At 71.8% G+C, this 230,686-nt stretch carries 200 protein-coding genes and 8 pseudogenes (2 of these 208 cut by a window edge); 130 read left to right on the forward strand and 78 right to left on the reverse strand.

From position 1 onward, the window contains the following. On the reverse strand, positions 1-904 hold the 5' portion of the coding sequence (locus OIE47_RS23240) for an aldo/keto reductase family protein (RefSeq protein WP_326556645.1). Its footprint begins 92 nt before the window's first position; the window shows 904 of its 996 coding nt (coding positions 1-904); it begins with the start codon at positions 902-904; its stop codon lies off the left edge, out of view. 62 nt (positions 905-966) lie between these two features. Then, a complete protein-coding gene (locus OIE47_RS23245; protein ID WP_326556646.1) occupies positions 967-5,841 on the reverse strand; it encodes a hypothetical protein in 4,875 nt (1,624 codons plus the stop codon). A gap of 212 nt (positions 5,842-6,053) precedes the next feature. On the opposite strand from OIE47_RS23245, the gene OIE47_RS23250 reads away from it, so the two are divergent. The 3 genes from OIE47_RS23250 to OIE47_RS23260 are packed head-to-tail and all read left to right on the forward strand — an operon-like array spanning position 6,054 to position 8,702. Continuing rightward, entirely contained in the window at positions 6,054-6,860 is an 807-nt protein-coding gene (locus OIE47_RS23250; RefSeq protein ID WP_326556647.1) for an ABC transporter permease, read from the forward strand. Next, positions 6,853-7,674 carry an ABC transporter permease gene (locus tag OIE47_RS23255; protein WP_326556648.1) on the forward strand — a complete coding sequence of 274 codons (822 nt, stop codon included), beginning with the start codon at positions 6,853-6,855 and terminating at the stop codon, positions 7,672-7,674. The genes OIE47_RS23250 and OIE47_RS23255 overlap by 8 nt, the downstream gene beginning before the upstream one ends. Continuing rightward, entirely contained in the window at positions 7,674-8,702 is a 1,029-nt protein-coding gene (locus OIE47_RS23260; protein WP_326556649.1) for an ABC transporter ATP-binding protein, read from the forward strand. The genes OIE47_RS23255 and OIE47_RS23260 overlap by 1 nt, the downstream gene beginning before the upstream one ends. Before the next feature lie 6 nt (positions 8,703-8,708). On the opposite strand, the gene OIE47_RS23265 is transcribed toward OIE47_RS23260, so the two are convergent. After that, positions 8,709-9,272, reverse strand: a complete 564-nt coding sequence (locus OIE47_RS23265; protein ID WP_326563206.1) for a helix-turn-helix domain-containing protein — start codon at positions 9,270-9,272, stop codon at positions 8,709-8,711. A gap of 65 nt (positions 9,273-9,337) precedes the next feature. On the opposite strand from OIE47_RS23265, the gene OIE47_RS23270 reads away from it, so the two are divergent. Further along, a complete protein-coding gene (locus OIE47_RS23270; RefSeq protein WP_326556650.1) occupies positions 9,338-10,024 on the forward strand; it encodes an AzlC family ABC transporter permease in 687 nt (228 codons plus the stop codon). Beyond that, a complete protein-coding gene (locus tag OIE47_RS23275) occupies positions 10,018-10,326 on the forward strand; it encodes an AzlD domain-containing protein (RefSeq protein WP_326556651.1) in 309 nt (102 codons plus the stop codon). The genes OIE47_RS23270 and OIE47_RS23275 overlap by 7 nt, the downstream gene beginning before the upstream one ends. 62 nt (positions 10,327-10,388) lie before the next feature. On the opposite strand, the gene OIE47_RS23280 is transcribed toward OIE47_RS23275, so the two are convergent. From OIE47_RS23280 to nadA, 3 genes are all read right to left on the reverse strand, one after another. Further along, positions 10,389-11,003, reverse strand: coding sequence for a DUF3043 domain-containing protein (locus OIE47_RS23280; protein ID WP_326556652.1), 615 nt, complete (start codon positions 11,001-11,003; stop codon positions 10,389-10,391). A gap of 78 nt (positions 11,004-11,081) precedes the next feature. After that, entirely contained in the window at positions 11,082-12,437 is a 1,356-nt protein-coding gene (murA, locus tag OIE47_RS23285; RefSeq protein ID WP_326556653.1) for a UDP-N-acetylglucosamine 1-carboxyvinyltransferase, read from the reverse strand. Positions 12,438-12,670: 233 nt separating this feature from the next. Then, on the reverse strand, positions 12,671-13,840 hold the full coding sequence (gene nadA, locus OIE47_RS23290; RefSeq protein ID WP_326556654.1) for a quinolinate synthase NadA: 1,170 nt from the start codon (positions 13,838-13,840) through the stop codon (positions 12,671-12,673). Positions 13,841-13,907: 67 nt separating this feature from the next. Here nadA and OIE47_RS23295 point away from each other — a divergent pair, with 67 nt between their 5' ends. Beyond that, positions 13,908-15,062 carry a glycerate kinase family protein gene (locus OIE47_RS23295; protein WP_326556655.1) on the forward strand — a complete coding sequence of 385 codons (1,155 nt, stop codon included), beginning with the start codon at positions 13,908-13,910 and terminating at the stop codon, positions 15,060-15,062. An 84-nt stretch (positions 15,063-15,146) separates the two neighbouring features. Here the strand turns inward: OIE47_RS23295 and OIE47_RS23300 are convergent, their stop codons facing one another. After that, on the reverse strand, positions 15,147-16,607 hold the full coding sequence (locus tag OIE47_RS23300; protein WP_326556656.1) for an MFS transporter: 1,461 nt from the start codon (positions 16,605-16,607) through the stop codon (positions 15,147-15,149). Positions 16,608-16,782: 175 nt separating this feature from the next. On the opposite strand from OIE47_RS23300, the gene OIE47_RS23305 reads away from it, so the two are divergent. The 4 genes from OIE47_RS23305 to OIE47_RS23320 all read left to right on the forward strand — a co-directional run bounded on the left by OIE47_RS23305 (position 16,783) and on the right by OIE47_RS23320 (position 19,443). Beyond that, the gene (locus OIE47_RS23305; RefSeq protein WP_326556657.1) at positions 16,783-17,178 is read left to right on the forward strand and encodes a MarR family transcriptional regulator; all 396 of its coding nucleotides are present in this window, start codon (positions 16,783-16,785) and stop codon (positions 17,176-17,178) included. Positions 17,179-17,289: 111 nt separating this feature from the next. Further along, a complete protein-coding gene (erpA, locus tag OIE47_RS23310; protein WP_442791981.1) occupies positions 17,290-17,667 on the forward strand; it encodes an iron-sulfur cluster insertion protein ErpA in 378 nt (125 codons plus the stop codon). Between the two features lie 278 nt (positions 17,668-17,945). Beyond that, complete coding sequence (locus tag OIE47_RS23315; protein ID WP_326556658.1) at positions 17,946-18,923, forward strand: carbohydrate kinase family protein; 978 nt, start codon at positions 17,946-17,948, stop codon at positions 18,921-18,923. Positions 18,924-18,927: 4 nt separating this feature from the next. Continuing rightward, the gene (locus tag OIE47_RS23320) at positions 18,928-19,443 is read left to right on the forward strand and encodes an AAA family ATPase (protein ID WP_326556659.1); all 516 of its coding nucleotides are present in this window, start codon (positions 18,928-18,930) and stop codon (positions 19,441-19,443) included. 29 nt (positions 19,444-19,472) lie between these two features. On the opposite strand, the gene OIE47_RS23325 is transcribed toward OIE47_RS23320, so the two are convergent. The 3 genes from OIE47_RS23325 to OIE47_RS23335 form a co-directional block, all read right to left on the reverse strand. Beyond that, entirely contained in the window at positions 19,473-20,321 is an 849-nt protein-coding gene (locus OIE47_RS23325) for an SgcJ/EcaC family oxidoreductase (protein ID WP_326556660.1), read from the reverse strand. Positions 20,322-20,469: 148 nt separating this feature from the next. Continuing rightward, on the reverse strand, positions 20,470-20,682 hold the full coding sequence (locus OIE47_RS23330; RefSeq protein WP_326556661.1) for a DUF397 domain-containing protein: 213 nt from the start codon (positions 20,680-20,682) through the stop codon (positions 20,470-20,472). 21 nt (positions 20,683-20,703) lie between these two features. Next, on the reverse strand, positions 20,704-21,552 hold the full coding sequence (locus OIE47_RS23335; protein ID WP_326556662.1) for a helix-turn-helix domain-containing protein: 849 nt from the start codon (positions 21,550-21,552) through the stop codon (positions 20,704-20,706). 110 nt (positions 21,553-21,662) lie between these two features. On the opposite strand from OIE47_RS23335, the gene OIE47_RS23340 reads away from it, so the two are divergent. Further along, positions 21,663-21,986, forward strand: coding sequence for a hypothetical protein (locus OIE47_RS23340; protein ID WP_326556663.1), 324 nt, complete (start codon positions 21,663-21,665; stop codon positions 21,984-21,986). 29 nt (positions 21,987-22,015) lie between these two features. On the opposite strand, the gene OIE47_RS23345 is transcribed toward OIE47_RS23340, so the two are convergent. Continuing rightward, the gene (locus OIE47_RS23345) at positions 22,016-22,264 is read right to left on the reverse strand and encodes a sulfurtransferase TusA family protein (protein WP_326556664.1); all 249 of its coding nucleotides are present in this window, start codon (positions 22,262-22,264) and stop codon (positions 22,016-22,018) included. Then, positions 22,261-23,433 (reverse strand): cysteine desulfurase family protein, encoded by a 1,173-nt coding sequence (locus tag OIE47_RS23350; protein ID WP_326556665.1) that lies wholly within the window; start codon positions 23,431-23,433, stop codon positions 22,261-22,263. The genes OIE47_RS23345 and OIE47_RS23350 overlap by 4 nt, the downstream gene beginning before the upstream one ends. Positions 23,434-23,600: 167 nt before the next feature. On the opposite strand from OIE47_RS23350, the gene ctaC reads away from it, so the two are divergent. Beyond that, entirely contained in the window at positions 23,601-24,545 is a 945-nt protein-coding gene (ctaC, locus tag OIE47_RS23355) for an aa3-type cytochrome oxidase subunit II (protein WP_326556666.1), read from the forward strand. 8 nt (positions 24,546-24,553) lie between these two features. Then, the gene (locus tag OIE47_RS23360) at positions 24,554-24,979 is read left to right on the forward strand and encodes a cytochrome c oxidase subunit 4 (RefSeq protein WP_326556667.1); all 426 of its coding nucleotides are present in this window, start codon (positions 24,554-24,556) and stop codon (positions 24,977-24,979) included. 196 nt (positions 24,980-25,175) lie between these two features. On the opposite strand, the gene trpD is transcribed toward OIE47_RS23360, so the two are convergent. From trpD to OIE47_RS23375, 3 genes and pseudogenes are all read right to left on the reverse strand, one after another. After that, positions 25,176-26,240 (reverse strand): anthranilate phosphoribosyltransferase, encoded by a 1,065-nt coding sequence (gene trpD / locus OIE47_RS23365; RefSeq protein ID WP_326556668.1) that lies wholly within the window; start codon positions 26,238-26,240, stop codon positions 25,176-25,178. A 92-nt stretch (positions 26,241-26,332) separates the two neighbouring features. After that, the gene (locus OIE47_RS23370) at positions 26,333-26,743 is read right to left on the reverse strand and encodes a hypothetical protein (protein ID WP_326556669.1); all 411 of its coding nucleotides are present in this window, start codon (positions 26,741-26,743) and stop codon (positions 26,333-26,335) included. A gap of 373 nt (positions 26,744-27,116) precedes the next feature. Then, positions 27,117-28,067: pseudogene (locus OIE47_RS23375) on the reverse strand (cytochrome c oxidase assembly protein); the annotation flags it as partial. Positions 28,068-28,176: 109 nt separating this feature from the next. Between OIE47_RS23375 and ctaE the strand changes: the two are divergent. The 5 genes from ctaE to OIE47_RS23400 all read left to right on the forward strand — a co-directional run bounded on the left by ctaE (position 28,177) and on the right by OIE47_RS23400 (position 33,370). Further along, positions 28,177-28,776 (forward strand): aa3-type cytochrome oxidase subunit III, encoded by a 600-nt coding sequence (gene ctaE / locus OIE47_RS23380; RefSeq protein ID WP_326563208.1) that lies wholly within the window; start codon positions 28,177-28,179, stop codon positions 28,774-28,776. 74 nt (positions 28,777-28,850) lie between these two features. Continuing rightward, positions 28,851-29,759: a cytochrome bc1 complex diheme cytochrome c subunit gene (gene qcrC / locus OIE47_RS23385; RefSeq protein WP_326556670.1), complete on the forward strand. Its 909-nt coding sequence runs from the start codon at positions 28,851-28,853 to the stop codon at positions 29,757-29,759. After that, a complete protein-coding gene (qcrA, locus tag OIE47_RS23390) occupies positions 29,756-30,844 on the forward strand; it encodes a cytochrome bc1 complex Rieske iron-sulfur subunit (RefSeq protein ID WP_326556671.1) in 1,089 nt (362 codons plus the stop codon). Before qcrC ends, qcrA begins: the two co-directional genes overlap by 4 nt. Next, positions 30,841-32,457 carry a cytochrome bc1 complex cytochrome b subunit gene (qcrB, locus tag OIE47_RS23395; protein WP_326556672.1) on the forward strand — a complete coding sequence of 539 codons (1,617 nt, stop codon included), beginning with the start codon at positions 30,841-30,843 and terminating at the stop codon, positions 32,455-32,457. Before qcrA ends, qcrB begins: the two co-directional genes overlap by 4 nt. A 223-nt stretch (positions 32,458-32,680) precedes the next feature. Next, entirely contained in the window at positions 32,681-33,370 is a 690-nt protein-coding gene (locus tag OIE47_RS23400; protein WP_326556673.1) for a DUF4142 domain-containing protein, read from the forward strand. A 109-nt stretch (positions 33,371-33,479) separates the two neighbouring features. Here the strand turns inward: OIE47_RS23400 and OIE47_RS23405 are convergent, their stop codons facing one another. From OIE47_RS23405 to OIE47_RS23425, 5 genes and pseudogenes are all read right to left on the reverse strand, one after another. Further along, positions 33,480-33,767, reverse strand: a complete 288-nt coding sequence (locus OIE47_RS23405; RefSeq protein ID WP_326556674.1) for an Lrp/AsnC family transcriptional regulator — start codon at positions 33,765-33,767, stop codon at positions 33,480-33,482. Positions 33,768-33,795: 28 nt separating this feature from the next. Further along, the gene (locus OIE47_RS23410; protein ID WP_326556675.1) at positions 33,796-34,659 is read right to left on the reverse strand and encodes a nucleotidyltransferase family protein; all 864 of its coding nucleotides are present in this window, start codon (positions 34,657-34,659) and stop codon (positions 33,796-33,798) included. A 155-nt stretch (positions 34,660-34,814) separates the two neighbouring features. Then, a pseudogene (locus tag OIE47_RS23415) lies at positions 34,815-35,318 on the reverse strand (NUDIX hydrolase); the annotation flags it as partial. 80 nt (positions 35,319-35,398) lie between these two features. Next, positions 35,399-37,189, reverse strand: a complete 1,791-nt coding sequence (locus OIE47_RS23420; RefSeq protein WP_326556676.1) for a RelA/SpoT family protein — start codon at positions 37,187-37,189, stop codon at positions 35,399-35,401. A gap of 129 nt (positions 37,190-37,318) precedes the next feature. Next, positions 37,319-39,154, reverse strand: a complete 1,836-nt coding sequence (locus OIE47_RS23425; protein WP_326556677.1) for a DEDD exonuclease domain-containing protein — start codon at positions 39,152-39,154, stop codon at positions 37,319-37,321. A 126-nt stretch (positions 39,155-39,280) separates the two neighbouring features. Between OIE47_RS23425 and OIE47_RS23430 the strand changes: the two genes are divergently transcribed. The 4 genes from OIE47_RS23430 (at position 39,281) to OIE47_RS23445 (ending at position 43,579) form a co-directional block, all read left to right on the forward strand. Beyond that, positions 39,281-40,681, forward strand: a complete 1,401-nt coding sequence (locus OIE47_RS23430) for an NYN domain-containing protein (RefSeq protein WP_326556678.1) — start codon at positions 39,281-39,283, stop codon at positions 40,679-40,681. A 225-nt stretch (positions 40,682-40,906) separates the two neighbouring features. Continuing rightward, entirely contained in the window at positions 40,907-41,137 is a 231-nt protein-coding gene (locus OIE47_RS23435) for a hypothetical protein (RefSeq protein WP_326556679.1), read from the forward strand. A gap of 52 nt (positions 41,138-41,189) precedes the next feature. Beyond that, on the forward strand, positions 41,190-42,449 hold the full coding sequence (locus tag OIE47_RS23440; protein WP_326556680.1) for a M48 family metallopeptidase: 1,260 nt from the start codon (positions 41,190-41,192) through the stop codon (positions 42,447-42,449). Beyond that, complete coding sequence (locus OIE47_RS23445; protein ID WP_326556681.1) at positions 42,446-43,579, forward strand: glycosyltransferase family 4 protein; 1,134 nt, start codon at positions 42,446-42,448, stop codon at positions 43,577-43,579. Before OIE47_RS23440 ends, OIE47_RS23445 begins: the two co-directional genes overlap by 4 nt. Positions 43,580-43,640: 61 nt before the next feature. Here OIE47_RS23445 and OIE47_RS23450 read toward each other — a convergent pair whose 3' ends face one another. Together OIE47_RS23450 and OIE47_RS23455 are read right to left on the reverse strand one after the other, a co-directional pair. Then, positions 43,641-45,374, reverse strand: a complete 1,734-nt coding sequence (locus OIE47_RS23450) for a putative bifunctional diguanylate cyclase/phosphodiesterase (protein ID WP_442792184.1) — start codon at positions 45,372-45,374, stop codon at positions 43,641-43,643. 43 nt (positions 45,375-45,417) lie between these two features. Next, positions 45,418-46,227: an SAM-dependent methyltransferase gene (locus OIE47_RS23455; protein WP_326556682.1), complete on the reverse strand. Its 810-nt coding sequence runs from the start codon at positions 46,225-46,227 to the stop codon at positions 45,418-45,420. A 263-nt stretch (positions 46,228-46,490) separates the two neighbouring features. Here OIE47_RS23455 and OIE47_RS23460 point away from each other — a divergent pair, with 263 nt between their 5' ends. After that, entirely contained in the window at positions 46,491-47,084 is a 594-nt protein-coding gene (locus tag OIE47_RS23460) for a thioredoxin family protein (protein ID WP_326556683.1), read from the forward strand. Between the two features lie 162 nt (positions 47,085-47,246). Next, positions 47,247-47,687, forward strand: a complete 441-nt coding sequence (locus tag OIE47_RS23465) for a DUF4395 domain-containing protein (RefSeq protein ID WP_326556684.1) — start codon at positions 47,247-47,249, stop codon at positions 47,685-47,687. A gap of 77 nt (positions 47,688-47,764) precedes the next feature. Here the strand turns inward: OIE47_RS23465 and OIE47_RS23470 are convergent, their stop codons facing one another. The 3 genes from OIE47_RS23470 to OIE47_RS23480 are packed head-to-tail and all read right to left on the reverse strand — an operon-like array spanning position 47,765 to position 51,976. After that, positions 47,765-48,433, reverse strand: coding sequence for a response regulator transcription factor (locus OIE47_RS23470; protein ID WP_121155899.1), 669 nt, complete (start codon positions 48,431-48,433; stop codon positions 47,765-47,767). 7 nt (positions 48,434-48,440) lie between these two features. Then, entirely contained in the window at positions 48,441-50,132 is a 1,692-nt protein-coding gene (locus tag OIE47_RS23475; protein ID WP_326556685.1) for a sensor histidine kinase, read from the reverse strand. Positions 50,133-50,146: 14 nt separating this feature from the next. Beyond that, on the reverse strand, positions 50,147-51,976 hold the full coding sequence (locus OIE47_RS23480) for an AMP-dependent synthetase/ligase (RefSeq protein ID WP_326556686.1): 1,830 nt from the start codon (positions 51,974-51,976) through the stop codon (positions 50,147-50,149). A 173-nt stretch (positions 51,977-52,149) separates the two neighbouring features. Here OIE47_RS23480 and OIE47_RS23485 point away from each other — a divergent pair, with 173 nt between their 5' ends. The 7 genes from OIE47_RS23485 to OIE47_RS23515 all read left to right on the forward strand — a co-directional run bounded on the left by OIE47_RS23485 (position 52,150) and on the right by OIE47_RS23515 (position 58,487). Next, a complete protein-coding gene (locus OIE47_RS23485) occupies positions 52,150-52,605 on the forward strand; it encodes an SRPBCC family protein (RefSeq protein WP_326556687.1) in 456 nt (151 codons plus the stop codon). A 41-nt stretch (positions 52,606-52,646) separates the two neighbouring features. Further along, a complete protein-coding gene (locus tag OIE47_RS23490) occupies positions 52,647-53,522 on the forward strand; it encodes a hypothetical protein (RefSeq protein WP_326556688.1) in 876 nt (291 codons plus the stop codon). Between the two features lie 114 nt (positions 53,523-53,636). Then, on the forward strand, positions 53,637-54,584 hold the full coding sequence (locus OIE47_RS23495; RefSeq protein ID WP_326556689.1) for an ROK family glucokinase: 948 nt from the start codon (positions 53,637-53,639) through the stop codon (positions 54,582-54,584). Positions 54,585-54,624: 40 nt separating this feature from the next. Further along, a complete protein-coding gene (locus tag OIE47_RS23500) occupies positions 54,625-55,398 on the forward strand; it encodes an endonuclease/exonuclease/phosphatase family protein (RefSeq protein WP_326556690.1) in 774 nt (257 codons plus the stop codon). A 27-nt stretch (positions 55,399-55,425) separates the two neighbouring features. After that, positions 55,426-56,184 carry a HEAT repeat domain-containing protein gene (locus OIE47_RS23505; RefSeq protein WP_326556691.1) on the forward strand — a complete coding sequence of 253 codons (759 nt, stop codon included), beginning with the start codon at positions 55,426-55,428 and terminating at the stop codon, positions 56,182-56,184. A 93-nt stretch (positions 56,185-56,277) separates the two neighbouring features. After that, positions 56,278-57,672, forward strand: coding sequence for a flavin-containing monooxygenase (locus OIE47_RS23510; protein WP_326556692.1), 1,395 nt, complete (start codon positions 56,278-56,280; stop codon positions 57,670-57,672). Beyond that, entirely contained in the window at positions 57,669-58,487 is an 819-nt protein-coding gene (locus OIE47_RS23515; protein ID WP_326556693.1) for an alpha/beta hydrolase, read from the forward strand. The genes OIE47_RS23510 and OIE47_RS23515 overlap by 4 nt, the downstream gene beginning before the upstream one ends. Positions 58,488-58,725: 238 nt before the next feature. Here OIE47_RS23515 and OIE47_RS23520 read toward each other — a convergent pair whose 3' ends face one another. The 3 genes from OIE47_RS23520 to OIE47_RS23530 all read right to left on the reverse strand — a co-directional run bounded on the left by OIE47_RS23520 (position 58,726) and on the right by OIE47_RS23530 (position 65,203). Continuing rightward, complete coding sequence (locus OIE47_RS23520; protein WP_326556694.1) at positions 58,726-60,144, reverse strand: alpha,alpha-trehalose-phosphate synthase (UDP-forming); 1,419 nt, start codon at positions 60,142-60,144, stop codon at positions 58,726-58,728. A 172-nt stretch (positions 60,145-60,316) separates the two neighbouring features. Next, complete coding sequence (locus tag OIE47_RS23525) at positions 60,317-61,162, reverse strand: DUF308 domain-containing protein (RefSeq protein ID WP_326556695.1); 846 nt, start codon at positions 61,160-61,162, stop codon at positions 60,317-60,319. Positions 61,163-61,495: 333 nt separating this feature from the next. Continuing rightward, complete coding sequence (locus OIE47_RS23530; RefSeq protein ID WP_326563210.1) at positions 61,496-65,203, reverse strand: adenylate/guanylate cyclase domain-containing protein; 3,708 nt, start codon at positions 65,201-65,203, stop codon at positions 61,496-61,498. Positions 65,204-65,513: 310 nt separating this feature from the next. Here OIE47_RS23530 and OIE47_RS23535 point away from each other — a divergent pair, with 310 nt between their 5' ends. Then, positions 65,514-65,708 (forward strand): hypothetical protein, encoded by a 195-nt coding sequence (locus OIE47_RS23535; RefSeq protein ID WP_326556696.1) that lies wholly within the window; start codon positions 65,514-65,516, stop codon positions 65,706-65,708. A 102-nt stretch (positions 65,709-65,810) separates the two neighbouring features. Here the strand turns inward: OIE47_RS23535 and OIE47_RS23540 are convergent, their stop codons facing one another. Next, positions 65,811-66,503, reverse strand: coding sequence for a Crp/Fnr family transcriptional regulator (locus tag OIE47_RS23540; RefSeq protein WP_326556697.1), 693 nt, complete (start codon positions 66,501-66,503; stop codon positions 65,811-65,813). A gap of 419 nt (positions 66,504-66,922) precedes the next feature. Between OIE47_RS23540 and OIE47_RS23545 the strand changes: the two genes are divergently transcribed. From OIE47_RS23545 to OIE47_RS23560, 4 genes are all read left to right on the forward strand, one after another. After that, on the forward strand, positions 66,923-67,417 hold the full coding sequence (locus OIE47_RS23545) for a polyadenylate-specific 3'-exoribonuclease AS (protein WP_326563211.1): 495 nt from the start codon (positions 66,923-66,925) through the stop codon (positions 67,415-67,417). Positions 67,418-67,629: 212 nt separating this feature from the next. Beyond that, positions 67,630-68,658 (forward strand): 6-phosphofructokinase, encoded by a 1,029-nt coding sequence (locus OIE47_RS23550; protein WP_326556698.1) that lies wholly within the window; start codon positions 67,630-67,632, stop codon positions 68,656-68,658. Positions 68,659-68,762: 104 nt separating this feature from the next. Beyond that, a complete protein-coding gene (proC, locus tag OIE47_RS23555; RefSeq protein WP_326556699.1) occupies positions 68,763-69,581 on the forward strand; it encodes a pyrroline-5-carboxylate reductase in 819 nt (272 codons plus the stop codon). A 51-nt stretch (positions 69,582-69,632) separates the two neighbouring features. Next, entirely contained in the window at positions 69,633-69,983 is a 351-nt protein-coding gene (locus OIE47_RS23560) for a DUF2203 domain-containing protein (protein WP_326556700.1), read from the forward strand. 86 nt (positions 69,984-70,069) lie between these two features. Here OIE47_RS23560 and OIE47_RS23565 read toward each other — a convergent pair whose 3' ends face one another. Together OIE47_RS23565 and OIE47_RS23570 are read right to left on the reverse strand one after the other, a co-directional pair. Then, positions 70,070-70,930, reverse strand: coding sequence for a class F sortase (locus OIE47_RS23565; protein ID WP_326556701.1), 861 nt, complete (start codon positions 70,928-70,930; stop codon positions 70,070-70,072). After that, the gene (locus tag OIE47_RS23570) at positions 70,927-71,856 is read right to left on the reverse strand and encodes a DUF4397 domain-containing protein (protein WP_326556702.1); all 930 of its coding nucleotides are present in this window, start codon (positions 71,854-71,856) and stop codon (positions 70,927-70,929) included. The genes OIE47_RS23565 and OIE47_RS23570 overlap by 4 nt, the downstream gene beginning before the upstream one ends. Positions 71,857-72,045: 189 nt before the next feature. Between OIE47_RS23570 and OIE47_RS23575 the strand changes: the two genes are divergently transcribed. Further along, positions 72,046-72,879, forward strand: a complete 834-nt coding sequence (locus tag OIE47_RS23575) for an alpha/beta fold hydrolase (protein WP_326556703.1) — start codon at positions 72,046-72,048, stop codon at positions 72,877-72,879. On the opposite strand, the gene OIE47_RS23580 is transcribed toward OIE47_RS23575, so the two are convergent. The 4 genes from OIE47_RS23580 to OIE47_RS23595 all read right to left on the reverse strand — a co-directional run bounded on the left by OIE47_RS23580 (position 72,866) and on the right by OIE47_RS23595 (position 76,081). Continuing rightward, entirely contained in the window at positions 72,866-73,315 is a 450-nt protein-coding gene (locus OIE47_RS23580; RefSeq protein WP_326556704.1) for a hypothetical protein, read from the reverse strand. The two genes, OIE47_RS23575 and OIE47_RS23580, sit on opposite strands and share 14 nt — an antisense overlap. A 44-nt stretch (positions 73,316-73,359) precedes the next feature. After that, entirely contained in the window at positions 73,360-74,175 is an 816-nt protein-coding gene (locus tag OIE47_RS23585) for an alpha/beta fold hydrolase (protein WP_326556705.1), read from the reverse strand. A gap of 86 nt (positions 74,176-74,261) precedes the next feature. After that, positions 74,262-74,912 (reverse strand): response regulator transcription factor, encoded by a 651-nt coding sequence (locus tag OIE47_RS23590; protein ID WP_326556706.1) that lies wholly within the window; start codon positions 74,910-74,912, stop codon positions 74,262-74,264. Continuing rightward, positions 74,900-76,081: a sensor histidine kinase gene (locus tag OIE47_RS23595; protein ID WP_326556707.1), complete on the reverse strand. Its 1,182-nt coding sequence runs from the start codon at positions 76,079-76,081 to the stop codon at positions 74,900-74,902. Before OIE47_RS23595 ends, OIE47_RS23590 begins: the two co-directional genes overlap by 13 nt. Before the next feature lie 111 nt (positions 76,082-76,192). On the opposite strand from OIE47_RS23595, the pseudogene OIE47_RS38055 reads away from it, so the two are divergent. From OIE47_RS38055 to OIE47_RS23605, 3 genes and pseudogenes are all read left to right on the forward strand, one after another. Continuing rightward, positions 76,193-76,486 (forward strand): annotated as a pseudogene (locus OIE47_RS38055) (hypothetical protein); the annotation flags it as partial. Next, positions 76,476-77,378, forward strand: coding sequence for a serine hydrolase domain-containing protein (locus tag OIE47_RS23600; protein WP_326556708.1), 903 nt, complete (start codon positions 76,476-76,478; stop codon positions 77,376-77,378). The pseudogene OIE47_RS38055 and the gene OIE47_RS23600, both read left to right, overlap by 11 nt. A 49-nt stretch (positions 77,379-77,427) precedes the next feature. Further along, positions 77,428-79,083, forward strand: coding sequence for an alpha/beta hydrolase (locus OIE47_RS23605; RefSeq protein WP_326556709.1), 1,656 nt, complete (start codon positions 77,428-77,430; stop codon positions 79,081-79,083). Positions 79,084-79,267: 184 nt separating this feature from the next. Here OIE47_RS23605 and OIE47_RS23610 read toward each other — a convergent pair whose 3' ends face one another. Beyond that, positions 79,268-79,756 carry a glutathione peroxidase gene (locus tag OIE47_RS23610; RefSeq protein ID WP_326556710.1) on the reverse strand — a complete coding sequence of 163 codons (489 nt, stop codon included), beginning with the start codon at positions 79,754-79,756 and terminating at the stop codon, positions 79,268-79,270. Between the two features lie 142 nt (positions 79,757-79,898). Between OIE47_RS23610 and OIE47_RS23615 the strand changes: the two genes are divergently transcribed. Beyond that, positions 79,899-81,554 (forward strand): glycosyl hydrolase family 18 protein, encoded by a 1,656-nt coding sequence (locus tag OIE47_RS23615; RefSeq protein ID WP_326556711.1) that lies wholly within the window; start codon positions 79,899-79,901, stop codon positions 81,552-81,554. 520 nt (positions 81,555-82,074) lie between these two features. Here the strand turns inward: OIE47_RS23615 and OIE47_RS23620 are convergent. The 3 genes from OIE47_RS23620 to OIE47_RS23630 all read right to left on the reverse strand — a co-directional run bounded on the left by OIE47_RS23620 (position 82,075) and on the right by OIE47_RS23630 (position 83,397). After that, complete coding sequence (locus OIE47_RS23620; protein WP_326556712.1) at positions 82,075-82,272, reverse strand: DUF397 domain-containing protein; 198 nt, start codon at positions 82,270-82,272, stop codon at positions 82,075-82,077. A gap of 65 nt (positions 82,273-82,337) precedes the next feature. Further along, positions 82,338-82,535 (reverse strand): DUF397 domain-containing protein, encoded by a 198-nt coding sequence (locus tag OIE47_RS23625; RefSeq protein ID WP_326556713.1) that lies wholly within the window; start codon positions 82,533-82,535, stop codon positions 82,338-82,340. Then, positions 82,528-83,397: a helix-turn-helix domain-containing protein gene (locus OIE47_RS23630; RefSeq protein WP_326556714.1), complete on the reverse strand. Its 870-nt coding sequence runs from the start codon at positions 83,395-83,397 to the stop codon at positions 82,528-82,530. The genes OIE47_RS23625 and OIE47_RS23630 overlap by 8 nt, the downstream gene beginning before the upstream one ends. Before the next feature lie 457 nt (positions 83,398-83,854). Between OIE47_RS23630 and OIE47_RS23635 the strand changes: the two genes are divergently transcribed. From OIE47_RS23635 to OIE47_RS23685, 11 genes are all read left to right on the forward strand, one after another. Then, positions 83,855-84,133, forward strand: coding sequence for a hypothetical protein (locus OIE47_RS23635; RefSeq protein WP_326556715.1), 279 nt, complete (start codon positions 83,855-83,857; stop codon positions 84,131-84,133). Further along, on the forward strand, positions 84,130-84,336 hold the full coding sequence (locus OIE47_RS23640; RefSeq protein WP_326556716.1) for a hypothetical protein: 207 nt from the start codon (positions 84,130-84,132) through the stop codon (positions 84,334-84,336). The genes OIE47_RS23635 and OIE47_RS23640 overlap by 4 nt, the downstream gene beginning before the upstream one ends. A gap of 29 nt (positions 84,337-84,365) precedes the next feature. Further along, complete coding sequence (locus tag OIE47_RS23645) at positions 84,366-84,638, forward strand: hypothetical protein (protein WP_326556717.1); 273 nt, start codon at positions 84,366-84,368, stop codon at positions 84,636-84,638. Positions 84,639-84,981: 343 nt separating this feature from the next. Continuing rightward, complete coding sequence (locus OIE47_RS23650) at positions 84,982-96,627, forward strand: DUF7927 domain-containing protein (RefSeq protein WP_326556718.1); 11,646 nt, start codon at positions 84,982-84,984, stop codon at positions 96,625-96,627. A gap of 18 nt (positions 96,628-96,645) precedes the next feature. Further along, positions 96,646-97,314, forward strand: a complete 669-nt coding sequence (locus tag OIE47_RS23655; protein WP_326556719.1) for a hypothetical protein — start codon at positions 96,646-96,648, stop codon at positions 97,312-97,314. A 450-nt stretch (positions 97,315-97,764) separates the two neighbouring features. Beyond that, positions 97,765-98,433: a hypothetical protein gene (locus OIE47_RS23660; protein WP_326556720.1), complete on the forward strand. Its 669-nt coding sequence runs from the start codon at positions 97,765-97,767 to the stop codon at positions 98,431-98,433. 270 nt (positions 98,434-98,703) lie between these two features. Further along, positions 98,704-99,891 (forward strand): elongation factor Tu, encoded by a 1,188-nt coding sequence (gene tuf / locus OIE47_RS23665; protein ID WP_326556721.1) that lies wholly within the window; start codon positions 98,704-98,706, stop codon positions 99,889-99,891. Between the two features lie 156 nt (positions 99,892-100,047). Further along, a complete protein-coding gene (locus OIE47_RS23670; protein ID WP_326556722.1) occupies positions 100,048-101,583 on the forward strand; it encodes a glycosyltransferase family 39 protein in 1,536 nt (511 codons plus the stop codon). Positions 101,584-101,720: 137 nt separating this feature from the next. Continuing rightward, positions 101,721-102,215 carry a hypothetical protein gene (locus OIE47_RS23675; RefSeq protein WP_326556723.1) on the forward strand — a complete coding sequence of 165 codons (495 nt, stop codon included), beginning with the start codon at positions 101,721-101,723 and terminating at the stop codon, positions 102,213-102,215. A 188-nt stretch (positions 102,216-102,403) separates the two neighbouring features. Beyond that, positions 102,404-103,810 carry a class II 3-deoxy-7-phosphoheptulonate synthase gene (locus OIE47_RS23680; protein ID WP_326556724.1) on the forward strand — a complete coding sequence of 469 codons (1,407 nt, stop codon included), beginning with the start codon at positions 102,404-102,406 and terminating at the stop codon, positions 103,808-103,810. Beyond that, on the forward strand, positions 103,803-104,837 hold the full coding sequence (locus OIE47_RS23685) for a threonine aldolase family protein (RefSeq protein ID WP_326556725.1): 1,035 nt from the start codon (positions 103,803-103,805) through the stop codon (positions 104,835-104,837). Before OIE47_RS23680 ends, OIE47_RS23685 begins: the two co-directional genes overlap by 8 nt. 204 nt (positions 104,838-105,041) lie before the next feature. Here the strand turns inward: OIE47_RS23685 and OIE47_RS23690 are convergent, their stop codons facing one another. Continuing rightward, complete coding sequence (locus OIE47_RS23690; protein ID WP_326556726.1) at positions 105,042-105,905, reverse strand: deoxyribonuclease IV; 864 nt, start codon at positions 105,903-105,905, stop codon at positions 105,042-105,044. 54 nt (positions 105,906-105,959) lie between these two features. Continuing rightward, complete coding sequence (gene pknB / locus OIE47_RS23695) at positions 105,960-107,933, reverse strand: Stk1 family PASTA domain-containing Ser/Thr kinase (RefSeq protein WP_326556727.1); 1,974 nt, start codon at positions 107,931-107,933, stop codon at positions 105,960-105,962. Positions 107,934-108,136: 203 nt separating this feature from the next. Here pknB and OIE47_RS23700 point away from each other — a divergent pair, with 203 nt between their 5' ends. Genes OIE47_RS23700 through OIE47_RS23710 form a run of 3 tightly spaced genes read left to right on the forward strand, consistent with a single transcriptional unit; the run spans position 108,137 to position 109,268 of the window. Beyond that, complete coding sequence (locus OIE47_RS23700) at positions 108,137-108,496, forward strand: Rv2175c family DNA-binding protein (protein ID WP_326556728.1); 360 nt, start codon at positions 108,137-108,139, stop codon at positions 108,494-108,496. Between the two features lie 15 nt (positions 108,497-108,511). Next, entirely contained in the window at positions 108,512-108,841 is a 330-nt protein-coding gene (locus tag OIE47_RS23705; RefSeq protein ID WP_326556729.1) for a lycopene cyclase domain-containing protein, read from the forward strand. Positions 108,842-108,875: 34 nt separating this feature from the next. After that, positions 108,876-109,268 carry a lycopene cyclase domain-containing protein gene (locus OIE47_RS23710; RefSeq protein WP_326556730.1) on the forward strand — a complete coding sequence of 131 codons (393 nt, stop codon included), beginning with the start codon at positions 108,876-108,878 and terminating at the stop codon, positions 109,266-109,268. A gap of 178 nt (positions 109,269-109,446) precedes the next feature. Here OIE47_RS23710 and mptB read toward each other — a convergent pair. Both mptB and OIE47_RS23720 read right to left on the reverse strand, forming a co-directional pair. Next, a pseudogene (gene mptB / locus OIE47_RS23715) lies at positions 109,447-111,057 on the reverse strand (polyprenol phosphomannose-dependent alpha 1,6 mannosyltransferase MptB); the annotation flags it as partial. A 188-nt stretch (positions 111,058-111,245) separates the two neighbouring features. Continuing rightward, positions 111,246-112,328, reverse strand: coding sequence for a polyprenyl synthetase family protein (locus OIE47_RS23720; RefSeq protein ID WP_326556731.1), 1,083 nt, complete (start codon positions 112,326-112,328; stop codon positions 111,246-111,248). Between the two features lie 282 nt (positions 112,329-112,610). On the opposite strand from OIE47_RS23720, the gene metF reads away from it, so the two are divergent. The 3 genes from metF to OIE47_RS23735 all read left to right on the forward strand — a co-directional run bounded on the left by metF (position 112,611) and on the right by OIE47_RS23735 (position 115,031). Next, positions 112,611-113,528, forward strand: a complete 918-nt coding sequence (gene metF / locus OIE47_RS23725; RefSeq protein ID WP_326556732.1) for a methylenetetrahydrofolate reductase [NAD(P)H] — start codon at positions 112,611-112,613, stop codon at positions 113,526-113,528. Between the two features lie 44 nt (positions 113,529-113,572). After that, the gene (locus OIE47_RS23730; protein ID WP_326556733.1) at positions 113,573-114,253 is read left to right on the forward strand and encodes a CDP-alcohol phosphatidyltransferase family protein; all 681 of its coding nucleotides are present in this window, start codon (positions 113,573-113,575) and stop codon (positions 114,251-114,253) included. A gap of 457 nt (positions 114,254-114,710) precedes the next feature. After that, entirely contained in the window at positions 114,711-115,031 is a 321-nt protein-coding gene (locus OIE47_RS23735) for a hypothetical protein (RefSeq protein ID WP_326556734.1), read from the forward strand. A gap of 314 nt (positions 115,032-115,345) precedes the next feature. Here the strand turns inward: OIE47_RS23735 and OIE47_RS23740 are convergent, their stop codons facing one another. Together OIE47_RS23740 and OIE47_RS23745 are read right to left on the reverse strand one after the other, a co-directional pair. Then, positions 115,346-115,651 carry a hypothetical protein gene (locus OIE47_RS23740; protein ID WP_326556735.1) on the reverse strand — a complete coding sequence of 102 codons (306 nt, stop codon included), beginning with the start codon at positions 115,649-115,651 and terminating at the stop codon, positions 115,346-115,348. Further along, complete coding sequence (locus tag OIE47_RS23745) at positions 115,648-115,950, reverse strand: hypothetical protein (protein WP_326556736.1); 303 nt, start codon at positions 115,948-115,950, stop codon at positions 115,648-115,650. The genes OIE47_RS23740 and OIE47_RS23745 overlap by 4 nt, the downstream gene beginning before the upstream one ends. 396 nt (positions 115,951-116,346) lie before the next feature. Between OIE47_RS23745 and OIE47_RS23750 the strand changes: the two genes are divergently transcribed. Both OIE47_RS23750 and OIE47_RS23755 read left to right on the forward strand, forming a co-directional pair. Then, positions 116,347-117,114, forward strand: a complete 768-nt coding sequence (locus tag OIE47_RS23750) for a DUF5753 domain-containing protein (protein WP_326556737.1) — start codon at positions 116,347-116,349, stop codon at positions 117,112-117,114. Next, positions 117,102-117,293 carry a DUF397 domain-containing protein gene (locus OIE47_RS23755; RefSeq protein ID WP_326556738.1) on the forward strand — a complete coding sequence of 64 codons (192 nt, stop codon included), beginning with the start codon at positions 117,102-117,104 and terminating at the stop codon, positions 117,291-117,293. Before OIE47_RS23750 ends, OIE47_RS23755 begins: the two co-directional genes overlap by 13 nt. 68 nt (positions 117,294-117,361) lie before the next feature. On the opposite strand, the gene OIE47_RS23760 is transcribed toward OIE47_RS23755, so the two are convergent. Next, complete coding sequence (locus OIE47_RS23760) at positions 117,362-118,387, reverse strand: ArsR/SmtB family transcription factor (protein WP_326556739.1); 1,026 nt, start codon at positions 118,385-118,387, stop codon at positions 117,362-117,364. 104 nt (positions 118,388-118,491) lie between these two features. Between OIE47_RS23760 and OIE47_RS23765 the strand changes: the two genes are divergently transcribed. After that, the gene (locus OIE47_RS23765) at positions 118,492-119,073 is read left to right on the forward strand and encodes a dihydrofolate reductase family protein (RefSeq protein ID WP_326556740.1); all 582 of its coding nucleotides are present in this window, start codon (positions 118,492-118,494) and stop codon (positions 119,071-119,073) included. A 20-nt stretch (positions 119,074-119,093) separates the two neighbouring features. Here OIE47_RS23765 and OIE47_RS23770 read toward each other — a convergent pair whose 3' ends face one another. From OIE47_RS23770 to OIE47_RS23805, 8 genes are all read right to left on the reverse strand, one after another. Continuing rightward, a complete protein-coding gene (locus tag OIE47_RS23770) occupies positions 119,094-119,675 on the reverse strand; it encodes a GNAT family N-acetyltransferase (protein WP_326556741.1) in 582 nt (193 codons plus the stop codon). Positions 119,676-119,788: 113 nt separating this feature from the next. Next, positions 119,789-121,285: a phytoene desaturase family protein gene (locus tag OIE47_RS23775; RefSeq protein WP_326563212.1), complete on the reverse strand. Its 1,497-nt coding sequence runs from the start codon at positions 121,283-121,285 to the stop codon at positions 119,789-119,791. A 67-nt stretch (positions 121,286-121,352) separates the two neighbouring features. Continuing rightward, on the reverse strand, positions 121,353-122,492 hold the full coding sequence (locus OIE47_RS23780; protein ID WP_326556742.1) for a glycosyltransferase: 1,140 nt from the start codon (positions 122,490-122,492) through the stop codon (positions 121,353-121,355). Then, positions 122,489-123,262, reverse strand: coding sequence for a carotenoid biosynthesis protein (locus OIE47_RS23785; RefSeq protein WP_326556743.1), 774 nt, complete (start codon positions 123,260-123,262; stop codon positions 122,489-122,491). The genes OIE47_RS23780 and OIE47_RS23785 overlap by 4 nt, the downstream gene beginning before the upstream one ends. A gap of 17 nt (positions 123,263-123,279) precedes the next feature. Beyond that, positions 123,280-123,864 carry a GNAT family N-acetyltransferase gene (locus tag OIE47_RS23790; RefSeq protein ID WP_326556744.1) on the reverse strand — a complete coding sequence of 195 codons (585 nt, stop codon included), beginning with the start codon at positions 123,862-123,864 and terminating at the stop codon, positions 123,280-123,282. Between the two features lie 131 nt (positions 123,865-123,995). Beyond that, positions 123,996-124,721 (reverse strand): monooxygenase, encoded by a 726-nt coding sequence (locus tag OIE47_RS23795; RefSeq protein ID WP_326556745.1) that lies wholly within the window; start codon positions 124,719-124,721, stop codon positions 123,996-123,998. Then, complete coding sequence (locus OIE47_RS23800) at positions 124,718-125,206, reverse strand: YbaK/EbsC family protein (protein WP_326556746.1); 489 nt, start codon at positions 125,204-125,206, stop codon at positions 124,718-124,720. Before OIE47_RS23800 ends, OIE47_RS23795 begins: the two co-directional genes overlap by 4 nt. 78 nt (positions 125,207-125,284) lie before the next feature. Beyond that, positions 125,285-126,298 (reverse strand): hypothetical protein, encoded by a 1,014-nt coding sequence (locus OIE47_RS23805; RefSeq protein WP_326556747.1) that lies wholly within the window; start codon positions 126,296-126,298, stop codon positions 125,285-125,287. A gap of 68 nt (positions 126,299-126,366) precedes the next feature. Between OIE47_RS23805 and OIE47_RS23810 the strand changes: the two genes are divergently transcribed. Then, positions 126,367-126,948, forward strand: a complete 582-nt coding sequence (locus OIE47_RS23810) for a TetR/AcrR family transcriptional regulator (protein ID WP_326556748.1) — start codon at positions 126,367-126,369, stop codon at positions 126,946-126,948. A gap of 61 nt (positions 126,949-127,009) precedes the next feature. Continuing rightward, the gene (locus OIE47_RS23815) at positions 127,010-127,849 is read left to right on the forward strand and encodes a M55 family metallopeptidase (RefSeq protein WP_326556749.1); all 840 of its coding nucleotides are present in this window, start codon (positions 127,010-127,012) and stop codon (positions 127,847-127,849) included. A 27-nt stretch (positions 127,850-127,876) separates the two neighbouring features. On the opposite strand, the gene OIE47_RS23820 is transcribed toward OIE47_RS23815, so the two are convergent. Beyond that, on the reverse strand, positions 127,877-128,863 hold the full coding sequence (locus tag OIE47_RS23820) for an EamA family transporter (RefSeq protein WP_326556750.1): 987 nt from the start codon (positions 128,861-128,863) through the stop codon (positions 127,877-127,879). A 136-nt stretch (positions 128,864-128,999) separates the two neighbouring features. On the opposite strand from OIE47_RS23820, the gene OIE47_RS23825 reads away from it, so the two are divergent. Beyond that, entirely contained in the window at positions 129,000-129,167 is a 168-nt protein-coding gene (locus tag OIE47_RS23825) for a hypothetical protein (RefSeq protein WP_326556751.1), read from the forward strand. 16 nt (positions 129,168-129,183) lie between these two features. Continuing rightward, positions 129,184-129,768 carry a hypothetical protein gene (locus OIE47_RS23830; protein WP_326556752.1) on the forward strand — a complete coding sequence of 195 codons (585 nt, stop codon included), beginning with the start codon at positions 129,184-129,186 and terminating at the stop codon, positions 129,766-129,768. A gap of 51 nt (positions 129,769-129,819) precedes the next feature. Here OIE47_RS23830 and OIE47_RS23835 read toward each other — a convergent pair whose 3' ends face one another. Next, positions 129,820-130,101 carry a hypothetical protein gene (locus OIE47_RS23835; protein ID WP_326556753.1) on the reverse strand — a complete coding sequence of 94 codons (282 nt, stop codon included), beginning with the start codon at positions 130,099-130,101 and terminating at the stop codon, positions 129,820-129,822. 1,049 nt (positions 130,102-131,150) lie between these two features. Here OIE47_RS23835 and OIE47_RS23840 point away from each other — a divergent pair. The 10 genes and pseudogenes from OIE47_RS23840 (at position 131,151) to OIE47_RS23885 (ending at position 143,608) form a co-directional block, all read left to right on the forward strand. Next, positions 131,151-131,600: an SAV_6107 family HEPN domain-containing protein gene (locus OIE47_RS23840; RefSeq protein WP_326556754.1), complete on the forward strand. Its 450-nt coding sequence runs from the start codon at positions 131,151-131,153 to the stop codon at positions 131,598-131,600. Between the two features lie 109 nt (positions 131,601-131,709). Further along, positions 131,710-132,462 (forward strand): hypothetical protein, encoded by a 753-nt coding sequence (locus OIE47_RS23845; protein ID WP_326563213.1) that lies wholly within the window; start codon positions 131,710-131,712, stop codon positions 132,460-132,462. Positions 132,463-132,570: 108 nt separating this feature from the next. Continuing rightward, positions 132,571-134,169 carry a DNA polymerase Y family protein gene (locus OIE47_RS23850; RefSeq protein WP_326556755.1) on the forward strand — a complete coding sequence of 533 codons (1,599 nt, stop codon included), beginning with the start codon at positions 132,571-132,573 and terminating at the stop codon, positions 134,167-134,169. A gap of 33 nt (positions 134,170-134,202) precedes the next feature. After that, a pseudogene (locus tag OIE47_RS23855) lies at positions 134,203-134,748 on the forward strand (PHP domain-containing protein); the annotation flags it as partial. A gap of 165 nt (positions 134,749-134,913) precedes the next feature. Continuing rightward, a pseudogene (locus OIE47_RS23860) lies at positions 134,914-137,718 on the forward strand (error-prone DNA polymerase); the annotation flags it as partial. A 34-nt stretch (positions 137,719-137,752) separates the two neighbouring features. Beyond that, on the forward strand, positions 137,753-138,532 hold the full coding sequence (locus OIE47_RS23865; RefSeq protein WP_442791982.1) for a methyltransferase domain-containing protein: 780 nt from the start codon (positions 137,753-137,755) through the stop codon (positions 138,530-138,532). Beyond that, the gene (locus OIE47_RS23870) at positions 138,529-139,770 is read left to right on the forward strand and encodes an alkaline phosphatase family protein (RefSeq protein ID WP_326556756.1); all 1,242 of its coding nucleotides are present in this window, start codon (positions 138,529-138,531) and stop codon (positions 139,768-139,770) included. Before OIE47_RS23865 ends, OIE47_RS23870 begins: the two co-directional genes overlap by 4 nt. A 181-nt stretch (positions 139,771-139,951) precedes the next feature. Continuing rightward, positions 139,952-140,458, forward strand: a complete 507-nt coding sequence (locus tag OIE47_RS23875) for a 2Fe-2S iron-sulfur cluster-binding protein (RefSeq protein WP_326556757.1) — start codon at positions 139,952-139,954, stop codon at positions 140,456-140,458. Beyond that, positions 140,455-141,456, forward strand: coding sequence for an FAD binding domain-containing protein (locus OIE47_RS23880; protein WP_326556758.1), 1,002 nt, complete (start codon positions 140,455-140,457; stop codon positions 141,454-141,456). The genes OIE47_RS23875 and OIE47_RS23880 overlap by 4 nt, the downstream gene beginning before the upstream one ends. A gap of 52 nt (positions 141,457-141,508) precedes the next feature. Next, entirely contained in the window at positions 141,509-143,608 is a 2,100-nt protein-coding gene (locus OIE47_RS23885) for a xanthine dehydrogenase family protein molybdopterin-binding subunit (protein WP_326556759.1), read from the forward strand. Positions 143,609-144,003: 395 nt separating this feature from the next. Here the strand turns inward: OIE47_RS23885 and OIE47_RS23890 are convergent, their stop codons facing one another. Next, the gene (locus OIE47_RS23890; RefSeq protein WP_326556760.1) at positions 144,004-144,999 is read right to left on the reverse strand and encodes an aldo/keto reductase; all 996 of its coding nucleotides are present in this window, start codon (positions 144,997-144,999) and stop codon (positions 144,004-144,006) included. Between the two features lie 121 nt (positions 145,000-145,120). On the opposite strand from OIE47_RS23890, the gene OIE47_RS23895 reads away from it, so the two are divergent. Next, the gene (locus OIE47_RS23895) at positions 145,121-146,380 is read left to right on the forward strand and encodes a DNA polymerase IV (protein ID WP_326556761.1); all 1,260 of its coding nucleotides are present in this window, start codon (positions 145,121-145,123) and stop codon (positions 146,378-146,380) included. Between the two features lie 115 nt (positions 146,381-146,495). Beyond that, entirely contained in the window at positions 146,496-146,879 is a 384-nt protein-coding gene (locus tag OIE47_RS23900; protein WP_326556762.1) for a DUF3040 domain-containing protein, read from the forward strand. Positions 146,880-147,151: 272 nt separating this feature from the next. Here the strand turns inward: OIE47_RS23900 and OIE47_RS23905 are convergent, their stop codons facing one another. Genes OIE47_RS23905 through OIE47_RS23915 form a run of 3 tightly spaced genes read right to left on the reverse strand, consistent with a single transcriptional unit; the run spans position 147,152 to position 151,976 of the window. Beyond that, the gene (locus OIE47_RS23905; protein WP_326556763.1) at positions 147,152-149,614 is read right to left on the reverse strand and encodes a transglutaminase TgpA family protein; all 2,463 of its coding nucleotides are present in this window, start codon (positions 149,612-149,614) and stop codon (positions 147,152-147,154) included. Continuing rightward, on the reverse strand, positions 149,611-150,909 hold the full coding sequence (locus OIE47_RS23910; RefSeq protein WP_326563216.1) for a DUF58 domain-containing protein: 1,299 nt from the start codon (positions 150,907-150,909) through the stop codon (positions 149,611-149,613). Before OIE47_RS23910 ends, OIE47_RS23905 begins: the two co-directional genes overlap by 4 nt. 2 nt (positions 150,910-150,911) lie before the next feature. Continuing rightward, positions 150,912-151,976 carry an AAA family ATPase gene (locus OIE47_RS23915; RefSeq protein ID WP_326556764.1) on the reverse strand — a complete coding sequence of 355 codons (1,065 nt, stop codon included), beginning with the start codon at positions 151,974-151,976 and terminating at the stop codon, positions 150,912-150,914. 408 nt (positions 151,977-152,384) lie between these two features. On the opposite strand from OIE47_RS23915, the gene leuS reads away from it, so the two are divergent. Beyond that, complete coding sequence (gene leuS / locus OIE47_RS23920; protein WP_326563217.1) at positions 152,385-155,225, forward strand: leucine--tRNA ligase; 2,841 nt, start codon at positions 152,385-152,387, stop codon at positions 155,223-155,225. Between the two features lie 198 nt (positions 155,226-155,423). Here the strand turns inward: leuS and OIE47_RS23925 are convergent, their stop codons facing one another. The 3 genes from OIE47_RS23925 to OIE47_RS23935 form a co-directional block, all read right to left on the reverse strand. Continuing rightward, the gene (locus OIE47_RS23925; RefSeq protein WP_442791983.1) at positions 155,424-156,212 is read right to left on the reverse strand and encodes a TVP38/TMEM64 family protein; all 789 of its coding nucleotides are present in this window, start codon (positions 156,210-156,212) and stop codon (positions 155,424-155,426) included. Beyond that, positions 156,113-156,817, reverse strand: coding sequence for a type 1 glutamine amidotransferase (locus OIE47_RS23930; protein ID WP_326563219.1), 705 nt, complete (start codon positions 156,815-156,817; stop codon positions 156,113-156,115). Before OIE47_RS23930 ends, OIE47_RS23925 begins: the two co-directional genes overlap by 100 nt. Before the next feature lie 67 nt (positions 156,818-156,884). Next, complete coding sequence (locus OIE47_RS23935) at positions 156,885-158,132, reverse strand: MurT ligase domain-containing protein (RefSeq protein WP_326563220.1); 1,248 nt, start codon at positions 158,130-158,132, stop codon at positions 156,885-156,887. A 502-nt stretch (positions 158,133-158,634) separates the two neighbouring features. Between OIE47_RS23935 and mraZ the strand changes: the two genes are divergently transcribed. From mraZ to OIE47_RS24055, 24 genes are all read left to right on the forward strand, one after another. Further along, positions 158,635-159,066, forward strand: coding sequence for a division/cell wall cluster transcriptional repressor MraZ (gene mraZ / locus OIE47_RS23940; RefSeq protein ID WP_121155776.1), 432 nt, complete (start codon positions 158,635-158,637; stop codon positions 159,064-159,066). A gap of 206 nt (positions 159,067-159,272) precedes the next feature. Then, positions 159,273-160,406, forward strand: coding sequence for a 16S rRNA (cytosine(1402)-N(4))-methyltransferase RsmH (rsmH, locus tag OIE47_RS23945; protein ID WP_326563221.1), 1,134 nt, complete (start codon positions 159,273-159,275; stop codon positions 160,404-160,406). Beyond that, positions 160,403-161,131, forward strand: a complete 729-nt coding sequence (locus OIE47_RS23950) for a hypothetical protein (RefSeq protein WP_326556765.1) — start codon at positions 160,403-160,405, stop codon at positions 161,129-161,131. The genes rsmH and OIE47_RS23950 overlap by 4 nt, the downstream gene beginning before the upstream one ends. 1 nt (position 161,132) lies before the next feature. Continuing rightward, positions 161,133-163,424, forward strand: a complete 2,292-nt coding sequence (locus OIE47_RS23955) for a peptidoglycan D,D-transpeptidase FtsI family protein (RefSeq protein ID WP_326556766.1) — start codon at positions 161,133-161,135, stop codon at positions 163,422-163,424. 91 nt (positions 163,425-163,515) lie between these two features. After that, a complete protein-coding gene (locus OIE47_RS23960) occupies positions 163,516-165,042 on the forward strand; it encodes a UDP-N-acetylmuramoyl-L-alanyl-D-glutamate--2,6-diaminopimelate ligase (RefSeq protein ID WP_326556767.1) in 1,527 nt (508 codons plus the stop codon). Next, entirely contained in the window at positions 165,039-166,466 is a 1,428-nt protein-coding gene (locus OIE47_RS23965; protein WP_326556768.1) for a UDP-N-acetylmuramoyl-tripeptide--D-alanyl-D-alanine ligase, read from the forward strand. Before OIE47_RS23960 ends, OIE47_RS23965 begins: the two co-directional genes overlap by 4 nt. After that, positions 166,463-167,569 carry a phospho-N-acetylmuramoyl-pentapeptide-transferase gene (mraY, locus tag OIE47_RS23970; RefSeq protein WP_326556769.1) on the forward strand — a complete coding sequence of 369 codons (1,107 nt, stop codon included), beginning with the start codon at positions 166,463-166,465 and terminating at the stop codon, positions 167,567-167,569. Before OIE47_RS23965 ends, mraY begins: the two co-directional genes overlap by 4 nt. 201 nt (positions 167,570-167,770) lie before the next feature. Next, positions 167,771-169,315 carry an FtsW/RodA/SpoVE family cell cycle protein gene (locus OIE47_RS23975; protein ID WP_442791984.1) on the forward strand — a complete coding sequence of 515 codons (1,545 nt, stop codon included), beginning with the start codon at positions 167,771-167,773 and terminating at the stop codon, positions 169,313-169,315. Beyond that, complete coding sequence (gene murG, locus OIE47_RS23980; RefSeq protein ID WP_326556770.1) at positions 169,315-170,421, forward strand: undecaprenyldiphospho-muramoylpentapeptide beta-N-acetylglucosaminyltransferase; 1,107 nt, start codon at positions 169,315-169,317, stop codon at positions 170,419-170,421. The genes OIE47_RS23975 and murG overlap by 1 nt, the downstream gene beginning before the upstream one ends. 32 nt (positions 170,422-170,453) lie before the next feature. Continuing rightward, positions 170,454-171,938, forward strand: coding sequence for a UDP-N-acetylmuramate--L-alanine ligase (gene murC, locus OIE47_RS23985; protein WP_442791985.1), 1,485 nt, complete (start codon positions 170,454-170,456; stop codon positions 171,936-171,938). A gap of 101 nt (positions 171,939-172,039) precedes the next feature. Then, on the forward strand, positions 172,040-172,777 hold the full coding sequence (locus OIE47_RS23990) for a cell division protein FtsQ/DivIB (protein WP_326563223.1): 738 nt from the start codon (positions 172,040-172,042) through the stop codon (positions 172,775-172,777). A gap of 297 nt (positions 172,778-173,074) precedes the next feature. Further along, a complete protein-coding gene (gene ftsZ, locus OIE47_RS23995; RefSeq protein WP_326556771.1) occupies positions 173,075-174,205 on the forward strand; it encodes a cell division protein FtsZ in 1,131 nt (376 codons plus the stop codon). A gap of 9 nt (positions 174,206-174,214) precedes the next feature. Further along, positions 174,215-174,961, forward strand: a complete 747-nt coding sequence (locus tag OIE47_RS24000) for a YggS family pyridoxal phosphate-dependent enzyme (RefSeq protein ID WP_326556772.1) — start codon at positions 174,215-174,217, stop codon at positions 174,959-174,961. A 190-nt stretch (positions 174,962-175,151) separates the two neighbouring features. Beyond that, positions 175,152-175,868, forward strand: a complete 717-nt coding sequence (locus OIE47_RS24005; RefSeq protein ID WP_326556773.1) for a cell division protein SepF — start codon at positions 175,152-175,154, stop codon at positions 175,866-175,868. A 24-nt stretch (positions 175,869-175,892) separates the two neighbouring features. Next, positions 175,893-176,192, forward strand: coding sequence for a YggT family protein (locus OIE47_RS24010; protein WP_326556774.1), 300 nt, complete (start codon positions 175,893-175,895; stop codon positions 176,190-176,192). Between the two features lie 52 nt (positions 176,193-176,244). After that, the gene (locus OIE47_RS24015) at positions 176,245-177,048 is read left to right on the forward strand and encodes a DivIVA domain-containing protein (RefSeq protein WP_326556775.1); all 804 of its coding nucleotides are present in this window, start codon (positions 176,245-176,247) and stop codon (positions 177,046-177,048) included. Between the two features lie 70 nt (positions 177,049-177,118). Continuing rightward, positions 177,119-177,832, forward strand: a complete 714-nt coding sequence (locus OIE47_RS24020; RefSeq protein WP_326556776.1) for a hypothetical protein — start codon at positions 177,119-177,121, stop codon at positions 177,830-177,832. An 11-nt stretch (positions 177,833-177,843) separates the two neighbouring features. Beyond that, positions 177,844-178,170 (forward strand): DUF167 domain-containing protein, encoded by a 327-nt coding sequence (locus OIE47_RS24025; protein ID WP_326556777.1) that lies wholly within the window; start codon positions 177,844-177,846, stop codon positions 178,168-178,170. 22 nt (positions 178,171-178,192) lie between these two features. Next, positions 178,193-179,695 carry a potassium/proton antiporter gene (locus tag OIE47_RS24030; protein WP_326556778.1) on the forward strand — a complete coding sequence of 501 codons (1,503 nt, stop codon included), beginning with the start codon at positions 178,193-178,195 and terminating at the stop codon, positions 179,693-179,695. A gap of 489 nt (positions 179,696-180,184) precedes the next feature. Then, positions 180,185-180,607: a TraR/DksA family transcriptional regulator gene (locus tag OIE47_RS24035; protein WP_326556779.1), complete on the forward strand. Its 423-nt coding sequence runs from the start codon at positions 180,185-180,187 to the stop codon at positions 180,605-180,607. 104 nt (positions 180,608-180,711) lie between these two features. Then, a complete protein-coding gene (gene lspA, locus OIE47_RS24040; RefSeq protein ID WP_326556780.1) occupies positions 180,712-181,377 on the forward strand; it encodes a signal peptidase II in 666 nt (221 codons plus the stop codon). Next, entirely contained in the window at positions 181,374-182,336 is a 963-nt protein-coding gene (locus OIE47_RS24045) for an RluA family pseudouridine synthase (protein WP_326556781.1), read from the forward strand. The genes lspA and OIE47_RS24045 overlap by 4 nt, the downstream gene beginning before the upstream one ends. Before the next feature lie 48 nt (positions 182,337-182,384). Then, entirely contained in the window at positions 182,385-183,464 is a 1,080-nt protein-coding gene (locus OIE47_RS24050; RefSeq protein ID WP_326556782.1) for a hypothetical protein, read from the forward strand. Between the two features lie 528 nt (positions 183,465-183,992). Next, positions 183,993-185,504 (forward strand): AAA family ATPase, encoded by a 1,512-nt coding sequence (locus OIE47_RS24055; protein ID WP_326563224.1) that lies wholly within the window; start codon positions 183,993-183,995, stop codon positions 185,502-185,504. Between the two features lie 19 nt (positions 185,505-185,523). Here OIE47_RS24055 and OIE47_RS24060 read toward each other — a convergent pair whose 3' ends face one another. Next, the gene (locus OIE47_RS24060) at positions 185,524-187,317 is read right to left on the reverse strand and encodes a hypothetical protein (protein ID WP_326556783.1); all 1,794 of its coding nucleotides are present in this window, start codon (positions 187,315-187,317) and stop codon (positions 185,524-185,526) included. Between the two features lie 267 nt (positions 187,318-187,584). Here OIE47_RS24060 and dnaE point away from each other — a divergent pair, with 267 nt between their 5' ends. Next, positions 187,585-191,118 (forward strand): DNA polymerase III subunit alpha, encoded by a 3,534-nt coding sequence (gene dnaE / locus OIE47_RS24065; RefSeq protein WP_326556784.1) that lies wholly within the window; start codon positions 187,585-187,587, stop codon positions 191,116-191,118. 325 nt (positions 191,119-191,443) lie between these two features. Continuing rightward, complete coding sequence (locus OIE47_RS24070) at positions 191,444-192,295, forward strand: DUF2567 domain-containing protein (protein WP_442792185.1); 852 nt, start codon at positions 191,444-191,446, stop codon at positions 192,293-192,295. On the opposite strand, the gene OIE47_RS24075 is transcribed toward OIE47_RS24070, so the two are convergent. After that, positions 192,210-192,914, reverse strand: a complete 705-nt coding sequence (locus OIE47_RS24075) for an LON peptidase substrate-binding domain-containing protein (RefSeq protein WP_326556786.1) — start codon at positions 192,912-192,914, stop codon at positions 192,210-192,212. The genes OIE47_RS24070 and OIE47_RS24075 overlap by 86 nt on opposite strands. A gap of 144 nt (positions 192,915-193,058) precedes the next feature. Between OIE47_RS24075 and hisD the strand changes: the two genes are divergently transcribed. From hisD to hisF, 11 genes are all read left to right on the forward strand, one after another. Beyond that, complete coding sequence (hisD, locus tag OIE47_RS24080) at positions 193,059-194,393, forward strand: histidinol dehydrogenase (protein ID WP_326556787.1); 1,335 nt, start codon at positions 193,059-193,061, stop codon at positions 194,391-194,393. Beyond that, positions 194,390-195,472, forward strand: coding sequence for a histidinol-phosphate transaminase (locus OIE47_RS24085; protein ID WP_326556788.1), 1,083 nt, complete (start codon positions 194,390-194,392; stop codon positions 195,470-195,472). The genes hisD and OIE47_RS24085 overlap by 4 nt, the downstream gene beginning before the upstream one ends. After that, the gene (hisB, locus tag OIE47_RS24090; RefSeq protein ID WP_326556789.1) at positions 195,469-196,080 is read left to right on the forward strand and encodes an imidazoleglycerol-phosphate dehydratase HisB; all 612 of its coding nucleotides are present in this window, start codon (positions 195,469-195,471) and stop codon (positions 196,078-196,080) included. Before OIE47_RS24085 ends, hisB begins: the two co-directional genes overlap by 4 nt. Next, positions 196,080-196,238 (forward strand): hypothetical protein, encoded by a 159-nt coding sequence (locus OIE47_RS24095; RefSeq protein WP_326556790.1) that lies wholly within the window; start codon positions 196,080-196,082, stop codon positions 196,236-196,238. Before hisB ends, OIE47_RS24095 begins: the two co-directional genes overlap by 1 nt. Next, positions 196,238-196,858, forward strand: a complete 621-nt coding sequence (gene hisH / locus OIE47_RS24100) for an imidazole glycerol phosphate synthase subunit HisH (protein WP_326556791.1) — start codon at positions 196,238-196,240, stop codon at positions 196,856-196,858. The genes OIE47_RS24095 and hisH overlap by 1 nt, the downstream gene beginning before the upstream one ends. Positions 196,859-196,871: 13 nt before the next feature. Beyond that, entirely contained in the window at positions 196,872-197,198 is a 327-nt protein-coding gene (locus OIE47_RS24105; protein ID WP_326556792.1) for a hypothetical protein, read from the forward strand. Positions 197,199-197,267: 69 nt separating this feature from the next. Continuing rightward, positions 197,268-197,990, forward strand: a complete 723-nt coding sequence (gene priA, locus OIE47_RS24110; RefSeq protein WP_326556793.1) for a bifunctional 1-(5-phosphoribosyl)-5-((5-phosphoribosylamino)methylideneamino)imidazole-4-carboxamide isomerase/phosphoribosylanthranilate isomerase PriA — start codon at positions 197,268-197,270, stop codon at positions 197,988-197,990. 82 nt (positions 197,991-198,072) lie between these two features. After that, on the forward strand, positions 198,073-198,522 hold the full coding sequence (locus OIE47_RS24115; RefSeq protein ID WP_326556794.1) for a MarR family winged helix-turn-helix transcriptional regulator: 450 nt from the start codon (positions 198,073-198,075) through the stop codon (positions 198,520-198,522). A 5-nt stretch (positions 198,523-198,527) separates the two neighbouring features. Continuing rightward, positions 198,528-198,953 carry an organic hydroperoxide resistance protein gene (locus tag OIE47_RS24120; RefSeq protein WP_326563225.1) on the forward strand — a complete coding sequence of 142 codons (426 nt, stop codon included), beginning with the start codon at positions 198,528-198,530 and terminating at the stop codon, positions 198,951-198,953. Next, on the forward strand, positions 198,950-199,951 hold the full coding sequence (locus tag OIE47_RS24125; protein ID WP_326556795.1) for an NADP-dependent oxidoreductase: 1,002 nt from the start codon (positions 198,950-198,952) through the stop codon (positions 199,949-199,951). The genes OIE47_RS24120 and OIE47_RS24125 overlap by 4 nt, the downstream gene beginning before the upstream one ends. Before the next feature lie 73 nt (positions 199,952-200,024). Next, on the forward strand, positions 200,025-200,795 hold the full coding sequence (gene hisF / locus OIE47_RS24130) for an imidazole glycerol phosphate synthase subunit HisF (protein WP_326556796.1): 771 nt from the start codon (positions 200,025-200,027) through the stop codon (positions 200,793-200,795). Between the two features lie 108 nt (positions 200,796-200,903). On the opposite strand, the gene OIE47_RS24135 is transcribed toward hisF, so the two are convergent. Beyond that, on the reverse strand, positions 200,904-201,365 hold the full coding sequence (locus tag OIE47_RS24135) for a hypothetical protein (protein ID WP_326556797.1): 462 nt from the start codon (positions 201,363-201,365) through the stop codon (positions 200,904-200,906). A 103-nt stretch (positions 201,366-201,468) separates the two neighbouring features. Beyond that, positions 201,469-202,131, reverse strand: a complete 663-nt coding sequence (yczE, locus tag OIE47_RS24140) for a membrane protein YczE (protein ID WP_326556798.1) — start codon at positions 202,129-202,131, stop codon at positions 201,469-201,471. 60 nt (positions 202,132-202,191) lie between these two features. On the opposite strand from yczE, the gene yczR reads away from it, so the two are divergent. Beyond that, positions 202,192-203,652, forward strand: a complete 1,461-nt coding sequence (gene yczR / locus OIE47_RS24145) for a MocR-like transcription factor YczR (protein ID WP_326556799.1) — start codon at positions 202,192-202,194, stop codon at positions 203,650-203,652. A 93-nt stretch (positions 203,653-203,745) separates the two neighbouring features. Here yczR and OIE47_RS24150 read toward each other — a convergent pair whose 3' ends face one another. Next, on the reverse strand, positions 203,746-205,572 hold the full coding sequence (locus OIE47_RS24150) for an AMP-dependent synthetase/ligase (RefSeq protein WP_326556800.1): 1,827 nt from the start codon (positions 205,570-205,572) through the stop codon (positions 203,746-203,748). Positions 205,573-205,821: 249 nt separating this feature from the next. Here OIE47_RS24150 and OIE47_RS24155 point away from each other — a divergent pair, with 249 nt between their 5' ends. Continuing rightward, entirely contained in the window at positions 205,822-207,051 is a 1,230-nt protein-coding gene (locus tag OIE47_RS24155) for a S8 family peptidase (protein WP_326556801.1), read from the forward strand. A gap of 111 nt (positions 207,052-207,162) precedes the next feature. Here OIE47_RS24155 and OIE47_RS24160 read toward each other — a convergent pair whose 3' ends face one another. The 3 genes from OIE47_RS24160 to OIE47_RS24170 all read right to left on the reverse strand — a co-directional run bounded on the left by OIE47_RS24160 (position 207,163) and on the right by OIE47_RS24170 (position 209,786). After that, complete coding sequence (locus OIE47_RS24160) at positions 207,163-207,666, reverse strand: PepSY domain-containing protein (protein WP_326556802.1); 504 nt, start codon at positions 207,664-207,666, stop codon at positions 207,163-207,165. A gap of 102 nt (positions 207,667-207,768) precedes the next feature. Beyond that, positions 207,769-209,097 (reverse strand): sensor histidine kinase, encoded by a 1,329-nt coding sequence (locus OIE47_RS24165; RefSeq protein ID WP_326556803.1) that lies wholly within the window; start codon positions 209,095-209,097, stop codon positions 207,769-207,771. Continuing rightward, positions 209,094-209,786, reverse strand: coding sequence for a response regulator transcription factor (locus OIE47_RS24170; RefSeq protein ID WP_326556804.1), 693 nt, complete (start codon positions 209,784-209,786; stop codon positions 209,094-209,096). Before OIE47_RS24170 ends, OIE47_RS24165 begins: the two co-directional genes overlap by 4 nt. 112 nt (positions 209,787-209,898) lie before the next feature. Between OIE47_RS24170 and OIE47_RS24175 the strand changes: the two genes are divergently transcribed. Next, on the forward strand, positions 209,899-210,387 hold the full coding sequence (locus OIE47_RS24175) for a septum formation initiator (RefSeq protein WP_326556805.1): 489 nt from the start codon (positions 209,899-209,901) through the stop codon (positions 210,385-210,387). Between the two features lie 18 nt (positions 210,388-210,405). Here the strand turns inward: OIE47_RS24175 and OIE47_RS24180 are convergent, their stop codons facing one another. Together OIE47_RS24180 and OIE47_RS24185 are read right to left on the reverse strand one after the other, a co-directional pair. Further along, a complete protein-coding gene (locus OIE47_RS24180) occupies positions 210,406-211,359 on the reverse strand; it encodes a terpene synthase family protein (protein WP_326556806.1) in 954 nt (317 codons plus the stop codon). Positions 211,360-211,752: 393 nt separating this feature from the next. Beyond that, the gene (locus OIE47_RS24185; RefSeq protein WP_326556807.1) at positions 211,753-212,382 is read right to left on the reverse strand and encodes a TIGR03085 family metal-binding protein; all 630 of its coding nucleotides are present in this window, start codon (positions 212,380-212,382) and stop codon (positions 211,753-211,755) included. A gap of 162 nt (positions 212,383-212,544) precedes the next feature. Here OIE47_RS24185 and OIE47_RS24190 point away from each other — a divergent pair. The 3 genes and pseudogenes from OIE47_RS24190 to OIE47_RS24200 form a co-directional block, all read left to right on the forward strand. After that, positions 212,545-213,660 (forward strand): annotated as a pseudogene (locus tag OIE47_RS24190) (ABC transporter transmembrane domain-containing protein); the annotation flags it as partial. A gap of 114 nt (positions 213,661-213,774) precedes the next feature. Further along, positions 213,775-214,602, forward strand: a pseudogene (locus tag OIE47_RS24195) (ABC transporter ATP-binding protein); the annotation flags it as partial. Between the two features lie 20 nt (positions 214,603-214,622). Then, complete coding sequence (locus OIE47_RS24200) at positions 214,623-216,398, forward strand: ABC transporter ATP-binding protein (protein ID WP_326563226.1); 1,776 nt, start codon at positions 214,623-214,625, stop codon at positions 216,396-216,398. Positions 216,399-216,491: 93 nt separating this feature from the next. Here OIE47_RS24200 and rpsD read toward each other — a convergent pair whose 3' ends face one another. Further along, positions 216,492-217,100, reverse strand: a complete 609-nt coding sequence (gene rpsD, locus OIE47_RS24205) for a 30S ribosomal protein S4 (RefSeq protein WP_326556808.1) — start codon at positions 217,098-217,100, stop codon at positions 216,492-216,494. A 75-nt stretch (positions 217,101-217,175) separates the two neighbouring features. Here rpsD and OIE47_RS24210 point away from each other — a divergent pair, with 75 nt between their 5' ends. Then, entirely contained in the window at positions 217,176-217,985 is an 810-nt protein-coding gene (locus tag OIE47_RS24210; protein ID WP_326556809.1) for a DUF2470 domain-containing protein, read from the forward strand. On the opposite strand, the gene OIE47_RS24215 is transcribed toward OIE47_RS24210, so the two are convergent. Genes OIE47_RS24215 through OIE47_RS24225 form a run of 3 tightly spaced genes read right to left on the reverse strand, consistent with a single transcriptional unit; the run spans position 217,982 to position 220,210 of the window. Next, entirely contained in the window at positions 217,982-218,659 is a 678-nt protein-coding gene (locus OIE47_RS24215; protein WP_326556810.1) for a TetR/AcrR family transcriptional regulator, read from the reverse strand. The genes OIE47_RS24210 and OIE47_RS24215 overlap by 4 nt on opposite strands. 31 nt (positions 218,660-218,690) lie before the next feature. Then, on the reverse strand, positions 218,691-219,446 hold the full coding sequence (locus OIE47_RS24220) for an ABC transporter permease (protein WP_326556811.1): 756 nt from the start codon (positions 219,444-219,446) through the stop codon (positions 218,691-218,693). After that, positions 219,443-220,210 (reverse strand): ABC transporter ATP-binding protein, encoded by a 768-nt coding sequence (locus OIE47_RS24225; RefSeq protein WP_326556812.1) that lies wholly within the window; start codon positions 220,208-220,210, stop codon positions 219,443-219,445. Before OIE47_RS24225 ends, OIE47_RS24220 begins: the two co-directional genes overlap by 4 nt. A 151-nt stretch (positions 220,211-220,361) precedes the next feature. Between OIE47_RS24225 and OIE47_RS24230 the strand changes: the two genes are divergently transcribed. The 4 genes from OIE47_RS24230 (at position 220,362) to OIE47_RS24245 (ending at position 223,433) form a co-directional block, all read left to right on the forward strand. Then, a complete protein-coding gene (locus tag OIE47_RS24230; protein WP_326556813.1) occupies positions 220,362-220,748 on the forward strand; it encodes a MerR family transcriptional regulator in 387 nt (128 codons plus the stop codon). Between the two features lie 65 nt (positions 220,749-220,813). Next, on the forward strand, positions 220,814-221,272 hold the full coding sequence (hisI, locus tag OIE47_RS24235; protein WP_326556814.1) for a phosphoribosyl-AMP cyclohydrolase: 459 nt from the start codon (positions 220,814-220,816) through the stop codon (positions 221,270-221,272). Further along, complete coding sequence (locus tag OIE47_RS24240; protein WP_326556815.1) at positions 221,269-222,828, forward strand: anthranilate synthase component I; 1,560 nt, start codon at positions 221,269-221,271, stop codon at positions 222,826-222,828. Before hisI ends, OIE47_RS24240 begins: the two co-directional genes overlap by 4 nt. Beyond that, complete coding sequence (locus OIE47_RS24245) at positions 222,825-223,433, forward strand: Trp biosynthesis-associated membrane protein (protein ID WP_326556816.1); 609 nt, start codon at positions 222,825-222,827, stop codon at positions 223,431-223,433. Before OIE47_RS24240 ends, OIE47_RS24245 begins: the two co-directional genes overlap by 4 nt. Here the strand turns inward: OIE47_RS24245 and OIE47_RS24250 are convergent. Further along, positions 223,426-223,692 (reverse strand): hypothetical protein, encoded by a 267-nt coding sequence (locus tag OIE47_RS24250; protein WP_326556817.1) that lies wholly within the window; start codon positions 223,690-223,692, stop codon positions 223,426-223,428. The two genes, OIE47_RS24245 and OIE47_RS24250, sit on opposite strands and share 8 nt — an antisense overlap. 410 nt (positions 223,693-224,102) lie before the next feature. On the opposite strand from OIE47_RS24250, the gene trpC reads away from it, so the two are divergent. The 4 genes from trpC to OIE47_RS24270 form a co-directional block, all read left to right on the forward strand. Further along, positions 224,103-224,906: an indole-3-glycerol phosphate synthase TrpC gene (gene trpC / locus OIE47_RS24255; protein WP_326563227.1), complete on the forward strand. Its 804-nt coding sequence runs from the start codon at positions 224,103-224,105 to the stop codon at positions 224,904-224,906. A 269-nt stretch (positions 224,907-225,175) separates the two neighbouring features. Then, positions 225,176-226,450 (forward strand): prolipoprotein diacylglyceryl transferase, encoded by a 1,275-nt coding sequence (lgt, locus tag OIE47_RS24260; protein WP_326556818.1) that lies wholly within the window; start codon positions 225,176-225,178, stop codon positions 226,448-226,450. An 18-nt stretch (positions 226,451-226,468) separates the two neighbouring features. Further along, positions 226,469-227,668, forward strand: a complete 1,200-nt coding sequence (locus OIE47_RS24265; RefSeq protein WP_326556819.1) for an FAD-dependent oxidoreductase — start codon at positions 226,469-226,471, stop codon at positions 227,666-227,668. Between the two features lie 270 nt (positions 227,669-227,938). Next, positions 227,939-230,686 carry the 5' portion of an ATP-binding protein gene (locus tag OIE47_RS24270; RefSeq protein WP_326556820.1) on the forward strand. The gene runs 582 nt beyond the window's last position, so 2,748 of the gene's 3,330 nt are visible here — the first part of the coding sequence; it begins with the start codon at positions 227,939-227,941; its stop codon lies beyond the right edge, outside the window.

Here is a 230,686-nt window from a genome sequence, read left to right on the forward strand (position 1 = left end):
GCTTGACCCCGGCCGCCTTGACGTTGTCCGCGACCTGCTCCGGGCGGGTCGCGCCGACGATCGCCGACGACACGTTCGGGTTCTGGAGCACCCAGGCGACCGCGAGCTGGGCCAGGCTCAGCCCGGCCTGGTCGGCCAGCGGCTTGAGCTGCTGGACGGTGGACAGCACCTCGTCGGTCATGAACCGGGCGATGAACGACGCCCCGGACTTCTCGTCCGTGGCCCGGGAACCGGCCGGCGGCGGCTGGCCGGGCAGGTACTTGCCGGAGAGCACACCCTGGGCCATCGGGGAGAAGACGATCTGACCGATGCCGAGTTCCTCGCTGGCCGGCACCACCTCGCCCTCGATCACCCGCCACAGCATCGAGTACTGCGGCTGGTTGGAGACCAGGTGGATCTTCAACTGCCGGGCCAGCTCGTACGCCTCGCGGATCTGGTCCGCGCGCCACTCCGACACCCCGATGTAGAGGGCCTTGCCGGAGCGTACGACGTCGGCGAACGCCTCCATCGTCTCCTCGAGCGGGGTGGTGTAGTCGTACCGGTGGGCCTGGTACAGGTCGACGTAGTCGGTCTGCAACCGGCGCAGCGAGCCGTTGATCGACTCCATGATGTGCTTGCGGGACAGACCCCGGTCGTTCGGGCCGGGACCGGTGGGCCAGTAGACCTTGGTGAGGATCTCCAGACCCTCCCGGCGCTGGCCCTGCAGGGCGCGACCGAGCACCGACTCGGCGCGGGTGCCGGCGTAGACGTCGGCGGTGTCGAACGTGGTGATTCCGTGGTCCAGAGCGGCTTGGACGCAGGCCAGGGCGGCGTCCTCCTCGATCTGCGAGCCGTGGGTGATCCAGTTGCCGTACGAGATCTCGCTGACCTGGAGACCGGAACGGCCAAGGTGTCGGAAGTCCATGCCCAAGACCCTAACCTCTGCCGATATCGTTTCAATGATCGACTAGCCGGGCCGCCGACAGGTCAGAGCACCGGCTTGGTGTCCGCCAGCAGCCGGTCGATCTCGTCCATCACGTCGTTGCGGCTCGGGTGGACCGGGTCGATCAGCAACTCCCCACGCCGGTCGAGCGCGCCCCACTGGCCGTCCGGGGTGGCGATCAGGAACGCCACCGGGTGGATCACCATCGCCGGGTACGCCGGTGACACGATCACCCGACCGGTCCGGTCGACCACACCCTTGCGCCCGCCGAGGTCGACGATCGCGAGTCCCTCGTCGGTGAACCCCTCGACGTAGCGCCCGTCGGTCAGGGCGGTGGCGAACGCCGCGTACCGGGTCGGCAGGACCTCCCGACCGGTCTTGTCGACCGCACCCCAGCCCCCGCGCCGGATCGCGGCGATGCCCCGACGGAACGGCCGTACGTCGTCGCAGCCCTGCCCGATCACCACCTGGTTGTTCTTGTCGACCGCGATCCATCCGCCGGTACCGTCACGGGAGACCCAGGCCAGTCCGTCGGCGAACGACCCGACGCCGAGGTAACCGGCGTTCGCCCCGATGAGCAGCTCACCGGACTCGTCGATCAGCTCCCAGGCGCGGGCTTCCGGTCGGCGTACCCAGGCCACCCGGTCGTGGAACGGCTGGGCGTCGGCGTAGCTCGGCGCGATCGCGGACTCGCCCTCCGGTGTGGTGTAGCCCCACCGCTGCATCCGTTCACTGAACGTCGGCACCGGCGGCCGGTGCACCTGGAGGATCTCGTCCCTCTCCCGGGGGTACGGTCCCCAGCCCTGCTGCGCCACCTTGCTGAACACCGCGTCCAGCGCGAGTTCGGTACGGGCGATCAGGTCCGGATCCTCGACCTTGCGCAGCTCCAGCGCCTTCTCGAAGTGGTTGCACGCCTCGATGTACCGGCCCTGGTCGTAGCAGGAACGGCCGGCGTGCTCGTGCATGGTGGCGCGCAGCCGGTCCGGCAACTCCGACGAGTTCGCCTCCTCGAACAGCCGGTCGGCCTCGGCGAAGTCGCCCCGCCACTGCAACACGTGCGCCAGCCGGGCCTGGGCGATGGCGATCCGCCGCAGCTCGCCGGTGGCCTCCGCGTGACCCAGGGCGAGCTTGCCGTCGGCGAGCGCCTTGCCCAGGTCGCCGAGGATCCGGGAGACGACCGCGCGCAGGCTGAGCAGCCGTGCCCGGGTCCGGTTGTCCTGCGCCGGATCGACCTTCTCGGTCAGCCGGTCCCGGATCGCCCGCAACTCGTCGGGATCCTCGACCAGCTCCCGCAGGGTCTCGTGGTGGAACCGCCACCGGTACGCCGAGAGCACCTGCTCCGGGTCCGGGGGCGGTGGTTCGGGCGTCTCCTCCTCGGCCGGAGTCTCGTCCGGTGTCCGCTCCTCCGGCGAGATGATCGGGGTGAGCATGGTCGGCGCCCGCAGTGCCGTGGCGGCACCCGCCGCCGGGCCCTCCGGTGCGGGCAGCACGGTGTCCGGGCTGGCCTCGGCAACCGGTGAGCCCGGGGGAGCGGTGGCGAGCGGTGGCCCGGAGACCGGCACCGGATCCTCCGGCAGCGGGCCCTCGGCCGGGTACCCGTCGTCGGCCGGACCTTCCTCGTCGGTCGAGCCCTGCACCGGTGCCCCGGCGTCGCCCGCCGGCCCGGTCGGCGCATCGCCCGTTGCCTGCCCCGTCGACGGTCCGACCGCCGCATGGTCCGAGGTGGACCCGTTGGCGCCCGGATCGGTCGGTGCCCCCTGTTCCCGCGCGTCGGTGCCGGCCGGGTCCGCCGATACCGGGCGGGTCGTGCCGGCGATCGGACCGGCCGGTACGTCGGACGCGGCCCCGCCCGGCGTCACCGAAGCGGAATCGCCCGTTACCGCGTCGACGCGGATGCCGTCGGCGACCGCCGATTCCCCGGCCGGTCCGCCGACACCCGCCGCCGATCCGCCCGGAGCGTGGACGGCTGTTGCCGATTCACGGGGAGCGTGGACACCTGTTGCCGACACACCGGGGGAGCCGCCATCCGTTTTCGGCTCGCGGTCGGGTGCCGTCGCCGTGCTGCCGGACGACGCCGTCGCAGTGCCGCCGGTGGACGCTGCTGTCGCCGTGCCGCCGGTGGACGACGCGGTCTGTGTGGTGCCGGTGGCCGGAGCCGTCACTGCGGCGTCATCGGTCCGGGCAGGAGCGGGCGGCGGCCAGGGAGCAGGGGGTGTCGAGGGAGCGGGCGGCGTGCCGGTCGGCAGGGCAGCGGGGATCGCACCCGTGAGCGGGTCCGGCACCCGGTCGGGGTCGGTCGGTCGTGCGGCGTCGGGCAGACCGGTCGAGGTCGGCTCCGACGGCTGTGCCCCGACCACCGGGCCGGACTCCGGCACCGCAGGCCCGGCGGGCAGCGTGGCGGCGGCTTCGGCATCCCGGCCCGCGCTGGCATCCGGCACCGACCCCGGCGACACAAGCTCCGCCGATGCCGATGCCGATGCCGATGCCGATGCCGATGCCGATGGCGATGGCGGCGCCGGTGCCGAAGGCGGTGTGGGCGGGGGCGGGGTCGGCGCCGGCACGGTGGCCGGTGGTGGGGCGGGGTCGAGCCGAACCACGGGTGCGGGGGGCTCGACGGGTGCGGGCTCGACCGGAGCGGGTCGGGGTGGGGTCGGCGGTGGCGGCGCGGTGAGGAATTCCAGGCGCAGTCCGGCGGCCGGCGGGGCGGAGACCGGCGTACGCGGCAGGTCGTCGTGCTCCTCCGGCCCGCTCGGCGAAACGGGGTGGGCGGTCGCCTTGTCGTCGGCGGTCGTCGGCGGCCAGCCCGGAGTGGAGTCGCGGTCCTCGGCCGGGCCACCGGTGCGCTGCGACGGCACCGGTTGTTCAGCCGGTGCCGGCTCGGGAGCCTGGTGCTGCCGTTCGCGCTTGGGGGTGAACAGGTCGGCACCGCTCGGCAGCGGCTCGTTCACCACCGGCGGACCGGAGGTGGGCGCGGTCGCCCGGTCCGGTGTCCGGTACGGCGGCACCGCCTCGGCGAGCGGCCAGCCCTGTCCGGGCGGCACCTGGCCGTGCCGTCCCTGCTCGACCGGCCGGTCGTGGGCAGAGCGCCCCTGCTCGACCGGTCGCTCCTGACTCGGGCGGGTGTGCTCGGTCGGCCGGTCCTGGCTGGGCCGAATGTGTTCGGCGGGACGGTCGGGCCGGGTCGGCGTGCCGGGGCGGCCGGCGGTCGGGCCGGCTTCGGTCATCGGCGGGCGACCGGTACCGGGGTCGGACGACCGGTAACCGTCGCGCGTCGGCGGCTGGTCCTGGCGTACGGCGGGACCACGGTCGGGGGACCAGCCGTTGTCCGGACCCGGTCCGGCCCACCGGTCGTGCGGCGGTACGGGTTCCTGCTCCGGACGGCCGGTGTTCGGCGGTTGCCGGCGCGGTGGTTCGGCACCGGGCGGGTAACCCTGCTCGCCCCGGCTCGGCCGCTCGGCCGGGCCGTCGCTCCGGCCCGGCCGGGCTATGCCACCGGGACCGATCGGGACCTGGGCGTCAGGTGCGGACCAGCCCCTCGGCTGGGTGCGGCCCGGTCCCTCGGAGTTGTCGAACCGGCGGTCGGCCGACGACGGGCGGCGGCCGGGCAGGGCCTGGGTTTCCTCCGGCGCGGAGTCCGGTCGCCAACCGCCGGACCGGTCGTACGGCGCAACCGGACCCGGCCCACTCCATGTCGCTTCCGGACCCTGCCCGCTCCACGCCGCTTCCGAACCCGGCCGGTACGGCTGGCGCTCCCGCGCCTCCCGGTCCCGCTCGTACGTCTCGGAGTCGTACCCGCCGGGGCGGCCCCGATCCTGCTGGTAGCGCTGGTCGGGTCGGTCGGTCGCCCGGTACTCGCCGTGCCCCGAGCCGCCCGGTCCACCGCGCCCGGGACCGCCCGCCCCACCACGATTCTGCCCACCGGGGTAGGCGGGACCGGTCGGATGGGCGGGACTGACCGGGTGGGCGGGACTGACCGGGTGCGCCGGACTGACCGGACGAGCCGAACCGACCGGGTGGGCGGGACTGACCGGGTGCGCGGGGCTGACCGGGTGCGCGGGGCTGACCGGATGAGTGGAGCCGACCGGGTGGGCCGGGCTGACCGGGTGGGTGGGTCCGACCGGGCGCGCGGGTCCGACCGGACGAGCCGGCGGAAGGGGCCCGCCCCAGTGCTCGGCCCGGTCGGGTGCGGGCGGCGTCGTCCCCCACCCGTCCTGGGCCGGGCGCCGGCTGTCCGTGGTCGGATACTGCCCCCGCTCGCCCGCCTGGCCGTACCCGGACGGCTGGCCCTGCCCGCGATCGCCGCCCTGGCCCGGCTGCCGGTCGTGCCGCGAAGAGGACGTGTCGTGCCGCGAGGACGAGGGGTCGTGCCGGGAAGAGGACGAGTCAGGCCGTGAGGACGAGTCGTGCCGGGAAGAGGACGAGTCGTGCCATGCGGAGGGGGCGTGGTCCGACTGTCGGCCGTGCCCGGACGGTGAGCCGTGGTCCGAGGGCGGGCCGTGCCGGGAGGGCTGGCCGTGGTCCGGGTGTTGGCCGTGCCTCGAAGGTGGACCGTTCTCGGGCTGCTGACCGTACCGGGAGGGTGGGGTGTCGGAGGTGGAGGTCGGGCGGTGACCCTGGGAGACGTGCCCGGACGACTGTCCGTGGCCCGAGGCCGGACCACGACCCGCCTGTTGGCCGGAGAAATGGGACGGGTTCGAGTCGTCGGGGTGCGACGATGGTCCGTCGGACGGGTAGACCCCGGCCCGGCCGGAGACGACCGAGGCGCGGCCACTGGCCGCTGGGCGTTGCGGTGTTCGCTTCGGTCCGGGGTCGCCCGGATACCGCTGGCCGGGGAAGGCGGCCTGCCACTCGGTGGTCGGTTCACCCATCCAGGAGGGCTCGGGCGGGTCTCCCCACCGGTCCCGGTAGCGATCCGTCATGATCCGACCCCGTTCCGGCGGGGGGCGCGGCGCGGCCGTTGGAACGGCTCGCGGCGCTCAATCACGGCGGTGTCACCTCGTCGGAAATTCTCACTGGGCAGCCGGGGGCGCCGGGTAAAGTCGCCCGGCTCGCTGCAGCGTGGTCGCGGAAGGAGGGTAACGGCGTGGGCTCGGTCACCGCCACTGCGGCACCACCGATCAGTAGAAACATCATGTCCTTGTTCCGGACATTTACTGCGATAACAGGATCAGGGTACCGTCGTTATTCGACGTACCGACAGGCGACGTTCGCCGGAGCCTTCACCAACACCGTCTTCGGCTTCCTCCGGTGCTACGTACTGCTCGCCGTGGCCACCGGGGTCGGCGGCCCGGCGGCCGGTTACGACCCGGCGCAACTGGCCACCTTCGTCTGGGTCGGGCAGGGAATGCTCGCCGTGGTGGGACTCTGGGAACGGACCGACCTGGCTGATCGGATCCGGACCGGGGACATCGCCACCGACCTGCTCCGGCCGGTCCACCCGGTGGTCAGCTACCTCGCCACCGACCTCGGACGGGCGGCGTACGCGATGCTGACCCGGTTCGTCCCGCCGGTGCTCACCGGCCCGATCTTCTTCGACGTCTACCTCCCGAACCGCTGGTACACCACCCCGCTCTTCCTGGTCTCGACGTTCGTCGCCGTGGTCCTCTCGTTCTGCTGCCGTTACCTGGTCAACGCGACCGCCTACTGGCTGCAGGACGTACGCGGGCCGATGGTGCTCTGGACCCTCGCCTCCGGCGTACTCGCCGGTCTCTACTTCCCGCTGCGTTTCCTGCCGGAGTGGATCAGCGTGCCGCTGTGGCTGGCCACCCCGTTCCCGAGCCTGATGCAGACCTCGCTCGACGTGGTGGTCGAACGCGACCGTCCGGCGGTGCAGGTCGGCCTGGTCGGCGTACAGGTGGTCTGGGTCGGGGTGCTCCTGTTCGCCTGCCGTGCGGTGCAGCGGCGGGCCGAGCGGCGACTGGTGGTGCAGGGTGGCTGAACGGGAAAACCCGGCCGGACCGGGCGCGGGTTACCTGGCCCTGCTGCGCGGGCAGGCGCGGTCGCAGGCGTCGTACCGGACCTCGTTCGCCATCGACCTGGTCAGCAACGTCGGCGCCACCGTCTTCGACGTGGTCACGGTGCTGGTGCTGTTCCAGGTGACCCGGATCCTCGGCGGTTTCGACGTACGCGAGGCGATGGTGATGGTGGGGCTGTCCGCCTGTTCCTTCGCCACCGCCGACCTGGCCGTGGGCAACATCGAACGGGTCCAGCAGTACGTCCGGACCGGGCTGATGGACGCGGTCCTGGTACGCCCGCTCGGCGCCCTGCCGCAACTGCTGCTGATGGACCTGCCGCTGCGCAAGCTGTCCCGGGCGGCGTTCGGGCTCGCCGTGCTGGTCGTGGCGCTGGCCGCGGCCGACATCGACTGGACTCCGGGGCGGGTCGTGCTGGTGGTGGTCGCCCCGCTGGCCGGGACCGTCTTCTTCGCCTCGATCTTCGTCGCCTCGGCCACCCTGGCGTTCTGGTGGATCGACTCGGGCCAGGTCGGCAACGCGTTCACCTACGGTGGTCGGGACTTCACCTCGTACCCGATCACCGTCTACGGCGGATGGTTCCGCGCGATTTTCGCGTACGGCCTGGGTTTTGCCTTCGTGGCCTACCACCCGGCGCTGGCGCTGCTGGGCCGGGCCGACCCGCTGGGCCTGCCGGGCTGGGTCGGTTGGGCCGCGCCGGGCGTCGCGGGGCTGGCCGCCGTCGGCGCCGCCGCCGCGTGGCGCGGCGGCATCAGACACTACCGGAGTACGGGGTCCTGATGAGCGACGTCATCGAAGCGCGCGGACTGCGCAAGGAGTTCACGGTACGGGTGAAGACCGGCCGGTTGCGCCGGACGAAAAAGGTCGTCGCCGCGGTCGACGGGGTGGACCTGGTGGTGGCCCGGGGCGAGATGATCGGCTACATCGGACCGAACGGGGCCGGCAAGTCGACCACCCTGAAGATGCTCACCGGTGTGCTGATGCCCTCGGGTGGCGACGTACGCGTCTGCGGGCTGACCCCGGTGGCGCAGCGGACCCGGCTGGCGATGCGCATCGGGGTGGTGTTCGGCCAGCGTTCCCAGCTCTGGTGGGATCTGCCGCTGCGGGACTCGTTCGACCTGCTGCGGCACATCTACCGGGTGCCATCCGCCGAGCACGCCGCCCGGCTGCGCCGCTGCCGGTCCCGGCTCGACCTGGAAGAGTTCCTCGACACCCCGGTCCGGCAACTCTCCCTGGGGCAGCGGATGCGCGGTGAGCTGACCGCCGCGCTGCTGCACGGGCCGGAGGTGCTCTTCCTGGACGAGCCGACCATCGGCCTGGACCTGGTGAGCAAGCAGGCGGTCCGGGAGTTCCTGGGTGACCTGGGCCGGGCCGGGGACACGACCCTGGTGCTCACCACCCACGACCTGGCCGACATCGAACGCCTCTGCCGCCGGCTGGTGGTGATCGATCACGGTCAGGTGGTGCACGACGGCGACATAGAGGCGCTGCACGCCCGGTACGGTTCGCGCCGCCTGGTCGTGGTCGACCTGGACGAACCGCTGGCCGATCCGCCGGTCCTGCCCGGTGCGCCGGTGCGGCGGATCGAGGCGGACGGTCGGCGGCTGGTCTTCGAGTTGGAGTCGGCGACCGCGGGGGAGGTGGTGGCCCGGCTGGCCGGGCTTACCACCCTGCGCGACATCGCGATCGTCGAGCCGGACATCGAGGACGTGGTCCGTCGCCTCTACCAGACCCCCGCGCCGCCCGGTGTCATCCCACTCCAGGCGCCGGAATCGGTTACCCGTGCCGATCTCACGGGTGCTCCATGAGCCCGCTCACGGGTGCTCCATGACGAGCACGGCGAAGGTGCCCGGGGCGAGCGCCTCGTAGCGGTGCGGTACGTCGCCGGGAAAGGCGGCGTAGTCGCCCGGTTCGAGTTCCACCGGCGCCGAGGCGGGTCCGGTACGCAGCCGTCCGGCGCCCACCACCAGGTGTTCCATGCTGCCGGGGATGTGCGCGGTCGCCTCGCGTACGGCACCGGGTTCGAGGGTGAGCAGGTAGATGTCGCGCCGGGCGTGGGTCGAGCCGGCGGCGAGCAGGGTGCCGGTGAAGTCGGCCTGTTCCGAGCGGATGCCGCTGCCGTAACCGGCCCGGACCACCCGTACGGCCGGGGCGGGTTCCTCGACCAGCCGGCTGAACGGCACCTCCAGTGCGACGCCGAGCGCCCAGACCGTTTCCACGCTGGGGTTGCCGGTCCCGGCTTCGAGCTGGGAGAGCGTCGACTTGGCGATGCCGGCCCGGCGGGCCAGTTCGGTGAGCGAGATCCCGGCGCGTTCCCGTTCCCGGCGCAGGGCGGCGGCGATGGTGGCCACGGGCGAGCTGGGTTGGGACGGTGGCATGTTCGCTCCATCGGTCAGGCTGTTCGGTTTGACGAACGCGGGCACGGCGTTCATTATTCTGAACCATGCGTACGGTAGACCGAACAACCGACCGCGCACTGCTGCGTGACATCGGCGCGCTCAGCGTGGCGATCATCGCGGTCGGCGCCTCCTTCGGCGCGATCGCGCTCGCCGCCGGGCTGCCGGTCTGGGCCGTGATCACCATGTCCACGGTGCTCTACGCGGGCGGGGCCCAGTTCATGGCCGTCGGGCTGGTCGCCGCCGGCAACCCGCTCGCCGCCGTACTCGCCGGACTCCTGCTCAACGCCCGGCACCTGCCGTTCGGGCTCACCCTCGGCGACACCCTCGGTACGAGTTGGCGGTCCCGAATCGTCGGCGCCCACCTGATGACCGACGAGACCACCGCGTTCGCCCTCGCCCGGCCCGAGGGTGCCGAACGACGACGGGCGTACTGGCTGGCCGGGGTGCTGCTCTTCCTCGCCTGGAACGCCGGCACCGTGCTCGGTGTGCTGCTCGGTGGGATCGCCGGCGACCCGAACCGGCTCGGCCTGGACGCCGCCTTCCCGGCCGGTCTGCTCGCCCTGCTGCTGCCCGTTCTGCGGGACCCGGACACCCGTCGGGTGGCGGTGGTCGGGGCGCTGGCCGCCGTGCTGCTCACCCCGGTCCTGCCGGCCGGTCTGCCGGTACTGCTGGCCCTGGGCGGGCTCGGCGTACTCGCCCTGCCCCGACGCAAGCCGGTACGGCCATGCTGATCGCGGTGATCCTGGCCCTGGCCGTCGGCACGTACGCGTTCCGGCTCTCCGGGGTGGTGCTGCGGGAACGGGCCGACCTGCCGGACTGGCTGGCCCGGCTGCTCCCGATCGCCGCCGCCACCATGCTCGCCGCACTGGCCGCCACGGCGGCGCTCACCGAGGGCGGTGCCTTCGCCGGCATCGCCCGCCCGGCCGGCGTACTGGTCGGCCTGGCACTCGCCGTACGCCGGGCACCGTTCGTACTGGTGGTGGTCGCCGCGGCCGGCACCACCGCCGTACTCCGCCTGCTCGGCGTCGCCTGAGTTCCTGCCCGGTGTCGCCCGAGGCTCTGCCCGGCGTCGCCCGGTCGGGGGGAGCGCGGGGTTTAGATCTTGTCGCCGATCTTGACGCGGGGAGTGGGTGCGCGCATCCGGCGGAACGTGATCGAACGCATGATCGCGTAGAGGTAGAGCGAACCCATCCGCAGCTCGGACTTGGGGAACCGCTCGGTGACCAGCTTCTTGATCCGCCGGGAGATCAGGATCGAGTCGATCACCAGACCGATGGCGAGCGCACCCCAGAGCAGGTTCGAGATCAGCCGTACGGGATCCGGCATCGCGGCCGACGAACCGATCAGCACGATCAGGGCACCACCGAAGAACCAGGTGCCGATCGTACGGCGGGAGTCGACCACGTCACGGGCCAGCACCCGCTCCGGTCCCCGGTCACGGGGTCCACCCTCGCGACGGAACTCGGCCGCCGCCTCGGCCCGTGCGGCCCGACGACGCTCCCGCGCCTCCTGCTTGTTCGCCGGTGGGCGGGTCTCCACGGCGCCCGCTCGACGCCCCGCACTCGGGCGCTTCGGCGTCTCCTTGCCGAGCTCCTTCTTGCTGGGGGTGTAGCCCCTGGGGCGGGCGGCATCGGTCGACTCCTCGGGCGTCACCGCGGTGACGTTCTCCTCGACGAGGTCGGTGGGCTTACGGCGAAACAACGACGGCACGGATGAAGGGTAGCGGGCGGCTGACGCCTCCCACACATCACGGTGCGGGAGGCGTCAGCGGCTACGCCGTATGTGCTGCTACGGGCGTTCTACGTGGGCACCGAGGGCGGAGAGCTTCGCCTCGAAGTCCTCGTACCCGCGGTTGATCAGGTCGACGCCGTACACCCGGGAGGTGCCCTCGGCGGCCAGTGCGGCGATCAGGTGGCTGAACCCGGCCCGCAGGTCCGGGATGACCAGGTCGGCCGCGTGCAGCTTGCTCGGGCCGGCGATGACCGCGGAGTGCTTGAAGTTGCGCCGGCCGAACCGGCACGGGGTGCCGCCCAGGCAGTCGCGGTAGACCTGGATGGTGGCGCCCATCTTGTTCAGCGCCTCGGTGTAGCCCAGGCGCTGCTCGTACACGGTCTCGTGCACGATCGACAGGCCCCGGGCCTGGGTCAGGGCGACCACCAGGGGCTGCTGCCAGTCGGTCATGAAGCCGGGGTGGACGTCGGTCTCCAGCGCCACCGCCTGCAACTCGCCGCCCGGGTGCCAGAACCGGATGCCGCCCTCCTGGCCCGGCGAGCCCAGCTTCGGCGGGCGGGCGTCGGTGACCTCGTACGCGCCGCCGACCGACCGGAACACGTTCAGGAACGTCATCATGTCGACCTGCTCGGCACCGAGCACCTCGACGTCGCCGCCGGTGGCCAGTGCCGCCGCCGCCCAGCTCGCCGCCTCGATCCGGTCCGGGATCGGCCGGTGGGTGTAACCCTGGAGCCGGGGTACGCCCTGGATCTCGATCACCCGGTCGGTGTGCACCTTGATGATCGCGCCCATTTTCTGCAGGATCGCGATCAGGTCGACGATCTCCGGCTCCACCGCCGCGTTGCGCAGCTCGGTGACGCCCTCGGCCATCACGGCGGTCAGCAGCACCTGCTCGGTCGCACCCACACTCGGGTACGGCAGCTCGAACTTGGTGCCGTGCAGGCCGCTCGGCGCGGTGAGGTGCATGCCCTCCGGCGCCTTGTCGACGACCGCGCCGAACTGCCGCAGCGCCTGGATGTGGAAGTCGATCGGCCGGGGGCCGATGTGGCAGCCACCCAGGTCGGGGATGAACGCGTGCCCGAGCCGGTGCAGCAGGGGCCCGCAGAACAGGATCGGGATCCGGCTCGATCCGGCGTGCACGTTGATCTCGTCGGTGGTGGCGCTCTCCACGTTCGCCGGGTCGAAGATCAGCTCGCCGTCCTCGGCGCCGTCACTGACCCGGACTCCGTGCAGTTCAAGCAGACCTTTGACGATCTCGACGTCGCGGATACGCGGGACGTCGAACAGGCGGCTCGGGGTGTCGCCGAGCAGGGCGGCGACCATCGCCTTCGAAACAAGATTCTTGGCGCCGCGGACCCGGATCTTCCCCGACAACGGGGTACCTCCGTGCACGACCAGTACGTCGTCGGTCAACGCAACCTCCAGCGGAATAGATGCTGCCGGGTAAGGGGTGCGGGGCGGCTGAGCGTCACTCACGGCCGTAGCCCGTAGGGCGCAGCCGCGGGGATACGGCTGGCTCTGTGTCGCCTGGGCAGCATAGCGCTCCGTGACCGAAATGGCGTTGGTCACCCCGACCTAGATGGCACGAAATCGGGACGTCACTGCCTATCGGTACGGCGGCCATTACTGCAAGTAATTGGATCTGCTCACGGAAGGGCGAGCATCTGGTCCAGTGCCACCTTGGCGTGGTGCGCGGTGTCCGGATCCACCGTGATCTGGTTGACAACCCGGCCGGCGACCAGCTCCTCCAGCGCCCACACCAGGTGCGGCAGGTCGATCCGGTTCATCGTCGAGCAGTAGCAGACCGCCCGGTCGAGGAACATGATCTGCTTGTCCGGGTGGGCGTTGGCGAGCCGGCGTACCAGGTTCAGTTCGGTGCCGACCGCCCAGGCCGAGCCGGCCGGCGCGGCCTCGATGGTCTTGATGATGTACTCGGTGGAACCGACGTAGTCGGCCGCCGTCACCACGTCGTAACGGCATTCCGGGTGCACCAGCACGTTTACCCCGGGGACCCGGGTCCGAACCTCGTTCACACTCTCCAGAGTGAACCGGCCGTGCACCGAGCAGTGCCCGCGCCAGAGGATCATCTTGGCCTCGCGCAACTGCTCCGCGGTGAGCCCACCGCCCGGCTTGTGCGGGTCGTAGAGCACGCAGTCGGCCGGGTCCAGACCCATCTCCAGCACCGCGGTGTTGCGACCCAGGTGCTGGTCGGGCAGGAACAGCACCCGTTCCCCGCGCTCGAACGCCCACCGCAGCGCCCGTTCGGCGTTCGACGAGGTGCAGACCACACCGCCGTTGCGGCCGACGAAGCCCTTGATGTCCGCGGACGAGTTCATGTACGTCACCGGCACCGTCGAACCCGCGACGCCCAGCTCCTCCAGCACCTCCCACGCCGTCTCGACCTGGGGCAGCGCGGCCATGTCCGCCATCGAACAGCCGGCGGCCAGGTCGGGCAGGATCACCTGCTGCCTGTCGGTGGTGAGGATGTCGGCGCTCTCGGCCATGAAGTGCACACCGCAGAAGAGGATGTACTCCGCGTCCGGCCGGGCCGCGGCCTCGCGGGCGAGCTTGAACGAGTCGCCGGTCACATCGGCGAACTGGATCACCTCGTCGCGCTGGTAGTGGTGGCCGAGCACGAACACCCGCTGGCCGAGTTTGGCCTTCGCCGCGGTCGCGCGGGCGACCAGGTTCGGGTCACTCGCCGGGGGAAGCTCCCCCGGACAGTCCACGCCACGCTCGCTGTCCGGGTCGGTTCCGCGACCCAGCAGGAGCAGGGCGGTAGCGGTGTTGGACGGCTCTACCCAGGTCGAAGTCACGCCCTCCATGCTCCCACAGCGCGGGGCGCCCGCAGCGCCTGCCGATGTGGGCTGCCACACTGCCGTGATGCGGGTTCTGATCTGTCCAGACAAATTCGCCGGCACCCTCTCCGCCCCCGAGGTGGCCGCCGCGGTGATCGCCGGCTGGCACGACACCGCCCCCGGGGACCAGGCCATCGCCCGACCGCTGGCCGACGGCGGTCCGGGCTTCGTCGAGGTGCTCGCCAACGCGGTCGCCGGCCGCCGGCTGGCGGTGCCGACCGTCGATCCGCTCGGTCGCCCGGCGCAGGGCGAGATCCTCGTCACCGACCCGGACGCCGCCGGTGGCGTACCCACCGCGTACGTCGAGAGCGCGCAGGCCTGCGGCCTGCACCTGCTCACCGAGGACGAACGCGACCCGAAGACCACCACCTCGTACGGGCTCGGGCTGCTGATCGCCGCCGCGGTCGAGTCCGGGGCCCGTCGGGTGGTGATCGGGCTCGGTGGCTCGGCCACCAACGACGCCGGTGCGGGCCTGCTCGCCGCCCTCGGCGCCGCCCCGATCGACGAGCTCGGCCACGCCCTCCCGTACGGGGGTGCCGCGCTGGGCACCGCCTCGGCGCTGGCCGGCGCACCCCGCCTGCGGGAGGTGGAACTGGTCGCGGCGACGGACGTGGACAACCCGCTGACCGGCCTGCACGGCGCCTCGAACGTGTACGGACCACAGAAGGGCGCCTCCCGCGAGGACGTGTTCCTGCTCGACTCCGCCCTGGAGGTGTTCGCCGGAGTGCTGGAGCGGGAGTTGCCGACCTGCCCGCCGGACCTGGCCACCCTGCCCGGTGCCGGTGCGGCCGGTGGGCTCGGGGCGGCGATCCTCGCCCTGGGCGGTCGGTGCGAGTCGGGGATCGCCCTGGTCACCGACATGATCGGGTTGGCCGCCGCGCTGGACGAGGCGGATCTGGTGATCACCGGCGAGGGGTCGTTCGACCACCAGTCCCTGCGCGGGAAGGTGGTCGCCGGCATCGCCGGAGCGGCCCGGGACCGGGGACTGCCCTGCGTCGTGCTCGCCGGCCGGGTCAGCACCGGGCGCCGGGAGGCGGCGGCGGCCGGGGTGACCGAGGCGTACAGCCTGGTGGACCACTTCGGTGGCGAGGAACACGGTGGGGTCGAACAGGCGATGACCCGCCCGGCCGAGGGGCTGCGCGCGGTCAGCGCCCGCCTCGCCGGCCAGTGGAGCCGCTGACCGCCCGGTCCGTCCCGTAGTGAGTCTCGTAGTAAGTAAGGAAGGGCCCCTCGTCGTCGAGGGGCCCTTCCTCTCCACCGAACCTCAGCCGGCGCGGCCGATGCGTTCCAGTTCCGTACGGCTGTAGTCGGCCGGAACGTGGTCCATCCCGCTGCGGTCGACCGGGGTGCCCCGGTGCCGACCCCGCCGGTCGAGTACGCCGATCGCCGCGATCAGCAGCCCGAACACGGCGATCCCGCTGACCAGCCCGATCGCCGGGTAGAACGAGTCCGGTACGTGCCCCGGTGCCGGTGCGTCGCTGGCCAGGATCGCGGTGACCCCGGCCAGGGCGATCGCGCCGCCGATCTGGAACGAGGTCTGTACCAGCCCGGAGGCGAGACCCTGTTCCTCGTCGGCCACCCCGGAGGTGCCCTGGATGTTCAGGGTCGGGAAGGCCAGCGCGAACCCGGCGCCGAGCAGCAGCATCGTGGGCAGGATCACGCCGACGTAGTTGGCCTGCCCGTCGATCCGCAGGAACAGCAGGTACGCGGCCAGGAAGGCGACAAAACCGCCGGCCACCACCGGGGCGGTGCCGAACCGGTTGACCAGTCCACCGACCCGGGGCCCACCGAAGGCGACGATCAACCCGGCCGGCAGGAACGCCAGCGCCATCGACAGCGGCGACCAGCCGAGCACCACCTGGACGTAGAGCGTGCCGATGAACTGGAACCCGATGTAGGAACCGGTCACCGCGAGCGCGCCCAGGTTGGCCCGTACCAGGGTCCGGTTGCGCAGGATGCCGAGGCGTACCAGCGGGTGGGCGACCCGGCGCTCGATCGACACGAACGCCACGACCAGCGCCGCCACCAGGGCGAAGGACCCGAGCGTACGGGCCGACAGCCAGCCGGCATTCGGCGCTTCGACCACGGCGTACACCAGGAGCAGTAGCGCCGCGGTGGAGGTGGCCGCGCCGCCGAGGTCGTAGCCGGCACCGGCCGGGCGCTCGGTGCGGTGACGCGGGATGAGCTTGATCCCGGCGATCAGGATGACCAGCGCGATCGGTGCCGGGAGCAGGAAGGTCATCCGCCACCCGGCCTCGGTCAGCAGCCCGCCGAGGATGAGGCCCATGGAGAAGCCGCTGGCCCCGCAGGCGGTGTAGAAGCTGAGCGCCCGGTTGCGGGCCGGGCCCTCGTGGAACGTGGTGGTGATGATCGACAGGCCGGCCGGGGCGGTGAAGGCGGCGGCGACGCCCTTGACGAACCGGGTGCCGATCAGCAGGTTCGGGTCGTCGACCAGGCCGCCGAGCAGGGATGCGAGGGCGAAGACGCCGATCGCCCAGAGGAAGACCCGGCGCCGGCCGAGCAGGTCCGCGGCCCGCCCGCCGAGCAGCAGCAGGCCGCCGTAGCCGAGCACGTAGCCGCTGACGATCCACTGCAGGGCCGAGTTGGAGAGCCCGAGGTCGGCCTGGATCGAGGGCAGTGCCACGCCGACCATCGAGACGTCGAGTCCGTCGAGGAAGAGCGCGCCACAGAGTACGAGCAGGGTGCCGTACAGGCGGGCGGTCATGTGCGGCCCGCCGGTGGGGTTGTCAGGGGCGGATGCCCTTGATGGTGGCTCGCTGTCGGATTCGGTCGGAGTTGTGGGAAGTGCCATGACCAGCAACTTACTTGCGTCTGCATCTAATGCACAAGCAATAAGTGTATGAACACATTTTGCTTGAGCATCTGGTAGGATCGCGGACGTGTCCGAAGACGACCGGCTAGTAACCGAATGGCGCCAGCTCGCCAGCAGGTACGCGGCGGCTTCGTGCGCGCTCGAACGCGAGCTGCACGATCGACACGGCCTCGGCATGAGCGAGTTCGAGGTGATCGACCGGCTCGCCACCGCCGAGGCGGCCAAACTGCGCATGCAGGAGCTGGCCGAACTGGTACACCTGAGTCAGAGCGCGTTGAGCCGGGCGGTCGCCCGGCTGGAGCGCGACGGGCTGGTCTGCCGGGCGCTCTGCGAGCAGGACCGGCGCGGAGTCTTCGTCACGCTCACCGACACCGGTCGGCAGCGTCAGGAAGAGGCCCGGCCCACGCAGCGGGCGGTGCTGGAAGCGAGCCTCGGCGCGGCGGCAGTGCCGTCAGCCGGGTGACCCGCACCTCATCGACCTACAATTAGATCTGAACCACATTGGGAATGGCCGGTCAGAGGGCTAGCGTTGGCCAGTACGGACCCAAGACACCGTCGCAGGGGAGACTTTCACGTGACCACGCCAGTGCAGACCGAGTCGACTGAGTCGACCGAGGCAAAGGCCCCAAGCAGCATCGCCCTCACCGACATCGCGGCGCAGAAGGTCAAGGCCCTGATCGAGCAGGAAGGCCGCGACGACCTGCGGCTGCGGGTCGCCGTCCAGCCGGGTGGCTGCTCCGGCCTGCGTTACCAGCTCTTCTTCGACGAGCGCTCGCTCGACGGCGACGTCGTCAACGACTTCGGCGGTGTCGAGGTGGTTGTCGACCGGATGAGCGTTCCGTACCTCACCGGCGCGACGATCGACTTCGCCGACCGGATCGACGCCCAGGGCTTCACCATCGACAACCCGAACGCGCAGAACTCCTGCGCCTGCGGCGACTCGTTCCACTAGAGCCGACCGCTCGGCGGCGCGCCTCACCCGGCGCGTCCCACGAACCACCGGCGGGGCCTTCCGTGCCGCCTGCGCTGTCCAGCCCGACGTACGTCACACGTCGGGGCGGACAGTGCAGGTGGCGGGAGGCCCCGCTTTTGTCGTACCCGAAGGATTTTTCTCCTCCCGTGCCGACTCGTGACCCGGCGGTGGCCGCTAACCGACGGACCGGCGACGATCCGGTGGCCGGGCCGGTAGGCTGACTCGGCTGTACAACCGACACCGACCCGAGGGCCGACATGAAGATCGCCGTTACTGGCTCGATCGCCACCGATCACCTGATGCACTTCCCGGGCAGGTTCGCCGACCAGCTCCTCGCCGACCAGCTCGACAAGGTGTCACTCTCCTTCCTCGTCGACGACCTCGTGCTGCGCAGGGGTGGGGTGGCGGCCAACATCGCCTTCGGCATGGCCCAGCTCGGACTCCGGCCGATCCTGCTCGGCGCGGTCGGTGCCGACTTCGCCGACTACCGGTCCTGGTTGGAGCGGCACGGCGTCGACTGCGACTCGGTCCACGTCAGCGAGGTCGCGCACACCGCGCGCTTCGTCTGCACCACCGACCTCGACATGTGCCAGATCGCCTCCTTCTACGCCGGGGCGATGAGCGAGGCCCGCAACATCGAGCTGGCCCCGGTCGCCGACCGGGTCGGCGGCCTCGACCTCGTCCTGGTCAGCGCGAACGACCCGGCCGCGATGCTCCGCCACTCCGCCGAGTGCCGGGAACGCGGCTACGCCTTCGCCGCCGACCCGTCCCAGCAACTCGCCCGGATGGACGGCAGCGACGTGGTCGGCCTGATCGACGGCGCCGAATACCTCATGACCAACGAGTACGAGAAGTCCCTGCTGCAGAGCAAGGCCGGGCTGACCGACGCCCAGCTCCTGGAGCGGGTCAAGGTACGGGTCACCACCCTGGGCAAGGACGGGGTCGAGATCGCCGGCCGCGACTTCGCGACGTTCCGGGTACCGATCGCCCGCGAGATCGAGGCGACCGACCCGACCGGTGTCGGCGACGGCTTCCGGGCCGGCTTCCTCGCCGCCCTCTCCTGGGGACTGGGTCTGGAACGGGCCGCCCAGGTCGGCTCGCTGATCGCCACCCACGTGCTGGAAACCGTCGGCCCGCAGGAGTACGAGGTCCGCAGCGACCTGTTCATCAAGCGGATGGCCGAGTCGTACGGGGGCGAGGCGGCCGAGGACATCCGGCCGTACCTGAACGCCTGAGCGGATGCCCGTACCCGTGAACGGCCACCTGGTCGCGTTCGCCGGGCTGCCCGGGGTGGGCAAGAGCACCCTGGCGGCCCGGCTCGGGGCGGCACTGAATGCCCCGGTCCTGCCCGTCGACCCGATCGAGCGGGTGCTCGCCGAGCACGGCATCCCCGCCGGCCACCTCTCCTACCTCAGCGTCGCCGCCCTGGCCGAGGTCCAACTCGGCCTCGGGCTGCCGGTGATCGTCGACGCGGTCAACCCGGTGGCCTCGGCCCGTGGCCTCTGGCACGACCTGGCCGAGCGGGCCGGGGTCCCGCTGCGGGTGATCGAGGTCTGTTGCGCCGACGAGGCCGAACACCGCCGCCGGGTCGAAGAGCGCCCCGCCGCCCCCCTAGTCCCCACCTGGGAGCAGACCCTGCTCCGCCGCGCCGAGTACGAGCCCTACATAGGCCCCCGCCTGATAGTCGACACCTCCATCCCCGGCGACCCCCTCCCCGCCATCCTCACCTACCTCCAGCCCGCCTCCCTTCGTTGATCATGAAGTTAGCGACGGATTTTTCGCGCTCAGACGTCGCTAACTTCATGATCAACGGCTTTGGGGAGGGGGAGGGAGAGGTGTTGGTGGGTTAGGAGCCAGTGGCCGTTGCGGCGTTGGAAGACTCTGGTGCCGCGGGACCAGGTGTCGATGGCGGGGGCGTTGGGGGGCTCTATGCGTACGTGGTTGAGGCCCCAGGCGACGGCCAGGTCGTCGCGTACGAGGATCTTCAGGTCGGGGACCGTCCAGGTGACGGCCGTGTCGGGCGGGGCGGCGTCGAGGTTGCGCTTGCAGAGTTCGCGTACGGCGTCGATGCCCAGGTAGCGCAGCGGCTCCTCGTGCTCGTACGAGACCACGTCGTCGGCGATCGCGGCCATCATCCCGTCCAGGTCCCTCGCGGCGGTGTCGGCGAACCACCGCTCGTGCAGCTCCCGAACCTCCCGCTCGGCATCGAGATCATCGCGGGCGGGGCTGTCCGACGGGCCGTCCAGCGGGAACGAGTGGTGCTCGTGGGCGATCACCCAACGGCCGTCCTCCCGGCGCAGGCCGAAGGTCAGCCGGAGCCGGTTGGCCGGATTCGCGGCGAGATCCTGTTCGGTCCCGCAGCGCAGCAGGGCGTACGCGAAGGCAACGTCCTCGCCGGCAGTCACCTCCAACGACTCGATCTCGAACGAAGCGCCCCCGCGCTGCCACTCGAAGAAGGGCGGCCACGTATCCCGGTAGGCGTCGAGCCCGCGCACCCCCTCGTACGGTGGCGGCACGTCGAACATCACGACGTCCTTGGCGTGATCGGCGAGCACCCCGCTCAGGTCGCCGCCGTGCACCGCCTCGGCCCAGTGTTCGATCAGGGCGCGGATCTGCTCTTCGTTGGTCGACATGGGTAAGCCCAATCCCTCCGGCTTGATTACGTCCGTCAGGGACTACAACCCGCGCCAACCCGAAAACTCATCGCCGCATTCGCTCCCGGGTCTCGGGCACACCGATCTGCGGCTGCTCAGCCCTGTCAAACAGCGCCAGCAACAGGGTTCAGCAGCCGAGGATCCGGCCGGTGGTGGCGAGGAAGGCGGCCCACGCGGAGCGGTCGAAGACGAGTACGGGGCCGGACGGGTCCTTGCTGTCGCGTACGGCAACCGACCCACCGGCCGATGCGGGTTGGAACGCGCACTCGACACAGGCGCCGTTGTTGGTGCTGCGGCTGCTCTTGACCCAGTGGGCGCGGCTCAGGTCGGGGGTGGACACGAGGGGCCTCCGGGGTGGTGGCTAGGCCAGATTGGCCAACTCCCGGATCATCGCGCGTGAATCGGCGGGGGAGAGGGCGACCTGGCGCAGGTTGTCTGCCACCATGCTATAAGTCCTTACGCTGTCCGGATCCTGCACGTACATTGCCCCGTCGAGCAGCTCGGTGTAGGCGATTGGCCGCACGCGACCGAACTCCAGCACGCAGAAACTGCCGATCGCGCCGGCCGCGTGTGGGCCATCCTCGGGGCGGATCACCTGGACCGTGACGTTCGGCAGCTCGGACATGGTGACCAGGTGGGCGAGCTGGGCCCGGCGGGTCTCGTCGCCGTTGACCCGCAGGCGCAGTGCCGCCTCGCCGATCACCGCGTGCAGGGTCAGCGGCTCGTCCTCGGTCAACCGCCGGGCGCGGGTCTGGCGGAACGAGACGAAGCGCTCGGCGTGGTCGGGTCGGACGAAGCCGGTGCCGATGGTCAGCGCCTGGGCGTACTCCTCGGTCTGCAACAGTCCGGGGATCACCATGGATTCGAACACGAACGCACCCTCGGCCAGACCTTCGAGCCCGACGTAGGTCTTGAACCAGTCCGGCATCACGTTCGCCCACGGCGCCCACCAGGTCTTGGCGTCGGAGCGGGTGGCCAGCGAGGTGAGGCGTTCGATCGCCGCCTGGTCGGCGCCGCAGGCCCGCAGCACGGTCGCGATGTCGTCGGGAAACTGCTGGTAGCGACCGCTCTCCATGTGGCCGAGCTTCGGCTTGCCGATCCCGGTGGCGGTGGCCAGCTCGCTCAGGGACATCGGTACGTCGCGCCGGTAGCGGCTCAGCTCGGCACCGATCAGCCAGCGCAGCGCGGAAGGGTCGGTACGTGCGACCACGGGAGCCTCGCCTCCATGAGAATCGATACGAAGCATCATGCCGGTAGCCCTTCCGTTACGCAAGGGAGTCGACTATACGTATAGCAACACAAGATGCGTAGGAGGTTGAGATGGACGACGTCATGCCCGTACCGGTCGACACCCCGCTCGGCACGCCCGAGGAGTTCCACCAGCTCTTGCTCGAACTGGCCACCGACTACGCGCCCCGGCGCTTCGCCATCTGCGAGGAGCACGGCGATCGGATCGACGGCCGGGTGTTCGCCTGGGGCATGGCGTTCGAGGACCACGCCTGGCTCTGCGCCGACGACAGCAGCCTCGTCGGGAAGTTCGCCACCGCCGAGAACGCCGTCCGGGTCCTCTCCCGTGGCGGCCGGCGGCTGCACCTGAGCTGGATCGACGCAATCTCGGCCGGGTACCGGACCGACTCCGACTGACGGGACCGGACCGACTCCGACTGACGGGATTAGTGCAGGCGGCGGAGGTCGTAGGCGGGGGAGTCGTCGACCGAACCGGCGGCGACGAACTCCTGGCCGCGCATCCGGCACCAGGCGGGAAAGTCGATCGCGGCGGCCGGATCGTCGGCGAGGACCCGCAGGACCGCACCGACCGGCAGCTCGGGCAGGCGGCGGGCGGCGGCGATCACCGGCAGCGGGCAGCGCTGCCCGAGACAGTCCAGCACCTCGACGGGATCGGAAGAGGCGGCGGCGGTCACAGGCCCACCACCCCGGCCTCGGCCCGCAGGTCGGCGACGACCGTCGGCAGTTCGGCCAGGAACCGGTCCACCTCGGCGGCGGTGCTCTCCCGGTGCAGCGAGATCCGTACGTTGCCGTGTGACAACACTCCCATCGCCGCCAGCACGTGCGACGGTTCCAGCGTCGAGGAGGTGCAGGACGAGCCGGAGGAGACCGCGAACCCGCGCCGGTCCAGCGCGTGCAGCAGCGCCTCGCCGTCGACGTACAGGCAGGAGAAGGTGACCAGGTGCGGGAGCCGGTGGTCAGGGTCGCCGACCACCTCGACGTCCGGGACCGTCGCGGCGACGGTCGCCCGGATCCGGTCGACCAGGGCCGACAACCGGGCCGCCTCCGCGACCGCGTCGGTGGTCACCGCCCGCAGCGCCGCCGCCGCGGCCACGATCGCCGGCAGGTTCAACACCCCCGGCGTACGCCCGGCCTCCCGCTCGTCCTCCGGATAGGGCGACAGCCAGCGGGTGCCCTTGCGGACCACCAGCAGCCCGACGCCGGGCGGCCCGCCCCACTTGTGCGCGCTGGCCGACAGGACCGACCAGCCCTCCGGCAGCGCAACCCGGCCGAGCGACTGGGCCGCGTCGACGTAGAGCGGGACCCCGGCGGTGGCGCAGACCTCGGCCGCCTCGGTCACGGGCTGTAACGTACCGACCTCGTGGCTGGCACTGATCAGTGCGGCGAACGCCACACCGGGCGCGGTCACCGCCGCCGACCAGGCCGCCGGGTCGATCCGGCCCAGCCGGTCCACGGGTACGGAGACAGCCGAACCGCCGGCCGCCACGTGCCGCCCGGCCGCGTGCAGGACCGCGGAGTGTTCGATCGCCGAGTGCACCAGCGTGTTGCCCGCCCGGCGGCGCCCGGCCAACCCGCCGAGCACGGCGGCGTGCGCCGCGGTCGTACCGCTGGCGGTGAAGGAGAGCTCGTCCGGGCGTACCCCCAGGATCTGTGCGGTCGCGGCCCGCGCCGCGTCGAGCAGTTGGCGTGCCCGGCGGGCCTGCGTGTACAGCTTGGCCGGGTCGGCCCAGCCGTCGGTGAGGGCGGCGAGCAGGGCCTGGCGGGCCACCGGATGCAGTGGTGCGGCGGTGGCCGTGTCGAAGTAGACCGGCGTTACGCTCTCCGGCGGCGCTACGGGGTTCACACTGTGAACGGTAACCCGGCTCGGATCGAGCAAGATCCCCATTGGGGGACAGAGTGACCCCAGAGCCGTTCGGCCCGGCATGGTCGAGTAATCTGCGACCGTCGGTGACGCCTTTGCTGTTGGTACGGAAAACAGACACCAGCGGCGCGCTAGGGAGGCAGGACCAGGTGGTCGCAAGGGGTTCAGATGTACGGCCCACGGCCGGAAGGCGCAGCCAACGGCGTAATGCCGTCCGGCTCGCCGGGCTCGGTGTCGGTGGCGCGGCGCTGCTGACCCTGCTCACCGGCTGTGACGTCGGCGGGGCGGTCAGCGGCTTCGGTTGGCCGCAGGGCGGAATCACTCCGCAGTCGCACCGGATGTACGACCTTTGGATCGCGTCCGCGATCGCCGCGCTCGCGGTCGGCGTATTCGTGTGGGGCCTGATCTTCTGGTGCATCATCCGTTACCGCAAGCGCGGTGACTCGCTGCCCGTACAGACCCGGTTCAACATGCCGATGGAGTTCCTTTACACCATCGCGCCGGTTCTCATCGTGGCGGTGCTCTTCTACTACACCGCGATCATCCAGACCGACGTCGACCGGACGTCGAAGAACCCGGATGTGACCGTCGAGGTAGTCGCGTTCAAGTGGAACTGGCAGTTCAATTACCGCGACGGTGTCGGAGCCGACGCCAACACGGTCGCCTCCACGCTCGGCACCACCGAGGTGATCCCGATCCTGGTGCTGCCGACCGACCGGTCGATCCGGTTCGAGGAGACCAGCAAGGACGTCATCCACTCGTTCTGGGTGCCCGAGCTGCTCTTCAAGCGGGACGTCTTCCCGGGCAACGTGCGCAACGTCTTCGAGGTCACCCGGTTGACCACCGAGGGCGCGTACGTCGGCCGCTGCGCCGAGCTCTGCGGCACGTACCACTCGATGATGAACTTCGAGCTGCGCGTGGTCTCGCCGACCGAGTACGACCAGTTCCTGGCGGCGAAGAAGGCCGGTCAGTCGACGCAGGACGCGCTGAGCGCGATCGGCGAGGACCCGCTGGCCACCACGACCGAGCCGTTCAAGACCCGGCGTGACCAGAACAACTTCAACAAGACCAACGCTACCGGCGTGGGAAGCTGAGGACGGGCATGAAGTCTGAGTGGCGCCTCTTCGGCATCCTCGCGGTCTTTCTGTTCATCGTGACCTTCGTGTACGCGGGTTGGACCGATGGTCAGATGGGCCACGTCGACTGGATCGGCAGCACCGCCCTGGCGCTGTCCACCCTGCTCCTGTTGATGTGCGGTGGCTTCTTCTGGTTCGTCTCCCGGCGGATCGACCCTCGCCCGGAGGACCGGCCGGACGCGGAGATCGCGGACGGCGCCGGGGAGATCGGCTTCTTCAGCCCCGGCAGCTACTGGCCGTTCGGCCTGGCCGTCTCGGCCAGCATCGCCGGCCTCGGCCTGGTGTTCTGGCTCTGGTGGCTGATCGGCGTCGGCCTGCTCGCGGTCATCTTCTCCGCCTGCGGCCTGCTCTTCGAGTACTACTCCGGCACCCGGCGCACCGCCGAGCACTGAGCCGGTAGCCGGCAACACCGGCAACACACATCGAGCCGTCGACCGGGATCCGTCCCGGTCGACGGCTTTTTGGCATGGTCTCCGAGATGCGGCATGGTCCCCGAGATGCGGACCGGGCTGTACGCAGAGGTGCGTACAGCCCGGTGAAAGCGCTGGTAGAGCCCCTAACGGCCGGTGCGGGCCCTCGGGGTAGGGGTCAGGCTTCCTCGGACGCCTTGGCGGCCGTGGCGACCTCGATCCAACGGTCGAGGGTACGGGCGGCGGCGCCGGAGTCGATCGACTCCTCGGCGACCCGCAGCCCCTCGCGCAACGACGTCATCAGGTCGCCGCCCAGCCCACCGGCGGCAGCCAGGGCCGCTGCCGTGTTGACCAGCACCGCGTCCCGGACCGGGCCGTGCTCACCGGCGAGCAGCCGGCGGGCCGCGTCGGCGTTGAAGGTCGCGTCCCCGCCCCGCAGGTCACCCGGGGCGGAGCGGGGCAGCCCGAGGTCGGTCGAGTCGAGCACGGTCTCGGTCACCCGGCCGTCGGCGGCGACCCACACCCGGGTCGGCGCGGCGGTGCTGAACTCGTCCAGCCCATCCTCACCGCGCATGACCAGCACCGAGTCGCCACGGCCGGCGAACACGCCGGCCATCACCGGGGCCATCCGCAGGTCGAAGCAGCCGACCGCGGCGGCGGTGGGGCGGCCCGGGTTGGTCAGCGGACCGAGGAAGTTGAAGGCGGTCGGCACGCCGAGTTCACGGCGCGGAACCGAGGCGTGTCGAAAGCCGGGGTGGAACCGGGCGGCGAAACAGAAGCCGATCCCGACCTCGGTGACGCAGCGTGCCACCCCGGCCGGGCTGAGGTCGAGCGGGATGCCGAGGAATTCGAGCAGGTCGGCGGCACCGCACGAGGAGGAGGCGGCCCGGTTGCCGTGCTTGACCACGCGTACGCCGGCCCCGGCCACCACCATCGCGGTCATGGTCGAGATGTTGACCGTGTGCGCCCGGTCGCCGCCGGTGCCGACCACGTCGACCGCGCCGGCCCGGATCTCGTCCGGCAGGTCCACCGGCACCGCGCTGGTGAGCATCGCCTCAACCAGACCGGCCAGCTCGGCGGTGGTCTCACCCTTGGCCCGCAGCGCCATCGCGAACCCGGCGATCTGGACCGGGGTGGCCGACCCGGACATGATCTCGCCCATCGCCCAGGCCGTGTCGGCGGTGGACAGTTCCTCGGCGCGCAGCAGCGCGGCGAGCAGGTTCGACCAGGTCCGTTCGCCCACGGTGGGCCTCCCGAGCGGGGGTTGGGATACGGGCTGTGGCGCAGGTTCCCCAGTGGGCTCGACCGCGTCGGGCGCGGTCGGCCGGTCCAGCGTCAGGCCGCGCTGCTCGCCCCGCTCGCGCGTACGCGCAGCAGGTCGGCGACGGTCCGGCCGGTGGTCACCGGGTCGAGCGGGTGCACCAGGGTCGCGTCGACCTGGGCGTACGCGGCCAGCCAGCGGTCCGCCGCGCGGGCGATCACCACACAGGTGGGCGGCGAGTCCTCACGGTCGTCCTTGATCTGCCGGGCGATGCCGATGCCGCCGGCCGGGGTCGCCTCACCGTCGAGCAGCATCAGGTCGATCTCGTAGGTGTCGACCAGCCGGACGCACTCCGCGTAGGTGGAGGCGTCGACGAACTCGACCGAGAGGTCACTGGCCGGACGGGTGCCCACGGCGGAGCGCATCCGGTCCCGGACCTGCGGGTCGTCGCTGTACAGCAGGACGGTGTAAAGACGTTCGGTCATCGGTCCCAGGGCTCCCAGGTCGTAGCTGCCCGCTGATCGTACCGGTCGCCGCCGGGGGGGCCGGTTCCACCCGTGGACCGGGGCCGGGGCCGCCCGGATGGCGGGACCGGGCGATCGACGTCCCGCCCCGCCCGCGACTCGCGGCCGGTCCGGTGCCACCTCCGGCCGGTCGGGCCGGGGTACGGACTCAGCCGGCCGCCCCGCCGGACACGCTCGAAGCCGAGGCACTGCCGGACGGGGTCGGGACGCTGCCGGACGGGGTCGGGACGCTGCCGGACGGGGTCGGGGCGCTGCCGGACGGGGGCGGGACGGGCGGGTCGGCATCGTCGGGGCCGACGGGGTCGAGCGTGGCGCTGGAGGAGGCCCCAGCGGCGGAGACGGTGGCAGCGGCGAGGTCGCGGGCCTCCTGGCGGTCGAGCTCACGGTCGACCCGGCGGGCCTCCCGCTCCGACTGGCGCATCCACTGGAGCACCAGAACCGCGATCATTGTCACGCTGACGAACTCGCCACCGGCCCACAGGATGCCCCCGGCGACCTTCTGGTCGGCCCACGGGTCGGACCAGTCGAGGGCGAGCGAGGGGTACCAGTCGCCGCCGAAGAGGGTGGAACTCTGCATCACGGTGAGCCCCAGCACGGTGTGGAACGGCACCGAGAGCAGCATCAGCAGCGCCCGCCCCGGGTACGGCCAGCGTCCCGGCAGCGGGTCCAGCCCGACCAGCGGCCAGAAGAACAGGCAGCCGGTGAGGATGAAGTGGGCGTGGATCAGCTCGTGCGCCCACGCGTGTTCGAGCGTGAAGCGGTAGAGGTCCGTGAAATAGAGCACGAACGGGTTCACCACGAACAGGCCGAAGGCGAACAGCGGAAAGGCGAGCACCCGGGCCACCCGGCTGTGCACCACCGCGAGCAGTCGGCGACGCGGCGCGCCGGTGAGCGTACGCAGAGCGAGGGTCATCGGCGCGCCGAGCGCGAGGAAGATCGGCGCGACCATGGACAGGACCATGTGCTGGACCATGTGTACGGACAGCAGCGACGTGTCGTACGCGTGCAGTCCGCTGACCGTCACCGCCGCTATCGAGCCGAGTCCGGGGCCGATGAACAGCACCGTCCGGGAGACCGGCCAGTGGTCGCCACGTACCCGCAGCCGGTGCACCCCGTACAGGTAGAGGCCGGTGGCGAGCACCAGGCCGACCGCCAACCAGCTGTCCAGCCTGGTCTGGGTGAAGATCGCGGAGACGGTGAACGGGGGCGGACCGGAAACCTCGGCCGACGCCAGGGTCGGCGTCAAGGTCGAGGTGAGGGTGTGAATCGGATCGACGCGCAGCACGTTTTTCAGGCTAGGCCAGTCGAAGCGGGCAAGGTTAGCTACCCCGGAACTCGTGCCGGTTTTGCCACCCCGAGGATCGCGGGTGCTGATCGGGGGCAATAATGACCGCGTGACAGCGGCCCCAGCCATTGACAAGAGCCGGATCCACTCTCTGACGCGTCCGAACATGGTCAGCGTCGGGACGATCGTGTGGCTCTCCAGCGAACTGATGTTCTTCGCGGCGCTCTTCGCGATGTACTTCTCGATCCGTGCGGCTGCGCCGGATCAGTGGGAGAAGCACACCGAGGTGCTCAAGGTCCCGTACGCGACGACGTTCACGGTGATCCTGGTGTTGTCCTCGGTCACCTGCCAGCTCGGCGTCTTCGCCGCGGAGCGGGGTGACGTGCACGCGCTGCGGCGCTGGTTCACGCTCACCTTCGTGATGGGCCTGATCTTCGTGCTTGGTCAGCTCAACGAGTACCGCAGCCTGGTACACGAGGGCGTCAAGATCAACGCAGACGGCTACGGATCGATGTTCTATCTGACCACCGGCTTCCACGGCCTGCACGTCACCGGTGGTCTGATCGCGTTCATCATCTTCATGATGCGCACCACCATGGGTCGGTTCACCCCGGCTCAGGCCACCTCGGCGATCGTCGTGTCGTACTACTGGCACTTCGTCGACGTTGTGTGGATTGCGCTGTACGGCATGATCTACTGGCTTCAGTGATCATGGCGCCGTCACCTTGCGCGCCGCCGCCCCGTCCCTGAGAAAAGGTCGAGACACCGTTAAGGACACAGGCCATGACTTCTGACACCCCCAGCGCGCGAACCGGCGCGGCCGGCTCCGATGCGGGCGGCCCCGGGACGCGGGCCAGCCGGGGCGATCGCCAACGCGGCATCTTCGCGCGGCTGCGCAGCGGCCGGTCCGCGCCGCGCAGCCGGGGCCGCCGGCGGCTGGGCGCCGCCGTGCGCCTGGTGGCCGCCCTGATCCTGGCCGGCGGTGCCTACACCGTGTTCGCGCCGGGCCTGCAGGCGCAGGACACCCCGCAGCTTTCCAGTGCGGCCCAGGAGGGCAAGGCGCTGTTCGACGTCAGCTGCGTCTCCTGCCACGGCCGCAACGCCCAGGGCATCGAGGGCCGGGGTCCGAGCCTGATCGGCGTCGGCTCCGCCTCGGTCGAGTTCCAGGTGGGATCCGGGCGCATGCCGCTGGGCCGCCAGGAGGCTCAGGCCGAGCGCAAGCCCCCGGTCTTCAACGAGGACCAGACCACCCAGCTCGGCCAGTACGTCCAGGAACTCGGCGGCGGGCCGCAGGTGCCCGAGCGCGAGAACCTGAGGGAAGGTGGCGACGTCGCCGAGGGCGGCGAGCTCTACCGGATCAACTGCGCCGCCTGCCACGGCTTCGGCGGCGGCGGTGGTGCGCTCTCCTCGGGCAAGTTCGCGCCGAACCTGAAGCCGGCCACCGACCGGCAGCTCTACGCCGCGATGCTCACCGGCCCGCAGAACATGCCGGTCTTCGGGGACAACCAGATCCGCCCGGAGGAGAAGGCCGACATCATCGCCTTCGTCCAGGAGACGCTGAAGCACGAGCAGGACCCGGGTGGCTTCTTCAACCTCGGCCGGTTCGGCCCGTCCACCGAGGGTCTGGCCATCTTCCTGGTCGGCATCGTCGCGCTGGTCTTCACCAGTCTCTGGATTGCGGGGAAGTCATGAGCACCGGCACGTCTATGCACGGGGCCCCGGAGCAGGACGAGCTCGACCTGCACGACCCCCGGCTGTCGCACTTCGAGGTCATGAAGGAGGGCGCGCGGCGGGACGGCATCGAGATCGTCCACTACGAGCCGCCGTTCCCCGTCCTCGGCACCAAGGCCGAGCGTCGGCTGACCCGTACAATTTCGTTGTTCTTCCTGCTCACCGGCCTGGCCGCGACCGCCTTCCTGGCGATCTACATCTGGTGGCCGTGGGAGTACAAGCCGGGTTCCGGTGACGACAAGGTCTTCACCCCGCTGCTCGGCCTGACCCTCGGCCTGGCGCTGCTCGGCGTCGGCTTCGGCATCCTGGCCTGGGGCAAGAAGCTGCTGCCCAAGGAGGTCTCGATCCAGGGCCGGCACGACGGCGGATCGGACCCGACGGACCGGAAGATCGCCGGCAGCACGATCGTCTACATGGCCGAGGAACTCGGCTTCAAGCGCCGGCCGCTGCTCGGGTTCGCCGCACTGGCCGGGCTCGCCCCGGTCGGTCTGGTCGCCGCGGCGCCGCTGGTCGGTGGTCTGATCCAGCAGCCGCACAAGAACAACCAGATGTTCACCACCGGCTGGGCACCCCACGACGGCAAGAAGGTCCGGCTGACCCGCGAGGACGGCACGCCGCTGCGTCCCGAGGACGTCAGCGCCGGTGGCCAGCTCACCGTCTTCCCGGGCATCGAGGACGGTGTCAGCAACAAGCACGCCGACTCCCCGACGCTCCTGATCCATCTGCGCGAGGACGACGCCCGTCGGGCCGAGGCGGCCAACAACAGCGCGAACCACGAGAACTTCATGTGGGGCAACTACATCGCGTTCTCGAAGATCTGCACCCACGCCGGCTGTCCCGCGAGCCTCTACGAGCAGCAGACCAACCGGCTGCTCTGCCCGTGTCACCAGTCGCAGTTCCTGATCACCAGCAATGCCCGACCGGTGTTCGGGCCCGCCAGCCGCCGCCTGCCTCAGCTGCCGATCGAGGTGGACGAGGAAGGCTTCTTCGTGGCGAAGTCCGACTTCACCGAGACCGTCGGGCCAGACTTCTGGGAGCGGCCGTGAAGCGCCGAAAGTTCGACGTAGCAGCGGTACCGGGCAAGGCTGCCGGCGAGGTCGACGACCGGCTGCAGGTGGCCACCCCGTTGCGGGCGCTGCTGAACAAGGTCTTCCCGGACCACTGGTCGTTCCTGCTGGGTGAGATCGCGCTCTTCTCGTTCGTCGTGCTGCTGCTGACCGGTGTCTTCCTGACCTTCTTCTTCGAGCCCGCGATGACCGAGGTCACGTACAACGGCAGTTACGCGCCGCTGCGCGGGGCGCACATGTCGGCCGCGTACGCCTCCAGCCTGGACCTCTCGTTCGATGTCCGCGGTGGCCTCATCATGCGGCAGATGCACCACTGGGCCGCCCTGATGTTCATGGCGTCGATCGTCGTGCACATGATGCGGATCTTCTTCACCGGCGCGTTCCGCAAGCCGCGTGAGCTGAACTGGATCATCGGTACGCTGCTGTTCTGGATCGGCTTCCTCGCCGGCTTCAGCGGCTACTCCCTCCCGGACGACGGCCTCTCCGGCACCGGCCTGCGGATCGCCTCGGCGATCATGCTCTCCATCCCGGTGATCGGCTCCTGGGTGACCTCGTCGATCTTCGGTGGCGAGTTCCCCGGTGACATCATCATCAGCCGGTTCTACATCGCCCACGTGCTGCTGATCCCCGGCCTGCTGCTGGCGCTGATCAGCGCCCACCTCGGCCTGGTCTTCAAGCAGAAGCACACCCAGTGGCCCGGCCCCGGCCGGACCAACAGCAACGTGGTCGGGGAGCGCATGTTCCCCCGCTACGCGCTGAAGCAGGGCGGCTTCTTCATGATCGTCTTCGGCGTGATCGCGCTGCTCGGCGGTCTGTTCCAGATCAACCCGATCTGGCTGTTCGGCCCGTACGAGGCCTGGGTGGTCTCCTCGGCCAGCCAGCCCGACTGGTACGTGATGTTCCTCGACGGCTCGACCCGGTTGATGCCGTCCTGGCAGATCAACATCCCGATCGGTGACGGGTACGTCATCCCGCCGCTGTTCTGGCCAACGGTCGTGCTGCCGGGCATCCTGACCATGTTGCCGATCTTCTACCCGTTCATCGAAGCGCGGTTGAACAAGGACAACAAGATCCACAACCTGTTGCAGCGCCCCCGGGACAACCCCAGCCGTACCGCTCTCGGTGCGATGGCCGTCTCGTTCTACCTGGTGCTGACCCTCTCGGGGGCCAACGACGTCATCGCCGACAAGTTCTTCATCAGCCTGAACGCGATGACCTGGGCCGGCCGGATCGGTCTGATCCTGGTGCCGCCGCTTGCGTACTACGTCACCTACCGGCTCTGCCTGGGTCTCCAGCAGCACGACCGCGAGGTACTGGTGCACGGCGTCGAGACCGGCATCATCCGCCGGCTGCCGGACGGGCGCTTCATGGAGGTGCACCAGCCGCTGGCCGACACCGACGAGCACGGCCACGGCGGGCTCGAGTACGTCGGCTGGGTGGTCCCGAAGAAGATGAACCGGCTCGGTGCACTCGGACCGGCCATCAAGGGCTTCTTCTACCCGATCGAGAAGCCGGTCGAAGCCCCGGTCTCACCCGGTCACCCCCCGGTAGAACCCCTGGACCGCGAGGAAATCACCAGCACCAAGCACTAACCCCCGCACCCCAGCACCAACGTGGCGCCCGCCAAACCCCGGCGGGCGCCACGCCCATATCCCCGCCCCGCTGCGTTGATCATGAAGTTAGCGACGTCCCGAAGCCTTCGGGACGTCGCTAACTTCATGATCAACGCGTTTTGGCGGGTGGCGGGGAATGGCTGCGTGTGTGGGCTGGGATGGGGTAAGCGGGTGCTGTCCAACGATGCGAGGGGGGAAGCACATGTTGGCTGTCAAACGCTTGGGGATAGGTGCCGGTCTGGCGATGCTCGGGTTGGCGCTGGTGAGCCTGGCGCCGGCTACCGCCGCACATGGCGCTGCCGCGCCTTCCCAGCAGGATTCGCAGTATCTGCAGGCGATTCACCAGGCCAATCTGGCCGAGATCGCGACCGGGAACCTGGCCCGACAGAACGGTACGAACAAGCAGGTCCAGGATCTCGGGTCGAAATTCGTGATGGATCACGCCCAGTTGGACAAGCAGGTGCAGAGCACCGCCTCGTCCACCGGGGTGACCCTGCCGGATTCACCGACACCGGACCAGCAGGCGGTCCTGAGCCAGTTGCAGGGGACCAGCGGTGCCGCGTTCGACACCCAGTGGATCTCGGCGGAGCTGACCGCGCACCTGAAGAACATCCAGGCGACGCAGACCGAGCTGGCACAGGGCTCGGATCCGGCGGTGAAGAAGGTGGCCCAGGCCGCCCTGCCGAAGCTCCAGATGCACTTCGACGAGTTGCTGTCACTGGCCCGGAAGTTGGGCGTACCGGTGCCGGCCAACCCGTCCGTGGGGCCGACCCCGAACCCGAGCGCACCGAGCCCGGGTCGATCGTCGGGTACGCCGAGCCCGAGCCCGAGCAGCACCGGCAGCCAGTCCGGTCCGGGATCGACGCTCTCGCCCAACCCCGGCACCAGCTGATCCCTGGCTGACCTCCAGGGGAGCGGAAATCACGTCGCCCGCCAGCGAACGAGCTGGCGGGCAACGTGTCGGTGCACGGGCCGCAGCCGGGACCGGCCGCAGGGGCGGGTCAGTCCGCGTCGGCGAGGCCGATGGCGAACGCCTCCTCCAGGTCGTGCTGGGAGTAGGCCCGGAAGGCGATGTGCGACTCGGTGTTCATGACGCCGGGGACCTTCGAGATCCGGCCGGCGATGACCTCGGCGATCTCTTCGAACTCGCGTACCCGCACCACCGCGATCAGGTCGACGTTGCCGGCGACGGAGTAGACCTCGCTGACCCCCGGCTGGGCGGCCAGCGCCTCGGCCACCTCGGGAATCGAGTCGGTCGCGCAGTCGATGAGGACGATCGCGGTGATCACCGTCGGGCTCCTTTCGTGGACCTGCCGCTCATGCTAGAGGGTCACCGACGGTCACGGTCAGGTCGTGGCCGACCCGGATCACGTTCTCCAGCCGCTCATCCTCGGCCACGACGCCACCGGGCCAGACCACGGATCGGTGCACCGTGCCGCGTACCCGCGCGCCGGCGCCGATCACCGCGCGGTCGTGGGCGCCGGTCACGGTCGCGGTGGGATCTACCAGGCTGCCGTCCCCGGCGGCGTGCAGGTTCGCCGCCAGGTAGTCGGCGGGGGTGCCGGTGTCCAGGTACGTGCCGGAGTACGGCACCACCGTCAGGTCACCGGCCGCCTCCGCCGGCCGCCACACCGCCCGTACGAGTTCGGCCGGCTCGACCGGCAGGTCCCGTACGTAGCGCCAGGGCAGCAGCGAGAAGCCGGCGAACCGGTGACCGCTGAAGCCGTACGGCTCCGAGGGGTCCGGCAGGGGCTGGCCGAGCAGGCGTACCGTCCGGCCGTCCCAGTCGGCGAGCAGCGCGGCGATGTCCGGCCCCGGTGCCGCCTGCGGGTCGGCCAGGTAACTGTCGGCGTTCCCGGCCAGTACGCCCCGCCCGTCGATCCAGTCGCGCAGGTTCGCCACCCCACCGGCGGTGCCGAGCGGGGAACCGGGCTCGACCGAGAGATGGGCCCGCGCGCCGACCTGCCGGACCACCTGTTCGCCGAGGTAGCAGGCGTTGACCGCGACCCGCTCGGTGCCGGTGAAGCCGAGCGCCGCCACCCGGTCCAGCGCCCGCTCCAGCAGCGGTACGTTGCCCACCGGGCACAGGGCCTTCGGGACCCGCTCGGTCAGTGGCCGCAGCCGGGTGCCCTCACCGGCGGCCAGGATGATCGCGCAGATGCCGTCGGGCGGAGCGGTCATGCCGCCGGTCCGGGAGCGGTCCGTCCCGGCTCGTCGGCGCCCGGTTCGTCGGCCGCCGCTGCGCCCGGCGCAGACGGGGTGGATCCGGGCCCTGCCGCATCACCCGCCACGCCGGGTGATCCGGGTGCTGCCACATCACCCGGCGTGGCCGATGCCGGCGTTGCGGGTGGGCCCACGAAGGTGTCGGCCAGCGGGCCGATGCCGTAGCGGCCGAGCAGCCTCGCGGTCGACGTGGTCAGCCGGGGCAGGTTGTCCAGCGGGTGCCAGGCCGCCTCGTAGACCTCGCCGCCGTCCACCACCAACGGGGTGGTAGCCGCCGGCACCGACGCCTCGAAGACACAGTCGACCCAGCCCTTGAGGTGGATCACCGCGTTGGGGGTGGCCGGGCGCAACTGCTCCGGCGCCAACAGAACCCCGGACTCCTCGTGCAACTCGCGGGCCGCGCCGACGACCGGCTCCTCGTGGCGCTGGAGCAGCCCGGCCGGCAGGCCCCAGCCCTTGTCGCCGGGCGGCTGACGCAGCAGCAGCAGACGTCCGGGCGGCGGGGCGTCCTCGTCGTAGAGCAGGGTGACCGCGCCGACGATGTACTTCGGTACGACCAGTCGCACCAGTTTCCGCCGTACCGGGTGGGGGAGTCGGTAGAAGGTGCGGTAGAACATGGCCCTGGGCGCTCGACGGGTGGTCACTGAACCAGGCTAGAGGTCGGTGGCACGGTTGCGGGCAGCCGGGGCATGAGGCGTCACTCGGGTTGGTCGACCTGGGCGATCAGCCGGTCGACCACCATGTCCGGCTCGATCGTCCGGTCGACGACCGCGACCAGCAGGGTTTCGAGGTCGGGATAGCCGAGCTCCTCGGAGAGCCGGCGCAGGGGCAGGTCGTTGGCCAGGCCCCGATCGTGCTTGCGCAGGGTCAGCCCGATGGTCGCCCGGCCCAGGCGTACCTTGTCCGAGATCGAGATCCCCGGCTCCTGGTGCTCGGCGAAGAACCGGTTGATCTGCATCTGGGCGTGCGGGGACTTGACGAAGTCCAACCACTCCCGGCGCGGGCCGGACGGCTCGGTGGCCACGTCCCACTCGCCGTGCCCGTCAGCCTCGGTGAAGATCTCGACCACGTCGCCCTCGTCGAGCGGGGAGGAGAGCGGCACCAACCGTCCGTTGATCTTCGCGGCGAGACAGTGGTCGCCCTTGTGGATGCTCAGCTCGTACGCCAGGTCGACCGGGGTGGAACCGGCCGGCAGTACGACCTGCCGCCCCTCGGTGAAGACCTGGATCTGGCTCTCGGCGAGGTCGCCGCGCAGCGACTTGAGGAACTGCGCCGAGTCGGAGGTCTCCTGCTCCCAGTCGAGGACCCGGCGCAGCCAGTCCAACTGGTCGGTGTTGGAGCCGCCGGCGGTGCCCGACTGGGGGAACCGGAACTCGGCGGCGATGCCGTACTCGGCGGACTGGTGCATGGCCTTGGTACGGATCAGCACCTCGACGGTGCGTTCCTCCGGACCGATCACGGTGGTGTGCAACGAGCGGTAGAGGTTGTTCTTCGGTGAGGCGATGAAGTCCTTGAACCGGCCGGCGACCGGTCGCCACATCCCGTGGATGGCGCCCAGCGCGGCGTAACAGTCGGTGTCCGGGCCGTCGACCACGATCGCGATCCGGGGCAGGTCGAACGGGACCGAGTGCTCCCCGGCGACGGTGTCCTTCCAGATCGAGTAGAAGTGCCGGGGGCGGGCCTCGACCATGCTGACCACCCGGTGCCGTCGCAGCACCGTCCGGGCCCGACCGACCACGTCCTGCAGGTAGTTGGCCCACCGTGGACGGTTGTTGACGTGTTCCTCGATCCGGGAGTACTGCTCGGGCTCCAGGTGCATCAGCACCACGTCGTCGAGCTCCCGTTTGAGCGCCTGGATGCCGAGCCGGTCACAGAGCGGGACCAGCACCTCCAGGGTGCCCCGGGCGATCCGGGCCCGGGAGGCGGGCGAGCGGACTCCGAGCGTACGCATGTTGTGCAGCCGGTCGGCCAGCTTGATGATGAGCACCCGGACGTCCTTGCCGGCCGCGATGATCATCTTTCGGATGGTCTCCGCCTCGGCGGCCTTGCCGTAGAACGCCTTGTCGAACTTGGTCACCCCGTCGACCAGGTGCGCCACCTCGGGACCGAAGTCGTCGGTCAGCGCCTGGAGGGTGTACCGGGTGTCCTCCACTGTGTCGTGCAGCAGCGCGGCGACCAGGGTGGTGGTGTCCATCCCCAGGTCGGCGCAGATCTGCGCGACCGCCAGCGGATGGGTGATGTACGGCTCGCCGCTCTTGCGGAACTGCCCCCGGTGCATGTTCTCCGCGATGGTGTAACCCCGGCGCAGGACAACGGTGTCGGCACTCGGATGGATGCCACGGTGGCTGCGCGCCAACTGGGTCACCGGGTCGTCTTCCGCGGGCGCCCAGGACAGCAGCGAGCGCAGGCGTCTGGTCAGCGGTAACTCACCAGCTCGGGTCGTCGGGGCGCCTCCGAGAGCGGCGCCGTGTCCGGCGTCGACGTCCACGCGGAGACACCTCCTCACCCGGCTCCCACACGGACCGGCGCGGTCGTACGGGAGCAGCCCGATTAATCGGGCAGGACTGCACTTCCTTAACAGCCTAGTTGGGTTGACGTAGTCCGATCGGTCAGTTGCTCATAGGCGTTCGGTCGAGAGTTGGGCGGAGGAGGCCGACTCGGCCTTCGCGAGCAGGTCCCGGAACCGTGCCGCGCCGCGTACCGGTGATGCCCAGCCGGCGGAAACCTCGACCAGTCGGGTCTCCGGTCGCTCCAACCAGGCCAGTATCCGCTCGGTCTCCTCGGCCGAGGCGTTCGGTATCGGCCCGTGTCCGGGCAGGACCGTCTCGGCGGTCGCCCGGACCAGGTCGAGCACCGGCCGGGGATGCACCCCCGGCGCGGCGGTCCCCGCGCCGGCCAGCCGCCCGTGCCGGACCACCACCAGCTCCCAGCCGCCCGTGTCCGTGCGCCGGGCCGCCGACAGCTCCCCGATCCGGGTCAGCCCGGTCAGCCGCTGCATCCGCAGCGTGGCCCGGAGCACCGCGACCAGGCGGCCCCGTACGGTCGCCGCCTCCTCGTAGCGGTGGTCGACGGCCAGCGCCTCGATCCGGGCCAGCAACGCGTCGACCACCACCTGCGGATCCTCCCGGGTGGCGATCCGCAGCGGGATGGTCGCGGTGCGCTCGTACTCCTGCGGGGTTATCCGGTGCTCGCAGGGCGCCGCGCACCGACCCAGCTCGGCCAGCGCGCAGGCCGGCGTGGTGGTCCGGGCGGAGAGCTTGTGCGTGCACTGGCGCAGCGGGACCGCGTCGTGGATGCCGGCGGCGGCCAGCTCCGCGCCGCGCCGGGAGGTGAACGGACCCAGGTAGGCGTCGTCGTCGGGCGCGAGCTGCCGGACCACGGACAACCGGGGGTACGCCTCCGTGGTCAGCTTGAGCCACACCTTCCGCTCGGGGAACTTCGACCGCCGGTTGTACGGCGGCGCGTGTGCCGCGATCAGCCGCAGCTCGCGGACCTCGGCCTCCAGCGCGTGCGCGCACTCGACCGCCTCCACCCGCTCGGCCGCGGCGAGCATCTCCGACATCCGGGCCCGCTTCTCCGCGGCGGTGAAGTAGCTGCGTACCCGGGTGGCGATGTCAACCGAGGTGCCGACGTAGAGCGGTCGGTCGTCGGCGGCCCGGAAGATGTAGACCCCCGGCACCTTCGGCAGCCCGTCGGCGAGGTAACGCTTGCGCCGCTGGGTCGGGGTGACCGCGCGGGCGAACTCGATCGTGTCGCCGAGGGTGTGCACCCCGTGCCCGCCCAGCCGGGCGATCAACCCGTGCAGCACGTCGACCGTGGCCAGCGCGTCGTCCAACGCCCGGTGACTCGGCTGCCTGGGCGTACGGAAGTAGGCGGCCAGGGTGCCCAGCTTGCGGTTGGGCACCTCGTCGCGGGTGAGCACCCGACGGGCCAGCGCGGCGGTGTCCAGCACCCGGGGGTTCGGCCAGGTGTGCCCGAGCTGGGCGCAGGCGGCCTTGAGGAAACCCACGTCGTACGGGGCGTTGTGGGCCACCAGGACCGCGCCCCTGATGAACTCCAGGAAACTCGGCAGGACCTCCGCGATCCGGGGCGCCGGCAGCAGCATCGCCTGGGTGATCCCGGTCAGCACGGTGATGAACGGTGGGATCGGCTGGTCCGGGTTGACCAGCGTGGCCAGCGTCCCCAGCTCGGTGCCGCCGCGCACCTTGACCGCCCCGATCTCGGTGATGCCGCCGCCGTCCGGGGCGCCACCGGTCGTCTCCAGGTCGACCACCACGAACGTGGTCTGGAACAGCGGCAGCTCGTCCGGCGCCCCGGTGCCGGTCAGCAGGCCGTCCAGGGTGCCCTGGACGTATCCGGGGCGGGCCGCCTCGGTGGCGGGCCGGGCGGTTTCGGTGCCGGTCCGGGGTCGGGGTGGCCCGGAACGGGGCACCGGGGGATGGGGTTGCGCCATTCGGGCAGGTTAGGGCTTGGGTACGACACGGACGCACCATCCGTACCGCTGGTAACAGCCGATCTACCAGAAGAGATCATCTGAGTCATCGGGCACTCCCGACGCCGACGGTGGGAGACTTGGCACATGCCCCTCACCGAACCGACCGACGACCGCCTCCCCGAACCGGGGGCGCACGCCGTGCCGGCCGTCGACGGGGATGGTGAGCAGGACGAGGTCCTGGAACTCGAACCGGAGCCCGTACTGCCCGAACCGGTCCGGCAACGGATCGTCGCGCTGACCGCCGTCGCCCTGCCCGGACTGCCGAACGAGGAACTGCCCGTACCGCTGCGCCGGGTGGCGAAGTTCGCGCCCAACCGGCGGGCCCGGCTCGGCGCACCGATGATCGCCACCCAACTCGCCAGCGACCCCCTGTTCCGCCAGCGGATCACCAAACGGGTACTCACCGACGCGGGTGAACTCGGCGCGGCGGTGATCGCGGGGACCGCCCCGGCGGCGGCCGACCCGGTCGAGGTCGCCGCCCTCGCCTACCTGGTCCGCCCGCGCGGCTGGCGGGAACTGGTCGAGGCGGCCGGGGTCGCGGTACGGGCCGAGGCGGACAGCGCGGTCGTCGCCGAACTCGTCCGCGAGGCCGAGCAGCGGGCCAGCCGGGCCGAGCACGACCGTGCCGTGGCCCGGGTCGAGGCCGACAAGCTCCGCGACGAGGTCGCCCGGGTACGCGAGGAACTGGGTCAGCTCCGCGAGGAGTCCCGGGTGCTGGCCCGGTCGCTGCGCGAGTCCCAGGCCAAGGAGCGCAAGGCCACCGAGATGCTGGCCACCGAGAAGGGTCGGGCGGCCCGGCTGGGCGCCGACCACGACGCCGAACTGCGCCGCCTGCGTGCCCGGCTGGCCGAGGCCGAGGCGGTGGTAGGGGCGACCCGGCAGACCGCCAAGGAGGCCCGCTCGGTCGACGACGCCCGGCTCTGGCTGCTGCTGGAGACGATCGGCCAGGCCGCCGTCGGGCTGCGCCGGGAACTGGCGCTCGACCCGGCCGACCGGATGCCGGCCGACTACGTCGCGGACGCGTTCGCCGACCGTCCGGCGTCGGCCACCTCCGCCCGCGCGCTGGACACCGACGACCCGGCCCGGCTCGACGAACTGCTCGCCATGCCGAGGGTGCACCTGGTGGCCGACGGCTACAACGTGACCAAGCGGGGCTTCGGCGAGATGTCGCTGGAGCAGCAGCGTAAGCGCCTGATCACCGGGCTCGGCGGGTTGGCGGCGCAGACCGGGGCCGAGGTGACCGTGGTCTTCGACGGCGCCGAACGGATGCACGGGCTGCCGCCCGCACCGCGCGGCGTACGGGTCCTCTTCTCCCGCAAGGGCGAAACCGCGGACGACCTGATCCGCCGGCTGGTACGCGCCGAGCCCGCCGGCCGCCCGGTGGTGGTGGTCTCCTCCGACCGCGAGGTAGCCGACGGGGTACGCCGCCACGGCGCCTACCCCCTCGGCGCCGACTCCCTCCTCCGCCGCCTCTCCCGCTCCTGACCCACCCACACCGCGCCGCGCTGCGCGCCGGCTGGAAGCGCGCTAATACAGAGAACGAGTGGTTATTCGTCCCCGGATAGCCACTCGTTCTCTGTATCAGGGCCAGTGGTCGGATTGGGGTGGGAGGAGGCGGTCGGGCGGTTTGTCGTACCCCTGACTTAGCGTCGATGTGACTGACGGTGGTTGGGGCGCGACAGGGCTTCGGCCGTACCGCGAGGAGGAGCGATGCTCATCGACTGCGACAGTTGCACGGTGCGTGGCCCGGCCTGTTCCGATTGCCTGGTCAGCGCACTGATCGACCAGCCGGCCGCCGAGGCCGGGCTGAACGCGGAGGAGCACCTGGCGATCGAGGTGTTCACCCGGGCCGGGTTCGAGGTGTCGGTGCTGTCCGGGCCGGCACCCGCCGCACTGCCGATGGTCCGCCCCCGTCGCCCCCGGCGCCGCCACGTCGCCTGAGTTCCCGGCTTAGGATGAGCCGGCGCACGGGCAAACGGGAGGAGCGACACGGATGACGCCTCGGGGGTGGGCGGTCGTGACGCTCGTCGGGCTGGTGGTGCTGCTGATCGCCAGCTCCGCCCTGCTGGTGCCGTGGCACCGCCCACCGGCGCCCCGCGCCGACCAACTCGCCGCCCTGCGCGAACTCCCGGCGGCCGACGTCGCCCGCAGCCGGGCCTTCCACGCCGCGTTGCGCCCCGGCTCGTACGGCGCACTCCTCGTCGGCCTGCTGATCGCCCTGGTGCTCGGCCTGACCCCGCTCGGCGGCAAACTCGTCGACCTGGTCAGCCGCCCGTTCGGGGACCACTGGATCGCCCAGGCGGTGTTCGGCGGCCTGGCCGTGGTGCTCGTCGCCGACCTGGTCACCCTCCCGTTCGCGGCCTGGCGCCACGCGGTGGTGGACCGCTACGGGCTGTCCACCCAGAGCTGGGGCGGCTGGGGTCTGGACCTGCTCAAGTCGTACGCGGTCAGTGCCGTGATCGGCGCGGTCGCGCTGTTCGGCTTCTACGCCGTGACCCGGTTCGCCCCGCGCTGGTGGTGGGCGCTCGGCGCGGCCGGTGCCGCCGTACTCGTGGTGCTGCTGTCGTTCGTCCTGCCGGTGCTGGTCGAGCCGGTCTTCAACCGGTTCACCCCGATGGAGGCCGGGCCGCTGCGTACCGAGCTGATGGCGTTGGCCGAACGGGACCGGGTGCCGGTACGGGACGTCCTGGTCGCCGACGCGTCCCGCCGGACCCGCGCGGTCAACGCGTACGTCTCCGGGTTCGGCCCGACCCGCCGGATCGTCGTCTACGACACCCTGCTGCGCGAGGCGACCCCGGACGAGGTGACCAGCGTGGTGGCGCACGAACTCGGCCACGCCAAGGACCAGGACGTCCTCGCCGGTACGCTCACCGGCGCACTCGGGGCCGCCGCCGCCGTGACCGCGCTCTACCTGCTCGGGTTCTGGGGCGGGCTGCTCCGGGCGGCCGGTGTCGACTCGATCGCCCAACCGCGCGCGTTCGCCCTCCTGTTCGCCGTCGTCGCGGTGGTCGGCCTGGTCAGCACCCCGGCCCAGGCGCTGCTGTCCCGGCGGGTCGAGGCACGGGCCGACGCGCACGCCCTCGACCTGACCGGGGACCCGACCACCTTCGAGGCGATGCAGCGGCGGCTCGCCACGGTGAACCTCGCCGACCCCGACCCGCCCCGCTGGGAGTACCTCTACTCCGCCTCCCACCCGTCGACCGTGGAACGGATGGCCGCCGCCCGCGCGTACGCCCGGAACGAGGGCCGGTGAGCCGGACGCTCGTGATCACGAACGACTTCCCACCCCGGGCCGGGGGGATCCAGTCGTTCGTGCACAACCTCGCCGTACGCCAACCGGCCGGCTCGATAGTGGTCTACGCCTCCACCCATCCCGGCGCGGAGAAGTTCGACGCCGAGCAGCCGTTCGAGGTGGTCCGCGAGTCGACCGGGATGCTGCTGCCGACCCCCTCGGTCGCCCGGCGGGCAGCCCGACTCGCCGTCGAGTACGGCTGCGACACCCTCTGGTTCGGTGCCGCCGCCCCGCTCGGACTCCTCGCACCCGGTCTGCGCCGCCGGGCCGGGATCGAACGGGCGGTCGCCCTGACCCACGGCCACGAGATCGGGTGGGCCGCGCTCCCCGGTGCCCGCGCCACCCTGCGCCGGATCGGCCGGGGACTGGACGTCACGACCTACCTGGGGGAGTACACCCGGGTCCGGCTCGACCGGGTCCTGCACGACGTCACCGAGCTGCGCCGGCTCGCGCCCGGTGTCGACGTCGACCTGCACCACCCCGACATCGACGCGACCGGGCTGCGGGCCCGCTACGGACTCACCGACCGGCCGGTGGTCGTCTGCGTGTCCCGGCTGGTGCCGCGCAAGGGCCAGGACGCGCTGATCCGGGCACTGCCGCAGATCAGGCGCCGGGTGCGGGACACCGCCCTGCTGATCGTCGGCGGCGGGCCGTACCGGTCGACGTTGGAGAAACTCGTACGCGAGCACGACCTGACCGCGGACGTGACCTTCACCGGCAACGTGGAGTGGCAGGACCTGCCGGCGCACTACGCGGCCGGTGACGTGTTCGCGATGCCGTGCCGGACCCGCAACCACGGTCTGGACGTCGAGGGCCTCGGGATGGTCTTCCTCGAAGCCTCCGCGACCGGCCTGCCCGTGGTCGTCGGGGATTCCGGCGGCGCCCCCGACGCGGTACGCGACGGCGAGACCGGCTACCTGGTCGACGGCCGGAACGTGGCACAGCTCGCCGACCGGGTCGCGACCCTGCTCGCGGATCCGGCGTCGGCCCGGCGGATGGGCGCCGCCGGCCGGGCCTGGGTGGAACGGGAGTGGCGCTGGGAGTTGCAGGCCGACCGGCTGACCAACCTCCTCCACCCCGACAGCCGCTAGTTCCGATGTCGCGGAGAGTTTGGCCCATAGCGAGCCGAACTCTTCCTGATCACGGAAGCGGCTAGCTCCGGTGGCCGAGGCGGTCGTGGATCCGGACGGCCGGCTCGGGGCGGCCGAAGTGCCAGCCCTGGGCGGCGTCGCAGCCGAGTTCGCGCAGCCGGGCGGCCTGCCCGGCGGTCTCCACGCCCTCGGCGGTGACGGTGAGGTTGAGGGCGTGCGCGAGGGAGACCAGGGTGGCCAGGATGCGTTCGTCGGTGTGGCTCGCCGGGTCGTCGTCGGCCGCCTGCAGCCCGGCCACGAACGAGCCGGCCACCTTCAGCTCGCAGACCGGCAGCGAGCGCAGGTAGGCGAGATTGGAGTAGCCGGTGCCGAAGTCGTCGATGGCGATCCGGACGCCCAGTTCGGCGAGGGACCGCAGCGCCTGCACCGGCTCGCCGGTGGTGGTCATCAACGCGCTCTCGGTGATTTCGAGCTGGAGCTTGTGCGGTGGCAGGCCGGTCCGGTCGAGCAGCGCGCGTACCTCGTCCGCCAGACCGGCCACGTGCACCTGGCGGACCGCCAGGTTGACGCTGATGAACGGCGCGTCCGGGCTGATCGTCAACCAGCGCCGGGCCTCCCGGCAGGCCTCGTTCAGGACCCAGTCGCCGAGCCGGACGATCAGCCCGGTCTCCTCGGCCAGCCCGATGAAACTGTCCGGGTTCAGTACGCCCAGCGTCGGGTGCCGCCAGCGGACCAGCGCCTCCACCCCCAGCACCTCGTCGCGGGTCAGCGACACCAGCGGCTGGTAGTCCAGGTAGAACTCGCCCCGGTCCAGTGCACCCGGCATCGCCGCCGACAGGGCGTGCCGGTTCAGCTCAAGCTCGTTGCGTTCGGCGTCGAACAACGCCCAGCGTCCCCGGCCGGACGCCTTCGCCCAGTGCAGGGTCACGTCGGCGGCCCGCATCACGTCGTCCGGGGTGGTGCCGGTGACCGGGCGCTCGACCACACCGACGCTCGCCGAGATGGTCAGCTCGTGCCCGTCGACCACGGACGGTTCACCGATCGCCGCCAGGGCGGCGTCCGCGACCTTGAGGGCGTCGTCGGTACAGGTGGTGTCCTCGACCAGGATGACGAACTCGTCGCCGCCGAGCCGCGCCACGAGGTGGTCGCCGACCTGCCCCCGCAGCCGTTCCGCCACCGAGACCAGCAACTGGTCGCCGACCGGATGCCCGAGGGTGTCGTTGACGACCTTGAACCGGTCCAGGTCGATGAAGCAGACGCCGATCCGTCTGTCGCCCGCGTCCGGTCGGCGTACGGCCGCGCCGAGCCGTTCGGTGAACAGGGCGCGGTTGGGCAGGTTGGTCAGCGGATCATGGGTGGCCTGGTGGCGGAACCGCGCCTCGCTCTCCCGCAGCGCCCGCTCCGCCTGCTCCCGGGCGACCATGCCGGCGCGCCGGATCGACTCCTGCTCGTCGAGCGTACGGTCGTGCATCGCCCGGCTGTACCCGGTGGCGACGGTGGCCAGCAGCCGGGCCATCCGGTCCTGGGCGTCCTCCTGGCAGAGGCCGAGATCGCGCAGCAGGCGCAGTTGGATGACCTCGATGGTCCGGCCGAGTCCCTCCGCCGACGCCACGTGCGCGGCGACCAGGGCGGCACCGACCCGGTGCCCGGTACGCAGGTCGAACGGCTCCGACTGCAACGCGTCGGCCAACTCGCCGGTCAACCGTTGCAGGAGTTCTTCGAGCTGGGTCTGCGTCATCGGCAGGTAACTGGTGCCGGTGACCGCCTTGGCCCAGGCCCGGGCGAAGGTGGGCAGGCCCGGCCGGGCGGCGGTCAGCACCGACCGGTCGCCGAAATCGTCATCCACCGTGCCGTCCCACGCCGCCCATGAACACTGCCCGTTCGGCGTCGTCGAGGCTGTCGAACGCGTCGGGTCGCCACTGCGGCACCCAGACCACACCGGGGTCGACGAGGTCGAAACCGTCGAAGAGTCCGGTGAGTTCCCGCCGGCTGCGAACCGTCAGCGGATTGTCCGTACGTTGGTAGACACGCTCGGCGTCCTCGCGCTCGTCGTCGGTCCGGCCGTCGTCGCTGGCCTGGGAGAGCACGAGGTAACTGCCGGGGGCGAGGCTGCGCCGGATGGTGGACAGGATGCCACGGGGGTCGTCCGAGTCCGGGATGAAGTGCAGCACCGCGACCACCATGACGGCCACCGGTTCGTCGAAGTTCAGCAGCTTGCGTACGTCCGGATGGCTCAGGATCTCCGCCGGCTGGCGCAGGTCGCCCCAGAGCGCGGTCGCCTGCTCGTTGCCGCTGAGGATCTCCCGGCTGTGCGCCACCGCGACCGGGTCCACGTCGACGTAGACGACCCGGGTGTCGGGGGCGGCCTGCTGGGCGATCTCGTGCACGTTGCCGACCGTCGGGATGCCCGAGCCGATGTCGAGGAACTGCCGGATACCGGCGTCGATGAGGTAGTGCACCGCCCGGCGGAGAAAGGCCCGGTTCGCCTGGGCCATCAGGGGCGCCTCCGGAACGGACGCGATCATCGCCTGGGCCGCCCGCCGGTCCGCCGCGAAATTGTGCGAGCCGCCCAGATAGTAGTCGTACATGCGGGCCACGCTGGGTCGTTCGATGTCGATGCTCTGCGGTGCCCAGTCCGGCCTTTGCATGCCTACCTGCCCCTACGCTGAGAACGCACGAAATACTGCCCCTCGGGTGGTTCCCCGGCTATTCTGCCCGTCGTCCGTCCAGCTATCCAGACCGCGCCGGATCGTCACCCGGATCAATGACGGCAGTCACCATCGCACGGCTCCGATCCGACATGGACACGGGGTCCGCCCCATCCGCCCGGCGGGCCGGCGCTGGTGGGACGTGGCCCACCCGGAGTGGGACGCCGTGGTCAACCGTCGCGGCGCGTGGCACTCTGGGGATCGTGCAGGACTCCGCGCTGACCGGCTCGTTCGTGGTCGTGGCCGTACTGGTCGCCGCGACCGCCTTCGGGCTGTGGCGCCGCCGACGTGACGGTCGGCTGCGCCCCGTGCCGGCCCGACCGGCACCTGCGGAGGGGCGAACGGCGGTAGCGGAGGGGCGAACGGTGTCAGTGCGGGGTCAGTCGGAGCAGCCGCAGGACCGGCCGGCCGACGATCCCGGTGCGCCGGGGATGGTGGTGGAACCCGCCCTGCTGGCCGCGCTCGGCGTACTGCCGGGGACGCCCGCGACGCTGTTGCAGTTCTCGTCGGCGTTCTGCGCGCCCTGCCGGGCCACCCGGCGGGTGCTCGGTGAGGTCACCGGGCTGCTCGACGGCGTACGGCATGTCGAGGTCGACGCGGAGAGCCAGCTCGCCGCGGTCCGGGCACTGAACATCTGGCGTACGCCGACGGTGCTGGTGGTCGACGGGGCCGGCCGGATCGTCCAGCGGGCCACCGGTGTGCCGGGCAAGGCGCAGGTGATCGCCGCGTTGGCGCCCCTGCTCGCCGCTTCCGGTGACACCGCCGGTGGGCGGGACCGGGAAGGCGCCGGCCGGTGACCGCCCGCCTGCTCACCCGGCGCCGCATCGTCGACCACGGCCGCCTCTGCACCAGCCTCTGTCGCTGAGCCCGGACCCCGTTCGTCCCGGCTCACCGGCGGCCGTCAGCGCGCCGCCTCTTCCCCCGACACGCGTCGCCCTCTTCCCCGACAGAGGTAAACCATGCTGCTCGACCCTCGCGGTCCCCGGTTCGCCGCGGCCGTCACCACCGTGGTCCTGATCATCGTCCTGCTCACCGGCTCCGGCTGGCTGGCGCTGGCCCAGGCCGCCGTTTTCGCCATCACCGCCGCGGTTCCGCGCCGGGGTCCGTACGGGCTGCTGTTCCGGGCCCTCGTGGCGCGTCGGCTGAGCCCGCCGACGGAGCTGGAACCGGCCGCCCCGGTGCGGTTCGCCCAGGTTGTCGGGCTGGTCTTCACACTGGTCGCGGCGGCAGGTTACCTCGGCGGCGCGGACGGCGTGGGTCTGGTCGCGGCGGCCCTGGCGCTCGCGGCGGCGTTTCTCAACTCGGCGTTCGGGCTCTGCCTGGGGTGCGAGGCCTACCTGGCGTTCCGCCGGCTGAGCGGCCGGGCGATCCCGGCCCGGGTGCCGGTCGACGCGTCCTGACCCCGGTCAGCCGGCCTCGCCACGGGTACGGGCCGACACGGTGTACGCACACCGGGCCGGCCCGAACCGCAGAGCGGTCAGAACTTCGGCGCGTCGGGGGCTTCCAGCAGCCCCAGCCGCAGGGCGGTCATCAGGGCCTGAGCCCGGTTGGCCGCGCCGAGCTTCTCGTAGAGCTTCGAGATGTGGGTCTTGGCCGTCGACTCGCTGACGAAGAGCTGCTTGGCGATGCCGGCCACGCTCATCCCGTCGGCGAGCAGGCGGAGCACCTGCCCCTCACGGGGGGAGAGTTGCGGACCGGACGGGGCCAGCCGGCGCTTCATCGCCTCGGCGAGGTCGGCGGCGGTGAACGCGCTCGGCGACGACGCGGCGTGCCGGGCGGCGGCGACCACCTCGTCGGCCGGGGCGGTCTTCGGTACGAAGGCGCTGGCCCCCGCCTCGAGTGCCCCGAACAACTGGTCGTCGCCCGCGTACATGGTGAGGACGACGATGCCCATGGTGGCGCTGGACTTGCGCAGGGCGCGGGTGGCCTCCAGGCCGCTGCCGTCGGGGAGGCGAAGGTCCATGATCACGACGTCGGGCTGGAGGGCACCCGCCTGGCGGACCCCCTCCGCCGCCGTCGCGGCCTCACCGACGACCTCGAACTGACGGTCCCGTTCGAACGCGTGGCGCAGGCCCTTGCGGATCAGGTCGTGATCGTCGACAAGAAGGACCTTGGTGCGGCCAGCCGGCGTGGGGCTCGTGGTCATGCTCGGGTTACTCCCCTTCTGATGCGGTGACGCTATCGCGCACGTTATCTCGTCGGGGCGTGGTTCCGAGCACCACTGCCACCGTCGTGCCGCTGGGATGCCGTGGACGGATCTCCAACCGGCCCCGGATACGTTCCGCTCTCTCGGCCATGATCGCAAGACCATACCGCCCGTCCGGGCGCTGGTCAGCTATGCCGTGACCATCATCCGACACTTCTATTTGTGCGTACGGCGGGTCCACGGCGCAAGTTACCCACAAATTGGACGCGCCCGCGTGCTTGCGCGCGTTCGTGATTGCCTCTTGCGCGATACGTAACAACTCGGCCTCGGTGGCTGCGGGAAGCCGGGCGGTGGACTCATCGAGGGACAAATGGACACGGAGTCCGCCCGAAGCGCCGACGGTTCGGGCGTACTCGGCCATCGCGGCGGCCAGTCCGCCGTGCCGGTCGACCTCGCTGCGCAGTTCGAACAGGCTGAGTCGCAGTTCCTGGATCACCCGGGTGACCTCGCCGCGCAGCGTACGGAGTTCGCCGGCGGTCTCCTCCGCGCCCTCGGGGAGGGTGGCCATGGCGTTGTCGATGCCGTAACCGACCATCACGAGTTCCTGGGCCACCCCGTCGTGGATCTCCCGGGCCAGCCGCTGGCGTTCCTCGTTGGTGGCCAGCGAGCGCACCTCGTCGAAGAGCAGCGCGGCCTCCAGCCGGAGCGCGGCGGGTCGGGTCAGCGCGGTCACCCGGCCCACCACGGCGGCCGGGTACGCGGTCGCGGCGTCCGCCTCGATGATCACCAGGCCGACCGTGCGTACGCCCGCGACCAGCGGCACCACCAGGGCGGAGACCTCCCCGCCGGGGTGGGACCGGGCCTGCGAGCGGGGGGCGGTCTGCGGCTGCTGGCTGGCCCAGGCGTCGGCGATGGCGGAGTCGGCGTCGAGGGTGGTCTCCCAGTCGACCCGGTCCACGCCGACCTGGGCGAGCACCACCAGCCGGCCGCCGCCGCTGGCCGAGAGGACGGCCGCCCGGTCGGCACGGGCCACCGCGCGCAACTCCTCCAGCAGGTGCTCGGAGATGCTGCCCGGATCCAGGGTCGCTCCCGGTAGTTGGCGAGCCACGCTCCGGAGTTGGGTGAGCAGTCGGGTCGCCTCGGCGTACGGCTGGGGCCGGCTCTCGCCCCGGAGCTGCCAGATCCGTTGCAGGGTGCCGGCGGCGTACAGGCCGAGCGCGGCCAGCACCAGCCACTGGGCGGACACCGCCAGGTAGCCGAGCTGACCGAGGTGCCCGAGCGGCTCGTTCGTGCTGTTGCCGCTGATGAAGCCGCCGACGGCGAGGCTGGCCGCGGTGACCGCGAGCAGCGCGGCCCCCTCGGTCGAGCGCCGTTGCAGGGCCGCGACGGTCAGCGGTACGGCGAGGTACGGCAGGATCGCCGCCGCCCCCATCCCACCGATCGACGCCTCGGCCGCCACCTGGCTCGCCGCGAAGCCGACGATCACCACCTCGGCGAACCGACCGAGCGGGGCGAGGATCGGATGGTGCGGGGCGAGTACGGCCGGGATGCCGGCGACCGCCAGCAGGGCGATCCAGCGCAGCTGGTCCACCTCGCCGGTGGTGATCAGAGTGAGGATCGCGACCAGCGCGAGCATGACGACGCGTGCCGCCGCCGCGAGCGGATGCGGACGGGGGAGGGCGGGAGTCGAGGCGGGCACCTGACGGATCGTAGTCAGTCTCCGTAGATAGCGGCGATTTCTGCGGCGTATGTCTGGTGTACGACCGCGCGCTTGACCTTCAGTGATGGGGTCAGTTCACCCGTCGCCTCGGTCAGGTCGCGCGGCAGGATCCGGAACTTTTTGATCGACTCGGCGGCGGAGACGGCCTTGTTCGCGTCGTCTATCGCCGACTGTACGTCGGCGGTCAGCGCCGGGTCCTCGCGCAGGTCGGCCACCGGGGTCTCGGTCGGGTGACCGTGCTCGGCGAGCCACTTCGGCCAGGCGTCCTCGTCGATGCTGACCAGCGCGGCGATGAACGGCCGCCGGTCGCCGACCACCACGCAGTGGCTGATCAGCGGGTGCGCCCGGACCCGGTCCTCGAGCACGGCCGGGGCGACGTTCTTGCCCCCGGCCGTCACGATGATCTCCTTCTTTCGGCCGGTGATGCTGACGAAGCCGTCACCGTCGAGGTTGCCCAGGTCGCCGCTGTGGAACCAGCCGTCCTCGTCGAGCGCCTCGGCGGTCGCCTCCGGGTTGTTCCAGTACCCCTGGAACACGATCTCGCCCTTGACCAGGATTTCCCCGTCGTCGGCGATCCGGACCGAGACACCGGGGAGCGGGCGGCCGACCGTACCGATCCGGATGGCGGTGACCAGGTTGGCGGCGACCGCCGGGGAGGTCTCGGTCAGCCCGTACCCCTCCAGTACGGTGACCCCGACGCCGCGGAAGAAATGGCCGAGCCGGGCGCCGAGCGGGGCGCCGCCGGAGATCGCGTCCCGGCAGCGTCCGCCGAGCGCGGCCCGCAGCTTGCGGTAGACCAGCCGGTCGAAGACGCGGTGCTGCATCCGCAGCGGCAGGCCCGGTCCGCCGGGGGAGTCCAACGCCTCGCTGTACGCGATCGCCACCCGCTCGGCCCGCGCGAAGATCGCACTCTTGCCCTCGGCCGCGGCCTTCTGGGCGGCGCCGTTGTAGACCTTCTCGAACACCCGGGGCACCGAGAGGACGAACGTCGGGCGGAATGCCTGCAGCTCGTTGACCAGGTTCTTCGGGTCGGAACTGTGCGCCAGGGTGGCACGGGCGTAGATCACACCGACCTGGATCAGCCGGGCGAACGAGTGCGCCAGCGGCAGGAACAGCAGCGTGGAGGCGCCCTCGTTGAACAGGTGCGGGAGCACCGCCACCGCGTTGGCGGCGTCGGCGTACAGGTTGCGGTGGGTCAGCAGGCAGCCCTTGGGGCGCCCGGTGGTACCGCTGGTGTAGATGATCGTGGCGAGATCGTCGGCCTTGACGCCGCGCCGACGGGTCTCGACCTCGGCGGGGTCGATCCGGCCGCCCTCGCCGACCAGCGCGTCCAGGTCGTCGGTCTCGATCTGCCAGACCTGCTTCAGGGCGGGCACCTGGTCCCGGACGCCGGTCAGCAGCAGGGCGTGCGCGGTGGTCTCCACCACGCAGGCCACCGCGCCGGAGTCGGCGAGGATCCAGGCCACCTGTTCGGCGCTGGAGGTCTCGTAGATCGGCACGGTCACCGCGCCGGCCGCCCAGATGGCGTAGTCGAGCAGGGTCCACTCGTACCGGGTCTTGCTCATCAGGCCGATCCGGTCACCGGGGGCGATACCGGCCGCGATCAGGCCGCGGGCGACCGAGACCACCTCGTCGCGGAACTGCCGGGTGGTGATCTCGGTCCAACCGTCCCGGCCACCCGCCGTCGGCGTGTCGGCCGTGCCCCGGGTACGGCGGGCGAACTGGATCGCGTCCGGGGCCACCTCGGCGTTGTCCCAGACCGTGTCGGTCAGGTTCGCCGTGTCGCCGATGGTCGCGACGGGTGGGACGGAGAACTCGCGCACCTGCACTCCTTCGTGCTCGTACTCGACGGCGGGGATGAGCCGCGCGGGCCGGGCCGGATACACGAAACCTACCCGCCCGTCCGGGTCGACCCGCCAGGCAGGCCGGTCGGACGGGAGGTGCCGGGTTGAGCCGGAGGGCCGTGCCGGCCGGTGAACCGGGTAGCCTGCCCCCCATGGCGGACAGCTCCATCCAGTCGATCGTCATCGCCGCGCCCGCGGACCGGGTGGCGGCGGTGATCTGCGACTTCGCGCGCTACCCGGAGTGGACCGACGCGGTCCGCAGGGTCGAGGTGGTCGAGGAGTACGAGGACGGTTACGCCAGCCAGGTCCGGTTCGTCCTGGATGCTGGCGTCCTGGCGGACGAGTACACCCTCGTCTACGAGTACGCCGAGGACATCTCCCGGATCCAGTGGCACCTGGCCGCGCCGTCCCGGATGCAGCAGGCCCAGAACGGGTCGTACGACATCGAGGAGAACGGCGACGGCACCTCCACGGTGACCTACATGCTGGAGGTCGAGCTGTCGGTCGGCATGCTGGGCATGTTCCGCCGCAAGGCCGAGAAGATGATCATGGATACGGCGTTGAAGCAGCTCAAGCGGCGGGTCGAGTCGCTCGATGCGACCAACTGAACCGACCGCGCACGGCAGCGTCACGGCGAGAGGAGGCGGGCATGGCGGCAACCGACCCAACGTCCGCGCGTACGGAGGCTGAGCGCCTGGTCGCCACCGCGCTGGCCGCGGTGCGCCTGGGTACGTCCGGCCGGGCCGGCGGCTTCGGCCCGCTGGGCGACCTGATCACCGGTGTGCTTGGTCACAGCGGTGCCGACCGCCCCACCGGCGGCGGCACCTCCCGGACCGGCGCCACCGGCCACCACGGCGGCCCCGGATCCACCACCGGTACGCCCGGCGGCGCCTTCGCCACCGGCTCACCCGAATGCTGCGTCTGCCCGATCTGCCGGACCATCACCGCGCTGCGCGACCCGAGCCCGGAGTTCGCCGAACGGCTCGCCACCGGTGCCGGCGACTTCGCCGCCGGCCTGGCCAGCCTGCTGCGGGCCCTGTCCACGGCCACCACCAGCCCACCGGCCCCGGGCACCCCGTCGGCCCACCCCGGCACCCCGCCACCGCCCACCGGCACCCCGGCAGGGTCACCGGACGCTGCGGCACCGGCGACCGGCACCCCGCCGGAGGCACCGGACGGACCGGCCGACCCGGCCCCCACCCACCCCGCCGCACCGGCCGCCCGACCGGGGGCGGACGACGAGGTGTGGCGCGGAGCCACCCGTACCGTGCATGATTCGTGGCCGGCACCGGAGCGGGACGTCTGGGCGGCCGCGACCCGCGCGGCAACCGAGACCCGAACCGACCGGACCACCCCGCCCGCCGACGCGGCCGGGACCACCGGCGCGTCCGCGCGGCCGGCGCCGCCCAGCTCCACCGGAGCCGGGCCCGGCGCCGAAGCCACCGGCCCGGCGCCGGTGGTACCCGCCGCCCGGATACCGGGAGAGCCGGCGCTCGCCGACGGCGACACCGGCGACGGGGGCTGAGCGGACCGGGCTGCAGCGACGCAGCGGGACGCGATCGGCCGGTGTGACGCCGGCAGGGCAGGGCACAGACCGGTGTGGTGCCGGCAGAACAGAGCACAGAGGGGAGCGGCGGCGGTGACGCTGACCATCGGAGTCGACGTCGGTGGTACCAAGGTGGCCGCGGGCGTGGTCGACGCCGACGGCAATGTCCTGGTACGGACCCGGCGGGACACCCCCGCCGATGACGTCGCCAAGACCCGCGACGTCATCGTCGAGGTCGTCGCGGAACTGGCCACCGGTCGGGACATCGAGGCGGTGGGGATCGGCGCGGCCGGCTGGATCGACGCCAGCCGCTCGATCGTGCTCTTCGCGCCCAACATCGCCTGGCGTGACGAGCCCATCCGCGACTACGTCAGCGCGGCCGTCAACCTGCCGGTGATCGTGGAGAACGACGGGAACGTCGCCGCCTGGGCCGAGTTCCGGCACGGCGCCGCCCGGCACGCGACCGACTCGATGGTGATGCTGACCATCGGCACCGGCGTCGGCGGCGGCATCGTCCTCGGCGGCGAACTGGTACGCGGCGCGCACGGCATCGCCGCCGAACTGGGGCACACCCTGTCCGTACCGAACGGGCACCTCTGCGGCTGCGGCCGGCTCGGCTGCATCGAGCAGTACGCCAGCGGCCGGGCCCTGGTCCGGTTCGCCCGCGCCGGTGCACGTCAGGCCCCGGCCCGCGCCACCCGGCTGCTCGAGATGGCCGCCGGCGAGGTCGAGTCGATCACCGGACCGATGGTGACCAGCGCCGCCCAGGAGGGCGACCCGATCTCCTGCGAGGCGTTCGCCCAGATCGGCCACTGGCTCGGGCTGGGACTCGCCGACATGGTGCAGATCCTCGACCCCGAGGTGCTGGTTGTCGGCGGAGGCGTGGTCGAGGCCGGCGACCTGCTGCTCGGCCCCACCCAACAGGCGTTCACGGAAACGCTGGCGCAGCGCTCCCGACTGGCGGTGGCGGAGATCCGTCCGGCCGAGCTGGGCAACACCGCCGGCATGGTCGGGGCGGCCGACCTGGCCCGGCGCCGGTAGCCGACCCGACTCCCGGACCAGGACGAGCGAAGGGGTACCCGTGACGCAGGCAGAACCGTCCGGCGGAGGCGTCGCGGGCGTACGCCTGCGGGTGCTGTCGTACAACGTGCACGGCCAGCGCGACGACGTGGCGGCGCTGGCCGCGACCGTCCGGGAGGCCGAGCCGGACGTCGTGATCGTCCAGGAGGGACCCCGCCGGTTCCGCTGGCGCCACAAGACCGGTGTCCTGGCCGACGCGCTCGGCCTGGTGGTCGGCGGCGGCGGGCTCCCGTCCCTGGGCAACATCGTCCTGACCAGCCTGCGGGTACGGGTACGCCGGACCTGGCACCGCCAGTTCCCGCTCACCCCGGGCCGGCACATGCGCGGCGCCATCTTCGCCGAATGCGCGGTCGGCTCCGACACCATCGCCCCGTTCGTGGTCGCCGGGTCGCACCTGGGCACCGACCCGACCGAACGTCCCGGACAGGCCGCGCTGCTCAAACGGGAACTGTCCGAACTGCACCTGCCGGTGGTGCTCGGCGCCGACCTCAACGAGAACTCCGGCGGCGCCGCCTGGCGGACCATCGCCGACGGGCTGACCGACGCCGCGGTCGCCGCCGGCCGGGCGGACGCGCGTACGTTCCCGTGCGCCGACCCGCGCGACCGGATCGACGCGCTCTTCGTCGACCCACGGATCGTGGTCACCGGTTATGACGTGGTGGACACCCCGCAGACCCGCCGCGCCAGCGACCACTTCCCGGTCCTGGCCGACCTCCTGCTCCCGGCCCACGAACCGGCCACCACCGGCGCGAACCGCCCCGCCACCACCGCCTGACCCGCCACCCCGTCCCCCGGAACACCGATGACCACCCTGGTGCACCTCACCCCGGAGGCCAACGCCCGGCGGATCGTCCGCGCCGGCATCCGGGCACGCAGCCGAGGCTGGTACGACGACGACAGCGACGGCGTCTACTGCATGCCGGTGCTGCCGTCGTACACGCTCACGCACCAGTGGGTACGCGAACTGCGCCGCTGGCAGCGACGGGTCCTGGTGGCGGTGGACGTACGGCTGCCCGACGACGAGCGGGTGACCGTGGGTCGGTACGGCCGGCCACCCCTGCGGGTCACCTCCGCCGAGGCCGTGGCGGTCGTCCGGAAACTCGAGGATCCCCGCGGGTGGGAGGTGTTCGTGCCCAGGGCCATCCGTCCCGGCGAGGTCCGGCGGATTCGCCCGGTCCGGCAGGGGATCGGCTGGCGCTACCAACCCGATGCCCACGGCCGTGCCCCCTGCGCCTGTCCCGTCTGCCTGCCTGCGGGCTCGTACCGGGCGACCCGGATCAGGGCCCGCTACTCCGGCGACGAGCCGGGTCCGACCGTGCCGGAGATGATGGCCACGCTCCGGGCCGCCACCACCACCGAGGACCTGGTCGACGCGGTGTGGGCGATCGGGGCCCGGCGCCGGGGCAGTGCCGAGGACCTGGCGTACCTGGTCGACCATCCGGAACTCGAGGTGCGCCGGGCGTTGGCCGAGGCGCTGACCGGTTACCGGGGGCGGGTCGCCCGCGACCTGCTGGCGCGCCTGGCCGACCGGGACGGGCCGTACGTCGATCCGGAGGAATGACCAAACGTTGGGCACCGGGCTGGACAAAGGGTCACGCGAGCCGAGAGGATTCGGCAGCACTCGGCATTCGTGCCGGACAAAAGGAGATTCCCGGTGTCCACCTCCACTGGCCAAGACAGCTCCGAAACGGGCGCGACCCTGCGGTCTGATGGGCGCCCGGTCTACGACCGGGGCGGCACCGTCTGCGTCATCGGCGCCGGTGCCAGCGGCCTGGCCGCGATCAAAAACCTGAAGGAGTACGGCTTCGGCGTCGACTGCTACGAACGGGAAACCAGCGTCGGCGGGGCCTGGAACTGGCGGCACGACCGCAGCCCGGTCTACGCCAGTACGCACCTGATCTCGTCGAAGCCCTTCACCCAGTTCCCCGACTTCCCGATGCCGGACTCCTGGCCGGACTACCCCCACCACAGCCAGCTCCTCGGTTACCTGGAGCGGTACGCCGACCACTTCGACCTGCGCGAGGACGTCTGGTTCGGCACCGAGGTGATCCGGGTCGAACCGGCCGACGGCAACCGGTGGGACGTCACCACCCGCAGCACCGGGGGTTACGGCGCCGAACGGACCTCCCGCTACGCCGCCGTGGTGATCGCCAACGGGCACAACTGGGCCCCGAAGATCCCCGCGTACGAGGGACTCGACGAGTTCCGGGGGCAGGTCATCCACGCGTCGGCGTACAAGGACACGACGCAGTTGCGGGGCAAGCGGGTACTGGTGATCGGGGCCGGGAACACCGGTTGCGACATCGCGGTCGAGGCCGCCCAGCAGGCCGCCAAGTGCTGGCACTCCACCCGGCGCGGCTACTGGTACGCCCCCAAGTACGTGCTGGGCCGCCCGACCGACCAGGTCAACGCCGGACTGGCCAAACTCCCCCTGGGACTGCGCCAGTGGTTCTCCGCCCGTACGCTGCGGCTCACCGTCGGTGACCTGACCCGGTTCGGTATGCGGGCACCCGATCACAAGATCTACGAGACGCACCCGATCGCGAACAGCCAACTCGTCTACTACGTTGGTCACGGCGACATCACCCCCGTACCGGACGTGGCCCGGTTCCGTGGGCACAGCGTCGAACTGACCGACGGGCAGCAGATCGAACCGGACCTGGTCGTGCTCGCCACCGGCTACCTGCCGAAGTTCGAGTTCCTCGACCCGTCGCTCCTCGGCGACGACAACTCCGGCCGCCCCACGCTCTACCTCAACGCGTTCCCGCGCCGCCATCCCACCCTGGCCGTGGCCGGCCTGCTCCAGTCCGACTCCGGCATCTTCCCGCTCGTGCACTGGCAGACGGTGGCGATCGCCCGACGCCTGCGCGTACAGGAGACCGAACCGGACCGGGCCAACGCGTTCGCCGCGCGCGTGGAGGCCGGTGCCGCCCGCCGGTGGAGTTCGGCGAAGGTCAAGGACAGCACCCGGCACTGGTTCGAGATCGGCCACCGGGACTACCTGAGCGAGCTGCAAACCGTCCTCGACGACCTGGAGGTCAGCAAATGAGCGCGGCCGGCACCCGGATCATCCGGACGCGCGACTGGTCCAACCCGGTCCCACCCGTACGCCGCGAGGTGCGCAGCGCCACCCCCGAGACCGACGAGGGCAAGCCGCCGCTGCTGTTCGTACCCGGCTTCGGTCACGGCGCCTGGGCCTTCGCCGAGCACTGGCTGGAGCACTGCGCGACGCGCGGGTTCGCGGCGCACGCGGTGAGCCTGCGCGGGCACGGCGGCAGCGGCGCGGCGCCGAAGGCGACGCTTCGGGCGTACGTCCATGATGTTGTCCAGGTGGCGGCGAGCCTGCCCCGGCAGACGGTGCTGGTGGGGCACGGCGCCGGCGCGCTCGTGGTGACCCACGCCCTGGCCCGCTATCCAGCCAGGGCCGGGGTGCTGGTGGCGCCGGTGCTCGGCGGCTGGGGCACGTTCGCCGGCGCCCTGCGGCGCAACCCCGCCGGTACCCTGCCGGCGATCTTCGGTGGCCGGCTGCGGCTCAACCGCCGCCAACTGTTCAGCCGCGAACTGCCCGCCGCGACCGCCGCCGACTACACCACCCGACTCGGCCGGGCCACCGCACGCGCCCAGTGGCAACTGCTGCTGCACCGCGACCCCGAGCCACCCGTCGGCAACCCCCCGCTGCTCGTCCTCGGCAGCCCCGACGACCGGATCGTCTCGGCCGCCGCCCTCACCCGCGCGGCCCGCCGCTACGACGCCGCCCCGCTGCTCTTCCCCGGCATGGGCCACGACCTGATGCTCGACGCCCGCTGGCGCGAACCCGTGGACGCCCTCCTCGACTGGCTGGACAAAGACCTCCCCACCCCCTGACCCAAGCCGGGTCGAGCCACCCGAGCCAACCCCACCCGAGCCACTGAGCCAACTCACCCGAGCCACTGAGCCAACTCACCCGAGCCACTGAGCCAAGCTGCCCAAGCCACTCACTGCCAACCCGCAGCCGGCCAGCGCAGAACGACCAGGTCAGGGGTTCGGGGGCGGCGTGCCCCACGGAGAGATCAAGCCTGACCGCTCGGAGTGGGGCACGTCGCCCCCGAACCCCCCACCGCAACTAAGACGCAGGCGCCAACCGATCAGCCAACGCCCCGGTCTGGTCCAAAGACGTGAGATAAGCCCGAGCCCAAGCCCGAATGTCATACGTCCGCAGATGGTCGCGCATCGACCGCATCCGGTCGCTGACATCCGCCGGTGTCGCCTGCAACGCGTGCATCAGGGTCAGTTTCAACCCCTCCAGATCATGCGGGTTCACCAGATACGCCTGGGTGAACTCCGCCGCCGCCCCGGCGAACTCGCTCAGCAGCAGCGCGCCACCGTTGTCGACCCGGGCCGCCACATATTCCTTCGCGACCAGGTTCATTCCGTCCCGCAGCGGGGTCACCGCCATGATGTCCGCGATCCGGTAGAGCGCCGCCAGCTCCGTACGGTCGAACGGCTGGGTCAGGTAGTGGATCGCCGGCTCGCCGACCCGCCCGAACTCCCCGTTGATCCGGCCGACCTCGCGCTCCACCCGCTCGCGCAGGACCTGGTACTGCTCGACCCGTTCCCGGCTCGGCACCGCCACCTGGACCATGACCGTGTCCCGGACCTTGATGTGGCCGTTGGCGATCAGCTCGCTGTACGCCTTGAGCCGCTGCTCGATGCCCTTGGTGTAGTCCATCCGGTCGATGCTGAGGATCACGTGCTGCGGGTCGCCCAGGTCACCCCGGAGCCGGCGGGCCCGCTGGACCACGTCGGGGCGGCGGGACAGTGCCTCCATCTCGGCCATGTCGATGGAGACCGGGAAGGCGCCGATCCGGACCACCCGGTCGTCCACCGCGATCCGGCGGTCGGTGGCGGGCAGCTTGAGCACCTTGGACGCGAGCTGGGCGAAGTTGTGCGCCGCCTGGGCCCGCTGGAAGCCGACCAGGTCGGCGCCGAGCATGCCGAGCAGCAGTTCGGCCCGGCGGGGCAGTTGCATGAACAGCTCGGGCGGCGGGAACGGCACGTGCAGGAAGAAGCCGATCCGCAGGTCCGGGCGGAGCGCCCGGAGCAGGCCCGGTACGAGTTGCAGGTGGTAGTCCTGCACCCAGACCACGGCGCCCGGTTCGGCGGCTTCCGCGGCGGCTTCGGCGAACCGCTGGTTGACCCGTTGGTAGGCCTCCCACCAGCGGCGGTGGTAGACGGGCTGCTCGACCGCGTCGTGGTAGAGCGGCCACAGGGTGGCGTTGGCGAAACCCTCGTAGTGGTCCCGCATGTCCTCGTCACTGAGTGGTACCGCGTGCATCCGTACGCCGTCGATGTCGGGTACGGCGGGAGCGGGGCCACTGCCACCGGCCCAGCCGACCCAGACCGCCGGGGTCTTCTTCAGGATGGGATGTAGGGCACCGACCAGACCACCGGGACTACGACGCCACTCACAGGCGCCGTCGAGCGCCACACCGTCGTCAACCGGTAGCCGGTTGGCCACCACCACAAGCGGACTCTGTCGCATTCGGGCACCTCGTTCCGAGCGAGGCGACCACCGCGAATGATGCGCGATCGGGCAGTCGTGAGGGGGAGTGAGGAGAGGTGACGTACAGGGGTATTCCTACTGACATCAAGTTACACGAGTGTTACGCACGCACGCTGTGTGCGATCAATCTCACTATTTGCCTGTTACGGGTTCAGACCACCGCACCGTCGTCGGGGTCGTCGTCCTCCTCGTCGCCCGAGCGCAGGCGCCAGATCAGGGTGACGAACCCGCTCAGGATCCCGGTGAAGCCGATCAGCGTGACCAGGCCCCGGTCGATCGGCAGCAGGCTCGGGAAGACGAAGAGGATGAAGCCCAGGACAACCGCGAGCACCCCGGCCACGGCGTACTTGGAGACGTGCGGGAGCGGCGGCGGAGGCGGGGGGATGTACCGGTCCTCGGTGCCGTCGGGCAGGTCCGCGCCGAAGGTGTCCAGCCCGTCGAGCAGGGAGCCCTGGTCGGACCGGGGGTCGAGGGAGATCCCGGAGATGTCGGTGGCGGACTGGAGCGGCCGTACCTCGGTGGCCGGGCCGGCGCTCTCCTGGCCGGTCCGGGTGGCGGTGCCGGTGGCCGAGCCGGTCTTGTCGACCGGCTCGTCCGCGCTCACGTCCTCGGCCGCCGGCCACGGCCGGGCGCCCTCGGTCACGTCCGCGTGGTAGCCGGCGACGATCCGGGCCCACTCGGCGTCCACGTCCGGATCGGGGCGGGACGGCGTCGGGCTCGGCGTGCCCTCGTCGGCGAGTTGGGTCAGGTAGTCCCGGGCGGTCGCGAGGTGGGTCCGGTCGACGTAGAGCCGGTCGGTCGGTCGCGCCGGCACCGTGGTGGTCCGGGTCACCGGGTTGAGGTCGGCGGAGGGCTGGAGGTAGGCGGCGATGCCGCCGGCGGCGAGGACGTCCAGCAGGTGTTCGCCCACCCGTGGGTCCACGTCGCCAGCGACGGCGTATTCGGTCGCGTCGAGCCCGTTGTCCCGCCGCCCTCGGCGGGCACCACCCGGTGACACTGGATACCCTCCCTCACCGGCGCGTGCGCGCGCCCGACCCAGACCCCCGTCGCGCGCGATCGCGCGTGCCGTGCCTTGAATCGTGACACGCCAGGCGCGGGTTCCGGGAGTGCGTTGTGGCGCGCCGTACTCGCTTCGTAGGCTCATTCCTGACAGATCACCCCGTGGGGAGGGTCGCGTACGCGCGGAATCCGGTCGGGACCGACGCTCGTGCTGTGCCGACTGATCGGGAGCCGGGTCGGATCGGATCCCCACCCCGTTCATGATCGAGTGAAAAGTGACCTTCGTCGCAAAGGCCGAAAACCTTACCGGCGGGGGTGCGAGCGGCCCTTCTCAGGAGGCGAGGACCGGCGACCACCCGCCCGCGCCACCCGGGTTTCCGCCCAACCGGAGCAGACCGGGCGCCTGGTTGCGCAGCGCGAACGCGCGTACCTCGGCGAGCGTGACCTGCGCGGTCGCCCGCTCGCCCGAACGGCTCAGCTCACCTCCGGCCAGCGCCAGCGCCAGCATCCGGTCGGTCACGTCCGGGATCTGCGCGTAGATCTCCGCCGCCGCCGCGTAGAGCTGGGCCGCGCGGTGATGGTCACCGTCCGCAGCGGCCACCGCGGCGGTCACCGTACGCAGCGCGGCCTCCGCCCACGGCGTACGGTGCGTGACCCGGTCCAACATCCCGCGTACGCGTACCGCCTGGTCCCGCCCGGTCAGCGCGGCGGCGTACGCGGCTGCGGTGATCCACTCACCGCTGGCCAGGGCCGGCACCGGGGCCCAGGTGTCGGCCAACTCGTCGATCAACTCGACCACGTCCGCACTGCGCCCCTGGAGGGCTCGGCAGAGGGCGGCCGGCCCCAGCACGGTCCAGTGCAGCCGGTGGAACCCGCTGCGACGGGCCGTCTCCAACGCCTCGGCGATGTCGTCCGCCAGCGGCACCGGCTGACCCCCGGCCGGCACCGACACCGGCTGAGCCGGTACGGCCTGCGGTCCGCTCGGCTGCGCCGCCCCGCCCGCCGCCGCCCCGCCCGCCGCCGCCCCGGTCGACGCGGTGGCCGTACCCGATGGCAGGGCGGCCTGGGCGGCCCGGTTCGCCAGGCTGTCCCGGCCGCTCGGCACCGGTTCGCCGCGCAGCACCCGCAGGCAGGCGCGCAGCCCCCGGACCTGCATGTCCCAGCGGCCCTCGTCGGTGTCGACGAACGCGTCCGCGGCGGCGAGGAGCTTGCCGAACTCGCCGTTGAAGTACGCCCGCATCGCCTCGCCGGAATAACCGGTGGTCAGCGTCTGCTCGTCGCCCTGCTCGGCCGCGGCGGCGGTGAGCATGGCGTTGGACTGGACCCAGTCGCCCTCCTCCAGCATCGCGTACGCGAGGTTCTGCATGGCCCGGGTCAGGGCCTGGAGCTTGTGCGTCCGGCAGAACTGGACGGCCGCGTGCAACTCGTCCAGCCCGGTCCGGTCACCGGCGTAGTAGCGGGTCGACGCCATGGTGATCCGGGCGTTGGTCTGCGCCTCGACCAGTCCGAGCCGTTCGGCGATGTCGGCCGCGGCACCGGCGGCGGCGAGCGCCGGGTCGCGTTCCATGTTGAGCATGTGCAGCCGGCCGAGTTCGGCGTACGCCTCGGCCTTCTGCTCGCTGTCGGGCAGCGCGTCGAACAGTTCCACCGCCCGGTCCAGGCAGGCCAGGGCCGCCGCCCGGTCGGCACGCAGCCAGGCCGCGTGCCCGAGCAGGGTCCAGGCGCGGGCGGCCGAACCCTGGTCGTTGATCGCGTAGAGCCGGTCGGCGAGCGCGGTCAACTGCTCGGTCCCGCCACCGGACAGGAACGCCCGCCCGTCCCGGAAGAACGAGATCTCGGTGCTGAGCAGTTCCAGTTGGAGCCGGTCCAGCTTGTCGTCGAGGCCGGCGAGCAGCAGGGCCTTGGCCGCGTGGTTGGCCGCGGCGTCCAGGGCGTGCAACGCGTACGCCCGGCGGGCCGCCCGGTGCAGCGCGTCCCGTGCGGCCGGGGCGTACCGCTCGGTGTCCACCCCGAGGGTGCCGGCGATCTCGTGCGCCGCCCAGCGGTGGTGGGCCAGGACCTCGGCCAGGTCGGTGTCCCGGCTGCGCGACAGCGCGTCCAGCCAGTCCGCCGTACGCTCGTGCCGGGCCACCCGCTCGGTACGCGGCAACCGCTGGTAACAGACGTCGCGTACCAGCACGTGGCGGAACCGGAACTCCGGCTGACCGGCCATGATGGACCCGGCCTGCTCGTGGACGAAGTCCCGCTGCTCCAGCCGGCGCAGGGCCCGCTCCACCGACTCGACCGGCTGGCCGAGCGCCGAGGCGACCGCACCGGGCCAGAACTGCATCCCGACCACCGACGCGGCCAGCAGCACCGTACGGTCGTTCACGTCGAGCAGGTCGACCCGGTTGGCGATGACCGCGTGCACGCTGTCCGGCATCGGCAGGTCGTGCTGCTTCTCCAGCGACCACCCCCGCCCCGACTGCCGCAACGCACCCTGCTCGATCAGCATCCGGACGTACTCGTACGCGTAGAGCGGGTTGCCGTCGGCGACCTCGACCAGCGGGCTGAGCATGTCGGCGGAGAACGCGGCCTGGCCGAACATGTGCGCGTAGAGCGAGGCGATGCCGGTGTTGCGCAGCGGCGGCAGGTTGATGGTCAGCGACGAGGTGATGCTCGCCGCCCAGCTCGGTTCCCGGTCGACCAGTTCCGGCCGTGCGGTGCAGAGCAGCACCAGCGGTACGTCCCGGGCCGAGGCGCCGAGCAGTTCCACGAAGCGCAGCATCGCCTCGTCCGCCCAGTGCAGGTCCTCGAAGACCAGTACGGTCGGCCGCCGGGCGGCCAGGGCCACCAGCAACCGCCGCCAGGCCGACTCGGTCTCCTCCACCGGCAGCGCCGGCCCCGGCAACCCGACCAGGGGGCGCAGCGCGTCCACCACCCGGGCGGTCTCGCCGTTGGTGGCGACCAGTTCGCTGACCGCCGACTCGAGACGTTGGGCGGCGACCGACGCCGGGTCGGTGTCCAGGATTCCCGCCTCGGACTTCACGATGTCGGCGAGCGCGGCGAAGGTGACGTTCTCCCCGAACGGTGGGCAGCGCCCGGTACGCCAGGTGACCGGTTCGTCGATCAGCCGGTCAGCGTGCCGGAACAGCTCCCGGACCAGCCGACTCTTGCCGATCCCGGCCCGACCGAAGACCGTGACCACCTGCGGGATCTGTTCCCGGACCGACCGGTGCAGGGCGTTGACCAGCAGGCCCAGCTCGTGTTCCCGGTCGATCAGCGGGGTCGAGTCGAGTTCCCGGTCCGGGTGCTGTCGGCGTACCGGCGCGAGGGCCAACCACACCTCGGTCGGCGACGACCGCCCACGCAGCGTCACCGGCGGCTGCTCGTCGTACCGGATCGCGTCCTTCGTCAGCAGGTACGTGTTGCCGCAGACGAGCACGCCGCCGGGGGGCGCGACCGACTGCATCCGGGAGGCGGTGTTGACCACGTCACCGGCGACGATCGCCTGACCGCCGTCGCGGGCGGCGGCCACGTCCACGAGGGCCTCACCGGTCGACACCCCGACCCGGAACCGCAGACCACCGGCGTCGGCGGGGGCGAACCGGGCCAGTACCCGCTGCAACTCCAACCCGGCCCGGACACACCGCAACGCGTCGGTCTCGGTCGCCACCGGCGCCCCGAACAACGCCATCACCGCGTCCCCGATGTACTTCTCCACCACCCCGCCGTACTGACCGACGACTCGGCGGGCGGCGGAGAAGAAGCTCGTCTGCATGCCACGGACGAGTTCCGGGTCGGCCCGCTCCACGTACGGGGTGAAGTCGATCAAGTCGACAAAGAGGACACTGACCCGCCGCCGGTCCTCCTGCGCGGTGGTCGCCGGCCGGGTCGCCCCACCCGGGCGGGGTTTGCCGCAGGAGGTGCAGAACGCCGCGTTGGTGGCCAGCGGCCGATCGCAGTGCGGGCAGGCGGGCACGAGTTCGTTGCCGCAGCCGCCGCAGAAGCGGTCCTCGGCTGCGGCGATCCGGCCACACTTGGCACACGGAGCGGAGATAACGTCCTCCTACCGCAGTCGGGTCGGGATGGGTCGTGCTGCCGCAACCAGACGGGAGCGCCAGCCGAAGCACTGGTGGCGAACCGGTCGTGCCGCTGCCCGGCTTGCGGTGTGCTGGCCGGGTTGCGGCTTGCTGGCCGTGTTGCGGGGTGCTGGCCGTGTTGGTCGCCAACGCCGAGTATCGCCGGTCCGCGCCAGTGTCGGTAACCGGGCTGTTGGCTAGCAGACACTCGTTCGGCCGGCTGACCCGAGCGCCTGCCGGCTACAGTCGGGCAGCCAAGTGATCGAGCGATGTTAGGGAGATACGTCGATGGTGTACGTCCAGCTGGCACAGGGGTGGACCGACGACGCGGGTGTCAACCACTCCGCGGGCGCGATGGTCGATGTGGACGCCGCGACGCTGGCCCGGCTCCAGGCCGAGGGAATCGTGGGCGAGGCGGGCGGCGGCTCCGGTGGCGGCGGCGCCGACACCGACTGGGTCGGACCGACCAGCACCAAGCCCTGATTTCCGGGCTGCCGCAACACAGCGGGAACCGTGGGGTTCCGCGGGTCGCCGAGAGCGACCGGCGGGGCCCCACGTTCCGTTCGGCCGGAATGTGTACGCCGATCAGCGGTCGGACATGCCCGCTCGGCGACGCAACGCCGCCACATCGGTCACCACGATCCGGCGCCCCTCCGTACGCAGCCAACCCCGGCTGGCGAAGGAGCCGATCGCCTGGTTGACGCTCTGCCGCGAACCGCCGGCCATCTCCGCGAGCTGACTCTGGTTCAGCTCGATCGTGATCATCGGCGCCTGGCTCTCGCCGGCCAGCCGGACCAGGGTCTTGGCCACCCGGCCGGGCAGGTCGAGGAAGACGTGGTCGGCGTTCTGCTCGGTGAGCCGGCGGATCAGGCCGCCCAACGACCGCATCACCGCGTCGAGGATGCGCGGGTTGGAGTGGACCAGCTCCATGAAGGCGCCCCGGGACAGGGCGAGCGCGGTGCAGTCCTCGATCGCCTCGGCCGACAGGGAGCGGGTGGAGGCGTCCAGGAGGGACACCTCACCGAGTACGTCGGGCGGCCGGATCACCGACAGCACGGCACGCTCGCCGGTCGGTGCCGTACGGAAGACGACCACCGCGCCGCGACGCAGCACGATCAGTGACTCGCCGGGGTCGTTCTCGACGAACAGCAGTTGGCCCTTGCGATAGGTGCGCGGGACCGCGGCAGCGATCACCCGCTGCCGTACCTCCGGTTCGAGGCCGGCGAACATCTGCACACCCGTGAGCGCGTCACCCGGCTCCGGCAGGCGAACCTCCAAGGCTCAACCCCTCACAGTCTGCTTTCGGTCGAGGCTCTCGCCCCCGAGAGCAACATGATCTGACACCGGATGACCCGTCCGGTAGCGGTACACATCAGATCATGACGGTCCTGTCGCGTGCTGTACACCCCTCGAATCGCTTCTGTGACAGTCCTGCGTCCTGGCGACCGGCATTCTTGTGCTCAGATCCGCCGCTGGGTGGGGGCTGTACGGGGGCGTGGCGGATTGGGGTCGCGGGGTGCCGCGACCGGCCGGACGGCGAGCGTGCTGCGCCCGTCGTCCGGCCGGTCGCGTGAGCGGCCGGGGGACGCGCCGCTGACAGCCGGGCGACCGGCCGGCGGCACCACCGGGGACCGTGCCGATGATCGGGTACGCCCCCGGCGCCGGACCCGCAGAGCGGGTGGGCGAGGATGGCGGGGATGGTTTACCGCTATTTCTACGACTGCGAATTCATCGAGGACGGCCGGATCGTCGACCTCGTGTCGATCGGCGTCGTCGACGAGTACGGCCGGGAGTTCTACGCCGTCTCCACGCAGTTCGACGACTCCCGAGCCGTGCCCTGGGTCCGCCGCAACGTGCTGGACAAGCTCCCGTCACCCGGCGACCGGGTCTGGCGCTCCCGGGAGCGGATCCGCGACGAGCTCTACGAGTTCCTGACCGAGCCCGTACGCGGACGTCCGGACGAGAAGCTGGAGCTGTGGGCCTGGTACGCCGCGTACGACCATGTGGCGCTCGCGCAGCTCTGGGGGGCGATGCCGGCGCTGCCCCGGGAGATTCCCCGGTTCACCAAGGACCTGCGGCAGCGCTGGGACGACCTGGGGCGCCCGCCGCTGCCGGACGCGGCGGCCGAGCGGCATGACGCGCTGGTCGACGCCCAGCACAACCTGGCCCGGTGGCGGGCCATGGGCGGCTGAAACCGGTCGATGCCGGCCGGGCCGACGGCTCCGCCCGAAGGTCGACCCGGGTCCCTCCTCGCCCGTGAGGCGTGCTGGCTTGCCTCCGGCGCGACGACTACAGTGCGCATTGACGGCCCGCCCCGGGCCGGCAACGACGCCGATGGTCTGACGTGACTTCGCTCCTGGGGCTGAATTGGGCTTACCTGAAGCTCCTGGAGGATGAGCAGATCATGCGTATCGGCGTGCTCACCGGCGGCGGTGACTGTCCGGGTCTGAACGCGGTGATCCGAGCGGTCGTGCGTAAGGGTGTCGCTACCTACGGTCACGAGTTCGTGGGCTTCCGCGACGGCTGGCGCGGTCCGCTGGAGGGGCTGACCAAGCAGCTCGGCATCGACGAGGTACGGGGGATCCTGCCGCGCGGCGGGACCATCCTCGGCTCGTCCCGGACCAACCCGTTCAAGATCGAAAACGGGGTCGAGCGGATCAAGGACAACCTTGCCGCGCAGGGCGTCGACGCGCTGGTCGCGATCGGCGGCGAGGACACCCTCGGCGTCGCGACCAAGCTGACCGAACTCGGCGTCCACGTGGTCGGCGTACCGAAGACGATCGACAACGACCTCAACGCGACCGACTACACGTTCGGCTTCGACACCGCGGTCAACATCGCGATGGAGGCGATCGACCGGCTGCACACCACCGCCGAGAGCCACCACCGCACCCTCGTGGTCGAGGTCATGGGCCGGCACGCCGGCTGGATCGCGCTGCACGCCGGCCTCGCCGGTGGCGCCAACGTGATCCTCCTGCCGGAGCGGCAGTTCGACGTGGAGCAGGTGGCCACCTACGTCGAGAAGCGGTTCCAGAAGCAGTACGCCCCGATCGTGGTCGTCGCCGAGGGCGCACAGCCGCTGGACGGGCAGATGGTCCTGCACAACCAGGAGCTGGACTCCTTCGGGCACGTTCGGCTCGGCGGCATCGGGCAGTGGCTGGCCGGCGAGATCGAGGCCAAGACCGGCAAGGAGGCCCGCACGGTCGTGCTCGGGCACATCCAGCGCGGTGGCACCCCGACCGCGTTCGACCGGGTGCTCGCCACCCGGCTCGGCCTGCACGCGATCGACGCCGTGAACGAGGGCGACTGGGGCAAGATGGTCGCCATGCAGGGCACCGACATCGTCCGGGTGCCGCTGGCGGAGGCGACCCGCGAGCTGAAGACCGTGCCGATCGAGCGCTACGAAGAGGCCGAGGTCTTCTTCGGAAGCTGATCGGCCACGTACCACCCGGGCCGGGGTGGACTCCGCGAAGCTGGTTCCAGCCAGCGGAGACCACCCCGGTTCGGTGCGACCGGAACCGACGAGGGGGGAACCAGATGGCACCGGGTGCGCACACGGTGGCCGTGATCGGCACCGGGAAGATCGGTGAGTTGATGCTCTCCGGCCTGCTCCGGGCCGGTTGGCCGGCGGGCCGGCTGCTGGCCACCACCCGGCGGCAGACCCGGGCCGAGGAACTCGCCACCCGGTACGGCATCCGGGTGGTGGACAACCTGACCGCCGTCGCCGAGGCCGACGTGCTCGCCATCTCGGTGAAGCCGCAGGACGCGGGCACGCTCCTGGACGAGGTCGGCCCGAAGGTGCCGGCCGACAAGCTGGTGATCTCGCTCTGCGCGGGCCTGCCGACGAGCTTCTTCGGTCGGCGGCTCCCGGAGGGGACCCCGGTGGTCCGGGTCATGACGAACACCCCGGCCCTGGTCGACCAGGCGATGACGGCGATCTCCGCCGGTCCGTACGCGACCGGGGCGCACCTGAGCCTGGCCGAGGAGATGTTCACCCCGCTGGGCTCGACCATCCGGGTGCCCGAGTCGCAGCAGGACGCCGTCACCGCGCTCTCCGGCTCCGGACCGGCCTACTTCTACCTGCTGGTCGAGGCGATGATCGACGCCGGCATCCTGCTCGGGCTGCCCCGGCAGGTCGCCCACGAACTGATCGTGCAGACCGCGATCGGCTCGGCGGTCATGCTCCGGGACTCCGGTGAACATCCGGTGAAGCTTCGGGAGGCGGTCACCTCGCCGGCCGGCACCACCATCTCCGCGATCCGCGAGTTGGAGAAGCACGGCGTACGCGCCGCTCTGCTCGCCGCGCTGGAGGCGGCCCGGGACCGGGCTCGGGAGATCGCCGCGCAGAGCGACTAGCCGGGCTCGGGGTCGCCCCGGTTCGGCGGTCGGTGGCCCATACTGTCCGGTGTGTTCACCCTCGCCCAGGCCAGATACCTGATCGCCACCCTGCGCCCCCGGATCGACGAGCTGATCCTGCTGCGCGCCGACCTGGCGGAGCTACGGGCCGATCTGGACGGCGGCGGGCTCAGTCCGCTCGGTGGCGTACCGGAGGTCAAGGCCCTGGAGGCCCGGCTGCACGGCATCCTGGAGGAGCTCAACGAGCACGAGATCCAGGTCAAGGGCTTCGCCCCGGTGCTGCTCGACTTCGTCGGGGAGCGGGAGGGCCGGCAGGTGCTCTGGTGCTGGCTGGAGGGTGACGACGACATCCGCTGGTACCACCGCGCCGACTGCGGCTTCCAGGGTCGTCGCCGGCTCTGACCCGCCCACCTGCGGGATGCGGATCCGCAGGTCCTCGGCGAGGCCGGGTTTGACCGGCGGGAATCCGGGTTGACCGGCGGCCCTGCCTACGGGGCGGCGACGGCGTAGACGACCAGGTTGTCGCGGTAGTGGCGGGTGTCGCGGTCGAAGGTGCCGGCGCAGGTGATCAGCCGCAGTTCCGGGCCGGGGGTGGGGCCGTACACCTCGGCGGTGGGGAACTCGTCCTTCTTGTACCGGCTGGTGGCCACCACCACGAACGGGATCCGACGTTCACCGCCGAGCACCTCGATCCGGTCGCCCGGGCGCAGCTCGTACAGGCGGTAGAAGACCGCGGGGCCGGTGGTCGAGTCGACGTGTCCGGCGATCACCGCCGGGCCGGTGTCGCCCGGTGCCGTACCGGCGCCGAACCAGCCGGCCCGGGCGAAGTCGGCCGGCGCGGCCAGTTGCCCGGACCGGTCCAGGCCGAGCACCTCAAGGGACGAGTCCACGCCGATGCGGGGGATCCGTACCCGGCTCGGTGGGCCGGCGGGTGGGGTGGACGGTTCCGGTTGCGCCGGTCGGGCGCCGATGGACGGTTGCGGGCCGAAGGGCGGTTGCGCGTCGGTGGGCGGGCAGTCGGTGGTGCAGCCCGCCCGCCACACCACGGCCGTGGTCACGGGACCCGTACCGGCCAGGCCCAGCCCGGTGCCGGTGATCAGGGCGAGCACCAGGACACCGAGTCCGAACAGCGCCAGCCCGGTCCGCCGGGGCAGGCCGCCGGCCGGTCCGGGCCCGTCCGGGTCGCCGAGGGCCCCACCCACGCCGGCCGGTCCGAGCCCGTCCGGGTCGCCCAGGGCACCGCTCGCCGAGGGCACCCGGCGCCCGGTTGTCGTCCGTACCCCGAGGTGGGGCCACCGCCCACGGTGCCGCCTGATCCCGGCGGCACGCGTGGGCGGCGCGGTGTTCACCAGGTACGCCGCGCGCGGCGCCGGAGCAGCAGCACGGTTGCCGCCGCGAGCACGACCAGCAGGGCACCGGCCGCGACGGCGGCGATCAGCGGGTAGGTCCGGCCGGGGTCGTCGCTCGCCTCCGACGCTTCGAGCCCGATCACGTCCTGGGCGCCGATGACGTCCCGGGCGCCGCCCGCGCCGGTGTCCACCCCGCCGGCTGGCACCACCTCGCCGCCCCGGGCGTCGACCCGCAACTCGGTGGTGAGCCCGCCCTGCTCGGCGTCGAGCACCAGGAGCGAGTAGACCGTGCCGGCGGCGAGCCGTACGTCGGCCGTGGTCGGGGTCCCGCCGGCGCTGTTCAGTCGCAACTTCCACGAGCCCGGCTCGACCTGGGAGTAGGGGGTGGTGGTGGCGAACTGCACGGCGTCGGCGATGGTGGGCCCGTCCGCCGCGGCGACGTCGATCACGGGTGCCCGTACGGAGGCCTGCACCACGCGTACCTTGGCCCGCCCCCTGGCCGGTGCGCTGATGTCGTCGTCGAGGACCCGCAGCCCCAGGTCGGCGTAGCGACCCACCCCGGCGACCGTGTACGCGTCCCCGGCGGTCACCGCCACCTCGGCGGTCAGCACCGGTTTGGTGTCCGCAGGGGCACCGGCCTGGCGCATCGCGACTGCGTACCGGCCGACCGGCAGGGTCAGGTAACCCGAGACGACCCCGTAGCCGACCGCGGGGAAGACTCGTGGCTCGTCCGAGCCGGTGGCCGTGCCCAGGTAGACGTCGACGGCCGGGGTGTCCGGGGACAGGTGGGCGAGCCGGACGTAACCGACCCCGGCGGCGCCGGCCGGCTGGGCCGCGACCGTGCTCAGACCCGCTCCGAGCAGGGTCGCCGAGGCGATCGCCAGGATCCGTCGGAGCGTACGGGCGGGCGGTCGGGACGAACGCATACTGCCTCCCTGGTACGGCGAGCGCCGATCGAGCGGTTCCGCACCAAAGAGTCCCGTTCATCGGACTCCCAGGCAAGTGCAGCACGTCAAGTAATCAAATCGTTACTCGAAGATATTGCCTGGTCGCCGCGTTGCGGGCCGAGAATTCGGGCGGCGGGGTGGGCGGTTCCCACCCGCGAGGGGGTGCCCATGGTGGCGGTCGGCGAGTGGCGCACGGTGAGCCGGGACGGCGTACGACTGGCCTGCCTCGACCGGTCCGGCCCGCAACCGCCGGTGCTGTTCCTGCACGGGCTGGCCGGTCACGCGGGGGAGTGGGACGCGAGCGCCGCCGCCCTCGACGGCACCCACCGGGTGCTCGCCCTGGACCAGCGCGGACACGGCCGCAGCGAACGCCGCCCCGCGCAGGTGACCCGTTCGGCGTACGTCGCCGACGTCGCCGCCGTGGTCGGCGCCCTCCGGGCCGCCCCGGTGGTGCTGGTCGGACACTCCCTCGGCGGGCACACCGCGATGCTCACCGCGGCCCGCTACCCGCGCCTGGTCCGGGCCCTGGTGGTGGTCGACGCCTGGCCGGGCGGTGACCGGGCGGACCCGAGGAGGATCGGCGAGTGGCTGGCCAACTGGCCGGTCCCGTTCCCGTCGTACGCGGACGCGGTGCGTTTCTTCGGTGGCGGCGACCGGGGTCGGGCCTGGGCGGACGGGCTGACCGAGGAGGTCGACGGCTGGCGGCCCCGGTTCGTGCCGGAGCTGATGGTCGAGTCGGTACGCGAGGCGTCGACCACGCCGTTCTGGGCCGACTGGTCGGCGGTCCGCTGCCCCACCCTGCTGGTTCGGGCCGGTCGGGGTGTGGTCGGGGCGGACCAGGCCCAGCGGATGCTGGACCGGCTGCCCGGCAGCGAGCTGGTCGAACTGCCGGACGCCGGCCACGACCTGCACCTGGAACGCCCGCGCGAGTGGCAACGGATCCTGCGCGACTTCCTGACCCGGCTGCCCCACCCGGCGGCGCCGGTGCCTAGGCCCGGGTGAACTCCATGACCCAGTTCGTCTCCCAGGTAACTCCTCCGTCGGCGGAGAACTCCTGCTCCCAACGGGCCGAGTTCGGGGTGATGCCGGACCAGATGAAATGGGCCTTGATCGGCGCACCTTCGTGGGTGTCGTCGCCGTAGAAGTCACCCCGGCCGTCGGCGAAGGTGCCGACCACCGGCGGGTAGAGCAGTCCGGTACGGCTGTTCGCCCAGTACAGCGACCACTGCTTGCGCTCGGTGTCGAACAGCCGAAGCGTCATTCCCCGCGTACCGGTCTCCGGAAAGACGATCTCCTCCACGTTGCCCACCCCGCCGAGGACCGGCTGGCAGGTGCTGCTGGACGGGTACGTGTCCCAGTCGTCGCTGTCGGAGAAGATCTTCGTGAGTTGGCGGTTGACTATGTTCCACGAGCCGATGAGAAAGTCGAAGTCGTTCATGGGTGCTGATTGTGTACCGCGTACCCCACGATTTCTGCCCCGTGTCAGCCGGCGGGGTGGTCCAGCGGTGGCCCGCCGAGCACCGCCGTGCACCGGGCCAGCCAGTCCAGGGTCAGCCCGCGGAACGCCTCCGGCTGCTCGAACGGCAGGTAGTGCCCGGCGTCGGTGAGCAGGGCGTAACTTGCCGCCGGGTAGCTGGCCAGGGCACGGAACTGGTCGGCGTACCCGGCGATGTAGTCCTGGCGGCCGGCGATCAGGCTGGTCGGTCCGAGGAAGACCCGCGTGGAGGTCTCGTCGGAGAGCTGGTAACCGGTGTTGCGCAGCCGCTCCAGGTACTCCTCGTCGCCCGGCCCCGACGCGGCCAGGACCATCGCCACCCGTTCGGCCGCCTCCCTGGTCCGGTTGCCCAATGCCACCGACAGGTGGGTGCGCAGGTCCGGGGGCACGTCGACCAGCCAGTCGGCCTGCTCGCTCACCACCGGAGCCACCGGGACGTCCCGGTCGGCCGGCAGGATCCTGGTGCCGTGGCAGATCAGCAGCAGCCCGGCGACCTGGTCCGGCCGGCGCCGGGCCAGCCCGGCGGCGAGGTAGCCGCCGTAGGACCAGCCCGCGACCAGGAACGGGGCGGTGCCGATCTCCGCGTCGACGAAGTCGGCGACCGCGTCGAGCACACCGTCGGAGTTCTCCGGGCCACCCGGGGACCGGCCGGTGCCGGGCAGGTCGAGGTAGATCCGGCGCAGCCCGGCACTGGCGGCCACGGCCGGTTCCAGTGCGGCCACCATCGCCGACCCGGCCAGGCTGAAACCGGGCAGGCACAGCATCGGCAGACCGGTTCCGTAGCTTTCCGCCACCAGGCTCATGCGGTGATCAAATCACGTCCGTCGGCCTCGCCCGGCCCGATTCTCCGACCAGCGAAATCGTCGACCGGACCAGGCCGGCTCCGCGCTCAGCCGGGGTGATGCCCGAGGTACGTGAGCACCGCGATCACCCGCCGGTGGCCGCTCTCGTCGGGTGGCAGGCCGAGCTTGGTGAAGATGTTGCCGATGTGCTTGCTGATCGCCCGTTCGGTGACAAAGAGCTGCCCGGCGATGGCGGGGTTGCTGTGCCCCTCCGCCATCCGGGCCAGCACCTCGCGCTCGCGTGGACTCAGCCCGGCCAGGGGACTGCGCTGCTGGCCGGCGACCAACTGCGCCACCACGTGCGGATCCATCGCGGTGCCACCGGCGGCGACCCGGCGCAACGCGTCGAGGAACTCGTCGACCCGGGACACCCGGTCCTTCAACAGGTACCCGATCGCGCCCTGACCGTCGGCGAGCAGTTCGGTGGCGTAGGCCCGCTCGACGTACTGCGACAGCACCAGCACCGGCAGACCGGGGTGCCGGGTACGGGCGGCCAGCGCCGCACGCAGCCCCTCGTCCCGGTACGTCGGTGGGAGCCGGATGTCCACGATGGCGATGTCCGGCCGCTGCCGGTCGAGCGCGGTGAGGAAGTCCTCGGCGGTGGCGACGGCGGCGGTCACCTCGAAGCCGGCCGTGCCCAGGAGCAGTTGCAGTCCCTCCTGGAGGAGGACGTTGTCCTCGACGATCAGGACACGCACGGCAACTCCACCCGCAGCACCGTCGGCCCGCCGGGCGGGCTGGACAGTTCGGTACGCCCGTCGAGCGCCGCGACCCGCTGCCGGATCCCGGCCAGACCGGTGCCCCGGCGCTCGTCGGCACCACCGACCCCGTCCTCGGCGAGGCGTACGACGAGCCGGTCACCGGGATGTTCCAGGTGCAGTTCGGCCCCGCTGGCACCGCTGTGCCGGGCGACGTTGGTCAGGGCCTCGGCGATGACGAAGTAGGCGGCGCTCTCCACCGCCGCAGGCAGCCGGCCCAGCGGGGCGATCCGCAGGGTCAGCGGCACGGGACAGGCCGCGGCGAGGGCGTGCACCGCTCCGGACAGACCCCGGTCGGCGAGGATCGGCGGGTAGATGCCCCGGACCACGGCGCGCAGCTCGGTGAGAGCGTCCTCCACTCCCGACCTGGCCCGGCCGACGAGCTGGTCCGCGAGTGCCGGGTCGGCCGCCCGGCGGCTCTGCGCGACCCCGAGCTGGATCGCGATCGCCACCAGCCGGGCCTGGGTGCCGTCATGCAGGTCGCGTTCGATCCGGCGCAGCTCGGCGGCGTGCGCGTCCAGGGCCCCGGCCCGGCTCTCGGACAGCTCTGCCACCCGGCGGGCGAGCGATTGACCCGGTCCCGGTGCGAGCAGTGCCCGGTTGAGGCGGGCCTGGGCCAGCGCGAGCACCGGCACACCCCAGCGCAGTACGGCCAGCGCCCCGGCCGTGAGCAGGGGCGGCACCAGCAGCGCGTGTGACCAGGTGGTGATCGGGACAACGAAGGTCAACGGCCGACCGCCCGGTACGCCCCACCAGAGCGCCGGCACGACCACCACACCCGCGGCGACCAGCCACAGCAGCAGCACCCCGGCGGCGAACGGGATCCCGGCAATCGGGTGCAGCCCGAGCCAGCCGAGCCGTCGCGGGTCGAGCGGACCGGGTTCCGCCTCTTCCTCGTCCTCCTCCTGGTGCAGGTAACGGGTGGCGCGGCGGTGCTCGTACCCGACCAGCGTTCGGGCCAGTCGTGCGGCCGGGCGCAGCAGGGGCAGGCCGATGCCGACCGGGATGAGCACCGTGGCCACCGCCAGCGCGACGAGCACTCCGATCGAGGCGAGCCCGGTCAGGCCGCCGGTCAACACCTGCCGGGTCGCCGCCCACGCCGTCCGCACGCCCCCATTCTCCGGGCCGTGGACGCGGGTGTCAGGTGTAGCCAGCTACACCTTTTACCGGGGTGCACGGTCCATCGCGGAGTACGCCACCGCGTACCTAACGTCACCGGTATGAGAAGTCGTGAATGGACAAGGCGGTGTTTCGCCCTGGTCGGCGGCCTGCTGTTGCTCGGGGGGACGGTTGCCGTACCGGGTGTCGCCACCGCCCACCCGGGACGTGGCGGGCCGCCGGTCCGCTGCACCGACCATCCCGGTACGGCCGCCGCCCTGACCGAGCTGACCACGACGTACGGGCTGGTCGGTGCGGCGGTCGAGGTGCACGCCCCGGGGTGTGGGCGGTGGAGTGCCGGCAGTGGTCTCGCCGACCTGCGTACCGGCCGCCCGATGTCGGCCGATGAACGGATCCGCATCGGCAGTACCACCAAGACCTTCACCGCGACCGTGGTGCTCCAACTCGTCGCCGAGGGCCGGGATCGACCTCGACACTCCGGTCGAGCGGTACCTGCCCGGACTGGTCCGGGGCAACGGCTACGACGGCCGGCGGATCACCGTCCGGGACCTGCTCCGGCACACCGGCGGCCTGCCCGACCACGTGGACGCGCTGGACTGGGACCGGGTGGAGAGCTGGCGGCTGCGGCGTTTCGAGCCGGCGGAACTCCTGGCCCTCGCCCTGGCCCAGCCGCCACCGCCGGCCGGGTGGAACTACTCGACCACCAACTACCTGCTGGCGGGGCTGATCGTGGGGCGGGTCACCGGTCGGGACATCGGTGCGGAGATCACCCGGAGGGTCATCGTCCCGCTCGGCCTGCGGGACACGTACTGGCCGGGGGACTCGGTGCGGATCCGGGGGCCGCATCCGCGCGGCTACGCGCCGGTCGAGGTGGACGGCACCGTACGGAAGGTGGACCGGACCGACTTCCACATGTCCTTCGGCGGTGCCGGTGGGGCGTTGGTGTCCACCCTGGCCGACCAGCACCGGTTCTTCACGGCGCTGCTCGGTGGCCGGCTGCTGCCGCCCGCCCAACTAGCCGAGATGCGGCAGACCGTACCGGCCGATCCCGACCGGCTGTGGCCGGGCGCCCGGTACGGCCTCGGCCTGATCTCGACCCCGCTGGACGGCTGCGGCGGGGGCACCTACTGGGGCCACGGCGGGACGACGCCGGGTTTTCGGACGCTCGGTGCAACCACCGTCGACGGGCGGTCCGTGCAACTCGTCGTCAACGACGAACCCATGTCGTACGAGGGCTGGGCGGCCCTGCACGCCACCGTCCGTACCGCCCTCTGCGAAGCCCGATGAGCCCGGACAGCGGTCTACCGCAAACCGTCCACAGGAGAGGCAGGAGAACATGAACAGAGCAGGGTGGAAGAGCGCCTCGGCGATCCTCGTCGCCGCACTGACGACCGGTGCCGGCCTGTCGGTGATCAACATGGCCGGCGCTGCCGTCGCCGGTGCCACTGCCAGCGGTGCTGCTGTCACCGGCGCTGTCACCGGCGCCGCCAGCGGTCCTGCTGTCACCGGCGCTGCCAGCGGTGCTGCTGTCACCGGCGCTGCCGGGAGCGACAGGCTGGCCGGGTACCGGCATCAGCGGGTCGACTGGGGGGACTGCCGGCAGGACGTGGGCGACGAGGCGGGCGGGGAACTGGACCGGGCCGGGGCGAGGTGTGCCGAGATCACCGTGCCGCTGGACTACACCCGGCCGGGCGGTCGGGCGATCACCATCGCGATGTCCCGGCTGGCGGCGACCGACACCGCGAACCGGATCGGCGTACTGCTGCTCAACACCGGTGGTCCCGGTGCACCCGGCCGGACCGACGTGCTCCCGGTACGCGACTGGATGGGTGACGTCGGGGCGCGGTACGACCTGATCGGCATGGACCCACGGTTCGTCGGCCGCAGCACCCCGTTGGACTGTGGCTGGCCGACCGGTACCTGGACCCGTTCGGCCGGACCTGACCGGGCCGGCTTCGACCGGGTGGTGAAGTTCGAACGGGACCTGGCCGAACGGTGTGCCCGCAGCCAGCCCGACCTGCTGCCGTACGCCTCGACCCGGAACACCGCCCGTGACATGGACCTGATCCGGGCGGTGCTGGGTGCCCCGAAGCTGTCCTACCTCGGCTACTCGTACGGCACCTACCTGGGTGCGGTCTACGCCCAGTTGTTCCCGGAGCGGGCGGGCAGGATGGTGCTGGACAGCGCGGTCGACCCGCAGCGGTACGGTCCCGAGCTGCTGCATGACGCCGGCCCGGCCAACGAGACGGCGCTGCGCGACTGGGCCCGGTGGACCGCCGACCGCCATTCCGAGTACGGACTGGGCATCACGCAACGGCAGGTGCTCGCCACCGTGGACCGGATCTCGGCAGCCGCCGCGCGCCGGCCGCTGGTGGTGGGCGACTACCGGGTGGACGCGTCCCTGGTGCCGTTCCTGCTGTTCAACCGGCTCTCAGACGACCGCGACGAGACCGGTGACGACCTCGCCGAGACCGTACGTGTGCTGGCTCGGGCGGCGGCCGGTCTGCCGGCCGAGCCGACCCCGTCGCTCGCCGACACCCTCGAATTCGCGTTGACCGGCGCGGAGTCGGCGTACGGCAGCGTGCAGGCGGCGATCATCTGTGCCGACCGGGCCGGTTCCCGCGACCCGGAGCACTACTGGCGTGGGATCCGGGAGCACCGGGCAGCCGAGCCCCGGTTCGGGGCGTTCGTCCGGAGCCCGGGCCCGTGCATGTCCTGGCCGGTGCTGCCCCGCGAGCAGCCGACCAGGGTGGACAACAACGTGCCGGCGCTGATCGTGGCCGCCACCGGGGACACCCGGACCATCTACCAGCACGCGCTGGCGATGCACCGGGCGCTGACCGGCTCCCGCCTGCTCACCCTGGCCGACGCCCGCATCCACGGCGTCTACGGCAACTACGCCAACGCCTGCGTCGACACCACCGTGAACACCTACCTACGCGACGGCCTGCTGCCGCCCACCAACCCAACCTGCCCCACCCAAACCCCCTAACCCTCCCCCCTGCCCCTCCCCCCTGCCCGCCACACCGGCCACGTCGACGATCTTGCACTTGTGGTGGTACGCAAATCCGAAGGAATGCCCTGATTCGGGGCACCACAACTGCAAGATCGTCGGCGGGTGCGGGGCGGGACGTTCGGGGGGTGGGGTGGGGGTGGGGGTGGGGTGGGGTGGGGGGTTAGTGGGGGAGGGCCTGTTCGATGGCGGTGGTCAGGTCGGGGGACTGGGGGTCGGTTTTGGTGGGGAAGCGGGCGGCTACCGTGCCGTCCGGGGCGACCAGGAACTTCTCGAAGTTCCACCGGATGTCGCCGGTGTAACCGTCCGCGTCGGGGGAGTCGACCAGTTCGGCGTAGAGCGGGTGCCGGCCGGGGCCGTTCACCTCGATCTTCTCCGTCAGCGGGAACGTCACCCCGTAATTGGTCGAGCAGAACTCGGCGATCTCCTCGGCGGTGCCGGGTTCCTGGCCGGCGAACTGGTTGCTCGGTACGCCGAGCACCACCAACCCGCGCTCGCCGTAGCTGTCCTGGAGCGCCTGGAGACCGGCGTACTGCGGGGTGCTGCCGCACTTGGAGGCGACATTGACCACGAGGACAGCCTTGCCGCGGTACTGATCCAACCGGGCCGGACCGCCGCCGAGCGCCGCCAGGTTGATGTCGAAGATCGTCATGTGCGTGAGGTTACCCGCTGACCTGGTCATCCGCCGACATCCGGAAATCGAAACATGGACATCTTGACGGAGTGGTGAACCCGTGAGTAGCGTCTCACTTGCTATTTGGAAAGTTTCCTAACTGTTGTCAGGGAGACGCCGCATGAGAAGTTCCCTCCGTCGGGCGTTCTGGGCCGGCGCCGTGGTCGCGGTGGCGGTCGCCGCCGTCCCGGTGACCGCGGCCTTCGGCGCCGGAAACGTCACCACCACGTTCGCGGCCGCCTCCGACTGGGGGACCGGTCACGAGGCCCGCGTCACGATCACCAACGGCACCGACGCCTCGCTCGCCACCTGGCGGCTGGAGTTCGACCTGCCGTCCGGCACCACCATCGGCAGCTTCTGGGACGCCGACGTGACCCGGACCAACAACCACTACGTAGCGGTCAAGAAGAGCTGGGCCGGTGCGCTCGCCCCCGGCGCCTCGTTCTCCTGGGGCTACAACGGCACCGGCGCGTACAAGGCACCGCTGAACTGCACCATCAACGGCGCCTCGTGCGGTGGCGGAACCACCCCGACCACCCCGCCGACCACCCGGCCGCCGACCACCCCACCCACCACCGCGCCGCCCACCACCGCGCCGCCGACCACCCGGCCGCCAACCACCCCGCCGCCCACCACCACGCCGCCGACCAACCCGCCGCCGGGCGGCAAGAAGGTCGTCGGCTACTTCGCGCAGTGGGGCGTCTACGGCCGGAACTACCACGTCAAGAACATCGTCACCAGCGGGTCCGCGTCCAAGCTGACCCACATCATGTACGCCTTCGGCAACACCACGAACGGCCAGTGCACGATCGGTGACAGCTACGCCGACTACGAGAAGGCGTACACGACGGCGGACAGTGTGGACGGCGTGGCCGACACCTGGGACCAGCCGTTGCGGGGCAGCTTCAACCAGTTGCGCAAGCTCAAGGCGGCGTACCCGAACATCAAGGTGATCTGGTCGTTCGGTGGCTGGACCTGGTCCGGCGGCTTCACCCAGGCCGCGGCGAACCCGACCGCCTTCGCGAACTCCTGCTACAACCTGGTCGAGGACCCGCGCTGGGCGGACGTGTTCGACGGCATCGACATCGACTGGGAGTACCCGAACGCCTGTGGCCTCACCTGTGACGCCAGCGGCCCGAACGCGTTCAAGAACGTGATCCAGGCGCTGCGTACCCGGTTCGGTTCTTCCGCCCTGGTCACCGCGGCGATCACCGCGGACGGGACCAACGGCGGCAAGATCGACGCCACCGACTACGCCGGGGCGATCAACAACCTGAACTGGCTGATGCCGATGACCTACGACTACTTCGGCGCCTTCGCCGCGCAGGGCCCGACCGCCCCGCACTCGCCGCTGACGTCGTACAGCGGTATCCCGACGGCCGGCTTCTACTCCGACGCGGCGATCCAGAAGCTGAAGAGCAAGGGGATCCCGGCCAGCAAGCTGCTGCTGGGTATCGGCTTCTACGGTCGCGGTTGGACCGGGGTGACCCAGGCGGCACCGGGTGGCAGTGCCACCGGGGCGGCGCAGGGCACCTACGAGGCCGGCAACGAGGACTACAAGGTCCTCAAGAACACCTGTCCGTCCACCGGCACCATCGCCGGCACCGCGTACGCCAAGTGCGGCAGCAACTGGTGGAGCTACGACACCCCCAGCACCATCAACGGCAAGATGTCGTACGCCAACAACCAGGGTCTCGGTGGCTCCTTCTTCTGGGAGCTCTCCGGCGACACCACCAACGGTGAACTGATCACCGCGGTCAAGAACGGCCTCGGCTGACCCCGACGGCTGACGCAACACCCACGTGACAGGTACCACCAGCAGTAGGACGGTCCCCGTCCGACCCGCGCCCACGGGTCGGCCGGGGACCTCACTCGTACCCCGCCCCGGCGGTGCCTGTCCCGCCCCGGCGGCCCGGCGGTGCGTGTCCCGGCCCGGCGGTGCGTGTCCCGCCGGGGCGGGCTGTGGCGGTCCACTGCCCCTATGGGGGCAGAAATTCGCCACAGCACCACCGATCTTGAAGTGCGGTTGGCTTGAATTTCGCCCGATGGGTGGGCGCGCGGCTATCGGTGGCGGTCGGCCGGGACTTCGGGAACCGGTCCATGTACTCCCGAGTGCTCATCCTCGGGCCAGCGCGGTTCCCTGTACGACATCGGGCCAGCACTGTCAGGCGCCGTGACTGCTGACCGGTCCCCGGCCGGCCCGCGCCCACGGGTCGGCAGGGGACCGGCGCTGGGCCAGCAGAACAAAGAAAGCCCCCAGCGTCAACGCCGGGGGCTTTCTTCCTATCGGTCTGTCGTCAGTGGGCTGCGGTCTTGGCGAAGCCGACGAAGGCGCTCCACGCCGCCGGCCCGAAGGTCAGGGTGCCACCGTCACGATCCTTGGTGTCCCGCACCGCCACGACGCCGGGCAGGTTGTCCGCCACCTCCACGCAATCACCGCCAGTGCTGCCGCTGCGGGTGCTCTTACGCCACCGTGCGCCGGTCAGGTCACGCATCGTCGCTCTCCTTGCTGGCTCCGAAACCACGTCGGCGGCTTGCCAAACTTTCGTGATGCTCCTGCTCAGCTAGCCGAGGTCTTGGCGAAGCCGACGAAGGCGCTCCATGCCGCCGGCCCGAAGGTCAGGGTGCCACCGTCACGGTCCTTGGTATCCCGAACGAAAACGTGCCCCGGCAGATTGTCGGCGACCTCCACGCAGTTGCCGCCGGAACCGTTGCTACGACTGGACTTGCGCCAACGGGCGCCGGTGAGGTCACGCATTGTCAATCTCCTTGGCGATCATCGCTATCAGGTCGGCCGACCGGCCTGGGTCCAGGGCCGAGTCTTCGAGCGCCTTCCATGCGCCATCGTACGTCGCGACCTCCGTCGGCTTGTCCAGGTACAGGGCGCCCGTCAGCGACTCGCAGTAGACGGTGGTCGGCTCCGGGGTGCGGACCCCGACCGCAGGGAAGTCCAGGATGACGAAACTGCCGCCGGCCAGCGCGTAGTTGAGTCGGGCCAGCGTGGGCACGACCCGGATGCTCACCCGGTTGGTCTTCCCCTGCTCGTTGAGGTGCCGGAGTTGCCGAGCCATCCCTGGCACCTGCCGGCGGAGCGCGGCCTCGTCGAGCAGGACGTCAAGTTGTGGCGGGGTGGGTGACTTGCGGCGGAGCAACTGCTGGCGTTCCATCCGTACGAAGACCAGACGGTCGACCTCCTCATCCGCGATCTCCGGGTGGGAGCGCAACAGTGCCTCGGCGTACTCCCTGGTTTGCAGGAGTCCCGGCACGGACGCCGGCTCGAAGTGGCGCAACCGGGAAGCCGCCGACTCCAGGCCGACGTACAGCTCGAACCAACTCGGGATCGCCGCGCCGTGCGCGTGCCACCAGCCCTTGGCCTTGGTTTCGGCTGCGAGCGCGATGAGCGCCTCGGTCATCTTGGCCGACACGCCGTACGCCGTGCACATCGACACGACGTCAGCCCGTCGTACGGCGGCGTATCCGCCCTCGATCCGATACATCGTCGCTCGGGACCATTCTTGATCTCTTGCTGCGGCCTCGAGAGTGATCCCCGCTTGTTCGCGAGCCTGCTTCAGATACCGACCCAGTTGCCTACGCGGTACGGACGATCCCGTATCCGTCATTCGTCCCCCTGTCTCAATTTCCTGCATCCGCGAAGCGATTATGCGACGGCTGAACGTCGGATGTCGATACAGCGACTACTTATTTTGAATTGTCGCAAGATCGACCATTGCAATCTCCGGAAGCTGCCGTACAGAGTGGACTGCAAGCGGTTCCGCTCGGATCCACATCCCTTCGGCGAAGCCCGTCGACAAGGACGGGTGGAACTGCGCGGGGCCGTCCCGCCCCCACGGGACGGCCCCGCAGCCAACATTGAGGAGGTGCGATGTTACTCATCCGACGCTGGCGGGAGCTGCTTCGGCGGCGAACGTCGGTCGCCGCTTCGCCGCAATCGGACGTGACGCAGCCGCCACCCGTACCGCCGTGCTGGGCCACGGAGGCGATCGCCGAATACCGGCCGCGCATCATGACGCTCGGCCAGCAAACCGGGTATCGCGTACGGGATCGGCGTGGTCGGGCATGACCGGGCGAGCGGGGGAAAGCCCCGTACATCTGCCCCTGAAACCGCTGTGGATCTGCCGTACGGATGCCCAGCCGTGGCCCTGCGCGGACGCGCGGCTCGACCTGGCGGCCGGTTTTCGCGACAAGACGATCAACCTGACCCTCTTCCTGGCCGCTCAATTCGTCGAGGCGCTGGAAGATCTCCACTCGATCGATCCGCAACTGGGCGAGCCGCCCGACTCCCGCATCCTCTACGAACGGTTTCTGGGCTGGGTGCAGGTACGGCGTACCGAATGAGCGCCCTTACCAAGGTCACGTTCAATCTCACTCCGGCCGCCGCCGACGCGCTCGACTTCCTGGCCGGAGTAACCCTCAGCCGGACCGACGCCCTCAACCGGTCGCTCCTGCTGGCGCAGCGGCTGGAAACCATCGCCCCCGGTGGTGAGTTCGTGGTCGTCCTGCCCGACGGCTCCCGGCACCGGATCGTCCAACTGACCTGACTTCCTTTAGAGAACGGAGCTGCCCGGTGATGGACGACGACGAGGACGATCTGCGCGCCCCGCACCGCCCCGGTGCCGACTGGCGCTGCCGCGATGACAACGGGGAGTGGCCGTGTCCGGTTTTCCGGCGCCGGATGTGGACGCTCTACCGGGACGACCCGGACCGCATGCTGGCGTTCATGGCGCACTTCCGGGACAGGGCGGCTCCCGTCCTGGTGGAGCTGACCGCCGAGCAGATCGAGGTCCGGTTTCTCGGCTGGATCGACGAGCCGCCGATCCGTCGCCGGCTGCGGGCGGTCTGACCGATGACCGGAGCCACTCGGCGTCCGGTGCCCGAGGCGCCCAGCAGGTGCTGCCACTGCCCGCTCGAATTCCCCGACCTGGTCACGGGCCAGGTGGCGCCCATCCACCTTGAGGTGGGCGCGCAGGGGAAGACCTGTTTCGGCTCCGGTGCTCGGACCATCTCCCTGGCCCCAACGACCCCACGGAGGAGCTGACGGAGCTAGGTCTCGCTTATTCCTATTATCCGGTATAGAGGCAATGGTGCCCGTTATACCCTCGGTGAGTCATACGGGGGGTATGTGTGGAAACGCGACTTTCGCTCGGTTTGGTGATCGGGGCCAGTACCGAAGCCGCGGAGACGCTGTGAACAGCAGAAGGCTGGCAGCACGGCGGAGGATCGGTGCCGGGGTTGTCGCCGTGCTGCTCGCGACACTGGCGGTCGTCCTGCCAGCGACCGTGGCGTCGGCGGTCGGCTCGACCCTGTTCGATCAGCCGTTCCACAACAATTCGGCGAACGGTCTCGGCGCCGTCATCCTGCCGGCCCTACCGGCCGGCGGGACGGGGACGAACGTCGCCTGCCTGACCGCTTCGGGTAATCCCGGTACGGGTGGGTTGTACAGCTGCACGGGAACGACCGACCCGCTCGGCAGCGGCAAGCTGCGTCTCACCGATACCACCATCAACAAGATCGGTGGCGTGTTCGGCGCGGCGAGCGTCCCCACCTCGATGGGTCTGGACGTCACGTTCAACCTCTACCAGTGGGGCGGTGGCAACGCGGACGGGATGTCGCTCGTCCTCGCGGCGGTCGACCCCACCGGCGGGACCGCGCCCGCGACCCTCGGGCAGGTCGGTGGCGGGCTCGGCTACACCAGCACCAGAGCGTTGAACGGCCTGGCCAACGGCTACCTGGGCATCGGCTTCGACGTCTTCGGGAACTACAGCACTCCGACGTACCAGGGGACTGGCTGCGTCGATCCGCCGTTCATCAGCGCGACCAAGACCGCGGGCCAGGTGGTGGTTCGCGGGCCGGGGCGCGGAACGGTCGGCTACTGCGGGCTGAACAGCACCGCCACGAACAGTTCCTCCCCGGTGATTCCGTTGCGTGCGGCCACCCGGGCCGCCTCGGTCGTTCCGGTCGAAGTGGTGATCAATCCGACGGCCAGTTCGTTCACCACCGCCTCTGGCCTGGTCGTCGCTGCCGGTACCTACCTGGTGAGGTTCACGCCCGTCGGTGGGGCCCCACGTTCCCTGACAGGCCCGCTGCCCGCGGTGGCCGCCGGCCTGTACCCGTCGGCGACGTGGTTGAACAGCAGCGGGATACCACGGCAGCTCGCCTTCGGTTGGGTGGGTTCCACCGGTTCGGTGGTGGACAACCACGAGGTCGACAACACCAAGGTGGTCACCTTCACCCCGGTGCCGGACCTGAACGTGTCGCAGACGAGCTACACCGGCCCGACGCCGCAACCCGGTGACCCGGTGAACTACACGGTGGTCGCCGGGGTCGATGTCGGCGCCGACGAGACCGCCCCGATCTCGGTGACCGAGACCTTGCCGACCGGCGTGGTACCGGTGGGCGCGTTCGGCACGGGCTGGGTCTGCGCGGCCCCGGTCGGACAGAAGATCACGTGTACCAACAGCAACGCCCCGTTTGCCAACGGATCCACCCTGTCGCCGGTCAGCATTGTCGGCATCGTGACCGGAACGGGCGTCACACCGACCCTGATCCAGACCGGGTCGACCGCCGCCGCCTCGTCCATCGACGCCAACCCCGGCCTCGCGTTGACGACGACCGCGGGTACGGTGCCGGCCACCCCGAGCGGGATCACCGTCACGCCGGCCACCAGCACGATCGCCGGTGGCATCCCCGTCACGGTCGGCGGCACCAACATCGCCGGGGCCACCGCCATCGAGATCGGCACCACGGCCGAGCAACAGGCAGGCACGCCGGTCACGCTGCTGCCCTGCCAGTCCGGCCCGGCGGCCGGATGCTTCACCGTGAACGGCGACGGGACACTCGCGATCTCGTCCATGCCGGCCCGGACCACCGCCGCCACGGTGGGCATCACCGTGGTCACCAGGGGCGTCGCCGCCGCCGCGAGTTACGTCTACACCGACCGGCCGGGCACCCCGGCCGCCCCGACCGCGACCGCCGGCCTGGGCAGCGCCACCGTCAACTGGGTCGCGCCGGCGAGCAACGGCAGCCCGATCACCAGCTACATCGTCACCCCGATCCGCAACGGGGTGGCCCAGACCCCGATCACGTACGACGCCTCCACCACCAGCCGGGTGCTCACCGGGCTGACCGTCGGCGCGACGTACACCTTCACGGTCACGGCGGTGAACGCGATCGGCACCGGTCTGCCCAGCCCGGCGTCGGTCGGGGTGGTGCCGTTCAGCCTGCCCGGAGCGCCGACGATCACGGCCGCGAGCGCCGGGGACTCGTCCGCGACGTTGACCTGGACCGCACCCGGCACCGGAGGAAGCCCGATCACCTCGTACGTGGTCACGCCGTACATCGGCAACGTCGCGCAGACCACGCAGACGTTCGCCGGGGCGGCCACCACCCAGACAGTGACCGGGTTGACACCGGGTACGGCGTACACCTTCACCGTCACGGCGACGAACGCCGGCGGCGCGGGTCCGCCCTCGGCCCGGTCCGCGGCGGTGACGCCGAACTTCTCACCGAGCCTGTCCAATCCGCCGCCGCCGACCGGTGAGGTCGGTGTGGCGTACAGCGTGCCGCTCACCGTCACCGCCGGTACGGCACCGTACGTCTGGTCGGTCAGCGCGGGTTCACTGCCGCCCGGGGTGACCCTGAACGCCTCCACCGGCCTGCTCTCCGGCACCCCGACCGCCGCCGGCAGCTTCCCCTTCACCGTCCAGGTGACCGACGCCAGCAACCAGTCCGCCACCCAGGCGTTCACCGTGGTCATCGCACCGCAGCCGACGTTGACCTTCCCCGCACCGCCGCAGGGCCAGGTCGGCATCGCCTACAGCGTGCCGTTCACGGTCAGTGGTGGTACGGCCCCGTTCACCTGGTCGATCCCGGCGGGTAGCCTGCCGCCCGGCCTCACCCTCAACACCGCCACCGGTCTGCTCTCCGGCACGCCGACCCTGGGCGGCAACTACTCCTTCACCGTCCGGGTGGTGGACGCGTTCGCGCAGGTAGCCAACCGTACGGTCGCGCTCGGCATCACCGCCTCGCCCACCCTGACGTTCCCGCCGCCGCCACCGGGCCAGGTCGGCGTGCCGTACAGCGACCAGTTGACCGTCAACGGTGGCACGGCCCCGTTCACCTGGTCGGTCTCGGCGGGCAGTCTGCCGCCGGGCCTCACCCTCAACACCGGCACCGGTCTGCTCTCGGGCACGCCGACCACCGTCGGCAGCTACCCCTACACGGTGCAGGTGGTCGACGCCGCCGGGCAGCAGGCGACCCAGGCGGTCACCCACGTGATCGCGGCGGGCCCGCTGATCGTGTCGAAAACCGCCAATGTCAACGCCGTCGCCTCCGGCGGAACCGTCAACTACTCCATCACCGTGACCAACACCGGCTCGATCGCCTTCACCGGCGTCAGCGTGACCGACCCGCTCGGTGGGGTGCTGGACGACGCCACCTACAACGCGGACGCGACCGCCACCTCGGGCACGGTGTCGTTCGTCAACCCGACCCTCACCTGGACCGGTGACCTGGCCGCAGGTGCGGCCGTCACCATCACCTACTCGGTCACCGTGGCCAACCCGTCCGCCGGTGACCTGAGACTGACCAACACGGTGACCTCCGGGACGCTCGGGACCAACTGCGCCGCCGGCAGTGTCGACGCCCGGTGCACCGCCAGCGTCCCGGTGGCCGTGCTGACCATCGTGAAGACCGCGGACATGGCGACCGCGACACCCGGGGACGTCGTGCACTACACCGTCACCGTGACCAATGCCGGCCAGGCCACCTACGCGAGTGCCGGGTTCACCGACGCGCTGGTTGCGGTGTTGGACGACGCGACGTACAACGCCGACGCGGTGGCGACGGTCGGCGCGGTCGGGTTCACCTCGTCGAACCTGACCTGGACCGGTGTGCTCGCGGTCGGCGCGAGCGCCACCATCACCTACTCGGTGACGGTGCGCAGCCCGGACCCGGGCGACAAGGTCATGACGAACACGGTGACCTCCGCGACCCTGGGCAGCAACTGCCCGTCCGGGGGCAGCGACGCCCGCTGTACGGCGACGGTCACCGTGCTGGTACCGGGCCTGGTGCTGACCAACACCCCGAGTACGACGACCACCACGCCCGGATCGACCGTCGGCTACACCGTGGTCATCAGCAACACCGGGCAGACGCCGTACACGGGGATCAGCGTCACCGACTCCCTGGCGGGGCTGCTCGGCCGGGCGACGTACAACGGTGACGCGACCGCCACCAGCGGCACGCTCGGGTACGTCAGCCCGAACCTGACCTGGACCGGCAACCTCGCGGTCGGCGCCTCGGTGACCATCACGTTCACCGCGACCGTCACCGCCGCCACCACCGGCCAGTCGGTGCTGACCACCGTGCTCTCGTCGACGGCCGTCGGCAACAACTGTGCCGCCGGCAGCATCGACGCCCGGTGCACCGCGACGGTCACCGTCCTCATCCCCGGCCTGACCCTGCTCAAGACCGCGAGTACGCCGACCGCGACGCCGGGAACGGTGGTGGCGTACCGGATCGAGGTGACCAACACCGGCCAGAGTGCCTACCTGGGGGCGACCTTAACCGATTCGCTCTCCGGGGTGCTCGACGACGCCTCCTACGACGCCAACGCCGCCGCCACCGCCGGAGTGGTGAGCTACACCGCCCCGACCCTGTCCTGGACCGGCGACCTCGCGGTGGGCGCGACCGCCGTTATCACGTACTCGGTCACGGTCTCCGTTCCCGATCTGGGCGACCGGACGCTGACCAACCGGGTGGTCTCACCGACGGCGGGGGCCAACTGCGCCGGGGACAGCACCGATCCGCGCTGCGTGGCGGTCGTCGCCGTGCTGCTGCCCGGACTGACCCTGACCAACACGCCGAGCGCGGCGACCGCCACTCCCGGCGACACGGTCGGTTACACCATCACGATCGCGAACACGGGCCAGTCCGCCTACTCCGCGATCAGCGTGGCCGATGACCTGACCGCCGTGCTCGACGACGCCGTCTACAACGCGGACGCCACCGCCAGCACCGGCACGGTCACGCTCAGCGGCTCCGTGCTGACCTGGACCGGTTCGCTCGCTGTCGGGGTGACCGCCACCGTGCAGTTCTCGGTCACGGTGCGCGCCCCCGACTCCGGCAACCGGGCGATGGTCTCGACGCTCACCTCGACCGCCGCTGGCAACAACTGCCCGTCGGGCGGCACCGATCCGAGATGTACGGCCAGTGTCACGGTGCTCATCCCCGGCCTTGAGGTGGTCAAGACCTCCGACGTGGCCACGGCGACACCGGGTGGCGTGGTGTCGTACACGATCACGGTGACGAACACCGGCGAGACCGCGTACGTGGGTGCCAGCGTGACGGACTCGCTGGCGAACCCGCTCAACGACGCCACGTACAACGGTGACGCGACCGCGTCCACCGGCACCGTGTCCTACACCGCCCCCACCCTGAGCTGGCTGGGCAACCTGGCGGTCGGCGCCTCGGCGTCGATCACGTACTCGATGACGATCCTGAACCCCGATCCGGGTGACAAGATCCTGTCCAACACGGCCGTCTCCACCACCCCCGGCAGCAACTGCCCGGTCGCGGGCACCGACCCACGTTGCACCGCCACCGTGCTGGTGGAGGTGCCGGCGTTGACGATCACCACGACGGCCGACGTGGCCAGCACCGCGCCCGGCTCGGTGGTCGGCTACACCGTCACGATCACCAACTCGGGCCAGACGGCGTACCCGACGCTGACCGTCACCAACGCGTTGGCCGGGGTCCTCGACGACGCGGTCTACAACAACGACGCCTCGGCCTCCGCCGGCACGGTCGGTTTCACCAGCCCCAACCTGACCTGGACCGGAAGCCTGACCCCGGGTGCTTCGGCGACCATCGCCTACTCCGTCACGGTGGCGAATCCGGACACCGGCGACCTTGTCCTGAACAGCCGGGTCGCCTCGGCGGCCGTCGGCAGCTCCTGCCCGGTCGGCAACACCATTCCCGCGTGCGCGGTGAGCGTGCCGGTCGCCCGGCTGCTGATCGTCACCACGACCGACGTGGCCACCATCACGCCGGGAGGCGTGATCAGGGTCGACGCCACCTTCACCAACACCGGCCAGGTGCCCTACACCGGGATCAGGGTCAGCGCCGACTTCTCCGACTTCATCGACGACGTCCTCCCCACCGGTGACCAGACAGCCTCCTCCGGCACCCTCATCGCCGGCTCCGGCGGCGCGGTCTGGACCGGCGACATCCCGGTAGGGGAGACGATCACGCTGACCGGCACCGCCACCGTGCTCGATCCGGACCCGGGCAACCACGTGATCAGGGGTAGCTGGTCGTCGGCCGCGCCGGGCAACAACTGCCCGGCGGGAGGCAGCGACCCGCGTTGTGCGTTCAGCGTGGCCGTGCTCATACCGGGGCTCGGCATCACCAAGACTGCGGACAGTGCGACCGCCGTACCGGGCGCGGCTGTCGGCTACACCCTGACGGTGACGAACACGGGTACGGCGCCGTACACCGCGATCAGCGTCACCGATCCGCTGACCAGCGTGCTGGATGACGCGACGTACAACGGCGACGCGAGCGCCAGCGCGGGTGTGGTGTCGTACGCGGCACCGACGCTGACCTGGACCGGCGACGTCCCGGTCGGTGGGGCCGTGACCATCGCCTACTCGGTCACCGTGCGGTCGCCCGATCCCGGCAACAAGATCATGGTGAACACCGTCAACTCCACCGCCGCCGGCAGCTCCTGTTCCGCGGCCGGCCAGGCGGCCGGTTGCACCGCGACCGTCCTGGTGCTCACACCCGCGCTGACCACGGTGAAGTCCGTCAACGCCGTGGCGGCCACGCCGGGCAACACCCTGACCTACACCGTGTCGATCACCAACTCGGGGCAGATCGCCTACACCGCCATCAGCGTGGTCGACGACCTGACCGACGTGCTCGACGACGCGGTCTACAACGGCGACGCGGGCGCCACCGGCGGTTCGATGTCATACGCGGCACCGGTGCTGACCTGGACCGGCGACCTGGCCGTCGGGGTCACCGTCACCGTCACCTACACGGTGACGATCGACAACCCCGATCCCGGCGACCAGAGCATGGTCAACTCGATCAGCTCGGGCGCGCCCGGAGCCAACTGCCCAGCGCTCGCGACCGACGCCCGGTGCACGGTCACCGTCGCGGTGGTCCCGTCGACCGAACTCAGCTTCATCAAGACCGCCGACGTGACCTCCACGACCGCCGGATCGGTGGTGACGTACACGATCGTCGTCGCGAACTCGGGCGCGTCGCCCTACCTTGGCGCCGACTTCACCGATTCGCTGACCGACGTGCTCGACAACGCCGACTACAACAACGACGCGGTGGCGACGGGGAGCGGGACCGTCGACTACGACGAACCAGTGCTCTCCTGGAACGGCGACGTGCCGGCGAACGGGTCCATCACCGTCACCTACTCCGTGACGGTGCTCGCCCCCGGCGGCGACAACAGCATGAGCAACACCCTGGTCTCGGCCGCGGAGGTCAGCAACTGCACCGAGGGCAGCGTCGACCCCCGGTGTACGACGGTGGTGACGGTCTCGGAGTTGACCATCGTGAACACCGCCGACGTGGCCACCACCACGCTGGGTGGCACGGTCACCTTCACCGGGGTCATCAGCAACACCGGTGGCACCCCGTTCTTCGGCGTCACCGTCTCGTTCGACCGTGCGGACCTGCTCGACGACGCCATCCTCACCAGTGACGCGGTCTCCTCGGGAACCCTCGTGGTCACGCCGACCACGCTGGAATGGACCGGCGACATTCCGGTGGGCGACGAGGTCACGATCGAGAGAAACTTCCTGGTACGGAATCCCGATCCGGGCGACAAGGTCATGACGAGCGTGGTCAGGTCGGCGATCCCGGGCAACAACTGCCCGTCCGACGGGACCGACCCACGGTGCACGGCCAGCGTGGCGGTACTGCTCCCCGGCCTGAGCATCGCCAAGACGGCCAACGTGCCCGTCACCACCCCCGGTGGGACGGTCGGTTACACCATCAGGATCACCAACACCGGCACCGCCCCCTACTTCGGTGCGGTGGTCACCGACAACATGACCGGTGCACTCGACGACGCCACCTACGGCGGCGCGACCACCGACACGGGAAGCCTCTCGTACGTCGCACCGACGTTGACCTGGACCGGGGACCTGCCGGTGGGTGCGATCGCCGTCATCACGTACTCGATGACGGTGAACAATCCGGACCTGGGCGACAAGGTCATGGTGAACGTGGCGTCGTCCACCGAGGTCGGTAGCGACTGCCTTCCGGCGAGCGCCAACCCCGCCTGCACGGTGCTGCGCGCCGTGCTCACGCCCGCCCTGACCATCACCACCGCCGCCGGCACGGCCAGTACGACACCCGGTGCCGTGGTCGGCTACACCACCACCATCGCCAACACCGGCCAGACCGCCCAGTCCGGCGTCACGGTGACCAACGCGCTGGCCGGAGTGCTGGACGACGCGTCGTACAACGGCGACGTCGTGGCGTCGGCCGGCACCGCCGTCTTCACCAGCCCGAACCTGGTCTGGTCCGGCACCCTCGCCCCGGGCGCGACCGCGACCGTCACCTACTCCGTCACGGTCGCCGTCCCGGATGCCGGCAACCGCATACTGACCGGCACGGTCACCTCCGCGGCGGTCGGCAGCACCTGCCCGGCGGGCAACACCAACCCCGCCTGTACGAGCACGGTGACGGTTTCCGTCCTGACCATCGTGAACAGCCCGGGGGCTCCCACCGCCGTTCCGGGCGGAACGGTCGTGTTCACCACGACGGTGACCAACACCGGGCAGACGCCGTACACCGGGATCAGCCTCACCACCGACTTCGCCGGCTCGGTCGACGACGCGTCGTACAACGGTGACGCCGCCGCTTCGACCGGCACCATCGCCCTGGTGCCGCCCACGTCGATCCGGTGGACCGGCGACCTCGCCCCCGGTGCGAGCGCCACCATCACCCGCTCGTTCACCGTGCACGACCCCGATCCGGGCAACCGGAGCATGACCTCGGTGGTCACCTCGACCGCGCCCGGCAACAACTGCCCGTCGGATGGCACCGACCCGGCCTGCACCGCCACGGTCACGATCCTGGTCCCGGCCCTGAGCGTGCTGAAGACCGCGAGCAGCGCCACCACCGTCCCCGGCGGGATCGTCGGCTACACGATCACGGTCACCAACACCGGTGAGACGCCGTACCCGGCCGCGACGATCAGCGACAGCCTGGCCGGGCTGCTCGACGATGCGAGCTACAACACCGACGCCACCGCCAGCGTCGGTACCGTCGCCTACACCGCCCCGAACATCACCTGGACGGGGGCGCTGGCGATCGCCGGGACCGCGACGATCACGTACACCGTCACCGCCGACGATCCGCAGACCGGCGGCCGGATCCTCACCAACACCGTCAGCTCCACCAGCTCGGGCAGCAACTGCCCGCCCGGTGGAACCGATCCGGCCTGTGCCGTGACCGTCCAGGTGCTGCTGCCGGCCCTGAGCATCGCGAAACACGCGAGCGCCGGCACCACCACGCCGGGCGCCACGGTCGGCTACACCATCACCGTCACCAACAGCGGGCAGACCCCGTACACCGGGGCCACCCTGGCCGACGACCTCGCCGGTGTGCTCGACGACGCCGTCTACCAGGGCGACGCCGCCGCTTCGGGCGGGGCGGTCTCGTACGACGAACCGGTGTTGACCTGGATCGGTGATCTCGCCGTGGGCGCCGCCGTCGTGGTGAGTTACTCGGTCGTGGTGCGCACCCCGGCCACCGGTGACCGGAGCATGGGCAACGCGGTCACCTCCACCACCGTCGGCAGCAACTGCCCGGCCGGCGGCACCGACCCGGCCTGCGCCGCGACCGTCGCGGTGCTCATCCCGGCGCTCGCGATCACCAACGTCGCCGACGTCGCCACCGCGACCCCCGGTGGCGTCATCCGGTTCACCGCCACCTTCACCAACGTCGGTCCGACCGCCTACACCGGCATCAGGATCGTGACCAACGCGTCGAACGTCTTCGACGACGCGCGACCCAACGGCGACCAGGTCGCCAGTTCCGGCACCCTCACCGTGGTCGGCGCCGCCGTGACCTGGATCGGCGACATCCCGATCGACGGCGTCGTGGTCGTCACCGGGACCGTCACCGTCAACAGTCCGGACACCGGCAACCGGACCATCGCCAGCACCATCACCACCGACGCGCCGGGCACCAACTGCCCGACCGCCGCACCGGGGCCCGGCTGCACCGTCACCGTGTCCGTCCTCCTGCCCGGCCTGGCGATCCAGAAGACCGCCGACAACCCCACGACCACACCGGGCGGGACCGTCACGTACACGATCTCCGCCACGAACACCGGTGAGACCGCGTACCTCGGCACCACGATCACCGACTCGCTCGCCGGTCTGGTGGCCGACGCCGCGTACAACGGCGACGCGGTCGCCTCCAGCGGGGCGCTGTCGTACAACGCCCCGGTCCTGACCTGGACCGGCGACATACCGATCGGCACCGCCGTCACCATCACCTACACCGTGACGGTCGGTGGTTCCCAGACCAGCGGGCGGATCCTCACCAACACCGTCACCTCCGCCGCGCAGGCCAACAACTGCCCGACCGGCAGTCTCGCCCTGGCCTGTACCGCCAACGTCGCGATCCTGATTCCCGGCCTGAGCATCACCAAGGCGGCGGACACCGCGACCGTCACCGCCGGTGGCACGGTCACCTACACGATCAGGGTGACCAACACCGGGCAGTCGCCGTACGTGGGCGCGACGTTCGCCGACCCGCTCACCGGGGTGCTCGACGACGCCGACTACAACTCCGACGCCGCGACCACACTCGGCGAGGTCTCCTACGACGAGCCGGTGCTGAGCTGGTCGGGGGACCTACCGGTGGGCGGCGCGGCCCTGATCACCTACTCGGTCACCGTGAACTTCCCGGACGACGGCGACGAGATCCTGGTCAACACCGTCACCTCCGACACCCCCGGCGCCAACTGCCCGGGTGGTCCGGCCTGCACGGCGACGGTTGCCGTTCTCGTCCCGGCGCTGACCATCACCAAGACCGCCGCCAGCAGTACGGTGGTCGCCGGTGGGACGCTCCAGTACACCGTGCTGATCACCAACAGCGGGGAGTCGCCCTACCGCGGCGCGACGGTCACCGACTCCCTCGTCGGAGTGCTCGACGACGCCGGCTACGGCAACGACGCCACCGCCACCACCGGCGCGCTCACGTACACCACCGCGGCACTGTCCTGGACCGGTGACCTGCCGGTCGGTGCCACCGCCGCGATCACGTACACCGTGCTGGTCAACCAGCCGACGACCGGCGACGGGCAACTCGTCAACACCGTCACCTCCACCACCCTCGGCAACAACTGTCCGGAGGACGGGACCGACCCCCTGTGTGTCACCGACACCACCGTGGTGGAGCAGAGCATCACCCTCACCGACCTGCCCGCCACGGTCGCCATCGCGGGCCTCTCCGGCGACGTCGCGAGGAAGGACGACGCGGTCAGCATGACGGTCATCACGAACAGTCCCACCGGCTACCTGGTGACGGTCCAGGCCCTGGCGCCCGAGCTCACGCCGGCGCTTCCCGCCAACCCGGACACCATCCCGATCGAAAACCTCCGGGTACGCGAGAACGGCGCCGGGCCCTTTCTACCGCTGTCCGACGAGACCGCGCTCGTCCTGTACCGACAGTCGACACCATCGGCCCCCGGCGGGGACGCGATCAGCAACGACTACGAGGTTCTCATCCCGGAGGTCGTGGCCGATGAGTACTCCGTGACGTTGGAGTACATAGCGATCACCCAGTAGGAAGCAGCTAGGAGCATCATGTCCAACCTCCCCGCCCTTGCCGTAGCCGCCGTGGTGTCGATGATCACGATGTCGGTGGCCGTGCCGGCCGCACCTCGGACGGGCGTGGCCCCGACGCCGACGGTCGACGCGGAGCAGCCGTTGCTGAGCATCGCGATCGACAACGGACGGACCAGTGCCGCCGCCGGCGACGAGCTGACGTACAAGATCACGATCCGCAATCTCGGTACGACGGAGGCGAAGGGACTCGAGATCTCGCAGAGCCTTCCCGCGGGTCTGACGTTCGCCGCCGCCGACAACGGTGGCACCGCCGATGCCGATCGGGTCGTCTGGCCGACCGATTTGAAGACCGGTCAGGAGGCGACGTTCACCACCGTCGCCCGGCTCGGGCAGACGCCCGACGAACTGCTCCGCCTCGCCACGGTCGCATGCGCCACCGCCGACGGGGCCGAGAAGCCGCTCGTCTGTGCGACCCACTCGGACCTGCTGCCCGCCGGTGCCGTGGCCACCCGTACCGAGGAGAAGGCCGTCACCCCCTGGATGCGGTACGGCGCAGCCGCCGCGGCACTGGCGGTTCTTGCACTGGTCACGACCGTTCTCCTGCGTCGACGTCGTCGACGGCTCCTGGCGGCACGACCCGAGGCGGGAACGGGTAGGCACCTGGCCCGCGCGAGCGTCGCGGACTGATCCGATGGCCGTTGCGACGCTGACCGGGCCGACCACCGCGCACCGTACCCGCCACCGCGAGACCGAGGTATACCGAGGTCGGTACGGCAATGGACAGCTCACCTGCCAGGACGGTGATGGTGGCGTCAACGTCCTGGGCGGCCCCCGCCCGCATCGGACACCCGAGGACCAGGAGGCAGGCGATGGCCGCCGAGAGTGGAGCCCACCTCACATTTCCACCCGACTTCCTCGTTCGGACCATTGTCGTGAATAGAGAGCATCCTGTGGTCTGTTTGGACAGTGGACAGTGCTTTCGGTCGGGACGGAAACGATGGCTCGGGTGCAGAGAGTTCGATCGACCAGGCGTTTTCCCGCGAGTTATGCGGCTAGGATGAATGGCGGTTACCACGCGACTAAGGATTCGAACGAGAAAATATGTGGATCAATCTCATTCGAGCGACGCTCCCGGTCGTGTTCGTGATGACGCCGACCGCGCCCGCGGTCGCCCGGCAGCCCGCGCAGCCGGACTTCGCGCTCAATGTGAGCCCGAGCCGGGTGCTCGTCCCGGCCGACCAGACGGCGCGACCCCGACAGTTCACCGTGACCAACCAAGGCCGTATCCCGGCTGATGTCGTGACCCGGATGGAGAGCTTCACGGCGGGGGAAGACGGCGATCTCCACTTCCGGTCGGACGCACCCCACTCGGCCGCCGGATGGGTCCGGGTCCAGCCGGAACGCTTCCGTCTGGACGGTGGGACGGCGGGACAGGTGAGCCTGCACATCGCCGTACCGGCCAACGCCGAACCCGGTGAGCACCAGGTCGCCGTGATCTTCTCGGTGTCCGCTCCGGACGGTCGTACCGGCATCGGCGTGAATCGCAGCGTGGGTGTCCCCGTGTACGTCACGGTCGCGGGGGAGGCCGTCGACCCGGTCGAGGCGACCACGGCGACCGGCGGCATCCTGCCGTTGCGGCTGATCGGACTGGTGCTGCTGCCCGTTCTGACCCTGCTGCTGGGCGGGCTGCTGGTCCGGCGTCGGCTGGTCCGGCGTCGGCTCGGCCGCCTTGGGCCACCCGGTCCCGGGCTCCCTGTGCCCGTGGGGAATATCGATGGCGACGGGCGGCGTTCCGACCTAACGTGATCGCCATGTTCGCCACCGCAGCCGTCGTGCGGCCCGCAGGTCTACACCTGCCGGCTGCCGCCGACGCCTGCCCGCGGCTGGCTGATACGCGAAGCTGACCCTCCTCCCGCACCAGCGGAACCCACGGAGGAGGGTGGCCCGGTCTCCCCGGCGTCGCCCCGAGTGACGCCGCGACGCGCGGTTCTGGCGCGGTTTCTCTTTCGCGGATTGGCATCCGCCCGCGTACCTCCGTCCGCCATTCCAGCTCCACCCTTCGCGGAGAAAGCCATCATGGCCAAGACCCAGTTCGTCCGTACCAAGCCGCACCTGAACATCGGCACGATGGGACACGTCGACCACGGCAAGACGACGTTGACCGCCGCCATCACGAAGGTGCTCGCCGACCGGGACCCGGCGGTCAACCGGTTCGTCTCGTTCGACGGCATCGACCGGGCACCGGAGGAGGTCGCCCGGGGCATCACCATCACCATCGCCCACGTCGAGTACGAGACCGCGACCCGGCACTACGCCCACGTCGACATGCCCGGCCACGCCGACTACGTGAAAAACATGATCACGGGGGCGGCGCAGGTGGACGCGGCGATCCTGGTCGTCTCGGCGCTCGACGGTGCGATGCCGCAGACCCGCGAGCACGTACTGCTGGCCCGGCGGGTCGGGGTGCCGTACCTGGTGGTGGCCATGAACAAGGCCGACGCGGTGACCGACCCCGAGCTGCTCGACCTGGTCGAGTTGGAGGTGCGGGAACTGCTGACCGAGTACGGCTTCCCCGGCGACGAGGTCCCGGTGGTACGGGTCTCGGCGCTGCGTGCCCTGGCCGGTGACCCGCGCTGGGTCGCCTCCATCGGTGAGCTGCTCGACGAGGTCGACCGTTACGTCCCGGTGCCGCCGAGGGAGCTGGGGGAGCCGTTCCTGATGCCGATCGAGAACGTACTCACCATCTCCGGCCGGGGGACCGTGGTCACCGGTGCGGTCGAGCGTGGCACGTTGCGCGCCGGGGACCAGGTGGAGGTGGTCGGGCTCGGTCCGACCCTGGCCACCGTGGCGACCGGGCTGGAGACCTTCGGTCGTACGTTGGTCACCGCCGAGGCCGGGGACAACGCGGCCGTACTGCTGCGCGGGGTCAAGCGGGACCAGGTGCAGCGCGGTCAGGTGCTGGCCGCGCCGGGCAGCGTCACGCCGCACCGGGCCTTCACGGCGCAACTGCACGCGCTGACCACCGCCGAGGGTGGCCGGCACACGCCGTTCCACGCCAACTACCGGCCGCAGTTCTACTTCCGTACCACCGACGTGGTCGGTGCGGTCGACCTGGGCGAGTTGGCGCAGGTCGCGCCGGGCGACACCGTGGAGCTGACGGTACGGCTCGGCCAGCCGATCGCGATGGACGTCGGGCTCGGGTTCGCGGTCCGGGAGGGCGGCCGTACGGTCGCCGCCGGCACGGTGACCGCCCTGCTCGACTGACCCGGGCGGTAGACGCGGCGAACGGGTGCCCGGTGAACGCGGCGAACGGGTCCGGTGCTGTCGAACGTACGACGGCACCGGACCCCGACGCCGCGCGGCCCGACGGACGCGGGGGTGCCAGGCGCCCGGCGGTCGCTATGCACCAGACTGCCGGGCGTGCAGCCGATAGCCCTCCGCCCCGATCGGTACACCCTGATGGCGGCCATCCTGGGCGGGCTCGGGCTCGCCTGGCGGATCTGGCTGACGCTGGTCGAATCACCGCCCACGAACAGCGACGAGGCGACCATGGGACTGGCCGCGCTGCACGTCAGCCAGGGGCGCGGGCTGCCGGTCTTCTTCTACGGCCAGCACTACATGGGCACCATCGAGGCGTACCTGGCCGCGCCGTTGGTGGGACTGTTCGGCCCGTCGGTGACCGCGCTGCGGGTGCCCACCCTGCTGCTGTACGCGCTGTTCCTGGTCCTGATGTTCCTGCTCGTACGGCGGCTGTTCTCGGCCGGACTCGCGGTCCTGACCACCGCCCTGCTCGCCTTCGGCGCGGACCGGGTGGTGAAGAACCAGTTGATCGCCGGGGGCGGTTATCCGGAGACCGGACCGATGGTGGCCGGGCTGCTCCTGCTCACGTACGCGTTGCTCGCCGCCGACCGGCCACGTCGACGAGTTTTCGCCGGTTGGGGACTCCTGGCCGGGCTGATCGTGTGGAACCACTGGCTGCCGGCGCCGTACCTGCTGGGCGCGCTGATCCTGCTGGTCGCCGGCCGGGTCCTCACCCGCCGGGCGGCCGTCGTGACGGCGGGCGGGTTCCTGCTCGGCGCGCTGCCCCTGCTGGTCGACAACGTCCTCGCCGGACCGCGCCACAACTCGATCGCCGTGTTCCTGAGCCTCAACGGCGCCGGTACGGACCCCTCCCTCTGGGACCGGATCGTCGGCGGCGCCTGGCTGGGGCTGCCGATGGGGATGGGGCTGTGCGCGCCGAGCCGGTGCGACGGCTGGTCGCTGTGGTGGGGGCCTGTTGTCGTCGCCCTGCTGGCCACGGCACTGGTCCTGTCCGTACGCGCGCTACGCCGTCCCGCCGTCGAGCCGGAACCCGGCTCCGCCGCCGATCCCGAGCGGGCCCGCCAGCAGCTCCGGCTGGTCCTCGCCGCCGCCGGACTGGTGAGCATCCTCACCTACGTACGCAGTCCGGCCGCCGCCGACTCGTCGATCGAGAGCGCCCGGTACCTGTCGACCCTGGCCCTCTCGCTGCCCGTGGCCCTCTGGCCGCTGTGGCGGGTGGTCAGGTCCGGCACCGGCTGGGCGATCCCGGCGGCGGTACCGATCGCCGCGCTGGTCGCCACGATGCTCGCCGCGACGGTCAGCCTCACCGACGCGGTGCCGCAGTACCGGAGCATGCGGACCAGCCAGGCGGGGCTCGTCGCGGCACTCGACCGGGCGGGGCTGACCTACGTGCACAGCGAGTACTGGACCTGCAACTGGATCACGTACCTCACCGGTGAGCGGATCACCTGCGGGGTGGTCGACGACCAGTTGGACCGGGGGTTCAACCGGTACCCCCGCTACTGGCGCCCCGAGGCACGGGCGGTCGTCGCTCCGGTCGGATCCGCGCTGGACACGGAACTCGCCCACCGGCCCGGATTCACCCCACAGACCGTCACCGGCTACCACATCTACACACCGATCACCCCTCCCTGATCTTGCGTGTGTGGTCGCCGGATGGTCGATGTGTCAGACTCGCCGCTTGGCGCGGTCGGTCGCTCGGCACTGTCGGCTCAAAACGCCGTCGGTGAACGGGTCCACCGTCGGTGAGGACGTCGAGGAGGGGGAACGCGATGGAGGTTCCACGGGGGCGCGCGGCGGTTCTCGCCGTGGTGCTGGCGATGCTGCCGCTCGGTCTGACCGCCTGCGGTCTCGGCGGCGGTGACGACGGCGGGCCGAACAAGATCCCCGACGACGGCCCGGAGAAGTCCCGCGCGGTGGTGCAGGGCTATCTCGACGCGATGATGACCAAGGACGTCGCCGCCGGGCGGGTCCAGCTCTGCGTACCGATGCAGGCCGCCTTCGACCAGGCCGCGACCGGCCCGAACGGCGACTTCGCCGACCACTTCAAGGTCACCGAGGCGACCATCACCGACGTACGCCCCAACGCCGGCCAACTCGAGGTCAGCACCTCGGTCTCGGTCCTCGCCGGGAACGGGGCGGCCACCCCGGCCAAGCTCGTGTTCACGGTGACGAAGGCCGAGGCCGGCTGGTGCATCGCGAACGAGACCGTCGGTGGCGCCGGCACCCCCGACCCGTCGCCCAGCGCCGGTGGCGCGAAACCCTGAGCGGGCACGGTCGGACCCCTGACCCGGCACGGTCGGACCCCTGACCCCGGCACGGTCGGATACCCGGCTGACCGGCTCGACAGGATACCCGGACACCGGGCGCGGAGGCGGCCAATACACCTCCCACGGGTCGGACAGGGCCACCCTCAATGGCGGGCCACCCCGACCGTCGCCGTACGCTTTTCCTCATGCGCCATGAGTGGCATCAGCTGAGCTACCCCACGGTGGGTAACCTAGGCCCGCAGACCAGCCGTCCGACCGATGATTCCGCCGAGGACGTGGCCCTCGGGCTGGACCGGTGGCGGGACCTGCCGCGGGCCCAGACCCCGCCGTGGCCCGACCAGAAGGCCGTCGACGAGGTCACCGAGGTCCTCTCCACCGTGCCGTCCGTGGTCGCGCCGTATGAGGTCGATCACCTGCGGGTGCAGCTGGCCCAGGTCGCCGAGGGCAAGGCCTTCCTGCTCCAGGGCGGCGACTGCGCCGAGACCTTCACCGACAACACCGAGAGCCACCTGCTCGCCAACGCGCGCACCCTGCTCCAGATGGCGGTCGTACTGACGTACGGGGCGTCGCTGCCGGTGGTCAAGGTGGCCCGGGTCGCCGGGCAGTACACCAAGCCCCGATCGCTGCCGACCGACGCGCGGGGACTGCCGGCGTACCGCGGGGACATGATCAACTCCCTGGAGCCGGTGCCGGAGGCGCGGATCGCCGACCCCCAGCGCATGATCCGGGCGTACGCCAACTCCTCGTCGGCGATGAACATGCTCCGGGCGTACCTCGCCGGTGGCCTCGCCGACCTGCACGCGGTGCACGACTGGAACAAGGGCTTCGTACGCAACTCGCCCGCCGGTGAGCGCTACGACGCCATCGCCCGCGAGATCGACCGGGCCCTGGCGTTCATGCGTGCCTGTGGCATGGACGACAACGAGGCGCTGCGCACGGTCACCCTCTACTGCTCCCACGAGGCGCTCGCCCTGGAGTACGACCGGGCGCTGACCCGGGTCTCCGACGGCAGGGCGTACGGCCTGTCCGGCCACTTCCTCTGGATCGGCGAGCGGACCCGGCAGATCGACGGCGCGCACATCGACTACATCTCCCGGATCGCCAACCCGATCGGCGTCAAGATCGGCCCCGGCACCACCCCCGACCAGGCGATCGAGCTGTGCGAGAAGCTCAACCCGGAGAACATCCCGGGCCGGCTCACCCTGGTCAGCCGGATGGGCAACCACAAGGTCCGCGAGGCCCTCCCGCCGATCGTGGAGAAGGTCACCGCCGCCGGCGCCAAGGTGGTCTGGCAGTGCGACCCGATGCACGGCAACACCCACGAGTCGTCGAACGGCTACAAGACCCGCCACTTCGACCGGATCGTCGACGAGGTCCTCGGCTACTTCGAGGTGCACCGCGGCCTGGAGACCCACCCCGGCGGCATGCACGTCGAGCTGACCGGCGAGGACGTCACCGAGTGCCTCGGCGGCGCCCAGGCGATCGAGGACATCGACCTGCCCGACCGGTACGAGACCGCCTGTGACCCGCGACTGAACACCCAGCAGTCGCTGGAACTGGCCTTCCTGGTGGCGGAGATGCTCCGTGGCTGATCCGCGACCGGTCGACCTGCGCTCCGACACGGTCACCCGCCCGACCGCCGCGATGCGGTCGGCGATGGCCGAGGCCGAGGTCGGCGACGACGTGTACGGCGAGGACCCGAACGTCAACGCGCTCGAAGCCGAGGTGGCCGCCCTGTTCGGGCACGAGGCCGCACTCTTCGCCCCGAGCGGGACGATGGCCAACCAGATCGCCCTCCAGGTGCTGGTCCCGCCGGCCGGTGAACTGCTCTGCGACGCCGACGCGCACATCGTCACGTACGAGATGGGCTCGGCTGCCGCGTACGGTGGCATCTCCTCGCGGACCTGGCCCGCCGTCGGCGCCGACATCGACCCCGACCAGGTCACCGCCATGATCCGTCCGGACGGCTACTGGGCCGTGGCGACCCGGGCGATCGCGGTCGAGCAGACCCACAACCGGGGCGGCGGCGGGGTCATCCCGCTGGCCACCCTGCGCCAGCTTCGCGGGATCGCCGACGAGGCCGGCATCGGGATGCACTGCGACGGGGCCCGGATCTGGCACGCACACGTCGCCGACGGGGTGCCGCTGGCCAGCTACGGCGAGCTGTTCGACACCATGTCGGTCTGCCTGTCCAAGGGGCTCGGCGCACCGGCCGGCTCGGTGGTCGTGGGCAGCGCGGAGAAGATCGAACGGGCCCGGCTGATCCGCAAGCGGATGGGCGGCGGCATGCGGCAGGCGGGCATCCTCGCCGCAGCCGGCAGGCACGCCCTCGCCCAGCACATCGACCGGCTGGCCGAGGACCACGTACGGGCGGCCCGGCTGGCCGAGGCGCTGGCGCCGTTCGGGGTGCTGGCCGGCCCGGTCCGGACCAACATCGTGCCGCTGGACCTGACCAAGTTCGCGCTCGACGCACCGGGGTTCGGGGCGGCGGCGCGGGCCGAGGGGGTGCTGGTCTCGGTCCTCGGGCCTCGGATCGCTCGGTTGGTCACGCATCTTGACCTTGACGATGCCGGGGTGGAGCGGGCTGTCGACGTGCTTACTGGGATTTTTCGGCGCTGATCCTGGTTGTGGGGGTGCGCGGGTCGGGATTGGGGGCGGCGTGCCCCACTCTGGGCGGTCAGGCTTGATCCCGACGTGGGGCACGCCGCCCCCAATCCCTGCGTCCGTACCGGGCGGATGCGTGGGCGGGTGCCGGTCCGTCGGGGGTTGGGTTGATCTTTCTGGGTGATTCGGTGCTGTTGCGTGCTTGCTGCTGGTGTGGGGTCAGGGGCGGAGGCGTTTGAGGGTGGCTATGTCGTGGGCGTGGCCCACGTGGCCCTCGGTGGGGGTTTCGGCGACCACGGGGATACCGGCGGTCGCGGGGTGGGTCATCAGTTCGGCGAAGGCGGCCTCGCCGATGCTGCCCTTGCCGATGGTCTCGTGGCGGTCCCGGATGGATCCGCAGGCGTCCCGGGAGTCGTTGGCGTGGATCAGCCAGAGCCGGTCACCGATCGTGGCGACGAGTTCGTCCAGGGTCTCGGTCATGCCGCCGGGTCGGGCCAGGTCGTGCCCGGCCGCCCAGGCGTGACAGGTGTCGAAGCAGATGCCGAGCCACGGGTGCCGCTCGACAATGTCGAGGTAGGGGCCCACCTGCTCGGTCCGGGAGGCGAGTGATCGGCCGCCGCCCGCGGTCGGCTCCATCAGCAGCTTCGGTCCGCCGCTGGCGGCGGCCGAGTCGAGCAGCGGCAGCAGCGACTCGCGTACCTGGGTCATGGCGGTGTCGTAGTAGTCGGCGTCGACCGCGCTACCGGAATGGAAGACCACCCCGGCGGCACCGATGGCGGCGCCCCGGTGCAGGGCGTGAGCCAGCGTGGCGATCGACTTCTCCACCGTCGCCTGCGTCGGTGAGCCGAGGTTCACCAGCAGGGACGCGTGGATGTAGACCGGTACGCCGCGTTGCTCGCAGCCCTCCCGGAAGGCGGCGTCCTGGGCCGGGTCACCCGGCGGCAGGGCCCACCCCCGGGAGTTGCCGACGTAGACCTGCGCCACTTCGGACTCGGCCGCGTCGAGATAGGGCAGGGCGGCCTTGGCCAGCCCACCCGAGGTCGGGGTGTGCGAGCCGATCGGTCGACTGGGTGCGGTTGTCATTCGTGTCACCTGTTGCTCTCGGTCCGACTACCTCGGTGCCGGTGGTCCGGCCACTCAGAAGCAGGTGATCTGGACCTGGCTGCCGGGCGGTACCTGGGTGTTCTCGGGCGGGTTCTGGAGGCCGACCGTCCCGTTCGGATTGAGTTGTACCACCGGGGTGAGCTGTGCCTCCTGTAGGCGCGCCTGCGCCTCGGGACACGGCAGGCCGACAACCCGGGGTACGAGCACCGCCGGCGGACCCTTGCTCACCTTGAGCTTGATCTCGGCACCCTTCTCGACCCCGGTGCCGTTCGGCGGGGTCTGGCCGGTCACCTGGTCCTTGGGCTTGTCCGAGTCCTCGTACTGCTCCACCGGAACCAGTTCGAGGCGCTGGAGTTCGGCCCGGGCGTCGTTGATGTTCTTGCCGACCAGGTTCGGTACGGACAGCGGCGCCCGGCCCTTGCTGACCGTCACGGTGACCTTGTCACCGGGCTTGACCTCGGCACCGACGGCGGGATCGATAGCGGTCACCACGCCGGCCGGCAGGTTCTCGTCGTAGCGGTCCGGTCCCTTGGTCACCTGGAGCTTCGCCTGCTCCAGGTCGGCCTGGGCCAGGTCGAAGGTCTTGCCCAGCACGTCCGGCACCTGGTAACGCTCGGGCCCGAGGGAGAGGGTGAGGGTGATCGTGCTGCCCTTGACCATCCGGGCGGCCGACGCCGGGTCCTGCGCCAGGACCTGGTCCTTGGCGGCGGCCTCGTCGTAGCGGGGCGCGGCGTAGGCGAGGGTGAACCCGTCTCTCGTCGCCAGCGCCTCCGCCTCGGCCTTGGTGATGTTCACCAGTTGCGGGGCGTCGGTGTAGCGGCCGGCGCCGAACCACCAGCCGCCGATCGCGGCGACCAGTCCGAGCACGACAACGGCGGCGGCGACCGCCACCCTGCCCCGCTTGTCGGCCATCACCTGTTCGCGCAGTGTCTGCAGCCGGGCCAGCGGACCGGTCGGCTCGGCGGCGCGACGGCGGTGCGGGCGGGCGCTACGGGGCGGCTCCGGCTGGTCGGGCAGCCGGGCCCAGGACGGCCGGTCGGCCGGGCGTACCGAGGCGACCACCATGGTCGGCTGGGACACCTGACGCAGCAGCGCGGTGTTCGCGTTGGCGTTGCCGAGGTCGTCGCGTACCACCTGCACCTCGGCCTGCAACGCACCGGCGTCGGTCGGCCGGGCACCGGGATCGCGGCGGGTGGCCCGGATGACCAGGTCGTCGAGGACCGCCGGCAGGCCGGGGACCAGGGTCGAGGGAGCCGGTACGTCCCGGTCGACGTGCTGCCAGGCGACGTCGACCGGACGGTCCCCGTCGTACGGGACCCGGCCGGTGAGCATCTCGAACAGCACGATGCCGGCGGAGTAGACATCCGTACGCGGGTCGGCCCGGCCCTCGGTGACCAGTTCCGGGGCGACGTACGCCACGGTTGCCATCAACTGGCTGCCGGCGTCGTCGTCGGCGCTCGCCTCGACCGCGCGGGCCAGCCCGAAGTCGGCGACCTTGACCACGCTGTCGACCAGGTTGCCGGAGCCACCGCTGGGCGCCTCGGCGACCAGGACGTTCTCCGGCTTGACGTCGCGGTGCACCAGACCGGCCCGGTGAGCGGCGGCGATCGCCGCGAGCATCTGTTCGAGGATGGCCAGGGCCTCACCGGGGTTGAGCCGGCGGCGTTCAGCCAGGATCTCGCGCAGGGTACGACCCCGGACGTACTCCATCACCAGGTACGGCAGGCCGGCGTGGGTGCCCTGGTCGTAGACGGCCACCACGTTGGGATGGGTCAACCGGGCGATGGTCTTCGCCTCTTCGGTGAACCGGGCCAGGAAGCCGGCCAGCCGGCCCTGCGCCTGCTGGGCCTGGCTGGGGTGAATGATCTTGAGGGCGACGGTGCGCTCGAGGCGTTCGTCCGTGGCGGTGTACACGGTCGCCATGCCTCCACGGGCCACGCGACCGCGGATGCGGTAGCGCCCGTCGATCAGCGAGCCCAGCAACGTGTCGGCGACCTGAATGTCCATCGGCAGGCAGTCTATGTCTCCAGAGGGTGACGGCAGAACAGGATGCCACAGGCGGTGCCGAACGGAAATCTTGACCGAGGGGCGGGATAGCCCCCGGTGTCCGGTCGGTCACGTACCGCGTGGAAAGTACCCTGGTCGGTTCGGAAACTACCCCGGTGGGGGTCCCGGTGGAACACCGGGACCGGTCGTGGCACTGTGATCGGGTGACCGATTCCCCACTTGCCGGCCCGGCGGACGCCGCGGGCTGGCTGAACCTGCCGGATGTCGCCGTCCGGCTGGACGTGACGATCAGCAAGGTGCACCAGATGATCCGCGACCGCGAACTGATCGCGGTACGCCGGGACGGGGTCCGGCGGGTGCCCGCCGAGCTGGTGGCGAACGACACCGTACGCAAGCACCTGCCGGGTGTGCTGAACCTGCTGCGCGACGCGGGTTACGACGACGAGGCGGCCGTACGGTGGCTCTACGAGCCCGACGAGACCCTGCCCGGTACGCCCGCCGCCGCGCTCGGCGGTGACCTGGCCCGTGAGGTCAAGCGCCGCGCCCAGGCGCTGGGCTTCTAGCTGGTAACGCCGGCCATGGGGCATTTCGCCTACCTTGCGGTACTAGCCGGGTGCCTCGTCGGGGCACTCTGGCTGGAACCGATCCTCCGGGTGAACGTGCTCCGCCGCTGGCGGCGCCTCCTGCTCACCATCGTCCCGGTGGCGGCGATCTTCGTACTCTGGGACCTCGCCGCGATCGCCGCCGGACACTGGACCTTCGACCCGGCGCAGATCACCGGGGTCCTGTTCCCCGGCGGGCTGCCCCTGGACGAGGTGCTCTTCTTCCTGGTCGTGCCGGTCTGTGCCGTACTCGGGTTCGAGGCGGTCCGTGCGGTGCGAGGCTGGCCGGCGGGGGACGAGGAATGACGGCCGGGGGACGACGAGCGGATCGGGTCGACCGGTGAGTTACACCGTCGCGGCGCTGCTCGGAGTGGTCGGTGCCGTGCTGGTCGACCTGTACGTGCTGCGTGCCCGACTGGTCCGGCGCCGGGTGTTCTGGGCGACCTACCCGATCATCATCTTCTTCCAGTTGATCTCGAACGGCATCCTGACCGGGCGCCGGATCGTCCGGTACGACCCGGACGCGATCATCGGCCTGCGGCTGGTCTACGCCCCCGTGGAGGACCTCCTGTTCGGCTTCGCCCTGGTCCTGCTCACCCTCTCGGTCTGGGTCTGGCTGGGGCGCCGGGGCGTGCAGCGGACCCCGACCGCCGGGACCGGTGGCCGGCTGCGGTGGCCGCCCCGCCGCCGCCCCGCCGCCACGGCCAGTTCGGACCGGACCCAACCGGACTGACCGGGCTGACAGGGCTGAGTGGGCTGACCGGGCCGAGACCACCGCCGCCGGCCGTCCCTACCGGCGGGGAACCCGAGCGACTTCGGGGAATTCGGGCAGAACGGTCTACCCCAGTGGCACCCGTGCTCGTCGACGGACTCCGCCGGACCCGGCGGGCGTTGCGGGCGGCGTACCCGGTCAGCACCGCGACGAGGACAACGTCGAACAGTGCGCCGGGCAGTTTCGTCCGTACCGCGAGGCCCAGCCCGTCCGGCAGGACCAGGAAACCCGTCGCCAGCACCACCACGGCCAGCGGAACTCGCCACCACCGTTGCCCGACGGTCGCGGCGAGCACGGTGACGGCGGTCAGGGCGTACCAGGGGTAGAAGACGGGGGAGAGCAGGGTCACCGCCCCGAACGCCAGACCGCACGCGGTCGTCACGGACCGTCGGGCGTCGACCGGTTCCCGCCCGTCGCTGCCGCGTACCGGGCGGATCGCCTCGGTGGCCCGCCAGGCGCGGAGCACCAGGGCGACCGCCACCGCCAGCAGGACGGTGAGGCCGAGCGTCCGGGCCACCGCCACCGCCGGGTCGTACGCCTCCGGGTGGCCGAGCACCCGCAACAGGTAGCCGGCGGCCATGCCGAGCCCGGACGGCAGCGAGGTCCACTGCACCAGCCGGCCGGTGTCCGGTAGGGCGGCCAGCCAACCCAGGTCCAGCCCGGTGGCCACGGTGGTGGCGGCGAACGTCACCGACACCGCGAGCAGGGTGACGCCGAGCGCCACGCCACGGGACAGCCGGACGGTGGCGGGTGCGGTCGCGCGGGGGAGGCGGACGGTGGCGGGTGCGGTCGCGCGGGGGAGGCGGACGGTGGCTGGTGCGGTCGCGCGGGGGAGGCGGACGGTGGCTGGTGCGGTCGCGCGGGGGAGGCGGACGGTGGCTGGTGCGGTCGCGAGCGGGAGGCGGACGGTGGCGAGCAGGGCGACGAACGGCAGTGCCACCAGGGCAGTGATCTTGATCGACGCGGCCAGCCCGACCGCCAGCCCCGCGAGAAGCAGCCCCGGCCAGGGACCCAGCGGCGGGCGCCCCGACCGGACCGGACCCGGTCCAGGTACGCCGCCCGTCGACGCCCCGACGGCCAGGGCCAGCGCGGTCACCACCAGCCCCACCATCAGCGCGTCGTTGTGCGCCCCGCCCACCAGGTGCACCGCGGTCAGCGGGGAGAGCAGGGCCAGCCAGGTGGCCGCCGCGGGTGAGGCGCCGACGGCCCGCGCCAGCCGGGGCAGGTACCGGGCGAGCAGGAGCGCACCGAGCAGGGCGAGGCCCCGGAACAGGACCACCGCCACGAGGAGTTGGTCGTCCGGTCCCGGAACCGTCAGGCGGGCGAGCGCGATCACCCCGCCGGCCAGTGCGATCGCCAGCGGTCCGTACGGGGTGGTGGTGTGCCACCAGAGCGACGGCACCGAGTCGGTCCACGTACAGCCGCCGTCGGCGACCCCCACGGCGTACGGGTCCACCCCGTCGAGCCAGAGCGCACCCTGGCAGGCGTACGCGTACACGTCCCGGCTGCCCATCGGCGGGGCGAACAGGAGCGGGGCGGCCCAGAGTGCCCCGGTCACCAGCAGCCACCGGTTCGATATCGGGTGACCCGGCCGGTGCAGGGTCCCGCCCAGCCGCCACCAGGTGACGGCGAGCAGGACCAGGCCGGCGAGCCAGCCGCTCAGACCCAGCCAGTACGGCCACGATGCGGAGAGGACGTCACCGGGACCCGCCCGTCCGTCGGGTGCACCGGGCAGCGCACCGGCGGTCATCAGCGTGGTCGCGGCGAGACCGGCCACCCGTGGGCGTACCGGATGGTCCGAGGTCGGGTGGTTCGGGCCGGGCACGGCCCGACGGTCCCACCGCCCGTTGACGTCGATCTATCGAGCGGATGGCTTTCCGGTTGGCCCCGGATGTCCGGTCGGTGCCCACCCGGCGGCGACCGCCGCCCGGCCCTCGGTCAGAGGGAGCGGCGGGTGGCGACGATGGCCAGCTCGACCAGGACCTCGCGGGCCTCGGCCGTCACCTCGGCCCGGTCCAGGGCGGCCAGCGCGGTGTCGGTCAGCGTGGTGATCCGCTCCTCGGTCCGGGCCAGCGCCCCGCTGGCGGCGATCACCTCGCGGAGCTGGTCGATCCCGTCGGGGTCGAGCCCCGGATCGCCGAGCCGCTTGGTCAGCAACGCCCGACCGGTCGCGTCGGTCGTCTCCATGGCCGCCGCCACCAGGAAGGTCCGCTTGCCCTCGCGCAGGTCGTCCCCGGCCGGCTTGCCGGTCTGGCGCGGGTCGCCGAACACTCCGAGTACGTCGTCGCGCAACTGGAACGCCTCGCCCAGCGGCAACCCGTAGCCCGAGTACGCGTCCCGCAGCGGCGCGGACGCGTCGGCGAGCGCGGCACCGAGTAGCAGCGGCCGTTCGACGGTGTACTTCGCCGACTTGTACCGGGCGATCTTGCCGGCCCGCTCGACCGAGGTGTCCCCGGACGCCTGGGCGAGCACGTCCAGGTACTGCCCGATGGTCACCTCGGTACGCATCTCATCGAAGACCGGCCGGGCCCGCTGCACCTGGTACGGGTCCAGCCCGGCGCCGTGCAGCAACTGGTCGGACCAGACCAGGCAGAGATCACCGAGCAGGATGGCGGCGGAGTCGCCGAAACCGTCGGCGTTGCCGACCCAACCGGCGCCCCGGTGGTGTGCGGCGAACCGGCGGTGCACCGCAGGCTCGCCCCGGCGGGTGTCGGAGCGGTCCATCAGGTCGTCGTGGATCAGCGCGCTGGCCTGCACGAACTCCAGTGCGGCCAGGGCGGCCACCACCTGGTCGGAGTCGGTGCCGCCGGCACCCCGGTAACCCCAGTAGGCGAACGCCGGGCGCAGCCGCTTGCCGCCGCGCAGGACGAACGCCTCCAGCGCCTCGGCCACCGGGAGCAGGGCGTCGTCGGCGGCGGCCAGCCAGGCGCGCTGCCCGGCGAGGAAGTCGGCCAACGCCCTGTCGGTCCGGTCCCGCAGGCCTGCGCGGTCCACGGGCGGGACGGGAGCAGCATCGGTCACGCCCTGACGCTAGCCGTTCCCGGAACAACCCGCCTCCGCACCCCGGTCGCCCACCCGTACCCGGGTCCGGCCGCCGGCCCCGGCCACGGCCGTTTCCCGGCCGGCAGGCTGGGCCGCCCACGGCCGCGGTCGCTGCGGCATCGATCCGGGTACGCCGGCCGCGTGTGCTTTCTCACCCCCGCGCCCACCTCGGGGGGCAGCGGTCGGGCGCTGGGGCGGATCGACCGGCCGGTAAATGGGAAGGTGCGGATATTCGACCCAGTAGGCCGGTAAGGTCGTAGGGTGGCGCTCGGTCTCCCCTCTGTTCTCCCCAATCCGCAACCTGCGATCGGGGACCTCGTTCGTGGACCCCGGCCGTCGTTCTCGTTCGAGTTCGGGCCGGCGAAGACCCCCGAGGGTGAGCGGCTGCTCTGGCAGGCCATCCGGGAGCTGGAGTCGCTCCAGCCGTCCTTCGTCTCGATCACCTACGGTGCCGGCGGATCGACCCGGGACACCACGGTCGCGGTCACCGAACGGATCGCCACCGACACCACGCTGCTGCCGATGGCGCACCTCACCGCGGTCAACCACTCCGTCGCCGAGCTGCGACACATCGTCGGCCGGCTCGCCGGGGTGGGCGTACGGAACCTCCTGGTGGTCCGGGGCGACCCGCCGGGTGACCCGACCGGCGAGTGGGTCCGGCACCCCGACGGCGTCCTGTACGCCGAGGACCTGGTCCGCCTGGTGCGGGAGTCCGGTGACTTCAGCGTCGGGGTGGCGGCCTTCCCGTACAAGCACCCGCGCTCGCCCGACGTGGCGACCGACACCGAATACTTCATCCGCAAGTGCCGGGCCGGGGCGGACTTCGCCATCACCCAGATGTTCTTCGACGCCGAGGACTACCTCCGGCTGCGGGACCGGGTCGCGGCGGCCGGATGCGACACCCCGATCCTGCCGGGTGTCATGCCGGTAACCAAGATCACTACGATCGAGCGGTCCGAGCAGTTGTCCGGCGCCCCGTTCCCGCCCGCGCTCGCCGCCCGCTTCGCCAAGGTCGCCGACGACCCGGACGCGGTCCGCGAACTCGGCATCGCGCAGACCAGCGAGATGTGTCAGCGACTGCTCGCCGAGGGCGCCCCCGGCATCCACTTCATCACCTTCAACCGCTCCACCGCGACCCGCGAGATCTGGCAGAACCTCCAGGTCGGCGTCGAGGTGTGAGCAACCCGGCCGCGCGAGCCCGCGCCTGCGTCGACAATTGACCCGTGGCGGGCACCCGGCTGGAATGGGACGAGTACGCGGCCACCTGGGCGCGGCTGCACGGCGACTTCGACCCGCGTAAGGCGGCGCCGACCGTACAGGGGTGGCTGCGTTTCGCGTACCAGATCGGGCACCTGCTGGGTCGCTTCCGGGTGTCGCCGACGGCGGTGACCGTGGTCGGCACCCTGTTCTGCGTCCTGGTCCCGGTGGTCGTCCTCCGGGAACCGGGCGGACCCTTCATCGCCGCCGGTCTGGTCCTGCTCGCCGCGGTGGCCGACAGCGTCGACGGGGCGCTCGCCGTGGTCACCGGCCGCACCACCCGACTCGGCTACGTCTACGACTCGGTCGCCGACCGGGTCGGTGAGGCCGCCTGGCTGATCGCGTTCTGGCTGCTCGGCGCGCCGGGGCCGCTGGTCGTGGCGGCCGGGGCGCTGTCCTGGCTGCACGAGTACGTGCGGGCCCGGTCGGTGTCGGCGGGGATGCGGGAGATCGGGGCGGTGACGGTGGGGGAGCGGCCGAGTCGGGTGTTGGTGGCGTTGGTCGGGTTGGTGTTGGCGGGGGCGGTCCGGATCTTCTCGTTCGATGTGGCGGCGGGGGCTGTCACGGTGGTTGCCGCTGTTTGGGTTTTGCTTGCTGGGTACGGGCTTGTTCAGTTGCTTGGCGCTGTTCGTCGGGCGTTGCTCTGATTTCTTTTGTTGCGGTGCGTGGTGGTGGGGGTTGGGGGCGGCTCGCGGTGGTGGGGGTTGGGGGCGGCGTGCCCCGCGAAGGCCGTCAGGCTTGATCCCTTCGCGGGTCACGCCGCCCCCAACCCCTTCCGGCTTGCGCTGGTCGGGTTTGCGGCGAGTGGGTGGGCGCACGATCGGCTTTGGTACGAGCCAGCCCGGCGGACCGCGTCGGTGAGCTGTGGTGGCTTGTTGTCACACTGCGGGGGTGGCCGTTCTTCGATCCGTTGTCGAAACCGTTGTGTCGCCGTTGTTCCGGGTGTTTTGCCTGCATTCGCGGGGTGAGCACGAGCAGCGGGATCTGGCGGAGGCGGCGCGGCTTGCTTGGGCTGACACGATCGGGTTCGCGTCGAGCGCTCTCGGGGTCCATACCGCGACCGACTTGAGCAATGCGCTGGTGTCGGTGGAGACGTGGTCGCGAATGCCCTTGATCCTGCCGGACCAGCGGCCGTTCGACTTTGCCTGGGAGGGGGTCCTCGACTTTCCGGACGAGAGCTGGTGCATCGCCGAGTCACTCGACTCGGCGGTGCAGGTCGGTATCGAGCTGGCGTCCGGGGCGGGCAGCTACGGCGTACGGGTGATCGCGTACAACCACAACGCCGTGCTCGACCGGTTCGAGGAGGCACGTGCTTTACCCGGCGACGGGTTCACTACTGCGCTCACCGAACTCCGGCGGCTCGAACCCGCGGCAGCGGAGCGCTACCAGGTGCAGTTGTGGCCGGTGGGGCGACGTCGGGGATAGGCGCGTGGGGTTTTGCCTGCTCTGGGTGGGGTTGGGGGGTGTGGCCGGCCTGGGCTGTGGTCGTCTACTGCCCCTATGGGGGCAGTTAGTCGTCACAGCTCGGGCCAGCCTGGTGGGTCGGGGCGTTCGAGCCTCGGGGTATCGGGGACTGTTCGAGTCGGGTTTGTCGGTGGAGAAGGGAGGGGCGCTCGTGGGAGCGCCCCTCCCTTGTTCCCGTCCCTCTTTGGTGGGCAGCGGTGTTCGCTGGGTGAGCGCGGGGGACGCTCTGCGGGCCGTGCCCTGGTGGCGTCGACCGACGAGGGGCGGGGACGTGCTCAGATGGGTCGGCGGCGGCGTCGGGTTTCGTGGGCGGCTACCCAGCCGATGATGCGGGCGTGGATGGCGGCGGGCTCGGGTGGCGCGGTCAGTGACGAGTCGATCGAATAGAGGTCGTCGAGCGCGTGGACGAACTGGCCGGCGAGATACAGGTACAGCGCGACCCGGCGGCCCTCGAACCCGTGGATCAAATTGAGTCTGGCGTCGGGGCAGGGCCACGGTAGGGCGTCGATGTGGCAGAACCAGAACGGTCTGAGGGGACCGTGGTCCTGTAGCTCCGGAATGCGTTGCCCCTGCGCGGTCATTCGCCGGTCCAATCGACCTGGCCGGCGACCGTGGGTAGCGGGCGCGGCTCGTAGCCGGGCAGGGCGCGGCGGTGCACGACGAAGCACCCCTCGGGTTGCTCGGGCTGGCCGGGTGGCCGCTCGGCGCCACGCAGGGCAATCCAGTCGCCCGCGTAGGTCTCGGTGCTGGCCGGCACGTGTGTGACGCGCATGTGCAGGTCAGCCGCGCCGCGTACGAGAGGGCCACGGTCGCCCCGGTAGTAGTCACCCGCCTCGGCGTTGACGATGTCTCCGAGGCTCACCAGTGGTCGGCCGGTCATCTCCGCTCACCGCTCTGGCGGTCCACGCGGTATCCGAGCCGCTGGCCGAGTGTCAGGAGTGGATAGAAGAGGACGGTTGGTGCGGTTGACCAGGTAGGGCGTGCGGGCGGAGGGGGCGGTGGCGGTGGTGGGGGTTGCGGCGGCACGGACCCGAGCGACCACGGCCAGACGGCCCTGCACCAACGACGGAAGACGAACACGTCACACCTCCTCGGATTGGAAGGGGCGCCCCTGGCGCAGGTCAGGGGCGCCCCGTTGACGCGACCGCCGGGCTCTACCTCCACACCTCCACCGGCCACGCCAACCTCAGGAATCAGGCTGACTTGCGTACTGGAACAAACACACAGCGTTGCGGTAGGTTCTTCGTCTGTTCAGTACGTCCTATGAGGAGACGGAATGAACCACGCACTTCAAGTCGCGATGATCGAGTCGGGACACACCGCCGAATCGTTGGCCGCCGAAATCGGCGTTGATCCGAAAACGGCGGCCCGATGGGTAACTCCGGGACGGATTCCGCAGACACGTCACCGTGCTCGGGTTGCTGAGCTGGTGGGACGGGACGTAGGGGACCTTTGGCCGGACGTACTGAAGCGTCGGCATCCGACCTGGTTGCGTGAGTGGTTGGAGTACGAGCGCGATGCGCGGTTGCTCCGCTGGTTCGAGCCCGCCCTGGTGCCTGGGTTACTCCAGACGGAGGCGTACGCGCAGGCCGTCATCGGGTGGGGTGGCCTGTTCAACGTCGACGAGGTGGACGAACTCGTGGCGTCGCGAATAGAGCGACAGCCGGTCCTGGATGGGCGGAGGCCACCGCAGTTCTTCGCGATGATCGACGAGGCTGTGGTCCGGCGGTGCGTGGGTAGCCGGGCGATCATGGCGGAGCAGTGTGCACACCTGGTCCGACTCGCTGAGCGGCCCCATGTGCATATTCAGGTGGTGCCGGCGAGTGCGGGGGGTCATGCTGGGCTCGCCGGGGGTTTCATCCTGGCGAAGGGTCCGTACGGGGAGGCGGCCCACCTCGATGATCGGCTACGCGCGCACGTATTCAACACGCAAGACGACATTGATACCCTCGTGGCAGCGTGGGAAGCCATCAGGGCCGTAGCCCTGTCCGCTCCTCAAACCCTCGATCTGATCAAGGAAGTAGCAGCGACATGGCAGACCTGACCGGTGCCATCTGGCGGAAGTCGACCCGCAGCAGCAACGGTGGGTCGACCTGCGTCGAGGTGGCGAAGAACCTTCCCGGTGTTGTCGGCGTACGGGACAGCAAGGACCCGGCTGGGCCCGCTCTGGCCTTCGGTCCGGCCGCCTGGCGCGCGTTTGTCGGGCTGGCGAAACAGCACTGAACCGGTCGCGGCGGGCGCCCTGACGGGTGCCGCGCCGCGAAGCGCGGACTGCCCGGCGCGTGCGACGCTCAGGGGGTGGGCTGGCGGCCTGCCTCGGTGAGTAGGCGGTCGCCGAGGTCGGTCCGGGAGTAGAGCACCTGTCGGCCCGCTCGGCGCGAGGTGAGCAGCCCGGCGGCGCGCAGCGCCTGGAGGTGCACGCTGAGCGTCGGCGCGGCCAGCGCCATCTGGGTGGCGGCCTGGCTGGTCGACATCGGCAGGTCGAGTTGGGTCAGCAGGGCGGCCCGGGTCTGCCCGAGGACCCCGGCGAGGGCCGAACTGGTCTGCTCGGGGTGCTTCTCCCAGAGCCGGCCGAGGCCGCGCGGGGAGTAGGAGACGCTGGGAGACTCCGGCTGCGCGGTCCGTACCAGGACGTCCGGCCAGGCGAAGGCACACGGTACGAGGAGCAGCCCGCGCCCGCCACAGTCGGCGTGACCCTCGTAGTACTTGGCGATCCTCAGCGTCTGGTCGGCGAACGTGACCGATGGGTGCAGGTTGGTCATCATCCGGTCGACGCCGCCCTCGGCCAGGGCATCGAGCCGGTACGCGATGTCGTCGTTGAGCAACGCGTCGATCCTCGGCCAGTCCGGGGCGATCGCGACCCGGTGGTACGCGTCCAGCGCCTCGGTGACGGGGCCGATGCCGGCGTCGGGTCGGCGTACCAGCGCTTGGAGCAGGGTTCGCCGTTCTTCGTGGCCGGGCCCGTGCTGGGCGGCCCGGTGGGCGGCCAGGTGTGCCAGCTCCCGCGCCACGATCTCCGGATCGGTGTCGGCGACCTGCGCGAGCGCGTCACCGAAGGTGGAGGACCGGCGGCTCGGGGGCGGTAGGAGAAAATCGGGGATGTAGCCCGCCGGGCGTACCAGCGCCCGCAGGAGGTCGAGGTCGTGCTCGCGCAGCCGGCTCGTCCGCTCGGCGAACCTGGCGATCCACGGCCGGTGCAGGTGCCCTCCCCGACCGGCGGCGGCCAGCGTACGCAGGCTCGCGACGGTTTCGGTGAGGGGCGATGCGGCGAAGCGTACGCGGGTAAGGTCGGTCGCCGTGAAGTGCAGGTGAATCACCCGGGCGCTCCTTCCGATTAGGTCTGAGCCTAATCGTGGCCGTGCACGCAACACCACCGGAGACTGAGGACATCCACCCGGACCACACGGATAGGACACCGAAGATGCGCAAGCTGATCTACACCGCCTTCGTTTCGCTGGACGGCGTTGTCGACTCTCCCGGCGGCGGCAGCCCGACCGAGGCGCACCGCAGCGGCGGCTGGACCTACAAGGACATCGAGTTCCTGCCGGAGGCGTACGAGCTGAAGGGTCGGGAGACGGAGGAGGCCACCGCGCTGATGTTCGGCCGGGCCAGCTACGAGGTGTTCTCGCCGATCTGGCCCGACATCGAGGACTTCGCGCCCCTCAAGGAACTGCCGAAGTACGTCGTCTCGACCACCCTCGGCGAGGACGCCCTGGTCGACAACTGGGGTGACATCACGATCCTGCGTACGCTCGACGACGTCGCGAAGCTGAAGGAGACCGACGGCGGGCCGATCGTCATCCACGGCAGCGCCACCCTCGCCCGCAACCTCTCCGACGCCGGCCTGATCGACCGCTACCACCTGCTGGTCTTCCCGGTACTGCTCGGCGGCGGCAAGCGGATGTTCAGCGAGACCGACAAGGACAAGCAACTGTTGAAGCTGGTCGAGTCGAAGACGTACAACAACGGCATCACCATGTTCGTCTACGACGTCGTCCGCTGAGGTGGCCGTGCGCCGGTGACTCAGTTGTCGGTCAGGGTCTTTACCAGGGCGGGGGACAGGTCGCGGTCGGCGTACAGCAGGCGGATGGCGTGGGGGTCGGGGTTGCCGGCGTCCGGGCCGCGCCAGACCTGTCGCAGACCGGCCCGTTCGGTCGTACGCTGCGACCGGGTGTTGCCCTCCAGCAGGTACGCGGTCAGCGGCAGGTCCGGGCGTACGTCGCGAGCGGCGGCGACCGCCGCGCGGATGATCTCCTGGGCGTACCCCTGGCCCCAGAAGGTCGGATGGAGGCGGAAGCCGAGGTTCCAGGCCACGCCGAAGCGGACGAAACAGCCGCCGATCCCGACGAGTTGGCCCTCGGTGGCCGGCTCGGTGCTCCGGGCTACCCACATGCTCAGACCGTCGCGCTGCCAGCCGGCCAGCCAACGATCGACCATCGTGGCGGTCTGCTCCTGGCTGGACTGACGGCTGATCGGGTCGGCGCGCCAGACCTGCGGGTCCGCGTACAACTGGTGGAGTTCCGCCAGGTCGGACGGCTGCGGAACGCTCAGCACGAGGCGGTCGGTGGTGGGGTTGGCACCGGATCCGGGTGCGTCGATGCGCATTCTGTCCGTCCTCACTCCGCCGTCTCGATGAACGGTGCCGAGGTTAACGGGTACGGCCCGGCGCGCGACCGCAATTTTCGCCCTCGTCCTGATCCGTCGAACAGCACCGGGGGTCAGGCGGGGCCGATCTGGTTGGCGACGATCTGGGCGGAGAGGGTGACCATGGGCAGGCCGCCGCCGGGGTGGGTGGAGCCCCCGACCAGGAAGAGTCCGGGCACCGGGCCCCGGTTCGGTGGGCGGAGCAGGCCACCGGCGGTGCCGTAGATCGCCCCGCCGGGGGTGCTGGTCGCGGTGGCCAGGTCGGCGGGCGTACGGACCTCGCGGAACAGCAGGCGGTCGCGTACGTCGGTGCCGCGCGCGGCGAGCACGTCCAGGATCCGGTCGGCGTAGGCGTCGGCGAGTCCGGGGCGCCGCCAGTTGACCGCCGACAGGGAACGGCCCTGCCTCGCGGCGTTGACCAGCACGAACCACGCCTCGTGCCCGTCCGGGCGGACCGCCGGGTCGTCGGCCACGGTGACGAACACGGTCGGGTCCGGCGCCGGTCGGGCCGGTACGCCGTGACCGGCGTCGCCGAAAACCGCGTCGAACTCGGCGTCGTAGTCGGTCGGGAAGAACACGTTGTGGTGCGCCAACCCGGACGAGCCTTGCACACCGAGCAGGAGCACGAAACCGGACAGGCTCCGGTCGGCCAGCCCGGCGAGCCGGTCGGGGCGGGGGAGCAGATCCCGGTAGACGGTGAGGGCGTCCACATTGGCCACCACCACGTCGGCCCGTACGGGGGTGTTGGTGCCGGCGAGGCGTACGCCGTGCACCCGGCCGCCGGCGGCGTCGATGGCCGTGACCGTGCTGCCGGTCTGCACCACCACGCCCAGGTCGAGGCAGCGGGAGAGCAGTGCGTCGGCGAGTGAACCGAGCCCGCCGCGCAGGTACCAACCACCGAAGGTCAGTTCGGCGTACGGGACCGCGGCGAGTGCGGCCGGGGCCCGGCGCGGGTCGGTCCCGGTGTAGGTGGCGTACCGGTCCAGCAGCATTCGTAGCCGTGGGTCGCGCAGGTACGACCGGCCCATCCCGCGCAGGCTCTGACCGGGGCGGATGGCGGCCAGGTCACCCAGCCGCCAGGCGAGCCGGGCCAGGTCCAGGGGTGAGTCGACACTGTCGCGGAGGATGTCCCGCCACGCGGCGTGCCAGATCCGGCCGGACCGCCGCCACAGCCGCTGCCAGTCGGCCTCGGCCTGCGGCCCGAACACGTCACCGATCCGGGACGCGAAGGTGCCCGGATCGGTGCACGAGTCGAGCACGGTCGCGGATGCCTCACCCAGCGGCGGGAAGTGGTGCCGGACGATCGGGTCCAGCGGCACCAGGTCCAGGTATTCGTCGAGTTTCGCGCCGGTGGCCAGGAACAGGTCGACGAAGACCTGCGGCAGGGTGAGCAGGCTGGGGCCGGTGTCGAAGTGGAACGTACCGGCCGGGGTGTCCCGCGAGTACCGGCCGAGTTTGCCGCCGACCGTGTCGGACCGTTCGAAGACGGTGACCTCGTGCCCTCCGGCAGCCAACCGGGCCGCCGTGGCCAGCCCACCGACTCCGGCGCCGACAACGACAATTCGACTCACCCCGTACGCCTCCTCAGGCATGGTCGACGGCGCACCCTGCTCCGGTGGGCGGGCAGTGGGCCGGGTGTCAGTGCACCGGTCGGCCACGCCAGAACAGGCGTTGCCGCCTGTGCAGATGGTACGACCGCAGGGTCAGCCAACCGAGCAGCGCGACCGAGAGTGGGTGTGCCAATACGTCCGGCCAGGTCCGGCCGCCGCTCGCCCGCGCGCTGACCACCCTCCCCGCCACGCCCAGCAGGTAGGCGGCGAACGCGACCCAGGCCAGCGGTGCCGCCCCGGCGACCGCCGCACCGACCGCGAGCAGCGGGGGCACGGTGTAGAGGAGCAGGAGCAGGGCCAGGACGGTCGCGGCGGCCACCGGTGAGCCGAACGACGCCCAGAGCGACTTGGTGTAACCGTCGCGCAGCTCGGCCCAGGAGCCGTACATCCGGCAGTCCGCGAGAGCGGAGCCGTCGGCCAGGGCGATCCGGCCGCCGGCCCGTTTGACCGCGCGGGCCAGCTCGATGTCCTCCAGGATCCTCTCGCGTACCGCCGCGTGTCCGCCGGCCCGCCGGTAGCCGTCCCGGTCCAGCACCAGGAACTGACCACCGGCGGCGGCCAGCGACGGCCGGGGCGACCGTTCCATCAGCCGCAACGGCAGGAAGGTCAGCCAGGTCCACTGCAGCAACGGCTGGACCAGCCGCTCACCGATCGACCCGGCCACGATCCGGGGGTACGGGGTGAGCAGCGTCGCCCCCGCCGTACGGAGCGCGGTCACCGCACCCGCCACGGCGTACGGGGCGAGGACCACGTCGGCGTCGACGAACACCAGCGCGCCCGACCGGGGTACGGCGGCGTCGGCGAGCTGCTGGCAGGCGTACGGCTTCCCGAGCCAGCCGGGCGGTGGTGGTGAACCGGTGAGCAGGCGTACCCGTGGGTCATCGGCGGCGAGCTGCCGGACCAGGTCGGCGGTGCCGTCGGTCGAACCGTCGTCGAGGACCACGATCTCCAGGTCGGGCACGCCCCGCTGGGCCAGCAGCGAACGCAGGCACGGGGTCAGGCGGTCCGCCTCGTCGCGCAGCGGAAGCAGGACCGACACCGGCTCGTCCAGGGTGGCCCGCAGGGGCGGCCGGCGCAGCCAGCGGGTGGCGTTGACCAGGCTGTGCAGGGTCAGCCCGGCGACCACGGCGCAACCGATCCAGACCGGGGCGGCGGCGGCCCAGCTCATGCGCGTACCCGATGGGGTTGATGGGGGCGGACCAGCGTGCCGGCCAGTGGCAGCGCGACCACCGACATGGCCAGCGCCCCCCAACCGGCCGAGCCGGGCAGGTCGAGGAAAACCGCGTGGGCGAGCACGCTGGAGGCGTAGGTCCAGAGGTAGAGCGCGTACATCGGGGTGTCGACGCCGTCGAGCGGGGGCGCGGTCGGGGCGAGCCGGGCCAGCAGGGCCATCAGCACCACCGCGACCAGGAGCCACCCCAGGTAGTTGCCGACCGGCACACCGGGCACCCCGGGCAGGGCCGGGGTCGGATCCCGCCAGGTCCAGTAACCCTCGGCGACCATCTGCGGGTCGAGGAAGATGTCCCAGGCGGCGAGCCCGACGCCGGCCAACGCGACCCGCCCGATGCCGGGCCGGGTCAGCCGGGCCGCCGCCAACCACGCCGGCCACGCCATCCAGGTCCAGGCCAGCGGGATGACCAGCGGTACGCCGCCGAGCTTCGGACCGAGCTGCCCGGAGTAGTCGTAGGCACCGAACGGGAAACCGGTCGTCACGCCCAGCGCCTCGACCGCCCAACCACCGACGGTGGTCACCAGGACCAGCGTGGCGGCGGCCCGGGGACCCCGGCTGAGCAGGGCGTGGCCGACCGACAGCAGGTAGCCGAGGACAACCGTGACGATGGTCAGCCGGGCCCGGTCCTGACCCTCGGTCAGCGGGTAGCCGATCTGCGCCAGCACCAGGATGACCAGCAGGAACCAGGGCAGCCGGGTCCGGTTCACATCGATCCTCCGGCCGGTTATCCGGGTGAACCGGGATCGTCGTCGTGCTCGCCCGGTGGCGGATGGGGCAGCGGCAACTCCCGGCCGAGTACGGCGAACGACCGCTCGTCGCCGGGAAAGTGGAAGTCGCGCAGCACGTCGACGAAGCCGAACCGCCGGTAGAGCCGCCACGCCCGGGACTTCCGCTCGTCCGCCTCCGGGGTGGACAGCAGTGTGGTGCTCGCCCCCGCCATGGCGAGCAGGGCGGTCAACTGCCGGGCGCCGAGCCCGTGCCCCTGTGCCGCCGGCCGTACGTGCAACTCGACCACCTCGAAGCAGTCGGCGAACCAGGTCTTGCGGGCGTCGCCGGGCAGCGCGGTGTGCACCTGGTCGTGCCACCACTGCCCCGGGTACGAGTGGTAGCCGTAGCCGAAACCGGCCAGCCGCCCGTCGTTGGTCAACGTGGCCACCGCCCGGAAACCACGGCGGCGTACGTGAGTGGCGATGTAACCCCGGCGCGCCTCCAGCAACTCGGCCCGGTAACCCATCGCCTCGCCGTAGACCGTCACCACGTCGTCCAGCCGCCGGACGAGATCGTCCGGCTGCCACGGCACCAACCTCATGCCTGCCCGCTCCTCACTGCGCCACCGCCGTCACGCTCGTTGTCATCCCCGCTCGTCGCGATGGTCACGCTCGTTGCCACGGTCACGCTCGTCACGCTCGTGCTTGCCACCATCGTCACTCTCGGCGACCGTCACGTCGGGCCACCATCGTGACCGGTCCAGTCCAGTACGGTCCGGTCGCCACGGACCGCGCGTACCTCGAACCGCGCGAAGAGCTCTTCGGCGTACCAGCGTTCGGTCGGGGTGCGCATGATCGCGTTTTGGTGCTCCGGCTGACGGTACGCGAAGGCGAGCAGGTCCGCGCTGCTGCGCCACACGCTGACCGTGCCCTGCCAGCCCAGCGGCGCCTCACCGATGCCGAACCGGGCGGTCAGGCCGGGGGTGTCCGGCAGCGCGGCGGCGACCGCCGGAATGGCCCGCCAGAACGTCGCCGCCCGTGCCGGCCGCAGCCGCGCCCGAGTCAGCGCCAGCACCGGACCGTCCACCGATCCGCTCCGGGTGGTCGGGTTGCCGAAGGGTTCGGCTCCGGCCCAGCGGCCCCGGCTGGCCAGCGGGCGCAGGTCGAGGCGGGCGCAGGAGGTGGCGATCCGGCCCCAGGCCCGGCCCACCGGGCTGTCGTCGAAGCCGGCCGCCCGTGCCGGATCCGCCCAGACCACCAGCGCCGCCCAACGGGTCAGGTCGGCGTCGGTAGGCCCGAAGCCGCTGCCTGTGCCTGTGCCGAGCAGCTTGGCGAACGCTACGCCGGGGGTGGCCCGCAGTCGGCGCCGGTCGACCGCCATCCGGATCAGCGCACGCGGCACCGCCCGGCGGGGCAACCGCCAGACGTGCAGGGTGACCAGCTCGGGAACCGGGTTCACGCCACCTCGGCCGGGGTGCCGGCGGTGAGTCGTAACAGCTCGGCGTAGGTGGTGGGGAAAACCGCCTGCGGCACCCCGCCGGCCGCCCAGACCTCGGTGTACTCGTCGAGCGCGGTGTCGACCAGGGTACGGACCGCACCCGGATGCCCGATCGGGGCGACCCCGCCGATCGGCTGGCCGGTGTGCTCGCGTACGAACTCCGGGGTGGCCCGCTTGAGCGCGGTCAGCCCGAGTACGACAGCCAACCGGGGTACGTCGACCCGGTGCGCACCCGAGGTGAGCACCAGCAGCGGGGCGCCGTCCGCGTTGAAGATCAGCGAGTTGGCGATCTGCCCGACCTCGATGCCGAGTACACCGGCCGCCGCGGCGGCGGTGTGCACCGCCTCGGGCAGGATCCGTACCCGGACCGGCTCGCCGGAGCCGTCCCGCGCGTCCGCCCGGTCCAGTACGTCCTGCACCGCTTGCACGTTGGCATGAAGCTGCATGCCCTTATCTTGCCCACACCACCTCGGTGATCCGACGAGCACCCGCCGTCGAGGTCATCCCGTACCGACCCCAGGGCTCTATGCGGCCGACCGGCTCCGTGCGCGCGAGCGGCCGTACGCGGCAAGGGCGTGGAAGGCGGCCTTCGGTGTCCACGAGCCGTCCGGCAGCATCCGGACGATCCCGCGCGCGGCCAGGTCGAAGTCCCGGTCCGGGTCGTCGGTGGTGGGCAGGTGGCGGTTCGCGAACGTGTACACGAACGCCGCCTCCACCCCGCCGGCCTCGTAGTCGCGTAGCAGGTCCACGACGTACCGGGCCTGGCCCTCCTCGTCGCGCTCCAGCCCCGGGGTGAGCTTCGCGGCGCGGCCGTGCTCGTCGTACGTCACCGGCTCGGTCGCGCCCGCTACGTCGGCCGCCCCGTGGAAGGTGCAGCAGCCGAACTCGGTCGCGGCGTACGGCTTGCCCTGCCCCACCGCGACCGCCAGGGTCTGCGGGAACGTCGCGGCGTTGGTCGCGTCGCGGTACCCCGCGTCGCTGGCGATGATGTCGAACGGCGCCCAGTCCACGGCCTCCAGCGGGATCGAGGCGTAGCCGACGGGTCCGGCGAACCGCTCCCGTACGGCGGGTAGTGCCTCGGTGAGGAAGTCGTGCACGGCGGCGCGTGCGGCCGGGACCGCGTCCCGCATCCGCATCGGGTCGGTGAACAGCGCCATCCGCTCGGCCAGGTCGTCGCCGGGCAGGAAGCCGTCGGTGAACATGGCGATCTCGGAGCCGGTGAGGTAAACGACCGACGCCCCGCTGCGCCGCAGCCGCTCGGCCCGTTCGGCGCCGTCGAGCACGAACGCCAGCAGCCCGTCGCGGTCGAGGCCGTTGGTGAACGGGGAGTACCAGACCTCAAGCCCGGCCTCGGCGGCGAACCGCGCGGCCAGTTCGAGCCGGTCCTGGATCCCGCCGGTGATGCGTACCGCGTCGCAGTGCAACTCGTCGCGGATGACACGCAGGTCGCGTCGCACGGCCTCGGGGTCGAACGGCTCGTGGGTGGTGGACCCCGCGCTCACGAAACCGGTGTCGTAGTTCATGCCGAAGACGCGCATCGGACGACTCTCCTCGCTCATAGGGTACGTCGCGTACCTTATAGGGTACGTCGCGTACCCTGCAAGGCATGGGTACGAGGCGCCGGGGCGAGGAGTTGGAACGGGCGATCCTGCACGCGGCGGCGGAGGAACTGCGCGAGTCCGGGTACGCGGGAATGACCATGGATCGGGTCGCCGTCCGGGCCGGTACCAACAAGAACGCGATCTACCGCCGGTGGCCGCACCGGGCGGCGCTGGGCATCGCGGCGTACCGTCACCTGTCCGACGCGGTGATGCCGAACCCGGACACCGGCACCCTGCGGGGCGACGCGTTGGAGATGCTGCGGCGGGCGAACGAGACCTGGTCGTCGCCGCACGGGGCGATCCTGCGCGGGTTGCTCGCCGCCGCGGCCGACGACCCCGAACTGCTCACCCTGATGCGGGAGCGGTCCGGAGCGGACACCATGGACCGTGCCTGGCTGGCGATGCTGGAGCGCGCCGCCGCCCGGGGTGAGGCGCCGGCCGGGGCCGCGCACCGCCGGGTGGCGATGACGCCGATGATGCTGCTGCGCGCCGAGTACGCGATGCGCGGCATCCCCTCCGTACCCGACGAGGTGCTGGTCGAGATCGTCGACGAGGTGTTCCTCCCGCTCGTACGCGGCCGAGGCTGATCGGGCCCGATGGGGTGTCGCCGGGGGCGCGGGCGGACGCGAATCGATCTACGTTGACTGGATGACGACACCACTGCGAGTACTGATCTCGGCCGACATGGAGGGCGTCGCGGGAGTCGTGCACCCCACCGAGACCAACCCGGAACGGTACGACTACGAACGGGGCCGCCGACTGATGACGGCCGAGGTGAACGCCGTGATCGCGGGCGTGCTGGATGCCGTACCGGAGGCGGCGGTGCGGGTGGCGGACGCGCACGGGACGTTCCGCAACATCCTGCCGGAGGAACTCGACCGCCGGGTCCGGCTGGTCCGGGGTCGGCCCCGCCCGCTCGGCATGCTCGGCGGGCTCGACGACAACACCGGGGCGGTGCTCTTTGTCGGTTACCACGCCCGTGCGGGTGCCGGCCCGGCGGTGTTGGCCCACACTATCAGCGACGCGGTCCTGGACCTGCGGATCAACGGCCAGTCGATGGGGGAGATCGGCCTCAACACCGCCCTGGCCGGGCACCACGGTGCACCGGTGGTCCTGCTCGGCGGTGACGACGCCGCCTGCGCGGAGCTGAACGCCCTGGTCCCGGCGGCGGTGACGGTGCCGGTGAAGGTCGCCCTGGGTCAGGCGGCCGGCGAGACTCTCCATCCCGAGGAGGCCCGGGAGCGCCTGCGCGCCGCGGCCACAACGGCGATCGAGAACCGAGGGCAGGTCCCGCCCCTCACCCTGACCGGACCACTGGCCGTAGAGGTCGACCTGTACGCCCCGGCCACCGTCGACCTGGCGACCCTCATCCCCGGAGTGTCCCGCGCCCCCGGCGCCCGCACCGTAACCTTCACCGCCAACAACACGTCCGAAGCCCACTCCCTCATCCAACTCCTGACCCACCTGGCCCAAATCAAACCCGCCTGACCCCCGATCGCCTCGTTGATCATGAAGTTAGCGCGCCGGATCGGGCGTTTCGAGGTAGCTAACTTCATGATCAACGCGATGGTCGGGGGTGGGGAGGGGGGTGGGGAGGCGGGCGGTTTCGGCTAGGGCTACGCCGGCTAGGACTACGAGGCCGCCGGTGATCTGGATGGGGGTGAGGGATTCGGTGGTGCCGAGGGTCAGCCAGGCGACGATCGAGGCGATCACGGGTTCGGCCATGCCGAGGATGCTGACGCTGGTCGCCGGCAGGTGGCGCAGGGCGCCGGAGACGAGCAGGAACGGCGCGATCGAGCCGAGCACCACCACGTACGCGCAGAGCAGCAGGACCGGTACGCCGCCGCTGCGCTCCCCGAGCGGCTCCCAACCCCCGCTGCCGGTGGTGACCGCCCTGGTCAACAGACCGGCCACGGCCGACGCGCCGAACGCCCAGGTGGTCAGGGAGAGGGTGTCCCGCTGCTGCACACCCCGCGCGCCGAGCACGTAGTAACAGGCGAGCACCACCGCCGCCATGAGCCCGGCGAGTACGCCGACCCCGTCCAGGTTCAGCGAGCCCCAGATCTCGGCCACACAGGCCAGCCCCGCCAGGCTCGCGGCCAGCCCGAACCAGAGCCGGGGGCGGGCCCGCTGGTGCTGGCCGAACCGGGCCCAGAGCGCGACCAGCAGCGGTGCGGTGTACTCGAACAGCAGCCCGATCCCGACCGGCAGGCGGGAGATCGCCACGAAGTAGAGCATCGGGGTGAGGAAGAACCCGGCCAGGCCGAACCCGATCAGCAGCGGCAGGTCGCGGAGGGTGACCCGCAGGCGGCGTACGCCCGGACGCAGCAGCACGCTCAACAGCAGCAGCCCGGCGAAGGCACCCGCCGCCCGGATCAGGGTGAGCTGCGGTGCCTCGATCCCGGCGCGCAGCACCAGCTTCGACACGGTGCCGTTGACCGCGAACAGCGCGCTGGCCGAGAGGACCATGATCACGCCGAGAGCCGGGTTACGAGTCGTCACCGGCTGAGATTACCGATGCGCCGTCAGGACTCAACCGTCAGCTGGCCGTTACTCCCACGGTTCGGATGGTCGATCACGCAACGGCTGACACGGCAGGTCGGGCGGCAAACTCGCCGCAGCCGGCGGGGACCACCGGGTGGCGTTCGCCGGCTACGAGAACCGGATGGGCCCGCGCGTCACCGTCAACCGGAAGCGCCCGCCGGGCGGCACCAGCGGCTTCGCGCCGAGCACCCGACGGGGCATGATGATGGGCGGCATCCAGAAGGGTGCGAACGCGATCGCCCTCCGGGCGTACGGCGGCTGACCATGTCGGGGATCGGATGACCAGCTTTCCGGCCGAGGCGCGTCATGTCCGGGACACCGACCTGCCGGTGCACCACCGGCTCTGGGCGTTGCGCGGCTGCGCGCTGAGCTTCCCGCCGTACGGATTCCGCGCGACCTGGCACCATCTGGTCCGCTCCGCGCGCATTCCGTACCGGCTCGACGACGAACCGGATGCCCTGGTCCGGGCGGTGGACGAACTCGAAGCCGCCCGACAACTCGCGCTCGGGTACGCCGCTCCCGTGGTTGCCGCCCGCCGCCGGTCGAAGGCCGCCGGGCAGCGCGTCCCGGTGGTGTCGAGCCACTGGGTGTTCGGACAGTGGTCCTCGCTGGCCTACTGCCCGGACTTCGCCCACCACCCCGACGAACCGCTGCCGGTCGTGTTGGGCCGGGTCATCGCCGCCCACCGCGCCGGGACCGTCGATTCCGGACAGTGCACAGTCTGCGGTGCGGACCGCACCAGACCCCGGGCCTGTACCCGGTGCGGGGTCCACCCGGACGGTCCGGCCGCGCCCTCGGCCCGTTTCCGGCACCCGGACGAAGCCGACCGCTGGCGACGCACCTGGCAACGATCCGGGCCGTGAACGGCACCGACCGGTCGTCGGCCCGGCCCAGCGCCAGCAGTGCCTCGGCCCCTACCCCAGCCGACGGGTGCGGTCCTTCGGCGGTTGGGGTAGGGGCGGTTCGGGGATGACGAACAGCATGCGGCGCTCGGCCATCCGTTTGCGGAGCCGGCGGACCATCCTCAGGAGCAGGCCGAACAGATCCCGGAGCGCTATCCCGACGACCAGGGCCAGCAGGGAGCCGATCACCTTGGCGTGCCAGCCGCCCTCGGCGAACTGGGCCGGAAGTTCGGTCGCGGCGACGAACCCCGCAAACAGCCGCCAGCCCATCTTCGGCTCGTCCCTGTTCGCCACGCACACATCCTGGCACCTGTGTGCCACCAGATTCGTCCCCCGAAAAGGAGCGCCTCCCGGTGCATCGCCGGTGAGCTGATCGGTCGGGGAGCGGTGGGCGGCCTCAGCGTCCGAGGGCTGGGTGACGGCGGCCTCGACGTGCGGCCGGGTGGTAGGGAAGACGGGTACGGGATGCGCCGCGTGGGCCGGCCGTGGCATCGACGGCGGGCCCACGCGTACGGCGTCGTCCCTGGTGGGGGCGGCGCCGGGGCGCCCCGTACACACCGCCCGGGCCGGCGGTGCCGGTGGTTCACCGGGACGGGTCGGATGATCGGGTTACCTGCTTCGGCACCTGTTGATCAACGCTGTGCAGGCTAGCCAGCCTGTCCCCATGAACGGGGGAAGCGCAGATGAAGCCCGTACGACCGGGTCGTGAAACAAGCCCGCCCCGGTGCGCGGCGGGCGGGCGTGGCCGATCCGGGCCCGCCTCCCGTTCCCGGTGGCACGACTCCGGGAAGTGTCGGCCCCGGTCGATGTCCCCGCCGGTGCCGGTGACGGGTGGCGTCCGTGGTGTCGGGCCTGGTTTCCCCGGCTCCGGGCCGGTTCCGGGCCTGGTCCGCATCGGTACGGGCGGCGGGTTCCGGTCGGTCGGGACCGGTGTCTCGGTGGTTGCGTTTTTGTCGGGGGCGAGGTGTACTGTCATCAGTAGTTAGAACGCGTGTTCGATTGAGTCGTCGGCTTGGGTCGCTGGCTTGAGTCGAACGCTCGTCCTGACCACCGGGAGCAGCGTTCGCGGCGTAGTTCCCGGCGTGCGGTTCCGCGGACCGCGCGGGCTCCGGGCACACCAGTCCGGGCCACCAAGGCAGGATCACCGTTCGCCGCCCACGACCCCCGGGCGGCGGGCGGTGACCCCGCCGGGTCAGCCGGCCGGGTGCGGTGTGGGGAAGCACCCACATCCGGCCGGCACCACCGGTGCGTCTTCCTCCGCAGCGGGCTATTCGACAGTGCGTGGCCATCCGGGCTCCCCGCCCGACCGGTGGCGACACGGCGGCGACGCGGAGGAGAGTCCCATGCCGACCAGCCCGGTTCAGGTGCCGACGGTGCCGGCGCACATACTGCCGCACCGGACTCCGGCCCAGCTGCTCATGATTGCCCGGCGCGGGCTGGCGGAAGCCGCCCAGACCCGACCCGACGGCCTGCGGTACGCGGCGGCGCACCTGGCCGCCCTGCGCGCCGCCGCGGCGATGCTCGCCGCCCGTGCCCGTCCCGCACCCACCCGCCGCAACCGGGTCACCAGCGTCTGGGCCCTGCTCGTGCTCGTCGCACCGGAGCTGGGGGAGTGGGCCACCTACTTCGCCACCGGCGCGACCAAGCGGGCCGCCGCCGAGGCCGGCATCCCGCGGGTGGTGACCGCCCGGGAGGCCGACGACCTGCTCCGCTCGGCCGAGCAGTTCGTGGCCGTGGTCGAGGCCGCGCTCGGCCTGTCCCACCAACCCGCCATCGACGGACTCGCCGCCTGAGCGGCAACCGGACCCGCACGGACCGACCGGCGGTAGTGGCGACCGGACTCGTACGGACCGACCGGCGGTAGCAGCGGCACAGACACTTCAACGGGGATGGGTGAGTTCCATGGCGGGCCGGATGACGGTCGGGTCGGCTGCGCTGGCGGACCTGGTCCGGCCGGCGAGCGCCCCGGACGCCGCCGGTGCCTACCGGACGCTGCCGGTGCTGCCCGAGCTGATCGGCCTGCTGCCCAACCGGGGACTGCGCCGGGGCAGCACGGTGGCGGTCGGCACCGGCCAACCGGCCCGCAGCGGCGGCACCTCACTCCTGCTGGCGTTGCTCGCCGAGGCATCCCGCGCCGGTTCGTGGTGCGCGGTGGTCGGCGTACCGACCCTCGGCATGGTCGCGGCGGCCGAACTCGGCATCGCGCTGGACCGGCTCGCCCTCGTACCGCACCCCGGCCCGGAGTGGGCCACCGTGGTCGCCGCCCTGATCGACGGGGTCGACGTGGTGGTCATCGCCGTACCGGGCACGGTCAGCGCCACGGTCACCGACCGACTGGCCGCCCGAGCCCGGCAGCGCGGCAGCGTGCTCCTCCCGTACGGGCAGTGGGCCGGTGCCGACGTCACCCTCCGGGTGGTCGCGGGGGCGTGGGAGGGGCTCGGCCAGGGGCGGGGTCGGCTGCGCCGGCGCGAGGTGACCGTCTCCGCCCGGGGGCGGGGTGCCGCCGCCCGTCCCAAGGAGATCAAGGTCTGGATGCCCGGCGACGACGCCACCCGTGTGGTTAAGCCGGTCGGTGGCACCCGGACGGCCGGATCGTCCGCGACCTGGCCGGAGCCGGTGTCCCGGCGTACCCCGCTCACCCTGGTCGGGCCGTGAGGCGCCCGACCGTGCGCGTCCCGGGACGGGGCAGCGCGGGCAGCCCCGCCAAACTAGAATCGAACACATGTTCTAAGGTGGCTCGACGGGCTGGTCGAGAGGGGCGTGATGGGGGGCGGGACGGGGGAGGCCGGGCGGCCGGCACCGGTGCGCACCCTGCTCGTCTGGTGCCCGGACTGGCCGGTCATCGCGGCCGAGATCGTCGACGGGGTGCCGGCGTCGGCCCCGGTCGCCGTGTTGCACGCCAACCGGGTCCTTGCCTGCTCCACCGCCGCCCGTGCCGAAGGGGTGCGCCGTGGGCTGCGTAAACGGGAGGCACAGAGCCGCTGCCCGCAACTGATCGCGGTCGACCACGATCCCGGTCGGGACGCCCGCGCCTTCGAGTCGGTGGTCGCCGCGATCGAGGAAGTGGCCGCCGGGGTCGAGGTGATCCGGCCGGGTGTCTGCGCGCTCGCCGCTCGCGGCCCCGCCCGCTACTTCGGTGGCGAGGAACAGGCCGCCGAGCGGATCGTCGAGCACGTCGCCCAGACCTGCCTGGTGGAGAGCCAGATCGGCATCGCCGACGGGCTGTTCGCCGCCGGCCTGGCCGCCCGCACCGGGCAGATCGTCCCGCCCGGCGGCGCTCCGGAGTTCCTGGCCGACCTGCCGGTGGAGGCACTCGGCCGACCGTCCCTGACCGACCTGCTGCGTCGGCTCGGGCTGCGTACCCTGGCCGATTTCGCGGCCTTGCCCGCAGGCGACGTGCTGGCCCGGTTCGGGTTCGACGCCGCGCTCGCCCACCAACTCGCGGCCGGCCGCGACCACCGCCGGCTCGCGGTCCGCCGCCCGCCGCCCGACCTGGCCGTGACCGAGACGTACGACGAAGCGCTGGACCGGGTCGACGCCGCCGCGTTCGCCGCCCGTGCCCTCGCCGAACGGCTGCACGAGACCCTCGCCGGACACGCCCTGGCCTGCACCCGGCTCGGCATCGAGGCGGTCACCGAGCACGGCCAGGAACTGCACCGGGTCTGGCGGCACGACGGGCTGCTCACCTCGGCCGCGATCGCCGACCGGGTGCGCTGGCAGCTCGACGGCTGGCTCTCCGGGACCAACCGGCGTCCCGGTGCCGCCGGGCGGGTCGCACCGTCCCGGCCGACCTCGGGGATCATCCGGCTCCGGCTGATCCCCGACGGGCTGCTGGCCCAGGCCGGCCTCCAGCCGGGACTGTGGGGCGAGACCGGCGTCGAGCGGGACCGGGCACACCGGGCGCTGAGCCGGGTGCAGGGCATCCTCGGCCCCGAGTCGGTGCTCACCGCCGTGCTCGGCGGTGGGCGGTCCGACGCCGACCGGGCCCGGCTGGTGCCGTGGGGCGACGAACGGACCCCGGGCCGACCGGCGGAGCCGCCCTGGCCGGGGCGGTTGCCGCCGCCGGCACCGGCGGTGGTGCTGGCCGCGCCGCTGCCGGCCGCGGTCTACGACGACGCGGGTGAACCGGTCACGGTGACCGCCAGGTTGCAGGTCAGCGCCGCCCCGGTCCGGTTGGTGGTGGGCGCCGCCGCGCCGGTCGAGATCGTCGGCTGGGCCGGGCCCTGGCCGCTGGACGAGCGTTGGTGGGCGCCGGCCGAGTCCCGGCGCCGGGCCCGCTTCCAGGTCCGGCTCGCCGACGGGGGTGCGCTGCTGCTCTCCCTCGCCGGTGGCCAGTGGGCGGTGGAGGCGATTTATGACTGACCACACCGCCGAGTGGGAAGCGGGTGCTCGCCGGTGAGCTTCCACAACCCGAAGATGCCCTGGTCGGAGCTGGAACGTACGCTGTCGGGCCGGCGTAAGGCGGGCGACGGGCCGGCCGGTCACCTGCACGTGGTGGACCCGCTCGCCGACGAGGCACCGGCCAGCCGGCGGCGGGAGCGTTACGCCTCACCGGCACGGCCGATCACGCCCCCCGACGGCACCGTCCCGTACGCCGAACTGCACGCGCACACCAACTTCAGCTTCCTCGACGGGGCCAGCCACCCGGAGGAGATGGCCGAGGAGGCGGCCCGGTTGGGGCTGACCGCGCTCGCGGTGACCGACCACGACGGGTTCTACGGTGTGGTCCGGTTCGCCGAGGCGGCTCGGGCCCTGCACCTGCCCACCATCTTCGGTGCCGAACTCTCCCTCGGCCTGCCCGGACCGGCCAACGGTGAACCGGATCCGCTCGGCCGGCACCTGCTGGTGCTCGCGCACGGCCCGGAGGGGTACGCCCGGCTGGCCCGGACCATCGCCCGTGCCCAGTTGCGCGGCGGCGAGAAGGGCCGTCCGGTCTACGGCGCCCACCGGAACGGGCCGGGAGGTGACACCACCGGCGGCGGTGCCGGCCCCGGCACGAGGGGCGCGGGCGGTGGCGGCCGGTCGGGGCGGACCGGCGGACGGTCCCGGTCGGGGCGTACCGGTGACACCCTTCCGCTGGTCGACGCCGGTGCGCTGATCGGCGCCGACCTGGAGGAGATCGCCGCCGACCTGCGCGACCACGTCCTGGTGCTCACCGGATGCCGCAAGGGGCCGGTGCCGGCGGCGCTGCTCACCGACGGGGTCGAGGCGGCGGCCCGGGAACTGGACAGGTTGACCGCGCTGTTCGGGGCGGAGACGGTGGCGGTGGAGCTGACCGACCACGGCGACCCGACCGACTCCGACCGCAACGACGCCCTCGCCGACCTGGCCGCCCGCGCCGGACTGCCGACCGTGGCCACCAACAACGTGCACTACGCGACCCCGTCGCGGCGGCGGCTGGCCACCGCGCTGGCGGCCGTACGGGCCCGGCGCAGCCTGGACGAACTCGACGGGTGGCTCCCGGCGGCGGCCACCGCCCACCTGCGCGGTGGGGCCGAGATGGCGGCCCGGTTCGCCGCCTACCCCGGTGCGGTGGCGCGGGCCGCCCGGTTCGGCGCCGAGCTCGCCTTCGACCTGCAACTGGTCGCGCCCGACCTGCCCGCCCACCCGGTGCCGTCCGGGCACACCGAGATGACCTGGCTGCGTCGCTTGACCATGGACGGGGCGCTGGAGCGCTACGGCCCGCGCGAGGCCCACCCGCAGGCGTACGAGCAGCTCGAACACGAGTTGAAGATGATCGACGAGCTGGGTTTCCCGGGCTACTTCCTGGTGGTGCACGACATCATCACGTTCTGCCGGGAGAACAACATCTACTGCCAGGGGCGCGGCTCGGCGGCGAACTCGGCGGTCTGTTACGCGCTGCGGGTCACCAACGTCGACGCGGTCCGGCACCACCTGCTCTTCGAGCGTTTCCTCGCCCCGGAACGCGACGGGCCGCCCGACATCGACGTGGACATCGAGTCCGACCGGCGCGAGGAGGTGATCCAGTACATCTACACGAAGTACGGCCGGGAGCACACCGCGCAGGTCGCGAACGTGATCTCGTACCGGCCCCGGTCGGCGGTGCGGGACATCGCCAAGGCGTTCGGTTTCTCGCCCGGCCAGCAGGACGCCTGGAGCAAGCAGATCGACCGGTGGGGTGAGGTGGCGAGCGTGGACGTCGAGGAGATCCCCGAGCACGTCGTCGCGTACGCCAACGAGTTGCAGACCTTCCCCCGGCACCTGGGCATCCACTCCGGCGGCATGGTGATCTGCGACCGGCCGGTGATCGAGGTCTGCCCGGTGGAGTGGGGGCGGATGCCCGGCCGCAGTGTGCTCCAGTGGGACAAGGACGACTGCGCCAACGCCGGACTGGTCAAGTTCGACCTGCTCGGGCTCGGCATGCTCTCCGCGCTGCACTACGCGTACGACATGATCGGGTCCACCCTCGACCTGAGCAGCATGACGCTGGACGACCCCGAGGTGTACGACATGCTCTGCCGGGCCGACTCGGTCGGGGTGTTCCAGGTGGAGAGCCGGGCCCAGATCGCCACCCTGCCCCGGCTCAAGCCCCGCGAGTTCTACGACCTGGTGGTCGAGGTGGCGCTGATCCGGCCGGGTCCGATCCAGGGCGGCTCGGTGCACCCGTACATCCGGCGCAAGAACGGGCAGGAGGAGGTCACGTACGCCCATCCGCTGATGCGCAACGCGCTGGAGAAGACGCTCGGGGTGCCGCTGTTCCAGGAGCAGCTGATGCAGCTCGCGATCGACCTGGCCGGTTTCGACGCGGCCGGTGCCGACCAGCTGCGCCGGGCGATGGGGTCGAAGCGGTCGACCGAGCGGATGGACCGGATCCGCGACCGGCTCTACGCCGGCATGGCCGAGCGGGGCATCACCGGTGAGCTGGCCGACGACGTTTTCCTCAAGCTCTCCGCGTTCGCCAGCTTCGGCTTCCCGGAGAGCCACGCGATGAGTTTCGCCTACCTGGTCTACGCCTCCTCCTGGCTCAAGCGCTACTACCCGGCCCCGTTCCTGGCCGCGCTGCTCAACGCCCAGCCGATGGGTTTCTACTCGCCGCAGACCCTGGTCGACGACGCCCGCCGGCACGGGGTCGAGGTACGCCGGCCGGACATCAACGCAAGCGGCGCCCAGGCGGTGCTGGAGTCCACCCCGCAGACCCGGTGGGGCAGCGGGCCCGGTGAGCCGTCGCACCGGTGGGGGCTGGGCGGCCCAGCGGTGCGCCTGGGGCTGGCCGGGGTACGCACCGTCGGCGTCGACCTGGCGGAGCGGATCGAGGCGGAACGGACCGCGCACGGCCCGTACGCGGACATGCCGGACCTGGTCCGCCGGGTCGGCCTGCCGGCCGCGCAGTTGGAGGCGCTGGCCACCGCGGACGCCTTCGCGTGTTTCGGGCTGAGCCGGCGGGCGGCCCTCTGGGCGGCCGGTGCGGCGGCGCAGGAGAAACCGGGCCGGTTGCCGGGCACGGTGGCCGGGGCGACCGCGCCCACCCTGCCGGGCATGTCGGCGGTGGACCGGCTGGTCGCCGACGTGTGGGCCACCGGGCTCTCCCCGGAGAACCATCCGGCCCGGTTCGTCCGGGACCGGCTCGACGCGCTCGACGCGGTGCCGATCGCGAAGCTGGGCCAGGTGGAGTCGGGTAGGCGGGTCCGGGTCGGCGGCATCGTCACCCACCGGCAGCGACCGGCCACGGCCGGTGGGGTGACCTTCCTGAACCTGGAGGACGAGACCGGCATGCTCAACGTGATCTGTTCACCGGGGCTGTGGCAGCGCTACCGGAAGGTGGCCCGGACCAGCAACGCCCTGGTCGTCCGGGGTCGGCTGGAGCGGGCCGAGGGGGTGACGAACCTGATCGCCGACCGGCTGGACACGATCACCGCCCCGGTCACGCCCGCGTCCCGCGACTTCCGCTGACCCCCGCGCGAGGGGGTGGCCTAGGCTCGTCCGGGTGGAGCGAACACAGATCGGGTCCGGCGCGGTGCGCGGCCGACCGGCGCCAGCAACCGGACCGTACCCGGCCCCGCGTACGGCAGTGGTCTGGGCGGTGCTGCGCCGGGAACTCGACCGGCTCGCCGGGCGGACCCTGACCGTCCTGGACGTCGGCGGCGGCACCGGCGGCTTCGCCGTACCGCTGGCCGAGGCCGGGCACCGGGTGACCGTGGTCGATGCCAGCCCGGACGCGCTCGCCGCGCTGACCCGGCGGGCCGCCGAGGCGGGGGTGGCCGACCGGATCCTGGCCGTCCAGGGGGACGGGGACGCTCTCGCCGGGCTGGTCGAGCCGGCCGGCGCCGACCTGGTGCTCTGCCATGCCGTGCTGGAGGTGGTCGACGATCCGGCCGGTGTGGTGGCGGCGGTGGCGACCGCGTTGCGCCCCGGTGGGGCGGCGAGTGTGCTGGTCGCGAGCCGGGCGGCGGCCGTACTGAGCCGGGCGATGAACGGGCACCTCGACGTCGCCGCCGCGCTGCTCGCCGACCCGGACGGGTGCGCCGGGCCACGGGACACCCTGCGACGGCGTTACGACGCGGAGACCGCCGCCGCGCTGCTCGGCGCCGCCGGGCTGCGGGTGGAGCAGACCCACGGCGTACGCGTCTTCGCCGATCTGATCCCCGCCGCCGCTGCCGACGGTGACCCGCAGGCGCTGCTGGACCTGGAGATCGCCGCGGCGGCCCTGCCCCCCTACCGGGACATGGCCGCCCAACTGCACCTCTTCGCCCGCCGCCCCGAATGACCGGTCCCTCGGCCCGGCCCGACCCCGCCGCCCGGCCCGGTGCGGTGACGCTGCCGTTCGGTGCCCACGGTCCGTTCGACCAGGTACGACCGGAGTACGGCGGGGACAGTCTCGCCGACCTGCTGCCCAGCGTGCTGGCGGTGCTCGGGGTGCCGGGGGCCACCGATCCGCTGGGGCTGACCGCCCAACTCGCCGGCGTACGCCGGATCGCGGTCCTGCTGGTCGACGGACTCGGCTGGTACCAGTTGCCGACCGCGGCCCCGTACGCGCCGGTGCTGACCGACCTGGTGGCCCGGACCGGTCGGCCGCTCACCAGCGGGTTCCCGTCGACCACCCCGACGAGCCTGGTCAGTCTCGGCACCGGGGCGGCGCCGGGGGCGCACGGGGTGCTCGGTTTCCGGGTCAACGTGCCGGGCACCGACCGGGTGCTCACCCACATCAACTGGTCCGGTACGGCCGACGACCCCCGTGCCCCGGACCCGGATCCCCGTACCTGGCAGCCGTTGCCGACCCAGTTCGAACTGGCGGAGGCGGCCGGGGTGGCGGTGACCGTGGTGAGCCGTCCCGAGCATGCCGGCAGCGGCCTGACGGTGGCGGCCAACTCCGGTGGTGTCTACCGGGGTGCCGCCGAGGTGGACACGCTGGCCACCGAGATGCTGGCCGCGCTGACCGCCGGTCCCGGTCCCACCCTGGTCTCCGGTTACCACCCGGACATCGACAAGCACGGGCACCTGTCCGGGGTCGACTCGACGGCCTGGCGGGAGGCGGTGGCCGACCTGGACCGGCTGCTCGACCGGTTGGTCCACGGGCTGCCGGCCGATGCCGCGCTGCTGGTCACGGCCGACCACGGGCAGCTCAACGTCCCGCCGGACCGGCGCTTCGACCTCGATCTCGATCCTCGGCTGCGGGCCGGCGTACGGGTGGCGGCGGGTGAGCCGCGGGTCCGTTACCTGCACGCCCTGCCGGGGGCGGTGGACGACGTGCTGGCCGCCTGGACCGAGGTGCTGGGGCCGGCGGCGTGGGTGGCGCCGAGGGCGGAGGCGGTCGCCGCCGGCTGGTTCGGCCCGGTGCCGGAGGCACACCTGGCCCGGATCGGCGACGTGGTCGTCTGCTGCCGCGACTCGTACGCGGTCCTGGCCACCCGCACCGACGCCCCGATCGAGGCGAACCTCGTCGCGTACCACGGCTCCTGGACCGCCGCCGAGATGACCATCCCCCTCCTCCTCGCCCGCCCCTGACCCCATGGTCAGCGCCTAATACAGAGAAAGAGGGGCTATCCGGCGCGGAATAGCCCCTCTTTCTCTGTATCAGCGCGCCCCCCCGGAGGGGGAGGGCAGGTGGGGAAACGGGTGTTCGGGTTCCTGGATTGGGCTAGTTTCAGGTAATTCGTGCATCCGTTGGTGGGGCGAGGGGCGGGCAGTGGATACCGAAGTGACGTTGCGGGTGGACGGGACCGTCTACACGCTGGGGGTGGACACCCGGACCACGCTCCTGGACGCGCTGCGGGAGCGACTCGGCATCACCAGCCCGAAGAAGGGCTGTGACCACGGGCAGTGCGGAGCCTGCACGGTCCTGCTCGACGGGTGGCGGTCCAACAGTTGCCTCGCCCTCGCCGTCGCCCACGACGGGGCGGAGATCACCACCGCCGCCGGGCTGGCCGTGGACGGCACCCTGCACCCGATGCAGGAGGCGTTCGTCGAGTGCGACGCCTTCCAGTGCGGCTACTGCACCCCCGGCCAGATCGTCTCCGCGGTGGGCATGCTGGACGAGGTCGACTCCGGGTGGCCGAGCGCGGTGACCGCCGCCGGTGACGTCGAGGTGGTGCTCGACGAGGCGGAGATCCGGGAACGGATGAGCGGCAACATCTGCCGCTGCGCGGCGTACGCCAACATCGTCCCCGCCATCGCCCGGGTGGCCCGCCGATGAGGCCGCTGCGCTACGCCCGCGCCCAGGACGTACCCCAGGCGGTACGGATGCTCGCCGAGGCGCCGTACGGGGCGTACCTCGCCGGCGGGACGAACCTGGTCGACCTGATGAAGCTCGGAGTGGCCACACCGGAACTGCTGGTCGACGTACGGCGGCTCACCTCCGAGCGGATCGAGGACCTGCCCGACGGCGGGATCCTGGTCGGCGCGGCGGTACGCAACAGCGAACTGGCCGCCGACCCGACGATCCGTACCCGCTATCCGGTGCTCTCCCAGGCGCTGCTCGCCGGTGCCTCGGGCCAGTTGCGCAACCTCGCCACCACCGGCGGGAACATGCTCCAACGCACCCGCTGCCCGTACTTCCAGAACATCACCACCCCGTGCAACAAGCGCGTACCCGGCACCGGGTGCTCGGCCCGTGAGGGGCACCAGCGGGACATGGCGATCCTCGGCGCCTCCTCGGAGTGCGTCGCCACCCACCCGTCGGACATGGCGGTCGCGCTGGCCGCGCTCGACGCGGTGGTCCGTACCCGGGGACCGGACGGCGACCGGAGCATCCCGCTCACCGAGCTGCACCGGCTGCCCGGCGAGGAGCCCGGCCGGGACACCGTCCTGCGCCACGGCGAGCTGATCATGAATGTGGAGCTGCCGCCGCTCGGGTTCGCCGCGAACTCCCGGTACCGCAAGGTCCGCGACCGGGCGTCGTACGCGTTCGCCCTGGTCTCGGTGGCCGCGGCGGTCGACGTCGTGGACGGCGTCGTACGCGACGTCCGGCTCGCCCTCGGCGGGGTGGCGCACAAGCCGTGGCGGGCCAACCGGGCCGAGGACCTGCTCCGTGGCGCCCCGGCGACCGAGCACAGCTTCGCCGAGGCGGCCGACGCCGAACTGGCCGCCGCGCGTCCGCTGCCCGGCAACGCGTTCAAGGTGCCGCTGGCCCGCGCGGTCATCATCCGTACCCTGCTCGACCTCACCGAGGACCTGGCCGAGGACGGCCGGTGAGCGGGGTCGTCGTCGGCGGGTGGCCGCTCGGCATGGACGGGAGGGCAGGTAGATGACGATCACGCCGCGGGCGATCGGTCGGCCGATGAGCCGGATCGACGGCCCGGACAAGGTACGGGGCCTGGCCCGGTACGCCTTCGAACACCCGGTCGAGGCACCGCTCTACCTCTACCCGGTGCAGTCCACCATCGCCACCGGCCGGATCACCGCGATCGACACCGTCGCCGCCTGCGCCGAACCGGGGGTGGTCGCCGTACTCACCCACGACAACGCGCCCCGGCTGGACAGGGTGGAAAGCGGCGAGCACGTCATCCTCCAGTCGGACCGGGTCGCCTTCCGGGGCCAGTTCATCGGCGCGGTGCTGGCGCAGACCCCGGAGACCGCCCGGTACGCCGCCGGACTGGTCCGGTTCACCTACGACGCCGGCCAGCCCGACCTGGACCTGCGGGTGGACCGGGACGACTTCACGGTGCCGGCGCAGGTGCTGCCGCAGTTCCCGATGAACACCACCCAGGGAGACGTCGACACCGCGCTCGCCACGGCCGCGGTCACCCTGGACGCCACGTACACCACGCCGATGGTCCACCACAATCCGATGGAGCCGCACAGCACCGTCGCGCACTGGACCGACAACCGGCTCACCCTCTACGTCTCCAGCCAGGGGGTCTACCGGGTCAAGCAGGTGGTGATGGCCCTGTTCGCGCTCGAAGCCGACCAGGTACGGGTGATCTCCCGGCACGTCGGCGGTGGATTCGGCTCCAAGGTGCTGCCGCGCGCGGACGTGGTTCTGGCGGTCATGGCCGCCCGGATGCTGCCCGGTCGGCCGGTGAAGTTCGCGCTCACCCGCCAGCAGATGTTCGCCCAGGTCGGCTACCGCTCCCCGACCATCCAGCGGGTCCGGCTCGGTGCCGACGGCGCGGGTCGGCTGGTGGCGATCGAGCACGGGTCGGTGGAGCAGACCTCCAGGGTGGTCGAGTTCGCCGAGCACGCCACCCGGATGACGCAGAGCGTCTACGCCGCCCCGCACCGGCGCAGCTCGCAGCGGCTGGCGGCGCTGGACGTACCGACGCCGAGCATCATGCGGGCGCCGGGGGAAACGCCGGGGATGTGGGCGCTGGAGTCGGCGATGGACGAGATGGCCATCGCCTGCGGGCTGGACCCGATCGAGTTCCGGATCCTCAACGAGCCGAGCGTGCACCCGACCACCGGCCTGCCGTTCTCCAGCCGGAACCTGGTCGAGTGCCTGCGCGAGGGGGCCCGCCGGTTCGGCTGGGAGGGGCGGGATCCGACGCCGGGCAGCCGCCGGGAGGCGGGGTGGCTGGTCGGTACGGGGGTGGCCGCGTCGACGTACGGGGTGCTGAGCTTCCCCGGTTCGGTGGCCCGGATCCGGCTCGGATCGGACGCCCGGTACGCGGTCGAGATCGCCGCCGCCGACATCGGCACCGGCGCCTGGACCGCGCTGACCCAGATCGCCGCCGACGCGCTGGGGGTGGGGGTCGACCGGATCGATCTCGCCATCGGGGACACCGTCCTGCCGATGGCCACGGGGGCCGGTGGTTCGACCGGGATCACCTGCTGGGGGTCGACGATCGTGGCGGCGGCCGACCAGTTCCGCCGGACCCTGGCCGACCAGTACGGCGGGCAGGTGCCGCCGGACGGGCTGGAGGTCGAGGCGGCGATGCCGGTGAACCCGCACGTCGGCAAGTTCGCGATGGACAGCTTCGGCGCCCAGTTCGCCGAGGTACGCGTACACCCGGAGACCGGTGAGGTACGGGTGACCCGGCTGCTCGGTGTCTTCGCCGTCGGGAAGGTGATCAACGCGAAGACCGGGCGGTCACAGCTCGTCGGCGGCATGACCATGGGGCTGTCGATGGCGTTGCACGAGCACAGCGTGCTCGATCACCGGTTCGGTCACGTGGTGAACCAGGACCTGGCCCAGTATCACGTGGCGAGCAACGCGGACGTGGGTTCGGTGGAGGCGTACTGGGTGGACGAGCACGATCCGTACGTGAATCCGATGGGGTCGAAGGGGATGGGTGAGATCGGGATCGTGGGGACGGCGGCGGCTGTGGGTAATGCTGTTTTTCACGCTACTGGGGTTCGGGTTCGGGATCTGCCGTTGACTCTGGACAAGCTGTTGGGGCGGCTCTAGCTGGGTGGGGTTGGGGGCGGCGTGCCCCGCGAAGGCCGTCAGGCTTGATCCCTTCGCGGGGCACGCCGCCCCCAACCTCTTTCGGCTTGCTCCGGTCGGGGTGGCGGCGGGTGCGTCGCCGCACAATCGGTTTCGGGTACGGCGAATGCGGGTGGCCGGAGGTTTGCGATGCCGCCGGGCGTGGGAAGGTCGACTCGGGCCGGCGGTATCGCCGAGGCCGGAGCGGCGCTCGGTGCCTGTTCGACACGAACGTCATGAGCGCGAGCAAGCACCCCACCCCACCCACCCCCGCGCTGCACGGGGCGCTAATACAGAGAAAGAGTGGTTATCCGGCGTGGAATAACCACTCTTTCTCTGTATTAGCGCGGGTCAGCGCGGTCACGCGGTGGAGTGGGTCAGGCGGTGGTCTGGTTCAGGCGGGTTAGGTGGTCCGGGGTTAGTTTGAGGTCTAGGGCGGGGAGGGCGGCTTCGTAGTGGGGGAGGGTTCTGGGGCCGATCAGGGGGACGAGGGTGGGGTTGTCCTGGTGTAGGAGCCAGGCCAGGACCAGTTGGTTCGGGGTGACGTCGAGTTCGGCGGCGATGGCGTCGAGTACGGCGAGCCGGGCGGTCGAGTCGGCACCCCGGTACGGGTCGAGTACGGGGTGTTCGCGGCGCTTGGTGGCGTCGTCGTAGCTGCCCTTGAGGATCGGCGAGTACGCGACCAGGGTGAGGTCGTCGTGCGCCCGCAGGTAGTCGAGCTGCTCGTCGTCGACGATCGCGGAGTGGTCCACGCCGGGGCGGCGGCGCAGGTAGGAGTGCTGCTGCTGAAGGGCGACCGGGGCCGGCCAGCCGTACCGGTCGCAGAGCTGGCGGATGCTCTCCAGCCGCCAGGTGTGCACGTTGGACCACCCGAGGTAGCGGACCTTGCCGGCGGTGACGAGGCCGGCGAGCGACTCCAGGGTCTCCTCCAGCGGGGTGGAGTGGTCGTCGACGTGCACGTAGTAGAGGTCGACGTGGTCGGTGCCGAGCCGGCGCAGGCTGTCGTCGAGTTCGCGGCGTACGGTGTCGGCGCCGGCACCGGAGTAGCCGTGGGGGGCCCGTACTCGGCCGTCGAGTACGGCGGCCGGGTCGGCCACCCAGGCGGTGCCCTTGGTGGCGAGGAACACCTGGTCGCGGCGCCCGGAACGGGCGAACCAGCGGCCCAGGAGGGACTCGCTCTCGCCGCCCCGGAACGGTGGTCCGGGCCACCAGGCGTAACAGTTGGCGGTGTCGAGGAAGGTGCCGCCGGCGTCGAGGTAGCGGTCGAGCATCGCGTACGACGACTCCTCGTCGGTCATCGTGCCCATCAGCATGCAGCCGAGAGCGAGCTGGCTGACCTGCTCGCCGGTGCGGCCCAGAGCGACGGTTTGCATCGAGGAACTCCAATCGGTTGGGGTGTCCGGGGGCCACGTTATGAGTTGAGGTGCACTCGAAGTCAAGGGCCGGACCGACGGGGCGGCGGGGTGTGTCGTACCGGGGGGCTAGCCTGCGGTTATGGGGCGGAGCCAGGCGGTGCGGGGCGAGGGTGATCCGCGCTTCGGCCCGGACGGCGACGACGAGGGCTGCCCGATCCTGCACGTCGACATGGACGCGTTCTTCGCGGCGGTCGAGGTGCGCAAGCGGCCGGAGCTGGCCGGTCGGCCGGTGGTGGTCGGCGGGATCGGCCCGCGCGGCGTGGTCAGCTCGGCCAGCTACGAGGCCCGGCGGTACGGGGTGCGCAGCGCGATGCCGTCGATGCGGGCGCGGGCGCTCTGCCCGCACGCGGTGTTCCTGCCGCCGGACTTCGCGGAATACTCGGCCGCCTCCCGTGCGGTGATGGAGATCTTCCGTTCGGTCACCCCGCTGGTGGAGCCGCTCTCGTTGGACGAGGCGTTCCTCGACGTGTCCGGGGCCCGGCGGCTGCTGGGGCGCCCGGTGGAGATCGCCCGGATGATCCGGGCCCGGGTGGCCGAGCAGGAGCGGATCACCTGTTCGGTCGGGGTGGGGCCGACCAAGTTCATCGCCAAGCTCGGTTCGACCCGGGCCAAGCCGGACGGGCTGTTGGTGGTGCCGGCCGGGCTGGTGCTCGAATTCCTGCATCCGCTGCCGGTCGAGGCGCTCTGGGGGGTGGGGGAGCGCTCCGCGGAGACGTTGCGCCGGCTCGGGCTGACCACCGTCGGTGATCTCGCCCAGGCCAGGGTGGAGATGCTCCGGGGGGCGTTGGGTGAGGCGGCGGCCCGGCACCTGCACGAGTTGGCCTGGGGGCGCGACCCGCGCGGGGTCAGCCCGGAGCAGGTGGAGAAGTCGATCGGTGCGGAGGTCACCTTCGACACCGACATCGGGGATCCGGAGTTGATCCGGCGGGCGCTGTTGGCGCTGGCGGAGAAGGTCGGCGTACGGCTGCGCCGGGCGGGTCAGGTGGGGCGGACGGTGTCGATCAAGGTTCGGCTGTCCGACTTCCGTACGGTGAACCGGTCCCGGACCCTGAGCGGTGCCACGGACGTCGCGCATGAGTTGTTCGAGGTTTCCTGGGCCCTGTTCGTCGCGCTCAATGTGACTGACCGGATCCGGCTCGTGGGGGTACGAATGGAGGGGTTGGCCGACGAGCGGGCAACTCCCAGACAGCTCGCTCTCGACGAGCCGGAGCACGGTTGGCGGGACGCGGAGGCGGCGGCGGACGCCGCAGCCGCCCGTTTTGGCCGTGCGATCGTGCGTCCGGCGAGTCTGTTGGGGCGTGATGACCTGCGCCGGACGGAAAATCAGGCGCGACCGTAGGTCGTCCCGCTTTCCGAGCGCCGACCCCCCTCGTAGACTTGCGCTAAGCAGCCGGTTGGCTGCCACGGTCTGTCGGTCCGACCGGACCGACTCAACGTGACCGGGGAGGAGTGCCGTGCCGCTCTCGGAGCACGAGCAGCGGCTGTTCGAGCAGATCGAACAGTCGCTTGCCGAGGACCCCAAATTCGCCTCGGCTGTGCGTGCCAGCGACCCGCGTTTCCACGCGCGACGTCGCCTGCTCGTCGCCGCTGGCGTGATCATCGCTGGCCTTGCACTGGTCGTTTACGGCACGGTGGACAAGACTCCGCTCATCGGAGTGGCTGGCTTCGTGGTCATGCTGGGCGCGGCCGCGTTTGCGATGCAGTCCCATCGCAAGGCGCAAACGCCCGATCTGCGCGTGGTTGGCGGTTCGACCAGCCGGCGTACGCGTGGTCGGCGGATGTCATTGCTCGACCGTCTCGAGGACCGGTGGCGGCAACGGCCGGAAGGCCATCGCTGACACCGGATGGTTCCGCCTTCGCGGGTTCGCCCGCGAGGCGGTCAACCGGACACCCTCGACGGTATCCGGTTGATGCTTTTTGTTCGTGTTGCGGGTGTTTCGTCCGTTAAGTCGTTATTTAGTACGGCTTCGCCGGCTGCGGCGAGGCAACCCCGGTAAACCCGCATCGCCCGCTACCGCCCAGCGGGTCCGGTGCCCCGGTCGTGGAAAACCCGTGGTGCCCGGAACCAGTCCGGTTCCGGGCACCACGGGTTTCTGCTGTCTACCGTTTCCTACCGGGCCGCCCGGTTGGCGAGCAGCCGCCGCGGGCTCCACCGCAGCATCCCCTCGCGCAGTTGCGAGTTCGCGGTGACGAACCGGCCCGACCCGTCCATGATCGCCAACCGCCAGCGCAGCAGCACCGACGGCGGCAGCACCGCGGCCAGCAGCCGGGTACGCCGATCGGCCCGAGCCGACAGGGACTCCCGGATCGTCCGCAGGGCCGGGTTCAACTCCCCGCCGGTGAGCGGGGCGCGGGCGTACCGGGCCCGCTCCTCGGCCCGACCGAGCAGCCGGGCGGCGTCCGCCCCGGTGACACTGAGCCCCTCGGCCACCAACCGGTCGGCGGTCGCCCGAGGCGTCTCCGTCCGGTCCACCGTGACCCGGAAGTCGACCATCGTGTCGATCAACTCGTCCCAGGCCGCGTGGGCGTCGGCGCGGAGCCGATCCGCCTCGGCCCCGGTGGCCACCACCCGGACCACACCCGGCGGCGGATCACCCTCGGCCGGGGCGAGCGCGGTGGCGGTCGCCGCGACCGTCGCCACCTGCCGTCGCCGCCGCAGCGAGGACCGCAACAGCGCCGGTACGGCAAGCAGCAGGAGCAGCACCAGCACCCCTCCACCGGCCCAGTACGGCCAGGTGGTCGCGGCGGTCGTCACCTGTCCGTCGGCGCCCACGATCCCGTCGTCGAAGCCACGGTCCAGCCGGTCGTCCGGGTTCGGCCCGGCCGTGCTGCCCACACCCGGTGCCGCGGTCGGCACCGCCGCCGGAGCGACCGGATCGGGCTGGTCGGTGTCCGGCGCGTACTCCGTACGGGTGGAGCCGGTCACGTTCGCCGCCGGGGTGGCGTCGAACGGGACCCAGCCGACGCCGGAGAAGTAGACCTCGGTCCAGGCGTGCATGTTCAGGTTGGTCAGCGTGTACGTGTTGTCCTGCCGACCGCTGCCGACGGTGAAGCCGAACGCCACCCGGCTCGGGATGTCGGCCGCCCGGACCAGCCAGGCCAGCGCCGCCGCGTACTGCTGGCAGAAGCCGACCTTGCTGGTGAGGAAGTTGACGATGTCCTCACCGCTGGTGCCGCCCTGGGTGCTGAGGCTGTAGCTGAACCCGTTCTGCCGGGAGAAGTAGTCGTACAGCGCGCGGACCTTCGCGTACTGCGTCTGCTTTCCCTCGGTCAGCCGGGCCACCAGTTCGTCGACCTGCGGCACCGGCGGCACGTCGGTGAACTGCCGCTGGATCGGGTCGCTGCGGGTCAGCGGCGCGACCCCCTCCAGCACCTTCTGGTTGTAGGCCGACCGGACATAGTCGAACGAGTACTTCTTGCCCTTGGACTGCCGCCGGGTGGAGAAGACGGTCTGGGTGCCCCGGTCGTAGAGCCAGTTCGAGTCCAGGTTCTGCACCGCCACCGGGTTGGAGTAGATCGGCAGCAGCGGCATGTTGAAGTTGGTCACCTCGACCTGGGCCCGGTAGGTCTGGAACGACACTCCGGGTGCCGCCCCGGTGCGCGGGTCGGGAATCTTGTTCACCGGTGTCCCGGTCGGCGTACGGACCTCGAAGCCGCCCGACCGCAACTGGTCCGCCGCACCGAAGCGCAGGTAGAACGGATCGGGCTCGTTCGTGGTGACCTTCACGTAGTCGGTGACCGTGGTCTGGTTGAGCTGCCCGCGCAGGGCGGCGAACAACTGGACCCCGCCACCGGCTCCGCCCCGGCCGTTACCCTCACCGACCCCGGTCCCGGTGTTGTTGAACCGGTTGAGCAGCCCGTTGGTCATCTGCGGGGCGGCCAGCGGCAGCAGCACCGCGATCACCACCCCGACCACGGCGAGTCGCCGCCCTGCCGCCGCCAGCGGCGACGGTTCCCAGATGTCGACGTCGCGCCCGTCGCCGGTGAACCGGCGCCCGAAGTGCCGGACCCGGTTGACGTTGTCGGCCACCAGGAGCCAGAGGAAGCCGATCGCGCCGACGATGAACGGCAGCGCCGGTACGTTCTCGACGTACACCGCGACCGGGACCGAGTAGATGGCGAGCATCGGCAGTCCGGCCAGCGCCGGGCGGCGCAACCCGACGGTGAGCAGGTCCACCACGATCGCGACCGAGCCCACCCCCAGTACGGTCACGAACAGCAGCCCGTCGGTGTCCGGGACCTTCACCCCGTACGAGCGCATGTCCCCGGCCGAGGCGTTGAGCAGCGCGCCGAAGTGGGCGATCGTGTCCGGCGTCGGCAGCACGCCGAGCAGTTCGCCGCCGCTGCCGAACAGCCAGGTCAGGCCGAGCAGCAGCGCCCCGAGCATGCTCAGCACCTGGGCCCAGACCGGCGCCCGCAGCGACCGGGTCAGGGTGGCGACCCCGGCGATCAGCGCGACCGCGAGCGTCGACTGGAGCAGCCAGGTCCACCGCTCGAAGATCGCCGACAGCGGCGCGGCGGAGAGCAGGGTCGCCGCCGCCGCGACGAACCCGAGATGACGTCGTCCCCTCATCGCATCCCTCCGGCAACCGTCTCGGCCATCGCGGCCCGCCAGGCGAAGCCCTGCGATCCGCGCGCCGCCTGCGGCCACAGCGCGGGCAGCCGGCTGCCGTGCTCGACCGCGATCACCCGCCACCCGCTCTGCATCAGGCCCAGTACGGCGGCGCCGTGGGCGTTGTCGGCCTCGGTCCGCGCCGGTGCCGGCAGGGTGAGCCAGGTGGTGCTGTCCACCAGGAACGCGAGGCAGGTCGCGCCGTTGCCCCGCAGCCCGGCCAGGACCTCGGCCTCGGCGGTGCTCAGCGTGCCCAGGATCGCGATGATCAGCCCACCGTCGGACCGTTGCCGGACCCGTTCGACCAGGGTCGCCACGTCACCGCGCTGGGACAGCCGGACGTCGGCGAGGTGGTCCAGCAGCAGACCCTCGCCGCCGCCCTCGTTCGCGTCGGCGTCCATCCCGGAACCGGTGACCAGCCGCAGCTTGTAACCGGACTGGCGCAGGTGCACGGCGACGCTGGCGGCGGCCGAGACCGCCCACTCGAAGCTGGCGGTCGGCCCCTCGCCCCGATGCGCCGACGCCCTGGTGTCCAGCACCACGGTCGCCCGGCTCTCCCAGGGCTGCTCCTCCCGCCGCACCATCAGCTCGCCGGTACGGGCGGTCGACTTCCAGTGCACCCGGCGCAGATCGTCGCCGCGCCGGTACTCCCGGGTCGCCGCGTCGTCCTCGCCGTGCACCGCCACCGACCGGGCCCGGCTGTCGCCGGTGCCGGCGTACTCACCGGCCAACCGGACCTGGGGCAGGGCGGTGACCTGGGGGATGACGGTGAGCCGGTCGACGCTGGGGAACGCCCGGGTCAGCTCGCACAGCCCGAACGGGTCGGTCAGCCGGACCACCAGCGGACCGACCTCGTACCGGCCGCGCACGTCGGCGCGGACCGTGTACGCCACCGAGCTGGCCTGGTGCGCGCCGAGCCGCTCCAGCACCACCCGGGGCCGGCTGCCCAACGCGTACGGCAGCCGGTCCTCCAGCAGCAGGGTCCCGGTCGGCAGCCGGGACATGTTCTGCAGGCGCAGCACCACGCGGGAACTGGCACCGATCGGCACCCGCTGCGGTTCCAGCGACCGGCTGCAGGCCAGCTTGTACCGGCTGCGGCCGACGTACGCGGCGGCCAGCAGCGGCAACACGCCGAGCAGCACGGCCACCCGGAGCAGGTCCTGTTCGCCCAGGATCGCCGCGGAGATGGCCGCCGCCACCGCCGCGGCGAGGAAGGACCGGCCGCGGGTGGTGAGCCCGCGCAGTGCCTCGCGCACGGTCACCGCCTCCGCGGCTCGTACTGGGATCGACCCTTGCCGTCCGGTGGGGTGCCGGGACGGGTGTCGTACTGCGAGCGCTGCTGCCGTTCGTGCGGCAACGGCAGCCGGTGCACCAGGTCGGAGACGACCGCGTCGGTGGTCCGCCGGGCGAGCTGCGCGTCCGCCGTCGGGATGATCCGGTGCGCGAGCACCGGTACGGCGAGGGCCTGCAGGTCGTCCGGAAGGACGTAGTCCCGGCCCTCCAGTGCGGCTACGGCGCGGGCGGTGCGCAGCAACTGCAGGGTGGCCCGGGGAGAGGCGCCGAGGCGCAGGTCGGGGGCTTCACGGGTGGCGGTGACCAGGTCGACGGCGTACTGCTTGACCGCGTCCGCGACGTGGATGTCGCGTACGGTCGCGATCAGCCGACGTACGGTGACCGCGTCCGCGACCGACTTCAACGCGTGCAGCGGGTCGCGCCCGCCGTGGCCGTCGAGCATCGCGAGTTCCGACCCGGGGTCCGGGTAGCCCATCGCGATCCGGGCGGTGAACCGGTCGCGCTGCGCCTCGGGCAGCGGGTAGGTGCCCTCCATCTCGATCGGGTTCTGGGTCGCGATCACCATGAACGGGGTCTGTAGCTCGTAGGTCACCCCGTCGACCGTGACCTGCCGTTCCTCCATGCACTCCAGGAGGGCCGACTGGGTCTTCGGCGAGGCCCGGTTGATCTCGTCGCCGACGACCAGGTTGGCGAAGACGGCGCCCGGCTTGAACTCGAAGTCGTGCGTCTCCTGGTTGTAGACGCTGACCCCGGTGACGTCGCTGGGCAACAGGTCGGGGGTGAACTGGATCCGTCGGACGGAGCAGTCGATCGAACGGGCGAGGGCCTTGGCGAGTTTTGTCTTGCCAACTCCGGGAACATCCTCGATCAGGAGATGGCCCTCGGCGAGCAGGACGGCGAGCGCGAGCCGTACCGTCGCGGTCTTGCCCTCGATGACCTGTTCGATGTTGGCCACGATGGCTTCGCTGGCGGTACGGAACTCGTCGGGTTGTAGTGCGCCACCCAACTCGTCCCACGTCTGTTGTGTCACGGGCCTCCTCCTCGTCGCAGCACGGCTTCTCTGTCCAGACCTGCTGGGCCGGCCGTAAGGTTCGCGGGAAAATACGGTCGCGGGGCGCGCCCGGATCACCCGCATGGAATCAGGCTAGCCGGAACTCACGCCCAAGCCGACCACACGTGCGGTCCCGGTGGCCGGTCGGCCCGTACCGGCGACCCGTGGAACCAGGCGCGACAGCCCGACGGGTGGAGGCGTAGACTGCGGGGCATGGCCCGGGCCTACCTGCTTCTTAGTGAGCCGTGCTGACGCCACTGAGCGCGACAGCACGGCTACCCCTCCTGTGTGAGGGGCTTTTTTATGCCCGGAAAAGCATGCCCTGAAATGCGAAACGTGCCCGTGTACGCACAACGGTGAGCGCGGCGAGGAGAAGACGTGACTGACATGGCCGAGCCGGCGGCGGATACCCCGCCCTTCCGGTACACCGCCGGACTGGCGGGGGAGATCGAGCAGCGCTGGCAGGACCGCTGGGAGAAGTGGGGCACGTTCCACGCACCGAACCCGGTGGGGCCGCTCGCCGATCCGGACCACCCCCGCGCGGGTGCGGAGAAGCTGTACGTGCTGGACATGTTCCCGTACCCGTCCGGCGCCGGGCTGCACGTCGGGCACCCGCTGGGCTACATCGGCACCGACTCGTACGCCCGCTACCAGCGGATGGCCGGCCGCAACGTGCTGCACGCGATGGGCTTCGACGCGTTCGGTCTGCCCGCCGAGCAGTACGCGGTGCAGACCGGGACCCACCCCCGGACCACCACCGAGGCGAACATCGAGCGGTACCGGGCGCAACTGCGCCGGCTGGGGATGGGGCACGACGACCGGCGGTCGGTGGCCACCATCGACGTCGACTTCTACCGCTGGACCCAGTGGATCTTCCTGCAGATCTTCAACTCCTGGTACGACGACGAGGCCCGCCGGGCCCGGCCGATCAGCGAGCTGGTCGCCGAGTTCGACTCCGGCATCCGGGCGGTGCCGGGCGGCGGGACCTGGGCCGAGCTGTCCGGGCCGCAGCGCCGGGTGATCATCGACGACCACCGGCTGGCGTACGTCTCGCAGGCGCCGGTCAACTGGTGTCCGGGTCTGGGCACCGTGCTGGCCAACGAGGAGGTCACCGCCGACGGGCGCTCCGACCGGGGCAACTTCCCCGTGTTCAAGCGGAACCTGAAGCAGTGGAAGATGCGGATCACCGCGTACGGTGACCGGCTGCTGGAGGACCTGGACCGGCTGGACTGGCCGGAGCCGATCAAGCTGATGCAGCGCAACTGGATCGGCCGCTCGGTCGGCGCGCACATCGACTTCCCGGTGGTGCCCGCCGACGTGGCGCCGGTCCGGGTCTTCACCACCCGCCCGGACACCATCTTCGGCGCCACCTACGTGGTGCTGGCCCCCGAGCACGAGCTGGTCGACCAACTGGTCGGTTCGACCTGGCCGGACGGGACGAAGGACGCCTGGACCGGCGGGCACGCCAACCCGAGGGTCGCGGTCGAGGCCTACCGGAAGGCGGCGGCGGCCAAGACCGACGTGGAGCGGCAGGCCGACACCAAGGAGAAGACCGGTGTCTTCGTCGGCGCGTACGCCACCAACCCGGTCACCGGTGCGCCGATCCCGATCTTCATCGCGGACTACGTACTGGCCGGTTACGGCACCGGGGCGATCATGGCGGTGCCCGGTCAGGACGAGCGGGACTGGGCCTTCGCGGAGGTCTTCGACCTGCCGATCGTCCGTACCGTGCAGCCGTCGGACGGCTTCGACGGCAAGGCGTACACCGGTGACGGCCCGGCCATCAACAGCACCGCGCCGGACGGCGGCCCGAGCCTGGACGGCCTGGCCGTCACCGAGGCCAAGGCCAGGATCATCGAATGGCTGGAGACCAACGGGTACGGCCAGGGCGCGGTCACCTTCCGCCTGCGCGACTGGCTGTTCAGCCGGCAGCGCTACTGGGGCGAGCCGTTCCCGATCGTCTACGACGAGGCCGGCACCCCGATCGCCCTGCCGGAGTCGATGCTGCCGGTCGAGCTGCCCGAGGTGGAGGACTTCTCGCCGCGCACCTTCGACCCGAACGACGCCGCCTCGAACCCGGAGACGCCGCTGTCGCGCAAGGCGGACTGGGTGGAGGTGGAGCTGGACCTGGGTGACGGGCCGAAGCGCTACACCCGCGAGACGAACGTGATGCCGCAGTGGGCCGGCTCCTGCTGGTACGAGCTGCGCTACCTGGACCCGACCAACGAGACCCGGTTCGTCGACCCGGAGAACGAGGCCTACTGGATGGGGCCGCGCGGCGGCAACGACCCCGGCGGCACCGACCTGTACGTCGGCGGCGCCGAGCACGCCGTACTGCACCTGCTGTATGCCCGGTTCTGGCACAAGGTCCTGTACGACCTGGGGCACGTCTCCTCGGTCGAGCCGTTCCGCAAGCTGTTCAACCAGGGCATGATCCAGGCGTACGCGTACACCGACGAGCGGGAGCGCTACGTCGAGGCCGCCGAGGTGGTCGAGCGGGACGGTTCCTGGTTCCACGGCGACAACCAGGTGACCCGCGAGTACGGCAAGATGGGCAAGTCGCTGCGGAACGTGGTCACCCCGGACGACATGTGCGCGGCGTACGGCGCGGACACCTTCCGGGTGTACGAGATGTCGATGGGCCCGCTGGAGGTCTCCCGCCCGTGGGAGACCCGTGCGGTGGTCGGGTCGTACCGGTTCCTGCAGCGGGTCTGGCGGGCCCTGGTCGACGAGAACACCGGCGCCTCCCGGGTGGTGGAGGAACCGGCCGACGAGGCGACCCGGCGGCTGCTGCACAAGACCATCGACGGCGTACGGGCCGACATGGACGGGATCCGGTTCAACACCGCGATCGCCAAGCTGATCGAGCTGACCAACGGGCTGACCCGGCTGGCCGGCACGCCCCGCGAGGTGGCGGAGCCGCTGGTGCTGATGCTGGCGCCGTTCGCCCCGCACATCGCCGAGGAACTGTGGCAGCGGCTGGGCCACGACACCTCGCTGACGTACGCGTCGTTCCCGGTTGCCGACCCGGCCCTGCTGGTGGCCGACACGGTGACCTACCCGGTGCAGATCAACGGCAAGGTCCGCGGCCGGATCGAGGTCCCCGCCGACGCCTCCGAGGAAACCGTCCGCGCAGCCGCCCTGGCCGCCATCGCCGACCAACTGGCCGGCAAGGACCCCCGCAAGGTCATCGTCGTCCCCAACCGCATGGTCAGCATCGTCGCCTAACCCCACCCCGCCCCTACCCCCCACCCCCACCCCCACCCCCACCCCCTACCCCCTACCCCGCCCCCGTCGACCTGCCCGTCGATCTTGCAGTTGTGGTGCCCGTATCACGCCGTTTCGGGCGGTACGGGCACCACCACAACTGCAAGATCGACGGGGAGTGGGGCGGGGACGGGGGACGGCGGGCAGGGGGTGGGGGTGTTACGGGGTGGGGGTGGTGGTGTGGCGGTGGGCTCGTTCTGCTCGGCGCCAGCGGGTGATGAGGATGGCGGCGGCGATCAGGCCGAAGCTGGCGGGTGCCACCGCGAGCCAGTTGAACTCGTCCGGGTCGGCCACGGCGGCGCCGATCGCGGCGTAGCCGAAGGCGGACGGGATCGTGGCGAGGACGCTGCCGATCAGGAACGGGACCACCCGGGCGCCGGTGGTGCCGTAGCCGTAGCTGACCAGCCCGAACCCGCCGACCGGCAACAACCGTACGGTGATCACCCCGAGCACGCTCTGCCGGCTGAACCAGCCGTCCAGGCGGGCCAGGCGGCCCCGTACCCGTTCGGCGACGAAGTCGCGGCCGAGCAACCGACCGACGGTGAAGCCGAGCGCGGCGGCGACCAGCGCGGCGGCCAGGGTGTAGCCGGCGCCGCCGAGCGGGCCGAACAGCGCTCCCCAGGCCACCGTGATCAGGGTCCGGGGGACCAGGGCCACCATCAGCAGGGCCCCACCGAGGACCGCGGCCACCGGGGCGGCCGGACCGAGCCGGTCGACCATCCGGGGCGCCGCCGCCAGATCGGGCTGTACGAGCAGCAGCGCCAGGCCGAAGAGCCCGAGGATGAGCAGCAGCGACCCGAACCGCACGACCGACCGCTGCCGCAGCAGCCGCCGGAGGTGCGGGACGATCACGATCGGGCGGCGGCCACGCCGGCCACCCGCTCGGCCCGCAGTCGCTCCTGCCAGGTGTCGTCGAGCGGGGGCAGGTTGCTGACCCCGGTCGCCCACCGCAACAGCAGGTCGGCCAGGGCCGGGTTGCGGGCCAGCGCCGGCCCGTGGGAGTACGTCCCGAGCAGTTTCCCGCGCCATGCGCCCTCGCTGCTGCCGTCGTTGCCGATGCCGGTGCTGACCCGGGCCAGCGCGGAGACGCCGGGGCCCAGGTGGGTCCGGCCACCGTGGTTCTCGAAACCGCTCAGCGGGGGCAGCCCGAGGCGGGGATCGACCTCACCGGCGAGTTCGCCGACGGCCCGCGACGGCCCCCGGTCCGAGTGCAGGTCCAGCAGGTCCAGCCCGGCGCACTTGGTGCCCTTGGCGAAGAACGAGCCGCCGAGCAGTTGGTAGCCGGCGCAGACCGCGAAGACGACCGAGCCCTGGGCGACCGCCCGGTGCAGGCCCCCGTCGGCGATCAGTCGCTGCGCCCCGAGCGCCTGCGGCCCGTCCTCACCGCCGCCGAGCAGGTAGATGTCGGCGGTGGTGGGCAGCGGTTGGTCGGACCGGACCTCGATCGTCTCCACCGGCATGCCGCGCTGCTGGGCCCGGCGGGCCAGGATCAGCATGTTGCCCCGGTCGCCGTAGGTGGAGAGCAGGTCCGGGTAGAGCCAGGCGATCCGCAGCGTGCTCTCCGAGCCGCTGGGCGAGTCGGTCGCGTAACCGCTGGGCCGGTCGACCGGGAAGTACGAGTTAGTTGACACGGTCCAACTCCGCTCGGATGTCCTGGAAGGCGGTGTAGTTCGCGATCACCTCGAGTCGTCCCGGCGGCACCGCCGAGATCGCCTCGGTGAAGGTCCGTACGTGCCGGAACGGCACCTGGTTCACGTCCAACCGGACCGCCAGGTCGTACGCCCGGTCGCCGGTGATCAGCACCTGTCGGCCGCGCAGCGGGGCGAAGTCCACGTCGAACAGCCACGAGGTGTCCAGCCCGTCGGGGTCGCGGGCGTTGATGGACAGCAGGGTCGGCGCGTCGTCGGCCATGTCGAAGGCCTCCAGCCAGCTCGCCGGGTTCTTCGCCAGCAGCAGCCGGATGTTGCGCCCGTCGCGGAGGACCTGGGCGTACCGGCCGGCGACCGAGGCGACCCCGCCCAGCCGGCTCACCGCGTCGGCCGGCCGTACGCCGAACTCGGCGGCGACGGCCAGCGCGGTGGCCGCGTTGCCGAGGTTGACCTGGCCGGGGAGTTGGAGCACCACCTTGTGCCAGGCACCGGACGGGTCGAGCACACCGTCGTCCTCGACCACCCACTGCGGCTCGGGTCGGCGCAGCCAGCAGCCGGTGCACCACCACTGGTCCTGGGCCCGCTCGATCGGCGAGCCGCACTCGGGGCAGACCCACGAGTCGTCGTGCCAGCGCTGCCCGGCGCTGAACCAGGTGACCGTCGGGGTGTTCAGGTTCCCGCTGCGCATCTCCGGCGGGGTCGCGGCCCAGACCACCATCGGGTCGTCGGCGTTGGCCACCACCCGCAGCTCCGGGTACCGCACCAGGGCGGACCGCCAGAGCTGGGCCATCATGCTGACCTCCTTGGCCCGGTCGAGCTGGTCGCGGGAGAGGTTGAGCAGGGCGACCACGTGCGGCTCGGTGGCCTCGAGGACCTGGGCCAGGTAGTGCTCGTCGACCTCCAGCACCGCGTACGGGGTGTTGCCCGCCTTGGCCAGCGCGGAGGTGTGCCCGCTGGGCATGTTGGCGCCGAAGGAGTTGGTGGCCACCGGGCCGAGTACACCCACGGCGGCGGCGGTCAGTCGGGTGGTGGTGGTCTTGCCGTTGGTCCCGGAGATGAGGGCGATGGCCCGGCCGGCCGACAGGTGCGCCAGCAGGTCCGGATCGATCTTCAGGCCGATCCAGCCGCCGATCACCGAGCCGTCGCCGCGGCCGGCGGCCCGGGACAGCGCCGCCGCCGTACGCGACACGGAGCTGGCCACCTTCGCCCGTAGGGGCATTCTCGCGTCCGTCACGCGAGCGAGGTTACCGGACAGCGGCGGTGCCCAGACCGTCGCACGAGGCGTCCGGTCGCGCGGGACCGCTCGACCGGCCCGGCGAGGCCGCCGGTTGTCTGCTCCACTTTCCGCCCCACCATTTCTCTCCCTCCACCTTTCTCCCCACTTTCCTCCCCGGACGGGGTTCGCGCCCGGCGATGGCGTGGTGATGGTCGGCGCAACGGCACTGGAAAGCGCGCGACGAGTGCGGGGTGGCCGTACTCGCGGTCGCTTTTGATCTTTGTCGGAAAGCGGACGCCGGAAGGGCGGTCGGCACCCCTCCACTTCGCCCCACCCCCTCTGACGTGCAGTTTTGTGAATGACACCGTCGTGGTTTCCCTGCGTTTCCGGTTGCGGGTGGAGGGAAGTGGAGTAGAGTGGGGCCCAATGGTGGGGCCGGGAGGGCCCGCCGGCCCGGGGGACAGCGGCGCCGCGAACGCCGCTGCAAGGGCGAGGGGGTTGAGCCGTGTTTCTCGGCACTCATACCCCGCGCCTGGACGAAAAGGGCCGGCTGATTCTTCCGGCCAAGTTCCGGGACGAGCTGGCGGGAGGTGTCGTGATCACCAAAGGGCAGGAGCGCTGCCTGTACGTCTTTCCGACGCCCGAGTTCCAGCGGATCGCGGATCAGCTGCGCGAGCAGCCCATGACGCACAAGGCCGCCCGGGCGTACAGCCGGGTGTTCTTCGCCAGCGCGCACGACGAGGTGCCGGACAAGCAGGGCCGGGTGACTATTCCGGGCCACCTGCGGGAATACGCGGCGCTCGACCGGGAGCTGGTGGTCATCGGCGCCAGCACCAGGGTGGAGATCTGGGACAAGCGCGCCTGGGAGACCTACCTCGCGGAAAGCGAAGACGACTTCGCCGACATCGAGGAGGGGGTGTTGCCCGGCGGGCTGTAGGGCGGGCCAACACGCCCGACGTACTGCGAGATCTCCAGCCGCTCCTGTTCCTGGCGCCTCTTCCCCGGTGCCAGGCGCGCGATCCGCTGACCGGCCTTACCAGGGGCGGGTCGACGGGCCAGAGCGGATGGGGATCTGGCGGTATGACGAGCGGTTGACAGCATACAGGCGTGAACAGAGAAGGAAGCCGGTCAGTGGGGGTCGACATGGGGGAGCTGCGCGGCACGCACGTGCCAGTGTTGCTTGAGCGGTGTCTCGAGCTGCTCGCCCCCGCGCTGGACCGGGGCGACCGTACGATCCACGTCGACGCGACGCTCGGCCTCGCCGGCCACGCCGAGGCGGTGCTGGCCGCGTACCCGCGGACGATCCTGATCGGGCTCGACCGTGACCCCGAGGCCCTGGCACACGCCCGGGCCCGGCTGGCCCGGTACGCCGACCGGATCCACCTGGTGCACGCGGTCTACGACGAGCTGCCGGACGTGCTCGACCGGCTCGGTTATCCCACGGTCGACGGCGTGCTGTTCGACCTCGGGGTGTCGTCGCTGCAACTCGACGCGCCCGACCGCGGGTTCGCCTACGCCCAGGACGCGCCGCTGGACATGCGGATGGACCAGACCCGCGGGGTGACCGCGGAGGAGATCGTCAACAGCTACTCGCACGGTGAACTCGCCCGGGTGCTCCGGCTCTACGGCGAGGAACGGTTCGCCGGTCGGATCGCCTCGGCGATCATCCGGGAACGGGAACGGTCCCGGATCACCTCCTCGGCGTTCCTCGCCGAGCTGGTTCGGGACTCGATTCCGGCGGCTGCCCGCCGTACCGGTGGGCACCCGGCAAAAAGATCGTTTCAAGCGTTGCGGATCGAGGTAAACCGGGAGCTGGCCGCGCTGGAGACAGCGCTGCCGGCCGCGTTGGACGCGCTCGCGGTGGGCGGTCGGCTGGTGGTGCTGTCGTACCACTCGCTGGAGGACCGGATCACCAAGCAGGCGTTCGCCGGCCGGGCCCGGAGCACCGGTCCGGTCGACCTGCCGGTCGAACTGCCCGGCACCGGTCCGACGCTGCGCCTGCTCAACCGCAGCGCGGAGTTGCCGACCGAGGCGGAGGTCGCGGCCAATCCGCGAGCCGCCTCGGTGCGACTGCGGGCAGCGGAACGGATCGATCCGGACCGGGCGACCGGGCCGGCGGAGAACAGGCGGGCCGACCGCGAACGGCCCCGTCGACGGGTGAAGGCATTGCACGCCCCCGGTGCCGTGGCGCCGGGACGGTCCAACGTGGACCGGGAGAAGGGGCCATCGGGGCCAGGGGACGAAGGCGGGACGGCAGTAGAGGGGGAGGGATCATGAACGTCAACAAGCGCGACCACCGGGACCAGACCGGCGCGGAGCAGCGCACACCACGGTCGGGGGGCCGGACCGTGGCGGAGCGGGCGACGACGGAGCGGACCACCCGGGCGGCCCGGTCGGTGCCGGGTCAGCAGACTCGTGCCCGGGGGGCGCGCGAGTTCCCGACGCAGGGCAGTTTTCCGACCCAGGGCAGTGCCGCGCTCCGTTCGCCGGAGCTGGCGCCGACCCGGGACCACGCCGAGCGGGCGCGCGAGCGTGCTCGGGTAGCGCATCCGGCCGGCACGGACCGGGCCGGTGGCGCGGCTGCCCGGGCCCGCGAGGCACACCCCGCCGGTACGGGTCGGGCGGAGGCGCCGCGGCTGCGGGTCGCTCCGCCGATGCCGGTGAGCGTGCCGCGGGCGCCCTTCGTCGGGCTGATCCTGGCGGTTGTCGTCGGCGGAGTGCTCGGGGTCCTGGTGGTCAACACCAAGATCAACGAGAACGCCATCCGGTTGGACAAGCTGCAGAAGCAGCAGGCCACGCTCGACCTCCAGCAGCAGCAGCTCGACAAGGAGATCGCCGACGCGCAGACGCCGGGCAACCTGGTCGCCCAGGCCCGCAAGCTGGGCCTGGTGGAGTCCGGTCCGCCGGCCTTCATCCGGCTGCCCGACGGACGGGTGATCGGCGTACCGCAGCCGGCCGGTGGGCAGCCGGCCATCACCAGTCAGCAGAACGCGGGGGGTTAGCGTGTCGCCACGCTCCGATGAACCGCGCCGGGACGGGTCAGCGTCCCGGCGCGGTTCGTCCCAGGCCGGCTCGGAGCGCGACACCGGAGCACGCGGTGCCAACCGGGACGCCACCGGACGCGGCACCAACCGGGACGCCACCGGACGGGGTGCCGCCCGGGGCGCCGCCCCCGAGGGCGAGCAGGGCCTCGGCGGGATTTCCGGCGCGCGGGCGTACACCCCTCGGGGTCGTACCCTGCGGGACGCGCCCGAGCTTCGCCGTACGCCCAGGTCCACCCGCTCGGCGGACCCGTTCCGACCCGCGTTGCAGGTGCTCGACGGCGGCCGGACCGGTGGCGGACGGACCCGGCGCGATGCCCCCGAGCCCACCGCCGGGCGCGGTGCCGGCACCGGGCGGCCGGTGCCGCCACGTGCCGCCCGCGCCGCCGACGTCGCCAAGCCGGTCCCCGCGCCCCGGCGCCGCACCACCACCGGCGCGGCCGGCAGTCCCGGCCGCCCCGGCGCCGCCCCGCGTCGAGCCCCGCGCAAGCCGCCGCCCCAACCGCCCCGGCTGGCCGACTCGCGCCGCCGGCTCCGGCTGGGCACCCTGCTCGCGCTCGCGCTCTTCGCCACCATCGGCATCCGGCTCGTCGTCCTGCAGGTCGCGCAGACCCCCGCGTACGCCGAGGACGGCGTCTCCGGGCGGCTCCGGCCGGTGATCCTCGCCGCCCCCCGGGGCGCGATCTACGACCGCTCCGGCGCGGTGCTGGCACACAGCGTCGAGGCCCGCTTCGTCTACGCCGACCCGAGCATGGTGACGGACCCGGCCGGCACCGCCGACAAGCTGTCGCCGCTGCTCGGCATCCCGCGCTCCACCCTGATGGCGGACCTGGCCAAGAAGAAGACCCCGGGGGGCGGTGTCTCCCAGTTCCAGTACCTGGCCCGGGGGGTCGAGATCGGCACCGCCAAGAAGATCATGGACCTCAACCTGGAGGGCATCAACACCGGCCAGGACGAGCGGCGGGAGGTGCCCGGCGGGGACCTGGCGGCCAACCTGATCGGCTTCATCGGCGAGGACATGACCGGGCTGGAGGGGATCGAGGCCCGGTACGACGAACTGCTGCGCGGGGTCCCCGGCAAGCGGGTCTTCGAAGCCGGTGGGGGCGACCTGAACAGTCCCATCCCCGGCGGCTACGACAAGACAACCGAGCCGAAGCCGGGCAGCTCGCTGGGGCTGACCATCGACCGCGACCTCCAGTACGAGTGCCAGCGGATGCTCAGCACGTCCGCCCGGGAGGAGAAGGCCACCGTCGCCGCCGCCGTGGTGATCGAGGTCAAGACCGGTGCGGTCCTCTGTCAGGCCAGCCACCCCACCTACAGCGCGGCCGACTGGAAGAACAGCGAGCCGACCGACCGGGAGGACGCGGCGACCAGCTTCGTCGTCGACCCCGGCTCGGTACACAAGGCGATCACCTTCGCGGCGGCGCTGCAGGAGGGCGTGATCAAGCCCGGTGACACCATCACGGTCAACAACACCATCAGGAAGGGCGGCAAGCCCTTCAACGACACCCACCTGCTGCCGGCCGGCGTCAACCAGGCCCAGATGAGCCTGCCCGGCATCCTGGCCTACTCGTCCAACGTCGGCACGATCAAGATCGCGGACCGGTTGGGCCCGCAGAAGCTCTACGACTACCAGCGCAGGTTCGGGCTGGGCGAGGCGACCGGCGAGGGGGTGCCGGGCGAGGCCACCGGCCGGGTGCTCCCGCCGGACCAGTGGAGCGCCAGCTCGTACGGGTCGATCCCGATCGGGCACAGCGTCGACGCCACGCCGTTGCAGATGGCCGCCGCGTACGCCGCGATCGCCAACAACGGCACCTGGATCCAGCCGCACCTGGTCAAGGAGACCATCGCGCCCGACGGCACCCGCAAGCCGGCCCCCGCACCGCAGACCCGGCAGGTGATCAGCCCGGAGAACGCGGCCGCGTTGCGGGAGATGCTGGAGGCGGTGGTGACCGTGCCGGACGCCACCGGAGTCAAGGGCGCGGTCCCCGGTTACCGGGTGGCAGGCAAGACCGGCACCGGCTTGCGGGTGCTCAACGGCTCGTACGCCCCCGGCGAGGTCGCCTCGTTCATCGGCATGGCCCCGGCGGACCAGCCCCGGTACGTCGTCGCGGTCTTCGCGTACACCCCGGGTGGTGGCGGCGGTGACGTCTCCGCCCCGGTGTTCAAGAAGATCATGAACTTCACGCTGACCCACTACCGGGTGCCCCAAACGGTGACGAAGCCGCCGAAGTTTGTTGTCTATCCCCGCTGACCGGCCAATACGGGACATCATCGGTGGGTGCGGGCAAACCACCGGGGCGGCTGTGTGGTGCGGGTCCCTCGACCCGGTAGGGTCTGACGCCGTGCCCGGCAATCCACGTCCACGCACGGTGATTCCGATCCGGCTCCGCGAACTCGCCGACCGGCTCGGGGTCCAACCGCCTGACGACCCCGCCCTGGCGGTGACCGGGGTGACCCACGCCAGTGGCGAGGTCCGACCCGGTGACCTCTACGCGGCGCTGCCCGGATCACGCCGTCACGGCGCGGAGTTCGTGTCGGCGGCGGTCGCGGCCGGCGCGGTGGCCGTACTGACCGATCCGGAGGGAACCCCGGCCGCGATCGCCGCCGGACTCCCGGTGCTGGTCGTACCGGACCCCCGCGCGGTGCTCGGCACCGTGGCCGCCGAGGTCTACGGGGAGCCCACCGCCGGGCTGATCATGATCGGCATCACCGGTACCGCAGGGAAGACCTCCACCGCGTACCTGGTCGAGTCGGGGCTGCGGGCCGCGGGCCACGTCACCGGCCTGATCGGCACGGTGGAGACCCGGCTCGGCGACCTGCGGGTGGACAGCATCCGTACCACCCCGGAGGCCACCGACCTGCACGCCATGTTCGCCGCCGCCCGGGAGCAGGGGGTGACCGCGGTGGTGATGGAGGTTTCCAGCCACGCGCTGGCCATGGGGCGGGTCGGCGGGGTCCGGTTCACCGCCGGTGGTTACACCAACTTCGGCCAGGACCACCTCGACTTCCACACCGACGCGGACGACTACTTCGCGGCCAAGGCCCGGCTGTTCGACGGCCGGTGCGACGTCGAGGTGCTCAACCTCGACGACAGGGCGCTGCGCCCGCTGTTCAAGCCGGCCACGGTCAGCTACTCGGCCGCCGGTGACCCGGACGCCACCTGGCGGGCCACCGGGATCAGCGGCTCGGGTTACGCCCAGCGGTTCACCGTCCTCGGCCCGGACGGGCTGGCGCTGGACACGACGGTGGCGCTGCCCGGTCGGCACAACGTGGCCAACGCGCTGCTCGCGATCGCCCTGCTGGTCGCCGCCGACGTGGACCCGGCGACCGCGACGGCCGGAGTGGCCGCGTGTGCGGGGGTGCCGGGCCGGCTGGAGTTGGTCGAGGCGCCCGGCCCGGTCCGCGGCGTGGTCGACTACGCCCACAAACCGGACGCGGTGGTCGCCGTACTGGCCGCCCTGCGTGAACTGACCGCGGGAGGTGGCCGGGTGATCTGCCTGATCGGCGCCGGTGGTGATCGGGACCGGCAGAAACGGCCGGTGATGGGTGCCGCCGCCGCGCGCGGTGCCGACCTGGTCATCGTCACCGACGACAACCCGCGTACCGAGGATCCGGCCGCGATCCGGGCCGAGGTCGTCCTCGGCGCGCGGGCCGTCGGCGACGGCGCCCGGATCCTGGAACTGGCCGGCCGACGGGCCGCCATCGACGAGGCGGTACGTCTGGCCGAGCCCGGCGACGTGGTCGCGGTGCTGGGCAAGGGACACGAGCGCGGGCAGGAGGTCGCCGGGCAGGTGTACCCGTTCGACGACAAGGTCGAGCTGGCGGCGGCGCTGACCGCCCGGTTCGGGCACCTGGTGGAGCAGCGATGATCGCCCTCACGCTGGCCGAGGTGGCCGCCGCGGTCGACGGGCGGCTGGTCGGTGCCGACCCCACGGCCCGGGTCACCGGTCCGGTCGAGTTCGACTCCCGCAAGGTCCGACCCGGCTCGCTGTTCGTCGCGTTCCCCGGCGAACACGTCGACGGCCACGACTACGCCGCCGCCGCCGTGCAGGCGGGTGCGGTCGCGGTGCTCGGCACCCGCGAGGTCGACGGGGTGCCGATGGTGCTGGTCGCCGACGCGCTCACCGCGATGGGGCCGCTGGCCCGCGCGGTGGTGGACCGGCTGCCCGAGCTGACCGTGATCGGGCTGACCGGCTCGTCCGGCAAGACCAGCACCAAGGACCTGGTGGCGCAGCTCGTCTCCCGGCTCGGCCCGACCGTGGCCCCGCCCGGCTCGTTCAACAACGAGCTGGGGCATCCGTACACCGCGTTGCAGGCCGACGAGCAGACCCGTTTCCTGGTGCTGGAGAAGGGCGCCCGGGGCCCCGGTCACGTGCGTTACCTGACCCGGGTGGTGCCGCCCCGGATCGCCGTGGTGCTCAACGTCGGGGTCGCCCACGTCGGCGAGTTCGGCTCGGTCGAGGCGATCGCGCAGGCAAAGGGCGAGCTGGTCGAGGCGTTGCCGGCCGCGGCCGACGGCGGGGTCGCGGTGCTCAACGCAGACGACCCACGCGTACGGGCGATGGCGTCGCGGACCACCGCCCGGGTGGTGCTGGTCGGGGAGGCCGCCGACGCCGAGGTACGCGCCACCGGGGTGACCCTGGACGACCGGGGCCGAGCGTCGTTCCTCCTGGTCACGCCGGACGGAAGCGTCCCGGTGCGGCTCGGGCTGTCCGGCCGCCACCAGGTCGGCAACGCGCTCGCGGCGGCTGCCGTGGCACTCGAGGTCGGGCTGCCACTGGCCGACCTGGCCACCGCGCTCGGTGAGCTGAGGCTGGTGTCGACCCGCCGGATGGACGTCTTCGACCGCCCCGACGGCGTGACGGTCATCGACGACTCGTACAACGCGAATCCCGCCTCGATGTCGGCCGCGCTGCGTGCGCTGGCCGAGTTCGGGCGGGACCGCAGGACCGTCGCGGTGCTCGGCTACATGGCCGAGCTCGGCGAGTTCGAGCAGCAGGGACATGATGAGGTCGGCCGGCTCGCGGCCGATCTGGGTGTCGACCGGCTCTTCGTGGTTGGTGACTCGGCGGCGCCGATCCACCACGGGGCGTCGGCGGTAGGTACTTGGGGAGGAGTGTCGGTGCTGGTGACCGATCAGGCGGAGGCGGTGGCCGCGGTACGGGCCCAACTACGCCCGGGCGACGTGGTCCTCGTGAAGGGCTCGCGCTACCGCACCTGGGAGGTGGTCGACGCGCTGCGCGCCGACGCCACGACGGGGACCGGGAACGGGACCGAAGGGGTTGACGCGTGAGGGCGGTCATCGTCGCCATCGGCGTGTCCTTCCTGGTGTCGCTCTTCGGTACGCCGCTGGCGATCAAGCTGTTCACCCGGCTCAAGGCGGGCCAGCCGATCCGGGCCGAGGGCCCGATCATGCACCAGGGCAAGAAGGGCACCCCGACCATGGGCGGGGTGGTGTTCATCATCGCCACGGTGATCGCGTACGTCGCCGGTCACCTGGCCCTGACCACGCTGCCGAGCCAGCAGATCGCCCAGGTGCAACCGACCATCACCGCGCTGGTGCTGCTGGGCCTGATGGTCTTCGCCGGTGCGGTCGGTTTCATCGACGACTTCCTGAAGGTCCGCAAGCGCAACAGCGCCGGGCTGAACAAGCGCGGCAAGCTGCTGGGGCAGATCCTGGTCGGCGCGGTGTTCGGGGTGATCGCGCTCTACTTCCCCAGCACCAACGGGCAGACCGTGGGCTCCACGACGCTGTCGTTCATCCGGGACATCAACGCGCTCGAGGTCGGCAAGATCGCCTCGGTGATCATCTTCATCTTCGTGGTGATGGCCTCGACCAACGGGGTGAACCTGACCGACGGGCTCGACGGCCTGGCCACCGGCGCCTCGGTGATGGTGCTCGCCGCGTACGCGTTGATCGCGTTCTGGCAGTACCGGCACTGGTGCGCCGACCCCGACTACAACATCCGCCCCTCGACCTACTGCTACGAGGTACGCGACCCGCTGGAGATCGCACTGATAGCCGGGGCCGCGGCCGGGGCCTGTGTCGGCTTCCTGTGGTGGAACACCTCCCCGGCGCGGATCTTCATGGGTGACACCGGCGCGCTCGGCCTGGGCGGGTTGATCGGTGGCATGGCGATGTCCACCCGTACGGTGCTGCTCCTGCCGATCATCGGTGGCCTCTTCGTGATCATCACGATGTCGGTGGTGATCCAGATCATCTCGTTCCGGACCACGGGCAAACGCGTGTTCCGGATGTCCCCGCTGCAACACCACTTCGAACTGGCGGGGTGGAGCGAGGTCAATATCGTGGTCAGGTTCTGGATCATCGCCGGGATCGGGGTCGCGATCGCCCTGGGCCTGTTCTACAGCGATTTCCTCGCCGCCGTCACCTGATCGTCACCGGGCTGCCGCCCGGCCCGGGTACGGGTGGGACCCTCCGTTCGATCGGGCGGTCCCACCCGTACTCCGGGGGTCGGCTCCGTCCGATAGCCGACCCGGATCCGACACGCCGACCGTCCGCCTGCGGTGACCCGGTACGGGATGCGTCGATGATGGGCCGATGACTGCGCTGGGTGGGACCCGGGGGCCGGCGAGATGACGGGCGAGCAGCCGCGGCAGCCGGCCGCCGGCGGACGTACGACAGGATCGCCTGGACCGGGCCCGAAGCGACCGCCCGGTCCCGGCCAGGCGGACCTCGACCTGGCCGGCGGCCTGGCCGCCCTGCGCGGGCTGCTGGACCGCCCGCTGGCCTCCTACTACCTGCTGCTGTCCAGCGCCGGCCTGCTGCTGGTGATCGGGCTGACCATGGTCTTCTCCGCCACCAGCGTCACCGAGTACGCCGAGGGCGGCAACGCCTTCGGCGCGCTGGCCAAGCAGACCGTCTTCGCGGTGATCGGGCTGGTCGCCTTCTGGGCCTGCCAACGCCTGCCGGCGCGGACCTTCCGTGCCCTGGGCCGGCCGGTCCTCGCCCTGGCGGTGGGCCTGCTGCTGGTGCTCAACGGACTGCTGCTGCTGTTTCCGTACGGGGATCCCGACGACAAGGAAGGCAAGCTCGGCCCGTTGATGGCCAGCCTGAACTGGCTGCATCTGGGCCCGGTCCAGGTGCAGCCCTCGGAACTGGCGAAGTTCGCCCTGGTGCTCTGGGGCGCCGACCTGATCGCCCGCAAGGGCGCCGCGCTGGGCTACTGGCGCGAACTGGCGCTGCCACTGTTCCCGGTCGTCGGCCTGCTCTTCCTGCTGGTCGGGTACAACGACCTCGGCACCATGCTCTGCCTGCTCGCCGTGGTGGTCGGCCTGCTCTGGGCTGCCGGGGTACGGATGCGGGTCTTCGCCGTCCTGTCGATGCTCGGGCTGGCCGGGGTCGGCCTGCTGGTCGCCGCCGCCTCCGGCGGTGGCGGTTCGGGCACCGACGGTGCCGACAACTACCGCCTGCTGCGGCTCACCTCGTTCCTGAACCCGCCGGAGAACTGCGCCGAGGACGCCTGTTACCAGGCCCGGGAGGCGCTGCTCGCGATCGACCACGGCGGCTGGTTCGGGGTCGGGCTGGGCCGGGGGACCGGCAAGTGGAACTGGCTGCCGATGGCGCACAACGACTTCATCTTCGCGGTCGTCGCCGAGGAACTGGGCGTGGTCGGGTGCGCGGTGGTGCTCGCCCTGTTCGCCGTGCTGACGTACAGCGGACTGCGGATCGCCCGGCGGGTCGACGACCCGTTCCGGCGGCTCGCCGCCGCCGCCGCGACCACCTGGCTGGTCACCCAGGCGATCATCAACGTCGGCGGGGTCACCGGGATGCTGCCGATCACCGGCCTTCCGCTCCCGTTCATCTCCGACGGCGGAAGTGCCCTGGTGGTGACCCTCGCCGCGATCGGGATGCTCGCCTCGTTCGCCCGCGCCGAACCGGACGCCGCCCGAGCGCTGAACGCCCGCCCGCCGGCCCGATGGGTACGACTAGTCTGGGCCCCGTTGCCGCCGCTTTCCACGGGCCGGCGCACGGGATCGAGTCCCGGTGCCGCCGCCCGTGATGCCGAGTCCCGATCGGGTAAGCGGCGCGACGGGCAGGCTCGGCCGGACGGTGGTCGGGCGCCGGGTGGTCGGGCGGCACGGGAGCGTGCCGGCTCGGCGAACGAGAGGAGACGCTGATGGGTCCGCTGCGGTCGGTTGTGCTTGCCGGAGGTGGCACCGGGGGGCATATCTACCCGCTGCTGGCCTTTGCCGACTGCCTGCGTCGTCACGACCCCGGTGTACGGATCACCTGCGTCGGTACGCCGCGCGGCCTGGAGAACGAGCTGATCCCCCCGCACGGGTACGACCTGCGTCAGATCCCGGCGTACCAGCTTCCCCGGTCGATGAACCTGAACCTGCTGCGTACCCCGGACCGGATGCTCAAGGCCTCCCGGGCCGCCGGCAAGGTGCTCGACGAGGTCCGCGCGGACGTGGTGGTCGGCTTCGGCGGGTACGTCTCCGTGCCGGCGTACCTGGCCGCCTGGCGTCGGGAGCTGCCGATCGTGATCCACGAGGTGAACGTGCCGCCGGGCGTGGCCAACCGGCTCGGGATGAAGTTCACCAAGCACATCGCGGTGGGCTTCCCGCACCAGCCGCAGCAGGCCGAGTCGCTGCGCGACGCCCGGGTGGTCGGGGTACCGCTGCGCCGGGGCATCACCGGGCTGGACCGGGTGGCCCACCGGGCCGCCGCACGGGCCCACTTCGGGCTCCGGCCCGACCTGCCGACCCTCTTCGTCTCCGGTGGTTCCCAGGGCGCCCGCTCGATCAACCTGGCGGTGTCCGGGGCGGCCAAGGAACTGGCCCGCGCCGGGGTGCAGGTGCTGCACGTGATCGGTGCCCGCAACGAGGGCATCTCCGTCCCCAGTGACCTGCCGGTCCCGTACGTGACGCTGCCTTACCTGTCCGAGATGGAACTCGGGTACGCCGCCGCCGACCTGATGCTCTGCCGGGGCGGTGCGATGACGGTCGCCGAGGTCGCCGCGATCGGGCTACCGGCGATCTACGTGCCGTACCCGCACAGCAACCAGGAGCAGAAGCGCAACGCGCTGCCGGTGGTCGAAGCGGGCGGCGGGCTGCTCGTCGACGACGCCGAACTCACCCCGGGCTGGGTCGAGCAGAACGTGCTGCCGCTGGCCCGCGACCCGCGCCGGCTGGCCGCGATGAGCACCGCGGTCGCGAGCTACGGCCGGCGCGACGGCGACGAGGCGTTGCTGGACTTCGTCTACGAGGCGGTGACCCGGTGACCGGGCAGACCGCGAAGGAGAAGGTTGGCCCTATGAACACCGCGCAGTCCAGTCCGGCCGGTACGGTCGCCGCCGAGGACCTCGGCACCGTACACCTGATCGGGATCGGTGGGATCGGGATGAGCGGGGTGGCCCGCCTGCTGCTCACCCGGGGCATTCCGGTCTCCGGCAGCGAGTTGCGGGAGTGGCCGGCGCTGGCCTCCCTGCGGGCCCTCGGCGGCACGATCCACATGAGTCACGAGGCGGCCAACCTCGACGGGGTGGACACGGTGGTCTACTCCACCGCCATCCCGCAGGACCACCTGGAGATGGTCGAGGCGCGCCGGCGCGGGCTGCGGGTGCTGCACCGGTCGGAGGCGCTGGCCGCGGCGATGACCGGGCACCGGACGATCGCGGTCGCCGGGACCCACGGCAAGACCACCACCACCTCGATGCTCACGCTGATCCTCCAGCAGGCCGGCGAGGATCCGTCGTTCGTGATCGGTGGCGAGATCTCCGAGGCCGGGTCGAACGGCCACCACGGCAGCGGGCAGTACTTCGTCGCCGAGGCCGACGAGAGCGACCGCTCGTTCCTGCTCTACCGGCCGTACGTGTCGATCATCACGAACATCGACGAGGACCACCTCAACACGTACGGCGACTACGCCGGGCTGGAGGCCGGGTTCGCCGAGTTCGCCCGGCTGACCGACCGGGACGGGTTCGTGGTCACCTGCGCCGACGACCCGGGCACCCACCGGCTGGCCGAGGCGCTGCGCGCGGAGGGTCGGACGGTCTACACGTACGGGCTGGCCGCCGACGCCGACCTGCGACTGTCCGAGGTGGCCTCCTCGGCCGCCGGTGCGCGTTACCTGGCCACCCTGGACGGCGAGTCGCTGGGCGAGATCCAGCTGCCGATCCCCGGCCGGCACCTCGCCCTGAACAGCGCCGCCGCGGTGCTGACCGCGCTGAAGCTGGGCCTGCCGGTGTCGGCGGCGGTGACCGCCCTCGGCACCTTCCCCGGCGTACGTCGGCGGTTCGAGCGCAAGGGCGTGGTCGACGGGGTGCTGGTCTACGACGAGTACGCCTACCACCCGACCTCGATGACCGCCGCGCTGCAGACCCTGCGGGAGGTGGCCGGTGACGGGCGCCTGATCGTGGTCTTCCAGCCGTACCGGGTCTACCGCACCCGCGACCTGCAGGACCAGCTCGCCGCCGCGCTCGGCATCGCCGACGAGGTGGTGATGCTGGAGGTCTTCGGTCCCGGCGAGGTACGCCAGCCGGGGGAGGGCGCGGCGGCGCTGACCGCGGCCGTACCGCTGCCGGCGGAGCGGAAGATCTTCCTCGAGTCCTGGGCGGACGTGCCGGCCGAGGTGGTCCGGCGGGCGGGGCGGGGCGACGTGGTGGTGACCATGGGCGCGCCGCCGATCTCGCTGATGGGCGACGAGCTGCTCGCCGCGCTCGCCGGTGAGCCGGCCGAGGCCGTCCGGGACACGGTCGCGGCCCCCGGCCCGGCCGGATCGACTCCAACCGGCGCGTGACGCCGGGTACGCCTCCCCGAGGCCGTCCCGCCGCACCGGGTTCGGGCGCGTCCGCCGGGCCCGGTGCGACCGGCCGGGGCGGCGCCGAGCGGCGGTGGCGACTGGTCCGGGCGGGTAGTGACGCCGTACCGCCGTCGGCCCGGCGTTTCATGCGCCGGGCCCGGCAGCGCCGGTTGCGTGCCGCGCTGCCCTGGGCCAGCGTCGGCGCGGTGCTGGTGCTCGCCGCCCTGGTCACCTGGGTCGTCTACGGCACCTCGCTGTTCGGGGTCGGCGAGTTGCGGGTGACCGGCACCGCCCTGACCACCCCCGAGCAGGTACGCGGTGCGGCCGGGGTGCCGGCCGGGCTGCCGTTGGCCCGGGTGGACCTGGCCGAGGTCCGGGACCGGGTCGGTGACCTGCCGCCGGTCGAGCGGGTGACCGTGTCCCGGCAGTGGCCGGGCACCCTGCTGGTCGAGGTGGTCGAGCGGACCGCCGTGGCGGTGGTGCCCCAGGGTCGCCAGTTCGCGGTGGTGGACGGTGCGGGTGTGGTGTTCCGGACGCTGCCGCAGCGGCCGGCCGGGTTGCCGCTGGCCCGGGTCGCCTCACCGGGGCGCGACGACGCCGCCACCCGGTCGGCGTTGCAGGTGCTGGCCGCGCTGACCCCGCAGTTGCGCGAGCAGCTCGTCGAGGTGGCGGTGGAGGGTCCGGCGCGGATCGTGGTGAAACTCCGTGGCGACCGGACCGTGGTCTGGGGCGACTCGACCCGCAGCGACGCCAAGGCGACGGTGGCCACCGCGCTGCTGGGCCGGGACAGCGACACCATCGACGTCAGCTCGCCGGACGTGGTGACCATTCGCTGAACCCGATGGCTGCGCCCCGGTCCGGGGTGCGGGCCGCCGGTTCCGTTGGGCCACCGGGTTCGTGAGCGCGGTTGACCGATTGTGGACGGGCGTGGCGACACGCCGCGCAGGTCCTTGGTTGACGACGCACGGGCGCTTACGTTGCCCGGAGAGGATCAGTGGTTGACATAACTATAACTCTCTAGTAGAGGGTGAGGGTTTCCCTTCGCCCGCTCGTACCGGGGGTGGATGTCGACCATGGTCCAGCCGGGCCGCGTGACGGGCCGGCGCCGCCAATCTCGAAGGGAAAGGACCCCGATGACACCTCCGCACAACTACCTGGCGGTCATCAAGGTCGTCGGCATCGGTGGCGGCGGCGTCAACGCCGTCAACCGGATGATCGAGGTTGGGCTCAAGGGCGTCGAGTTCATCGCGATCAACACCGACGCCCAGGCCCTGCTGATGAGTGACGCCGACGTCAAGCTCGACGTCGGCCGGGAGCTGACCCGGGGGCTCGGCGCGGGCGCCAACCCGGACGTCGGCAAGAACGCCGCCGAGGACCACCGCGACGAGATCGAAGAGGTGCTCAAGGGCGCCGACATGGTCTTCGTGACCTGCGGTGAGGGCGGCGGTACGGGCACCGGCGGCGCGCCGGTGGTGGCGAACATCGCCCGCAAGCTCGGCGCCCTGACCATCGGCGTGGTGACCCGCCCGTTCTCGTTCGAGGGCAAGCGCCGGCAGGTGCAGGCCGAGGCGGGAATAGAAGAACTCCGCAACCAGTGCGACACCCTGATCGTGATCCCGAACGACCGGCTGCTCGCCCTGGGTGACCGCGGGATCAGCATGATGGACGCCTTCCGTCAGGCCGACCAGGTGCTGCTCTCCGGTGTGCAGGGCATCACCGACCTGATCACCACCCCCGGTCTGATCAACCTCGACTTCGCCGACGTCAAGAGCGTGATGAGCGGCGCCGGCAGTGCGCTCATGGGCATCGGCAGTGCGCGTGGTGACAACCGGGCCGTGGAAGCGGCCGAGGCGGCCATCTCCAGCCCGCTGCTCGAGCAGAGCATGGACGGCGCGCGGGGCGTACTGCTCTCCATCGCCGGCGGGTCGGACCTCGGTCTGTTCGAGATCAACGACGCGGCCCAGCTCGTCACGGACGCGGCCCACCCGGATGCCAACATCATCTTCGGTGCGGTCATCGACGACGCGCTCGGCGACGAGGTCCGGGTCACCGTGATCGCGGCCGGGTTCGACGGCGGTACGCCCTCGTACAAGGCGGCCGAGCCGCCGCGCAAGGTGAGCCAGTCGCAGCCGCAGGCTCAGCCCGCCGTCGCCCACGGTTCGGCGTCGACCACCCAGAGCACCCCGCCCGCGCCGACCCAGTCGACCCGTCGGGTGCTCTTCGACGACGTCGACGTGCCGGACTTCCTCAAGAACGGTTCCTGAGCCGGCCCGATGAACGCACCAGCCAGCGCGGCGCAGCTCGACCGCCGCGCGCAACTCGCGGCCAGCCTCGCCCGGACCAGGGCCAGGATCGCCGACGCGGCGGAGGCGGCCGGCCGTACGCGGGATGCGGTCACCATGGTCGCCGTGACCAAGACGTACCCGGCCAGTGACGCAGTGTTGCTGGCCGGGCTCGGTGTCCGGGAGATGGGCGAGAACCGGGACCAGGAGGCGGCGCCGAAGGCGGCCGAGGTGGCAGCCGCCGGAGTGGACGTTCGCTGGCACTTCGTCGGCCAGCTGCAGCGCAACAAGGCCCGTTCGGTGGTCACGTACGCCGACCTTGTCCATTCGGTGGACAGCGTCCGTCTGGCGGGCGCGTTGGCCGCTGCCGCGGACCGGCACCGGGACCGTCCCCTGGACGCGTTGGTGCAGGTCAGCCTCGACGGGGACGCCGACCGGGGCGGGGCACTGCCGGACAGTGTCGACACCGACCGGGGCCTGGCCCCGGTGGCGGCCGAGATCGCCCGGCACGACGGACTGCGGCTGGCCGGACTGATGGCCGTGGCGCCGCTGGGCTGGGAGCCGGAGCGGGCGTTCGCGCGCCTTGCCGAGGTGGCGGCCGGTTTCCGGGTCGACCACCCGGACGCGGGGGTGCTCTCGGCCGGCATGAGCGGCGACCTGGAGACGGCGATCACGTACGGCGCGACACATGTGCGCGTCGGTAGCGCGTTGCTCGGAATGCGTTCCACGCTGCGGTAGCCTGGCAACGGACACCAAACTACAACAGTGTTGTTTGAGGCGTACTCACCGCCATCGGGGGGTTGGGGGGACGACCGGGACACCGGGCGTCGGCGAGCGGTCTCGGACCGGTGGGCACTGCAGTGTTCACGCGCGTGACAGTGGCATGGGCACGGGGGGCGTGTCGCACGGCGGACGGAGGGGCGCGGCGATGGGTGCACTGCGCAAGGCGGGGGTCTGGCTCGGGCTGGTCGAAGAGGACGACGAGCGGGCCTACGACGACGGCTACGACAACAAGGCCGGTTACCGCGGCGACTCGCGTTACCGGCAGAGCCGGTACGCCGAGGAGTTCTCCGACGAGGACGACGAGCCGGACGAGCCGCCGGCGGTGCCGCGCTCCCGGTCCACGGACCGTGGTGGTCGGCTGTCGGAGCGTGCGGGCACCCGGTCCGGTGATCCGGACCGGTCCGACAGTGACCGGTCGGAGCGGGCCGACCGTCCGGAACGGACCGAGCGGGCCAGTGTCCGCTCCATCACCCGACCCAACTCCACCGAGCCGTCCTCCGCGCTGACGTACCACACCCGTGACGACCTGGCGCTCGCACCGCAGGTGCAGATGCGCGAGCGGGTGGCGCCGGAGGAGGACCAGCGGTACCAGATCACGACGCTGCACCCCACCACATACCGCGAGGCCCGCACCATCGGCGAACACTTCCGAGATGGTGTCCCTGTGATCATCAACCTCACCGAGATGGATGAGGCCGATGCCCGCCGATTGGTCGATTTCGCCGCCGGGTTGGCCTTCGGGCTGCGCGGTACGATCGAGCGCGTGACCAACCGGGTGTTCCTACTCTCACCGGCTAATGTCCAGGTCACCGCGGAGGACAAGGCCAAGATCGCTGAGGGTGGGTTTTTCAGCCTGAGTTAGCCCGACCGAGGGATCTCGCCTGCCGTGTCTTCGATCCTGTTCCAAGTCCTGTACCTGATCCTCTACATCTTTTTGCTGGTTCTTTTGGCCCGATTTGTCCTGGGGGCCGTGCTGCAGTACGGCCGCCGGTGGCAACCGGGTCGCGGAGCGTCGGCAGGACTCGAAACGGTGTGGAGCGTCACTGATCCGCCCCTCAAGGCGTTGAGGCGTGTGATCCCACCGTTGCGAATTGGTACCGTGAGCATCGACCTGGCCTCCCTTGTGCTCCTGGTTATCCTGTTCGTGCTGATGGAGTTCGTGTTAAGGCCGTTGATCCACGGGTGAACAGCCTGGTGACCAGCGCGCTACGCGGCCGCAACTGACCCGAGGAGTTTCGATGCCGCTGACCCCGGCTGACGTACACAACGTCGCCTTCAAGAAGCCGCCGATCGGCAAGCGGGGGTACGACGAGGAGGAGGTCGACGCCTTCTTGGACGAGGTCGAGCGAGAGCTCGCCCGTCTGATCGAAGAGAACAATGAGCTTCGCGCCCAGGTGGAGCGCGGCGGTCGTGGCGGCGCTCCAGCCGGCCCGGGTGCCGATCCCCGACTGGCCGCCGAGCTGAACGATGTCAAGGCCCAGCTCGACCGGGTGCAGCGCGACAAGGCGGCGGCCGAGCAGGCCGCCCGGGCGATGCAGGCCGAGCTGGAGCAGGTGCGTTCGCAGAGTGGCCCGGTCGCGGGCGGCGACGGCGAGCAGCAGGCACTGCGGGTGCTGATGATGGCGCAGCGTACGGCCGACGACCACGTGTCGGACGCCCGCCGCGAGGCCGACAAGCTGCTCTCCGACGCGCGTTCCAAGGCCGAGGAGGTCACCCGCGAGGCGCGGGCCAAGGCCGACGCCCTCGAGCGGGACGCGCGCCAGCGCCACCAGGAGGCCATGGGCGGCCTGGACGCCAAGCGCACCGCGTTGCAGAAGCACATCGAGGAGCTCAAGCAGTTCGAGCGTGAGTACCGCACCCGGCTCAAGGCGTACCTGGAGAGCCAACTGCGGGACCTCGACGGACGTGGACAGGGTCTCGAAGCGGAGATGACCCGGACCGACGGCAATCGGTCCGGCGGCGGATCCGCGAGCCTGGCCGCGGCCGGACTGGCCAACTCCTACGGCGGCAGCCGCTCCGGCGCGCTCGAAGCCGGGCGCTGACCAAGCTCGTACGGGTCGGCCCGCACCACACGACAACAACAGTTGGAAACGATGCGGCGAGGGGTGAGCCGTGATAGTCGGAAGTCTCCTGCTCATCCTCGTCGCGGTCGCGCTGCTCGTGCTCGGGCTGGCCAACGGTTCGAGCGTGCTGCTGATCGCCTCCATCGCGGCGAGCCTGTTGGCTGCCGTCGCACTGGTGGTGGGCGCCCGCCAGGCGGCCGCCATCCGCAACGGGGGCGGCGACCCCGAGGAGGAGTCCCTCCCGGTGGCCGGTGGCGAGGGTGTCGGTGAGCCGCACCCTCGCCGGGCCGCGGCCGGCGCTCGCGGCAACGAGTGGCGGCGGTCCGACCGGTTCGACCTCGACGACCCGGTGACCGGGCTCGACGCACCGGTCGAGGTGCTGGTCCCCCATCAGGGCGGCCAGCGTCACCAGGGTGGGCCCGACCCGATGAGCACCGACGACCCCGGCCGGCGGCAACCGGCCGAGGGCGCCGGGCCATGGGCCACGGGCCGCACCGAGGCCGGGGCGTCCGACGAGGACCCGTTCCCGGACGAGCCGGCGGAGCAGTACGTCGCCCCCGCCGACGCGGCCCGGCTCGCCCGGATGGCCGACGACGTCCTGGTGGTCGACGGCCGGCCGCGTTACCACCTCGCCGACTGCCCGCACCTGCGGGATCGGGAGACCGAACCACTACCCGTCGGCGAGGCGGTCGAACTCGGCTTCACGCCGTGCGCCGTCTGTGAGCCGAACACCAGGCTGCTCGCCGACACCCGCCGCGGCTGAGTGCCGGCACAGTGCCCACCGGTGAGGCCGTATCGGCCAGCACGGATCCCGTGACCGTCGCGGTACGGGTCAAGCCCGGTTCCTCGCGGATCCGGGTCGGCGGGGCCTTCGCGGGCCCGTACGGCTCGGCCCTGGTCATCGCGGTGAACCCGCCGGCCGTCGACGGCCGGGCCACCGAGGCCGCCCGGCTGGCGCTGGCGCGGGCCCTCCAGGTCCGCCCGGCCGCGGTGCTGCTGCGCTCCGGCGCGGCCAGCCGGGACAAGCTCTTCCTGGTCGAAGGCCCGGCCGAGGTGCTGGACGCCCGGCTGCGCCGGCTGCGGGACGGGATACCCGAGTGAGGACCGTCCGCGCGGGGCGCGCATGACGCACGGCCTCGATGTCGCCCTCCTGGTCGGAGCGGCGGTGCTGCTGATCGCCGTCGGCGCGGTCCGGCTCTCGACCCGGCTCGGTGTGCCCAGCCTCCTGGTCTACCTGGCCATCGGCGTGGCGATCGGCGAGTCCGGACTCGGCATCCGGTTCGACGACGCCGAACTGACCCGCGTCCTCGGCTTCTGCGCGCTGATCGTGATCATCGCCGAGGGCGGGTTGACCGCCCGGTGGAGCATGTTGCGACCGGTGCTCGGGGTGTCCGTACTGCTCTCCACCGTCGGGGTGGTGGTCAGCATCGCCGTGGTCGGGGTGGCGGTGCACCTCCTGCTCGGGCTCGACTGGCGGCTCGCCCTGCTCTACGGGGCGGTGCTCTCCTCCACCGACGCGGCCGCGATCTTCGCCACCCTGCGCCGGCTCCGGTTGCCGCCCCGGATGGTCGCCACCCTCGAGGCCGAGTCGGGCATGAACGACGCCCCGGTGGTGCTGCTGGTCATCCTGCTCGCCACCCCGGCCCTCGGCGCCCACCCGTGGTGGTGGGAGGTGCTCCTGGTCGTCTACGAACTGGTCATCGGCTCGGCGATCGGCTTCCTGGTCGGCATCGGCGGGCGGTGGACGCTGCGCCGGGCCGCGCTGCCGTCCTCCGGTCTCTACCCGATCGCCGCGGTCGGACTGACCGTGCTCGCGTACGGGGCCGGCACCGTCCTGCACGCCTCCGGCTTCATCGCCGTGTACGTCGCGGGCGTGGTGCTGGGCAACGCCCGCCTCCCGCACCGCCAGTCGATCCTGGGATTCGCCGACGGGCTCGCCTGGCTGGCCCAGATCGGGCTGTTCGTCCTGCTCGGGCTGCTCGTCTCACCCGGCCGCCTGGGCAACGCGCTGCTGCCGGCCGTGGTCGCCGGGGTGGCCCTGGTCTTCGTGGCCCGGCCGCTGTCGGTCGCGGTCTCCGCCTCACCGTTCGGTACGAAGCTGCGCGACCAGGTCTTCCTGTCCTGGGCCGGGCTGCGCGGGGCGGTGCCGATCGTGCTGGCGACGATCCCGCTCTCCGAACGGATGCCCGGCGCCGACCGGCTCTTCGACGCGGTGTTCGTACTGGTGGTGATCTTCACGGTGGTGCAGACCTCGACGCTCGCCCCGGTGGCTCGCTGGCTCGGGGTGGTCGCCCCGGCGGAGGTGTCCGAACTGCGGGTGGAGACGGCCCCGCTGGAGCGGATGGGCGCGGACCTGCTGCAGTTGGAGATCCCGTCGGGTTCCCGACTCGCCGGGGTGCACATCGACGAACTCCGGCTCCCGGTCGGCGCCTCGGTGACCCTGGTGCTGCGCGAGGGGAGCGGGTTCGTACCGGCTCCGGACACCCGGTTGAAGGTCGGCGACAGCCTGCTCGTGGTCGCCACCGAGCAGGTCCGGGACGCCGCCGAGAGCCGGCTGCGGGCGGTCAGCCGACGCGGGCGACTGGCCCGCTGGTTCGGCGAAAGCGGGGACGATCGTGACACATGATCTGCTAGGTTCTTTTTGCCCGGATTAGGGATTACTCCGGGCTGAAATGCGTGACATCGGTGCGGCGTGTTGTCGGACGTCTGTACGTTCCGTATTCTTGCCAACCTCCGGAGTGCGCGGCGGCCCGCCGCGCGCCCGTTTTGCAACTGGGGGACGCTATGGCCGAGCGGGCGCAAACCGCGGGCGGGGCGGCCCCGGATTCCGGCTCGTCGCCGGTGGATTCCGGCGCCGAACAGTCGGCGAACACAACGGCAGCGGAGACACCGCGGACGGCTCCGGCCGCCGACGGACCTCCGCCGGCGGTAACACCGGTCACACCGCCCAGTCCGGCGACCCTGGCGAAATGGGCGGCGGCCAGACGGGCACCGAGGCCGTCGGAGAACGGCGCGACGGCCCCGAACGGCGCGGCCGGATCCCACCTCCGGGTCGCGGAACAGACGAGTCCAGGCACCGCCGATCGCCGCGGGGAACGCGGCCGAGGGAGCGACGATGGCGAAGCCAGCTGACACCAAGACCGCAGCGGGACGCAAGTCGGCGGAGAAGGCCACCCGCAGCCCCGCGGAGACGGAGAAGATCCGGGCCGCCCTGGCAGCCCGGCGTGACGACTTGCGCGCCGAGTACGATCAGACCCTGAGCGAGATTACCGAGCTGCAGCGCGACCGGCTGACCGACTCGGCCGGGGACGACCAGGCCGACACCGGGACCAAGACGTTCGAGCGGGAGCAGGAGATCTCTCTCGCCAACAGCATCCTGGAGCGGATCACGCAGGTGGAACGGGCGCTGGAGCGGCTCGACGAGGGCGGCTACGGCTGGTGCGAGAAGTGCGGCAACCCGATCCCGGTGGAGCGGCTCGCCGCGTTCCCGTCCGCCACCCTGTGTGTCTCGTGCAAGCAGTTGGAAGAGCGACGCTGAGCGACCGGCTCGGCGCGGCGGGCGCAACCCCGCCCGCGCCGGGCCGACGGGACCGCGTCGCCGAAAGGTGAGAGGCAGTCCCGCTGAACGTCGATGGGGAGCAGATGACCGCAGTACGCCCCGCCGGGCCCGACACCGCCGTACCGAAGGTGGGTGTGGGCCGACGGCGGGCGATCACTATCCTCGTGGCGACCGCGGTCCTGGTCCTCCTCGCCGACCTCGGCACCAAGCAGTGGGCCCTGTCGGCCCTGACCCCCAGCGAGCCGGTACGGCTGTTCGGCGGCGCGGTCTACCTCACCCTGATCCGCAACAGTGGCGCCGCGTTCGGTCTCGGCTCCGAGTACACCTGGGTCTTCCCGCTGGTCACCGTCGCGGTGGTGGGCTGGATCAGCTGGATGGCGACCCGGCTGCGTTCGCTGCCCTGGGCCATCTCCCTGGGCCTGGTGCTCGCCGGTGCGCTGGGCAACTTCACCGACCGGATCTTCCGGGCACCCGGCCCGTTCCTCGGGCACGTGGTCGACATGGTCAGCCTCTTCGACCCGTACGGGCAGACCTGGCCGATCTTCAACCTCGCTGACAGCGCCCTGGTCAGCGGCGTGATCCTGGCGATCCTGCTCGAACTCACCGGCCGGCAGCGGGACGGCACCCGGGTCCGGAACCGCTCGGCCGGCGCCGACGACGGGACCGACCGGGACGCCTCCACCGAGACCCGGACGGCACCGGACAACCCGGACGCCGAACCGGGCAGTCGAGATCGGGATGTGCGATGACCTCCTCCACGTACGGATCGGGACCGGCCCGCGCGGTCGGCGACCAGCGGTCGCTGCCGGTGCCCGACGGACTCGACGGGATGCGCCTGGACCAGGCCGTCGCCCGCCTGTTCGGGCTCTCCCGGACCGCCGCCGCCACCCTCGTCGAAGGCGGTGACGCGCTGGTCGACGGCACCCCCCGCCCCAAGTCCGACAAGGTCAGCGCGGGTTCCTGGCTGGAGGTGACCCTGCCGGCGCCACCGGTTCCCCCGCAGGTCGTCCCGCAGTCGGTGGACGGCCTCCGGGTGATCTACGCCGACGACGACATCGTCGTGGTGGACAAGCCGGTCGGCGTCGCCGCCCACCCCAGCCCCGGCTGGACCGGACCGACGGTGATCGGCGGCCTGGCCGGCATCGGCCACACCATCGCCACCAGCGGTGCCGCCGAACGGCAGGGCGTGGTGCACCGGCTCGACGTGGGCACCACCGGCGTGATGGTGGTGGCCAAGAGCGAGCAGGCGTACAGCGCCCTCAAGCGGGCCTTCAAGGTGCGCGAGGTGGAGAAGCGCTACCACGCGGTGGTCCAGGGACACCTCGACCCGCTGCGCGGCACCGTGGACGCGCCGATCGACCGGCACCCCACCCACGACTGGCGGTGGGCGGTGATGGCAGATGGCAAGCCGAGCATCACCCACTACGACACGCTCGAGGCGTTCCCGGCGGCGAGCCTGCTCGACGTACGGCTGGAGACCGGGCGTACGCACCAGATCCGGGTGCACCTGTCCGCCCTGCGTCACCCCTGCGTGGGTGACCTGACGTACGGCGCGGATCCGACGCTTTCCGCCAGACTCGGACTGGATCGGCAGTGGCTGCATGCCCGAGAGCTCAGTTTTCTCCACCCCCGTACGGCCGAAGAGGTTCGCTTCGTCAGCGACTACCCTGACGATCTGAAGAAGGCGCTCGCCGTACTGCGCGACTGAGCGTCGAAGCGACCACCATCGACCGTCCGACAAGGGGGAGTGCCGACCGTGCGTGCCGGCGACCTGCTGCGTCAGTTGGATCGACGCCTGCTCCCACCGCTCGCCCGGAGCCTGGCCCGGCTCGGCCAGGGGCCGCTGCGGATGCGGGTGCTCACCACCGCAGCCCTGCTCTCCTCGGTCGCCGTACTGGTCACCGCGGTCTGGGCGGCGGACCGGGGGCAGGTCGGTGGTGACCCGACGGTCGGCGAGGTGACCCGGGTCGGGGTGATCGAGGGGGAGTCGATCCCCGGTTACGTCGAGTCCAGCCGGACCGAGTTGAAGGCGCTGGTCAACACACCGCCGACGGGTCCGGGCGGGCAGACGTACGCGCTGGTCACCTTCGCGGCGTACCTGGCACCGGACCGGCTGACCCCGATCATCTCGGACGTGTCCGTCTCGGAGGTCTTCGCCCGGGTGCCGCTGCCGCAGACCCAGACGGAACTCGTCCGCATCCCGGCCATGCGGATCCCGGACGACGTGCTCGCCGGGATGCGGAAGGTCGCCGAGCGCAAGGACCGGGAGGCCGCCGACTACCGGGAGCGCGCCGCCGGGCTGCCCGCCGACGGCGACCCGGAACTGCGCCGGCTGTACGACACCGGGGCGCAGGTCGCACTCGACGAGGCGACCGCGTACAACGAGCTCTGTTCGTGTGTCTACGCGGCCATCGTCCGGGCCGCACCGGCGGCGCTGGACCGGATCGCGGACCGGCCCGGGGTACGGGCGGTCGACCCGGCGCCGGAGGTACGCCGCCTCGACCGGGCGGTGTTCACCCCGCCGCTGCCCGACCAGCTCGACGTGGCCCACCCACCGGCCGATGCCGGGCTGCCCGTCCCCTCGGCGACCGCCGGGCCGAGCACCGGCCCGGCCCCGGACCCCGCCACCGGGTCGCCGGTCCCGCCGACGCAGGCCCCGCCGCCGCCGAGTGTGAGTCCGACGACGTTCGAACCGACCGCCGGTCCGCCGTCGATTTCTCCGACGACCCCGGTCGTCTCGGTGGAACCGTCGTCACCGGTCCCGTCGGCGCCCCCGAGTCTGGTCGACGATTACCTGGTGGAGCCCACGGAAGGTGGACTGGTGGCGGCTCGCTGAGCGGCGACGGTCGCACCCGCGGGGTCAACGCATTGTCTGGCGAACCGGACACTGGTGTCGGCCCTCCGGTGTGGCCTTAATAGGGTTTGCCTCATAGCCTTGTCAGGCGGGGCACCGAGGGCGCTGGGAGGGCAAGCCGTGGACGGCACCGAGACCGGCTGGAGCCGGCCGGCGGAACCAGCACCGCGTTGGCGCGCGTTGCTGGACCGAGCGCGGCTTGGCGGCGGTAGCCGCTCCGCTGAACAACCCGAACCGGAAGACCGCTGGGTGGAGGACCTTCGGGCCGCCGGCGCGTCCGCGGACCTCGGCGGCCCCCGATCCGGTGGTGGGCAGCAGGACTGGTCGGATGTCGGCCATCCCGCCGACGTCGGTTACCGTCCGGAGCCGGTGAACCCGGCCGGTCCGGGTTACGGACCGGATCCGGGTGAGTCCCGCTACTCCGTCCTCGACAACGGCTACCGGCAGGAGCCGGCGCAGCCCGGTGAGTCCCGCTACGCGGCCCTGGAGTCCGAGTACCGCCGGACCCCGATGGAGACCGACTACGGCCGGGCGGAGCCGGGCTACGGCCGGGCCGAGCCGACCGCCTACGGTCGCCCCGAGCCGGAGTACGGCCGCCCCGACGCGGCCGGTTACGGCCGGGCCGAGCCGGGCTACGCCCGCCCGGACGCCGCCGGTTACGCCCGCCCCGAGCCTGACTACGGTCGGGCGGACCCCGCCGGCTACGGCCGCCCGGAGGCTCCCACCTACGGTCGCACCGAGCCGGAGTACGGCCGGCCCGACGCGGCCGGTTACGGCCGGGCGGAACCGGGATACGGTCGCGCGGAACCGGCCGCCTACGGCCGCCCCGAGCCGGACCACGGTCGCCCGGACGCTCCCGCCTACGGTCGCCCCGAGCCGGACCACGGCCGGGCCGATCCCACCGCGTACGGCCGGGTCGATCCCGGTTATGCCCCGGCCCGGTCCGGTTCGGTCGGCGCGGCCTCGGTACCGACCGCGGTTCCGCTGCCGACCGCCGGCCCGACGGCCGGACCGCCCCCGATCATCGCGCCGCCCATCATCACCCCGGTCGTGCCGCCGGTGCCGGACCCGGTGGCACCCGCACCGGTCTCGGCGGCGGCCCGGGTCGCACCGGTACGCGGTGGTGCCGCCGTCCGGGGCGCCGCGGCACCCGCGAACGGCAACTCCTACGGCGCCCCCGGCCGGGTCGAGTGGCGGGAGGGCGCACCGGACGCCGAGGTCGACCGCGCGGTCAGCGTGCTGCGACGCGACCTCGGCACCCCCAGGGTGCTCGCCTTCGCCAACCCGAAGGGCGGGGTGCACAAGACCACCGCGACGGTGCTCGCCGCCGCCACCGTGGGCAGTGTGCGGGGCCGGGGGGTGCTCGCCTGGGACGACAACGAGCTGCGCGGCACCCTCGGGTTGCGCGCCGGCAGCGCCCGGCACGCCCGTACCATCCGGCACCTGATCACCGACCTGGCCGAGGTCGAACTGCGCACCGGTACGGACCTGACCGGGCGGCTCGACGACTACCTGCGGCACGCCTCGGACGGGTCGTACAACGTGCTGGCGGGCGAGGAGAGCCCCCGGTTCGCGTCCCGACTGGACCAGCAGACCGTACGGCGGGTGCTCGACCTGCTGCGGCGTACCCAGGACGTGATCTGCGTCGACACCGGCAACAACGTGGAGAGCGTCAACTGGCAGACGGTGATCCAGGCCGCCGACCAGTTGGTGGTCACCACCGTGCCCCGCGAGGACGCGGCGTTCGCGGCCGACTGGATGCTCGACCTGCTGCACGAGGTGGGCATGGGTGAACTGGCCGACAACGCGGTCACCCTGGTCTCCTGCCCCACACCGGGCCGGTCGCCGTTGCAGGCCGACCTGGAACGGCACTTCGCCACGCGTACCCGCGCGGTGGTCGTGGTCCCGTACGACCCGGCGCTGGAGAGCGGTTCGTCGATCGAGTACGGCAACCTCCAGCACGACACCCGGCAGGCCTGGCTGAAGGCGGCCTCGGTCATGATCGAGCCGTTCGCCCGCTGAGTCCCGGTTCGCCCGGCCGTCACCCGGTACCGGACGGCGCCGGAGCCGGCTGGGAGGCGTCGGCCGGTACGGGCGTGGGGCTGGTCGGGGCCGGTGTGCCGGCGGCGGGTGAGGTGGACCGGTCGGATCTCCCGCAGTCGTGCAGGCGGCCGTACGCCGAGCAGGTCCCGCCGTGCGGGTACCACTTGGTGTGGGCGATCCAGGCGAAGTAACCGGTGCTGTTGCGCCGGCTGTCCGGCATGTACTGGTCCGTCATCGCGGAACCGGCCGAGGCGAGCAGCAGCAGCAACGGGATGCAGATGATCCCGAACGGGACGCCGGTGCGAGGTGTGGCCGCGGGATCCGGGCGGGCGGCCAGCCGTTCGCGCAGGGCGGTGAGCCCGAACAACAGCCCGAAGCCGGTGAGGATCAGCAGGCAGTAGAGCAGCACCATGGTCGTACGTGGATAGAGGCGTACGGTCAGGGTCTCCCACTGCTCGCTGGCCAGCCACATCCGCAGCAGCCAGGCGCTGACCGCGCAGAGCCCGACCGTGACCACCACGGTCCGGCGCCAGCCGAACCAGAGCGCGAGCCCGAGCCCGACGACGAGCCCGATGGTGAACAGCCCCACCCCACCGAGTTCACCCAGCGGTGGCCAGGCCGGTCCGGCGTCGGCCGGTCGGTCGTTGCGCCACATCGCGACGTACGCGGGCTCGGTGTCGGTGTCGAAGTAGAAGTAGTTGTCGGCGGTCCCGCCGGTGCCGGCGAGCAGTCCCCGCAGGTGCACCCAGGAGACCACCAGCAGGGCGGCGAGTGTCGAGGTGGCGAGCAGCAGGACCTTCGCCCAGGCCCGTCGCCACGGTGCCAGGAGCAGGAACGCGGCGGCCACCCCGGCGGCGCACCAGACGAACCAGCCGGAGTAGAGCAGGAAGAGCAGGCCCAGGCCGGTGCCGTAGGCCAGGCCGAGTCCGGCCGTACGCCGCAGGTCGAGCCCGGCGGTCCGGCGGACCGTCTGCAGGTAGCGGACCAGGACCGGGATCAGCATGACCAGGGTGATCTGCGGGTACGGCTTGACCGGCTCGATGAACGGCAGCATCGCGACCACGCCGATGCCCAGTGCCCAGACCGGGCGCAGGACCAGCCGCCAGGCGAGGTAGGCGGCCGGGCCGAACAGGGCGGTGCCGACGAGCTGGATCTCCTTGATGGCGAAGGCGTGGGACTGGTCGCTCACCTTCGCCCAGCCCCGGATCAGCCAGAAGATGGCCGGCGGGTAGTGGTTCGGCACGGTCTCGCCCCGCGTCATCCGGCCGATCCAGTCGAGGATCCAGGCGTAGTCGCCGCCGCCGGCCCACAGTCCCCACTCGGTGCCGCGCAACGCGACGTCGATGCCCCCGGCCACCAGCCCGGTGGTCAGTCCGGCGATGACCGCGCAGCCGACGGTGACCGCCCGGCCCCGCCGTGCCGGGTCGAGCAGCCGGTGGGCCAGGACCAGGGCGGTGACCAGCACGATGGCCACCACCGCGAACCGGAACTGGAGCGCGGCCAGACCGCTGACCTGCCCCTTGCGGTCGAGCGGGTCGACGTCGACGGTGCGGCTCCAGGCCAGGAACGCCACGGCGGTGCCGACGCTGGCGACCGCCTCGATCGCGTACCAGGGGAGCCGGCGGGATCCGGCGGCGGCGATGCCGGTGCCGCCGGTGTCGCCCGGCCCGGTGGCCGAGGTCGCCGTGGTGCGGGTCTCCGGATGGTCCGTACGGACCGTTCCGGTCTGCTCCGGTGGGGCCACGACCTCCTGCCGCGGGTTGGGCACGACCGAGCTGTCGTGGGTTGTCATCCCTGCCCCTTCGACGCAACGCTACGGCTTCCTGACGGACTGCTACGGCTGGTTGGAGACGGTATCGCAGTCGGTGGCGAGTGCGGTGGAGGTCAAGGCGGCGCGGCCGACGGAAGCCGGATGTGTCTCTTCTCAAGGGGCCCGTGTCACCGGTGCCGGGCACCGCGCGAGGCGACTAGGCTTCTCGGTCTGGCGACCCCCGGACCGGCCACAGCTGGTGCCCCGGGTGGTCCCTGCTGTGCTGACGCTGAGGTGAAGGGGGTCCCGGTGTCTGACTCGTTCGTGCACCTGCACACGCACACCGAGTATTCGATGCTCGACGGGGCGGCCCGGCTCAAGGAACTCTTCGCCGAGACCAACCGGCTCGGCATGCCCGCGCTCGCCATGACCGACCACGGCAACCTGTACGGGGCGTACGACTTCCACAAGCAGGCGACCGCGGCCGGGGTGAAACCGATCGTGGGCCTGGAGGCGTACCTGACGCCCGGCACCGACCGGCGGGACCGGACCAGGGTGCGGTGGGCCGACGGTGGCGAGAACGACGTCTCCGGTGGTGGCGCCTACACCCACATGACCCTGCTGGCCCAGCACGCGGACGGGCTGCGCAACCTGTTCGCCCTCGCCTCCCGGTCGAGCCTGGAGGGTTACTTCTACAAGCCGCGCGCCGACCGGGAACTGCTCAACCAGTACGGCAAGGGCATCATCGCGACCACCGGGTGCCCGTCGGGTGAGATCCAGACCTGGTTGCGGATCGGGAACTTCGAGAAGGCGTGCGAGTCGGCGGCGGAGTTCCGTGACATCTTCGGCGCGGACAACTTCTACCTGGAGTTGATGGACCACGGGTTGAACATCGAGACCCGGATCCGCAAGGACCTGATCCGGCTCGGCAAGACCCTCAACCTGAAGCCGATCGCCACCAACGACCTGCACTACACCCACGCCGCCGACGCCGACGCGCACGAGGTGCTGCTCTGCGTGCAGTCCGGGTCGACGATGGCCGACCCGAAGCGGTTCAAGTTCGACGCCCGTGACTTCTACCTGAAGTCGCCGGCCGAGATGCGCGCGATGTGGGACGCCGAGGTGCCGGGCGCCTGCGACAACACCCTGGAGATCGCCGAGAAGATCGGTGACTACAAGGAGGTGTTCGCCTCCCGGAACCTGATGCCGCAGTTCCCGGTGCCGGACGGCGAGACCGAGGAGACCTTCCTGCGCAAGGAGGTCATGCGCGGGCTCCAGCGGCGGTTCCCGGGCGGGGTGCCCGAGGACCGGCTGCGCCAGGCCGAGTACGAACTCGGCGTGATTCTGAAGATGGGCTTCCCCGGCTACTTCCTGGTCACCGCCGACCTGATCGCGTACGCCAAGCGGGAGCGGATCCGGGTCGGTCCGGGCCGTGGTTCGGCCGCCGGCGCGCTGATCGCGTACGCGCTGGGGATCACCGAGTTGGACCCGATGGTGCACGGCCTGCTCTTCGAGCGGTTCCTGAACCCGGACCGCATCTCGATGCCCGACATCGACATGGACTTCGACGAGCGTCGGCGCGGTGACATGATCCGGTACGCCACGGAGAAGTACGGCGAGGCCCGGGTCGCGCAGATCATCACGTACGGCACGATCAAGGCGAAGGCGGCGATCAAGGACGCGGCCCGGGTGCTCGGTTACCCGTTCGCGGTCGGCGACCGGATCACCAAGGCGATGCCCCCGGCGGTGATGGGCAAGGACATCCCGCTCGGCGGCATCTTCGACAAGGCCCACCCGCGTTACCAGGAGGCGGCCGAGTTCCGGGCGCTGTACGACTCCGACGGCGAAGTGGCGAAGATCGTCGACACCGCCAAGGGGCTGGAGGGGCTCAAGCGCCAGTGGGGTGTGCACGCGGCCGGGGTGATCCTGTCCCGTGACCCGCTGGTCGACGTGCTGCCGATCCACAAGCGGGAGCAGGACGGCTCGATCATCACCCAGTGGGACATGGGTGCGTGCGAGACCATCGGCCTGCTGAAGATGGACTTCCTCGGCCTGCGCAACCTGACGATCATGGACGACTGCCTGGAGTCGATCAAAGACAACCGGGGCATCGACCTGGTCCTGGAAGACCTGCCGCTGGACGACAAGGCGACGTACGCCCTGCTCGGGCGCGGTGACACCCTGGGCGTGTTCCAGTTCGACGGCGGCCCGATGCGGGCCCTGCTGCGGTCCATGGCCCCGGACAACTTCGAGGACATCTCCGCCGTCGGCGCGCTCTACCGGCCCGGCCCGATGGGCGCCAACGCCCACAACGAGTACGCCGACCGGAAGAACAAGCGCAAGCCGGTGGTGCCGATCCACCCCGAGCTGGCCGAGTCCCTGTCCGAGATCCTGGGCGACACCTACGGGCTGATCGTCTACCAGGAGCAGGTCATGGCGATCGCGCAGAAGGTGGCGGGTTACTCGCTCGGCGCCGCGGACCTGCTCCGCCGGGCGATGGGCAAGAAGAAGAAGGAGATCCTCGACAAGGAGTTCAAGCCGTTCGCCGCCGGCATGAAGGACAACGGCTACTCCGACGAGGCGATCAAGACCCTCTGGGACATCCTGGTCCCGTTCTCCGACTACGCCTTCAACAAGGCGCACAGCGCCGCGTACGGGGTGGTGTCGTACTGGACGGCGTACCTGAAGGCGAACTACCCGGCCGAGTACATGGGCGCGCTGCTCACCTCCGTCGGTGACGACAAGGACAAGTCCGCCGTCTACCTGGCCGAGTGCCGGCGGATGGGGATCAAGGTCCTGCCGCCGGACGTGAACGAGTCCAACGCCCGGTTCGCCGCGGTCGGCGAGGACATCCGGTTCGGCCTCGCCGCCGTACGCAACGTCGGCACCAACGTGGTCGAGTCGATCCGCCGCTCCCGCAGGGAGAAGGGCCGGTTCACCGACTTCTACGACTACCTGCGCAAGGTCGACGCGGTCGCCTGCAACAAGAAGACCATCGAGTCGCTGATCAAGGCGGGGGCGTTCGACTCGCTCGGGCACACCCGCCGGGGCCTGCTCGCGGTGCACACCGACGCGATCGACTCCTTCCTCGACCTGAAGCGAAAAGAATCGACGGGTCAATTCGATCTATTCGGCACGGTTTTCGGCGACGACAACCCAGTGGCCGCTGGCATCTCGGTAACGCCGCAGATCCCGACCAACGAGTGGGACAAGACCGACCTGCTCACCTTCGAACGGGAGATGCTCGGCCTGTACGTCTCCGACCATCCGCTCTTCGGGGTCGAGCACGTACTCGCCGCCGCGGCGGACATGTCGATCGCCTCCCTGGCCGAGGAGGGCAACGTCTCCGACGGGCAGATCATCAACCTCGCCGGCATCCTCTCCGGGGTGCAACGCCGGATCACCAAGCAGGGCCGGGCCTGGGCCTCGGCCACCCTGGAGGACCTCGGCGGCGCGGTCGAGGTGCTGTTCTTCCCGAACACGTACGAGGTGGTCGGGCAGTACATCGCCGAGGACGCGATCGTGGTGGTCAAGGGGCGGGTGGACCGCCGCGACGACCAGCCCCGGCTGATGGCGATGGACATGTCGATGCCGGAGATCACCGCCGCCGACGAGATCAAGCCGGTGGTCCTGGCGTTGCCCCCGTCGCGGTGCACCCCGCCGCTGGTCGAGCGGCTGCGCGAGGTGCTGACCAGCCATCCCGGTTCGGCCGAGGTGCACGTCAGGCTGGTCAACGGCTCCCGGGGCACGCTGCTGCGGCTCGGCCGGATGCGGGTGGCCCCGAGCACCGCGCTGATGGCCGACCTCAAGGCACTGCTCGGCCCGAGCGCGGTCGCGGGCTGACTCGGGCAGCCACGGGGCCGTGCGTGGGCCGGACGCCCACGGTCGCGGCCGTGCGTGGGCCGGGCGCCCCGGCTGCGCGGCCGTTCGCGGCCAGCCGGCGGACGCACAGGCGGGTGCGGGGGGCCGATCCGGTGGGCGCTGCGGCGGTTCGGATGCGGTTGTCGACCCACGGGCAGCCGCTGGGCGCGCGGATCGGGCAGTCCACGGATCCGCCGCCCGACGTGGGTGGTGGGCCTGAGAGGATCACGGAGTGAGCCCGGCAAAGCCCGATGACCAGCATCCCGCGGACGACCCCAGCGTCGCCCGGGACGAGAACCGGCGACCCGTGACGGCCGCCCAGGACGGCCCCGACCCGGCCGATCCCCGTACCGCCGCCGGGCCGGCCACGGACGCCGGTGACCCGGCCACGGACGCTGGTGGGGCACCGGGCGGCGTACCGGAACAGGCGCCGCGGCCCGTCGGGTCCGCGCCCGAGCCGCCGGGTCCGCCGGTCAACGGCTACCCCCTGGTGTACGACCAGCCGGCTCCGGCCCGCCCACGGGCGCCGCTGCGGACCCTGACCGTGGCGGTGGCGACCGTCCTGGTGCTGACCCTGCTCGGCGCCCCGCTCGGCCTCGCCTGGCGGGCGGTCGCGCCCTCGGTGCCGGTGATCCAGGCCGACGGCGGGGCGGTGCTCGCCCAGCCCCAGCCGGAGGAGTTCGTTGCCGCCGACGGGTGGTTCAGCCTCTTCGGCCTGGTCTTCGGGCTGCTCGCGGCGCTCGTGGTGTGGTGGGTCCTGCGCCGTTACCGGGGACCGGTGGGCATGGTGGTGGCCGCCCTCGGTTCGATCGGTGCGGCCGTGGTCGCCTGGCAGGTGGGCCGGCACATCGGGCTCGGCGAGTACCAGCGGATGCTGGAGACGGCAGCGGCCGGTACGAGCTTCGGCAAGCCCCCGGACCTGCGGGCCGGTCGGTTCGAGTGGCTGTTCGGCTTCGTCCCCGTGCTCCGGGGCGACCTGCTGTTGCCGGCGTTCGGCAGCGTGGTGATGTACACCATGCTGGCCGGTTGGTCCCGTTACGCGGGGCTCGGTGCCGAACCCGAACCGGTCGGCCTCAGTTGGGACTCGGCGGCACTGCCAGTTCCGCCAGCGGCACCGGAACCGCCCGCACCTGGCGCAGCAGAGCCGCCTCGCGACTGAGCAGCCGCAACTCCGCGCGGAGCCGTTCGGCGGTGTCCGGGGTGGCGAGCAGCCGCTGCCGGTCCGCCACGGTGAGCGCGGCGGTCGCCGCCACCAGGTGCGAGAGCACCGTCGGGTCGTCCGGCAACTGCTCGGTGATCTCCTCCGGGTCGGCCCGGATCAGCCCCAGGTACTGCCGGAACACCGCGAGCACCCGGGGGGCCAGCAGGTCGGCCGCCTCCTCCTGCCCCGCCGGCTCCGGCAGCCACTCCACCTCGGCGGTCAGGTACGGCGCGGCCCCCTCGTCGACCTCGCTGATCCGGAACCGCCGCCGCCCCACCGTCACCAGGTCGAACCGGCCGTCGGACAGCTCGGTGACCTGCCGCACCTCGGCCGTACAGCCGATCTCGTGCAGGGTGACGGCCTCGGCGGGCGTGGCCGGGCCGACCTGGCCGGGCGCCGGCTGGGTCTCCCAACCGCTGCGGATGGCGACCACGCCGAACTCGCGGGGGGTGCCGTCGGGCAACCCGATCAGGTGCCGGACCAGTTCCCGGTAGCGTTCCTCGAAGATGTGCAGCGGGAGGACCAGACCCGGGAAGAGCACCGTCCCGAGCGGGAAGACCGGCAGCCGTGCGTGCACCGGTCGAGCCTAGCCGCTTTTGCCGCGTACGGGTCGCCGCCGAGTTCGAAGAAGTCGTCCCGCAGGCGGTGGTGGCCGGGGTCACCGTCCCGCCCGCTGGGCGTGCCCGGAGCCCCGGGCACGGCGCCGCCTAGACTCGTGGGCGTGCTGAATCGGATCGACCTGCGCGGTAGCGCGCGTGACCCCCGGGGGCTGCTGCCCCGTGCCCAGCTCGACGTCTCGGTCGCGGCGGAGCAGATCCGCCCCATCGTCGAGGCGGTGCACACGGACGGGTTCACCGCGATCCGGGAGGCCACCCATCGATTCGACGGCGTACAGCTCGACCAGCTCCGGGTGCCGGCCGAGGCGATCGCCGCCGCCGAGCGGGCGCTCGACCCTGCCGTACGGGCCGCGCTGAACGAGAGCATCAAGCGGGCCCGCCGGGTCCACGACGAGCAACGGCGTACGGACACCAGCACCGAGGTGGTGCCGGGCGGCACGGTCACCGAGCGCTGGGTCCCGGTCGACCGGGTCGGTCTCTACGTCCCCGGTGGCCTGGCCATGTACCCGTCGACCGTGGTCATGAACGTGGTGCCCGCACAGGCGGCCGGGGTCCGGTCGCTGGTGGTGGCGAGCCCGCCGCAGCGGGACAACGGCGGGCTGCCCGACGACCGGGTGCTGGCCGCGTGTGCCCTGCTCGGCGTCGACGAGGTCTACGCCGTCGGTGGTGCGCAGGCGATCGCGATGCTCGGCTACGGCGCGGACACCGACGCCAGCGGTGCCACCCGGTGCGCGCCGGTCGACATGATCACCGGTCCGGGCAACATCTGGGTCACCGCCGCGAAGCGGCTGCTGCGCGGCGTGGTCGGGATCGACGCCGAGGCCGGTCCGACCGAGATCGCCGTACTGGCCGACGAGACCGCCGACGCACGCCACGTCGCGGCCGACCTGATCAGCCAGGCCGAGCACGACCCGCTGGCGGCGAGCGTGCTGGTCACGCCCTCGGTGGCGCTCGCCGACGCGGTCGAGGAGGAGCTGACCCGTCAGCTCGCCGCGACCAAGCACGTCGAGCGGATCACCGTCGCCCTCTCCGGTGAGCAGAGCGGGGTGGTCCTGGTCGACGACCTCGAGGCGGGGCTGCGGGTGGTCGACGCGTACGCGGCCGAGCACCTGGAGGTCCAGACCGTCGACGCCCGGCAGTGGGCGATGCGGGTACGCAACGCCGGGGCGATCTTCGTCGGCCCGTACGCGCCGGTGTCGCTCGGTGACTACTGCGCCGGGTCCAACCACGTGCTGCCCACCGGCGGCTGCGCCCGGCACTCCTCCGGGCTGTCGGTCCAGTCCTTCCTGCGCGGCATCCACATCATCGAGTACGACGAGACCGCCCTGCGCGACGTCGCCCCGTACGTGGTGACCCTGGCCGAGGTGGAGGACCTGCCCGCGCACGGGCAGGCGGTGTCGGCCCGGTTCCCGGACGAGCGGCTGGGGCGGCCGTCGTGACCTCCCTGGACGACCTGCCGCTGCGGCCGGACCTGCGCGGCCGGTCCCCGTACGGGGCACCGCAGCTGGAGGTCCCGGTACGCCTCAACACCAACGAGAACTCGTACCCGGTGCCGGAGACCGTGGTGGACGCGATCGGCAAGGCGCTGCACGCGGAGCTGGCCGACCTGAACCGCTACCCGGACCGGGACGCCCTGGCGCTGCGCGCCGACCTGGCCGACTACCTGGGTCACGGGCTCGGTACGGCCAACCTGTGGGCGGCGAACGGCTCCAACGAGATCCAGCAGCAGTTGCTCCAGGCGTTCGGCGGGCCGGGGCGGACCGCGCTGGGTTTCACCCCGGCGTACTCGATGCACCCGCTGCTGGCGCTCGGCACCGGGACCACCTGGGTGGACGGGCGGCGCGACGGGGAGTTCGGGCTGACCGCCGCCGACGCGGTCGCCCAGGTCGAGGCGCACCGCCCGGACCTGGTCCTGCTCTGCTCCCCGAACAACCCGACCGGAACCGCACTCGACCCGGCCGTGGTCACCGCCGTCCTCGCCGTCGCGCCCGGCATGGTGGTCGTGGACGAGGCGTACGCGGAGTTCGCCCGCCCCGGTACGCCGACCGCGCTGACCCTGCTGCCCGGCCACCCCCGGCTGGTGGTTACCCGGACCATGAGCAAGGCGTTCGGCTTCGCCGGTGGGCGGCTCGGTTACCTGGCCGCCGACCCGGCGGTGGTCGACGCGGTGCAACTCGTCCGGTTGCCGTACCACCTCTCGGCGCTCACCCAGGCCGCCGCCCGGGCCGCGTTGGCGCACCGGGACGCCCTGCTGGCGACCGTGGACGCGATCAAGGTGCAGCGGGACCGGATCGTCGACACCCTGCGAGAGCGGGGTCTGCGGGTGGCCGAGAGTGATGCCAACTTCGTCCTGTTCGAGGTCGGCGGGGACCAGGGCGTGGTGTGGCGTGCCCTGGTCGACCGGGGGGTGCTGGTCCGCGATGTCGGCCTGCCCGGCTGGCTGCGGGTCACCGCCGGTACCCCGGCCGAGACGGACGCCTTTCTGACCGAGTTGTCGATCGTGCTGGAGTCGCTGTGAGCAGAACCGCCCGGGTCGAGCGGACCACCAACGAGACCAAGGTCCTGGTCGAGATCGATCTCGACGGCACCGGCCAGGCCGAGATCAGCACCGGGGTCGGTTTCTACGACCACATGCTGCACCAGATCGCCCGGCACGGCGGCTTCGACCTGACCGTACAGACCGTGGGTGACCTGGAGATCGACGCGCACCACACGGTCGAGGACACCGCCCTGGCGCTCGGCACCGCGTTCGACCGGGCGCTCGGCGACAAGGCCGGCATCCGGCGGTACGGGTCGGCCACCATCCCGATGGACGAGGTGCTGGTCCGGGCCGCGGTCGACCTCTCCGGTCGGCCGTACGTGGTGCACGACGAGCCGGCACTGGCGCCGTACATCGGGCCGGTCTACCCGACCAGCCTGACCCGGCACATCTGGGAGTCGTTCGGCCAGTCGGCCAGGATGACCCTGCACGTGTCGGTGCTCCGGGCGGCCCGCGACGGCGGCCACCCGGACGCGCACCACGTGGTCGAGGCCCAGTTCAAGGCGGTTTCCCGGGCGCTGCGCGAGGCGGTCACGGTCGAGGCGCGCAACGCCGGGCTGATCCCCAGCACGAAGGGCGCGCTGTAGTGGCACCGGTGCTGTTCGTCCTGGCCGGTGTCCTGATCGGCGGGGTCTGGTCGCTGCACCGGCAGGGGGCCTCGGTCGGCGTGATCTGGTTCGTCGGCCTGCTCGCGCTGCTGGCCACCGCCGGTGGTGTGCTCTGGCTGCTGCCCGGGGACTCCTGATGCCCGCCGTGGTGGTGCTCGACTACGGCTCGGGCAACCTCCGGTCCGCGCAGCGCGCCCTGGTCCGGGCCGGTGCGGACGTGACGGTCACCGCCGACCTGGACGCCGCCGCAGCCGCCGACGGCCTGGTGGTGCCGGGGGTGGGGGCGTACGCGGCCTGCATGGCGGGGATCGAGGCGCTCGGTGCCGGCCCGGTGATCGCCGAGCGGGTCGGCGCCGGCCGTCCCGTCCTCGGCATCTGCGTCGGGATGCAGATCCTCTTCGAGTACGGGGAGGAGCACGGGGTGGTCAGCAAGGGGCTGGGCCTGCTGCCCGGCGGGGTGACCCGGCTGGCCGCCCAGCGGGTGCCGCACATGGGTTGGAACACGGTCGACCCGGCCGCCGGTTCGGTTCTCTTCGCCGGGCTGCCCGACGACGCCCGGTTCTACTTCGTGCACTCGTACGCCGCCGCCGACCGGGACGTACTGGCCGGGGCGGGGGCGCGGGTGACCACCGCGACCCACGGCGGGCGGTTTGTCGCCGGGGTGGAGCGGGGTGTGCTCTCCGCCGCCCAGTTCCACCCGGAGAAGTCCGCCGACACCGGGGCGCTCCTGCTCCGCAACTGGCTGGGGACGCTGTGAGCGGGATGGGCCGGTGAGCAAGGAGCGGGCCCGACGGCGGGCCGTACGCGAGGCCGAGGCCGAGAAGGCACGGGCGGTACGCGCCCGGCGGGTGGCCCGCCGTCAGTGGCGGCGTACGCTGCTGCGGCGCCTGACCCCGCGGCTGCCGGACCGGCGTACCGGGCGGATGTTCGCCCGGCGCAGCCGCAGCCAGCGGGCCGGGGTGGCGGTGCTCTCGATCGCGGTGCTCGGTGCGATCTGGTTCCTGGTCGACGACCTGGGCCTGCGCCTGGGTTTGATCATGTTGCTGCTGCTCGTACTGCCGGCGGTCGTGGTGCTCGCGTTCGGGCGCCGGATCTAGACCCTTCGTTGTGACCGGGAACCACCGGCGGGTCGCCGGAGTCCGGATCACCTAGATACAGGAGACACTGTGAGCCTCACCCTGTTTCCGGCCGTCGACGTAGCCGACGGCCGGGCGGTACGCCTGGTCCAGGGCGCCGCGGGCAGCGAGACGACGTACGGCGATCCGATGGACGCCGCCCTGGCCTGGCAGCGGGACGGGGCGACCTGGCTGCACCTGGTCGACCTCGACGCCGCCTTCGGCCGTGGCTCGAACGCGCACCTGCTGGCCGACGTGGTCCGGCGGCTGGACGTGCAGGTGGAACTCTCCGGTGGCATCCGGGACGACGAGTCGCTGCGGGCGGCGCTCGGCACCGGTGCGGCCCGGGTCAACATCGGCACCGCCGCACTGGAGGATCCGGTCTGGTGCGACCGGGTCCTGGCCGAGTACGGCGACCGGGTGGCGATCGGCCTGGACGTGCGCGGCCGTACGCTGTCCGCCCGTGGTTGGACCCGCGACGGCGGTGACCTGTTCGAGGTCCTCGAGCGGTTGGACAAGGCCGGCGCGAGCCGGTACGTGCTGACCGACATCACCAAGGACGGGACCATGCGTGGGCCGAACCTCGACCTGCTGCGTGAGGTCTGCTCCCGTACCGACGCGCCGGTGATCGCCTCCGGTGGTGTGTCCACTCTGGATGACCTGCGGGCGCTGGCCGCGCTGGAGCCGATCGGGGTGGAGGGTGTGATCGCCGGCAAGGCGCTCTACTCCGGCGCGTTCACCGTGGCCGAGGCGCTCGCCGTACTGGCCGAGTAGGGCCGGGGTCGCCATCCACGCGGATGGCGGACCGTACCCAGATCAGTTGTGCACAATTGAATTGAGAGCTATCGTTCACCCCATGGATGTGGACGAACTGGCGCTGGACCAGCAGGTCTGTTTCGCGCTGTATGCCACCTCCCGTGCCGTCACCGACCTCTACCGGCCGATCCTGGACGAGTTCGGGCTCACCTACCCGCAGTACCTGGTCCTGCTCGTGCTCTGGAAACGGCCCGACGACCCACCCACGGTCAAGCAACTCGGCGCCGAACTGCACCTGGACTCGGGCACCCTCTCCCCGCTGCTCAAGCGGCTGGAGCGGGCCGGCCTGGTTACCCGGCGACGGGCGGCCCGGGACGAACGCCTGGTCGAGATCGAGCTGACCGGCGCCGGACGGGCGCTGCGCCAGCGGGTCGAGCAGGTGCCCCGGCGGATCGTCCGGGCCACCGGGCTGACCGGGCCGGACCTGGTCGCGCTGCGCGGCACCCTGAACCAGATCACCCAACTGATCCACCAGCAGAAGGAGCAGTGATCACCATGCAGGTGCTCTACACGGCAGAGGCGCAGTCCACCGGCGAGGGCCGGGGCGGCAAGGTGCGGACCAGCGACGGAACGCTGGAGATCGACCTCGCGGTGCCGAAGGAGATGGGTGGCGAGGGCGGCGGCAGCAACCCCGAACAGCTCTTCGCCGCCGGTTACGCGGCCTGCTTCCACTCCGCGCTCAAACTGCTCGGGCGCAGGGCGAAGGCCGACGTCACCGGCTCCGTGGTGACCGCCGAGGTGGGCATCGGACGCGGCGAGGGCGCCGGCTTCGGCCTGGCCGTGACCCTCGTGGTCGACCTGCCCGAGATCGACCGGGCCGCCGCCGAGCAGCTCGTCGAGCAGGCCCACCAGGTCTGCCCCTACTCCAACGCGGTGCGCGGGAACATCGAGGTGGACCTGCGGCTCGGGCAGACCCGATGAGCCGCACCGGCCGGGAGATCCACCTGGCCAGCCGCCCGCACGGCTGGCCCACCCTGGACAACTTCAACCTGGTCAAGGTCCCGGTGCCGGACCCCGGACCGGGGCAGGTGCTGGTCCGCAACCAGCTCATGTCGGTCGACCCGTACATGCGCGGGCGGATGAACGACGTCAAGTCGTACGCGGCGCCGTACGAGCTCGACGCACCGCTGTACGGGGCCGCGATCGGCGAGGTGATCGCCAGCGACACCGACGCGTTCCAGCCCGGTGACCTGGTGCAGCACAACCTCGGCTGGCGGGAGTACGCCGTACTCGACGCCCGGGGGGCGCACCGGATCGACCCGGAGGTCGCACCGGTGTCGGCGTACCTCGGCCCGCTCGGCGGGATCGGGCTGACCGCGTACGCCGGGCTGGTCGACGTCGCCGCGCTCCAGCCGGGCGAGGATGTCTTCGTCTCGGCCGCCGCCGGTGCGGTCGGCAGCCTCGCCGGCCAGATCGCGAAGCTCAAGGGCGCCGGACGGGTGGTCGGCAGCGCCGGCTCGGCGGAGAAGGTGCAGCGCCTCCTCGCGCTCGGTTTCGACGCCGCGTTCAACTACCGCGACCAGCCCGTACGGGAGTCGCTGAAGGAGGCCGCGCCGGACGGGATCGACGTCTACTTCGACAACGTCGGCGGCGACCACCTGGAGGCTGCGCTCTCCTCGCTCCGGCTGCACGGCCGGGTGGCGATCTGCGGCATGATCTCCCAGTACAACGCGACCGAACCGGTGGCGGGACCGCGCAACCTGGCACTGACCGTGTCGAAGCGGCTCACCCTGCGCGGGTTCCTGATCCACGACCACGTCGGGCTGCGTACGCAGTTCCTCGGCGAGATGTCCGGTTGGCTGCGCTCCGGGCAGCTCCAGTACGACGAGACCGTGGTCGAGGGCCTGGACAACGCCCCGTCGGCGTTCCTCGGCCTGCTCCGCGGCGAGAACCTGGGCAAGATGCTGGTACGTCTCTGACGGTGCCCGTACCCCGGCCGGACCTGACCGCCGCGCGGTCGGTCCGGCCCGGGCGGGCGGTTAAGCTCGACCCATGACCGTGGCGGTGCGCGTGATCCCCTGTCTCGACGTGGACGCCGGGCGGGTGGTCAAGGGGGTCAACTTCCTCGACCTGCGCGATGCCGGCGACCCGGTCGAGCTGGCCGCCGCGTACGACCGGGCCGGTGCGGACGAGCTGACCTTCCTCGACGTGACGGCCTCGGTCGACGACCGGGGCACCATGCTCGACGTAGTACGCCGTACCGCCGAGTCGGTTTTCATCCCGTTGACGGTCGGCGGCGGCGTACGCAAGGTCGCCGACGTGGACACCCTGCTGCGTGCCGGTGCCGACAAGGTCGGGGTCAACACCGCCGCGATCGCCCGACCGGAGCTGATCGCCGAGATCGCCGAACGGTTCGGCAGCCAGGTCCTGGTGCTCTCGCTGGACGTACGCCGGGCACCGGCCGGCACCACCACGCCGAGCGGGTTCGAGGTCACCACCCACGGCGGACGCCGGGGGACCGGGCTGGACGCGGTCGAGTGGGCGCGGCGGGCCGCCGAGCTGGGCGCCGGGGAGATCCTGCTCAACTCGATGGACGCCGACGGCACCAAGGCCGGGTTCGACCTGGCCCTGATCGGGGCGGTCCGGCAGGTGGTCGAGGTCCCGGTGGTCGCCAGCGGGGGCGCGGGCGCGGTGACCGACTTCCCCCCGGCGGTCGACGCGGGCGCCGACGCGGTCCTCGCCGCCAGCGTCTTCCACTTCGGCGAACTCACCATCGCCGACGTCAAGAACGCCCTCCAAACCGCCGGCCACCCCACCCGCTAGCCCCCGGCCCGTCCGCCCGTCCGGGGTTCCGACGATCTTGCAGTTGTGGTGCCCGAATCGGGGTACTCATCCGGATTTGCGTACCACCACAAGTGCAAGATCGTCGGGCTATCCGGGGTCGTTTTCGGGGGAGCGGCGGGGGTGGGGGATGGTGGTGCGGGCGGAGAACTCGAGCACTGCGGCGGCGTGTTCGTCCTCGTGGAGTTCCCAGTCCGTGGCCTCGCCCGGAGCGGCTCGCCGGCTCAGCACCGCGTGCACCGTCTCGACCGCACTGGCCAGGCCGCCGCGCGGGCGCGTACGCCAGAGGTGTTCGCCGGCCGGGGTGACCCGGAACCAGCCGTCCGCCACGTTGATCAGCTCGGCACCGGCGAGTCGGCGTACGGCCGCCTCGACCTCGTGCCGGCCGGGGATGGCGTGGTTGAGGTGGTCAGCGGTGGAGAGGACGTCGGCGAGGCGTACGCCCTCGGGGCGGCGGGTGGTCGCGGACCGTCGGTGTCGCCCGGCGCCTCCGGCGATCACGAGCGACACGAAGATCCAGGCGTCTGCCCAACGCCACCCCTCATCCCCCATGGGCAAATGATGCCGTGTGATCGCCGTGGAGGGAACCATTGCGGGGACTGTGTTTCCCGCCTCACCCGCTCCCGAGCCCCGGACCTGCGACAACGAACCCTGTCTATGCCGGTCCGGCGGCTGTGGCGGCCGGCTGCCCGGGGGCCGGACCGGCGGCGGTGGGCGGGATGTGGAACATCGGGATGAACAGGTGGGCGAGCGGCCCGATGGCGAGCGCGTACACGACCGTGCCGACGCCGACCGTGCCGCCGAGCAGTACGCCGACCGCGAGCACCCCGACCTCGATCACCGTACGGACCAGCCGGATGGAGCGCCCCGGGCGGCGGGCGACAAAGCCGGTCATCAGCCCGTCGCGGGGACCGGGGCCGAGTCGGGCACCCAGGTAGAGACCGGTGGCCACCCCGTTGAGCAGGATCCCGGCGACCAGGAACCCGATCCGGGCGGCGAGCGCCGACGGGGTGGGCAGGACGTACTGCCCGGCGTCGACCACCAGCCCGATCACCACCACGTTGCTGACCGTGCCGATGCCGGGGCGCTGCCGCAGCGGGATCCAGAGCAGCAGTACCAGGGCGCCGACCACGATGACCACCGTGCCGAAGGAGAGCCCGGTGCGTTCGGCCAGGCCCTGGTGGAAGACGTCCCACGGGTCCAGGCCGAGCGTCGACTCGAGCATCAGCGCCATGCTGAAGCCGTAGAGGATCAGGCCGGCGAAGAGCTGCACGAGGCGCCGGGTCAGCCGGTCACGGAGGTTGCCAATCTGGGTCACGGATGCCACTCTAAGTACCAATTCGAGGGCCGGAAGATAGCCAATTGAGGGTGGGTGGCCATGACGGTGCTGGTACGTGGCACGCAATTGGCTCGCCTGCTGGGTCAGTGGCACTCGTTGCCGGGCCGCCGCCGCAGTCCCGACTACCTCGCCCTCGCCAGTTCCGTACGCGGACTGCTCGCCGACGGTCGGCTGCCGTTGGGCGTACGACTCCCGGCCGAACGTGAGCTGGCCGAGGCGCTGCTGGTCAGCCGTACCACGGTCACCGCCGCGTACCGGGAGTTGCGCGAGAGCGGCCACCTCAACAGCCGGCGCGGCGCCGGAAGCTGGACCATGCTCCCCGGTGGACACCGGGTCGCCAGCTCCGGCCTCTGGACCCCGCAGGACGACCTCGACATGATCGACCTCGGCTGCGCCGCGCTCGCCGCGCCGGCCCAACTGGTGCCGGCCGCCCGCGCCGCCGCCGAGGACCTGCCCCGCTACCTCGGCGGCGCCGGTTACCACCCGACCGGCATCGTCGAACTGCGCGAGGCGATCGCCTGCGGTTACACCGATCGCGGACTGCCGACCAGCGCCGAGCAGATCATGGTCACCAGTGGCACCCAGCACGCGCTGGATCTGGTGCTGCGGCTGGCCCTGCCGACCGGCGGCAGCGTACTGGTCGAGTCGCCCACCTATCCGAACGCGCTGGCCGCGCTGGCCGCACGGCGGGCCCGGATCGCCACCCACGGCCTGGCGCCGGGCGGATCCGGGTGGGACGGGGAACTGCTGCTCAGTGCGTTGCGCCAGAGCCGGCCACGACTGGCCTACCTGATCCCGGAGTTCCAGAACCCGACCGGGCACCTGATGTCGGCCGACCTGCGCGAGCGGGTGGTCGCTGCGGCCCACGCCGGTGGCACCGACCTGGTCGTCGACGAGTCCTTCGTGGACCTGCCGCTGACCGACGCCCCGATGCCACCGCCCGTGGCCGTCTTCGACCGGCACTCCCGGGTGATCTCGATCGGCGGCATGAGCAAGCCGTACTGGGGCGGCCTGCGCATCGGCTGGGTACGCGCCTCGGCACCCCAGGTGCAGCGGCTGGCGGCGGCCCGGGTCGGTGTCGACATGGCCAGCCCGGTGCTGGACCAACTGGTCGCCGTACGCCTGCTCGCCGACGCCCCGACGATCGTGGCCGCCCGCCGGGCCCAGTTGGCCGAGCAGCGCGACGCCCTGCTCGCCGTGTTGCGCGAGTCGCTGCCGGACTGGCAGGTCACCGTGCCGCAGGGCGGGGTGACCCTCTGGGCGGAACTGGACGGGCCGATCTCCAGCGCCCTGTCCCGGGCCGCCGAGGAGGTCGGCGTACGGCTCGCCCCCGGTCCCCGGTTCGGCCTCGACGGAACCCTCGAACGTTTCCTGCGGCTGCCGTTCACCCTGCCGGCCGCGGACCTGGTGGAGGCGGTGCACCGGATCGCGGCGGTCCGCTACGACCTGGACCGCTCGGCCGCCCGCCCGCAGTGGAGAGAACCCGCCGTCATCGCGTGAGACCGCGCGTCGGGAAGGGCCCCCGTTGTCGGATTCCGAGGCAAGGGGCCCTTCCTGACCCTCGACCGGGGGAGCGGCCGAGCGCGGTGGGGATCAGATCTCGGCGAGCGAGCCCTGGTACAACTTGTCGATCTCGTCGGCGAAGTTCGCCTCCACGCCGCGACGCTTGATCTTCAGCGAGGGGGTCAGCTCCCCGTCCTCGATGGTCAGGTCGCGGGGCAGGATGCTGACCTTCTTGATCGTCTCCCAGCGGTTGAGCTTGCCGTTCAGCTCCTGCACGAAGCCGTCGACCATGGCGCGTACCTCGGCGGAGCCGACGATCTCGGCGTACGGCTTGCCGGCCAGCGGGCCGCCGACCGCCCAGCCGGCGATCGCGTCCGGGTCCAGGGTGACCAGCATGACGCAGTAGTTGCGGGCCTGGCCGATCACCAGCGCCTGCGAGGTGTACGGGCACAGCGCCTTGAACAGGCCCTCGATGTGCGACGGCGCGATGTACTTGCCGCCGGACGTCTTGACCAGGTCCTTCTTCCGGTCGGTGATCTTCAGGTAGCCCTGCTCGTCGAGCGTCCCGATGTCACCGGTGCGGAAGAAGCCGTCCTCGGTGAACGCGGCGGCGGTCTCCGCCGGCAGGTTGTGGTAACCGCGCATCACCGGGGCGCCGCGCAGCAGCACCTCACCGTCGGAGTCGATCTTGCATTCGAGGTCGCCGAGGCGCTGGCCGACCGTACCGATCCTGAGTTTGCCGGGCCGGTTGACGAAGTTGCCGGCGCTGGTCTCGGTCAGCCCGTACCCCTCCGAGATCGGCAGGTTCGCGGCAGCGAAGAACGCGCCGATCTCCGGGCTCAGCGGGGCGGCCCCGGAGACCATCACCCGGATCCGCCCGCCGAGCCGGGCCTGCAACTTGCTGAAGACCAGCTTCTCGGCCAGCCGGTAGCGGAACGCGAGCCCTCCCGGCACCGGTGAGCCGGCCTGTTCGAGCCGGACCTTCTCCTTGCCGGTACGGACCGCCCAGGCGAAGATCTTCGCCTTGGCCCCACCGCCGGACTGGGCCGTGGTGACGGTCTTGTTGTAGACCTTCTCGAACACCCGGGGCGCCCCGCACATCAGCGTCGGCCGGACCACGGAGAGCAGGTCGACCAGTTTGTCCACCCGCCCGTCGACGTAGGTCGGCAGGCCGACGTGGATCACGCCGCAGATCAGCGTCTTGCCGAACGAGTGCGACAGCGGGAGCCAGAGGTACTGCAGGTCGTCCGGCCGGAGCAACTCGAACTCGGCCTGCCGTACGCCCTCCCAGACCCAACCGGCGTGCAGCAGCTCGACGCCCTTGGGGCGGCCGGTGGTGCCCGAGGTGTAGATCAGGGTGGCCAGGTCGTCCCCGCCGATCTCCGCCACGATCCGCTCGATCAGCTCGGGGTCCCGGTCGAGTGCCTGCGTACCCCGGATCTCCAGGTCGGCGAGGGTGATCTGGGGGATGGCGGCGGCCGGGTCGGCCGTGCCGTCGATGAGGACGACGTGGGTCAGCGCGGGCAGGTCCGCCCCCGCGATCTTGCCGGCCTGGGTGGCGTTCTCCGCGATCAGCACCCGGGAGCCGGAGTCGGCCACGATGAAACTGGCGTCCTGCGGCTCGGTTGTCGGGTAGACCGTGGTGGTCGCGCCACCCGCGCACATGATGCCGAGGTCGGCGACGACCCAGTCGAGCCGGGTGTTGGCCAGGATCGCCACCCGGTCCTCCCGCCCGACGCCGAGTTCGCGCAGGCCGGCGGCGACCGCCTTGGCCCGCTGGCCGACCTGTGACCAGGTCAACCAGACCGGGCCGGAGTCGTCCGGGGCGGGGTAACCGAACGCCTGTCGGTCGGGGGTGGCGGTGACGCGCTGCAGGAACATGTCCGGGACGGACCGGTACGGGAGGTCGAAAGCCATGAGGGGGTCAGCCTTCCGAATATGGGTGCGTGACGGGCATCACGTTAAATGTTGGTTACTAGACAGTATTGCGTGGGGTCCGGCTCGGCTACCCCCGGAGCGACCGGGGCGCTCAGTAGCCGAAAGGCCGGTACCCCGATGGGCCGGTCGGTGCGTGATATGAGGATTTCGATATAGAGCGCAGATGATGTTATTACATAGGCTGACCTCGATCGATCCATCTCGGGACGGTCAGGGAGGAGTCGGAAGATGACACGTGCGGACTTGCGCTACGCGCGCCGGCTGGCGCTCGGAATCTTCGTCGCGGCGGCGACCGCCGCGGTAGCCACCACCACCCCGGCGGCCGCCGCACCGGCAACCGGCGAGGTACGGCTCGCGGGTAGCCCGAACGCGGTCGCGGGCAGCTACATCGTGGTCCTCAAGGACGGCGCCGTCGGCGCGGCGGCCGGCACGGCACGGGCCGCCACGGCGGTACCGACCAAGGCCGGCGAACTGGCCGACAAGTACGGCGGCAGCGTCGCCCAGGTGTACGGCACGGCCCTGAACGGCTTCGAGGCCCGGCTGAGCGCCAAGGCGGCCCAGCGCCTCGCCGCCCACCCCGACGTCGCGTACGTCGAGCAGGACCAGGTGGTGTCGATCAACGCCACCCAGACCAACCCGCCGTCCTGGGGGCTGGACCGCATCGACCAGCGCAACCTGCCGTTGAACCGCTCGTACACGTACCCGAACACCGCCAGCAACGTGCGGGCGTACATCATCGACACCGGCATCCGCTTCTCGCACAACGACTTCGGCGGCCGGGCCACCAGCGGTTACGACGCGGTCGACGGCGGTTCGGCCGACGACTGCAACGGGCACGGCACGCACGTCGCCGGCACCGTCGGCGGCTCCGCGTACGGGGTGGCCAAGGCGGTCCGGCTGGTCGGCGTACGGGTGCTCAACTGCTCCGGCAGCGGCACCAACGCCGGTGTCATCGCCGGCGTCAACTGGGTCACCCAGAACGCGGTGAAGCCCGCGGTGGCCAACATGAGCCTCGGTGGCGGCGCCAGCACCGCGCTGGACAACGCGGTCGCCAGCTCGATCAGCTCCGGCGTGACGTACGCCCTGGCGGCCGGCAACTCCAGCGCCAACGCCTGCAACTCGTCGCCGGCCCGTACCCCCTCGGCGATCACCGTCGGCGCCACCACCAGCACCGACGCCCGCGCGTCGTACTCGAACTACGGCACCTGCCTGGACATCTTCGCGCCGGGTTCGTCGATCACCTCGGCCTGGTACACCAGTAACACCGCGACCAACAGCATCAGCGGTACGTCGATGGCCTCGCCGCACGTGGCCGGCGCGGCGGCCCTGGTGCTCTCGACCAACCCGACCTACACCCCGACCCAGGTACGCAACTACCTCTACAACAACGCGACCCAGAACGTGGTCACCAACCCCGGCAGCGGTTCGCCGAACCGCCTGCTCTTCGTGGTCAACTGACATCTCCGGTCGACCACCTGAACGACCCGGTGCCCGGCCCGGCGTCCCCGAGGGGAGCCGAGCCGGGCATCGGCTCGTCCAGGTCACCGTGGGCGGTGACGGCGGGACCGCTCAGTCGTCGTCCCCGTCGTTGTCGTCATCGCCCCTGTCGTCGTCGTCCGAGTCGGCCGGCTCGTCCTCGGCCTTCACGATCTCCCCGTTGACCGCGTCGACGTCCACCTCGTACTCGGTCCGGTCCTTGGTGATCTCCACGCTCCAGACCTCCCGACCGTGCTCCTGCTCCCGCTCCACCTCGGTGACCTGTCCACCGCCGGAGCGGCCGAGCGCGATCTCGGTGGCCCGGTCGCGCCCGATCTCACCGGTCCCGGCCGGCGTGCCGCTCGCCGTACCGGTCGGTACGCCGGTGGCGCTCGGCGCCGGGCTGCCGGACAACCCGGTCGACGGCTGCCCGGTCGGGGTCGCGCCGGGGTCGCCGCTCGGTGTCCCGGTCGGCATGGCGAGCGCGGTCGAGTTCGTCCGGTTGTTGTCCACCCCGGCGGCGGCGGCACCGATCCCGGTGCCCACGACGGCGGCGATCGCCCCACCGGTGATCAGGATCAAAGTCTTGCGGTTCACGGCGAACCTCCTCGAACGGGCTGCGTCGCCCAACTGGCTGTGTCGTCCAGAAGGTTCGCCCGGCGGGGGATAGCGGCGCGCTGTGTGAGTGCTAAGGCGAGGTTAAGGCCGGGGCCCGAGCCCGCGGGACACCGGCGCGGGCCGGGGCGGACCCAGTTCGACCGCCACCCGTGCCCCGCCCGTCGGACCGGCGGAGAGCCGGAGCCGACCGCCGCTCACCTCCGCGGCCCGGCGGGCGATGTCCAGGCCGAGGCCGGTCGAACCGGCGGAACTCGTACCCCGCCGGACCAGTGCCGCCGGATGCACCAGCGCCGCCGGCAGTCCGGGCCCCTCGTCGGCCACCGTGAGCAGGGCGCCACCGCCCGGTCGAGGAGTGAGACCGACGGCGAAGCCGGTCCCGTCCGGGGTGTGCGCGAAGACGTTGCCGAGCAACGCGTCCACCACCGCGGCCAGTTCGTCCGGGGGCAGCCCGACCGGCAACGGCCCGTCGACCAGGTCGAGGTCGACCCGGCGGCCGGTGTCCTCGGCCAGCACCGACCAGAACTCCACCCGGTCCCGGACCACCCGGGCGGCGTCGCAGCCGGCCTCGCCGGCACTCTCGCCCCGCCACCGGGCCTGCCTGATCAGCCCGGTGACCGCCCGTTCCAGCGCGTCCACCTGGGCGGTGATCCGGCTGGCGTCCTCCGGCCCGGCCAGCGACTCGGACTCCAGCCGGAGCGCGGTCAACGGCGTACGCAACCGGTGCGACAGGTCCGCCACCTGCTCGCGTTCCTCCCGGAGCAGTTCCTGGATCCGCCCGGCCAGGTGGTTGAGCGCGGTGGCCACGTCCCGCAGTTCCGGCGGTCCGGCCGGTCGGGCGCGGGCGTCCAGTTCGGCGCGGGCCAGCCGGTGGGAGACCGTGGCGAGTTCGGTGATCGGGACGACCAGGGAGCGGGCCAGCCGGTCGGCGACGAAGAGGCCGAGCAGGAGCAGCGCGACCCCGAGCCCGGCGAGGACCAACCAGGCCCGGTGGACCCCGCGGACCAGTTCGTCCTCCGGCACGAAGGTACGGATCACCGCGACCCCGTCCGGCCGTCCCGCGACGGCGACCAGGATCTCCCGGCCGCTGTCCAGGTCCACGGTCAGGCTCTCGCCCCGCGACGCCAGTCGTACCCCGTCGGTCCGGGGTGCCGACGCGCCCAGCACCGTGCCGTCGGGCAGGAAGACGGTGATCGGGCGGCCGGTCGCGGCGGCCGTCTGGGCGGCGCCCCGGCGCAGTTCGTCCGGGCCGGCGCTGCCGGCCAGCGGGACCAGGCCCTGCACGTCGACGCTGGCCGCCACCACGGCCCGGTCCCGGGCGACCGTACGCAGCAGCAGTGCCAGCGGCACCAGGAAGGCGAGCAGCACCAGGCACATGGTGGCGGTGACCAGCAGCGCCAGCCGCCGCCTCACCGGTCCTCCGGCGGCGCGTCGAGTCGGATGCCGACCCCGCGTACGGTGTGCAGGTAACGCGGTGCGTCGGCGGTCTCCCCGAGCTTGCGTCGCAGCCAGGACAGGTGCACGTCGACGGTCTTGTCCGCGCCGCCGTACGGCACCTGCCAGACCTGGGTGAGCAGTTCCCGCTTGCTCACCACCTGACCGGCCCGGCCGGCGAGATAGTGCAGCAGGTCGAACTCGCGCGGGGTGAGTTCCACCGGCGTACCGGCGAGGCTGATCTGGCGGGCCGACGGGTCCACGCGCAGGCCGCCGACAACAAGCACGGCGGCTGCTCCCGGCTGGCCGGCGCCGCGCCGGAGTACCGCGCGGACCCGGGCATCGAGCTGGGCCGCGGTGAACGGCTTGACCACGTAGTCGTCCGCGCCCGCGTCGAGGCCGCGGACGATCTCGGCCTCGTCGTCGCGCGCGGTCGCGATGATCACCGGTACGGCGGTCACCGCGCGCAGCATCCGCAGCAGTTCCAGTCCGTCCAGATCGGGCAGGCCGAGGTCGAGCACCACCAGGTCCGGACGGTCCTCCAGCACGGTCTGCAGCCCGGTCATCGCGGTGCCGGCGGCGGCGACCGCGTGACCGCGTTCGCGCAGGGCACGCAGCAGCGGGGTACGGATCGCCGGATCGTCCTCGATGAGCAGTAGACGGGCCACGCCACGCACGTTATCCGGCCGGTATCCCGAATCGCGGGTACGCGGGCCGGCTTTACCGTTCTTTAGGGTCCTCCGGTCCCACTGTTAACGGTCGGCGGGGCATAGTCGGAGGATGGCTCGACGTACCCTGCTCGCTCTGGCCGGCTGGCTGGTCGCCGCGGCTGCCGCCACGGGCACCGGGCTGGCCGCGGTGGAGCTGATCGGTGCCGAACTCACCGGTCCGGCCGGTGAGGTGCGCAGCGCCGACGAGGTGGCGCGTGCGCTGGCCGCGCCGGCCCGTACGCCGCTCCCGCCCGGTGACACCGCCGAGGTACCGGCCGCCACGCCGACCGCCGGTCCGTCCGGATCTGCCGGCCCGACCCCGCCGGCGTCGGACAGGGTGCTCTCCACCCCCGGCGGCACGGTGGTGGCGCAGTGCCGGGGGGACGACGTGTGGCTGGTCTCCTGGGCGCCGGCACAGGGCTACGCGGCGAGCGAGGTGGAGCGCGGTCCCGACGACGACGCCGAGGTGACCTTCGAGAGTTCCGCCCGGAAGATCGAGGTACGGGTCCGGTGCGAGGCCGGCCAGCCGGTCGAGTCCTGGAGCCTGGACGACGACTGACGGCCGGCCCTCACCGGGTCAGGCGTATCGGGTGGCGTTCAGGGACCAGTCGTAGGTGGCCCGGATCCAGTCCCGTCGTCCCGCCACGAACCGGGTGACCGCCGGCTCGGCGCCGTCGAGCACCACCTCCTCCAACCGGAGGTACGCGTCGAGTCCGTGGTTGAACCGCCCGGCCGCGTCGAGCAGCGCGGTGTGCTCGTCCTGCCCGGTCTCGCGGGCGATCACCAGGGTCAGGTTGTGCCCGTCCTGTTCCAGCAGCCGCTCCTTGCCGTACGAGAAGACGTCGTTGCACCAGCAGACCAGGTCGGCCGCCCAGCGGTCCAGTTCGGACAGTCGCGGGTCGGCGAGCGCCGCCGCCCCCGGCCGGGCGTCCCGGGCGTGGTCGGTCAGCACGAAACTCGGATGTACGGCACCGGTGTGTCGCCGCATCTGGATGTACTCGCTGATCGCCGGCACCCGGTGGTGCTCCCGGTTCGCGGCCTCCCAGAGCAGGGCGAGCAGGTAGTCGCGGAACCGTGCGGCGAACCGCACCAGCAGGTCGGGCCGGTTGTTGTGGCGCAGCCGCCGGCACAGGTCGTGCAGTCCGGCGCCGGTGGGGCCGGCGGCGGCGAGGACCGCCGGTGGCGGCGGCTCACCGAGCAGGTCGAGTACGTCGAGCAGCCGGCTCACCACCGGCGACAGTCGACCCGGATCGGCACCGAGCCCGTCGTCGTCGCACGCGTCGTCGAAGGCGAACAGCCAGGTCACCAGGTCGGTGAGCAGGTCGAGCCGATCCGGGTCGGCGTCCGGGCAGGCTCGTCCGGCGAGGTCACCGGCGTTCGCCCGGTCGAGTCGCCGGGCGGCGTCGGTCGTCACGATCAGGCCGAGTTCGGCCGCCCACCGGGCGGACCGCGCAGCCGACTCGGCGGCGTGCGGGTTGAGGTGCGCCGGAAACGGCGGCGGGGTGAGTGCCGCCACGGCGAAGGACCGCATGTTGCCCCCTGTCGCACGGCCTCCAGCGACAGGCGGCGGCGGGGTGGCGAGACGCGCACGGCACGCTGGCCACCGTCCTTCTCGGACGGACCGGCCGGACGATCGCGGCCGGGCCACCAGCGGGGGAATGTGCCGGTGAACGCCTCCTGCCCACCCAACCGCTCGTGACCCGCCGCATCGGGTCCGCGCCGTTGAAGGTTGACCGAGAGGTGGACCGGACACCACGGGCCGCCGGGCGGCGCGGTGTCCGGGAGAGGTGCGCGATGAAGCCTACGGGCACGGGGGGCCCAACGGGTGACCGGATCCGGTGCAAGTTGCGCGCGGGCGACGAACCGTCGGCTGGCTGCGGCGGGCGGTACCCACCGGGGCGCCCGGCGTACGGAGGCGCGGGGTTCAGTTACCGAGCTTGGTCGTACGCAACCGCTCGGTCAGCGCGTTCGAACCGGTGAGCTGCACCCGGGCCACCCGCTGCCGGCCCATCAGGAACAGGGCCAGCTCGCTGGGCGCGCCGACCAGGCGTACCGGTTCCCCACCGGCACCGGTGGAGCCCTCGCCGTGGCCGGGCGCGTGCACGACCACCGCGGCCGGGAACCGGCGCAGTGCCATCCGGGCCATCATCGGCAACTGCTTCCAGACCGCCGCCTGGTGCCCCGGCGACAGGTCACGGGGCTGCCAGTCCGGCTGGGCCCGGCGTACGTCCTCGTGGTGGACGAGGAACTCCAGACCGTTGGCCAGCTCGTTGACGAGCGGGTTGGTGATCAGCCCCCAGCGGGGTGGGCGGCGCAGCCGGGCGATCAGGCCGTCGTACGGCTCGGCGGCCATCTTCTGCAACAGCCGCTCGGTGCGACCGGCCAGCGGGCGGAACATGATCCCGGCGGCGGCGTCCGGCCGGCGCTCCCGGAGCACCAGGTGGGCGGCCATGTGCCGGGTCTCCCAGCCCTCGTTGATGGTCGGCGCGTCCGGGCCGAGGGTGAGCAGGAGGTCGGCGAGCGACTGGCGTTCCGAATCGGCGTACCGCGGCATGTTGTCGATCGTAGGCGTGATCGGTGCGGGCGGCTCGGGGGAGGGACGGCCGGGGCGGGTAAGGATTGCTGTGACGGCAGACACAATCGGACCCAGATCGTCACCGACCACCCAGATCGGTAAGGATGGGGTGGACAAGCATGGCTTACGGCGGGGGAGCGAGTGGCGAACAGGACAAGTCGGGATGTGCTCGGGCGGGGGCTGCGGGTGCTCGGCTGGGCGATCCGGGAGGAACCCCGGATCTTCGCCGTGGCCGTGAGCGGCAGCGTGCTCTTCGGGCTGGTCACCATCGCCAGCGCGTACGTGGTCGGGGCGATCGTCGGGAACGTGGTGGTCCCGTCGATCACCGACGGGCGGGCCGACGCCGGGCTGGTCGCGCTCGCCGCCGCCGCCCTGGTCGGGATCAGCCTGTTCAAGGTGCTGGGCGTCTTCGGGCGCCGGATCGCCGCCGGCTACATGCAGTACCGGCTCCAGGCGACGTACCGGCGCCGGGTCACCCGCCGCTACCTGGACCTGCCGCTGTCCTGGCACCACCGGCACGCCACCGGAACCCTGCTCTCCAACGCCAACTCCGACGTCGAGGCCACCTGGTACCCGATCGCCCCGCTGCCCTTCGCCGTCGGCACCCTGGTCATGCTGGTCGCCGCGATCGGGTCGCTGTTCGCCACCGACTGGGTGCTGGCCATGGTCGGCATGGCGATCTTCCCGGCGCTGTTCGCGCTCAACGTCATCTACTCCCGCCGGATGGCCCCCCGCCAGGCCCGAGCCCAGCAGCTCCGGGCCGAGGTCAGCGCGATCGCGCACGAGAGCTTCGACGGTGCCCTGGTGGTCAAGACCATGGGCCGGGAGGCGCAGGAGACCGCCCGGTTCGCCGTACAGGCCGGTGAGCTGCGCGACGCGCTGATCTCGGTCGGCCGGCTGCGCGGCGTCTTCGACCCGATGCTCGACACCCTGCCCAGCCTCGGCACCCTGGCCGTCCTGCTGGTCGGGGCGTTCCGGCTGCGCGAGGGCGCGGTCACCGTGACCGAACTGGTCAGCGTCGCCTTCCTGTTCACCGTGCTGGCCTTCCCCGTACGCGCGATCGGGTGGGTGCTCGCCGAACTGCCGCGCAGCGTCGCCGGCTGGGACCGGGTCCAGCGGGTCCTCACCGCCACCGGCGACATGCCGTACGGGCAGACCGTGCTGGACCGGCACGACAACGCACCGGCCACCCTCGTCTTCGACCGGGTCGGGTTCGGCTACGAACCCCCGGACTGGGCCGACTCCGGGCTCGGCGGTCCCACCGGTGCCGCCGATCCGGGCGGCCCGACCGATCCGGCCCGCGCCACCGGCCCCGCCGACCCCTCCCCGGACGGAGACCTGGTGCCGCCGGAGCGGGTGCGCTCGGCCCGGATCCCGGTGCTGCACGAGGTCTCGTTCACCGTGCCGTCCGGCCGCACCGTCGCCCTGGTCGGGCCGACCGGCTCCGGCAAGTCGACCATCGTCTCGCTCGCCGTACGGCTGGTCGACCCGCAGTCCGGGACGGTGAGCCTGGACGACGTCGACGTACGGTCGCTGACCGCCGGTTCGCTCACCGACACCGTGGCCCTGGTGGCGCAGGTGCCGTTCGTCTTCGACGACACGGTCCGGGCCAACATCACCCTCGACCGGCCGGGGATCGACGACGAGGCGGTCTGGGCGGCGCTGCGGCTGGCCGAGGCGGACGGGTTCATCTCCGCCCTGCCGGAGGGGCTGGACACGATGGTCGGCGAGCGCGGCACGTCGCTGTCCGGCGGGCAGCGCCAGCGGCTCACCCTGGCCCGCGCGCTGGCCGGACGGCCGCGACTGCTGGTGCTCGACGACGCGACCAGCGCGGTCGACCCACGGGTCGAGGCGGCGATCCTCGCCGCACTGAGCCGGGGCGGCCCACCGACCGGGGCCGACGGGTCCACCGGCCCGGCCGCGTCGATCCTGGTGGTGGCGTACCGCCGGGCCACCATCGCCCTGGCCGACGAGGTCATCTACGTCGAGCAGGGTCGGGTGATCGCCCGTGGCACGCACCCCGAACTGCTGGCGACCGTGCCGGGCTACGCCGACCTGGTTACCGCCTACGAGAAGGCGGAGGCCGAACGAGAGCGGGAGAAGGCGTACGTGGACGAGCCGGTCGACCCCGATCCGCCGACCGGTGCCGGTGCGCGCGGCGTGACGGTCGACGGCGACGTCAGCGAGGTGGTCGCGTGAGCACCGACGCGGCAACCGCCATCGGTGGCGGCACCGAACCGACCGAGGGCACCTGGCGTACGCTGCGGCGCGGCCTGGCACTCTCCCCCGAACTGCGTACCGGTCTCGCCGGCACCCTCGCGTTCGCGCTGGTGTCGATGATCGGGCGGGCTGCCGTACCGGTGGCGATCCAACAGGGCATCGACCGCGGCCTGCGGGCGCCCGGCGGCCCGGACCTCGGCGTGGTCGGCGTGGTCGTCGCGGTGACCGCCGTGGTCCTGGTGCTGACCACTATCTGCGGTTACCTGATGATGCGCCGGCTGTTCACCGTGAGCGAGACGGCACTGGCGGGGGTACGCACCCGCGCCTTCCGGCACGTGCACGACCTCTCGATGCTGCACCAGCAGTCGGAGCGGCGCGGCTCGCTCGTCTCCCGGGTCACCAGCGACGTCGACCAGATCACCCAGTTCCTCCAGTGGGGTGGCGTGATCCTGCTGATCAGCGCCGGCCAGGTGGTGGTGACCGCGATCGTGATGGCGGTCTACTCCTGGCAGCTCACGCTGGTGGTGTTCGCCGCGTTCATCCCCGCCGTACTGGTCATCCGGGCCTTCCAGAAGCGCCTGGCCAAGGTGTACGGCGTGGTCCGGCAGCGGATGGGCGCCCTGCTCGGCGCGATCGCGGAGAGTGTCGTCGGTGCCTCGGTGATCCGCGCGTACGGCGTCTCCGGGCGGACCGCGGCCCGGATCGACGAGGCCATCGACGGGCAGCGCACCGCCCAGCAGAAGGCCATCCGGACCAGCGTGGTCAGCTTCTCCACCGGGGAGATCTCGGCCGGCCTGGCGCTGGCCGCGGTGGTCGTGCTCGGGGTCCGGCTCGGCGTCGACGGGACGCTCAGCATCGGCCAGCTCACCGCGTTCCTGTTCCTGGTCACGCTCTTCATCCAGCCGGTGCAGATCGCCACCGAGGTGCTCAACGAGGCGCAGAACGCGGTTGCCGGGTGGCGCCGGGTGCTCGACGTACTCGACCTGGCCCCGGATGTGGCCGACCCCGGTGAGCAGGGCGTGGACCTGCCCGAGGGGCCGATCGAGGTACGGTTCGCCGAGATCGGCTTCGCCTATCCGGGCGGCCCGCCGGTCCTCTCCGACATCACCGTGGACATCCCGGCGAAGAGTCGGGTCGCGGTGGTGGGCGAGACCGGCAGCGGCAAGACCACCTTCGCCAAGCTGCTCACCCGGCTGATGGACCCCACCACCGGTACGGTGCTGCTCTCCGGCGCCCCGCTGGACCGGGTGCGGTTCTCGTCGCTGCGTTCGCGGGTGGTGATGGTTCCCCAGGACGGCTTCCTGTTCGACTCGACCGTGGCGGAGAACGTCCGCTTCGGCCGTCCGGGCTGCTCGGACGAGGAACTGGCGGCCACCTTCGCCGAACTCGGCCTGTCCGACTGGGTCGACGGGCTGCCCGACGGGCTGCACACCCGGGTCGGCGAGCGCGGCGAGGCGCTGAGCGTGGGGGAGCGGCAGCTCGTCGCCCTGGCGCGGGCGTACGTGGCCGACCCGGACCTGCTGGTGCTGGACGAGGCGACCAGCGCCGTCGACCCGGCGACCGAGGTACGCCTGCAGCGCACCCTCGACGCCGTCACCCGGGGCCGTACCACGGTGGCGATCGCGCACCGCCTCTCCACCGCCCAGGCGGCCGACGAGGTGATCGTGGTCGACCGAGGCCGGATCGTCCAACGCGGCCCCCACGACGACCTGGTCCTCGACCCCACCTCCACCTACGCCCTCCTCTACGCCTCCTGGCTGGAACAAACCCGCTGACCCGCCCCGGAACAGCGCTGATCTAGGGCATATGGTGGTGAGTTGATCTTTAGAAGCCACCATATGCCCTAGATCGACGGTGGGGAGGACGGGTCAGCGGGAGTAGAACTCGACCACCAGCTGTTCGTCGCAGGTGACTGGGATCTCGCGGCGTAGCGGCGGGCGGATGACGGTTACGGTGAGGTCGGTGAGGCTGACCGACAGGTACGGGGCGGTTCGGTCACCGACGTGCGCACCGGCGGCGGCGAGCTGGAACGGCGGCTTCTGCAGGCTGCGCTCGCGTACCCGGATCGTCTGGCCGGGGCGCAGCCGGTAGGACGGGCGGTCGACCTTGACCCCGTCCACCGAGAAGTGCCCGTGCGCCACGAGCTGCCGGGCCTGGTAGATGGTGCGGGTCAGCCCGGCCCGGAGCACCACCGCGTCGAGGCGCCGCTCCAGCAGCGTGACCAGGTTCTCGCCGGTCTTGCCCTCGAGTCGTACGGCGTCGTCGAAGGCCCGCCGGAGCTGGGTCTCGCTGACGTTGTACTGGTGCCGCAGGCGCTGCTTCTCCAGCAGTCGTACCTGGTAGTCCGAGGTCTTGCGGCGTGAGCGCCCGTGCACGCCCGGCGGGTACGGCCGGCGCTCGAAGTACTTCACGCACTTGGGGGTGAGCGGGATGCCGAGGGCGCGGGAAATTCGGACCTTGGGTCTTGCCTGGTTCACGTGGACGTCTCCCGGGTTTGTAGGTTAGCCTGCCCTAACTTAGCCCACCCTAATTCACCCGCCGGAGGTACGGTCATGCAGCCCAGTCCCGCCGAGGTCGCCCGCACACTGGCGGCCGGTCGACTCGCCGGCACCGCCTACGTCGCCAACCACCCGGGGCCGCACCGCACCCGGCACGTCACCGACGCGCTCGGTCGGGTGTTGTTGCTGGTCTCGGTCGTCGACGACCTCGCACTCGCCCTGCGGCCGGAGCCCGGCACCGACGACACCGCGCTGGTGCTCGACGTACGCGACCTGCCGCCGGCCGCCGGCTCGCCGGCCCTGGGCCGGGTCTGGATCTCGGGCTGGGCCGCACTGCTCGAAGGTGCCGAGGCCCGGCAGGCGGCACTGGACTACGCCGACGTCGACCCGACCGGTGACCTGCTCGACGTCGGCGGCCGGTTCGCCCTGTACCGGTTCGAGCCGGCCGAGGTCCGGTTGGAGCGGGACGCCGACACCATCCACATCGACCCGGCCGAGTACGGCGCCGCCGAACCGGACCCGCTGCACCACCTGGAGCGGGAACTCCTGGAGGACCTGGCCGACCACCACCAGTCGGAGATCGCCGAGTTCGTACTCCGGCAGCTCGGTGAATCCGCCGCCCGGCACCGGTCCGGGCCGTCGCCGCGCGTGGTCCGGCTCGACCGGTACGGCTTCGTGGTGATGCTCGGCGAACCGGGTTCCCGCTACCGCGCCCGGCTGGCCTTCCCCCGCCCGGTACGCGACCACGCCGACCTGGTCCAGCTGCTGCACCCGGTCCTCTGGCCGACCCGGCACGCCCCGATCGCCGGCCTGAGCCCGGCCGAGCCGAACTCGGCCGAAGCGAGCCCGGCCGGACCGAACTAGACCACGCCGGTCGCGGGCTCCACGCCCGTCGGCGGTTGGGCCCCGGTCGCCTGCTCCACATCGGTCGCCGGTTCGAAGACGCCGGTCAGTTCGCCGGTCAGGTAGCGCTGCACGGTCGGGGCGATGGCGGCCACGGCGATCTCGGCCGGGGTGTGGGCCAGCGGCTCGATCCTGAGCAGGTACCGGGCCATGGCCAGGCCGACCAGTTGGGAGGCGACCAGGGAGGTGCGCAACGGGGCCTCGGCCGGGGACAGGTCCAGCCCGGCCACGACCCGCCGGAGGATCTGGGTGACCACGAAGTCGCGCATCAGCCGGGCGGCCCACTCGTTGCTGATCACCGACCGGAGCAGGGCGACGCCGGCCGCACCGGCGGGCGAGTCCCAGATCCGCAGGAAGGTCCGTACCAGTCGTTCGCCGATCCCGTCCGACCCGCCGGCCACGATCTGCGGCAGCAGCTCGGACGGGTCGAAGGGCACGTTCATCACGGCCAGGAAGAGCTTGTCCTTGGTGCCGAAGTAGTGGTGGACCAGCGCCGGGTCCACCCCGGCACCGGCCGCTATCGTCCGGATCGACGCACCGTCGATGCCGCGTTCGGCGAACGCGTCCCGGGCCGAGGTGAGGATCGCCTCGCGGGTGTCGGGATTGCCCGGCCGCCGTCCGGTCCGTCGTGCCATCGCCGTCCTTCGTTGTTCCCGTTCCGCGCGGTCAGCCGGTCCGGCGCCGCAGGGTGGCGGCGGCGAGGACCAGGGCCACCAGTACGGCACCGAGCACGACCGCCAGGTCGCGCCACATCGTGCCGGTCGGTTCGGTGTGGGCGCCGACCTGTTGCAGCGCCTCGACCGCGTACGACAGTGGCAGGACGTCGCTGACCGCCTGGAGCCAGCCGGACATCTGCCCACGACCGACGAACAGACCGCAGAGCAGGATCTGTGGCAGCACCACGACCGGCATGAACTGTACGGCCTGGAACTCGGTCTGCGCGAAGGCGCTGCAGAGCAGCCCGAGGGCGACCCCGAGCACCGCGTTCACCACCGCGATCAGGATGACCAGGCCGGCGGCACCGGCGGTGTCCAGATCGAACAGCCAGTACGCCGCCCCGGCAGCCACCCCGGCCTGGATCGCCGCCGCGAGGCCGAACGCGATGCCGTACCCGAACAGCAGGTCGAGTTTGCCCAGTGGGGTGGTGAGCAGCCGTTCCAGCGTGCCGGAGGTGCGCTCGCGCAGCATCGCGATGCTGGTCACCAGGAACATGATCACGAACGGGAAGACGCCGAGCATGATCAGTGCGATCCGGTCGAAGGTGCTCGGCTGGCCGGGCACCGTGGGCTGGTCGGCGAACATGAAGTAGAGCAGGGCCAGCAGCACGCTCGGCACCACGACCAGCAGCGCTACCGTACGCCGGTCGTGCCGGAGCTGGCGCAGGATTCGCCCGGTGGTCGCGGCCAGCAGTCTCGGGTTCATCGGGTCACCGTTCCCTCGGTGCCGACCGGGGTCGGCTGCGCCTCGCCGCGTTCCGCCTCGGTGCGTCGGATCAGCCGGAGGAACGCCTCCTCCAGGTCGTCGGTGCCGGCGCTGGCGCGTACGGCATCGGGGGTGTCGTCGGCGATCAGCCGACCCTCGCGGATCAGCAGGAGCCGGTCGCAGCGCGCGGCCTCGTCCATGACGTGGCTGGAGACGACCAGGGTGGTGCCGGCGGCGGCCATGGCGTGGAACCGGTCCCACAGCTCGGCCCGCAGCACCGGGTCCTGACCGACCGTCGGCTCGTCGAGGATGACCAGGTCGGGTTGGCCGACGATGGCGCAGGCCAGCGACGCCCGGCTGCGCTGGCCGCCCGACAGCGTCCCGACGAGCTGGGTCGCCGCCGGGGCCAGGCCGACGTCGGCGACCGCCTGGTCGGCGTCGGCGGCGGAGCGCCCCTGGAGGGCGGCGAAGTACCGGGCGTTCTCCCGGACCGTCAGGTCGGTGTAGACGCTCGGGGCCTGGGTCAGGTAGCCGACCCGGCGGCGCAGCGCGGCGGTGCCGGCCGGCTGACCGAGCACGGTGACCGTGCCGGAGGTGACGAGCTGTACGCCGACCACGGCCCGCAGCAGGGTGGTCTTGCCGCTGCCGCTCGGTCCGAGCAGCCCGGTGACGCTGCCCTTGGGTAAAGCGCAGGTCAGGCCGTGCAACACCCGTCGCCTGCCACGGTCGACGACGAGGTCGGTGACCTCGATCGCGGGGTTCATCGCGCCTCCTCGAATTAATTCAACGCTTGATGAACTCAACGCTAGTTGAAATCTTGTCGCCCGGCAATCGCCCCGAAGTCCGGTTCCCGACCCCGGCCGTCACCCGCACACCCCTTGACTTCGAGCGCACTCGAACTGGGAACCTGTATCGATGGACACCCGCCTGGACGAGACGACACTCACCGTCAGCGAGGCCGCCGACCGGGTCGGTCTCACCGCGTACACGCTGCGCTGGTACGAGCAGGAGGGGCTGGTCGCACCGGTCGGGCGGGACTCCGCCGGACGGCGGCGCTACACCGGGGGCGACGTCGACTGGCTGATGCTGCTCACCCGGTTGCGCCGCACCGGGATGCCCGTACGCGACATGCGCCGCTACGCCGAGCTGGCCCGGCAGGGCGACCAGACGCTGGGCGCGCGACGCGAGCTGTTCGAGGCCCACCGGGACCGGGTCCTGGCCCGGATGGCCGAGCTGGAACAGGACCTGGCCGTACTCAACTTCAAGATCGAGGTGTACGGGCAACTCGAACGGGCCGGTTAGCGGCGCCGAGCACTCCGGGCGGTACGGGTGGACGACCCCCGCCCCCGGTGCGGAACAATCGGTTCGTGCCCGTACCCGAGCTGCCGGTAGCCGCCCCACCGGCCACCCCACCCGTCACCCCGACCGCCCCGCGCCCCGGCCCGGCCGGCCCCGCCACCGGTCTCGACCCGGCGATCGCCGCCCGCCTGCGCCGGGGCGCCGACGGGCTGGTCGCGGCCGTGGTCCGCCAGCACGACTCGGGCGAGGTGCTGATGGTCGCCTGGATGGACGACGAGGCGCTGCACCGTACGCTCACCACCGGCCGGGCCACCTACTGGTCGCGCAGCCGCCGCGAGTACTGGGTCAAGGGCGCCACCTCCGGCCACCACCAGTACGTACGCTCGGTCGCGCTGGACTGCGACGGCGACGCCCTGCTGGTCAGCGTCGACCAGGTCGGTCCCGCCTGCCACACCGGCAACCGGACCTGCTTCGCCGACGACCTCCCGGTCACCGGCCTGATCGGGACACCGGGGGAGCGGGCATGAGTCAGACCACCGGTGCGGTCAGCCCGGACGAGGCGACCTTCGGCGACCTGGCCGGCAGCCGGCGGGTGGTGCCGGTGACCCGGCGCCTGCTCGCCGACGGGGAGACCCCGGTCGGGGTCTACCGCAAGCTGGCCGGCGGCCCGGGGACCTTCCTGCTGGAGTCCGCCGAACAGGGCGCCGGACCGGGCGGTGCGGCCTGGTCGCGGTACTCGTTCATCGGCGTACGGAGCAGCGCGACCCTGGTCGAGCGGGACGGCGAGGCGCACTGGCTCGGTACGCCACCGGCCGGGGTGCCGACCTCCGGCGACCCGGTCGCGGCCCTGCGGGAGACCGTCGCCGCCCTCACCGGACCGGACACCGACCCGGTGACCGGGCTGCCCCCGCTGACCGGCGGCATGGTCGGCTACCTCGGTTACGACTTCGTCCGCCGGCTGGAACGGCTGCCGTCGCTCGCCCGCGACGATCTCGGCCTGCCCGAGCTGGGCCTGATGCTCGCCACCGACCTGGTGGTCCTGGACCACTTCGACGGCTCGGCGATCCTGGTCGCCAACGCGGTGCTGCCCGCACCCGACGAGCCGGACCGGGCCGGGCGGGTGCTGGCCGCGTACCACCAGGCGGTGGGGCGGTTGGACGCGATGACCACCGCCCTGTCCCGCCCGATCCCGCCGATGATCTCCACCGTGGCGAGCCCGCCCCCCGGCGACGTGCTCTGCAACACCCCGGACGGGGGCTATCCCAAGGCGGTGGAGGTCGCCAAGGAGGCGATCCGGGCCGGTGAGTGCTTCCAGATCGTGCTCAGTCAACGGTTCGAACGCGACACCAGGGCCGATCCGCTCGACGTCTACCGGGTGCTGCGCAGCACCAACCCGAGTCCGTACATGTACCTGCTGCGTTTCGACGGGTTCGACATCGTCGGCTCGTCGCCCGAGGCGCACCTGAAGGTGACCGCCGCCGAGGGTGGGGCCCGCCGGGCGATGCTGCACCCGATCGCCGGCACCCGCCCGCGCGGCGGTACGCCGGAGGAGGACAACCGGCTCGGCGCCGAACTGCTCGCCGACCCCAAGGAGCGCTCCGAGCACGTGATGCTGGTCGACCTCGGCCGCAACGACCTCGGTCGGGTCTGCCGGCCCGGCACGGTCGAGGTGCCGGAGTTCGCCACCATCGAGCGGTACAGCCATGTCATGCACATCGTCTCGACCGTGGTCGGCACGCTCCGCGCGGACCAGACCGCGTTCGACGCGCTGGCCGCCACGTTCCCGGCCGGCACCCTTTCCGGTGCCCCGAAGGTACGCGCGATGGAGATCATCGAGGACCTGGAGCCGACCCGGCGCGGGCTCTACGGCGGCACCGTCGGCTACTTCGGCTTCGGCGGTGACATGGACATGGCCATCGCCATCCGGACCGCCCTGATCCGGAACGGGCGGGCCTACGTGCAGGCCGGTGCGGGGATCGTCGCCGACTCCGACCCGCTGGCCGAGGACCTGGAGACCCGGAACAAGGCCGCCGCCGTACTGGCCGCCATCGCCGCCGCCGAGACCCTGCGGCCGGCCCGATGAGCGAGCAGCCTCCGTCGACCGGGCCGGCGAATCCGGGTCGCCGGCAGTTGACGTACGCGGTCCTGCTCTGCCTGGCCGGGGCGGGCCTGGCGCTCTACGCCGCCACCCGGACCTGGTCGGTCGAGATCACCCCTCGGCCGGAGCCGCTGTCGGCGCTGCGGGACGCGCAGACCGGTGGTGGGCTGCTGCCCTGGCTGCCCGCGCTTGCCCTGGTCGGGCTGGCCTCGGCCGGCGCCCTGCTGGCCACCCGGGGTTTCGGCCGTCGGCTGGTCGGCGGGCTGCTGGTGCTCGTCGGGCTCGGGGTGGCGGCCGGCGGCGGGTACGGACTGACCGCCCCCGAACGGGGCGAGACGAGCCTGCACTGGCCGGTGCTCTGCGGGCTCGGCGGCCTGCTGGTCGCCGCGGCCGGGGTGCTCACCGCCGGGCGGGGGCACACCTGGCCGGCGATGGGGGCACGCTACGAGCGGGTACGCCCCGGCGCCCCGGCCACCGGCCACGGCGCCTCCGGTGCCGTTGCCACGGGTACGGGCGGCCGGGTCGAGGCCGGCCGGACCGTCGCCGCCTGGGACGCGCTCGACCGGGGCGAGGACCCGACGGTCAACTGACCGGCGACCCGGCCCGTTCGTCGGCCGGGGCGCTGCGGGGCGCGGTGAGGGCCGCCACCATGGCGCTGACCTCGGCCCGCTGGTGCGCCCGGTCCCGGTCGGCGCAGATCGCCGCCCAGGCGTTGCCCCGGGCGGTCCGCACCCGCCCGTCGCCGACCACGGCCCGCTCCACCGAGTGCACCACGCCGATGGCCACGGACGCGACCGCCCGGGGGATGCTGATCAGGTCGATGGTCGAGCCCGGCCCGGTGCTGCTCATGATCCACCCCGCACGATGATCGATCCGACGGTGTTCGCGGCCATCCCGCGACCAGTCTGCCCGACCCCGATCGTGCCCAGACGGTGTTTCGAACCGGTGACCCGCGGGTCAACTGTGGCCGACGGGAGCGCTGCCAGCGGCGGATCGGCGGGCTGCGCCGGGCGCCCCGGCATGGTGTGATTACCCGATGACCGTCGATGGTGCCGGTGGCAGTGGGTGATAGCCCGCTTACCAGAGGTCGGCCATTATGCCCGAGCCCACCTGGTGAGGTGCGCCATACCCCCCGGCTCCGGCCCTACCCCGGCGCCCCCTAGCATCGGCCCATGACGCCCGGAGAGGGGAGTCCGTTGGTGACTGCTGAGCATCCGCACGCGGAGGGGGACGGCGCTGGTTCGACCGCGCCCGTCAGCGTGCTCGACGAGATCCTGGCCGGAGTCCGTGAGGACGTCGCCCGCCGACAGGCGGAGATCCCGCTGGAGCGAATCCGGGAGCTGGCCGCGGCCATGCCCCCACCCCGCGACGCGTACGCCGCCCTGCGCCGCCCCGGTGTCGGGGTGATCGCCGAGGTCAAGCGCTCGTCGCCGTCCAAGGGCCAACTCGCCGAGATCGCCGATCCGGCCGAGCTGGCCGGCGAGTACGCCGGCGGTGGAGCCCGCTGCATCAGCGTGCTCACCGAGGGGCGGTGGTTCGGCGGATCGCTGGCCGACCTCGCCGCGGTCCGGGCGGCGGTGGACATCCCGGTCCTGCGCAAGGACTTCGTCGTCTCCAGCTACCAGGTGCACGAGGCCCGCGCCCACGGGGCCGACCTGGTGCTGCTGATCGTCGCCGCACTGGAGCAGAACGCGCTGGTCGGGCTGCTGGAGCGGATCGAGTCGCTCGGCATGACCGCGCTGGTCGAGGTGCACGACGAGGACGAGGCGGACCGGGCGCTGGACGCCGGTGCCCAGGTCATCGGGGTCAACGCCCGCAACCTGCGCACGCTCGAGGTCGACCGTTCGGTCTTCGAACGGATCGCCCCCGGCCTGCCGAACAGCGTCGTCAAGATCGCCGAGTCCGGCGTACGGGGACCGCACGACCTGATCCGGTACGCCTCGGCCGGTGCCGACGCGGTGCTGGTCGGAGAGGGTCTGGTCACCCAGAAGAGCCCCCGCGAGGCGGTCGCCGAGCTGGTCAACGCCGGCAACCACCCGGCCACGCCCCGTCCGGTTCGCTGACCCGAGCGCACCGAACCGGCGACTGCCGCCGGTCACGTACCACCGCTGCGGCGGGCCCGTCACTCGTACGGGCCCGCCGTTGCGCGTGACAGCGGGTCCGCCGTACGCGGTGACCCGTCCCGGCGGTTTCCCCGATCACTGACCGGGGCGTCGAGGTGAGCGGGTTCACAGACAAACGCGCACGAGTGTGCATCGCGGGGGACACCCGCGCAGAAGGCGACCGGCCCGGGGTGCCGCCGGGACCCGGTACGGCGGTACCGTGTGCAATCGTGACCCTAGCCTCAGTGTCCCCGCTGGCAGCCCTGCCCAGTCCGAGCACCGCCGTCTGGCAGCTCGGGCCGATCCCGATCAGGGCCTACGCGCTCTGCATCGTGCTGGGCATCGTCGTCGCCGCGGTGGTGACCGAATACCGGCTCCGCCAGCGTGGCGTCGCGCCCTGGGCGATCCTGGACGTCGCGGTCTGGGCGGTGCCGTTCGGCATCGTCGGCGCCCGGATCTACCACGTGATCACCTCGCCGCAGGCGTACTTCGGCTCCGACGGTGACCCGATCCGGGCCCTGTACATCTGGGAGGGCGGCCTCGGCATCTGGGGTGCGGTCGCCGGAGGCGCCGTCGGCGCCTGGCTCGCCGCCCGCCAGCTCGGCATCCCGCTGACCGTGGTCGCCGACGCGCTCGCCCCCGGCCTGCCACTGGCCCAGGCGGTCGGCCGGCTCGGCAACTGGTTCAACAACGAGCTCTTCGGGGGCCGGACCACGCTGCCCTGGGGCCTGGAGATCCACCGGATGGACTCCGGCAACCCGGGGCACGCCCTGCTCGACGAGAACGGCAACCCGATCCTCGAACCGGGCCTCTACCACCCGACCTTCGCCTACGAGGCGCTGTGGAACATCGGCGTCGCCCTCTTCGTCTACCTGGTCGACCGCAAGCTCAAGCTCGGCCGGGGACGCGCCTTCGCCCTCTACGTGATGGGTTACACCGTCGGCCGGTTCTGGATCGAGATGATGCGTACCGACCAGGCCAACGAGATCCTCGGCGTACGACTCAACGTCTGGACCGCCGTGGTCGTCTTCCTCGGCGCGCTGATCTACTTCCTCCGGGTCCGTGGGCCGCAGGAGTTCCTGGTGCCGATCTACGCCGGCTCCACCACCACCGCACCGACCGACGCCGACGCCGACTCCGACGAGGTCGACGGCGAGACCGGGTCGACCAGCGACATCTCCCAGGTCGACCTCTCCCGGCGTACGGTGACGAAGGACCCCAACACCCTGCCCGAGGCGTACCGGGTGGTCACCGAGGAGCAGTACCGGACCTACCAGCGCACCGGTGAGCTGCCCGAGCAGGAACACGGCGGGACCGGTGCACCGGACCGGCTCCTGGACGACCTCGACGACCTCGGCGACGACGAGCCGGACGACCTCGACGCGAGCACCACCGACGAGGACGACGCGCACGACGACGGCGACGACGACCGGGCCGGTGGTACCGGGCAGGCGCGGGCAGGTGCCGCGCCGCCGGGATCCGCCACGGACCGCGACAACAGCTGAGCGGGAGGAACCGCAGCCATGCGTACGGCCGTGGTGGTGGGCGCCGGGATCGGCGGCCTGGCCGTCGCCGGTGCCCTGGCCCGTTCCGGCTGGCAGGTGACACTCCTCGAACGGGGCGACCGGCTCCGCGCCGAGCGCACCGCGTTGGTGCTCTGGCCCAACGGGGTACGGGCGCTGCGCGCGCTCGGCCTCGGTGACGGGCTGGACGCGATCGCCACCGCCCTGCCCGACGTCGGCGTACGCCGACCGGACGGGCACTGGCTGGTCCAGCCCCGACCGATGATCGACGAGCGGGCACCGGTGGTGGTGCACCGGGAAGACCTGCACGACGCCCTGATCGCCGGCCTCGGTGACCAGGTCGACATCCGTACCGGGGTGCAGGTCCGCACCGTACGCGCGACGCCGGCCGAGCGGCCGGCGGTCGGCGACGGGCGCACCGAGTTCGAGGCCGACCTGGTGGTGGCCGCCGACGGGGTGGACAGCGCGGTCCGGCACCGGCTCGCCCCGGAGGCGACCGTGGTCAGTTCGGGCTCGGCGGCCTGGCGGGCGGTGATCCCCTGGTACCGGGCGCCGAAGCTGCCCGCCGACCGTCCGGTTAACGGCGAGACGCTCGGCGCCGGTTACCGGTTCGTCGCCATCTCGCTCGGTGAGCGGGGCTCGTCCGGCGGTTCGACCCGGGGCGGCATCTACTGGGTGGCGACCGCCGCGGGCGCGTCCCGCCCCGAGCCGCCCGAGACCCAACTCGCCCTGCTCCGCCGCTGGTACGCCCACTGGCCGGCGCCGATCGGTGACCTGCTCGCCGCGACCGAGCCGGACGACCTGGTCCAGCAGGAGGTACGCGAGCTGCGCCCGCTGCCGAAGGAGTTCGCGTACCCGGTCGGCCCCGGCGGGATCGTCCTGCTCGGCGACGCCGCGCACGCGATGCCGCACCACCTCGGCCAGGGCGCCTGCCTGGCGTTCGAGGACGCCGCGACGCTCCGCTCGGCGGTACGCGACGCGGTGCCCGGCGAGGCGTTGCGGACCGCGGTCGACGCGTACAGCCGGGCCCGGCGCCCCCGTGCGGTCACCGTCGTACGGCAGACCCGGCGGATGTCGGCGGTGTTGCAGAGCCGGGGCCGGCTGGCCCTGCGTGCCCGTGACGCCGCCCTGGGCACGATCACCCCGCGCCTGATGGGCAGCGCAGCCACCGCCGCCGCGGCCTGGCGTCCGCCCGCGTAGCCACCGTGGGGGCATCGACGGAACGGTTGCCCCGGCATCCCGGCCTCCGGGACGGGGCAACCTTCGGGCCCGTCCGGTATGGCACCCTCGGACCGGCGCCCGCCCCGGAGCACGGTGGCTGGCGCGGTGGCTGGTGTCGCGCCGTCCGAGCGGTGTGCGGATTCGCCCGGTTCGTTGTCCGATCGGGCCGGACGGGGGGATTACCTCCGGGGCGGCCGACGGCGCAGACTACCCGGGACTGAAAGCGAGGGCTTCCAGGTGCGGGGTAGTGTGCCCGTTCAGCAGACCGCCGTTGGGCCGGGACATCGGGCCCGACGCGCGGTGCGGTTGCTCGGGCCCGTCGAGCTGATCGGTCCCGACGGTCCGGTCCCGCTCACCGACGAGGTCCGCCGGTTGCTGGGCCTGCTCGCCCTCCGGGTCGGCCAGCCGGTTGCCGCCGCCGACCTGCGCGGCGTACTCCCGTCCGGGGTGACCCCGGCGACCCAGTCGCTCGACGGTGCCGCCGCCGAACTCGCCGCCGCACTGGACCGGGCCGGTCTGCCCAATGCCGTCGTGGCCCACCCGATCGGCTACCTGTTGCGCCTGTCGGCCCGTCGGGTCGACGTACAGCGGTTCACCCGGCTGCTCACCCGGGCCCGGCGGCGGATGGCCGCGGAGCAGTGGGCGGTGGCGTTGCCGCTGTTCGACGCCGCGCTGCGGCTGTGGCGGGTGCCGTTGCACGGTGAGCCGCTCGGCGGCGACGCCCCGCGCCCGTCCGGCTGGGTGGCCGGCGAGGTGGGTCGCCTGGTGCAGAGCCGGATAGCCGCGATCGAGGAACGGTGGGAGTGTGCCCTGCGGCTCGCCCTCGCCGCCCAGGCGGCGGCCGGACAGCCCGCGGTGGACCGGGCCTCGGTGATCGACGGGCTGGCCGCCGCCCGTACCGCCGTCGCCGCGGTCGGTGAACTGGAGGCGGCCCTGGCCCGGCACCCGCTGCGGGTACGGCTGTGGGAACTGCTGCTGGTCGCGGCGGCCGTCGGCAGCGGCCGGCGGTCCGCGGCCCGGGTCGAGGAGCGGGCCCGGGAGACGTTCCGGGAGCAGTTGGGTGTCGAGCCGGGCGAACGGTTGCGTGCCCTGGCCGCCGCCGCCCAACGTGGTGACCTGGCCCAGCGGTGGCCCTCGACGCACGGGTCCGACCCCGTGTCCCGGTTGGTCGACCGGGCCAAGTCCCAGGCACCGCTGCCGGTGCCGATGACACCGTTGCTCGGCCGGGACGCGCTGCTCGCCGTGGTCAACCAGCGGCTCGCGACGCAGCGCCTGGTCACGTTGACCGGTCCCGGCGGTGCCGGCAAGACCCGGCTCGCGGTGGCGGCGGCCAGCCGGTTCGGCGCCGCCTGGTTCGTCGACCTCACCGCCGTGGAGAGCCCGGTACGCGTACCGGAGGCGGTCGCCGCCGCCCTCGGCGTACGGGCCGAGCCGGGGCGGGACGTGGCCGACACCCTGGCCGAGGAGATCGGCTGGACCCCGGCCCTGCTGGTGCTGGACAACTGCGAACACCTGGTCGCCGGGGTGGCCGAACTGGTCGACCGGTTGCTGCACCGCTGCCCGGGGCTGCTGGTCCTGGCCACCAGCCGGATCCCGCTGCGGTTGCACACGGAGGCGGTGGTGGCGGTGCCCCCGCTGGCCCTGCCACCCGACGCGACCGGCAACACCATCGCCTCGCTGGCCAACCACCCGGCGACCCGGCTCTTCCTGGACCGGGCCCGGTCGCGGTCCGGCCGCCCGGTGCCGGAGGCGAGTGCCGACGCGGTCGCCCAGCTCTGTGCCGAACTCGACGGGTTGCCGCTGGCCATCGAACTCGCCGCGGCGCACACGTCGGTGCTCGGCGTCGGTGAGATCGTCGCCCGGCTCCGTACCGACCTGCGCCTGCTGGCCAGCCCGGACCCGACCGCGCCGCACCGGCACCGGACGCTCGCGGCGGCGGTGGAGACCAGCGCCGAGCGGCTCGATCCCGCCGCCCGGGCACTGTTCGAGCGGCTCGCGATCTGCCCCGGCGGCTTCGACGCGGAAACGGCGCGGGCGATCGCCGGCCCGGACGCGCCGGACGCCCTCGCGGCGCTGGTCGAATCCTCGCTGGTGGTCGCCGCGCCACTGGCCGCGCCGCCACTGCCGGCCACCCTGCCGTCGGCGGTGGCGTCCCCCACGTCACCCGTGCCGCCACCGACCGTCCACCTGCCACCACCGCCGTGGGCCCCGACCGCTCTGCCCGACCCGACCGAGCAGCCGGTCTCCGCCGCGTCGCTGTTCCCGGCGGCGCTGGCGGCGCCCGAGGCGCTGGTCGACGACCCACCGCTCCCGGTCCGGTACCGGATGCTCGCGCCGATCCGCCGGCACGCGCTGACCCGGCTCAATGCCGGGGTCGGGGAGACGGTCGCCCGTGCCGCCGTGGCCGCGCACTGCCTGGCCCTGGCCGAGTACGCCGACGCCCGCCTGCGCGGCCCCGAACAGGAGTGGTGGCTGCGCCGGCTACGGGCCGAGGAGGCCAACATGCGGGCCGCGATGGGGTGGCTGTCCGAGGCCGGCGCGGGCGCCCCGCCGTACGCCGAACTGCGCCTCGCCGCCGCGCTGGCCCGGTACTGCCGGTTGGACGGCCACTACCGCGACGGCCACCGGTGGCTGGCCGAGGCGTTGCTCCGGCACCCGGACGCACCCGCACCGATGCGCGCCGGAGCGGGTGCGGCGGCGGCGATGCTGGCCATGCTGAGTTGTGACTACCCGGCCGCCACCGGGCACGCCGAGGCGGCACTGAGCGCGTACCGGCAGGTGGGCAACCGGGCAGGGGTGGCGCGTGTCCTGCTCACGCTCGGCTCGATCGCCCGCGAGCAGGCCCGTTACGTCGACTCCACTGTGTACCTGGCGACCGCCGCCGCGACCTTCGCCGAGTACGGGGACGAGTGGGGCGAGGCGCAGACCGCGCAGCTTCGCGGCTTCACCGCCTGGCTCTCCGGTGACCTGGACCGGGCCGACTCCCGCCTGTGGGTC

Source organism: Micromonospora sp. NBC_01796 (assembly GCF_035917455.1).
In the GTDB taxonomy this organism is placed as follows: domain Bacteria; phylum Actinomycetota; class Actinomycetes; order Mycobacteriales; family Micromonosporaceae; genus Micromonospora_G.

Coding starts and splice junctions, on each gene's coding strand:
- OIE47_RS23425 (WP_326556677.1), bottom strand. CDS start 39,154: ATGGCGCAACCCCATCCCCCGGTGCCCCGTTCCGGGCCACCCCGACCC.
- OIE47_RS24225 (WP_326556812.1), bottom strand. CDS start 220,210: ATGAACCCCGCGATCGAGGTCACCGACCTCGTCGTCGACCGTGGCAGG.
- OIE47_RS24150 (WP_326556800.1), bottom strand. CDS start 205,572: ATGGCTTTCGACCTCCCGTACCGGTCCGTCCCGGACATGTTCCTGCAG.
- OIE47_RS23800 (WP_326556746.1), bottom strand. CDS start 125,206: ATGCAGCTTCATGCCAACGTGCAAGCGGTGCAGGACGTACTGGACCGG.
- OIE47_RS24135 (WP_326556797.1), bottom strand. CDS start 201,365: ATGGGGGATGAGGGGTGGCGTTGGGCAGACGCCTGGATCTTCGTGTCG.
- OIE47_RS23535 (WP_326556696.1), top strand. CDS start 65,514: ATGGTGTACGTCCAGCTGGCACAGGGGTGGACCGACGACGCGGGTGTC.
- OIE47_RS23965 (WP_326556768.1), top strand. CDS start 165,039: ATGATCGCCCTCACGCTGGCCGAGGTGGCCGCCGCGGTCGACGGGCGG.
- OIE47_RS24000 (WP_326556772.1), top strand. CDS start 174,215: ATGAACGCACCAGCCAGCGCGGCGCAGCTCGACCGCCGCGCGCAACTC.
- qcrA (WP_326556671.1), top strand. CDS start 29,756: ATGAGCACCGGCACGTCTATGCACGGGGCCCCGGAGCAGGACGAGCTC.
- OIE47_RS24060 (WP_326556783.1), bottom strand. CDS start 187,317: ATGACAACCCACGACAGCTCGGTCGTGCCCAACCCGCGGCAGGAGGTC.
- OIE47_RS23755 (WP_326556738.1), top strand. CDS start 117,102: ATGGCAGACCTGACCGGTGCCATCTGGCGGAAGTCGACCCGCAGCAGC.
- OIE47_RS23250 (WP_326556647.1), top strand. CDS start 6,054: ATGTCCTTGTTCCGGACATTTACTGCGATAACAGGATCAGGGTACCGT.
- OIE47_RS24240 (WP_326556815.1), top strand. CDS start 221,269: ATGAGTCAGACCACCGGTGCGGTCAGCCCGGACGAGGCGACCTTCGGC.
- OIE47_RS23340 (WP_326556663.1), top strand. CDS start 21,663: ATGGACGACGTCATGCCCGTACCGGTCGACACCCCGCTCGGCACGCCC.
- OIE47_RS23620 (WP_326556712.1), bottom strand. CDS start 82,272: ATGCGTGACCTGACCGGCGCACGGTGGCGTAAGAGCACCCGCAGCGGC.
- OIE47_RS23890 (WP_326556760.1), bottom strand. CDS start 144,999: ATGCAAACCGTCGCTCTGGGCCGCACCGGCGAGCAGGTCAGCCAGCTC.
- OIE47_RS23430 (WP_326556678.1), top strand. CDS start 39,281: ATGCCCCTCACCGAACCGACCGACGACCGCCTCCCCGAACCGGGGGCG.
- OIE47_RS23765 (WP_326556740.1), top strand. CDS start 118,492: ATGCGCAAGCTGATCTACACCGCCTTCGTTTCGCTGGACGGCGTTGTC.
- rsmH (WP_326563221.1), top strand. CDS start 159,273: ATGGGGGAGCTGCGCGGCACGCACGTGCCAGTGTTGCTTGAGCGGTGT.
- OIE47_RS23950 (WP_326556765.1), top strand. CDS start 160,403: ATGAACGTCAACAAGCGCGACCACCGGGACCAGACCGGCGCGGAGCAG.
- OIE47_RS23680 (WP_326556724.1), top strand. CDS start 102,404: ATGCGCCATGAGTGGCATCAGCTGAGCTACCCCACGGTGGGTAACCTA.
- OIE47_RS23325 (WP_326556660.1), bottom strand. CDS start 20,321: ATGTCGACCAACGAAGAGCAGATCCGCGCCCTGATCGAACACTGGGCC.
- OIE47_RS24015 (WP_326556775.1), top strand. CDS start 176,245: ATGCCGCTGACCCCGGCTGACGTACACAACGTCGCCTTCAAGAAGCCG.
- OIE47_RS23880 (WP_326556758.1), top strand. CDS start 140,455: ATGAGGCCGCTGCGCTACGCCCGCGCCCAGGACGTACCCCAGGCGGTA.
- OIE47_RS24035 (WP_326556779.1), top strand. CDS start 180,185: ATGGCGAAGCCAGCTGACACCAAGACCGCAGCGGGACGCAAGTCGGCG.
- OIE47_RS24055 (WP_326563224.1), top strand. CDS start 183,993: ATGGAGACCGACTACGGCCGGGCGGAGCCGGGCTACGGCCGGGCCGAG.
- hisF (WP_326556796.1), top strand. CDS start 200,025: ATGACCGTGGCGGTGCGCGTGATCCCCTGTCTCGACGTGGACGCCGGG.
- OIE47_RS24245 (WP_326556816.1), top strand. CDS start 222,825: ATGAGCGAGCAGCCTCCGTCGACCGGGCCGGCGAATCCGGGTCGCCGG.
- OIE47_RS23850 (WP_326556755.1), top strand. CDS start 132,571: ATGGGGGGCGGGACGGGGGAGGCCGGGCGGCCGGCACCGGTGCGCACC.
- OIE47_RS24250 (WP_326556817.1), bottom strand. CDS start 223,692: ATGAGCAGCACCGGGCCGGGCTCGACCATCGACCTGATCAGCATCCCC.
- OIE47_RS24220 (WP_326556811.1), bottom strand. CDS start 219,446: ATGAACCCGAGACTGCTGGCCGCGACCACCGGGCGAATCCTGCGCCAG.
- ftsZ (WP_326556771.1), top strand. CDS start 173,075: ATGACACCTCCGCACAACTACCTGGCGGTCATCAAGGTCGTCGGCATC.
- OIE47_RS24125 (WP_326556795.1), top strand. CDS start 198,950: ATGAGCCGCACCGGCCGGGAGATCCACCTGGCCAGCCGCCCGCACGGC.
- OIE47_RS23630 (WP_326556714.1), bottom strand. CDS start 83,397: ATGACGGATACGGGATCGTCCGTACCGCGTAGGCAACTGGGTCGGTAT.
- OIE47_RS23600 (WP_326556708.1), top strand. CDS start 76,476: ATGAACGGATCCGCATCGGCAGTACCACCAAGACCTTCACCGCGACCG.
- OIE47_RS23545 (WP_326563211.1), top strand. CDS start 66,923: ATGGTTTACCGCTATTTCTACGACTGCGAATTCATCGAGGACGGCCGG.
- OIE47_RS23815 (WP_326556749.1), top strand. CDS start 127,010: ATGACGACACCACTGCGAGTACTGATCTCGGCCGACATGGAGGGCGTC.
- OIE47_RS23645 (WP_326556717.1), top strand. CDS start 84,366: ATGGACGACGACGAGGACGATCTGCGCGCCCCGCACCGCCCCGGTGCC.
- qcrC (WP_326556670.1), top strand. CDS start 28,851: ATGACTTCTGACACCCCCAGCGCGCGAACCGGCGCGGCCGGCTCCGAT.
- OIE47_RS23515 (WP_326556693.1), top strand. CDS start 57,669: ATGAGCGCGGCCGGCACCCGGATCATCCGGACGCGCGACTGGTCCAAC.
- OIE47_RS23400 (WP_326556673.1), top strand. CDS start 32,681: ATGTTGGCTGTCAAACGCTTGGGGATAGGTGCCGGTCTGGCGATGCTC.
- OIE47_RS23745 (WP_326556736.1), bottom strand. CDS start 115,950: ATGACCGGCCGACCACTGGTGAGCCTCGGAGACATCGTCAACGCCGAG.
- OIE47_RS23485 (WP_326556687.1), top strand. CDS start 52,150: ATGGCGGACAGCTCCATCCAGTCGATCGTCATCGCCGCGCCCGCGGAC.
- OIE47_RS24045 (WP_326556781.1), top strand. CDS start 181,374: ATGACCTCCTCCACGTACGGATCGGGACCGGCCCGCGCGGTCGGCGAC.
- OIE47_RS24265 (WP_326556819.1), top strand. CDS start 226,469: ATGCGTACGGCCGTGGTGGTGGGCGCCGGGATCGGCGGCCTGGCCGTC.
- OIE47_RS23270 (WP_326556650.1), top strand. CDS start 9,338: ATGCGTACGGTAGACCGAACAACCGACCGCGCACTGCTGCGTGACATC.
- OIE47_RS23265 (WP_326563206.1), bottom strand. CDS start 9,272: ATGCCACCGTCCCAACCCAGCTCGCCCGTGGCCACCATCGCCGCCGCC.
- OIE47_RS23830 (WP_326556752.1), top strand. CDS start 129,184: ATGACCAGCTTTCCGGCCGAGGCGCGTCATGTCCGGGACACCGACCTG.
- OIE47_RS23705 (WP_326556729.1), top strand. CDS start 108,512: ATGGGGCATTTCGCCTACCTTGCGGTACTAGCCGGGTGCCTCGTCGGG.
- OIE47_RS23870 (WP_326556756.1), top strand. CDS start 138,529: ATGACCGGTCCCTCGGCCCGGCCCGACCCCGCCGCCCGGCCCGGTGCG.
- OIE47_RS24180 (WP_326556806.1), bottom strand. CDS start 211,359: ATGCGGTCCTTCGCCGTGGCGGCACTCACCCCGCCGCCGTTTCCGGCG.
- OIE47_RS24115 (WP_326556794.1), top strand. CDS start 198,073: ATGGATGTGGACGAACTGGCGCTGGACCAGCAGGTCTGTTTCGCGCTG.
- OIE47_RS23895 (WP_326556761.1), top strand. CDS start 145,121: ATGGGGCGGAGCCAGGCGGTGCGGGGCGAGGGTGATCCGCGCTTCGGC.
- OIE47_RS23300 (WP_326556656.1), bottom strand. CDS start 16,607: ATGACCGCCCGCCTGTACGGCACCCTGCTCGTACTCTGTGGCGCGCTC.
- proC (WP_326556699.1), top strand. CDS start 68,763: ATGGCACCGGGTGCGCACACGGTGGCCGTGATCGGCACCGGGAAGATC.
- OIE47_RS23505 (WP_326556691.1), top strand. CDS start 55,426: ATGACCACCCTGGTGCACCTCACCCCGGAGGCCAACGCCCGGCGGATC.
- OIE47_RS23935 (WP_326563220.1), bottom strand. CDS start 158,132: ATGCCCCTACGGGCGAAGGTGGCCAGCTCCGTGTCGCGTACGGCGGCG.
- OIE47_RS23655 (WP_326556719.1), top strand. CDS start 96,646: ATGTCCAACCTCCCCGCCCTTGCCGTAGCCGCCGTGGTGTCGATGATC.
- OIE47_RS23570 (WP_326556702.1), bottom strand. CDS start 71,856: ATGCGTTCGTCCCGACCGCCCGCCCGTACGCTCCGACGGATCCTGGCG.
- tuf (WP_326556721.1), top strand. CDS start 98,704: ATGGCCAAGACCCAGTTCGTCCGTACCAAGCCGCACCTGAACATCGGC.
- OIE47_RS23750 (WP_326556737.1), top strand. CDS start 116,347: ATGAACCACGCACTTCAAGTCGCGATGATCGAGTCGGGACACACCGCC.
- OIE47_RS24185 (WP_326556807.1), bottom strand. CDS start 212,382: ATGCCGCGGTACGCCGATTCGGAACGCCAGTCGCTCGCCGACCTCCTG.
- OIE47_RS23435 (WP_326556679.1), top strand. CDS start 40,907: ATGCTCATCGACTGCGACAGTTGCACGGTGCGTGGCCCGGCCTGTTCC.
- OIE47_RS23440 (WP_326556680.1), top strand. CDS start 41,190: ATGACGCCTCGGGGGTGGGCGGTCGTGACGCTCGTCGGGCTGGTGGTG.
- OIE47_RS23885 (WP_326556759.1), top strand. CDS start 141,509: ATGACGATCACGCCGCGGGCGATCGGTCGGCCGATGAGCCGGATCGAC.
- OIE47_RS23465 (WP_326556684.1), top strand. CDS start 47,247: ATGCTGCTCGACCCTCGCGGTCCCCGGTTCGCCGCGGCCGTCACCACC.
- OIE47_RS23370 (WP_326556669.1), bottom strand. CDS start 26,743: ATGACCGAACGTCTTTACACCGTCCTGCTGTACAGCGACGACCCGCAG.
- OIE47_RS23580 (WP_326556704.1), bottom strand. CDS start 73,315: ATGAACGACTTCGACTTTCTCATCGGCTCGTGGAACATAGTCAACCGC.
- OIE47_RS23585 (WP_326556705.1), bottom strand. CDS start 74,175: ATGAGCCTGGTGGCGGAAAGCTACGGAACCGGTCTGCCGATGCTGTGC.
- OIE47_RS24215 (WP_326556810.1), bottom strand. CDS start 218,659: ATGGCACGACGGACCGGACGGCGGCCGGGCAATCCCGACACCCGCGAG.
- OIE47_RS23625 (WP_326556713.1), bottom strand. CDS start 82,535: ATGCGTGACCTCACCGGCGCCCGTTGGCGCAAGTCCAGTCGTAGCAAC.
- OIE47_RS24030 (WP_326556778.1), top strand. CDS start 178,193: ATGACGCACGGCCTCGATGTCGCCCTCCTGGTCGGAGCGGCGGTGCTG.
- murC (WP_442791985.1), top strand. CDS start 170,454: ATGAACACCGCGCAGTCCAGTCCGGCCGGTACGGTCGCCGCCGAGGAC.
- OIE47_RS23805 (WP_326556747.1), bottom strand. CDS start 126,298: ATGCGCGTCTTCGGCATGAACTACGACACCGGTTTCGTGAGCGCGGGG.
- OIE47_RS23520 (WP_326556694.1), bottom strand. CDS start 60,144: ATGCGACAGAGTCCGCTTGTGGTGGTGGCCAACCGGCTACCGGTTGAC.
- OIE47_RS23770 (WP_326556741.1), bottom strand. CDS start 119,675: ATGCGCATCGACGCACCCGGATCCGGTGCCAACCCCACCACCGACCGC.
- OIE47_RS23675 (WP_326556723.1), top strand. CDS start 101,721: ATGGAGGTTCCACGGGGGCGCGCGGCGGTTCTCGCCGTGGTGCTGGCG.
- OIE47_RS23640 (WP_326556716.1), top strand. CDS start 84,130: ATGAGCGCCCTTACCAAGGTCACGTTCAATCTCACTCCGGCCGCCGCC.
- OIE47_RS23320 (WP_326556659.1), top strand. CDS start 18,928: ATGCCCGTACCCGTGAACGGCCACCTGGTCGCGTTCGCCGGGCTGCCC.
- OIE47_RS23260 (WP_326556649.1), top strand. CDS start 7,674: ATGAGCGACGTCATCGAAGCGCGCGGACTGCGCAAGGAGTTCACGGTA.
- hisH (WP_326556791.1), top strand. CDS start 196,238: ATGCCCGCCGTGGTGGTGCTCGACTACGGCTCGGGCAACCTCCGGTCC.
- OIE47_RS24230 (WP_326556813.1), top strand. CDS start 220,362: ATGGACACCCGCCTGGACGAGACGACACTCACCGTCAGCGAGGCCGCC.
- OIE47_RS23410 (WP_326556675.1), bottom strand. CDS start 34,659: ATGACCGCTCCGCCCGACGGCATCTGCGCGATCATCCTGGCCGCCGGT.
- murG (WP_326556770.1), top strand. CDS start 169,315: ATGGGTCCGCTGCGGTCGGTTGTGCTTGCCGGAGGTGGCACCGGGGGG.
- OIE47_RS23635 (WP_326556715.1), top strand. CDS start 83,855: ATGACCGGGCGAGCGGGGGAAAGCCCCGTACATCTGCCCCTGAAACCG.
- OIE47_RS23840 (WP_326556754.1), top strand. CDS start 131,151: ATGCCGACCAGCCCGGTTCAGGTGCCGACGGTGCCGGCGCACATACTG.
- OIE47_RS23490 (WP_326556688.1), top strand. CDS start 52,647: ATGGCGGCAACCGACCCAACGTCCGCGCGTACGGAGGCTGAGCGCCTG.
- OIE47_RS23245 (WP_326556646.1), bottom strand. CDS start 5,841: ATGACGGATCGCTACCGGGACCGGTGGGGAGACCCGCCCGAGCCCTCC.
- OIE47_RS23315 (WP_326556658.1), top strand. CDS start 17,946: ATGAAGATCGCCGTTACTGGCTCGATCGCCACCGATCACCTGATGCAC.
- OIE47_RS23275 (WP_326556651.1), top strand. CDS start 10,018: ATGCTGATCGCGGTGATCCTGGCCCTGGCCGTCGGCACGTACGCGTTC.
- OIE47_RS23610 (WP_326556710.1), bottom strand. CDS start 79,756: ATGACGATCTTCGACATCAACCTGGCGGCGCTCGGCGGCGGTCCGGCC.
- OIE47_RS24005 (WP_326556773.1), top strand. CDS start 175,152: ATGGGTGCACTGCGCAAGGCGGGGGTCTGGCTCGGGCTGGTCGAAGAG.
- OIE47_RS23790 (WP_326556744.1), bottom strand. CDS start 123,864: ATGAGGTTGGTGCCGTGGCAGCCGGACGATCTCGTCCGGCGGCTGGAC.
- OIE47_RS23360 (WP_326556667.1), top strand. CDS start 24,554: ATGAAGTCTGAGTGGCGCCTCTTCGGCATCCTCGCGGTCTTTCTGTTC.
- OIE47_RS23615 (WP_326556711.1), top strand. CDS start 79,899: ATGAGAAGTTCCCTCCGTCGGGCGTTCTGGGCCGGCGCCGTGGTCGCG.
- OIE47_RS24175 (WP_326556805.1), top strand. CDS start 209,899: ATGGCTCGACGTACCCTGCTCGCTCTGGCCGGCTGGCTGGTCGCCGCG.
- OIE47_RS23690 (WP_326556726.1), bottom strand. CDS start 105,905: ATGACAACCGCACCCAGTCGACCGATCGGCTCGCACACCCCGACCTCG.
- OIE47_RS24155 (WP_326556801.1), top strand. CDS start 205,822: ATGACACGTGCGGACTTGCGCTACGCGCGCCGGCTGGCGCTCGGAATC.
- OIE47_RS23455 (WP_326556682.1), bottom strand. CDS start 46,227: ATGCAAAGGCCGGACTGGGCACCGCAGAGCATCGACATCGAACGACCC.
- pknB (WP_326556727.1), bottom strand. CDS start 107,933: ATGGACATTCAGGTCGCCGACACGTTGCTGGGCTCGCTGATCGACGGG.
- OIE47_RS23605 (WP_326556709.1), top strand. CDS start 77,428: ATGAACAGAGCAGGGTGGAAGAGCGCCTCGGCGATCCTCGTCGCCGCA.
- OIE47_RS24210 (WP_326556809.1), top strand. CDS start 217,176: ATGCAGCCCAGTCCCGCCGAGGTCGCCCGCACACTGGCGGCCGGTCGA.
- OIE47_RS23740 (WP_326556735.1), bottom strand. CDS start 115,651: ATGACCGCGCAGGGGCAACGCATTCCGGAGCTACAGGACCACGGTCCC.
- OIE47_RS23780 (WP_326556742.1), bottom strand. CDS start 122,492: ATGAGCTGGGCCGCCGCCGCCCCGGTCTGGATCGGTTGCGCCGTGGTC.
- OIE47_RS23295 (WP_326556655.1), top strand. CDS start 13,908: ATGCGGGTTCTGATCTGTCCAGACAAATTCGCCGGCACCCTCTCCGCC.
- OIE47_RS23735 (WP_326556734.1), top strand. CDS start 114,711: ATGCCCTTGATCCTGCCGGACCAGCGGCCGTTCGACTTTGCCTGGGAG.
- OIE47_RS24120 (WP_326563225.1), top strand. CDS start 198,528: ATGCAGGTGCTCTACACGGCAGAGGCGCAGTCCACCGGCGAGGGCCGG.
- OIE47_RS23470 (WP_121155899.1), bottom strand. CDS start 48,433: ATGACCACGAGCCCCACGCCGGCTGGCCGCACCAAGGTCCTTCTTGTC.
- OIE47_RS23810 (WP_326556748.1), top strand. CDS start 126,367: ATGGGTACGAGGCGCCGGGGCGAGGAGTTGGAACGGGCGATCCTGCAC.
- OIE47_RS23550 (WP_326556698.1), top strand. CDS start 67,630: ATGCGTATCGGCGTGCTCACCGGCGGCGGTGACTGTCCGGGTCTGAAC.
- OIE47_RS23905 (WP_326556763.1), bottom strand. CDS start 149,614: ATGAGGGGACGACGTCATCTCGGGTTCGTCGCGGCGGCGGCGACCCTG.
- OIE47_RS23845 (WP_326563213.1), top strand. CDS start 131,710: ATGGCGGGCCGGATGACGGTCGGGTCGGCTGCGCTGGCGGACCTGGTC.
- yczR (WP_326556799.1), top strand. CDS start 202,192: ATGACGGTGCTGGTACGTGGCACGCAATTGGCTCGCCTGCTGGGTCAG.
- OIE47_RS23575 (WP_326556703.1), top strand. CDS start 72,046: ATGGTGGCGGTCGGCGAGTGGCGCACGGTGAGCCGGGACGGCGTACGA.
- leuS (WP_326563217.1), top strand. CDS start 152,385: ATGGCCGAGCCGGCGGCGGATACCCCGCCCTTCCGGTACACCGCCGGA.
- lspA (WP_326556780.1), top strand. CDS start 180,712: ATGACCGCAGTACGCCCCGCCGGGCCCGACACCGCCGTACCGAAGGTG.
- OIE47_RS23975 (WP_442791984.1), top strand. CDS start 167,771: ATGACGGGCGAGCAGCCGCGGCAGCCGGCCGCCGGCGGACGTACGACA.